General features: G+C 73.0%; 102 protein-coding genes, 2 tRNA genes and 2 pseudogenes. 66 read left to right on the top strand and 40 right to left on the bottom strand.

Annotated features, from left to right (window positions below):
- Positions 1-118: 118 nt before the first annotated feature.
- Both ACFV3R_RS00945 and aceA read right to left on the bottom strand, forming a co-directional pair.
- Entirely contained in the window at positions 119-1,927 is a 1,809-nt protein-coding gene (locus ACFV3R_RS00945; protein ID WP_385573167.1) for a malate synthase A, read from the bottom strand.
- Between the two features lie 372 nt (positions 1,928-2,299).
- Positions 2,300-3,580 carry an isocitrate lyase gene (gene aceA / locus ACFV3R_RS00940; RefSeq protein WP_385573163.1) on the bottom strand — a complete coding sequence of 427 codons (1,281 nt, stop codon included), beginning with the start codon at positions 3,578-3,580 and terminating at the stop codon, positions 2,300-2,302.
- Between the two features lie 602 nt (positions 3,581-4,182).
- On the opposite strand from aceA, the gene ACFV3R_RS00935 reads away from it, so the two are divergent.
- Positions 4,183-5,598 (top strand): short-chain fatty acyl-CoA regulator family protein, encoded by a 1,416-nt coding sequence (locus ACFV3R_RS00935; protein ID WP_385573161.1) that lies wholly within the window; start codon positions 4,183-4,185, stop codon positions 5,596-5,598.
- A 238-nt stretch (positions 5,599-5,836) separates the two neighbouring features.
- Here ACFV3R_RS00935 and ACFV3R_RS00930 read toward each other — a convergent pair whose 3' ends face one another.
- From ACFV3R_RS00930 to ACFV3R_RS00910, 5 genes are all read right to left on the bottom strand, one after another.
- Positions 5,837-6,886, bottom strand: coding sequence for a ParA family protein (locus ACFV3R_RS00930; RefSeq protein WP_385573158.1), 1,050 nt, complete (start codon positions 6,884-6,886; stop codon positions 5,837-5,839).
- Complete coding sequence (locus ACFV3R_RS00925) at positions 6,883-8,088, bottom strand: ATP-binding protein (protein ID WP_385573156.1); 1,206 nt, start codon at positions 8,086-8,088, stop codon at positions 6,883-6,885. Before ACFV3R_RS00925 ends, ACFV3R_RS00930 begins: the two co-directional genes overlap by 4 nt.
- Positions 8,089-8,488: 400 nt before the next feature.
- A tRNA-Pro gene (locus tag ACFV3R_RS00920) sits at positions 8,489-8,562 on the bottom strand.
- 50 nt (positions 8,563-8,612) lie between these two features.
- Positions 8,613-9,359: a Pr6Pr family membrane protein gene (locus ACFV3R_RS00915; protein ID WP_385573153.1), complete on the bottom strand. Its 747-nt coding sequence runs from the start codon at positions 9,357-9,359 to the stop codon at positions 8,613-8,615.
- A 182-nt stretch (positions 9,360-9,541) separates the two neighbouring features.
- Positions 9,542-10,474 (bottom strand): metallophosphoesterase, encoded by a 933-nt coding sequence (locus ACFV3R_RS00910; protein WP_385573151.1) that lies wholly within the window; start codon positions 10,472-10,474, stop codon positions 9,542-9,544.
- Between the two features lie 164 nt (positions 10,475-10,638).
- Between ACFV3R_RS00910 and ACFV3R_RS00905 the strand changes: the two genes are divergently transcribed.
- Both ACFV3R_RS00905 and ACFV3R_RS00900 read left to right on the top strand, forming a co-directional pair.
- Positions 10,639-11,103, top strand: a complete 465-nt coding sequence (locus ACFV3R_RS00905) for a GatB/YqeY domain-containing protein (RefSeq protein WP_385573148.1) — start codon at positions 10,639-10,641, stop codon at positions 11,101-11,103.
- Between the two features lie 218 nt (positions 11,104-11,321).
- Positions 11,322-12,457, top strand: a pseudogene (locus ACFV3R_RS00900) (IS30 family transposase).
- Between the two features lie 51 nt (positions 12,458-12,508).
- Here ACFV3R_RS00900 and ACFV3R_RS00895 read toward each other — a convergent pair.
- Complete coding sequence (locus ACFV3R_RS00895) at positions 12,509-14,734, bottom strand: transglycosylase domain-containing protein (RefSeq protein WP_385573145.1); 2,226 nt, start codon at positions 14,732-14,734, stop codon at positions 12,509-12,511.
- A 382-nt stretch (positions 14,735-15,116) separates the two neighbouring features.
- Between ACFV3R_RS00895 and ACFV3R_RS00890 the strand changes: the two genes are divergently transcribed.
- Positions 15,117-15,497 (top strand): WhiB family transcriptional regulator, encoded by a 381-nt coding sequence (locus ACFV3R_RS00890; RefSeq protein WP_385573143.1) that lies wholly within the window; start codon positions 15,117-15,119, stop codon positions 15,495-15,497.
- A gap of 229 nt (positions 15,498-15,726) precedes the next feature.
- Here the strand turns inward: ACFV3R_RS00890 and ACFV3R_RS00885 are convergent, their stop codons facing one another.
- A complete protein-coding gene (locus ACFV3R_RS00885) occupies positions 15,727-17,358 on the bottom strand; it encodes an ArsA-related P-loop ATPase (protein WP_385573140.1) in 1,632 nt (543 codons plus the stop codon).
- 55 nt (positions 17,359-17,413) lie between these two features.
- The gene (locus ACFV3R_RS00880) at positions 17,414-18,394 is read right to left on the bottom strand and encodes an ArsA family ATPase (RefSeq protein ID WP_385573138.1); all 981 of its coding nucleotides are present in this window, start codon (positions 18,392-18,394) and stop codon (positions 17,414-17,416) included.
- 174 nt (positions 18,395-18,568) lie between these two features.
- On the opposite strand from ACFV3R_RS00880, the gene ACFV3R_RS00875 reads away from it, so the two are divergent.
- The 4 genes from ACFV3R_RS00875 (at position 18,569) to ACFV3R_RS00860 (ending at position 21,191) form a co-directional block, all read left to right on the top strand.
- Entirely contained in the window at positions 18,569-18,730 is a 162-nt protein-coding gene (locus ACFV3R_RS00875) for a DUF4177 domain-containing protein (protein ID WP_003981536.1), read from the top strand.
- A complete protein-coding gene (locus tag ACFV3R_RS00870) occupies positions 18,727-19,191 on the top strand; it encodes a RidA family protein (protein ID WP_385573134.1) in 465 nt (154 codons plus the stop codon). The genes ACFV3R_RS00875 and ACFV3R_RS00870 overlap by 4 nt, the downstream gene beginning before the upstream one ends.
- A gap of 231 nt (positions 19,192-19,422) precedes the next feature.
- Positions 19,423-20,367 (top strand): NUDIX hydrolase, encoded by a 945-nt coding sequence (locus ACFV3R_RS00865; RefSeq protein WP_385574205.1) that lies wholly within the window; start codon positions 19,423-19,425, stop codon positions 20,365-20,367.
- A complete protein-coding gene (locus ACFV3R_RS00860) occupies positions 20,364-21,191 on the top strand; it encodes an MBL fold metallo-hydrolase (RefSeq protein WP_385573131.1) in 828 nt (275 codons plus the stop codon). Before ACFV3R_RS00865 ends, ACFV3R_RS00860 begins: the two co-directional genes overlap by 4 nt.
- Before the next feature lie 92 nt (positions 21,192-21,283).
- On the opposite strand, the gene ACFV3R_RS00855 is transcribed toward ACFV3R_RS00860, so the two are convergent.
- A complete protein-coding gene (locus tag ACFV3R_RS00855) occupies positions 21,284-21,988 on the bottom strand; it encodes a TetR/AcrR family transcriptional regulator (protein WP_385573129.1) in 705 nt (234 codons plus the stop codon).
- A 383-nt stretch (positions 21,989-22,371) separates the two neighbouring features.
- Complete coding sequence (locus ACFV3R_RS00850; protein ID WP_385573127.1) at positions 22,372-23,046, bottom strand: Crp/Fnr family transcriptional regulator; 675 nt, start codon at positions 23,044-23,046, stop codon at positions 22,372-22,374.
- A 567-nt stretch (positions 23,047-23,613) separates the two neighbouring features.
- Between ACFV3R_RS00850 and nth the strand changes: the two genes are divergently transcribed.
- From nth to ACFV3R_RS00835, 3 genes are all read left to right on the top strand, one after another.
- Positions 23,614-24,561 (top strand): endonuclease III, encoded by a 948-nt coding sequence (gene nth / locus ACFV3R_RS00845; RefSeq protein ID WP_385574202.1) that lies wholly within the window; start codon positions 23,614-23,616, stop codon positions 24,559-24,561.
- Positions 24,562-24,655: 94 nt separating this feature from the next.
- Positions 24,656-25,396, top strand: coding sequence for an NUDIX hydrolase (locus ACFV3R_RS00840; protein WP_385573125.1), 741 nt, complete (start codon positions 24,656-24,658; stop codon positions 25,394-25,396).
- A gap of 12 nt (positions 25,397-25,408) precedes the next feature.
- Positions 25,409-26,608: a MarP family serine protease gene (locus ACFV3R_RS00835; protein WP_385573123.1), complete on the top strand. Its 1,200-nt coding sequence runs from the start codon at positions 25,409-25,411 to the stop codon at positions 26,606-26,608.
- A gap of 63 nt (positions 26,609-26,671) precedes the next feature.
- On the opposite strand, the gene ACFV3R_RS00830 is transcribed toward ACFV3R_RS00835, so the two are convergent.
- From ACFV3R_RS00830 to nhaA, 4 genes are all read right to left on the bottom strand, one after another.
- Positions 26,672-26,875, bottom strand: a complete 204-nt coding sequence (locus ACFV3R_RS00830; RefSeq protein ID WP_385573121.1) for a hypothetical protein — start codon at positions 26,873-26,875, stop codon at positions 26,672-26,674.
- A gap of 223 nt (positions 26,876-27,098) precedes the next feature.
- Positions 27,099-28,043, bottom strand: a complete 945-nt coding sequence (locus ACFV3R_RS00825; protein WP_385573120.1) for an alpha/beta fold hydrolase — start codon at positions 28,041-28,043, stop codon at positions 27,099-27,101.
- Between the two features lie 13 nt (positions 28,044-28,056).
- A complete protein-coding gene (locus ACFV3R_RS00820) occupies positions 28,057-28,533 on the bottom strand; it encodes a phage holin family protein (RefSeq protein WP_385573118.1) in 477 nt (158 codons plus the stop codon).
- A 55-nt stretch (positions 28,534-28,588) separates the two neighbouring features.
- On the bottom strand, positions 28,589-29,986 hold the full coding sequence (nhaA, locus tag ACFV3R_RS00815; protein ID WP_385573116.1) for a Na+/H+ antiporter NhaA: 1,398 nt from the start codon (positions 29,984-29,986) through the stop codon (positions 28,589-28,591).
- Between the two features lie 956 nt (positions 29,987-30,942).
- Between nhaA and ACFV3R_RS00810 the strand changes: the two genes are divergently transcribed.
- The gene (locus ACFV3R_RS00810) at positions 30,943-31,821 is read left to right on the top strand and encodes an NmrA/HSCARG family protein (protein WP_385573114.1); all 879 of its coding nucleotides are present in this window, start codon (positions 30,943-30,945) and stop codon (positions 31,819-31,821) included.
- 206 nt (positions 31,822-32,027) lie between these two features.
- On the opposite strand, the gene acs is transcribed toward ACFV3R_RS00810, so the two are convergent.
- Entirely contained in the window at positions 32,028-34,004 is a 1,977-nt protein-coding gene (gene acs, locus ACFV3R_RS00805; protein ID WP_385573113.1) for an acetate--CoA ligase, read from the bottom strand.
- A gap of 216 nt (positions 34,005-34,220) precedes the next feature.
- The gene (locus ACFV3R_RS00800; protein WP_385573111.1) at positions 34,221-36,707 is read right to left on the bottom strand and encodes a carbonic anhydrase; all 2,487 of its coding nucleotides are present in this window, start codon (positions 36,705-36,707) and stop codon (positions 34,221-34,223) included.
- 425 nt (positions 36,708-37,132) lie between these two features.
- Here ACFV3R_RS00800 and ACFV3R_RS00795 point away from each other — a divergent pair, with 425 nt between their 5' ends.
- Positions 37,133-38,731 (top strand): hypothetical protein, encoded by a 1,599-nt coding sequence (locus ACFV3R_RS00795; RefSeq protein WP_385573109.1) that lies wholly within the window; start codon positions 37,133-37,135, stop codon positions 38,729-38,731.
- Between the two features lie 46 nt (positions 38,732-38,777).
- Here the strand turns inward: ACFV3R_RS00795 and ACFV3R_RS00790 are convergent, their stop codons facing one another.
- Positions 38,778-39,752 carry an AAA family ATPase gene (locus ACFV3R_RS00790; RefSeq protein WP_385573107.1) on the bottom strand — a complete coding sequence of 325 codons (975 nt, stop codon included), beginning with the start codon at positions 39,750-39,752 and terminating at the stop codon, positions 38,778-38,780.
- A 102-nt stretch (positions 39,753-39,854) separates the two neighbouring features.
- Between ACFV3R_RS00790 and ACFV3R_RS00785 the strand changes: the two genes are divergently transcribed.
- Positions 39,855-40,676 (top strand): oxidoreductase, encoded by an 822-nt coding sequence (locus tag ACFV3R_RS00785; RefSeq protein WP_385573105.1) that lies wholly within the window; start codon positions 39,855-39,857, stop codon positions 40,674-40,676.
- Between the two features lie 583 nt (positions 40,677-41,259).
- Here ACFV3R_RS00785 and ACFV3R_RS00780 read toward each other — a convergent pair.
- Positions 41,260-42,171 carry an HAD family hydrolase gene (locus ACFV3R_RS00780; protein ID WP_385573103.1) on the bottom strand — a complete coding sequence of 304 codons (912 nt, stop codon included), beginning with the start codon at positions 42,169-42,171 and terminating at the stop codon, positions 41,260-41,262.
- Positions 42,172-42,623: 452 nt separating this feature from the next.
- On the opposite strand from ACFV3R_RS00780, the gene ssd reads away from it, so the two are divergent.
- The 7 genes from ssd (at position 42,624) to ACFV3R_RS00745 (ending at position 47,922) form a co-directional block, all read left to right on the top strand.
- Positions 42,624-43,778 carry a septum site-determining protein Ssd gene (gene ssd / locus ACFV3R_RS00775; protein WP_385573101.1) on the top strand — a complete coding sequence of 385 codons (1,155 nt, stop codon included), beginning with the start codon at positions 42,624-42,626 and terminating at the stop codon, positions 43,776-43,778.
- Positions 43,775-44,965, top strand: a complete 1,191-nt coding sequence (locus ACFV3R_RS00770) for a TadA family conjugal transfer-associated ATPase (protein WP_385573097.1) — start codon at positions 43,775-43,777, stop codon at positions 44,963-44,965. The genes ssd and ACFV3R_RS00770 overlap by 4 nt, the downstream gene beginning before the upstream one ends.
- Positions 44,966-45,120: 155 nt before the next feature.
- Positions 45,121-45,858, top strand: coding sequence for a type II secretion system F family protein (locus ACFV3R_RS00765; protein ID WP_385573095.1), 738 nt, complete (start codon positions 45,121-45,123; stop codon positions 45,856-45,858).
- 227 nt (positions 45,859-46,085) lie between these two features.
- Positions 46,086-46,670 (top strand): type II secretion system F family protein, encoded by a 585-nt coding sequence (locus ACFV3R_RS00760; protein WP_385573092.1) that lies wholly within the window; start codon positions 46,086-46,088, stop codon positions 46,668-46,670.
- A gap of 362 nt (positions 46,671-47,032) precedes the next feature.
- On the top strand, positions 47,033-47,170 hold the full coding sequence (locus tag ACFV3R_RS00755; protein WP_385573090.1) for a DUF4244 domain-containing protein: 138 nt from the start codon (positions 47,033-47,035) through the stop codon (positions 47,168-47,170).
- Positions 47,171-47,207: 37 nt separating this feature from the next.
- A complete protein-coding gene (locus ACFV3R_RS00750; RefSeq protein WP_385573088.1) occupies positions 47,208-47,531 on the top strand; it encodes a TadE family type IV pilus minor pilin in 324 nt (107 codons plus the stop codon).
- Positions 47,506-47,922 (top strand): Rv3654c family TadE-like protein, encoded by a 417-nt coding sequence (locus ACFV3R_RS00745; RefSeq protein WP_385573086.1) that lies wholly within the window; start codon positions 47,506-47,508, stop codon positions 47,920-47,922. Before ACFV3R_RS00750 ends, ACFV3R_RS00745 begins: the two co-directional genes overlap by 26 nt.
- A 117-nt stretch (positions 47,923-48,039) precedes the next feature.
- Here ACFV3R_RS00745 and ACFV3R_RS00740 read toward each other — a convergent pair whose 3' ends face one another.
- The gene (locus tag ACFV3R_RS00740) at positions 48,040-50,520 is read right to left on the bottom strand and encodes a DEAD/DEAH box helicase (protein WP_385573084.1); all 2,481 of its coding nucleotides are present in this window, start codon (positions 50,518-50,520) and stop codon (positions 48,040-48,042) included.
- Between the two features lie 54 nt (positions 50,521-50,574).
- On the opposite strand from ACFV3R_RS00740, the gene bldG reads away from it, so the two are divergent.
- The 9 genes from bldG to ACFV3R_RS00695 all read left to right on the top strand — a co-directional run bounded on the left by bldG (position 50,575) and on the right by ACFV3R_RS00695 (position 65,252).
- A complete protein-coding gene (gene bldG / locus ACFV3R_RS00735) occupies positions 50,575-50,916 on the top strand; it encodes an anti-sigma factor antagonist BldG (protein ID WP_046926810.1) in 342 nt (113 codons plus the stop codon).
- 111 nt (positions 50,917-51,027) lie between these two features.
- The gene (locus ACFV3R_RS00730; protein ID WP_385573080.1) at positions 51,028-51,495 is read left to right on the top strand and encodes an ATP-binding protein; all 468 of its coding nucleotides are present in this window, start codon (positions 51,028-51,030) and stop codon (positions 51,493-51,495) included.
- Between the two features lie 602 nt (positions 51,496-52,097).
- Positions 52,098-52,679, top strand: coding sequence for a small secreted protein (locus ACFV3R_RS00725; RefSeq protein WP_385573077.1), 582 nt, complete (start codon positions 52,098-52,100; stop codon positions 52,677-52,679).
- A gap of 299 nt (positions 52,680-52,978) precedes the next feature.
- Positions 52,979-54,601 carry a methyltransferase gene (locus tag ACFV3R_RS00720; protein WP_385573074.1) on the top strand — a complete coding sequence of 541 codons (1,623 nt, stop codon included), beginning with the start codon at positions 52,979-52,981 and terminating at the stop codon, positions 54,599-54,601.
- A 497-nt stretch (positions 54,602-55,098) separates the two neighbouring features.
- The gene (topA, locus tag ACFV3R_RS00715; RefSeq protein ID WP_385573072.1) at positions 55,099-57,990 is read left to right on the top strand and encodes a type I DNA topoisomerase; all 2,892 of its coding nucleotides are present in this window, start codon (positions 55,099-55,101) and stop codon (positions 57,988-57,990) included.
- A gap of 254 nt (positions 57,991-58,244) precedes the next feature.
- Positions 58,245-61,595, top strand: coding sequence for a dTMP kinase (gene tmk / locus ACFV3R_RS00710; RefSeq protein ID WP_385573070.1), 3,351 nt, complete (start codon positions 58,245-58,247; stop codon positions 61,593-61,595).
- Positions 61,596-61,847: 252 nt separating this feature from the next.
- The gene (locus ACFV3R_RS00705; RefSeq protein ID WP_385573068.1) at positions 61,848-63,092 is read left to right on the top strand and encodes a DNA polymerase III subunit delta'; all 1,245 of its coding nucleotides are present in this window, start codon (positions 61,848-61,850) and stop codon (positions 63,090-63,092) included.
- A 436-nt stretch (positions 63,093-63,528) separates the two neighbouring features.
- On the top strand, positions 63,529-65,121 hold the full coding sequence (locus tag ACFV3R_RS00700) for an alpha/beta hydrolase (protein ID WP_385573066.1): 1,593 nt from the start codon (positions 63,529-63,531) through the stop codon (positions 65,119-65,121).
- Between the two features lie 57 nt (positions 65,122-65,178).
- Positions 65,179-65,252, top strand: a tRNA-Thr gene (locus tag ACFV3R_RS00695).
- Between the two features lie 127 nt (positions 65,253-65,379).
- Here ACFV3R_RS00695 and ACFV3R_RS00690 read toward each other — a convergent pair.
- Both ACFV3R_RS00690 and ACFV3R_RS00685 read right to left on the bottom strand, forming a co-directional pair.
- The gene (locus tag ACFV3R_RS00690; protein WP_385573064.1) at positions 65,380-67,056 is read right to left on the bottom strand and encodes a tyrosine-type recombinase/integrase; all 1,677 of its coding nucleotides are present in this window, start codon (positions 67,054-67,056) and stop codon (positions 65,380-65,382) included.
- Entirely contained in the window at positions 67,053-67,748 is a 696-nt protein-coding gene (locus ACFV3R_RS00685; protein WP_385573063.1) for a helix-turn-helix domain-containing protein, read from the bottom strand. Before ACFV3R_RS00685 ends, ACFV3R_RS00690 begins: the two co-directional genes overlap by 4 nt.
- A 94-nt stretch (positions 67,749-67,842) precedes the next feature.
- Here ACFV3R_RS00685 and ACFV3R_RS00680 point away from each other — a divergent pair, with 94 nt between their 5' ends.
- The 7 genes from ACFV3R_RS00680 to ACFV3R_RS00650 all read left to right on the top strand — a co-directional run bounded on the left by ACFV3R_RS00680 (position 67,843) and on the right by ACFV3R_RS00650 (position 75,056).
- A complete protein-coding gene (locus ACFV3R_RS00680) occupies positions 67,843-68,073 on the top strand; it encodes a hypothetical protein (RefSeq protein ID WP_385573062.1) in 231 nt (76 codons plus the stop codon).
- A gap of 233 nt (positions 68,074-68,306) precedes the next feature.
- On the top strand, positions 68,307-69,623 hold the full coding sequence (locus ACFV3R_RS00675; RefSeq protein ID WP_385573061.1) for a DUF3631 domain-containing protein: 1,317 nt from the start codon (positions 68,307-68,309) through the stop codon (positions 69,621-69,623).
- Between the two features lie 389 nt (positions 69,624-70,012).
- Complete coding sequence (locus ACFV3R_RS00670; RefSeq protein ID WP_385573060.1) at positions 70,013-70,840, top strand: DUF2637 domain-containing protein; 828 nt, start codon at positions 70,013-70,015, stop codon at positions 70,838-70,840.
- 326 nt (positions 70,841-71,166) lie between these two features.
- Complete coding sequence (locus ACFV3R_RS00665; RefSeq protein WP_385573058.1) at positions 71,167-71,715, top strand: MobC family plasmid mobilization relaxosome protein; 549 nt, start codon at positions 71,167-71,169, stop codon at positions 71,713-71,715.
- Positions 71,716-71,720: 5 nt separating this feature from the next.
- Positions 71,721-73,463: a relaxase/mobilization nuclease domain-containing protein gene (locus ACFV3R_RS00660; protein WP_385573056.1), complete on the top strand. Its 1,743-nt coding sequence runs from the start codon at positions 71,721-71,723 to the stop codon at positions 73,461-73,463.
- Positions 73,464-73,646: 183 nt separating this feature from the next.
- Positions 73,647-74,027: a hypothetical protein gene (locus tag ACFV3R_RS00655; RefSeq protein WP_385573054.1), complete on the top strand. Its 381-nt coding sequence runs from the start codon at positions 73,647-73,649 to the stop codon at positions 74,025-74,027.
- Between the two features lie 126 nt (positions 74,028-74,153).
- The gene (locus ACFV3R_RS00650; RefSeq protein ID WP_385573052.1) at positions 74,154-75,056 is read left to right on the top strand and encodes a phosphotransferase enzyme family protein; all 903 of its coding nucleotides are present in this window, start codon (positions 74,154-74,156) and stop codon (positions 75,054-75,056) included.
- A 419-nt stretch (positions 75,057-75,475) separates the two neighbouring features.
- On the opposite strand, the gene ACFV3R_RS00645 is transcribed toward ACFV3R_RS00650, so the two are convergent.
- The 7 genes from ACFV3R_RS00645 to ACFV3R_RS00615 all read right to left on the bottom strand — a co-directional run bounded on the left by ACFV3R_RS00645 (position 75,476) and on the right by ACFV3R_RS00615 (position 82,338).
- Positions 75,476-76,063, bottom strand: a complete 588-nt coding sequence (locus ACFV3R_RS00645; protein ID WP_385573050.1) for a class IV adenylate cyclase — start codon at positions 76,061-76,063, stop codon at positions 75,476-75,478.
- A 49-nt stretch (positions 76,064-76,112) separates the two neighbouring features.
- Complete coding sequence (locus tag ACFV3R_RS00640; protein WP_385573048.1) at positions 76,113-76,883, bottom strand: hypothetical protein; 771 nt, start codon at positions 76,881-76,883, stop codon at positions 76,113-76,115.
- A 269-nt stretch (positions 76,884-77,152) separates the two neighbouring features.
- Positions 77,153-78,169 (bottom strand): glycosyltransferase, encoded by a 1,017-nt coding sequence (locus ACFV3R_RS00635; protein WP_385573046.1) that lies wholly within the window; start codon positions 78,167-78,169, stop codon positions 77,153-77,155.
- Positions 78,170-79,465, bottom strand: coding sequence for a serine--tRNA ligase (gene serS, locus ACFV3R_RS00630; protein ID WP_385573044.1), 1,296 nt, complete (start codon positions 79,463-79,465; stop codon positions 78,170-78,172).
- Positions 79,458-80,168, bottom strand: coding sequence for a histidine phosphatase family protein (locus tag ACFV3R_RS00625; protein WP_385573042.1), 711 nt, complete (start codon positions 80,166-80,168; stop codon positions 79,458-79,460). Before ACFV3R_RS00625 ends, serS begins: the two co-directional genes overlap by 8 nt.
- Complete coding sequence (locus tag ACFV3R_RS00620) at positions 80,165-81,091, bottom strand: aminoglycoside phosphotransferase family protein (RefSeq protein ID WP_385573040.1); 927 nt, start codon at positions 81,089-81,091, stop codon at positions 80,165-80,167. Before ACFV3R_RS00620 ends, ACFV3R_RS00625 begins: the two co-directional genes overlap by 4 nt.
- Positions 81,091-82,338: a methionine adenosyltransferase gene (locus ACFV3R_RS00615; RefSeq protein WP_385573037.1), complete on the bottom strand. Its 1,248-nt coding sequence runs from the start codon at positions 82,336-82,338 to the stop codon at positions 81,091-81,093. Before ACFV3R_RS00615 ends, ACFV3R_RS00620 begins: the two co-directional genes overlap by 1 nt.
- A 216-nt stretch (positions 82,339-82,554) precedes the next feature.
- Between ACFV3R_RS00615 and ACFV3R_RS00610 the strand changes: the two genes are divergently transcribed.
- Positions 82,555-83,784 carry a helix-turn-helix domain-containing protein gene (locus tag ACFV3R_RS00610; protein WP_385573035.1) on the top strand — a complete coding sequence of 410 codons (1,230 nt, stop codon included), beginning with the start codon at positions 82,555-82,557 and terminating at the stop codon, positions 83,782-83,784.
- 10 nt (positions 83,785-83,794) lie between these two features.
- Positions 83,795-84,277, top strand: a complete 483-nt coding sequence (locus ACFV3R_RS00605) for an NUDIX domain-containing protein (protein ID WP_385573033.1) — start codon at positions 83,795-83,797, stop codon at positions 84,275-84,277.
- A 161-nt stretch (positions 84,278-84,438) separates the two neighbouring features.
- On the opposite strand, the gene ACFV3R_RS00600 is transcribed toward ACFV3R_RS00605, so the two are convergent.
- From ACFV3R_RS00600 to ACFV3R_RS00590, 3 genes are all read right to left on the bottom strand, one after another.
- Positions 84,439-84,813 (bottom strand): hypothetical protein, encoded by a 375-nt coding sequence (locus ACFV3R_RS00600; protein WP_385573031.1) that lies wholly within the window; start codon positions 84,811-84,813, stop codon positions 84,439-84,441.
- A complete protein-coding gene (locus tag ACFV3R_RS00595) occupies positions 84,810-87,269 on the bottom strand; it encodes an AAA family ATPase (protein ID WP_385573029.1) in 2,460 nt (819 codons plus the stop codon). The genes ACFV3R_RS00600 and ACFV3R_RS00595 overlap by 4 nt, the downstream gene beginning before the upstream one ends.
- A 316-nt stretch (positions 87,270-87,585) precedes the next feature.
- On the bottom strand, positions 87,586-88,128 hold the full coding sequence (locus ACFV3R_RS00590) for a hypothetical protein (protein WP_385573027.1): 543 nt from the start codon (positions 88,126-88,128) through the stop codon (positions 87,586-87,588).
- Positions 88,129-88,352: 224 nt separating this feature from the next.
- On the opposite strand from ACFV3R_RS00590, the gene ACFV3R_RS00585 reads away from it, so the two are divergent.
- The 10 genes from ACFV3R_RS00585 to ACFV3R_RS00540 all read left to right on the top strand — a co-directional run bounded on the left by ACFV3R_RS00585 (position 88,353) and on the right by ACFV3R_RS00540 (position 107,044).
- Positions 88,353-90,503 (top strand): hypothetical protein, encoded by a 2,151-nt coding sequence (locus tag ACFV3R_RS00585; protein ID WP_385573025.1) that lies wholly within the window; start codon positions 88,353-88,355, stop codon positions 90,501-90,503.
- 17 nt (positions 90,504-90,520) lie between these two features.
- Complete coding sequence (locus ACFV3R_RS00580; protein WP_385573023.1) at positions 90,521-92,140, top strand: type I restriction-modification system subunit M; 1,620 nt, start codon at positions 90,521-90,523, stop codon at positions 92,138-92,140.
- A 17-nt stretch (positions 92,141-92,157) separates the two neighbouring features.
- Positions 92,158-93,300: a restriction endonuclease subunit S gene (locus ACFV3R_RS00575; protein WP_385573021.1), complete on the top strand. Its 1,143-nt coding sequence runs from the start codon at positions 92,158-92,160 to the stop codon at positions 93,298-93,300.
- Entirely contained in the window at positions 93,297-96,575 is a 3,279-nt protein-coding gene (locus ACFV3R_RS00570; RefSeq protein ID WP_385573019.1) for a type I restriction endonuclease subunit R, read from the top strand. The genes ACFV3R_RS00575 and ACFV3R_RS00570 overlap by 4 nt, the downstream gene beginning before the upstream one ends.
- 102 nt (positions 96,576-96,677) lie before the next feature.
- Positions 96,678-97,991: a hypothetical protein gene (locus ACFV3R_RS00565; RefSeq protein WP_385573017.1), complete on the top strand. Its 1,314-nt coding sequence runs from the start codon at positions 96,678-96,680 to the stop codon at positions 97,989-97,991.
- Between the two features lie 746 nt (positions 97,992-98,737).
- The gene (locus ACFV3R_RS00560; RefSeq protein ID WP_385573015.1) at positions 98,738-100,324 is read left to right on the top strand and encodes an alkaline phosphatase D family protein; all 1,587 of its coding nucleotides are present in this window, start codon (positions 98,738-98,740) and stop codon (positions 100,322-100,324) included.
- Positions 100,325-100,683: 359 nt separating this feature from the next.
- Positions 100,684-102,963, top strand: a complete 2,280-nt coding sequence (locus ACFV3R_RS00555; protein WP_385573014.1) for an MMPL family transporter — start codon at positions 100,684-100,686, stop codon at positions 102,961-102,963.
- Between the two features lie 150 nt (positions 102,964-103,113).
- Positions 103,114-104,697, top strand: coding sequence for a streptophobe family protein (locus ACFV3R_RS00550; RefSeq protein ID WP_385573012.1), 1,584 nt, complete (start codon positions 103,114-103,116; stop codon positions 104,695-104,697).
- A gap of 50 nt (positions 104,698-104,747) precedes the next feature.
- The gene (locus tag ACFV3R_RS00545) at positions 104,748-105,503 is read left to right on the top strand and encodes a response regulator transcription factor (protein ID WP_385573010.1); all 756 of its coding nucleotides are present in this window, start codon (positions 104,748-104,750) and stop codon (positions 105,501-105,503) included.
- Complete coding sequence (locus ACFV3R_RS00540; RefSeq protein ID WP_385573008.1) at positions 105,500-107,044, top strand: ATP-binding protein; 1,545 nt, start codon at positions 105,500-105,502, stop codon at positions 107,042-107,044. Before ACFV3R_RS00545 ends, ACFV3R_RS00540 begins: the two co-directional genes overlap by 4 nt.
- 315 nt (positions 107,045-107,359) lie before the next feature.
- On the opposite strand, the gene ACFV3R_RS00535 is transcribed toward ACFV3R_RS00540, so the two are convergent.
- Entirely contained in the window at positions 107,360-108,001 is a 642-nt protein-coding gene (locus tag ACFV3R_RS00535; RefSeq protein ID WP_385573006.1) for a LuxR C-terminal-related transcriptional regulator, read from the bottom strand.
- A 258-nt stretch (positions 108,002-108,259) separates the two neighbouring features.
- On the opposite strand from ACFV3R_RS00535, the gene ACFV3R_RS00530 reads away from it, so the two are divergent.
- Positions 108,260-111,121, top strand: coding sequence for an AAA family ATPase (locus ACFV3R_RS00530; protein ID WP_385573004.1), 2,862 nt, complete (start codon positions 108,260-108,262; stop codon positions 111,119-111,121).
- A gap of 337 nt (positions 111,122-111,458) precedes the next feature.
- Here ACFV3R_RS00530 and ACFV3R_RS00525 read toward each other — a convergent pair whose 3' ends face one another.
- Complete coding sequence (locus ACFV3R_RS00525) at positions 111,459-112,211, bottom strand: RICIN domain-containing protein (RefSeq protein ID WP_385573002.1); 753 nt, start codon at positions 112,209-112,211, stop codon at positions 111,459-111,461.
- A 1,567-nt stretch (positions 112,212-113,778) separates the two neighbouring features.
- On the opposite strand from ACFV3R_RS00525, the gene ACFV3R_RS00520 reads away from it, so the two are divergent.
- The 15 genes from ACFV3R_RS00520 (at position 113,779) to ACFV3R_RS00450 (ending at position 142,270) form a co-directional block, all read left to right on the top strand.
- Entirely contained in the window at positions 113,779-116,697 is a 2,919-nt protein-coding gene (locus ACFV3R_RS00520) for an AAA family ATPase (protein ID WP_385573000.1), read from the top strand.
- A 364-nt stretch (positions 116,698-117,061) separates the two neighbouring features.
- Positions 117,062-117,706: a response regulator transcription factor gene (locus ACFV3R_RS00515; RefSeq protein WP_385572998.1), complete on the top strand. Its 645-nt coding sequence runs from the start codon at positions 117,062-117,064 to the stop codon at positions 117,704-117,706.
- 244 nt (positions 117,707-117,950) lie between these two features.
- A complete protein-coding gene (gene eccCa / locus ACFV3R_RS00510; protein WP_385572996.1) occupies positions 117,951-121,913 on the top strand; it encodes a type VII secretion protein EccCa in 3,963 nt (1,320 codons plus the stop codon).
- Positions 121,914-121,969: 56 nt separating this feature from the next.
- Entirely contained in the window at positions 121,970-123,379 is a 1,410-nt protein-coding gene (eccD, locus tag ACFV3R_RS00505) for a type VII secretion integral membrane protein EccD (protein WP_385572994.1), read from the top strand.
- A gap of 9 nt (positions 123,380-123,388) precedes the next feature.
- A complete protein-coding gene (eccB, locus tag ACFV3R_RS00500; protein ID WP_385572992.1) occupies positions 123,389-124,723 on the top strand; it encodes a type VII secretion protein EccB in 1,335 nt (444 codons plus the stop codon).
- A gap of 2 nt (positions 124,724-124,725) precedes the next feature.
- Entirely contained in the window at positions 124,726-127,926 is a 3,201-nt protein-coding gene (locus ACFV3R_RS00495; protein WP_385572990.1) for a hypothetical protein, read from the top strand.
- A complete protein-coding gene (locus ACFV3R_RS00490) occupies positions 127,923-131,339 on the top strand; it encodes a right-handed parallel beta-helix repeat-containing protein (protein ID WP_385572988.1) in 3,417 nt (1,138 codons plus the stop codon). Before ACFV3R_RS00495 ends, ACFV3R_RS00490 begins: the two co-directional genes overlap by 4 nt.
- A 59-nt stretch (positions 131,340-131,398) precedes the next feature.
- Entirely contained in the window at positions 131,399-131,734 is a 336-nt protein-coding gene (locus tag ACFV3R_RS00485) for a WXG100 family type VII secretion target (RefSeq protein WP_385572986.1), read from the top strand.
- An 85-nt stretch (positions 131,735-131,819) separates the two neighbouring features.
- The gene (locus ACFV3R_RS00480; protein WP_385572984.1) at positions 131,820-132,110 is read left to right on the top strand and encodes a WXG100 family type VII secretion target; all 291 of its coding nucleotides are present in this window, start codon (positions 131,820-131,822) and stop codon (positions 132,108-132,110) included.
- A gap of 50 nt (positions 132,111-132,160) precedes the next feature.
- Positions 132,161-132,835: a hypothetical protein gene (locus tag ACFV3R_RS00475; protein WP_385572982.1), complete on the top strand. Its 675-nt coding sequence runs from the start codon at positions 132,161-132,163 to the stop codon at positions 132,833-132,835.
- A gap of 234 nt (positions 132,836-133,069) precedes the next feature.
- Positions 133,070-135,805 carry a hypothetical protein gene (locus tag ACFV3R_RS00470; RefSeq protein WP_385572980.1) on the top strand — a complete coding sequence of 912 codons (2,736 nt, stop codon included), beginning with the start codon at positions 133,070-133,072 and terminating at the stop codon, positions 135,803-135,805.
- A 366-nt stretch (positions 135,806-136,171) separates the two neighbouring features.
- The gene (locus ACFV3R_RS00465) at positions 136,172-140,464 is read left to right on the top strand and encodes a WXG100 family type VII secretion target (protein ID WP_385572978.1); all 4,293 of its coding nucleotides are present in this window, start codon (positions 136,172-136,174) and stop codon (positions 140,462-140,464) included.
- A gap of 160 nt (positions 140,465-140,624) precedes the next feature.
- A complete protein-coding gene (locus tag ACFV3R_RS00460) occupies positions 140,625-141,068 on the top strand; it encodes a YbaB/EbfC family nucleoid-associated protein (protein WP_385572976.1) in 444 nt (147 codons plus the stop codon).
- Complete coding sequence (locus tag ACFV3R_RS00455; protein ID WP_385572974.1) at positions 141,065-141,409, top strand: hypothetical protein; 345 nt, start codon at positions 141,065-141,067, stop codon at positions 141,407-141,409. Before ACFV3R_RS00460 ends, ACFV3R_RS00455 begins: the two co-directional genes overlap by 4 nt.
- A 3-nt stretch (positions 141,410-141,412) precedes the next feature.
- A complete protein-coding gene (locus ACFV3R_RS00450; protein ID WP_385572972.1) occupies positions 141,413-142,270 on the top strand; it encodes a type VII secretion system-associated protein in 858 nt (285 codons plus the stop codon).
- 356 nt (positions 142,271-142,626) lie between these two features.
- Here ACFV3R_RS00450 and ACFV3R_RS00445 read toward each other — a convergent pair whose 3' ends face one another.
- The 5 genes from ACFV3R_RS00445 to ACFV3R_RS00425 form a co-directional block, all read right to left on the bottom strand.
- Entirely contained in the window at positions 142,627-142,761 is a 135-nt protein-coding gene (locus ACFV3R_RS00445; protein ID WP_385574308.1) for a hypothetical protein, read from the bottom strand.
- 1,195 nt (positions 142,762-143,956) lie between these two features.
- A complete protein-coding gene (locus ACFV3R_RS00440) occupies positions 143,957-144,256 on the bottom strand; it encodes a hypothetical protein (RefSeq protein WP_385574304.1) in 300 nt (99 codons plus the stop codon).
- Positions 144,257-144,370: 114 nt separating this feature from the next.
- Positions 144,371-144,526, bottom strand: coding sequence for a hypothetical protein (locus ACFV3R_RS00435; protein ID WP_385574300.1), 156 nt, complete (start codon positions 144,524-144,526; stop codon positions 144,371-144,373).
- Positions 144,527-144,978: 452 nt separating this feature from the next.
- The gene (locus tag ACFV3R_RS00430; RefSeq protein ID WP_385574295.1) at positions 144,979-145,524 is read right to left on the bottom strand and encodes a hypothetical protein; all 546 of its coding nucleotides are present in this window, start codon (positions 145,522-145,524) and stop codon (positions 144,979-144,981) included.
- Between the two features lie 4,207 nt (positions 145,525-149,731).
- A complete protein-coding gene (locus tag ACFV3R_RS00425) occupies positions 149,732-153,148 on the bottom strand; it encodes a hypothetical protein (protein ID WP_385574289.1) in 3,417 nt (1,138 codons plus the stop codon).
- Here ACFV3R_RS00425 and ACFV3R_RS00420 point away from each other — a divergent pair.
- Positions 153,086-197,423, top strand: a pseudogene (locus ACFV3R_RS00420) (hypothetical protein); the annotation flags it as partial. The gene ACFV3R_RS00425 and the pseudogene ACFV3R_RS00420 overlap by 63 nt on opposite strands.

Raw genomic sequence — 197,423 nt, 5'->3', positions numbered from 1 at the left:
CCCCTGCTCTAATCTTTGGGGTGTGCTTTGTATTTTTTAAACACACCCCCCCCCCCGCCGGCCCGGCGGGTGGGGGGGTGGCCCCCCCGCCCCCCGCCCGCCCCCCCCCACCACTGCCTCAGGCGACGGAAGCCACGGACGGTGCAGGAGCCACCGATGCCGCAGCCGCCGTCACAGGTGGCGCCGCAGCCGCCCTACCCACCGAAGCCGTCGAACCCGCCGGCCCCGCGGATGCCGCCGCCGCGGATGCCACCGAAGCCGGCTCTGCGAGACCGGTGACGGGCCTCGTCCCCCTGGCGGTGACCGTCCGGCCCAGGTGGCGGCGGGCGCGGGTGTCACCGGTGAAGTAGGCCGGCAGGTCCGCGGAGAGGGCGGTCCGCAGCAGGAGTTCGCGCACCTGCTCGATGTGGGCGGCCTGCCCGGTAGGGGCCACCGGCGCGCTGCGCGCCAGTTCCGCGCAGGCCAGGTCCAGCAGTGCGTGGACCGTCTCCCGCTGCACCGCCCCGTGCCGCACCCACTGCCAGAGCTGGGTGCGGGCCCACTCCGCGGCGCCGGCGTCGACCAGGGAGCCGGCCACCTCCACCACGCCCCGGCCGCGCAGCCAGGCGTCGAAGTAGCGCACCGAGAGCGTGACCGCCTCCCGGAGCCCCTCCGGCGTCGGGGGCCCGCTGGTGCGGTGCAGGGAGAGGAGGTCGGCGGCGCGGACCTCGACGTCGTCCCGCCGCCGCTCGACCTGGTGGGGCAGGGCGCCCAGCACCTCGTCGAAGGCGGCGCGGCAGACCGGGACGAGACCGGGATGGGCGACGACCGAACCGTCGAAGCCCTCCTCCGCCTCCCGCTCCTTCTCCAGCCGCACCCGGGCCAGGACCGCCTCGTCGGTCCACAGGTCGCCCCCCGGTGCCTCCGCGGCCCGCGGGCCGACCGCCAGGGCGCCGCGGCGGTGGCAGGTGCGCACCAGCAGGTCGGTGGCGGCCCGCAGGAAGGGCGCGGTCATCGTCACCCGGTCCATGTCGGGCAGCACGGCGTCCGGCCGGTGGGAGAGGGCGCGGACCACCCCGGCCAGGTAGTTGCCGCGTCCCATCTGCAACGCGGTGGCGTGCTCCGCCAACTCGTGAAGGATCTCCTCCATCTCGAACGCGGCGGTGAGCGTCTCGACGACGACGGTGGCGCGGATCGTGCCCGGGGCGAGCCCGAGGAGGTCCTCGGCGAGGGTGAACACCTCGTGCCACAGCCGCGCCTCCAGGTGGTTCTCCACCTTGGGCAGGCTGAGGAAGGGCCCCTCGGCACCCAGCCGGGCGCAGTGGAAGGCGTGCAGGCCGAAGTCGACGAGCGCGGCCGGCGCGGGCCGCCCCGCCACCACCAGGTGCCGTTCCGCCCGGTGCCAGCCCCGGGGCCGCAGCACGACGGCCGGCCGGCCACCGTGGTCGGCGTCCTGCCCGGCCCGGTACGGCTCGCCCTCGCTCCGCGCCGGGGCGGCTGACCTCCCTCCGGCCGCCCGGTGACCGCAGACCGCGTCCAGCACCGTCAGGTGCCCTTCCACGATCGCCTCCCAGGTGGGGGCGGTGGCGTCCTCGAAGTCGGCGGTCCACACCCGGGCCCCGGAGGCGACGGCGGCCAGCGCCGCCCGGCGCTCCGGCGGACCGCACAGTTCCACCCGCCGGTCGGCCAGCCCGGGCGGGGGCGGCGGGACGCGCCAGCCGGCGTCCGCCCGCACCTGCGAGGTGGCCGGTACGAAGTCGAGGTAGCCGCCGGTGGCCAGCCGCTCCGCGCGGTGGCGGCGCTCGGAGAGCAGCGCCAGCCGGGCGCCGGCGAAGGCCGCGTCCAGCCGGCCCACGAAGGCGAGCGCTTCGGGGGTGAGGATCTCGTCGTGGCGGTCGCCCGTGGGCCCGAGGACCTGGACGCGGGGGGCGGGGGAGGTGACGGACATGAGGGTCTCCTCGGCACCGGGGGTGAGGGTAGGGCGGAGCTGGTGGACCGCAGAGGCCGGCGGCGCCGGGACGCGGCCGGTGGCCGGGCCGGTGACCGGGGCGGCCACCGGGCTGTGACGAGTCCCCCGCCGGACCGCGCACCGGTCCATGCGGTGGGAAGGGACGGGGAAGGCGGGGCCCGTCGCACCTTCGGGCCCCGCCTCCCCGCCCCGCGCGAACCCACCGGCCCGCCCGTCCCGGAAGCGGGGCGGACGGGCCGGGCACCCCGGGGTCGGCGCGGGGTGTGCGGCGGACGGTTCCGCAACGTCCGCCCGGGGCGGGGCGGGCGTGCCGGTGACCGTCGGGTACCGCCGGCAGGGGCTCCGAGAGGGTTAGTGGAACTGACCCTCTTCGGTGGAGCCGGTCATCGCCGTGGTGGCCGAGGCCGGGTTGACGGCGGTGGAGACCAGGTCGAAGTAGCCGGTGCCGACCTCCCGCTGGTGCTTGACGGCGGTGAAGCCCTGCGCCTGCGAGGCGAACTCCTTCTCCTGGAGGTCGACGTAGGCGGTCATGCCGGACTCGGCGTAACCGCGGGCCAGGTCGAACATGCCGTGGTTGAGGGAGTGGAAGCCGGCCAGCGTGATGAACTGGAAGCGATAGCCCATCGCGCCCAACTCGCGCTGGAACTTGGCGATCTGGTCGTCGTCGAGCGCGGCCCGCCAGTTGAAGGACGGCGAGCAGTTGTAGGCCAGCATCTGGTCGGGGTACCGGGCGTGGATGGCCTCCGCGAACTCCCGTGCCTGGTCCAGGTCGGGGGTGCCGGTCTCCATCCAGAGCAGGTCGGAGTAGGGCGCATAGGCCAGGCCGCGGGCGATGGCCGGGGCCATGCCGTTCTCGACCCGGTAGAAGCCCTCGGCGGTGCGCTCACCGGTGCAGAAGCGCGCGTCCTCCTCGTCGACGTCGCTGGTCAGCAGCGTCGCGGCGAGCGCGTCGGTGCGGGCGACGATCAGGGTCGGCACGTCGGCGAGGTCGGCGGCCAGCCGGGCCGCGTTGAGGGTGCGGATGTGCTGGGAGGTGGGCACCAGAACCTTGCCGCCGAGGTGGCCGCACTTCTTCTCCGAGGCGAGCTGGTCCTCGTAGTGGATGCCCGCCGCGCCCGCCGCGATCATCGCCTTGGTCAGCTCGAAGGCGTTGAGCGGACCGCCGAAGCCCGCCTCGGCGTCGGCAACGATCGGGGCCAGCCAGTCGGTGGTGTCGGTGCCGCCCTCGGCCGTGGCGATCTGGTCGGCCCGCAGCAGCGCGTTGTTGATCCGACGCACCACCTGCGGGACCGAGTTGGCCGGGTACAGGCTCTGGTCGGGGTAGGTCTGGCCGGCCTGGTTGGCGTCGGCCGCGACCTGCCACCCCGAGAGGTAGATGGCCTGGAGACCGGCCTTGACCTGCTGCACGGCCTGGCCACCGGTGAGCGCGCCCAGCGCGTGGACGTAGTCGAGGTCGTGCAGCTGGCGCCACAGCCGCTCGGCACCGCGACGGGCGAGGGTGTGCTCCTCGCGGACGCTGCCCGCCAGCCGCAGCACGTCCTCGGGCCCGTAGGTGCGCTCGATCCCCTTCCAGCGGGGGTCGGTGGCCCACCGCTGAGCCAGTTCCTCGGCCGTAGTCCCTGTGCCTGCCATGACCGCCTCCTGCTGTCGTGTGGAAACGCAGTGCCGTGTGTCGCGTGGTGCCGTGCGTTGCCTGGTGCTGTGTGGTGCGTCGTGCTGTGTGTGCGTGCCCGAGGCCGCTCGTCGGAGGGTCTGCGGGGATGCACGTCGTCTGAGGAGTCGTGCTCTGTGAACCGTGTGAAGTGGTGTCACCGAGTGTCGCCTCATGTGGTCTGCGACCCGCCGAGCCCCTGTACGCGCGTGGAGCGGAGAGTGCGACGGTGCCACCGGGCGAACCTGCCGGGGGTGTCCGGCGCAGGGCTGAGCGGGCCCTGGTTCGTCCGGCCGCCGGGGTTCGGCGGGCCGTGGGTAAGACTCTGGCAGTGGCACTGAGTGCCATCAAGGGGTCAACGATGCCAATTTCTGCGCATCTTCGAACTGCCTCTTGCCAACTCTGCGAAGACGATGTTCTTTGTACTTGAGCAAGGGGCCGCCCGAATGAGCACGTGAGCACGGCCTTCCGTGGTGTCTTCCGGCTGCCCCCGGAGGCCTCGCGAAGGGTGGCGGCCGGCCCCGCGGACCCGTCGAAGTGACACAGATCACATCGCACACATCCCCCGGGAAGAGGGAACCCCATGGGCAGGACGTACGCGGGGGCGCGGCTGCGCCGACTGCGCGCCGAACGCGGCCTCACCCAGGTCGAGCTGGCCAGGACGCTGGCGATCTCCCCCAGCTACCTCAACCAGATGGAACACGACTCCCGCCCGCTGACCGTGCCCGTACTCCTGCGGCTCACCGAGGAGTTCGGCATCGATCCGGGCTTCTTCGCCGAGCGCGACACCAGCCGCCTCGTCGCCGACCTGCGCGAGGCGCTCGCCGACGAGGTGACCGCCGGGAACGTCAGCGCGGGCGAACTCGCCGAACTGGCCGGCCGGCTGCCCTCCGTCGCCACGACCCTCCTCGACCTGGGCCAGCGCAACCTCGCCCTCACCGAGCGGCTCGCCGAGGTGACCCAGGAACGCGACCAGATCGACGCCGCGCTGCCCCGCTCACCGCACGACGAGATCCGCGAGTTCTTCTACCGCCGGCAGAACTACCTCCACGATCTCGACGTCGCCGCCGAGCACCTCGCGGCGGACCTCGGCATCCGCCCCGGCGAAGTCGTCCGCACCCTCGCCGCGCGCTTGTCCGACCGCCACGGCGTGCACCTGGCCGCCGACGCCGACGTGATGCACCACTACGACGCCGCCTCCCGCGTCCTGCACCTCTCCAACCGCCTCCGCCCCGGCCAGCAGGCCTTCCGCATGGCCACCCAGCTGGCGCTGCTGGAGTACGACCGGGAGCTGGCCGAGCTGGCCGCCGAGGACTTCCAGGAGTCGGACACCGCATGGCCGTTGGCCCGGGTCGGCGTCGCCAAGTACTTCGCCGCCGCGCTGATCCTGCCCTACCGGGCCTTCCACACCGCCGCCGAGGAACTGCGCTACGACATCGAGCGCCTCACCGACCGCTTCGGCCTCGGCTACGAGACCGTCTGCCACCGCCTGAGCACCCTCCAGCGCCCCAGGCTGCGCGGGGTGCCGTTCTCCTTCGTGCGGGTCGACCGGGCCGGCAACATGTCCAAGCGCCAGTCCGCCACCGACTTCCACTTCTCCCGGGCCGGCGGCACCTGTCCGCTGTGGAACGTCTACGAGGCCTTCGCCGCCCCCGGCCGCATCCACGTCCAGATCGCCGCCATGCCCGACGGCAGCCGCTACCTGTGGACCGCCCGCGCCATCACCCGCCACCACGGCGGCTGGGGCAAGCCCGGCAAGACCTTCGCGGTCGGCCTCGGCTGCGAGATCCGCCACGCCCCGCGGCTGGTCTACTCCGACGGCCTGGACCTGGACAACGTCTCTGCCGCCACCCCCATCGGCATGGGCTGCCGCACCTGCGAACGCCTGGACTGCCCCCAACGCGCCGCCCCACCCCTCGGCCGCCCCCTCGACATCGACGAGCACTGCAGCACCTTCGTGCCGTATCCGGTGCGGGGGGCGGGTGGGCGCACGAGCTGAGGGCGACGCTCACGTCGGCATCTCAGCGGGCAGGTGTGAGCCACCGCCTTCGGGGCGGACCGTACTCGCGGATGCGTGGTCCGACAGGCCGGCTCAAAGCCCTCGCCTGCCTGCCGCTGCAAGGCAGACCAGGCAAGGTGGCCGGCCTCGCCTCGTCGGGGATGCCACCGGCGGGGCCCACGGGTGCCCACACCGGCGGGCCCCACGGGTGGTTCGGACGACTGGGCTGACGGAAGATTCAGTCCTCCTCCGGCCGGCCATGGCCTTCGAGGCGAGAAATGATTGCCTCGGCCAGCGAACGGAATTCGCGAAAACAGGTCTGTACGTATTTCTGCGTACTGCCGAGCGCCCCGTCTGCTGCTTTGAGATCGAACATGGGTTTCCTGGCGTCGTGAGCGAGCGGCATGAGGCTCCGGTAGTTCCGTAGCGTCGCGATCTCGTACGACCGGTCTCCGGTGGACGCCACCTCCTGCCCCAGAACGGCAGTACCGAAAACCCACGGAATGCGTTCCAGCCAGCGGGCGTAGGCTTTGACGGGGCGGTCCAGCCTCATCTCGGGCTGCATGATGACGTAGCCGAGAGGCTGCATGAGAGCCCTTGGCACAGGGATCTTCCCTGGTGCTCGCGGCAGAATGACCTGTTGCCAGTCCTGTCGCCAGTTCTGCAGCGTCGGGCCGAGGTTGCGCAGGCCCTTCAAGGAGAAGAGGTCGGCTGCGAGAGGCATGAGCACGGTGTCCGCCGCAAGTAGTGAGGCCCTGTTGATAGCACCGAGGTTGGGGCCGATGTCGATAAGGACGACATCAGCGTCCACGGCGGAGACAGCGCCTTGGATGATGCGGTGGAACGCCGTCGTGGTCCGGATGGCCGCCGGGTCTCCGGCGTACGTCTTGAACCACTCGTTCGAGAGCTTGTCCTCGAACCGGCTGAGTTCGAGGCTGCCTGGCAGCAGCCACAGGCCGGGCGCCAACGCCGCCGGTCGGATGTGTGCGATGTCCCCTGTGCCCTCCAGAATGGGGCGCACGGCGTCAGCGATGGTGTGGCCGGGTGCGACGCGGCCGGTGGCCGGGAAGGCTGGATGCTTGACACCCTGCTCTATCAGTTCCGAGGAGTCCTCCCACAGCTCCTCCAGTTCGGTCTCGTCCAGGCACATGGCGGTGAGGTTTGACTGCGGGTCGAGATCTACCGCAAGTACGCGCAGGCCGATGCGCTGAAACATGTGCGCCAAGTGGTAAGCGAGGGTGGTCTTTCCCACTCCGCCCTTGTTGTTGAAGAGAGCGATAGAGGTCACGGCGCTGTCCTCAGAGTGACCGACCACGAAGATGCGTCGACCTGGAATTCGGGTGGCGGGTTTCCGTTACGTTGCAGGGCGGCACGAATTCTTCCGATACCTCGTCCGAATCGGTTGACGTAACCGAGTGACTTCATCGCGGCAGCCAGAGAGGGGTTACGGTAGTCGTTGACCCGGTCGAAGTTGTCGCTTCGGACCTGCCCGTAAGGACCTCCTGGGTTGGTGACTTCGACCCTGTCGTCGAACCAGGCGATGCGCGTGGGGGCGTAGGAGGTCTCGTAGTTCCGGTGCATCAGCGCGTTCATGCATACCTCCCTCAGCGCCTCGAAGGGATATTCGGGGCGTGCTTGCTCACGGAGACCACTCTCCACCAGTCGGGTCCGGAGGTGGCCGCGGAGGACGGGCTCGAGGCGAGCCGCAGTGTCGACGATGTTCTGCCGCAGTTCCTGGTCGTCAGCGATCGGGGCGTCCAGATCCGTGCCCTGGTAGCGCACGAACTGTACATAGGCGCCCGGGACGAAGTTGCTGGGATCGAAGCCGACGACCAGCAGCCCCAGCGCGGTCGGAACCGGGTGTTCCGCGGAGCGGGCGAGGTGGAGCGAGGCCAGCTGTTGAGCCAGTGGACGCCCGTTCTCCTCGATCACGTCCGGATCGACCACTGAGGGAAGGTATGAGCTGCGGAAGAGCTGCAGGTCGAGGTCGTCGAGAGTGCTGGCCGGTAGCGGCTGGGTGTCGAAGGGGCTGTCAGTGGATCGTCGGCGCTCGGCGAGTACTCGTTCATCGTCCCGTGTCGCCCGTCGCGTCGTGGGGCCGGGACGGACCCAGACCACGCCCTCAAACCGCACGGGTGGGGTGGCGGAGGCCTCCACACGGATGCGCACCACGGGCTTGCCGCGGTAGACGGCCGCCTGAACGGTGAACGAGGGCCGGTCGAGGAGCCGACCATCGTCGCGGAGGTCGGTCAGCGCCAACAGGGCCCGGTCGCTGGTGTCGACGCCGTCCACGGGTTCGCCCCTGTCGTCGACACCCACGAGGATGTCTCCGCCCCCATGCCCGGCAAGGTCGTTGGCCATGGCGCAGACGGCTTTTCCCACGGCATCGCCGCGCTTGCCCTCGCGCTTCGCGGTGCTCTTGAACTCAAGCCACGGTGTCTCGCACGTGCCCAGGTGGTCGGCCAGATCTTGGGTGGTCACAGTGGCCATTGTTCATCATGGCCGTGCATCGGTGCCGGAACGTGATGCGCCCACCGGGCGGGGGCGTGAGCACGTCGCCGGCCCGTCCAAGCGCGCTACCCACGTCCCGCTGGACGTGCACCGGACATGTGGCGCCCTGACCGAGAGTGGAAATCACCTGTCGACGCAGCCCATGTCGTGATCCGCGTCACCCGCGGAGCGATACGGGTCGGCTCCCAAGTCCGCGCCCCGATATACCAAGTGACTCGGGTTACTTGCTCCGCGCGGGCTGCTGAGCTGGACCCTGGTGCGCACGCCTGATGCCGGTGGGGAGCCGTGTCCCGCACGTGGCTCCCAGAAAGGCCCCCACACATCGCTCAGGGGCCCGACCCGCTAAGCGGATCAGGCCCCTGACCTCGTGTTTCTTCAGTCGGGGTGGCGGGATTTGAACCCACGACCTCTTCGTCCCGAACGAAGCGCGCTACCAAGCTGCGCCACACCCCGAAGCAACGAGCTCTACTTTAGCGGACTGCTGCCCGGAGGAGAAATCCGGTTCAGCGCAGGCCGCTGCGGGGGCCTCCCAGGTAGGGGCGGATGCGGTCGAGGCCGACGAGGAGCAGGGCGAGGGCGTAGAAGGCGACGGTGAAGTAGACGGCGTTCAGCAGGACGCCGCCGTAGCCGTGGGCGTCCACGTCCAGGAAGGGGTACGGGTAGCGGCCGGGCGTGCCGGGGGCGAGGAGCAGACCGCGGAGAAGGGCGAAGGGGAGGTAGAGGAGGGGGTAGAGCAGCCACTGCCAGGCGTACCGCAGGCGGAAGCCGTCGGGCGGGGTGAGGAGCAGCCAGTCCAGGGCGACGCCGAGGGGAGCGACCGTGTGCATGAGGTGGTTGGAGACGGTCCTCGCCAGGCCGTTGTCACCGCCCTGCGCCATGGCGAAACCGCTCGGGCCGCCGGTGAGGATGAAGTGGTAGACGAGACCGGTGATCACGATGAAGAGGACCACGGCTCCGGTGATCCGCGGCGAGAGCGCGGGACGCCCGGTCCAGGCGCGGTGGGCCGACCAGGCCAGGCAGAGGGCCACCATCAGGTTCGACTGGATGGTGAAGTAGCTCAGGACCCGCCACAGGTCGTCGGTGAGGGCGATGTCCATGACGATGCCGACGACCGACACGGTGGCGAGCAGGGCGCGGAACGCGGCTGTGAGGGGCCGGCGTACCGGTGGGGCCACGGCCGTGGCGGGGGTCTGCGCGGACGCCGCCGCCGGGCCGGTGGAGTAGTGCGTGGACCGCGTCGGATCGATCATCCCCCTACGGTAAGGGCAGAGATCTTCGTGGGGCAGGGGCGTGTGGACGGCCGCGTGCGCAGAGAGGGCGCGGGCGGTACGGCACCGGGCCCTGGACCGCAACACCCCTCGCCCGGTGGGTGGGTGAGGGGTGGTCGGCGGTACGGGCCGGCGGCTGTTGCGCCCTGCGGACGGTGTGGAGGTCAGCCCTCGTCGCGTGCGGTCAGGGTCAGCAGCGTGGCCTCCGGAGGGCAGGCGAAGCGGACCGGCGTGTAGCGGTTGGTACCGCAGCCCGCGGAGACGTGGAGGAACGAGGTGCGGCCGTCCGCGGTGTGGGTGGACAGGCCCTTGACGCGCTCGGTGTCCAGGTCGCAGTTGGTGACCAGGGCGCCGTAGAAGGGGATGCAGAGCTGGCCGCCGTGGGTGTGGCCGGCGAGGATCAGCGGGTAGCCGTCCGCGGTGAAGGCGTCGAGGCTGCGCAGGTAGGGCGCGTGGACGACGGCGAGCGAGAGGTCGGCGTCCTCGACCGGCCCGCCGGCCACCTTTGCGTACCGGTCCCGTTTGATGTGCGGGTCGTCCAGGCCGGTCAGGGCGATCTCCACGCCGTCGATGCGCAGGGAGCCGCGGGTGTTGCCCAGGCCCACCCAGCCGGCCTCGTCGAAGGCGTCGCGCAGCCCCTCCCACGGGTTGTGGACGGCGTGCACGGCCGGGGCGTTCCCGTTGAGCCCGTGGCGCCCCTGGACCTTCTCGACCAGGTAGCGGGCGGGGTTGCGCAGCTTGGGCCCGTAGTAGTCGTTGGAGCCGAAGACGTAGGCGCCCGGGAACTCCATCAGCGGACCCAGCGCGTCCAGCACCTCCGGCACACCCTCGGGGTCGGAGAGGTTGTCGCCGGTGTTCACCACGAAGTCGGGGCGCAGCCCGGCCAGCGACTGGAGCCAGCGCTGCTTCTTGCGCTGGCCGCGGACCATGTGGATGTCGGAGACCTGGAGGACCCGCAGCGGGCGCATGCCGCGCGGCAGCACCGGGACGGTGACCCGTCGGAGCCGGAAGGACCGGACCTCGAAGCAGGCCGCGTAGGCGAGGCCGGCTGCGCCGACCGCCGTGAGGGACAGAGGAACTCCGTATCGCGCGCGCATGGCACCCATCGTCGCAGAGTGCCGGAGGGGGGTGGTCGGCAGTGCCCCCGGGCAGGGGCGCTGGGCGCCGCTGCGGGTGCCGGCTCCGCCGTGGCGGTGCGGTCCGCGGCGTCGCCCGGAAACAGTGGCGCGCCGCGGTGGTGAGGGCGGGCATACTCGTCGCCATGACCACGCTCAAGGCCAAGCTTCAGGACGACCTCACCACAGCCATCAAGGCGCGCGACGAGCTGCGCTCCTCCACCCTGCGTCTGACCCTGACCGCCGTGCACACCGAGGAGGTCGCGGGCACCAGCGCGCGCGAGCTCTCCGACGCGGAGGTCGAGAAGATCGTCGCGCGGGAGGCGAAGAAGCGGCGGGAGGCCGCGGAGGCGTTCGACAAGGGCGGTCGCGCCGAGCAGGCCGCCCGGGAGCGGGCCGAGGGCGAGGTCCTCGCCGATTACCTGCCCAAGCAGCTCACCGACGAGGAGCTGGAGCAGCTGGTCGCCGAGGCGGTGGCCGAGGCGCGGGGACAGGGCGCGGAGGGGCCGAAGGCCATGGGCGCCGTCATGAAGATCGTCAACCCGAAGGTGGCGGGCCGTGCCGAGGGCGGCCGGGTGGCGGCCACCGTGAAGAAGCTGCTGGCCGGCTGAGGCGTCACCGCCGCCCTGCCCGCAGCGGGCGCGGCCGGCAGGTGGACCGGAACACGAGAAGGGGCGCCCGCGAGAAGGGCGGTTTCTAGGAGTTGTTGCAACACCCCAGTTCAAGGGGTGCGATGGACTTCGAGATCCGTGAGGACCGGACGAAGCCGCAGGGCAGGAAGAAGCTCGCGCGGGAGCGGGAGGCATACTCCCGGTTCATGCAGCAGGGTATGAGCAACCGGGAAGCGTGCCGGATCGTCGGGATCGACCGCCGGACCGGCCAGAAGTGGCGCAATGGGCGTCACGCGTACGGAAACCGGAAGGCGCTGCCACCGATCGACGCGGTGGCAGCGCCTTCCGGGCCGTCCCGGTACCTGTGCGAGGACGACCGCATCCACATCGCCGACCGGCTGCGGGAGAAGGCCACCATCCGTGCGATCGCCGCGGAGCTGGGCCGCAGCCCGTCCACGATCAGCCGGGAGATCCGCCGCAACGGCATGCCGCTGCGAGGAGACGTGCGACGCTGGGCCTACCGCCCGCACGCCGCACAGGCCCGCGCCGATGCCCGTCGGCCACGCCCCAAGCCGGGAAAGATCGGCCAGAACACCACACTCCGCGACTTCATCCAGGACCACCTACACCTACGGTGGAGTCCGGAGCAGATCTGCCAGGCTCTGCGGACACAGTTCCCGACCGGCCGGAGATGCACGTGGTCCACGAGACGGTCTACCAGGCCCTCTACGTCCAGGGCCGGGGCGAACTGCGCCGCGAACTGGCCCGCGCCCTGCGCACCGGCCGCGCCCGGCGCAAGCCCCGCCGCCAGGCCCAGCAGCGCCGGCCCCGGTTCGCCACTTTCATGGTCATGATCAGCGAGCGGCCCGCCGAGGCGGAAGACCGGGCCGTGCCCGGCCACTGGGAGGGCGACCTGATCATCGGCAAGGACGGCAAGTCGGCCATCGGCACACTCGTCGAGCGCGCCACCCGCTACGTCATGCTGCTGCACCTGCCCGCAGACCACAGCGCCGAAAGCGTCCGCGACGCGCTGGTCACCACGGTCCAGACCCTGCCGCCCCACCTTACGAGGTCGCTGGCCTGGGACCAGGGATCCGAGATGGGCGCCCACAGCGCGTTCACCATCGCCACCGGCGTCCCGGTCTACTTCTGCGACCCGGCCAGCCCCTGGCAGCGCGGCTCGAACGAGAACACCAACGGCCTGTTGCGGCAGTACTTCCCCAAGGGCACCGACCTGTCCGTCCACAGTCCCGAACACCTGGCGGCCGTCGCCGCCGAACTCAACGGCCGCCCACGCAAAACGCTCGACTGGGAAACCCCAGCCGAGCGCCTGCATAAACTGCTCGCGGCCTGATCAACACGACCACGTGTTGCGACGACCCCTAGAAACCGCCGAGACGGGCTCTCAGCGGTTGTGGCCGCCGCCGCCCGGCCAGTTGAACCCGCCGTCGTTCCCGCCCAGCACGCCGTCGGGAAGGTCGGGGAGGTCCGGGCCGTGGTTGCCGCCGGGATCGGTCGGGGCGTTGTCGGCGGGCGGCTTCTGCTGGTGGCCACCGTGGCCGCCCTTGGCCTTGCCCTTCCCTATCGGGACGGTCGGCAGCGACACCGGAGCCTTCCCGGACAGGGCGCCGTTCATCGCGTCCCGCCAGATCGGGCCGGGGGTGTCGGCACCATAGACCTTGTCGTGGGGGACACCGCCTATGGTGATGTCGATCATCTTGCGCTTGTGCTCCGGGTCACCGACCCAGACCGCGCCCGCCAGGTCCTTGGTGTAGCCGACGAACCAGGCGCTCCACCGCTCGTCGGTGGTGCCCGTCTTGCCCGCGCTGTCCCGGCCGGTCAGGCCCGCCTGGGTGCCGGTGCCGTCCTCGACCACGCCCTTGAGCAGGGTGTTGACGGTGTGCGCGGTCTTGGCGGACATCGCCTGGCTGCACGTGGTCTGCGGGACCTTCATGGCCTTGCCGTCGGCGTCGGTGATCGACTCGATGGCGACCGGGGTGCAGTACTTCCCGTCGTTGGCGAAGGTGGCGTAGGCCGAGGCCATGGTGAGCGGGGACATGCCCTGGGTACCCAGCGCGATCGACGGCACCTGGTCCAGCGGCTTGCCACTGGCCTGGTGCTTTATCCCCATCTTGTCCGCCATCTGCACGACGGGACAGATCCCGATCTTGTCGATGAGCTGGATGAAGTAGGTGTTGATGGACTTGGCGGTGGCCTCCTTCATGCTGTAGGGGCCCTTCTCGTCCTTGTCCTCGTTGGGGACCGTGCCGCTCCCCTCCCACCTGCCCTTGCACGTGGAGGCATGCGGGTAGGGCACCCGGTACGGCGCGGACAGCGTCAGCTCGGGGCTCACGCCCTGCTCCAGTGCGGAGGCGGCGACCACCGGCTTGAAGGTGGAGCCGGGCAGGAAGCCCAGGTCACTGCCGCCCATGTCGTGGTCGACCGAGTAGTTGACCTGCGTCTGGTGCTCCGCGACCTTGAACCCGTACGGACGGGACTGGCCCATCGCCTTGACCTTGCCCGTCCCCGGCTCGACGAGGGCGGCGGCGCTCGCCACCGGGTCGGAGGCGTAGACGTGCTTGCGCAGCGAGGCCTCGACCGACTGCTGCGCCTTCGGGTCGAGGGTGGTGCGGATGGTCATCCCGCCCTCGTCCCAGCGCTTGTTGCGGGCCTTCCGGGTGGCGCCGAAGGCCGGGTCGGAGAGGAAGACGTTGCGGACGTAGTCGCAGAAGAACCCGGCCTCATGGGTGGCGCTGATGCAGCCGCTCCTGGGCTGGCTGACGTGCAGCGTGATCGGCGTCTTCTCCGCCGCGTCGGCCTGCTGCCGCGTGATGTCGTGGAGCTGCGCCATGCGCTCCAGGACGGTGTTGCGGCGGTGGGTCGCCTCCGCCATGTCGTTGACGGGGTCGTAGCGGGAGGGCGACTGCACGATGCCCGCCAGCAGGGCCGCCTCCGGCAGGTCCAGGTCCTCGGCGTGCTTGCTGAAGTAGCGCTGTGAGGCGGCCTCCACGCCGTACGCCTGCTCACCGAAGAAGGTGATGTTCAGGTAGTTCTGGAGGATGCGCTTCTTGCCCAGCTCCTTCTCGAGCTGGATGGCGTACTTCAACTCGGTGATCTTCCGGCCCACGGTCTGCTTCGTGGCCTGGGCGACCTTGTCCGGGTCGTTGCGCGCCTCCTCGATGAAGACGTTCTTGACGTACTGCTGGGTCAGCGTCGACGCGCCCTGGGACACCCCGCCCGACTGGGCGTTCTTGTTGAGGGCCCGCAGCACGCCCTTGAGGTCGACGGCGCCGTGCTGGTAGAAGCGCGAGTCCTCGATGGCGACGATCGCCTTCTGCATGTACGGGGAGACCTGCTTCAGCGGTACCACCGTGCGGTCGCGGAAGTAGACCTTGGCGATCTCGCCGCCCTGCGAGTCCAGGATCGTGGTGCGCTGACTCAGCGGCGGGGTCTTCAGGTTCGCCGGAAGATGGTCGAACCCCTCGACGGTCCCCTTGGCGGCCAGGCCCAGTGCACCGGCCGCCGGCAGTGCCAGACCGGCCAGCACCACCCCGGTGACCACGCTGACGCCGAGGAACTTGGCGACCTGCTGGGCCCGGGTCAGGCCCCCGCCCTCGCGCTTGTTAGCCATGGGAGCAGCCTACGTGGCGAAACCCCGGACAGGGGCGCAGGTGTTCGCCTACGCTGTTGGCCGTCGGGTCCTATGGTCCTCTCCCGGGTTTTCGTCAACCCCCTCCCCCTCGCACCGTGCGGACCCCTGATGGCGTGGAAGGTCTTGCCGCACCCCGTCTGACGTGGGTGAACTGCCCCGGTATGCGGTCTGGGCGAGCATTGCCATGAATCACTCCGGTGGGTGATCTGTCGCCTACGCATAGTCCTTTCGGGCCATCCAAGATTGGGCCCGTAGGGGGTGTTGCGCTCTGCACGCCTTCCGTAACGTCCTCAACTGGCAACGGTGAATATGCCGTTTGCCGCCGTGGGGGAGCCCCGATTCGGGAGAGGACGGCGCCAGCATGAGCTGGGTAACCGACTGGAGTACGCAGGCAGCCTGCCGTACTACCGATCCGGACGAACTGTTCGTACAAGGAGCGGCCCAGAACCGCGCCAAGGCCGTCTGCACGGGGTGTCCCGTGCGGACCGAGTGCCTGGCGGACGCTCTGGACAACCGCGTCGAGTTCGGCGTCTGGGGAGGGATGACCGAGCGCGAGCGCCGCGCCCTGCTGCGCCGCCGCCCGACCGTCACCTCCTGGCGGCGCCTGCTGGAGACGGCGCGGACCGAGTACGAGCGTGGCGTCGGGATACTGCCCGTCGACTGCGAGGACGAGGGCTTCGAGAGCGCCGGCTTCGAGTCCGACGGCTTCGAGGACTTCGACCGCTACGCGGCAGCGGGCTGACCGGCCGGCGGAGACGGGAGCCGCTCACCCGGTCCGGCGCTCACAGGGCGTCGGTGGCCGTGGGCACGGGTGTGGTGGGTGCCGGCGTGGTGGGTGCCGGGGCTGGGGGGCCGCGGCGCCGGAGGTACGGATCGGGCCCGCCCTGGCGGACCGCTGTGCGGCGCTGTGCTCACGGGTCGGCCGCGGTCGGCTTTCGCCCGCGGCCGGCGGCCTCAGCCGCGGTCGGCGTTCAGCCGCGGTCGGCTGAGTCGGGGTCGGCGAGGTCGGGGTTGGCCGATCCGGGGTCGGCAGGGCTGGGGTCGGCAGGGCTGGGCCCGGCGGGGCCGGCGTCGGTGTCGGAGGAGGCCAGCCGGGCACCGATCGCGCGGAGCCCGGTGAGGTCGTGCACGTCTCCCGGCAGGGCGGCGACCTCGGCCACCGCCACCTCGGGGTGGAGCGCCGAGAAGCGCTCCCGGGTACGCCGTTCACGGGCCAGTACCCGCATCCGCTCGGCGTGCAGTCGCAGCATCCCTGCCGCCAGCCGTTCGCCGGACAACGGAGCCGGCGGGGCGCCCACGGGGGTGTCGTCCCGGGGTGCGCGGTCTGCCCCAGGGGCGGTGGGCGCCGGGCCGGCACCGTCGCCGACGTGTTCGGTGGCCGAGGTGGCCGGGTTCGGAGTGATGGGGGGTGTGGAGTGCTGTGCGGGCGCGGCGACGGGGGGAGAGGTGTCGTCTGCCGCTCCGAAGCCAGCATTCCCGGCCCCGAGATCCACAATGCGGCGGTTTCCAAGATTTTCTGATGGACCGGGCGCCGCGCCCCCGGCCACCCCGCCGTGGCCGGCCAGGCTCTCCTCGGCCGCCCGGTCCACCTCGGTGCCGCGGCTGCCGCCTGTCGCGGTGCCGGGCCCGGCCGCCGGGGTGGTCAGCGCCTCGGCCGCCGCCAGCGCCTGCTCGGCGCTCAGCTCCACCGCCCCGCTGGCGTGCACCCGGTTGAGGACCAGGCCGGCCAGCGGCATGTGGTCGGCTGCCAGCCGCTCGACGAAGTAGGAAGCCTCCCGGAGCGCGTCCCGCTCGGGGGTGGCGACGACGAGGAACGCCGTCCCCGGGGCCTGGAGGAGCCGGTAGGTGGCGTCGGCGCGGGTGCGGAAACCGCCGAACATGGTGTCCATCGCCGCGACGAAGGTCTGCACGTCCTTCAGGAGTTGGCCGCCGACCACCTTGTTGAGGATGCCCGTCATGATCGACACCCCCGCGTTGAGGAACCGCATGCCGGCGCGGCCTCCGGCCTTCGCGGGGGCCATGAGGACCCGCAGAAACCTTCCGTCGAGGAAGGAGCCCAGCCGCTTCGGGGCGTCGAGGAAGTCCAGGGCCGAGCGGCTCGGCGGGGTGTCGACGACGATGAGGTCCCAGTCGTCGCGCGAGCGGAGCTGGCCCAGCTTCTCCATGGCCATGTACTCCTGCGTGCCCGCGAAACCGGCGGACAGGGACTGGTAGAAGGGGTTCTCCAGGATGGCCCGGGCCCGCTCCGGATCGGCGTGCGCCTCGACGATCTCGTCGAAGGTCCGCTTCATGTCCAGCATCATGGCGTGGAGTTCGCCGCCTGCGCCGCCGTCCACGTCCTTCACCCGGCGCGGCACGTTGTCGAGTTCGCAGATGCCCATCGACTGGGCCAGCCGCCGTGCCGGGTCGATGGTGAGCACCACCACCCGCCGCCCCCGTTCGGCCGCGCGGACCCCCAGCGCCGCGGCGGTCGTGGTCTTGCCGACGCCCCCCGACCCGCAGCACACCAGGATGCGCGTATGCGGGTCGTCCAGCAGGGTGTCGACCTCCAGGCGCGGCGTCGCGCCGTCCAGGACCGCCGACCCGTCGAAAGCCGCCGTCATGCCGCAGCCGTCCTCCCGTAGAGACCTGCTCCTGCCCCGTCACCGCGTGCCGGCCTCACAGCGGCCCCTGCCGGTGCAGCTCCCGGGCCTGCCGGTAGAGGCCGCCCAGGTCGACGCCGTCCGGAAGCTGTGCCAGTGCGTAGGTCGGCAGGCCGAGCGAGGTCAGTTCCGTGTACTGGGCGGACTCCAGCGCGACCCGTTCGGCGTGCTCCCGCGCCTGCGCCAGCAGGGGCTCCATCAGCCGCTCGGCGGACGCCCCGGGACGTGCCCCGCCCAGTCCGGCCCGCGTCAGCGCCCCGACGACCTCCGCCCTGGCGGGTCCGGCCGCGGCGTCGACCGCCGCGGCGTCCAGGACGGCCGGGCGCGTCATGTTGATGACCACCCCGCCGACCGGGAGCCCGGCAGCCCGCAGCTCGGCCACGCCGTCCACCGTCTCCTGGACCGGCATCTCCTCCAGCAGCGTCACCAGGTGGACAGCGGTCTCGGGGGACTTCAGCACCCGCATCACCGCCTGCGCCTGGGTGTGGATCGGCCCTATCCGGGCCAGCCCCGCCACCTCGTCGTTGACGTTCAGGAACCTGGTGATGCGGCCGGTCGGTGGCGCGTCCATGACCACCGCGTCGTAGACGAAGCGACCGGAGCGGTCCTTGCGCCGCACCGCCTCGCAGGCCTTGCCGGTCAGCAGGACGTCCCGCAGGCCCGGTGCGACGGTGGTCGCGAAGTCCACGGCCCCTATCTTCTGCAACGCCCGCCCCGCGCTCCCCAGCCGGTAGAACATCTGGAGGTAGTCCAGCAGGGCCCGCTCGGCGTCGATGGCCAGCGCGTGGACCTCGCCCGACCCGCCGGGAGCCATCGCGATGCGGCGCTCCTCGTAGGGGAGCGGCTCCGTCTCGAAGACCTGGGCGATGCCCTGCCTGCCCTCGACCTCGACCAGGAGGGTGCGTCGTCCCTCCATGGCCAGAGCGAGTGCGAGGGCGGCGGCGACCGTGGTCTTGCCGGTGCCCCCCTTGCCGCTGACGACATGGAGCCTGCTCACGGGTGGGAGCCTAACCAGTAGCGGCGGCGCCTACGCACGGGACGGGCACACCGGCCGGTCCCGGGAGGGCCGCGGCCCGCCGGTGGGCGGGCCCCGCGGGGCGGCCGAGGGCAAGCGGGCCGGCCGCTGCCCGGGCGTTCTCCGGCAGCGCGGACCAGGGGTTACGCTCGCCCCATGACCAAGTGGGAATACGTGACGGTGCCGCTGCTCGTCCACGCGACCAAGCAGATCCTGGACACCTGGGGCGAGGACGGCTGGGAGCTGGTGCAGGTCGTGCCGGGCCCCAACAACCCCGAGCAGCTGGTGGCCTACCTGAAGCGGGAGAAGCAGGCGTGAGCGCGGTCGAGGAGAAGATCGCCGCGCTCGGGCTGAAGCTGCCCGAGGTCGTGCCGCCCCTCGCCGCCTACCAGCCGGCCGTCACCTCCGGGGGCTACGTCTACACCTCGGGCCAGCTCCCCATGGTGGACGGCGCCCTGGCCGCAGCGGGCAAGGTCGGCGCGGAGGTCACCCCCGACCGTGCCAAGGCCCTCGCCGCCACCTGCGCGCTGAACGCCCTGGCGGCGGTGAAGTCCGTCGCCGGCGACCTGGACCGCATCGTGCGGGTGGTGAAGGTCACCGGGTTCGTCGCCTCGGCCCCCGACTTCACGGGACAGCCGGCCGTCGTCAACGGTGCCAGCGAGCTGCTCGGCGAGATCCTCGGCGACAAGGGCGTCCACGCCCGGTCCGCGGTGGGCGTCGCCGTGCTGCCGCTGGACGCGCCGGTCGAGGTCGAGATCCAGGTCGAGCTGGACCGGTGAACCCCCCGGGGCGGCCCCGGCCGCCCCGGCCACCTCTCGGACGGCGCGTTTGCCGGACGGCGCGTTTCCCGGCCTTCGGCACTCCCCGGCCTTCGGCACTCCCCGGAGGCCGGCAGGCGTCGGTGCCGGCTCCTCCCGGGCACCGGGCTCCCCAGACGCGGGCATTCCCCCGGCCTCGGGCACCTCTCGAACATCGGCGTGCGAGCGCATAGCATCCCGACCATGGCGTCCATGACCAACGGCCAGTGGTTCCCGCCGGAATGGCCGGAGCGCATCCGGGCCCTGGCCCGGGGTGAGTTGACCCCCGCCGAGCCGCGGGTGGCGGCGACCGTCATGCTGCTGCGCGACGGCCTGTCCGGCCCCGAGGTCTTCCTGCTGCGCCGGCGCACCACCATGGCGTTCGCCGCGGGAGCGTGCGCGTACCCCGGTGGCGGCGTCGACCCGCGCGACCGGAACCGGGTGCCGTGGTCGGGACCCTCGCCCCGCGAGTGGGCACGCACCCTCGGTGTGGACGAGGCGACCGCCCGGTCGGTGGTGTGCGCCGCGGTCCGCGAGACCTTCGAGGAGGCCGGCGTGCTGCTGGCCGGCCCCGCGGCCCCCGCGCAGGACACCGGGGGCGACGACGCGCACGTCGCCGACGTCACCGGGGACGCGGCCCAGGCGGTCGGTCCCGCGCAGGTCGTGGCGGACGTCGGGGGGCCGGAGTGGGAGGCCGCGCGGGCGGCCCTCGTCGCCCGGGAGCTCTCCGTCGCCCAACTGCTGGACGACCACGGCCTGTCGCTGCGCTCGGGCCTGTTGCGGCCCTGGACCCGCTGGATCACGCCCGAGTTCGAACCCCGCCGCTACGACACCTGGTTCTTCGTGGCGCGGCTGCCCGAGGGACAGCACTCCCGCAACGCCTCCACCGAGGCCGACCGCGCGGGCTGGGTCTCCCCGGCCGAGGCCGCAGCGGCGTACGACAGCGGTGAGTTGACCATGATGCCGCCGACCATCACCACCCTGCGGCAGCTCGCCGCCCACCACGACACCGACGCCGTCCTGGCCGAGGCCGCCGGACGGGACCTGACGCCGGTGCTGGCCCGGGCGCGGGTGGACGAGGCCGGGGCGGTCGTCCTGAGCTGGCCCGGCCACGAGGAGTTCACCAGGCGCCTCACCTCCGGAGGGAACCCCGCATGACGCAACCGACCACTGCTCCCGGCCGCCCCAGGGACGCCGTCGGGGGGCCGGCCACGGAGCGCGCCGAGTGCCTGCTCGCGCCCAACCCCTCCCCGATGACACTGGACGGCACCAACACCTGGATCGTCGCCGAACCCGGGGCCGGTCTCGCCGTCGTCGTCGACCCCGGCCCGCTGGAGGAGAGCCACCTGCGCGCCGTGGTGGACCGCGTCGAAGCGACCGGGCGCCGGGTCGGCCTGACCGTTCTCACCCACGGGCACGCCGACCACACGGAGAGCGCCGCGCGCTTCGCCGAGCTGACGGGCGCCCCGGTGCGGGCCCTGGACGTGGCGGGGCGCCTGGGCGGGGAGGGGCTCGGCGAGGGCGATGTGATCACCACCGGTGGGCTGGAACTGCGGGTGCTGGCCACCCCGGGGCACACCGCCGACTCACTCTGCCTTCATCTGCCCGCCGACCGGGCGGTGTTGAGCGGCGACACGATCCTGGGCCGCGGCACGACGGTGGTGGCGCACCCCGACGGCCGGCTCGGTGACTACCTGGACTCCCTGCGGCGGATACGGTCCCTCGTCACCGAGGAGGGCGTCACCACGGTGCTGCCGGGGCACGGTCCGGTGCTGGACGACGCACTCGGCGTCGTCGAGTTCTACCTCGCGCACCGTGCCAGCCGGCTCGCCCAGGTGGAGACGGCCCTCGAAGGCGGCCTCCAGACCCCGGCGGAGATCGTCGGGAACGTCTACGCGGGCGTCGACCGCTCGCTGTGGCCCGCCGCGGAGCTCTCGGTCCGCGCCCAGCTCGACTACCTGGTGGAGCACGGCCTGGTGTGAGCGCGGCAGCCGGGCCGGGCTTCGCCGCCGGGTCGCCCTGCGGTCCGGACGGCTCGGGTGGCCCGGCGGTACGGGCGGGCCCGGCAGGCGGGTCAGCGGCGCGGGGGAGGGGCGAAGTACGCCTGCGCCAGGCCGTCCAGGACATGGTGCAGACGACGCTCGAAGGCGCCCCCGGGGTCCTCGGGCTCCTGTTCCCCGCGCAGCGCGCGCGAGGAGAGCGGATACTCGCCGCTCTCGGCCGCCCGGTCCAGCAGCGAGACCCTCCCGGCCGCACGGCCGCCGCGGGCGGCGCGCGGGACCGCTCCCCGCCGTCGTGCCTCGGCGCAGGCGTGGCCCTGGGTGAAGGCGAGGACGGTACGCCACACGTCGAGCATCTCCTCGATCGTCAGCCCGTGGCCGTCCAGCAGGGCGAGCGAGGACTCCGTCAAGGCCAGGGTGTTCGGGCCGAAGTCCTCGGCGGCCAGGGCGTGGCGCGTCAGCCAGGGGTGGCGCAGGGTCAGGTCGCGGACCCGGTGCGCCGCGGCGGCCAGGTCGGCCCGCCAGTCACCGGTGGGCGCGGGGGCGACGGCCTCGGCGCTGACCCGGTCGACCATGAGGTCGAGCAGGTCCTCACGGCTGTCCACGTACCGGTACAGGGACATGGCCCCCGCCCCGACGTGGTCGGCAACCTTCCGCATCGTCACCGCGTCCAGCCCCTGGGCGTCCGCGACCTCGACGGCCGCAGTGACGACGAGCTCGTAGGACAGGGCGGCCCGTGCCGCTCTCGCCGGACGCCCGGCTCGCTCCCAGTTCACCATCGTGCTCATCGTACGAGGCCGGCGGACGGGTGCTCCGCACCCTGCGTACCCCGTACGCGTACCTCGTACGCACGAGGCGTGCGGGCTCGGCTCGGCTGCGTGCCCGGCCGGTCCGGTCTGCCCGACCGGTTGCCCGCCGGCTCGGCCTGCCCGACCGGACGTCCGGCCCGCGCGCGGTGTCACCGGCGGCGCAGGTCGCCGGCCGTCGAAGGCCGACGCGCGGCCGTGCCCGTGGCGGCCGAGTGCCGCGCCGGGGCACGGGTGCGCTCGACCGCGACGAGGTCGCCGTCGGGAGGGTGACGAGGCGGCCGACGGAAGGGTGATGAGGCCGCCGATGGAAGGGTGGGGCGCCGGTCGGGCCGTGGCCGGCCGCGACCGACGGCTCAGCGGGAGCGCTTGGCCAGCCGTTCCACGTCCAGCAGGATGACGGCACGGGCCTCCAGGCGGAGCCAGCCGCGACCGGCGAAGTCCGCGAGTGCCTTGTTGACCGTCTCCCGGGAGGCGCCGACGAGCTGGGCGAGCTCCTCCTGGGTCAGGTCGTGCACCACGTGGATGCCCTCCTCGGACTGCACGCCGAAGCGGCGCGAGAGGTCCAGGAGTGCGCGGGCCACGCGGCCGGGCACGTCGGAGAAGACCAGGTCCGACATCTGGTCGTTGGTCTTGCGCAGGCGTCGCGCCACCGCGCGCAGCAGAGCCGTCGCGACCTCGGGTCGTGCGTTGAGCCAGGGCTGGAGGTCGCCGTGGCCCAGTCCGAGGAGCTTCACCTCCGTCAGCGCGGAAGCCGTCGCCGTGCGAGGGCCGGGGTCGAAGAGGGAGAGCTCGCCGATCAGCTCACCGGGCCCCAGGACGGCGAGCATGTTCTCGCGCCCGTCCGGGGAGGTGCGGTGGAGCTTCACCTTGCCATCGGTGACCACGTAGAGGCGGTCGCCGGGATCCCCCTCGTGGAACAGCGCGTCACCACGGGCGAGCGTGACCTCTCCCATCGAGGCGCGCAGCTCGGCCGCCTGCTCCTCATCGAGCGCCGCGAAGAGCGGTGCGCGCCGCAGAACGTCGTCCACGAGATCTCTCCTTGTCGACATGCACAGAGGACCGTGGTCCCCATCATGCCGGAATGCAAAACAGTGCGATCGATCACAAGTTTGCCGGACCAGTGGCACGCGCCATAAGGCAGGGGGGCCGATCGGACCATCATTCCCGGTGAGCGGGCGTGATGTCGGTGACACTCGTTAGTCTGGCCGGGTGTCCAAAACGCCGCTGGAGCCCAGGAAGACGGGACTGAGTGAGTGAGCACCGAGCGCGATTCAGCTGTGGGCGAACAGGCCTCCAGTGCCTCCTCGCGGAGCGCCGAGAACCCTTCGGGGCGCGCCACGGGTCCGGGCGCGGCGCGGGGCACGAGAGCGACCGGCCGGGCGGCTGAGACGAACGGTACGGCTGAGACTGGCGAGGCGGCCGAGGCGGCTGGAAAGGCCGGGACGGCGGTCGGGGACGGGGCCGGCAGGTCGTCGGCGAAGAAGACGGCGGCCCCGACCTCCGGCACCAGGAAGAGCGCGGCCAGGAAGAGCGCGGCCAAGAAGACCACGGCCAGGAAGACCGGTGCTGCGGAGAAGGCCGCCCCCGAGGAGAAGGTGCCCGAGGAGAGGCCCGCCGCCAAGAAGACCGCCGCCAAGAAGCCCGCGACGGAGAAGGCCGCGGCGAAGAAGGCCGCGGCGAAGAAGACCGGGAAGAAGGCGGCGCCCGCGAAAAAGGCTGCGAGGGCTCCGAAGAAGGCCGTGGCCTCGCCGGTGCCCTCGGGGGAGACCCACACCGCGCTGGTCCGGCGGGCCCGCCGGATGAACCGGGAGCTGGCCGAGGTCTACCCGTACGCCCACCCCGAGCTGGACTTCACCAACCCCTTCGAGCTGCTGGTCGCCACCGTCCTCTCGGCCCAGACCACCGACCTGCGGGTCAACCAGACCACCCCCGCCCTCTTCGCCGCCTACCCCACGCCCGAGGAGATGGCCGCGGCCGAGCCGGAGATGCTGGAGCAGCTGATCCGGCCCACGGGGTTCTTCCGCGCCAAGGCCCGCTCGCTCCTGGGGCTGGCGGCGGCGCTGCGCGACAGGTTCGACGGCGAGGTTCCCGGCCGGTTGGAGGACCTGGTCACGCTGCCCGGCGTCGGGCGCAAGACGGCCAACGTCGTGCTGGGCAACGCCTTCGGTGTCCCGGGGCTCACCGTCGACACCCACTTCGGGCGTCTGGTGAGGCGCTTCGGCTGGACGACGGAGCAGGACCCCGAGAAGGTCGAGGCGGTGGTCGCTGACCTCTTCCCCCGCAGCGAGTGGACGATGCTCTCGCACCATCTGATCTTCCACGGCCGTCGGGTCTGCCACTCCCGCAAGCCCGCCTGCGGTGCGTGCCCCGTCGCGCAGCTCTGCCCGTCCTACGGCGAGGGCGAGACGGACCCGGAACGCGCCAGGAAACTCCTCAAGTACGAGATGGCCGGTCAGCCCGGGCAGCGGCTCCACCCGCCGGCGGACTACCCCGGTCCGCCCGCCCCGCCGCCCGGCTCCGCCGCCCCGACAGCGGCCGGATGAGTCCGGATGGGTGCGCCCCGGCGGGCCGGGGCGCACCCATCCGGGAGACCGGCATGACCCGAGAAGAAGGCCCAGGGCCGAGGAGGGGGCGCGCATGAAGGATGCACCGCACACACATCACACGCCGGCAGGGGCGGTGGGCTCGCAGGACCTGGCGGGGCACCCGGGGGACGTCACGCTGCGGAGCGAGGGGCTGCCGCCCTGGCTGGAGCCGGTCGCGCGCGCCGCGGCCACCGTCCAGCCGCACCAGCTCAGCCGTTTCCTGCCGCCGGAGAGCGGCGAGGGGCGGCAGTCCGCCGTCCTGATCCTCTTCGGGCACGGTCCGCGGGGGCCGGAGCTGCTGCTGATGGAGCGGGCGGGCACGCTCCGCTCCCACGCCGGCCAGCCGTCCTTCCCCGGCGGCGCGCTCGACCCGGAGGACGGTGACCCGGAGGGCGCCGGCCCGCTGCGTGCGGCCCTGCGGGAGGCCCGGGAGGAGACGGGGCTGGACCCGGCGGGTGTGCAGCTCTTCGGCGTCCTCCCGCGCCTCTACATCCCGGTGAGCCGTTTCGTGGTCACCCCGGTCCTCGGCTGGTGGCGGGAGCCGAGCCCCGTCGGTGTGGTGGACCCGGCGGAGACGGCCCGCGTCTTCACGGTGCCGGTGGCCGATCTCACGGCCCCCGCCAACCGCGTCACCGCCCTGCATCCCCTCGGCCACACCGGCCCGGCCTTCCAGGTCGCATCCACCCTGATCTGGGGTTTCACGGCCGGGGTGATCGACCGCCTGCTGCACCACGCGGGGTGGGAGCAGCCCTGGGACGCCGACCGCCGCGTCCCCCTCGACCCCCATGCGTGAGACGGTGGCGCCGTGAACGTCCTGGACATCCTCCTGCTGCTGGCCGCCGTGTGGTTCGCCGTTATCGGCTACCGCCAGGGTTTCGTGGTCGGCATCCTCTCGGTGATCGGCTTCCTCGGGGGCGGTCTGGTCGCCGTCTACCTGCTGCCGGTCATCTGGAAGCAGGTCACGCACGACGCCTCCCCGGGGACGTACGCGGCGATCGCCGGCATCGCCATCGTGATCGTGTGCGCCTCGGTCGGCCAGGCGCTCACCACCCATCTGGGCAACCGGCTGCGACGCCACATCACCTGGTCACCCGCGCGTGCGCTGGACGCGACGGGTGGGGCGCTGGTCAACGTCCTCGCCATGCTGCTGGTCGCCTGGCTGATCGGTTCGGCGCTGGCCGGGACCTCGCTGCCCACGCTCGGCAAGGAGGTGCGCAGCTCCAAGGTGCTCCTGGGGGTGGCACGGGTGATACCGCCGCAGGCCGGTACCTGGTTCGCCGACTTCAGCTCCGTCCTCGCGCAGAACGGCTTCCCCCAGGTCTTCACGCCGTTCGCCAACGAGCCGATCCACGACGTGCCGCCGCCGGACCCGAAGCTGGCCGGCAGCCCGGTCGCCGCCCGGGCGAGGGGCAGCATCGCCAAGGTCGTCGGGACCGCCACCTCGTGCGGAAAGGTCCTGGAGGGCAGTGGGTTCGTCTTCGCCCCGCACCGCGTGATGACCAACGCCCACGTCGTGGGCGGGGTCTCCGAGCCCACCGTCCAGCTGGGCGGCCAGGGCCGCGTCTACGACGCGACCGTCGTCCTGTTCGACTGGCGGCGTGACATCGCGGTGCTCGACGTGCCGGATCTCGACGCCCGTCCGCTGCACTTCTCCACCACCGACGCGGAGAGCGGACGCAGCGCCATCGTCGCCGGCTATCCGGAGAACGGCGGGTACGACGTCCGCTCGGCCCGTGTCCGGGGCCGCATCCAGCCGCCGGGCCGCGACATCTACCACCGCACGACGGTCAGCCGCGACGTCTACTCGCTGTACGCCAACGTGCGTCAGGGCAACTCCGGCGGCCCGCTGCTGACCCCGCAGGGCAAGGTCTACGGGGTGGTCTTCGCCAAGTCCCTGGACGACGACAGCACCGGTTACGCCCTCACGGCGGACGAGGTCCACCAGGACGCGGTCCGGGGCCGCACGGCGCACCGTGAGGTGAGCACGCAGGCCTGCGCGATGTGAGTGCGGCCCTGTGGGGCTCGTCGGTGGGGGCGGCGCCTGGCGGTGGCCGGCGTCGCCGGCAGGTCAGGTCCGGGTGTGCCGAAGCCTGGCCGTCATCCAGCGCGCACGGCGGCGGAGGATATGAGGAATGCCGAGGGTCGCGGTCAGGTCGGAGGTGTCGCCACCCGGTAGTCGGGGGGCGTTCCTCTCCTGAGATCCGACGGCGACGGCGACGGCGCTGCTGCGGCGGTCACGTGCCACGTCACTGTAGTCGTGCGTCCAGCCCATGCCCTGATGTTGCCCGGCCTCGACGCACGTAATCGCCGCCCGCGCGGCCAATCGGACTATGCGGCAGGCATTTGGCTTTCGGTCATTTTTTCGGGTGCCCGGGGGCGCCGCCCCGCAACGCTGCTGAGCACGGCGGATCCGCTCGCATCAGCCCGGCGGCTCACCGGCCCGGCAGCCCGGGGTCCTGCGGGTCCGGGGTCCTGCGGGTCCGGGGTCCTGCGGCTCACCGGTCCGGTTCGGGGTCCTGCAGCCAGTCCACGAGCTCCTTGGTGAAGGTCACGGGGTCCTCCTCGTGCGGGAAGTGCCCAAGCCCGTCGAAGAGGCGCCAGCGGTACGGGGCCTCGACGTACTCGCCCGACCCCGCCGCGCTGCGGATGCGCATGACCGGATCGAGGGAGCCGTGCAGGTGCAGGGTCGGGACGCGTACCGGCCACTTCATGCGGCGGTTGAACTGATACCCGTCCGGACGCCCCATGGAACGGACCATCCACCGGTACGGCTCGATCGAGCAGTGCGCCGTCGACGGGATGCACATGGCGTGGCGGTAGGTGGCCAGCGCCGACTCCTCCAGCGCGCGCGGACCCGACCACTGACTGAGCAGCTCCCCCACCAGCGCCCCGTCGTCCGCCGTCAGCCGGCGTTCGGGGATCCAGGGCCGCTGGAAACCCCAGACGACCGAGTTCTGCCGGCTCTGCCGGGGGTCGGAGAGCATCGCCGACCGCCACCGCCTGGGATGCGGCATCGAGGCCACGACCAACCGGCGGACGAGTTTGGGGCGCATCACCGCGGCCGTCCAGGCCAGGTAGCCGCCGAGGTCGTGGCCGACCAGGGCCGCGTCCGGCTCTCCCAGCGAGCGCACCACCCCGGTGATGTCCAGGGCGAGATTGGCCGGGTCGTAGCCGCGGGGGGTGCGGTCGCTGCCGCCCACTCCCCGCAGGTCCATCGCCACCGCCCGGAACCCGGCCGCCGCCAGCGCCGGCAACTGGTGTCGCCAGGTCCACCAGTACTGCGGCCAGCCGTGCAGCAGCAGCACCAGCGGTCCCTCGCCCATCTCGGCGATGTGGAAGCGCGCACCGTTGGCCGCGACGTCGCGGTGGGTCCAGGGGCCGTCGGGCCGCACGACCGCGGTGGCCGACGGGGCTGCGGGCCCGGGTTCAGAAGCCGTCATGAGCAAGAGCGTGTCACACCACCGCGCTCTTCTCCTCGCCGTCGAGGGCGGGCAGCCGCTCGCCGGTGACCACCCGGGGGTGCGGCTTGGCGTTCTGCAGCACCGCCGCCGACTGCTTCGCGGACGCCGCGACCTTCTGCGGTCCCTTGCCGCGCTTGGCCTTCTTCACGAATGCCAGCGCCACGAGCCCGAGCAGACCGGCGACGATGAGGCTGGCGGCGAAGGACAGCAGGAAGCAGAGGGCCATGTTCCAGTGGCTCCACGTCCGGATGCCGTAGGCCAGGGCGAAGCTGAGCATCGGAAGGGAGAACAGCAGCACCATCCCCGCTGCCGTACCGGCCGCGCCGCCCATGCCCGCCCGCTTGGCGTCCTGTCGCAGCTCCGCCTTGGCAAGTGCGATCTCGTCATGGACGAGGGCGGACAGGTCGGTGGTGGCCTGGGCCACCAGCTGTCCGAGGCTGCGGTCGGTGCCGCCGTCGGTTGTGCTCATCGACTACTCCCGTGTCTCTCGCGTTGTCGTCCGCCGTTGCTGTTACCCGCTCAGATCATGCCGGACCATCCTCGTCGCTGCGGGTTGCGGCGGCCACCTCCGCCAACCGCCGGTGTTCGGCGGCCTTCCGCTCGTACAACTCGGCCATGCGCAGGTGGTACTCGGGGTTGCCGGCCTCGTAGATGTCAGGGACGCCGTCCTGGTCCTCGTCGCGCTCCTCGTCCTCGTACAGGCGCCGGTAGCGGTCGTTGCGCAGCTTCAGCAGGACGGCGGCGAGCACCGCGGCGAGGACCGAGCCGGTCAGCACCGAGGCCTTGACCTCGGCCGTCAGCCTGGGGTCGGTGGCGAATGCCAGCTCCCCGATGAGCAGGGCCACGGTGAAGCCGATGCCGGCGAGGACGGAGACTGCCAGCACGTCGGGCCACCTCAGGTCCGGGTTGAGCCGAGCCCGGGTGAAGCGCGCGGTGAGCCAGGTGCCGCCGAAGATGCCCGTGGCCTTGCCGACCACGAGCCCGAGGACGACCCCCAGCGTCTCCGGCCGGGTGAAGACGTCCCGCAGCGCCCCGTGGGAGAGCGACACGCCGGCGGAGAACAGTGCGAACAGCGGCACGGCCAGGCCGGCCGAGAGGGGCCGCAGCAGGTGTTCGATGCGCTCGCCGGGGGAGCGGTCCTCCCCTTCGCGGCGGTGGCAGCGGAGCATCATGCCCATGGCCACGCCGGCGATGGTGGCGTGGACCCCGCTGTTGTACATCAACGCCCAGATCACGACGGCCAGCGGGACGTACACGTACCAGCCGCGCACCCGCAGGTGGAGCAGGAGGCGGAAGAGCGCCAGCCCCGCGACCGCCAGTCCCAGCATCAGCAGGTCGATGTGCGAGGTGAAGAAGACGGCGATGATCAGGATGGCGAAGAGGTCGTCGACGACCGCCAGCGTCAGCAGGAACGCGCGCAGCGCCGCAGGCAGGGCGGTGCCGATGACGGCGAGGATGGCCAGCGCGAAGGCGATGTCGGTGGCGGTGGGCACCGCCCAACCACCCCGGTCACCTCCCGAGACCCCGTTGACCAGGAGGTAGACCAGGGCGGGGGTGGCCATGCCGCAGAGGGCCGCGACGACCGGCAGGGCCGCCGTCCTGGGGTCGCGCAGCTCACCGGCGACCAGCTCCCGCTTCAGCTCGATGCCGGCCACGAAGAAGAACACCGCCAGCAACCCGTCCGAGGCCCAGTGGGCGACGCTCAGGTGCAGACCCAGCGCGCCGGGGCCGAGGTGGAAGTGGCTGACGGACTCGTAGCTCGGGCCCTGGACGTTGGCCCATACCAGCGCCAGTACCGCAGCCACGAGCAGGAGGACGCCGCCGACCGTCTCGGTGCGCAGCGCGTCGGTGAGGAATGTGCGTTCGGGCAGCGGGAGCCGTCCGAAGAGTATGGAACGACGATTGTCGTCGGGCGCGGACACGAGGAACCTCCGGTCACCGCGGCATCTGCCGGACTGTGCCTTGTCGCACCCGGTGCATGGTGCACCGGGCACGGCTCTTGCAGTTGCCGACCAGACTTCCCGGCGCGCCCTGTGTGGTCGGTGCCGACCACCTGCGTCTCTTGACGCGTTCTTCACCCTACCGCGAGCGACGTCCCGGCTGACCTGGCCCTCTCCACCCTAGGGACACCGCGGCCCCGCCGTCCGCTGCTGCGGTGCAAACGGAGCACGGCGGGGAGAGGCCCCCCGCCTGCGTGCAGGTGTCGGCTGTGGAGGGGGCGGAGTGGGGGTGGGCGCGGGGCGCGGGGCGCGGGGTGAGCGAAGGGGACGGGGCGGGGTCGGAGGGGCTGCCTGTCGTGCTCGGAGGGGCTGCCTGTCGTGCTCAGAGGGGCTGCTTGTCGTGCTCGGCGTATGCCGGCGGGAGCGGAGTGCGCGGCCGGTGTCGGCCGGTGCCACCACCGTGCCCGCCGGTCGGTGGCCGACGGGGAGCGCGTCACGCGGCCCTGCGCTCCGGATGCGGGGAGGTGCGGGTGGCGGTGGAGGGTCCGGTCCCGGGGTTTCGGCGAGGCGCGCCTGTGTCCGGCGGTCCTCCTGCCACAGTCGCATGAGGAGCAGCTCCTGACCGGGGTGCGGACCGGGACCTCGCAGGAGCGGCGCGGCGGCCGGCCCGTGGGTGCGAGCCACCCGAGTGATCACGAGGCTGGTCCCGTCGCGCTCGGTCATCGGCCGTGCTCCGGACCCCTGCATCCACTTGGCCCGCCACGTCCCCGGTCCACCACGTTTCGGCGTCCGGTGGAGTAGGGGCACGAGGTGGAAGGCCGGTAGGCCGGTAGGCCGGTGGCCTGCCGAGCAAGTCCCTGGTGCGCCGACCGCGTGCCGAAGTGGTGTCGACTGACGGAGGAGCCTGCTTGCGTGGGCGGGCGGAGAGGTGGAAGACGATGGCTGGGAACGGTGACGTGATCGTGGTCTTCGGCGGCACCGGGCAACAGGGCGGAGCCGTCGCCCGGGAGCTGCTGCGTCGAGGCCGGACGGTCCGGGCGGTGGTGCGTGACCCGGAGTCGGAGAAGGCCCGAGCGCTCGCTGAGGCCGGTGCGGAACTCGCGCGCGGCGACATGGAGGACGCCGCCTCGCTCGATGAGGCCCTGCGCGGCGCCTATGGCGTGTACAGCGTGCAGCCCTTCGCCGGCCCCGACGGGCTGGAGGGGGAGGTGCGCCAGGGCCGGGCCGTGGCGGACGCGGCCGCCCGAGCCGCCACCCCGCACTTCGTCTACAGCTCGGTGGGCGGCGCGGAGCGCGACAGCAAGGTCCCCCACTTCGAGAGCAAGCGAAAGGTCGAGCAGCACATCGAGGAGCTGGGGCTGCCGGCGACCGTGCTGCGGCCGACGTTCTTCATGAGCAACTTCCGGGGGATGGGCCCTGTGCCCGTCCACGAGGGGGCGGAGGAACTGGTCCTGACGCTGGCCATGGAGCCGGGCGTCCCGTTGCAGATGATCGCCGTGGAGGACATCGGCGTCTTCGCCGCTGACGCCTTCGAGGACCCCGACAGGCACCTGGGCCGGCGCGTCGAACTCGCCGGGGACGAGCTGACGGGCGCCCAGATGGCCGAGATCTTCTCGGAGATCGCCGGACGGCCGGTGCGGTTCGCCTCCCAGCCGCTGGCGGAGCTGCGGGCCGGCAGCGAGGAGATGGCCCTCATGTTCGACTGGTTCAACAAGCACGGTTACCGGGCCGACATCCCCGCCCTCAAGGAGGCCCACCCCGAGCTGATCACTCTGGAGGCCTGGCTTCGCAGGAACTGGTCCGGTCCACGAGGCTGAGAGCGGCAAAGGCCGCCGGCCACGGGCCGATGGCCGCCGGTCACGGACCGATGGCCGCCGGTCACGGACCGATGGCCGCCGGTCACGGACCGATGGTCGCCGGTCACAGGCCCAGGGTTGCCGGTCGGTGGACGCCGGTCGGTGGTCGGTGGTGAGGGTGGGCGCTGCGTGGCGGACGAAGCGCCTGCCCCCACCACCGTCGCCGGTCAGTCCTCCGAGGAGGAGGCCGGGAGCTGGGCCTGGATCAGTTCCATGACCGAGGAGTCGGTCAGCGTGGTGACGTCGCCCAGGGTGCGGTTCTCGGCGACGTCCCGCAGCAGACGACGCATGATCTTGCCCGACCGGGTCTTGGGGAGTTCGGCCACCGGCAGGATGCGCTTGGGCTTCGCGATCGGGCCGAGCTGCTTCGCGACGTGGCTGCGCAGCTCCTCCACCAGCCCCTCGTCCTCCGAAGCGGAGCCGCGCAGGATGACGAAGGCACAGATCGCCTGCGTGGTCTGCGGGTCTGTGGCGCCGACGACGGCGGCTTCGGCCACCTTCGGGTGGGAGACCAGTGCCGACTCGACCTCCGTGGTGGAGATGTTGTGGCCGGAGACCAGCATCACGTCGTCCACCCGGCCCAGCAGCCAGATGTCGCCGTCCTCGTCCTTCTTCGCACCGTCGCCCGCGAAGTAGCGGTTCTCGAACCGGGACCAGTAGGTGTCCAGGAAACGCTGGTCGTCCCCCCAGATGGTGCGGAGCATGGACGGCCACGGTTCGGTGAGGACCAGGTAGCCGCCACCGCCGTTGCCCACCTCGCGCGCCTCGTCGTCCACGACGGTCGCGGCGATGCCGGGCAGCGGGGTCTGCGCCGAACCGGGCTTCGTCTCGGTCACTCCGGGCAGCGGACTGATCATGATGCCGCCGGTCTCCGTCTGCCACCAGGTGTCGACCACCGGGGTGCGGTCCTGGCCGATGTGGTGGCGGTACCAGACCCAGGCCTCGGGGTTGATGGGCTCACCGACCGACCCCAGCACCCGCAGCGAGGACAGGTCGTACTTGGCCGGGATGTCGTCGCCCCACTTCATGCAGGCGCGGATCGCGGTGGGGGCGGTGTACAGGATGGTCACGCCGTACTTCTGGACGATCTCCCACCAGCGGCCCTGGTGCGGCGTGTCGGGGGTGCCCTCGTACAGCACCTCCGTCGCGCCGTTGGAGAGCGGGCCGTAGGTGATGTACGAGTGGCCCGTCACCCACCCCACGTCGGCGGTGCACCAGTAGACGTCCGTCTCCGGCTTGAGGTCGAAGACGGCGTGGTGGGTGTACGACACCTGGGTGAGGTAGCCGCCGGTGGTGTGGAGGATGCCCTTGGGCTTCCCGGTCGTCCCGGAGGTGTAGAGGATGAAGAGCGGGTGCTCGGCCTCGAAGGCCTCCGGCGTGTGCTGGTCCGACTGGCGGTCCACCACCTCGTGCCACCACACGTCCCGGCCCTCGGTCCAGGTCGAGCCCATCTCCTCGAGGGACTGGCCCGTGCGCCGGACCACCAGGACACTGCGGACGTTCTCCGTGCCCGGCTTGGTCAGGGCCTCGTCGACCGCGGGCTTGAGCGGGGAGGGCTTGCCCCGGCGGTAGCCGCCGTCGGAGGTGATGACCACCCGGGCGTCGGCGTCGTTGATCCGGGTCGCGAGCGCGTCGGCCGAGAAGCCGCCGAACACCACCGAGTGCGGGGCGCCCAGTCGCGCACACGCCAACATGGCGATGACCGTCTCCGGGATCATCGGCATGTAGATGGCGACGCGGTCACCCGACTCGACCCCGAGTTCGGTCAGGGCGTTGGCCGCCTTGGAGACCTCTCGCTGCAGATCGGCGTAGGTGATGCGGCGGGTGTCGCCCGGCTCGCCCTCGAAGTGGATGGCCACCCGGTCACCGTTGCCGGCCTCGACGTGACGGTCGACGCAGTTGTACGCCACGTTGATGCGGCCATCGGCGAACCACTTGGCGAACGGCGGGTTCGACCAGTCCAGGGTCTGTGTGGGTGCCGTCTCCCAGGAGAGTCGCTTCGCCTGCGCCGCCCAGAAGCCCAGCCGGTCGGCCGACCCTTGCTCGTAGGCCGCCGCCGTCACGTTGGCATCGGCCGCGAGATCGGCGGGAGGCGCGAACCGCCTCTCCTCACGCAGCAGGTTGGCCAGGCTTTCGTTGCTCACGACATCTCCCGTTCTCAGGGGTGCGGTATGTCCCGGCCCTAGCTCACCAGCCCGGCCCCTGACCTGACAAGGCCTGCCGGGGAAATTGGTGTAGACCTCTTGGCCTCGTCTGAAGGAACCCGGAGGTCGGCCCGGTACGCCCGGCTCGGGTACCGAACGCCAGGCCAGCATGCGGCTTCGTCCCGAGCATGCGCGCGCTCCCGCGCCCGGCGTGCCTCAGATCCGTGCCATCGGCGCCTCCGCTCCGACCGCTGCGAACGTCCCGGTGGCCTCGTCGAGGACGTACGCCTGCGCCTCGCCGACGTGGAAGTAGAGGCCGGTGAGTGTCAGGGACCCCTCGGCCACGCGACGCGCCACGCAGGCGTGGGCCCGCAGATTGGCCAACTGCTGCACGACGTTGACGAGGGCGAGGCGTTCGAGGTCGTCGGCCACCGGGCGGTCGGCCAGTGCCACCTCGCCACGCCCCAGCCTGCCGATACGTTCCAGGCGGGCCAGGCTCGGGCGCCCGTGCTGCAGCCAGCGAGCGAGCGGCGTCAGGGCCCCCGGTTCCGGTGGCGAGCCGAGGAGTGCCTGCATGGCCCCGCAGCCGGAGTGCCCGCACACGGTGACCGACCCCACTTGCAGGAGATCCACCGCGTACTCGACTGCCGCGGCCACCGAGTCGCAGGCCGACTCCTGGCCGGGTGGTGGCATGAGGTTGCCGATGTTGCGGACGGTGAAGAGATCACCCGGACCACTGGACGTGATCATGCTGGTGACCAGCCGGGAGTCCGCGCATGTGAGGAAGAGCTGAGTAGGGCGTTGGCCCTCGCGGGCCAGGCGCGCCAGCTCCTCGCGCACGTGTGAGGCGGTGTGGCGCTGGAAGGCGCTCAGGCCGCCCAGTAGTTGGGCACCGGCACTCGGTGGGGCGCCGTCGGCTCCCGGACGGAGCGCCGGTCGGTCGTCCGGTGGATCTGCGGGACGGGCGCAGTGGTGGTTGCGCCACGGCGTCCAGGGGCGGCAGGAATGGGTTCCGGGAGGCTCGGCCAAGCCGTCACCCGCCTCGTTTCCCAGGGCCACCCCGCCACCGCCCGAGCGGTGGTGGGCGGACCAGTTCTCCAGAGCTCTGTGCGCGGCGTGGTCCAGGAACGAGCCGGTCAGGCGCACGGTGACGTCCGCTCCACGGGGCAGTGCGGCCAGGGCTCGGAGCAGTCGTGGCACTGCAAGGAAGGTCAACTTCCCGTCCACGTCGACGCGGTGTCCACTGCCCTCGGCGGTCACGGTGACCTCGGTGCGGACCAGGCGTCGGAGCGACGTGGCGGCCGCCACCGCTGCGCCGAGTCCGAGCCCGGGGAGGACCCCGAAGGCAACCACTGCGCCCAGGGTCACGGTGTAGCTCGCGAAGCCCTGCCGATGCCCGCTGTGGCCCGGGTGAGCCAGTCGCACCAGATGCACCCCGGCGGCCACCACCACGGCAGCCGGAGCCACCAGCGGGATCTGCCCCCACACGGCTGCCGGCAGACAGGCGAGGAGCAGTGTGGCGAGACAGCACAGGACAGCGGTGCGTACGCCGGCCACCCGTCTTCCGGCCCCGGGAGCGTCAAGTGCGGCGCCTGCGGCGACCGGGACACCGCCCAGCAACCCCGAGACGATGTTCGCGCATCCCTGAACCGCGAGGCCCGTTCGTGTCAGGTGAGGTGTTGAGGGGGCTTGCCGGACAGTCGTGGGTCCCATGGCGGACATCGGCTTCGCAGCCACCGACCCGACGGTCTCCGTCCCCGCTGCGACCGCCACCGTGAGGGCGGCGAGGAGGATGACCGACCACGGGGCCCCGGGCGGCACGAGGAATCCGGGGGCCGGCCACAGGGGCCCATCGAGGCGGGGAAGAGTGACGCCCAGGCTCAGTACCGTGGCGATGACCAGTGCTGGTAGCGGGGCAGGGGCGTGACGCAGCAGACGGCCGAGTCGCCCCGGCAACCGCGGCCAGCCGACCAGCACGGCGAGAGTGCAGATCCCGACGAACGCGCTGGCGGCCGCCGGGTGTGCGAGCCGGTCGGGGAGAGCTGCGAGGCTTTCCAGAGTCGTACGACCCGGTCGGCCGCCCAGCACCACGTGGAGCTGGCGGACGACGAGGGTGACGCCGACGCCGGCGAGCGCGCCGCGGAGCACGGTCGGGCTGAGCCGCAGGCGCTCACGGAGGGGCCCCGAGACGCTCAGGGCGAGTTGTGCCAGGCCCGCCAGTGCGGTGACGGCGCACGTCATCCGCCAGCCGTAACGCTGCACGAGGTCCACACTCACCACCAGGGCGGCGGCGGACGCCCCACTCACCTGAACAAGAGGCGTCCCGAGCAGGCCGGCGAGGAGGGCGCCCACGGCGACGGCCACCAGGCCGGCCAGTGGTGGTGCTCCCGCCACCACGGCGACACAGAGGGCCAGGGGGGCGGCCGATGCCAGGAGGGTGAGCGAGGCGCCCAGGTCCTGACGCCGGCCGACGAGTCCCCGCCACGGTGATGCCGTGGGCTCGCCGGAGGCTGGTGGTGCAGGTCCCCGCTCGGTGTCGCAGTGCTGCGTGCGGAGGGCGTCGGTGGGTGAAGAGGTCGCCGGCGGAGAGGTCTCCGTCTCCGTGCTCCGGTCGCCGGTCGGCTCCACGGGCGCCGAGGAGTCGGGGAGGTGCCGGGAGTCGCTCTTCTTCTCGGTAGCGGGTCCTGAGCGGTTCGCAGGCACGGTTGCGTGGGAGGTGTCCTCCTCGGGTGGACAGTCCCCCTTGTGCGGCGGCGTTGCGGATTTCGCCCGAAGGCGATTGATGAGCTGCGGCATCCCGTCTCCTCCAGGGCGACGTGGTCACGCTGAACGTGACCGTGAGCGGCGGTACGTGCGGGGCGGTAGGGGCGCCACTCGCCATCGGTGGGGCACTCGGTGATGTCCAAGTCCCGGTAAACGAAGAGTAATGAAGCGTAAAGGCGACTGAAAAGCCTTTTCGAGCAATTGCTGCTCTCTGTCCGCCTATTGAGTGATTGTTATGAAAATCGGCTTGTCCTTGTACTGGGGCGTGGAGGGGCGTGCGAGATTGTTGGGACGCGTGGGAGGCGGGGGATCAGCGGCTCCCCGCCGTTCCGGAGAACCAGACGGCCAAGGGAACGAGGTGGCTCATGAAGAAGCCGACCACGGTACGGCTGCGGATGGGTTTGCTGACGACGGCGGTCCTCGCCGGCGCCGTCGCCTGCGGCGGCCCCTCGGCCGCACCGCCGGCCGCCAGCCCGGTGGCATCCCCCAAGGCGAAGGCCCAGCCCGAACGGATCATCGGCGACGGGTCCACGGCCTACACCGGCGCCCAACCCAACCAGCCCAAGCCCAGCCGGCTCGCCCCCGGGGAGAAGCCCCCGCAGTTCGTCGTCTTCTCCTGGGACGGTGCGGGGGAAGACGGTCAGAAGCTGTTCTCCCATTTCAGGGAGGTCGGTAAGAAGTACAACGCGACGATGACGTACTTCCTCAGCGGCGTGTACATGGTTCCCAACGACCGCAGAGACGTCTACCAACCACCCGAACACCGGCCGGGCTCCTCCGACATCGGCTTCAACGACGTCAAGGGCATCAAGGCCACCCTCGCCCAGGTGCGCGGCGCCTGGCGGGACGGCAACGAGATCGGCACGCACTTCAACGGCCACTTCTGCGGTCCGCACGGAGGTGTCGGCACCTGGTCGACCCAGGAGTGGGAGAGCGAGATCAGTCAGGCCGTCTCCTTCGTCCGGCGGTGGAAGACGAACACCGGCCTGCGCGGCGAACAACCGCTGCCGTTCGATTACGCCAGGGAACTGGTGGGCGGACGGGCACCCTGCCTCGAGGGTCAGAGGCAGCTGGTGCCCGCGGCCAAGGCCATGGGGTTCCGTTACGACGCCAGTTCCGCCGGCGGCCTCCAGGTGTGGCCCTCCAAGACGGACGGCCTCTGGGACTTCCCCCTCCAGGAGGTCCCCGTTCCCGGCCGGTCCTTCGAGACGCTCTCCATGGACTACAACTTCCTCGCCAACCAGTCCCGCACCACCCACGGGGACCCCGCGATGTACGGGGCGTGGGGGCAGCAGATGCGCGACGGCCTCATCGCGGCCTTCGACCGTGCCTACAACGGGAACCGGGCACCGTTCTTCGTCGGCAACCACTTCGAGTCGTGGAACGGCGGCACCTACATGAAGGCCGTGGAGGAGACCATCAAGTCGGTCTGCCCCCGGCCCGAGGTCCGCTGCGTCTCCTTCAAGCAGCTCGCAGACTGGCTGGACGCCCAGGATCCCAAGGTCCTGGAGAAGATGCGTTCCCTCGACATCGGCCAGGCGCCCCAGGGCGGATGGAAGACCTTCCTCTCGGCCGAGGCGCTGCGGCAGGAGGGGCACGGGGCCGCCGGTGCGCCGGGAGCCCCCGGGGCGCAGGCCCGGCCGGAGACCCCCGAGCAGGCACGCAACCGCCGCCACCGGCACGTGGAGGTGCGCATCTTCGGCGAGCCCCCGGACGCGCACGCCCAGGAGGCCGGGGCAGCCGGTGCCCAGGGCGGAGCCCCCGAGCGGTCCGCCCCGGCGCAGCCCGCGAGCGGAGCCGTGCAAGGAGCGGCCGGCGCCCCGGCGAGGAACGGCGGCAGGCAGGCGCCGGTCACCGTCGACCGCGCACCCACCATCCGCCACCACGGCGGGCACGAGGCACGTGTCTTCGGCGAACCGGCGGATGCCCACGGCCACATGGACGAGGCGGGGCCGATGCCGTAGGGCACCGCTTCGCCCTACCCGGCGGCAGGACCGATGGCCCCGGTGCTCACGCGGTGGCCATTTCGCCGAGGCGGAAGGAGGGGTCGACCTGGGCCGCCAGGTCGACCCCTGTTTTTGCGTTCCCCCAGCTCTCTGCGTTGCGGAGGTGAAAATGGACCATCTGACGCATGTACCGCTGCCAGTCCCGGCGCTCGTAGGACGCGTCGACGGTCGCCTGGAGCGTGGCGAGCGCCGCACGGCCTGCCTCCTCCAGTCGGCCGAAGGACGGTGCTCCCCCTTTCTCCATGAGCCGGACCCAGTCGGACTGGCCGAAGGTCACCAGCAGGTCCTCGCCCACGGCCTCCCGCAGGAACTCCTCGTCCTCCGGCCCCTGCACCTTGTTCCCGACCACCCGGAGCGCGACCCCGTAGTCCCGGGCATACTCCCTGTACTGGCGGTACACGGCGACACCTCGACGCGTCGGCTCGGCGACCAGGAACGTCATGTCGAACCGGGTGAAGAGGCCGGAGGCGAAGGAGTCGGCCCCGGCGGTCATGTCCACCACCACGTACTCCCGCTCCCCGTCCACCAGGTGGTTGAGGAAGAGCTCCACCGCGCCGACCTTGGAGTGGTAACAGGCCACACCGAGGTCGGACTCGGTGAAGGGCCCGGTCACCATCAGCCGGGCCTGCCCTCCGTCGAGCGGAACGGGGCGGGCGCACGCCGCGTAGACGGGGTTCTCCTCCACCACGCGCAGCAGCCGGGAGCCCTCGCCGGGCGGCGTCGTCTTGATCATGGCCCCGGCGGAGGGGATGCGCGGATTGGAACCGCGGAGGTAGTCCTTGATCTGGGGCAGGTGGGCACCCATGGCGGGAAGGCGCTCGGCCACGTCGTCGGACAGGCCGAGGGCGGTGCTCAGGTGCTGGTTGATGTCGGCGTCCACAGCCAGAACGGGCGCGCCCACTGCTGCGAGGTGCCGGACGAACAGGGAGGACAGGGTGGTCTTGCCACTCCCTCCCTTACCTACGAAAGCGATCTTCATGTTCACTAAGAGTAGACGCATGAATGCGATGAGTTGCAGGTTTGAGAGGCGGAGACCACCCCTTCGAGGGGTACTGGCCCTCGGTTGCGTAGGGTCTTACTCATGAGTACGACCGCTGATCCGCTCGCGGCCCTCGCGGCACTCCCGGGTGTCGCGGAGTCCGTGGACTCCGTCCGCAAGGCCGTCGACCGTGTCTACGGGCACCGTGTCATGCGGCGACGCAGCAACGAGGTCAGCTCCGAGGCGGGCTTGCGCTCCGCCCGTGGCTCGGCCGCACTCTCGGGCGCCGACTGGGCGCTGGAGGAGGTGCGCCGGCGTTCGGACTTCAGTGGCGAGGGGCAGTCCCGCACGGTGGGTGCCGCACTGCGACTCTCGGCGGAGGCCGGTCAACTGCTCAGCGTGTGGCGCCAGTCCCCGCTGCGAGTCCTCGCCAGGCTGCACCTCGTGGCGGACGGTGGCGGAAGCGACCATGACCTGGTCGGCCGCCCACGCCTGTCCGGGGAAGCCGTCGACGAGCCTCTCCTGGAGCTGCCGCTGCCCGATGCGGAGGAGGTCGCCGGGCGCCTGGACGGACTCACTCGGCTCCTGCTGGCACAGACGCAGGCCCCGGCGCTGGTGACGGCGGCGGTCGTCCACGGTGAACTTCTCGCCCTTCGGCCGTTCGTCTCCTGCAACGGCCTGGTGGCCCGAGCGGCAGAGCGTGTGGCGCTGGTAGCCAGTGGACTGGACCCGAAGGCGGTCTGCCCGGCTGAGGTGGGCCATGCCGAGCTGGGGCGTGCCGACTATGTGGCGGCTCTCGAGGGCTATGTGACGGGGACCCCCGAGGGCGTCGGGGGCTGGATCGTCCACTGTGGCCGTGCCGTGGAGCTGGGCGCGAGGGAGAGCACAGCCGTCTGCGAGGCTCTGCAGCGCGGAGCGGCCTGACGGCTTCGGTACCGTGCCGACGGCTTCGGTGCCGTGCCCGCGTGCCGTCTTGGCGTGCGCCCTCCGGCCTGCGCCGTGGGGACACGTGCCGACTGAACAGTTCTGGCGGTCGGCTGTGACAGCGGTGACGGTCGCAGCTTCTCGGGAAGGGGTGCGCCTTGCCGGGTGTTCCGCACCGGCGGCTGCGACGAAGGAGCAGAGACGTCGGCCGGAACCTGCGTGACAGAAGTGCGGCGGCCTCCAAGGGGAGCTGGAGTGCCGCCGCTGGCACGTCAGCCGGGTGACCATGCGTGCTGTTCCTTGGCCCGTCACACCGGCTCTTTGTCCGGCAGCTGGCGGGCCGGCCCGTAATCGACGGGTCGCCGTCGCGTGGGTGCCCGGCTTTCGTGCAACGGTCCGTGGGCCTTTGCGGAGACTCCGTGCCTTCGCCGGATCTGGTCTCGCGGGCCGTAATTCCTTTGTACTCCTCTCCCGGGAAAAGTGGAACCCTGGCCACCGCCCAGCTCCCCGGACCGTCTTCCACCTGCGAGGAGGGTCCGTCAGTCCGCTCATCGTGGTGTCGCCAACAGGCGTTCTTCGGCGGTCAGGAGCGGGCTGCCCGGGAGCGCAGGGAGAGAGTCGTGGGCCTGAGGGGCAGAGGCCGGCGCTTGTTGGCGTACCAGACCACCCCGGCAGCGGCTGCTGCTGCGCCCGTGGCCACGAGCACCGTGACCAGAGGTCCGGAGGTGGGCATGCCCAGGCGGCGACGCTGGCGCAGGGGTACAGGCCGGGTGAAGGACAGGACGGGCCAGTCGCGGGCGGTTGCCTCCCGTCGGAGCGCACGATCGGGGTTGACGGCGCGGGGGTGCCCCACCGCCTCAAGCATGGGCAGGTCCGTGGCCGAGTCGCTGTACGCAAAGCAGCGGCTGAGGTCGTACCCCTCGCTCTCGGCGAGGTCCCGGACGGCTTCCGCCTTCGTCGGGCCGTAGGCGTAGTACTCGATCTCGCCGGTGAAGCGTCCCGCGGCATCGACCACCATCCGCGTGGCGATGACGCGGTCGGCTCCGAGCATCTCGCCGATCGGCTCCACGACCTCGGCGCCTGAGGTGGAGACGATGACGATGTCCCGGCCCGCCTCATGGTGCTCCTCGATCAGTGAGGCAGCCTCGTCGAAGATGATCGGGTCGATGAGCTCGTGGAGGGTCTCGGCGACGAGTCGGCGGACCTGGGCCACGTCCCATCCTCGGCACAGCGCCGAGAGGTAGGAGCGCATACGCTCCATCTGCTCGTGGTCGGCGCCGCCCAGCAGAAAGACGAACTGTGTGTATGCAGTACGCAGGGCGTCGCGCCGGTTGATCAGGCCGCCGCGGTAGAAGGACCTGCTGAAGGTCAGGGTGCTGGACTTGGCGATGACGGTCTTGTCCAGGTCGAAGAAGGCAGCGGTGCGCGGGGAGAGGTGAGTGCTCTGCGACGACGGGCTCCGATTTTCCACAGGCCGAGCATAGGCGCCCGCCATTCGGCGTAAGGTATGGCGCGTGGGTTTGCCTGAGAGGCCTCTCGGGTACACCATGGAAGTCACGGATCGTTCGCGACCGTGCTAACCCCGGTCCGACTCCTCCCCCCCCCGAGTCGGCCGTGGGGACGACCCCCGCTCTCCCCCCCGGCGGGGGTCGTCGCATGTCCGGACCCGTTTCGGCGATTTCGCCGGCGGTGCGCCGCATGCCGCTCTTCATCGGACTGCCTTGTGGCGGCTGTGCTGTCGTAGCTCATGCCCTCACTGTAAGTAGCCGAGGCGCTTCATGGGGAAAGGTGGCCGAAGCTCACCGGAACAGGTGAGCGGGTTATTCACAGCCCCGGACTTCTCCACAGTTTCGCTCCAAGATCCACGGAATTCTCCGGATCGCTGCACGGTAAATGCGACCGCGATGTCGGCGGATCGCGCCGCCGTGTGGAGAAAAGGAGAAGGACATGACGGGATCGAGGCCTTCGAGGCGACGTGGCGGGGACGGGCCGGAGCCGAGCTCCGAGGGCAGCGAACGGCGCCCGCTCCTCGTCACCGAGGACACCGATCTGTTGGACGACCTGCTGCGGCTGTGTGCGGCGGCGGGCGCGAAGCCGGAGGTGGCGCACGGCCCCCGGGCCACCGAGCGATGGCGTACCGCACCCCTGGTGGTCGTCGGCGTGGACCGGGCGCGCGCTTTGCCCGTCCCCGAGCGGCGGGCCGGTGTGGTGCTGGTGACCCGGGACGCGGACGACGCAGGGGTCTGGCAGGTCGCCGTCGCTGTCGGCGCGGAGCGTGTGCTGGTCCTCCCGGACGGCGAGAACTGGCTGGTGGAACGCATCGCCGATGCGGCCGAGGGAACGGGGCCCGAGGCGATGACGGTCGGTGTCGTCGGTGGGCGAGGCGGAGCCGGCGCCTCCACCCTGGCCTGCGCCCTGGCCGTGACAGCAGCCCGCAGGGGGCTTCGGACCCTGCTGGTGGACGCCGATCCGCTGGGAGGCGGCCTGGACGTGATGCTGGGCGGTGAGCGGGAGAAGGGTCTGCGCTGGCCGGCGTTCGCCGAGTCGCGAGGGCGGGTCGGCGGCGGTGCCCTCGCCGAGTCACTGCCCGAACTGCACGCCCTCCGCGTGTTGAGCTGGGACCGGGGCGACTCGGTGGCCATCCCGCCGCCGGCGATGCGTGCCGTGATGTCCGCTGCCCGTCGACGAGGCGGAGTGGTCCTGGTCGACCTGCCCCGCCGCGTCGACGAGACGGTGGCCGAGGCCCTGGCACAGACCGATGTCGGCCTGCTGCTCGTCCCGCCGGAACTGCGCGCGCTCGCGGCCGCCGGCCGGGTCGCGGCCGGCCTGCGGATGGTCCTGAAGGACCTGCGCGTCCTGTCCTGCCGGAGCGCCGGAGGGGGCAGGCCCGCCTCCTCGCTGCCCGATGCGGAGGCCGCCCGGTTGCTGGGCCTGCCGCTCGCCGGCCGGGTGCCCTGGGAGAGCGGGCTGGTGGACGCGACGACGCGGGGGGCGCCGCCGGGCTCGGCGCCACGCGGCCCGCTCGCCAGGTTCTGCGACGGGTTCTGGGACCACCTCCAGCCGTCCGCCGTCGGCTCTCTCGGTGAAGGCGGTGCGCGGTGAGCGCGGTCTCCCAGGCGGAGGGGGGTGCCACCACTCTGCTGGACGCCGTCCGGAGACGGCTGGCGGAGGGGCGGGCAGAGCCCACGCCCGCGCGGGTGGCCGCAGCGCTGCGGGAGGAAGGCCGGCTGCTGGGGCACGCCGAGGTGCTGGGCGTGGTGGCCGAACTGCGCTCGGAGTTGACGGGAGCGGGCCTGCTGGAGCCGCTGCTCGCCGACCCCGAGGTCACGGACGTCCTCGTCACCGGGCCGCAGGAGGTCTGGGTGGATCGCGGTGGCGGGCTGCAACGCGCCGCCGTCCGGTTCCCCGACGAGCCGGCGGTGCGGCGGCTGGCGCAACGGCTCGCCGCGGTCGCCGGACGGCGACTGGACGACGCCCGGCCCTGGGTCGACGCCAGGCTCCCGGACGGGACGAGGCTCCACGCCGTACTGCCGCCGGTGGCGGTCGGTGGGACCTGTCTGTCCCTGCGGGCGACGCGGCCCCGCGCTTTCACCCTCTCGGAACTCGTCGCCGCCGGGACGGTCCCGCCGGGCGGGGACCGCCTCCTGCGTGCCGTGCTGGCCGCCCGGCTCTCCTTCCTCATCAGCGGTGGAACAGGTTCGGGCAAGACGACGCTGCTGAGCACCCTGCTGGGACTGGTGGGGCCCGAGGAGCGCATCGTGCTCGCCGAGGACTCCGCCGAACTCCGCCCCGCCCACCCGCACGTCGTCAGACTGGAGTCCAGGCCGGCGAACCAGGAGGGCAGCGGCCAGGTCGTCCTGCGCGACCTGGTACGGCAGGCGCTGCGCATGAGACCGGACCGGCTGGTCGTCGGTGAAGTGCGGGGCGCCGAGGTGACCGACCTGATGGCGGCTCTGAACACGGGCCACGAAGGCGGGTGCGGGACTCTCCACGCCAACGCTGCGGGCGATGTCCCGGCGCGGCTCGAGGCCCTCGCCGCCACGGCGGGGCTGGACCGGCCCGCACTGCACAGCCAACTGGCCGCCGCACTCTCGGTGGTGCTGCACGTCGCCCGCGACAGGGAAGGCAGACGCCGGGTCGCCGAGGTGCACGTACTGACCCGGGACAGGGACGGCTGGGTCGTCACCGTTCCTGCGGCACGCTGGGGCCGGGACGGCTTCCGTCGTGCGGAGGGCTGGGAGCGGCTCGTCGAACTGTGTGCCAGGGCGGGGCAGGAGGAACTGCGGTGAACGTGGCTGCGCAGGTCCTCTCAACGCCGTGGCGGGCTGCAACTGCCTGGAGCGCCCTCGCCGCTATGGGCCTCCTGGGCGCTGTGGCAGTGCGCCGAGCACTGCTGCGCTCCTGCGCCACGCGCCGCGCACGGGGGGTGTCGGGGAGCAGCGCGGTGCCGGTCACGGGCCTGCGGGCGTGGAGCGCGCGCTTGCTGCGGTGGGAGGAAGCCGCCACCGCTCCCTCGCTCTGGTGCCTTGGCACCGGCCTCCTGGTGGCCTGGTCGGGCGCCTCGCCCTTGCCGGCTCTGGCCGGCGCCGCAGCGGTGCCCCTGGTGCGGCGGCGACTGCGTGCCCGGGAGCGACGACGATCGGCCGAGCGGCTGTCGGCGCAGGTCGTGGCCCTGTGCGAGGAGGTCGCCGCAGAGGTGCGGGCGGGGGCCCAACCGCCCAAGGCACTGCTCACTGCGGGCGTCACACGTCTCGGTGAGGCGGGTGAGGCCGTGGCTGCCGCCGCACGGTGGGGTGGCGACGTTCCGCAGAGTCTGCGGCGTGCGGCGGTGGCCCCCGGTGCGGCGGGCCTGCTCTCGGTGGCGGCCTGCTGGAAGGTGGCGACGGACAACGGCGCCGGGCTGGCCTCGGGGCTCGACCGGGTGGCCGCGGGGTTGCGCGCCGAGCGTGAGCGGCGGGCCGAACTCGCCGCTCACTCGTCCGGGCCCCGGGCCACGGCCTGGACCCTGGCCGTCCTGCCCGTCGGTGGCGTGGCGATGGGTGGGGCCTTGGGCGCGGACCCTGTCCGCGTACTGCTGCACACCCCCGCCGGCTGGGCCTGTCTGGTGGTGGGCGGCCTTCTGGAATGGGTGGGTGTGGCCTGGAGCGGACGGATCCTGCGCAGTGCGGAGGTGGCCTCGTGACGGTCGAGGAAGTCGCGCGAGTTGTCCACAGCCTGTTGACAGTCCTGCCGGGGATCGGCGGGGCCCTGCTCCTGCTCGGGTTCGTCTCGACGGTCCGACGGTGGCGGTTACGCGCTCGCACGCGCAGCAGAGTGGCGGACGTCATGGCTGCCGGCGAGTCTCCCGCGGCGCCGACGTCCTCACGGCGGGGAGGCCCGGCAGGGCGGACGGCAGCCACCGAGTGGAGCGTGGCAGTGGGCGCGTTCGGCACGGTGGTGCTCGTTGCCGGGGGCCTTTCCGGGGTGGTGCCCGGGCTCGCCACGGCAGGGGCGGCACGGTACCTGCTCAGGCGGGAGCGGGCCCGGGCTGCGGCACTCGTACAGGCCCGGCGGGAGGAAGCCGGACTGCCGGCCGCCGCAGACCTTCTGGCGGCGTGCCTCGCTTCGGGTGCCTGCCCCCGCAGGGCTGCCGAAGCGGTGGGGGACTCACTGCCCGGACCGGTCGGCGACCGTCTCCGCACGGTGGCTGCGGAGCTCCGGCTCGGGGCTGAGCCCGCCACGGCATGGAGCCGTCTGGGTTCGCTTCCCGGCGCCACCGCACTGGCCCGGTGCCTGGAGCGAGCCACCGTGACCGGTGCTCCCGCAGGCGAGGCCGTGGCACGGGCCGCAGAGGCTCTGCGCGAGGAATCCCGACGCGCCGCCCTGTCCCGGTCACAACGTGCAGGCGTACTCATCACCGCACCGCTCGCAGTGTGCTTCCTGCCGGCGTTCCTCACGGTGGGCGTGGTCCCCGTCCTCGTCGGTCTGGCCGGACAACTCATGGCCACCGGCTGACCTGCCCACAAAGGACAGGGCCGCTACCCGTCGCACCGCACACCCCATGACCTGTCAGAAGCGACAACACAAGGAGAAGGAGAAGAAACATGGCGACCACAGCACGTCAGGACACGAAGTCGGCGGCCAGGGAAGCCGGGAGGGCTCCGGCTGTGCCGTCCGCTCGCCCACGCCACAGCGGGCGCACCGCCTCGAACGACCAGGAGTCGTCGCCCCGGGCGGTCAGGCAACGGAAGGAGCAACCACCCGGCCGAGTCCCCTCGCACCCGGGCCCTGAGCCGACACCACTTTTGGTGTCCGGCCCCCGGTCGCACCGCCGGAGCCGACGGTCCGCCCTGCGCAAGCAGGCGCGCGACCGGGGCATGACCACTGCCGAGTACGCCCTCGGCACCCTGGTGGCCTGCGCTTTCGCGGCTGTCCTCTACAAGGTGGTCACCAGCGATGCGGTGTCGGCCGCGTTGCAGGGGCTGATCAACAAGGCTCTCAGTGCGAAGTTCTGAGCGCGGGAGACGAGCGGGTGGACGGGACGCCGGTTACGTGACTGCGGAGGCGGCAGCAGTCACTCCGGTCCTCGTGATGCTCATCGCGTTCGCCCTCTGGGCGATCGGAGCCGCGGCCGACCAGATCCGCTGTGTCGACGCCGCCCGGGCCGGTGCCCGGGCGGCGGCCCGGGCGGAACCGGAGGAGAAGGTGCTGGAGGTGGCCAGAAGCGCTGCACCGGACAAGGCGCGGATCGCGGTGTCGAGAAAGGGGCGGATGGTGACGGTGACCGTCAGAGCCGACCGGGACGACGTCCTGCGGTGGGCCGTCGAGCTGGGGGCGGAGGCGACGGCTGATGCCGAGGACACGGCGGCCGCATGACCGGCGGCACCGGCGGGGTGACGCGGGTTTCGCGACGGTGTGGACGGCCTGTACGGCACTGGCCCTGTGCACCGTCCTGGCGGCCGTCCTCGCCATGGCCCAGGTGGTCGTGGCCCGCCACCGAGCGGGTGCCGCGGCGGACCTCGCAGCGCTGGCCGCAGCGGACACAGCCCTCTTGGGCCCGGACCAGGCATGCCGTAGGGCGAAGGCCGTGTCTCTCGCCCAGGGTGCGCGGGTGGTCCGTTGCGGCCTTGACGGAGAGGTCGCGGACGTCGAGGCAGAGTCGAGCACCGGGAGGTTCACCGTACGGGTCAGAAGCCGGGCCGGGCCTCCGCAGGAGAAGAGCACCCCCGGCGGCCCGCGGGCCTCGCCCTCTCCGCATGGGGGATGACACCGCTGCCGTCCTCCGCGCCGCCTTGAGCCGACCAGGACTTCGCGTGGTCCGTCAACGGGCACTCCTGCTCAGCATTTGAGGCTGGGCCGGCGGGAGGGCGGGCGGCCGGGCCCGTCAGGCCTTGCCGGGTGAGTCCTCGTCGGGGCGCGCACCGTTCTCGGGCGGGGCCGAGCGCAGGAGTTCGGTCAGGAGCCGGACGGCGCCCCGCTTGTGGAGCGGTTCGTTCCCGTTGCCGCATTTGGGCGACTGGATGCAGGAGGGACAGCCCGCTTCGCACTCGCACGAGGCGATGGCCTGCCGGGTGGCCTGGAGCCAACGCGCGGCCGTGTGGAAGGCGCGCTCGGCGAAGCCGGCCCCGCCTGGGTGGCCGTCGTAGACGAACACCGTCGGCAGCAGTGTGTCGGGGTGAAGGGGGAGCGAGACGCCACCGATGTCCCAGCGGTCGCAGGTGGCGAAGAGCGGAAGCAGGCCGATCGACGCGTGTTCGGCGGCGTGGAGGGCGCCGGCGAGCTGCTCGGGGTTGACGCGCGCGGCGTCGAGCTGGTCCTCGGTGACCGTCCACCACACCGCCCTCGTACGCAGGGTGCGCGGCGGCAGGTCGAGCTTGGACTCCCCGAGTACCTCACCGGTGATGAGCCTGCGGCGAAGGAAGGAGACGACCTGGTTGGTGACTTCGACGGACCCGAAGCACAGCCGTGCCTGCCCCCACGGCACCTCGGTCTCCGTCTCCAGGATGGAGACGGAGGTGGTGTCGCGGGCCGTCGTGGAGTAAGGCGGATCGGCCTCCTTCACCAGCGCGACGTCGTCCTCCAGGTCCAGCCGTTCGACGAGGTAACTGCGTCCGCGGTGGAGGTGGACCGCGCCCTCGTGCACGGTGGTGTGGGCTGCTGCGGCGTCGACGGTGCCCAGCAGACGTCCCGTGCCCGCCTCCACCACCTGCACGGGTGCACCGCCCTGGCCGCGGATGTCGGTCAGGTCGGCGGCGCGCTCCCGCCGTGTCCAGTGCCAGGCGGTGGCGCGGCGCCGAAGCAGTCTGCGGGCCTCCAGACGAGGCAGCAGTCCGGTGGTGGTGGGACCGAAAAGGTCGAGGTCGGCGCCGGTGAGGGGAAGCTCCGCCGCGGCGGCGCACAGGTGGGGGGTGAGCACGTAGGGGTTGTCCGGGTCGAGCACGGTGCTCTCGACGGGCTGGTCGAAGATCGCCTCGGGGTGGTGGACCAGGTAGGTGTCCAGTGGGTCGTCGCGGGCCACCAGGAGTGCCAGGGCGCCCTGGCCGGAGCGCCCCGCCCGTCCGGCCTGCTGCCACAGTGAGGCCCGGGTGCCGGGGTAGCCGGCGATGAGGACCGCGTCCAGCCCGGAGACGTCCATGCCCAGTTCCAGCGCCGTGGTCGCAGCGAGGCCCAGCAGGTCGCCACTGTGTAGCGCGGCCTCCAGCGCCCGCCGTTCCTCCGGGAGGTAGCCGCCGCGGTAGGCGGCGATCCGGCCCGGGAGGGAGCGGTCCACCTCGGCCAACCGTTCCTGGGTGATGAGCGCGATCAGTTCGGCACCCCGTCGCGACCGGACGAACGCCACTGTCCGGACACCCTGCACGGCGAGGTCGGTCAGCAGGTCGGCCGTCTCCGCCGTCGCACTGCGGCGCACCGGCGCGCCCTGTTCACCGTGGAGTTCGGTGAGCGGCGGCTCCCACAGGGCGAAGACGACCTCGCCGCGGGGGGAGGCGTCCTCGGTGATCTCCACCACAGGAAGGCCGGTGAGACGGCCGGCGGCCTGGGCGGGGTCGGCGGCCGTCGCGGAGGCGAGCAGGAAGACGGGTTCGGAACCGTAACGGGCGCACAGTCGCCGCAACCGGCGGATGACCTGGGCGACGTGCGAGCCGAAGACGCCGCGGTAGGTGTGGCACTCGTCGATCACCACGTAGCGCAGCGAGCGCAGGAAGGAGGCCCAACGCGGGTGGGAGGGCAGCACTCCCAGATGGAGCATGTCGGGGTTGGTCAGCACGTAGTTGGCGTGTTGGCGGATCCACTCCCGCTCCTCCACCGGCGTGTCCCCGTCGTAGACCGCGGGGCGCACCGCCGTGCCCAACGGGGCGGCGAGATCGCGCAACGACCGGCGCTGGTCGGCCGCCAGCGCCTTGGTGGGGGCGATGTAGAGGGCGGTGGCGCCACGGCCGTTCGGTGCCTCGGAACCGTCCAGCAGCGCGGAGAGCACCGGGACGAGGTAGGCCAGTGACTTCCCGGAAGCGGTGCCGGTGGCCACCACCACCGACTCCCCGCGCACCGCGTGCTCCACCGTCCGTGCCTGGTGGGTCCAGGGACGTTCGATTCCGGCCACCCGAACGGCCGACACCACCTCGGGGCGGATCTGCTCCGGCCACTCGGCATGGCTCCCGGCGCGCGGGGGCAGGTGCTCCGTATGGGTGACGCGGGCAGCGCGAGTTGCCCCGGATGTGAGACGGTCCAGTACAGACCGCGGGGAAGGCCGGGAACCCACGTTCGGCGGCGCTTGATTGGAGGCCATCGACACCGAGTGTGTCACTGGAGTGTCAGACAATGCTGACAAGGCGTCGTGCGCGCCTACTGGTAAGTGATTGAATGCCAATGCGGCTGCCGATCCATGGGGGGCGACCGCTCGATGCAAGGTGCTGGAGGTTCCGTGGACCTGTCCCTGTCGACCCGGACTGTTGGCGACCGTACGGTCGTCGAGGTCGGTGGCGAGATTGATGTGTACACCGCGCCCAAGCTGCGGGAGCAGCTGGTCGAACTCGTGAACGACGGAAGCTACCACCTCGTCGTCGACATGGAGCGCGTCGACTTTCTCGACTCGACCGGCCTGGGCGTCCTGGTCGGCGGGTTGAAGCGGGTGCGCGCGCACGAGGGTTCGCTGCGTCTGGTCTGCAACCAGGAGCGCATCCTCAAGATCTTCCGTATCACCGGCCTGACCAAGGTGTTCCCGATCCACACCTCGGTCGACGAGGCCGTCTCGGCCACCGACTGACGTTTCCTTCCCCGCTCTGCCCGGCGGCCGGGTCCGGGCGGGGGAGCGCGGCGCCGGGCCCCGGTGGGCCCGGGGCGCCGCTGAGCACGCCCGCATACCGAGGGGGATGGCATGGCCACCGTCGAACTCCGCTTCAGCGCGCTACCCGAGCACGTACGGACCGCGCGATTGGTGGCCGCCGCCGTCGCCCGGCGTGCAGGCGTGGACGAGGCGGTACTCGACGAGGTGCGGCTGGCGGTCGGTGAGGCCTGCAGCCGCGCCGTCGGCCTCCACCGCTCCCACGGCATCACCGCCCCGATCCGGGTGGTGCTGAACGAGGACGAGAAGGCCTTCTCCATCGAGGTGGGCGACGAGGTGCCGGGCGCCCGTCCGAAGCCCGGCACCGTCCCGGGGGCGCGCATCGTCCCGGGCCAGGTGGGTGGCGGCCTCGACGAGGCGGACGCTGACGACCACGGTGAGGACGAGATGGGCCTGGCTGTGATCAGCGGCCTGGTCGACGACGTCGAGGTCGGCGCCACGGAGACCGGTGGCGTCATCCGCATGAGCTGGCCGACGGCGCCCGCACCCATCGTGCCCTGAGCGCTTTCAGACGCCTGTCGTTCCTGCTCCGGCTGTTCCGCCTGCAACTCGTCTCACCCCTTCACCTCACCCTTCATTTCACCCCTCGGTTTCCCCTCGGGCCTCTCCTCCCGGCCTGACCACTGTCACCGCGGCCCTGACTCAGCAGCCCGCACCTCTGTCGCACTGGTCACCCCCAGGCCTGCCTGTGCCGTCGCGCCGGCGGCCGTGAGGCTCGTCTCTGCCATCGGGACCCTCGTGCCGGAGCGGGGCGCGATGCCGACGGTGTCGGTTCGCAGGGGGCCAGGGTCTCTGCCGACGCGCACTGTCGCCGAGCGTGACAAAGGCAACTCCGACAGTTCCCGGCGATGCCCGTCGATCAGTCCGTCGTCGAACGGTGCTTCCAGGGGATGGATTGGGGCAGGCATCTCAACAGGGCCGCTGTTCAGAGAAGTTGAAGCGCAGGATGCTGCGTGGCCGGCTCCGGGAGCGGAGGGAGACGGGAGCTTCGCGGTCTTGGTGCAAATGGCTGCAATAGGGCTCACCCGGGTTCCTCGACTCGGAAGCGAAGGGCTTTCGCCGTGTATGTTCCGGGGCCGAGAGCCATGGAAGGGACCAATCCGGTGAACAAGAAGCTTGTGGCTGCACTGTCCGGCGGTGCGGCGCTGGTACTCACTCTGACCGCGTGCGGTGACGACAGCGGTGAGAAGCTCGACTCCTGGGCGAAGACGTTCTGCGACTCGGCACAGTCGCAGTTCAAGAAGATCCAGAACGCCAACTCCGCCATGCAGACCGCGGACGCCGGCACCGTCGACTCCAAGAAGGTCCAGCAGACCGACTCGAAGGCCTTCCAGCAGATCTCCGACGCCTATGCCTCGCTGGCGAAGAGCCTGGACAAGGCAGGAGCGCCCCCCACCGACGACGGCAGCTCCTCGCAGAAGGCCGCGGTCAAGGAGCTGAACGAGCTGTCCAAGGGGTACACGGAGCTCCGCAAGCAGGTGGACGGGCTGGACACCAGCGACAAGCTGAAGTTCGCCGACGGCCTGCGCACCCTCTCCGACGGCATCAGCAAGCTGAACAAGCAGAGCGAGGCGGCCTTCAAGAAGCTGGAGTCGGGTGACGTCGGCAAGTCGATGGCCCGCCAGTCCGGCTGCCAGAGCCAGAGCGGTGGCACCACCGCGCCGTCCGCCAAGGCCTCGGACTGAGCGGCTGAGCGACTGAACCGCGTAGCGGTCCGCAGCCCGCGCAGGCGGCACCGCGCCCCGCCCGTGAACCGATTGCACGGGCGGGGCAGGCCGCGCGCGGGACACCCCGTGGCCGGCCTCCCGTCTGGCCGGCTCTCCCATGCGGCCCGCCGTGCCATCGCCCTGTCGCCTCGCCGGCCCCTCTGCGCCATCGCCCTGCCGCTTCGGCCGGTTCCTCCGTGCGGCTGCTCTGTCGCCTCTCCGTTTCCTCCGCGTCGCCGGGTGGAACCGGGCGACGGCGGCGGGTGATGATGGAGCGCGTGAGTACCCACCTGCCGACCGCCGATCCCCAGGACCACGAGTCCGCCGCCCGCCTCACCGCTCTCCGCGAGGCCCTGCTGACCGCAGCCTTCACCGCAGACGGACTGCTGGAACTGCTGGGGGCCCAGGCCTACGCCGCACTGGCCCGGAACGAGACGGTGCCGGCGGCGCGCGCCACCGGAGGCGGCACCCCGCTGGAGACGCTGGTCCGGCTCTTCCTCCTGCAACGCTCGGTACCGGTGGAGCAGGCCCGGGCCGCGCTGCCGTTGGAGGAGTGCCTGGCCGACGGCTGGCTGGTCCGCGAGCAGGCGGAGAACGCGCCCGGCGAGGCTGCCGGGGAGCCGGCAGGTGACGAGGTACGGGCGACCGTGGACGTCCGCCCCTACGCGGGCCCCGAGGGACAGGACTGGTGGATCGTCTCCGACCTGGGGTGCGCGGTGGGCGGCGCCGGCGGTGTGGCGGGAGCGGCGGGCGCGAAGGCAGCCGCCGAGGTCGACCGCAGCCAGGTGGTGCTGGGGGTGGGCGGTGCCTCCACCACGCTCGCCGGCCTCATGGTGCCGCTCGCGGTGGACACCGCTCTCGACCTCGGTACCGGCTCGGGCGTCCAGGCGCTGCACGCGGCCCAACGTGCCGGCCGGGTGGTCGCGACCGACCTCAACCCGCGGGCCGTGCGCATGGCCGCCCTCACCCTCGCGCTCTCCGACACCGCCCCGGCCGACCTGCGGGAAGGCTCGCTGTTCGCGCCTGTCGAGGAGGAGACCTTCGACCTGATCGTCTCCAACCCGCCGTTCGTGATCTCCCCGCCGACCGCCGGCCGAAGCGGCACCGCCGGGCCGCGGCTGACCTACCGGGACGGCGGAATGGCCGGTGACGACCTGTGCCGCGCCCTCGTCCAGCAGTCCGCCCGTCACCTGAACGACGGGGGCTACTGCCAGCTCCTGGCCAACTGGTGCCACGTCGAGGGAGAGGACTGGCGGGACCGGGTGCGTTCCTGGGTGCCGGCCGGGTGCGACGCCTGGATCGTGCAGCGGGAGGTCCAGGACGTCACGCAGTACACGGAGCTCTGGCTGCGGGACAGCGGCGACCACCGCGGGGACCCCGAGACCTACGCGGCCCGCTACGAGGAGTGGCTGGAGGAGTTCGCCGCCGGCCGCACCACGGCCGTCGGCTTCGGCTGGATTACGCTGCGCAGGTCGGGAGCGGACCAGCCGTCGATCACCGTCGAGGAGTGGTCGCACCCGGTGGAGCAGCCGCTCGGCGCGGTCATCCTCGACCACTTCGCCCGGCAGGACTACCTCCGGCGGACCGACGACGCCGCCCTGCTCGCCGCTCACTTCCGGCTGGCGGACGAGGTGGTGCAGGAACAGGTCGGCATGCCCGGCGCGGAGGACCCGGAGCACGTGGTGCTGCGGCAGAACCGCGGGATGCGGCGGGCGACGAAGGTGGACACCGTGGGCGCGGGGTTCGCCGGCGTGTGTGACGGGAGCCTGCCGGCGGGCCGCATCCTCGACGCCATCGCGCAGCTGATGGGCGAGGACCCGGTACTGATCCGCGACCGGACGCCCGAGGCGATCCGCCTCCTGGTGGAGCAGGGTTTCCTGCTTCCGGTCGAGCGCCCCTGAGCTGTCCCGGCGGGCCGGCCCGAGGCGGGCTGCCCGCCGCGGCCCCGCCGACGGGGCGGCGAATTTCGACCGGTGCGCGGACCGGGCGGGGCGCTCGCCCGTGCCGGGGACGCAGGGAGGGTGCGGTACTCGCCGCCGTGTCCCGGCCGGATGCCGGGGACGCACGTCGTCGCTGGTCGCGAGCGTGCGCCGGGGGTCGGTCCGGCCGGGCCGGACGGCGGAGCGGAGGGGGCCGGTCCGCGGGAGTGTCCTGCCGCGTGATGTCGGGCACCCGTCCCGTGCTCGGCCGATCCAGGGGGCAGGAACCCCAGGAGTCGGGTTACCGTTCGAGTGGCGTTGCGGGGTTTTTCCGTTTGACACGCGGGCGGGATGTACCGTCACACTCCGCAGCGTCACGCGAGACCAGCGCCACCGACGCGCCCCCAGCGGGATCGGGCCAGCGGCGTGGAGGTGTCGTGCAGCGTCCACCGAGCGTCGACCGGAGAGAAGAGCCAAAGTTGTCCCCGACCAGCGAGACCGCACAGGGCGGTGGCCGCCGCCTCGTCATCGTCGAGTCGCCCGCCAAGGCGAAGACGATCAGTGGCTACCTCGGCGCCGGCTACACGGTCGAGGCGAGCGTCGGGCACATCCGTGACCTCCCCAACGGCGCCGCCGAGGTACCGGCGAAGTACAAGGGTGAGCCGTGGGCCCGCCTCGGTGTGAACGTCGACGCCGACTTCCAGCCGATCTACGTCGTCAACAGCGACAAGAAGGATCAGGTCAAGAAGCTCAAGGAACTTCTGGCCGACTCCGACGAACTCTTCCTCGCCACCGATGAGGACCGCGAGGGCGAGGCCATCGCCTGGCACCTGCAGGAGATCCTCAAGCCCAAGGTGCCCGTCCACCGCATGGTCTTCCACGAGATCACCAAGGACGCCATCCGGGCGGCCGTCGCCAACCCGCGGGAGCTGAACAAGCGGCTGGTGGACGCCCAGGAGACCCGCCGCATCCTGGACCGCCTCTACGGCTACGAGGTCTCCCCCGTGCTGTGGAAGAAGGTCATGCCGCGCCTGTCGGCCGGCCGCGTCCAGTCCGTCGCCACCCGCCTCGTCGTCGAGCGCGAACGCGAGCGCATCGCCTTCCGCTCCGCCGAGTACTGGGACCTCACCGGCACCTTTTCCACCGGCCGCGAGGGCGACACCACCGACCCCGGCACCTTCGGCGCCCGCCTGAACAGCGTCGACGGCCGCCGCGTCGCCCAGGGTCGGGACTTCGGCGCCGACGGCCGCCTCAAGAGCGACCAGGTACTCCACCTCGACGAGGCCGCTGCCCGTGGTCTCGCCGAGGCGCTGGAAGGCGCCTCCTTCGCCGTCCGGTCGGTGGAGTCCAAGCCGTACCGGCGCTCGCCGTACGCGCCCTTCCGCACCACCACCCTCCAGCAGGAGGCCAGCCGGAAGCTCGGCCTCGGCGCGAAGGCGACCATGCAGGTGGCGCAGAAGCTGTACGAGAACGGCTTCATCACCTACATGCGTACCGACTCCACCACGCTCTCGGACACCGCGGTCTCCGCCGCGCGTGCCCAGGTCACCCAGCTCTACGGCGCCCAGTACCTGCCGGACAAGCCCCGCTCCTACGCCGGGAAGGTCAAGAACGCCCAGGAGGCGCACGAGGCGATCCGTCCCTCCGGCGACCGGTTCCGCACCCCCGGGGAGACGGGCCTGACCGGCGACCAGTTCCGGCTCTACGAACTCATCTGGAAGCGGACGGTCGCCTCCCAGATGAAGGACGCGGTCGGTGACAGCGTCACCGTCAAGATCGGCGGCACCGCCACCGACGGGCGCGACGCCGAGTTCAGCGCGTCCGGCAAGACCATCACCTTCCACGGCTTCCTCAAGGCGTATGTGGAAGGGGCCGACGACCCCAACGCCGAACTCGACGACCGCGAGCGCCGGCTGCCGCAGGTGCAGGAGGGCGACGCCCTCACCGCCCGCGAGGTCTCCGTCGACGGCCACGCCACCAAGCCGCCGGCCCGCTACACCGAGGCCTCGCTGGTCAAGGAGCTGGAGGAGCGGGAGATCGGCCGCCCCTCGACCTACGCGTCGATCATCGGCACGATCCTGGACCGCGGCTACGTCTTCAAGAAGGGCACCGCGCTCGTCCCCTCCTTCCTCTCCTTCGCCGTGGTCAACCTGCTGGAGAAGCACTTCGGCCGGCTCGTCGACTACGACTTCACCGCGCGCATGGAGGACGACCTCGACCGCATCGCCCGCGGGGAGGCCCAGTCCGTGCCGTGGCTGCGCCGCTTCTACTTCGGTGAGGGCGATGCCGAGGGCCTGGACCCGGCCGCCGGTGCCGCCTCCGAGGCGGGCAACGGCGACGGCGACCACCTCGGCGGGCTCAAGGAACTCGTCACCGACCTCGGTGCCATCGACGCCCGTGAGGTGTCCTCCTTCCCCGTCAGCGACGACATCGTGCTGCGCGTCGGCCGCTACGGCCCGTACGTCGAGCGGGGCGAGCGCGACACCGAGCAGCACCAGCGCGCCGACGTGCCCGACGACCTCGCCCCCGACGAGCTGACCGTGGAGCTCGCGGAGGAGCTGCTGGCCAAGCCCAGCGGCGCCTTCGAACTGGGTACCGACCCCGAGTCCGGCAACCAGATCGTCGCCAAGGACGGCCGCTACGGCCCCTACGTGACCGAGATCCTCCCCGAGGGCACGCCGAAGACCGGCAAGAACGCGGTCAAGCCACGCACCGCCTCGCTCTTCAAGTCGATGTCCCTGGACACCGTGACGCTGGCCGACGCGCTCAAGCTGATGTCGCTGCCGCGCGTGGTGGGTACCGACCCCGAGGGCGTGGAGATCACCGCGCAGAACGGCCGGTACGGCCCCTACCTGAAGAAGGGGACCGACTCCCGCTCGCTGGAGACCGAGGAGCAGCTCTTCACCATCACGGTGGAGGAGGCGCTCGCCATCTACGCCCAGCCCAAGCAGCGGGGCCGGGCCGCGGCCAAGCCCCCGCTGAAGGAGCTCGGCAACGACCCGACCAACGAGCGGCCGGTCGTGGTCAAGGACGGCCGGTTCGGGCCGTACGTCACCGACGGGGAGACCAACGCCACCCTGCGGCGGGACGACGACGTCGAGACCATCACACCGGAGCGCGGCTTCGAGCTGCTCGCGGAGAAGCGCGCCAAGGGTCCGGCGAAGAAGACCGCCAAGAAGTCCGCGGCGAAGAAGTCCACGGCCAAGAAGACCACCGCGAAGAAGACGGCGGAGAAGACCACGACGGCCAAGTCCACCGCGAAGAAGTCCGCGGCGAAGACGACGGCCGCCAAGAAGACCGCTGCGAAGAAGACCACGGCGGCGAAGAAGACCGCTGCCGGTTCGAAGGGCTCCGGCGACACCGGCGAGTGAAACGCACCGCCCCGGCCCGCTGACACCTCTCAGCCGGCCGGGGTGTTCCGTTCCCGGGGGACGGCCTGCGCCCGCCCGGCCCTCGGGCCTGCCCAGGCGCCTTCGGGGCCGGTCGGACCCTGGCTGGTCCGGCCCCTCCGGCCAGGCCTTTGCCCCTGGCGCCGGGGCCGGTGGGGCTGGAGTGACGGGACACGACCCGCCCATGTGTTCGGGTGGGCCACGTGGGGGACGCGTCGTCCCGTTAGGCTGGCGGGATGACGCGTACCGAGCAGCCAACGGTCGTGAACCCCACCACCGACGCCCTTGCCGCGGACTCCCGCGAGCGCGCGGTGCGGGCACTGCTGCGCCTTCCCCCGCTGAAGCGGCTGTGGAGCGCACGGTTCGTCGGGGGCATCGCGGACTCCCTCGCCCTCCTGGTCCTCGTCCTCCTCGGACTCCAGGCGGCCACCTACGTACCCGTCGGGGGAGAGGCGGCGTTCGGCGGGGGCTACCGCGGGGCCGCCTTCGCCGTGACCACCGTCCTGGCGGCCCGGCTGCTGTCGACGCTGCTGTTCGGCGCCGTCCTCCTCGGCCCGCTGTCCGCGCTGACCGGCCCCTCCGGACCGCTCGACCGGCGCTGGACGATGATGGTCGCGGACGGGGTGCGGCTGGCGCTCCTGGTCGTGGCGCCGCTGTGGATCGACTGGACGCCGGGCAACGCCCTGGCCTGGGTGCTGGTCACCGCCTTCGTCGTGGGCGTCGCCGAACGCTTCTGGTCGGTGGCCTACGACAGCGTCACCCCGGCTCTGCTGCCCGCGCCGCCCCCCGAGGGCGCCGCCGTGCGCCCGCTGCCCGACACCATGGGCGCCCTGCGCCGGCTCTCGCTGCGCACCGCGTTCGTCGTGCTGCCGCTGGGTGCCGCGGCCCTCGTCGTCGTCTCCGTCATCGGCAACCTGCTCGGCAACGGCATCGAGTGGTTCCACCTGCACCAGGCCGCCCTCGGCTCCTACGTGGCCTCCGGGCTGTTCGCCGCGTCCGTCTCGATCCTGTACTTCCTCAGCTTCCCGGACGCCAAGGCCCCGCGCCCCCGCTCCCCGCTGGAGGGCCTGCGCCGACCGCGTGCCGGTGACGGCGGGCGCGCCGACCGCGGCCGGACGGGTGCCGTCCCGCTGCTGGTCCTCGCCTGCGCGGCGGTGGCCGCGGCGATCGCGGCGGCCGTGGCGGTCGCGGTGCTGCACGCCACCGACCTCGGCGGCGGCCCGGCGGCCTTCGCGCTCTTCGCGCTGGCGCTGTGCGGCGGCCCGGTCCTCGGCATCCGCTACGCCTCCCGGGTGCTGCCCGGCTTCCCCCGCCGCCGCATGCTCGCCCTGGCGCTCGCCGTCACCGGCGTCGCGCTGCTGGCGATGGGCCTGGTGCCGGACACCACGACCGTGCTGCTGCTGGCGCTCCTCGCCGGCCTCGCCGCCGGCGTCGCCGCCAACACCGGCCACACCCTGCTCGACCAGGAGACCGAACCGGACCGCACGGCCCGGGTCACCGAGCACCTGCACGCCGTGGTCCGCGTCTGCCTGGCCCTGGCCGCGATCGTGGCGCCGCTGCTGGCCGCTGCCATCGGCCCGCACCACCTCTCCAGCGGGAGCTGGGTGTTCGCCCACGGCGGCGCCGCGTTCACCCTGATGCTCGTCGGTGCGCTGCTGCTGCCCGTCGCGGCGCTGGTGCTGGGCAAGGTCGACGACCGCCACGGCGTCCCGCTCCGCCGCGACCTGCGCGAGGCGCTGCGCGGTGGCGAGCCGCCGCAGAAGCCCGCCGAGACCGGCTTCTTCATCGCCCTGGAGGGCGGCGACGGCGCGGGCAAGTCCACCCAGGCCGAGGCACTGGCCGAGTGGATCCGCGCCAAGGGCCACGAGGTCGTCGTCACCCGCGAGCCGGGGGCGACGGCGGTCGGCAAGCGACTGCGCTCCATCGTGCTGGACGTCGGCACCGACGGCCTCTCCGACCGCGCCGAGGCCCTGCTGTTCGCCGCCGACCGCGCCGAGCACGTCAGCAGCGTCATCCGCCCCGCCCTCGAACGCGGCGCCGTGGTCATCACCGACCGCTACACCGACTCCTCCGTCGCCTACCAGGGCGCAGGACGCGACCTGGCCCCCACCGAGGTGGCGCGGATCTCGCGCTGGGCGACCGACGGGCTCGTCCCGCACCTCACGGTCCTGCTGGACATCGCCCCGCAGGACGCCCGTGAACGCTTCACCGAGGCCCCCGACCGGTTGGAGAGCGAGCCCAGCGAGTTCCACGAGCGGGTCCGCTCCGGCTTCCTGGCGCTGGCTGCCGCCGACCCGGCCCGCTACCTCGTGGTGGACGCCGCACAGGAGCCGGAGGCCGTCACCACCGTCGTGCGCCACCGCCTCGACCAGGTGCTGCCGCTGTCGGAGAGCGAGATCCAGGCCCGCGAGGAGGCCCGGCGGCGCGCCGAGGAGGAGGCCCGCCGCAAGGCCGAGGAGGAGGCCGCCCGCAAGGCCGAGGAGGAGCGCCTGGAGCGCGAGCGCCAGGAGCAGCTCGCGCGGCTGCGCGCCGAGGAGGAGGAGCGCCGGCGCCAGGAGGCGGAGGCCGAGGAGCGCCGCCGGGCCGAGGCCGAGGCAGCCCGCCTGGCCGAGGAGGAGCGTCGCCGCGCCGAGGAGGAGCAGCGCAGGGCGGAGGAGGAGCGAGCCCGCCGGGAGGCCGAGGAGGAGGCGCGCGCCGCGGAGCAGGAACGGCTCCGGCTGCGGGCCGAGGAGGAGCGCAGGCTCCGCGAGGAGGCCAACGCCCGCCGCCTGGAGAAGCAGCGCCGCGCCGAGGAGGCCCTGCGCCGTGCCGAGGAGGCCCGCCTCGCGGCGGAGGCCGCCGGCGGCGAGGCCCCCACGGTGGAGTCACCGCAGCCCGCCCCGCCGCAGCACGGGGAGGGCACGGCCGACGAGACGGCCGTCCTGCCCCGTTGGTCGCAGGCGCCCGGCTCAGCCGCCGGGGCGGACGCTGCGGAGACCGCGGCCCTGCCCGCCGTCAACCTGCACAAGTCCACCGGCTCCCACCCGGCGGAACCGCACGAGACCCGGCGTCCGGTGGGCGACAGCGACAACGAACGCACCGCCGACCTGCCGCTGCCCGGGGCGCCGCACACCGGCGCAGCGGACGAGACGGCGGTCCTCCCGCCGGTCGGCGAGCAGGCACCGGCCGCCTGGCCCGAGCCGCACGGGGCCACCCGCGCCACCGCCCCCGGTGACCACGCCGGGTACGGGCAGGGCGGCCACGACGACCCGGCCGGGCGGGTCCCCTCGTGGATGTTCCGTGAGGACCACCACGGCGGTGAGGCCGGCCGTGACCGCGGCGGTTACGAGGACTCGCCGGTCGAGCGCACCCGCGAACTGCCCGCGGTCGTCCCGGACGAGTCCGGACGCGGCGTGCGCCCGGAGTGGGCGGAGGAGACCCCGCTGGACGACCTCCCGACGCTGGCCGACGAACTGCTCGGCCCGCACCACGAGGACGACCACTACCCGGGCCGGTCCGCCGCGGACGAGGCCGAACCGGGTGACGACGACGGGTCCCGGTACGGCAGGGGCCGCGGCGGCCACGGCGAGTCCGGTCCCCGGCGGTGATCCGGCGCGCCGGGGCACCGCTCCCGGCGCCGGCCGCGGTCCGGGACGCCTCCCGGGCCGTGGCCACGTCGTCCACCTGCGCCTTTGGGGCGATGTCAGTCGCCTCGGCGACAATGGGCGGCGAGTGGTGAGGCTGCGGCGCGTGGTGCCCCTGGGACCTCGCGGGCACCGTCGTCCCGGCCGGAGCCCGCGTGGCACGGCGGCCGGCGGTGCGGCCGCACCGAGCGCGAGCAGAGAGACGGTGGACGCACGATGACGGTGTGGGACGACGTGGTCGGCCAGGAACGGGTCGCCCGGCAGCTCGCCGCCGCAGCGGTCGACGCCGACGCCTACGTCACCGCGCAGGGCCGTCCCGCCGAGGCCTCCCCGGCGGAGGACGGCACCTCCGCGCCGGCCCTCGCCGCCTCCCGGATGACCCACGCCTGGCTGTTCACCGGCCCGCCCGGCTCGGGACGGGCCACGGCCGCGCGGGCCTTCGCCGCCGCCCTGCAGTGCGTCAGCCCGGATCGCGCTCTCGGCGGGGAGCCCGGCTGCGGCTTCTGCGACGGCTGCCACACGGCACTGGTCGGCACCCACGCCGACGTCGAGGTGGTCCGCACCGAGCTGCTGTCCATCGGCGTCAAGGAGACCCGCGAGCTGGTACGCCGCGCCTCGATGTCCCCGGCCGGCGGACGCTGGCAGGTGATCGTCCTGGAGGACGCCGACCGCCTCACCGAGGGCGCCGGGAACGTCCTGCTCAAGGCCGTGGAGGAGCCGGCGCCCCGTACCGTCTGGCTGCTGTGCGCACCCTCCGTCGAGGACGTCCTGCCCACCATCCGCTCCCGTTGCCGGCTGCTGACGCTGAGCACCCCGCCCGTCGACGCCGTCGCCGACCTCCTGATTCGCCGGGACGGCATCGACCCCGGGACGGCGCACAGCGCGGCCCGCGCGACACAGGGCCACATCGGCCGGGCCCGCCGGCTGGCCACCGACGAACGCGCCCGCGCCCGCCGCGCCGCCGTCCTGAAGCTGCCCGCCCGCATCGACGACATCGGCGGTTGTCTGCGCGCGGCCCAGGAGCTCATCGACGCCTCCACCGAGGACGCCAAGCAGATGGCGGAGGAGACGGACGCCAAGGAGACGGAGGAGCTGCGGGCGGCCCTGGGCGCCGCCGCGGGCAGCAACGGCCGGCTGCCCCGGGGCACGGCCGGCGTCATGAAGGACCTCCAGGACAAGCAGAAGCGCCGCTTGACCCGGACCCAGCGCGACAGCCTGGACCTCGCCCTGGTGGACCTGACCTCCTTCTACCGGGACGTCCTGGCCCTCCAGCTGGGTGCCTCCGTGGCCCTCTCCAGCGACGAGGTCCGCGACACCGTGCAGCGCGTCGCCACCGGCTCGACCCCCGAGCGCACCCTGCGCCGCATCGACGCCGTCATGGCCTGCCGGGAGGCCCTGGACCGCAATGTCGCACCGCTGCTCGCCGTGGAGGCCATGACGGTCGCCCTGCGCGCGGGCTGACGGCCGAGGCCGGGCCTTCCGCGGCGCCGCCGGGCGCATGGGCCGCTGCCCGCTGCTGAACGGCTCCGCTGCTGAACGGCTGCGTTCCTGGACGGCTGCGCTCCTGCACGGCTGCGCGGCGGCCCCTGCGCGACGTCCCGGGAGGGGGCCGGGGGCCGGATCGCCCCTGTGGTCCGGCGGCAAGGCGACATCGATCGCCCCCGCGCGGGCGCCCGTGCTCACTCGTACGTGACGTCGGGCAGGCGAGGGATGCTCACGTACGGATACGCTCCCATGACGCACCGTCGACGGTGGTCGCTCCTCGTCCGCCGGCACCGCCCCAGCCCGCTCACCCCAACGGCCGGCAGTCCTGAACCGCCGACACCGACCGGACGGGCCCGGTACTTCCCGGACCGTTGCCCGTCACCGCCCGAACCTGCTTCGAGGACCGCCTGTGATGGACACCGCCCGCCTGCTGCGTGCCACCGGCTGCGCCCTGGCCGCAGCCGCACTGCTCCTGTCGTCCGGCTGCTCCTCAGGCACCGGCCGCCCCGCCGGGCCCGCCGGCCCCAGCCCGGCCGGAAGCCCGGCGGGCCGCCCCACCTCCGGCCTCGCCACGCTCCAGCCGCTGCCGACCGCGATCCCCGAGAACCTGCGGTCCTACTACGACCAGAAGCTGCACTGGCGCAAGTGCGGGGTCGCCGGCTTCCAGTGCGCGACGATGCGCGCCCCTCTGGACTACGAGCACCCGAGCCAGGAGAGCGACCTCAAGCTGGCCGTGTCCCGCAAGGGGGCCACCGGTCCCGGCAAGAAGATCGGCTCGCTCCTGGTGGACCCGGGCGGGCCGGGGGCCTCGGCCATCGACTACCTCCAGCAGTACGCCCCGCAGCCCGCCTCGGTGCAGGCCCGCTACGACATGGTGGCGATGGACCCGCGCGGGGTGGCCCGCAGCGCACCGGTGAAGTGCCTGCCGGACAAGCAGATGGACACGTACACGCAGGTCGACCAGACCCCGGACGACAACGGTGAGGTCCGGAAGCTGACCGCGGCGTACCGGAACTTCGCCCAGGCCTGCCGGGCGCACTCCAAGGGCCTCCTGGGCCACGTCTCCACCGTCGAGGCCGCCCGCGACATGGACGTGCTGCGCTCGGTGCTCGGCGACCGCAAGCTCAACTACGTGGGCGCCTCCTACGGCACCTTCCTGGGTGCGACCTACGCGGGCCTCTTCCCCTCCCGCTCCGGCCGCCTCGTCCTGGACGGCGCCATGGACCCGTCCCTGAACGCCCGGCAGGTCAACGAGCAGCAGACCGCCGGCTTCAACACGGCCTTCGAGGCGTTCGCGAAGGACTGCGTGAAGAAGCCCGACTGCCCGCTGGGGACGAAGAGCCCCCAGGACGCCGGCAAGCGGCTGAACGCCCTCTTCCGCAAGCTGGACCAGCACCCCATCTCCACCGGCGAGCCCCGCAAGCTGACCGAGTCCCTCGCCACCACCGGCGTCATCGCCGCCATGTACGACGAGGGGGCCTGGCCCACGCTGCGCGAGTACCTCGGCCAGGCCGAGAAGGGAGACGGCCGCGGACTGCTGACGCTCTCCGACAGCTACTACGAGCGCGACCCCGACGGGAAGTACGCCAACCTCATGTCCGCCAACGCGGCCGTGAACTGCCTCGACCTCCCGCCGGCCTTCCCCGACGCAAGGGCCGCCCGCAACGCCGTCCCCGCCTTCGACAAGGCGTCCCCCGTCTTCGGCGACGGCTTCACCTGGGCGGCGCTGAACTGCACGTACTGGTCGACGAAGCCCACCGGCAAGCCGCAGCGCATCGAGGCGAAGGGCGCCGACCCCATCGTCGTGGTCGGCACCACCCGGGACCCCGCGACCCCCTACCGCTGGGCCAAGGCGCTCGCCTCGCAGCTCTCCTCCGCCACCCTGCTGACGTACGTCGGGGACGGCCACACCGCCTACGGCCGCGGCAGCCGCTGCATCGACGACGCCATCAACACCTACCTGGTCAGGGGCACCCCTCCGGCCGCCGGCAAGCGCTGCACCTGAGCCCGCAACCCGGTACGAACCACACCGGCGCACTGTGTAGACTGGGCCGCGCAACACGCCGCCTTAGCTCAGTCGGCCAGAGCGACGCACTCGTAATGCGTAGGTCAAGGGTTCGATTCCCTTAGGCGGCTCGCGGAAAGCCCAGGTCACACCGCCCGTGACCTGGGCTTTTGCGTGTTCCGGGGCAGGGGGCGTCGAGCGGCCCGTGTGTCGCTTGACGGGCTGCGTGAGCGGTGCGTGAGCGCCGGGGTCCGGGACCTACTTGGCGGGCTTCTTCCGCTTGGCCTTCGCCTTGCCCCTGGCCTGCGCCTTCTTGGCTCCCTCGGCCTCTCCGGCTGCCTTCGCCTTCCGGGCCTTCTTCGCGCGCTTGGCCTTGGCCTCGGCCTCCGCCTTCTGCCGCGCCTTCTCCGCCTTGCGTGCCGCCTCCTCGGCCTCCGTCTTGCGCTGGAGGGGGACGAGCTGGGCGGTGGCCTCGGCGGCGCTCCTGCCGACGTGGGGGAGCACGCTCTGGTAGATGTCCCGCGTGATCCGGGTGTCGCTGTGCCCGAGGGTGTCCGAGACGATCTTCACGTCGATGCCGGCGGCGAGCATGAGGGTGGCCGCGCCGTGGCGCAGGTCGTGCAGCCGGATCGGCGGGAGGCCGGAGGCGGCGACCAGGCGCTCGAAGAGGTCGGTGACCTTGCCCGGGTGGAGCCAGGACCCGTCCTCCTGCGTGAAGACCAGACCGGTGTCCACCCACGCCCCGCCCCACTCTGCCCGGTCGGCCTCCTGCCGCTCGCGGTGGTGCTTCAGCACGCCGACGGTGTCGTCGTCCAGGGCGACCACGCGGAAGCCGCTGTCGGTCTTCGGCTCGGACGACTCGACCTCCCAGCCGTCCTGCACGAGTTGGCCGGTGACGGTGAGGGAGTGCCGGTCGAGGTTGGTCTCCGACCACGGCTGCCCGCACGCCTCACCACGGCGCAGGCCGCGGAAGGCGATCAGGTGCCACATCGCGTACAGTCGGTCCTCGGCGACGAAGTCGAGGAACGCGCCGGTCTGTTCCGGCGTCCAGACCATCACGGGGGAGGGCTTCTCGCCGGTCTGGCGCCATCGTGCGATCCGCTCGTCCGTCCATACCAGCGCCTTCGGCTTGCGGGCCGGGTCGATCTCGACGTGGGCCGCCGGGTTGAAGGTGATGACCTGCTGGCCGATCGCGTCGTTGAGGGCGGCGCGGAGGGTGGCCTTGACGTGCTGACGGGTGGCGGGTCCGGTGACGCGGCGGAAGGGCGGCATCGCGTCGATCGCCTCCCGCATCGCCTTGCGGCGGGCCCGGTTCTCCCGGCCCTTCCACGGCACGGTCGCCAGTTCCTCCAGCGCCGCGCGCCGCTGGGCGTTCTGCTCCCGGATCGCGGCGTTGGCGTCGGCGATGGCGGTGAACATCTCGCTGAGGTGGCTCACCCGCAGCCGGTCCAGGCGGCGGTGGCCGATGTGCGGTTTGAGGTGGACGCGGATGTCCGTCTCGTAGCGGCCGAGCCCGGACTTGCGGATGCGCTTGCCGGCGAGCCACCGGTCCAGCCACTCGGCGACGGTCAGGCTGCCGACGAGGTCCTGGCCGGCCATCAGGCGGCGCCGTGTCTCCTCCACCTCCGGCAGGGGCAGCTTCTCGCCGCTGACCTCGGCCAGCATCTCGGCGACGAGCTGGACGCCCTCGGGGTCGTCGGACTCGGCGAGCCCCATGAGGGCGCGCACGTGGTCGAGGTCGGCCTGGGCGGCCTTGAGGCTGGTGTAGCCGCCCCGTGCGAAGGAGCGTCGGCTGCCGTCGGCGCGGGGCGGCAGCTCCTGGCGTATCGAGTACGTGCAGTGGTTCCTGCTGTTGCGCCTGGGGCAGGAGGCGCCGAGTTCCCTGCCGGTCTTCGGGTCGCGGCAGGAACATCGGCGGTAGGTGGAGCCCTTCAAAGATCGTTCTCCTCGGTGCTGTCGGAATCGCTCCATGGCGATGGGAGTGGGCCCGGGGCAGGCCACAGGTACGGAGGCGTGGCGCCCTCTTCCTCGATGAAGGCGCGGGCTCTGTGCAGGCGGTCGCGGGCCTCCTCGGCCTCCTCGGCGGCGCGCGCCTGCGCACGGAGGGCCTCGGCCTTCCACTCGGCGTTGTGCGCGCTCGCGGCGTGGTGACGGGCGTACTCCTCGTCGCGTTGTGCGTTGCGAAGCCGCTCCTGAGCGGCCTCGTGGGCCCGGAAGTAGCGGAGCATGTCGTCGTCCGCGCCGAGGTCGGACGCCTCGCCGGTGAACCAGCGCAGCGCGTTCAGGGTGGACGTGGCGTCCTGGAGCGGAAGCCGCTGCACGTCCTCGACGTACCCGACGGGGTAGATGAGGCCGATCGGTGCGGTGTTCAGCGCCTCGGCCAGGACCATCACGTCCACCAGGGGCAGGGTGGAGCGTCGTCCGGACTCCATGTTGGCGATGACGTTCCGGGGGATCGGGTGTCCGATCTCCTCGCACCTGTCGGCCAGGTCCTGCGCGCTCCACCCCATCTCCTTACGTCGCCTGCGGACCTCGGCGGCCACGGTGGCCATGACCTGGTCCACCCACTCGGGGACGTCGTCCTCGTCGGCCTGCTCAGACTCATGGTGACTACGACGTTGTGTCATGCAGACACATTAACTCGCCTAGCGTTAGTTGATGGCCCTTGATGCGGACGTGGAAGGCTCGTTCGCCGTGGGCTCACTCGTGAGAGGAGCGCACATGCGCGAGAACCAAGAGGCGGCTCGGTCGCAGGGGATGATGCGCGACGAGCTGCTGCGGCTGCCCGCCGCCGTTGACCTGGAGACAGGCAATCGCGCGCTGGGGCTCGGCCGGAGCAAGGGGTACGAGCTCGCCAAGCGCGGCCAGTACCCGTGCAAGGTCCTCAGGCTCGGAAACGCCTACCGGGTGGTGACCGCCGACCTGTTGGCCCTGCTGGGCCTGGCGGCGTGAGGCGCCCGAGGGGCCCCGAATCCTTCTGCGCTTAGCTGACACAGAAACGCTGGACTGTGCCACGGCGTGGACGTACTGTCCGTGGTCGCTCGCAGGGCTGGAGGGCCTGCGAGAAGCGTGAGGGCCTCCGGCGGTGCAACGCCGAAGGCCCCAGCAACCCCGAACGGCCCTGCAAGAACCAACCCGGCGGTCAAGGCGTGCAAGCCCGCCACCGCCAGACGAGGAGCTGCCCCATGGAACACCCTCATCCCGAGCCCTATTCCGCACCCACCGGCAGTGCGTGGCCCCCGGTGGCCATCCCCGGCAAGCCCGGCCACCGCACCGGCGCAGCGCCCACGCCCACCACCGGTGACGCGGCGGCCGGGGAGGAGGCCGGGGAGTCTGCGGGATGCGTCGTCCCCACGGACGAGCAGGCCGAGCCGGTACGGGACGACCCCGCCCCCACCGCCGGATCGACACTCCTGGAGGAACTGCGCTCGCAGATAGCGAAGTTCGTCATCCTCCCGTCACCGGAGGCGCTGGACGCGGTCACCCTCTGGGTGGCGGCCACGCACCTCCAGCCCGCCTGGCAGCACGCACCGCGCCTCGCGGTCGTCGGCCCCGCCAAACGGTGCGGCAAGTCCCGCCTGCTGGACGTGCTGACCGAGACGGTCCACCAGCCGATGCTCACCATCAACACCACCCCGGCCGCGGTCTTCCGCTCCATCACCGAGGAACCGCCCACCCTCCTGGTGGACGAGGCGGACACGATCTTCGGTACGCCGAAACAGGCGGAGAAGAACGAGGAGATGCGCGGCCTCCTCAACGCCGGCCATCAGCGCAACCGGTACGTCACCCGCGTCGTGGGCGCCGACCACACCCCGCACCGCTTCGCCACCTTCGCCATGGCGGCGCTCGCGGGCATCGGCGACCTGCCCGACACGATCATGGACCGGGCGGTGGTGATCCGGATGCGCCGCCGGGCGGAGGGCGAGCGCGTGAAGCCCTTCCGCTCCCGCCGCGACATCCCAGCCCTGCACGACCTCCGCGACCGTCTCGCCGACTGGGTCCGCCCGTTGCAGGAGGAGGCGTCCGACCTCGAACCGGACCTCCCGGTGGAGGACCGGGCCGCCGACACATGGGAGCCGCTAGTCATCGTCGCCGACCTGGCCGCGGGCCCCTGGCCCCGGCTCGCCCGCACCGCCTGCGCCCACATGGTCGCCGCCGAGGTCGAGAACGAGGAGGACCAGCCCGGCGGCGCCCGCATACTCGCCGACATCCGCAGGGTCTTCCTCGCCCAGCGCGAGCCCGACAGCCTGACCACGGACGACCTGCTCCACCAGCTCCGCCAGGACGACGAGAGCCCCTGGGCGGAATGGGGACGCAGCGGGCTCAACGCCAAGGACCTCGCCACGATGCTCCGCGAGTTCGGCATCAGGCCGGGCAACGTCCGCCTCGCCGACGGGACCCAGCGCAAGGGCTACACGCGCAACAAGTTCCTCGATGCCTGGCGACGCTACTGCCCGGCCGTTCAGAACCTGAACGCCGAGGACGCCCCCATGACGGGCTGAGCCCGCCCCGCCTCCCCGTGCCCGTCCCTGCCGTCCCTGCCGTGAAACCGCAGGTCAGAGCCCGCCCGAGCGAGACGGCTACGGAAGCCAAGACGGCAACGCGATCAACCCGCCACCCGCCCGCGCCGGGACGGCACCGCGAGCCGTCCCATGCCGTCCCGGGCGTCCCCGCCGTATCGGCGCAGGTCGGGGGCTGCTGGCCGGGACGGCACCGTACGACGGCGCCGTCCCGGCCGACGGCAGGGCGGGCACCTCCCAACGCCACAGCCGATGACCGCCACAGCCCTCCGGTACGGCAGACAAGACGGCTGCCGTACCCGCCCTGACCTGCGCCTGCAACGGCCAAGACGGCAAGACGGATCATCCGGAACACCCCAGGAGCACCCCGCTTGACGCACCTCACCACCCCCACTCAGCACCACCGCCGCGACTACGGCGAACCCGCGACGAGCAAGCAGGCCACCGAGCGGTACGCGCTCGCCGCCGCCGGAGTCGTGATCGTCCTCCTCACCGCGGGCGGATTCTGGCTCTCCTACGCGCACCTCGCCGAGGTCGCCGGACAGCACGGGCTCGGCCGCTCGCCCATCCGCCAGTGGGCGTGGCCCGCCACGCTGGATGCCTTCATCGTCGCCGGGGAGCTGCTGATGCTCCGCGCCGGTCTGCGCCGGGTCACCGACGGCTGGGCGATCGCACTCACCGCCACCGGCTCGGCCGGCTCCATCGCCCTCAACGTCGCCGGAGTCAGCGGCACCGGCCAAGCCGGACCCGTACCCCTGCTGAACTACGTGGTCGCAGCGGTACCTCCAGCCGCCGCTCTGCTCGCCTTCGGCGTCCTGATGCGGCAGATCCACTCGCTCGTCGAGCGACCCGTCAAGGAGATCCGCAGCTCCGCCGCCCGGCCACCGAAACCGCCGGTCGGCGAAACCGCCCGCGTCGGCGATACCGCCGAGCGACCGCAGCTCCCCTCCGGCCAGCCGCCCGCGCCTGTCCCGGAACCGGTGATCAGGAAGCGGGGCGGACGCCCGGCGAGCGCAACGGTGGAGCAGCTCGTGGAGCTCGCGCGGGCTGCTGTCGCCGACGGTCGCCCGCTCACGCGCCAGAACGTCGAGCAGGCCATACGCGTCGCAGGCCACACCGTCAGCGGCAAACGTCTCACCGACGTGATGACCGACCTGCGAAACGACCCGCACCCTCCCGTGTCGCCCGACCGCACGTGACCGCCCGACCGCACGTGACCGCCCGGCCGGCGGGGGAGCCCTCCCGCCGGCCCGCCGGCGGGCCGCCGCACCCCTACCCGTCCACAGCTGTGGACGACGCATCCCGGCCACCGCGCCGGCGAACGCGAGCCCCAGCTCTGGAGCCCCGAGCCGTGACGAACCACCCCGACCAGACCTCACCCCACGCGACCGACGGCACACAGCCCCCACAGCCCGAACCGCTGTGGAAGCGCCTGCGTCACGCCTTCGGACGGGTTGCCCCGGGCGGAGCCAGTAGTACCCCGAGTCCGACTCATGGCCGGTCTTCGGGGGACTCCGCCCCGGGGGTGGCGGAGTCGGCCCAGCGCCAGGGGGCGCCCGGCCACGGGGTCAGGGCCGCGGGCGGCCCCGCCCCGGACAACCTCCACGCGGCCCAGCGAGCAGTCCTCGCCCCCGCGCCCTCCGTCGCTGCCGGCGAGCCCACCGTCACGAGCGCCCGCCCCACCATCCGCCGCTTCAACGGTGACAAGCGCACGGAGCGCGTCGGCCCCCTGCGCTTCCTCACCGACGAACGCGTCCGCCTGCACCAGGCCGCCGCCGAGCACGGCTACAGCGGCGCATCCGGTTTCGCAGCCGACGTCGTCCTCGCCTTCCTCGACGGGCGCTTCACCGCCAACCTTCCGCTCAGCGAGGACCGCCGCCGTACCCACCACTTCCGCGCACAGGTCCTGCGCCAGCTCAACCGCATCGGCGTCAACATCAACCAGATCGCCCGAGCCCTCAACAGCGACGCCACCCCACCCGAGATCCGCGAACGCCTGGACGAACTCCACCTCCTGCTCACGCACATCGCCCGCGCCCTACGCGAACCCGCCGACCACCCCACGGAGAGCTGACCGGGATGATCGCCGCCATCAAGCCCGCCGGCACCAAGACCCGCGGCCTGCTCGCCTACCTCTACGGGCCGGGCCGCCACGACGAACACCTCGACCCCCACATCGTGGCCGCCTTCGCCCTGCTCGGCATGCCCGACCCCGGCCGGGATGAGCACGCCACCCTCTCCGCCCTCGCCCGCCACCTCGACGCCCCCGTCGCCCTGCGCAACAGCGAGTTCGGCAAGCCCGTCACCGACCACGTCTGGCACTGCCCCGTGCGCGCCGCACCCGAGGACCGCCACCTCTCCGACACCGAATGGGGCGAGATCGCCCAGCGCATCGTCTCCGCCGCCGGCATCGCACCCGAAGGCGATGACCTCGCCTGCCGCTGGATCGCCGTACGCCACGCGCCCGACCACATCCACATCCTCGCCACCACCGTCCGCGAGGACGGCCGCCGCCCCAAGCTCCACGACAGCGGCCTGCGCGTCGGCGACGCCTGCCGCCGCATCGAGGAGGACTACGGCCTACGCCGCCTGCACAAGGGCGACCGCACCGCCGCCCGCCGCCCCACCCAGGCCGAGATGCACAAGACCGAGCGTCTGGGCTGGCAACAGACCAGTAGGCAGTGGCTGGAGCAGCGCATCCGCGCCGCCCTCCCCCACGTGAGGGACACCGAAGAACTCCTCTCCTACCTCCAGTCCGACGGCCTCGCCATCAAGGCCCGACGAGGCCCCTCCGGTGACCTGCTCGGCTACTCCGCCGGCCGCCCGGACGAGGTGAACAAGCAGGGCGAGCAGATCTACCACCCCGGCGGCAAGATCGCCCCCGACCTCACCCTGCCCAAACTCCACGCCCGCCTGGAGACCGGCACCCCCGAGGAACACCCCACCGCCCGCCGCGACCGCTCCACCAGCCCCTGGCACCAGGCCACCGACGCCCTCGACACCCTCCACGACCACCTCCACGCCACCACCACCGACGACGGCGACGGTGACGCGCAGGCCCAGGCGCACCTCGCCGCCCTCGGCGAACTCATCGAAGTTACCGCCCAAGGCGCCCCCGCCCCTTTGGTCGCCGACCTTCATGCGGCATCGAGGGCTTTCGCCCACGTCCAGCGCTCCCGCATCCGCGCCGACCACCGCGCAGCCGACGCCCTACGCCTGGCCGCCCGCGACATCGTCCACACCGCCACCGGCCCCGACGGCAGCGCCCTGGCAGCCCTACTCGCGGCCATGGTCTGGGCAACGATCCTCGCCGGCCGCTGGCACGAGGCCAAGGGCCACGCCCACCAGGCCGAAGCCGCCCACCGCACCCTCCAACACCTCCAAGCCGCCACCGACCAAGCCCTCGCCCCCACCCTCGTCGCGCTGGAGCGCCGACAGCCCAGGGAGGACGCCCGCCGCACCCTCGCAAACGACGTCCGCGCCGCCGTCCCTGACCACGCCGAGCGGATACTCGCCGACCCGACCTGGCCCGCACTCGCCACGACCCTCGCTGACGCCGAAGCCGGCGGCCACAAGCCGCACCAACTTCTCAAGGAGGCTGCCGCGAAGCGCGAACTGCACACCGCACGCCAACCCGCGCGCGTCCTGCTCACCCGCCTCCAGCACACCGCCCGCAACCCCGCCCCCAACCGCCGAGCGGAAGCCGCCCGCCGCCGATCGACCACCTGGACGCCCCACGCCACCACCGAGGCAAACGCCCCGCAGCCGCCTCCGCCCGGGACCGACCACACCCAGCACCGTGGTCACCGCCCCGGAAGGTGACCGCACCAGGGGGCCGTGCAGACGGCTCGCAGCACCGACGCCTGCCTTCGTCGAGGCGTCGGGAGCTGCCTGGCTCGGGGGCAGGGGCGGGGCAACATAGGCGCACATCGCCGGTTAGGCAAACCGCGCATTCTCCGGACCCTTGGTGGACCCGAGCAACACCACCACTACGGAGAGCCCCGCATGCCCGACACCGCCCCCCGCCCCCACGTCGTCGCCCTGCTCTGCGACGCGGACTTCACGCGACGCCGCGACACCCACACCTGGTCCCACCGCGACGGCCGCCCCTTCACCAAGGAGGAGCAGACCACCGCGGGAACGGCCACCCGCTGGGACTTCGAGGAGGTCAAGGAACAGATGAACCGCTACAACCAGTACCTCCAGCGAAAGATGGAAGCCCCCGACGCCCTCCAGGACTTCCTCGCCCCCTTCATGGCCCGCCTCACCCACCCCACCCTCGGCAACGCCGTCCAGCTCATGGCCGACGACGACCGCACCCAGCTCGACCATCTCCTGAGCGAAGTAGCCACACCCGCCAAGCCCTTCCGCCCCTACACCTTCTGACCTCACCCCGTCCCGAGGGCAGGGCTGTGGCGGCGGGCCTATCCCGTCGCCACAGCCCTCAAATACGCTCTACCGCCCATCCGCCGACCGGGCCCACGGGGCACTGGGGTGGGAAGGTGCACACGTATGACAACGGAAAATCTGCACAGATTCGACGCCCAGTCTGCTGAAGGCACCCTGCGAGCAGCCTGCACGATCGTGGGGTTCACTCCAGGCAAGGTCGAGCTGCTGAGGCTGGGCGACCACGCCCTCTTCCGCATGCACGGCGGCCAGATCGTGTCCCGCGTCGGGCGTCACCCTGACCGCCTGCCGTCGGTAGGCCGAGAGGTCGCCATCGCCCACTGGCTGTCCCGCGAGGAGTACCCCGCAGTGCGGCTCGCTGTCACGGCTGAGCAACCGGTCGCGGTCCACGGGCACCCGGTGACCTTCTGGGAGGGACTGGTCGACGGCGAGGAGTACGCCAGCACCCGAGAGATGGGCTCTCTGCTCCGACGACTGCACGCTCTCGAAGCTCCACCTGCTTCCCTCCCCGAGCTGCGACCTTTCGACAAGGTCGGCCGTCGCCTCCGTCGAGCGGAGATCGGCGCCGAAGCCCGCTCCTACCTCACCGCCCTGGCTACGGACCTGGCCACCAGCTATGACCGGCTCGACTTCGCCCTGCCACGAGGGCACGTGCACGGCGACTTCAACGTGGGCAACGTACTGCGTGACTCCCACGGGCAGCCGCACGTCATCGATCTCGACGGCTTCGCGGTCGGTCCCCGTGAGTGGGATCTCACGCAGACGGCCATGTACTACGAGAGCTTCGGTTGGCACACGGCGGACGAGTACGCCGGCTTCGCGGCGGCGTACGGCTTCGACGTGAGGAAGTGGCCCGGGTACCCCGTACTGCGGAGCGTTCGTGAGCTGCTGATGATCACCTGGCTCGCGCAGAACGCTGGGACTGATCCACGTGCTTCCGAAGAAGTCGCCAAGCGCATCGCCACGCTGAGGGAGGGCGGTTCACGGCGGAAGTGGGCGCCCTTCTGACCAGCAGCCGCACCACACGGTCCTCAAGCCATGGGCCCGCTCGGCAAGCCGGACGCCGCCACCTGCTCCGAGAGGCGGCGCCGGGTGCTAGTTCCGACCACCGGCAGTCCGATGCTCCTATTCCAAGCGCGCGTGGTCCTTGTCAGGAGGGACTGCCAGATCCGCTCCTGCAGCTCGCGGATGCAGGGGCCGCACGCGCACATGGGTGCCTGGGCGCCGGCGACTTTGGCCGGGCCGATCCATAGGACGCGCGTCCACCGCCGCCCGCAGTAGAGCCAGCAGATGCCGTCGGCCCCCTTCACTGTCGTCGTCGGTGGCCGCAGGGGCGGCCAGTCCTCCGCGAGCGAACCCGGCGATCCCGGGGACTGCCCTGGCGCGCATGGAGATCTCCGTCAGCATCCGCCCGGCCGCCTTTGTCCTCAGAGTCCCCGGGACATCGCGGCGGCGTCATCCTGCTTCGCGGCGTCGGAGAACAGGAGCGTCGGCTCGGCGAGGATGTCGCGGCCGGCCTCGCTCTTGTAGATCTCGTCGACACTGCCGAAGCGGGCCTGGGAGTAGTCGAGGTCCAGGAGCGCGGCTGCCTGGCGCACCGACGCCTCGTCGGGTCCTTCGATCTCCAGGAAGGTGGGGAGGTCGGGCCAGGTGTCGAAGTCGAAGGCGACCTCGCCCAGACGCCACTCCTCGCGGTAGTTCTCCTGGTAGCGGACTTCGGTGAGGCCGACCCTGCGCAGGATGTCGGCCATGGCGTGCAGGTCGGTCACCTCGGTCTCGATCTCCGTGGTGCCGTCGATCGTCGTGGCGTCGGTGACCTGCTTGAGCGTGAGCGTCGAACGGGTGCCCTCGTCACGCAGTCGGACCCAGGCGCCGCCGTCGAGGGAGTCGTTCTCGAAGATCTTGCGGGTGAGGAGTGTGCGGGGGAACGCCTGGACGGCGTTGAGGGCGGTCAGCTTTGCCTGGAGGCCGGCGGCGTCCACGGCCAGGAACTTCGCCTCGTACTCGTGCTTCACGGGTCCTTCTCTCGGAATCAGGAGATGGGGACGAGCCCGCCGCTCTGTTTCAGGTGACGCATCTCGCGCCGGCCTGCGTGCCTCTGCCGCAGCCTTTCCGATCCATGCGGCTGGCAAGCTCGGCTTCCATGGCGCTGGTGACCGCCGGCCACGGTACCGGCAGAGGGGTGCAGGTGCTCCAGAAGTCATGGAAGGCCCGCACGATGGAGCTGGAGCCGAAGCGGAGGAGATCGGCCGGAACGGTCGCCAGCGCGCGCCGCGTCACGCTTCCTGCCCCTCGTGCTGCCGGTGTGATGCCGCTTCCGAGCAGCAGCGTCGCCGTTCGCATGGCGTCGAGGACGTTTGGCATCGCCGTCCCGCTGAATCCGCCGAAGAGGAGGTCACCCCATGGGCGTCGTGACCGCGCCCAGAGGAGACGTTCCAGCCCCGTGCCAAGGTCCAGAGCCAGCCGGTCGGGATGGCCGACGTTCCAAAGCAGGACCATGTCCCCGACTGCGAGGTCCAAGTGGTGGAACATCAGCGTCATTCCGGCGACCTGCCGCCGGTGCCAGACCTCGGCGCGGCCCGAGAACCGGATGTGCCGGGCGTGAAAGCCCAGGCGAGAGAGGACGTACAACCACCCATCCAGGGCCTCGGCGTACTCGTCGAGATGGGCGATGTACTGGACCCGCGAGACGTTGACGAAGGACGTCAGGAAGCCGTCGAGCAGTTCACCGTGCGAGTCACGCTCTCCTGTGAGGCGCACCACGGGCTGAGGGATGAAGCCCTGCCGGAACGTGACGGCCTTGCCCTGCTTGAGCAGGGGGTCGAGAGCCTGCACGGCGGAGATGGTGAGTTCGGTCTCCCGGCCCCACCGCAGAGGGAGGCACTGGTCCCGGCTGACCCCACGGGCAGCGAAGGCGGATTCAAGAGTTTCCAACACGTCCGCCCAGGCGGGTATCGACCGGGGAGGTACGTACGGTGTACCGGCGTCGCGGTGCCGGATGTCGAAAGCGTCCCCCGAGCGGTGCGGTAGCGAGAACTCCCATTGTGGGCCGAGGGCTTGTCGTAACGCGGCCACGGCCTCGTACGCGCGCGAGTGGGTCTCCATCAACCGGCCGCCAGGGCCTTGAAGTGCCGCGCCGGATCGAAACGAGCCAAGCCGATCTCCTGCACCCTTCTGGCATCGAGTGACACAGCTTCTTCGATAGCCCCGGCGAGCGCAGTGGAGGCCGCCTCGTCATCCTGCTCCGGGTCGGTGACGACGGCGGCGCCCGTCTCGCCGCACAGCGCCGCCTGGGCGCAGGTGCCCTCGCGCCAGGTCAACGCGGCGACCGGTGTCCCGGACCGGAGGGCTTCACCGAACGCCGCGGCGCCGGCCTCCACGTAGTCCCGCGCGTACGTGTAAACGAAGGCGGCTCCCCGGTGGAGAACGGCTGCCTTGGCCGCTCCACCCACCTCTCCGACCCAGTCCACGTGGTCCGAGGCGAAAGCCTTCTCGTGGCGGCGCACGTAGTCCTCGTCGAACACGGGGCCGACGATGCGGATACGGCGCCCGAGCAGCTCCGCAGCACGCACGGCGAGGTGAGGTGCCTTGTCCTGGTCTATTCGGCCGAGCCAGACCAGCTCCTCGCCGCGCACAGCCGGAGGCTCCGCCTCACCAAGGCCCAAGTGGACGGCGAGCTCCTGTCGTGGAGCTTGCGCGGCGTACCGCTCAGTCATCTCCGGCGAGTAGCAGTACAGACGCGACCGCTCCCCGTCGAACGCCTCTGGGTGGTGCTGGAAAGACGGTGCGTGCTGGAAGGTTGCGACGTCGCAGCCCAGCTCGCGCCAGGTCCTGACCCAGGAGGGCCGGGACGGGTACTCATGGCCGACCACCAAGAGGTCGTAGCCGGTGGCCTGCAGCTCGCGCTCGACCAGTGAGCCAGGGGTGGCGTCCTCCAGGCGGACCGGCTTGCGGACCCACGCGTCCCCCAGGCTCGCGCGCCAGCCGGGCCCGAGGAGGTGGACGTCGGCGCCTGCGGTTCGTGCTCCTACAGCTACGGCCCAGAGCCAGCGTTCGATGCCCCCGTATCCGACCGGCGGGAATGCGTAGTTGCTGGGAAAATCGCAGACGCCGACAAGCATCTACTCCTCCGAAGGGGTTCCGTCCGCCTTGATCCGGCGGAAGCCGAGGTACTTCACGAGGGATTCGGGCAGCAGGACGGAGCCGTCAGCCTGCTGGTGCTGTTCGAGCACCGCGGCCAGGGTGCGGCCGACGGGCAGTCCGGAGCCGTTCACCGTCGCTGCCGGGGTGGGCTTGCCGTTCTCGTCGCGCGTACGGATGCTTGCGCGGCGTCCCTGGAAGGTGCCGAAGTCGGAGACCGAGGAGATCTCCCGGTAGGTGTTCTGGCTGGGCAGCCAGACTTCGAGGTCGTAGGTCAGCTGAGCGGAGAAGCCGGTGTCTCCGGCGGCCAGGGTGACCACGCGGTAGGCCAGGTCCAGCTCCTTCAGGCACGCTTCGGCGTGGCCGACCATCTTCTCCATCTCGGAGCGGGTCTCGTCGGCCGCACAGATGCGCACCATCTCGACCTTGGTGAACTGGTGCTGCCGGATCAGGCCGCGAGTGTCCCGTCCGTACGAGCCGGCCTCCGAGCGGAAGCAGGGCGTCTGCGCGGTGAGAGCGATCGGCAGCTCCGCCGCCGGAACGATCTCGTCCGCGTACAGGTTGGTCAGCGGTACCTCGGCCGTGGGGATGAGGAACAGATCACGATCGGCGACACCGGTCTTGAACAGGTCCTCCTCGAACTTCGGCAGCTGGCCGGTGCCGGTCATGGTCTTGCGGGAGACGAGGAACGGGACCGACTGCTCGACGTACCCGTGGCGGCGTGTGTGGAGGTCGAGGAAGAGGGTCGCCAGGGCTCGCTCCAGGGCCGCGCCGGCGCCGCGCAGGACGCTGAAGCGCGGTCCGGAGAGCTTGGTCGCCCGGCCGAAGTCCAGGATGCCCATGCCTTCGCCGAGGTCGACGTGGTCCTTGGGCTCGAAGGAGAAGGCGGGCGGGGTACCGACGCGGCGTTGCTCGACGGCGAAGTCCTCCGAGTCGCCGTCGGGCGCTTCGTCGGCGGGCAGATTGGGGATCGTGAGCAGCAGCTCGGTCAGCTCCTGCTGAACCTGGTCCTGCTCTGCCTCGGCCTCGCGGATCTGCTCCTTGATCTTGCGGGCGGCCTCCTTCAGCGCCGAGATGTCACCTCCGGTCTTCGCTGTCCGCTGTACCTCCTGCGCGACGCGCTTGGACTCGGAGCGCAGCTCGTCACCGGACTGGATGCTCTTGTTCCGGCGGGACTGGAGGGACTCCAGAGAGGAGAGGTCCAGCGTGTAACCGCGGCGGGCCAGGCGGCGGACGGCGTCCTCGCCCATGTCGATCAGAACGCGAGCATCATGCATCGGGGGTTTCCCTCTGTGCGTGTGGGTGGTTTACGCGATCGAAGGTAGCAACATCCCGTTGCGCCCCGATCCGGAAAACCTCCGCACCACCGGCGCCCGCATTCACCACCTCCTTCTCGTCGGCCAGATAGGCAAGGAGATCCTCTGCGCAACGCTGCAGTTCAGCGTTCTCGAACGAGATCGGCTGCAGGTACGGGGCCTCGGGGAAGAACAGCGGCATGGGCGCGTCACCGGTCCGGTCCTGGTACCAGTGAAGGACCGACGCGAGCAGCCCGTGGCAGACGATGATCCGTGGCCCCGGTTGGTCCACGGCCGCCAGGAGACCGAGCAGCATGCGTCGAATACCCTCCCGCTGCGACTCGCGTCCCCCGGGAGGACGCTGCCAGCCGCCCCATCGCTGCAGCCACGCGGCATAGGCCAGGAAAGGCCCACCCTCGAAGTCTCCGTATGCCAGCTCGTTCAGACGCGGGTCGACCACGAGGTCCGGCGTGGGCACCGCCATCAACGCGGCGGCCGTCTGCCTGGCCCGCAGGAACTCGCTGGAGAGCCACGTCGCCGTGTTGCGAAGGGGCAGCGTGTGCCATACCTGGCCGCAGGACCGTCGCCCGTCCTCGTTGAGCGGAAGCAGGAGGCCCGGGTCACCGTTCACCAGGTATCTGCGACTGTGATCCGTCTCGGCGTGCCGCAAGACGTGCGTCGTCATGCCTTCCCCCTCGCGGCCTCCGGCGCCATCAGGGAATGCAACACCTTCGCCGCGGCCACCCGCTCTGGGAGGCCGGCCTCCGTGTAGTAGAGGAGCCCGTCCACCGCGACGGCGCGGCACCACGACGCGAGTTCCGGGATCGTGATGCCTGACATGCGGGACGCGACGGTCATACGCGGGAAGGTGTCCTGCCCGAGTTGGTAGTACACGGTCCAGAAGGCCCAGTCGAAGGCGGCGTCACCCGCCATGGGGTGTGGGTCGATGACCTGAGCGCGGCCGTCTGCACCGAAGAGGACGTTGTCCCGGTAGAGATCCGCGTGGAGGACGGTCCGGCGGGCGAGCGACTCCGTCAGTGTGTGGATCTCCGGCACCGCCCGGCGCACGAGAGGCGCGCACGCTCCGAGATCCAGAACCGCCGATCGCCGGGCGACGCGCGGGAGGACCGTGTTCTGCAGGTGGTCCCCCAGCCGCAGGAGAGATGTCTGCGGCTGTCGCGCTCCGATGGCATGAAGCTGCTGGATCGCTGACGCCGCCGCGCGCGTCTCCTGGGCTGGTCGGGGAGCACCGCCGGGGCGTCCTGCGACCAGCTTCATCGCCGCGACTCGCAGGTCCTCCGCGGTCTCCATGACCGCCGCGGCGGGCCCTCCCGACCAGAGCCGCAACGCGAGGATCTCGTCACGGTGGCGGGAGGGCTCGTACCAGGCTTTCAGGAGCACCGCCTCGCCGTGCGGGTCAGTCGCCACGGCGACGACGGAGCTGTGGCCGGCGTCGTGGTAGCCGCTGAGGCGCAGCTTCCAGCGCCGAGCCGCCTCAGCCAGGAGGGATGGTGCCGTCTCGGTCCAGCTGCCGGCGGCTTCGCCGTAGTGGGCGAGAAGCCGCCGGCGGGCTGAGGAGGGAACAGGACCGATCACAGGTGCAGCCATCAGCTGAGCACCACGCCGTCCGACACCAGCTCGTCAGTCAGGGCGGGGAACTCCGACATCGCCTCGGCGACGAGCGCCTGGATCTTGTCCATCTCGACAGCCGGTGAGGCCAGTCGGACCAAGATCCGCCAGGGCTCGTCGAGCCGCTGCCCGGTGGTGCTGACGAGATGTACCTCGGCGTATTCGCCCGTCGCCTCGTACAGGCGGCGGGCCAGCCGCTGGGCAGCGATGTTGTAGAGCTTTCCCACGTGGTAGACGGGATTCTTCCCGTTCGCACCCTCCAGGTTCATGGGCCGCAGAGGTGTGATGAGCCCGTTCACGCGGTTGCCGCGGCCGACCACGCCCTCGTCGCCCGACTCGATCGAGCTTCCCGTGTAGGTGAGATACAGCTCGTCCTTCTCCGGCACGTCTCGCGCGTTCAGGCGGAAGGAAGCCCCGGCGTCGGGCAGGCGTAGAGCAGCCATTCGGTAGCACTCGGCGAGGACGGTCTCGGCGTTGCGGATGTACTCGGCCCGGCTGGCCACGTGGCGGGACTTCTGCGGTACGCACAGGACGACGTCGGCCTGTGCGCCGTCCCAGTAGCCCATGAGCTTGACGTCGGAACCGCACCAGCGGTGAGCGCGGGTGAAGTCGTTCTCCCCGGAGAAGTGGTTCACGAGCTCCCGTACGAAGGACTCGAAGGGGTTCTCCGGCGCCCAGCCGGTGCCCAGGGAGGTGTCGTTGGACAGGCGGACACGGCGTTCACGCAGATCGTCGACCGATCGCGGGCTGAACCACCGCGTGCGGTCCGGCACACCGTCGCCGGTCAGCACCGCGCCCGGGCTGGAGTTGCTGGTGATGTTGTACGCGATGTCGAGGTGATCAGAGACCTCGGGCAGTCGTTCGGCGAAGAAGGCCCGCACCTCCGCCTGCACGATCTCGGCCACCGGGATGCGCTCACCGCCGCATGTAGGAGCCGCCCTGCCGTTGACCAGCACCCGCACCGGTGCGGTCATCGTGCCCCCGCCGTAGCGGACCTCACTACCGCCGCCCAGGAGCGCCAGCTTGTCGAAGTTGTGGTGGAGCACCGCGCCGAAGTGGCGCACGGTGTAGCGGCTGTATGCGCGGGACAGCCGCTCGGCGAGGTGATCCGCGAGGGTGTCCGGATGGCCGAGCCCTTTGCGCTCGACGATGGTGGTGGGGCCCGGCCTGACGGTGCCGGCCTCGATGACCAGGTGGCCACCGCTCGTGAGGAACGTTCTACGCATGCCAAGCTCCGATCTCGTGCTGTGAGAAGAGGAGGTGCGGGCAAGCTGCGACCAGGAGCTCAGCTCCTGGCAGGCGGCAAGTCGGGTGCGAGGCAACGGAGTCGGCCTGTTCAGGCACCCGGTTCCGTGCTCTGCTGTGACAGTAGGCGCGCTGTACGGCGGGACCCCGGAAAATCCTTCCGGGGTCCCTTCGCGGCACGAGGTGATGCTCGGGACATGCGAGGACTGACACAGCACTTGTCCATCGGGGAGCGCGTCGCCTGGTACCGGCGGCGACGGGGCCTCTCTCAGGAGGTCTTGGCGGGTCTGGTCGGACGGACCACCGACTGGCTGAGCAAGGCGGAGAACAACCGGATCGAGCTCGACCGTCTCTCGGTGATCACCTCCCTCGCCGAGGCGCTCGACGTCTCGCTCGGAGACCTGCTGGCCGAGCCGACCCTCATGGAGTGGTCCTCCGAGAGCGGGCGCCACACGGTCCCCGCCCTACGCAGAGCCCTCATGGACTACACGCAGCTCACGCCCCTTCTCGGGAGCGTGGCCCGAGATGAACCGCCGGCGCTCGACGCTCTCCGGGGCGACGTGAAGACAGTCCTCGACGCCTACCAGGCGTCACGCTATGGGTTCGCCACCCGGCGTCTCCCTCTCGTCCTCGCCGAGGCGCTTGCCGCATCGCGCGCGTACTCCGGCGGCGAGGGGCGGGAGGCTTACACCCAGCTCGCCTTGGCCTACCACGGTGCGGCGATGACGTTGGGCAAGGTCGGAGAGGCGGAACTCGCCTGGATCGCTGCCGACCGCGGTCTGGCGGCTGCCCAACAGAGTGGCGACAGCGCGGTGACAGGGTCGCTCTTCCGGGCGGTCACGCACTGCCTGACGTCGACCGGCCGCTTCACCGCCGCCATCCAGTTGGTGAACGGTGCCGCGGACGCCCTGCAACCCGGCCTGAGCACTGCGGACGACGCCTACCTCTCCGTCTACGGCACCCTCTTCCTCGCCGGCGCGATGGCGGCGGCAAGGGCAGAGGACCGGGCGACGGCACAGAGCTTCCTCCGCGAGGCCGACGACACCGCTCAGCGGTTGGGCGCCGACGCGAACCACCTCTGGACGGCCTTCGGCCCGACCAACGTGGCCATCCACCGCGTCGCCGCCGCCGGCGAACTCGGGGACCTTCAGATCGCCGCGGACGTCGGTCAGCACATCGACACCAGCGGCCTGCCCCTGGAGCGACGGGTGAGGCACAGCCTGGAAGTGGCTCGGGCGCTCAGCGCCTGGAACCGCACCGACGAGGCTTTGGCCACCCTCCTGGAGGCCGAACAGATTGCTCCGGAGCAGGTTCGGCACCATTACATGAGCCGCGAGCTCATCATCGGCTGGATCCGCGGCACCCGCGGCCGGCCCTCCCAGCCCGTCGCGGACCTCGCCCGCCGACTCGGGGTCGTCGGTGGCTAGAGTCCACCCCGTGACCGAGAACGAGCACGAAGCCAAGATGGCCCACCCGCGCATGGCGGCCGGCGCGCTGTTCTTCGACGACGCTGACCGGGTCCTCCTCGTGGAGCCTACGTACAAGGACTACCTCGACATCCCCGGCGGGTACGTCGAGCACGGCGAGTCCCCGCTGCAAGCCTGCGTGCGCGAGGTCCATGAGGAGCTGGGGATCAGGCCGGCCATCGGACGTCTGCTCGTTGTGGACTGGGCACCGAGCTCGGCGGAGGGGGACAAGGTTCTCTACCTCTTCGACGGGGGTCGCCTCAGCGTGGACCAAAGCCAGGGCATCATGTTGCAGACGGAGGAGCTTCGCGGGTATGCGTTCCACGAGGTCATCAAAGTGCCGGAGCTCACCATCCCTAGGCTCGCCCGTCGCGTCGCCGCAGGTGTGGAGGCGCGTGCGGTTGGAGTGACTGCCTACCTGGAGAACGGGGAAAGGGCCCGATCGGAGTCCTGAGCGTTGCTGGGCATGGCGCAGAACACGCGCGCGTCTCGCGCCATCTGCCCGACGGAGGGGGCCGCAGAGGTGCCCAGAGCGGAGCCCTGCCCCAGGCTGTGCGCAGCCCCCGACAGAGCTCCCATGGGACGCCTACGCGTGGACTGACGATGACTTTCCGGCTAGTGGATCAGTACGTTCACAAGCCAGTCGACTTCCCCACGCCACCGGTGCACCTGGTCCTTGGTGGGGCCGATCTCGTACTGGTGGTAGTGGCACCCGAGGCAGAGGTGCGACCAGACGGCGTTGGCCTTGCGGGCGGTGGTCGCGGCGGTGTAGCAGCGCAGGCAGAGCATCTTCGCCCGCATGTTGACGCCCGCCAGCCCCGGCATCACGGCGTCGAGCGCGTGGTCGACCGCGATCTCCAGGGCGGTCCGCAGCGCGAGGGAGGCCCCACGGTGCCGGCCGGCCGCCGAGGCTTCGACGCTGGGGTCGGAGAGCAACCGGTCCGCTGTGAGCAGCAGCTCATCGATCGACGTACCTGCGGCGCCGGTCACTTCGCCACCTCCGTCCTGCGCACCTTCTGCGCCAGCTCACTGATCTCGGTCACGAAGCGGTGTGCGTAGGGGATGCGGGCTCCCGTGGCATGGGCACCGCTCTGACACTGCTTGAGGAGGTCCACCGCACGCGGGCCGCAACGGGTACGGAGCTCCCGGTAGACATCGCCGGTGCGGCCGATGTCACCGAAGAAGGCCAGCGCGGCCATCTTCATGAGCTTGTCCGCGTCGGCCACGGCGGAATGCAGATCGTGCTCGGAGCCACCGGAGCGGAGGTGCTGGACCCAGGCCGCCTCGACGAAGGCGTTCTCCAGCGCGATCCGGCACAGTGCGGGAAGCATGTGGGTGCGGGCCGCCTCCGGCAGGCTCTCGGTACTGGCGAGGGCCTTGGCATCCGCGATCGCCTGGCGGACCGGATCGGTCACCGCCTTGACGTTCACCTTGGACGCCTTGCCCCGCTGGACCTCGAAGACCGTGACCGGCAGTTCCTGGGTCGTGAAGGCGCGCTGCAGCCGGGTGTCGTGGGTGAACACGACCACCTGCCGGTGTTCGCCGAGCTCGTGCAGGACCTGGGCGAGCCCGTTGACCTTGGCCGGGTCCATGGACTGCACGGGGTCATCGATGACGATGAAGCCGAAGGGGCTGTCGGCGGTGGCGGCCCGGGGCAGGAACAGGGACAGCGCGAGGGAGTGCTGCTCTCCCTGGCTCATGACGCTCAGCGCCGACGCCTCCTCCCCGTCGACGGTGACGTCCATGACGAGCTTGCGGACGTTGGCCCTCTCGCTGCCCTGGAGGCTCACCGACTGGAGGTCGATGTCGCTCTCCTGGCGAAGCTTCTCCCAGATGCGCTGGGAGTGGCCGGTGAAGCCCTCCATACGCCTCTCCCGCAGTTCCGCGGTGAGCGTCTTGACCCAGCCGCGGGCCTTTCTGACGTGGCCGAGCCGGGGCTCGGCGTCCGCCGCGGCGCGGGCCTTCTCCGTCCAGCTCGCCAGACGCGTGACGAGCTGACGCCAGCGTTCGTCCCGCTTCTCCAGCTCCCGTACGGCGTTGTCCCGCACAGCGGCGCAGGCGTCGGCCAGGGTCAAGGCGGTGTCGTGGAAGCGCTGCGCGAGCTGAGCCGGATCGCTGATCGCCCGGCAGGCAAGCCATTCGCTCCAAGGACCGGTCAGGGCGACGGGGATCCGCTGAGGCGTCTCGATGAGGTTCTGAGCCTCCCGCGCCGCCGACCGCAGTTCGGTGCGCGCGTCCTCGGCGGTCTTCGCCTCCTGCCGGAGCAGGGCGATCTGGGCACTGGCGTCGGCCGCCCACGCGGCGTCGAGGACCTGTTCCGTGCCGCAGACCGGGCAGGCCCCTTCGTCGGGATGACGGTCGCTGTGGGCCAGGGCCTTCTCCAGCAGGCCGGCGCGCTGCAACGCGTCCTCGGCCCCGCTCAGACGCACGTCCTCGACTCCGGCCAGTGCCTCGCGCAGCCGGTCCACCGCGGTTCCGACCTGTTCCAGGTCGGGTCCCCGCATGTCGACCGCGGCACGCAGTTCGGCGAGGAGACCGTCATCGTCGGAGGGCAGGCCCGCCACGAGGCCGTCCAGCGCCTCGAAGTCAGGCCGACCTTTCGTCTCCATGGCGACGAGCGCCTGAACCGCACGCTCGTCGTCCTCAAGTGCGTACAGCGACGCCTTGATCTCCGGCAGTTCGTTCTTCCCCGCCTTGACCGCGTCTCCCAGCTCCTTCTCCTGCAGCCCGAGGTGGTTGTAGGCGGCGCTGAGGTGCCCGAGTCCGAGGATGGTGGCGATGGAGTCGTACATCTGGGAGGGCTTGCCGCTGATCATGCGGCCGAGGTCGACGTACGAGAGGAAGGGACGGTAGTCCGTCAGGGCCTGCCTCCACGCCGCCTGGTCGAGGGGGACCGCGCCGTGTCCCGGTCGCCGGAACGTGGCCGCGCAGTCGGTGATGTCGGGGCCGGTCCAGGCGCGGGTGAGCGTGCTCCGGCCGGCGTCGCCCTCGACCGTCAGCTTGACCTCGATCTCCGTCCTGGCGCCGTCGTGCAGGTTGCGCCAGTTGCTGGTACGGGTCGCATCCTGCCCCAGCCAACGCGTGTTCGTGCCGGTGAACGCGGTCTCGATGGCTTCGGCGATGCTGGACTTCCCCGAGCCGTTGCGGCCCACGACGAGCGTGACACCCGGGCGGGGGCTGAGGTTCAGCCAGGTCCGGGGGCCGATGCCGCGGAAGCCTTCCACGGAGACGGAGCCGAGGAAGATCCGGCCCGTGGGCGAGTTCCCCGGCTTCTGCGCGCTGCCGAGTGCCTCGGTCAGGAGCGCCTTCACCGGTTCACCGAGGGGCGCGGCCGCCAGACGGGTCTCCACCAGGTCTGCGAGCGGAACGGACTCGCCGGCGGCAGTCTGCTGGGCGATGGGGACGGAAGGGGACGTGGCGGATTCGTTCTGTTCCGAACTGGTCATGGGAGTGGTCCTTGATCGGGTACGTGTCCAGGGGGTGGCGCAAAAGCTGTGCGCATGGGCGGCGTCTGGGTGTCCGCGTGTGTCGGTTCCACGGACCCGGCAGCCGGAGATATCGGAGATATCGGAGATGACGAAGTGGAGAGGTGGGTTCGGTCGCCGAGGACGTGCCCGTCGTCCGACGCCGGTGGGGCCGGTTCCCCGGCAGCGGTCAGCCGCCGAGGTCGTACGCGGGGCCGTCTGCTCGAAGGGCGGCCCTCCCCCTGAGAGCGCGTGACGGGAGGCCCCTCAGACGGCTGGGGGAGGAGGCCCCTCGACGTCAGCCGACCTTCTGCCACTCCTGGCAGCCGCTGGTCTTGAAGTACTCACCCTTGTTGACGGTGACGCGGCCCTGCCCCTGGATGTTGTCGTTGGCGATGATCGCGGTGAGCTCGCCGGAGGCGTCCTTCAGGCGGGCCCAGTAGCAGTTGGGGATGATGCTGTCCTTCTCGGGGCCGGAGGTCCGGTAGGTGCCGGCCTGGATGTCCTCGCCCACGAGGTACTGGCCTTCGCCCGAGAAGCTGCTCGGGGGGCCGGACTTCTTCACCGGCTTCGGCTTCGCGGTGACCGTCTCGGTGACCGTGACGGCCGGCTCCGGTTCGCCTGCGGCGGTCCTGGTGACCGTGACGGCAGGGGCGGGACTCGAGGAGCCCGCCGCAGCGCCGGACTCTCCGCCGCCACCGATCGCGGCACCGAAGAGGAGCGCGACGAGCGCAGTCGCGCCGTGGGTGAGCCATGCCTTGCGGCGCGAGGGCTTGCGCCCGGCGGGCGGCGGGCCCGGCACGGGCGGCTGGGCGGGCGGCGTCGAGGACATGTCAGTCATGGGAGACCTCCGGATCGCGACTGCGGTGTGCACCGGGTGTCGGTGCGCCGAACGAGCACCAGAGTGGGACCGGAGGGCAAGAAAACGTCTTGGAGATGCTGATAACCGGGGTTATCAACGTTTCCACTCTAACTCTTTCGCTCTCGCTATAAGGTTCGTCCTGCCTCGAAGGGGCCGCCGTCCGGCCGGCGAGGTGCCAGAACCGGGCCGGAAAGGAAGGGGGAGTGGAGCGAGTGACCAGCACCCGCGAAGGAACCGCGTCGCCCATCGTGCCCGAGCCGTCCGCCTGGCGGATCACTTATGCGGAAATCGCCACCCTCGCCCAGGTGCGTCGGCCCGTCCCCACCACCTGGAGCCGCAGGCACCCGGACTTCCCCGCTCCCGTCGCCTACGAGGAGGGGCGGCCCCTGTTCGACGCACGCACGGTGGTCGACTGGCTGACGACGACAGGTCGCGGCAACGCCGAACCCCGCCGCCTGCAGGCCGAACTGGCCCTGTACACGCTCGCCGCCTGGCGGAAGCCCGCCCTTTCTGCCTCCGTGCTGGTAGGGGCGCTGACCGCGCTGATCTGCCTGCGCCGGCAACTCGACGCTCGTCTCTCGGGCCGGAGCTGGGACGCGGTCCTCACCCAGGCCGAGGAGCTCGATCCCGAGGACACGTACCTGTCGACCGAGCTGCAGGCCGTCTCAGAGCCGGACCACCTCGGTCCCGAGCTGGCCGCACTGGCCGACGAGCTGACCGAGGCCGCCTACACCCCCGCCGAGGCGTGCGACTGGGTCCTGGAGGCCCGCCGCCGCCTCGGCTCCCACGACCTGGCCGCCGACGAGCCCACCCCGGCCGTAGTACGTGCCCTCGCTGCCCTGTCCGGCGTCGCCACCCTCGACGAGGGCTCCGTTGTGGCCACTCCGTACGCACGCTCCGGTGACGTCCTCGCGGCCCTGCACGCCCGGTCCGCCGAGGACTCCGGCCACACCTACCTCGCCGCCGACCCCGACCCGGTGCGGGCCCGCCTGGTCCGCCGCCGGATGCTCGTCCGCGGCGTGAACGAGTTCGACCTCGGCGTCACCGAAGGGGAGGAGCTGCCCGTCGACGACTGGGGATATCCCGATCTGCTGGTCTCCGTCCTCCCCTACGAGCCGGGGGAGAACCGCAGTCCCCAGGTCGTCCTCGAACAGGTGCAGGCACTCACCGACTACCTCGGCGAAGGCTCGACAGCCGTCGTCCTCGGCCCCGCCGATGTGCTCGTCCGCCCGTTCCCCCCGCACAGCGAGGCCGACCGCCTGCGCCGGTCCTTCCTCCGGGACGGTTTACTCAAGGCCGCGGTGAGCCTGCCCGACGGGGCGTTCCCCTACCGTCCCGGCTACCGGACCGCCCTCTGGGTGCTGGCCCGCACCTCGGCGGAACACCGCACCGGCCTGGTCCTCCTCGCCGACTACTCCGCGCAGCCGCTCACCGACACGGCCCTTGACGTGCTCGCCGAGGACATCGCCATCTGGCGCGCCGCCCCCTGGCGCGGCGACCGTCGCCACGAACCCCGCCACGCGGTGATCGTCCCCGCGAAGGACCTCGACGACCGGCCGGGCGCCGCCTTCACCACCCAGCACCGCCCGCCCACGGCCCGCTACACCCGGGGCGTCGTCGAGCGTCCGGTCCGCATCAGCGCCCTGGAGCAGCGCCTCACGGAGCTGCACGAGCAGACCCGGCTGCACACCGACCTGCGCGCGGCACTCAACGCCCAGGTCGTGCTGCGCCCCGACGACCAGCCTGTGCGGCGCACCACCGTGCGCCGGCTCCTCGACGACCGGCGCCTGCGCCGACGCCCCGGGCACCGCTTCGCCGACGAACACCTCACGGCGGACGGCCACTACACCGTGCTCACCCCCGACGAGGTCCTCGGCATCGCACGCCCGGGAGGACGCCGTATCGACCGCGGCGTCCTCCTCACCGGCTACGAGCATGCCCTGTTCACCGAGCCGGGCGACATCATCGTCACCACCAGCCCCCGCTTCGGCACCTACGTCGACGAGGCCGGGCTGTCCCTGGTGGCGGCCCCGGCCCGCATCCTCCGCGTCCACCCCGACGCCGACCCGCCGGTGCTGCCCCGGGTACTCGCGGCACTGCTGCGGGCGGCCGCCGCCGAGTACGCGCGCACCAGTGGCGCGGTGCGGGCCTCGCGAGGTGTCGAGGACCTCCTCATCCCCGACCTGGGCAGGCGCGAGGCCGAGCGCTTCGACGCCGTGCTCGCGGAGATCGAGACCCGCGCGCACCTCCTGCGGGAACAGTCCGCCGCCCTCGACGACATGGTCCGCCTCACCGCCGCCGGCATCGCCGACGGCACGCTCACCCTCCAGAACCTCCCCGGAACCGACGACTGAAGGAGACGGCCCGCCCCATGGCCACCGCTGCGAAGAAACCCACCGAACAGGCGGAGCTGTTCAGCGCCTCCACCGCCAAGGAGATCCAGGCGATCCTGTGGAAGGCAGCCGACAAGCTGCGCGGCTCCATCGACGCCGCGCAGTACAAGGAGTTCGTCCTCGGCCTGATCTTCCTGAAGTACGTCTCCGACGCCTTCGACGAGCGCCGCTCCCAGCTCGCCGCGGAACTCGCCGACGACGGCATCACCGAGGACCGGATGGACGACTTCCTGGAGGACCGGGACGAGTACACCGGCGCCCACGTCTTCTGGGTCCCGGAGACCGCGCGGTGGACGTGGATCGCCACCCACGCCAAGAGCCAGGGCGTCGGCAAGCTCCTCGACGACGCGATGGACGCCGTCATGCGCGAGAACGCCTCGCTCACGGGCGTCCTGCCGAAGATCTTCAACCGCGACAACGTCGACCAGAAGCGCCTCGGCGAACTCGTCGACCTCATCAGCGACGCCCGCTTCGGCGGCAGCGGCGACAAGCCGGCGCAGGACGTGCTGGGCGAGGTGTACGAGTACTTCCTCGGCAACTTCGCGCGGGCCGAGGGCAAGCGGGGCGGCGAGTTCTATACCCCGCAGTCCGTCGTCCGACTGATCGTGGAGATCCTGGAGCCGTACGAGGGGCGCGTGTACGACCCCGCGTGCGGCTCGGGCGGCATGTTCGTCCAGGCAGCCAAGTTCATCGAGGCGCACGCCGGGCGCGCCCACAAGGCCGACATCTCGGTCTTCGGCCAGGAGCTCAACGAGCGCACCTGGCGCCTGGGCAAGATGAACCTCGCCATCCACGGCATCGACGGCAACCTCGCCCCCCGCTGGGGCGACACCTTCGCCGACGACAAGCACCCCGACCTCAAGGCCGACTTCGTCATGGCCAACCCGCCGTTCAACATCAAGGACTGGGCGCGGGACGAGGGCGACCCGAGGTGGCGGTACGGGGTGCCGCCGAAGAGCAACGCCAACTACGCCTGGCTCCAGCACATGATCTCCAAGCTGGGCGAGCGAGGCACCGCCGGCATCGTCCTGGCCAACGGGTCGATGAGTTCGCAGCAGGGCGGTGAGGGCGAGATCCGGCAGGCGTTGATCGAGGCTGACCTGGTGGCCTGCATGGTCGCGATGCCGTCCCAGCTGTTCCGCACGACGCAGATCCCGGCGTGCCTGTGGTTCCTGGCCAAGGACAAGACCCCGCAGGGTGCGAAGCGCCTGGACGACCGACGCGGGGAGATCCTGTTCATCGACGCCCGGAACATGGGCGAGATGGTGGACCGGACGGAGCGGGTACTGACGGAAGCCGACCTCGCGAAGATCGTCGGCGTCTATCACGCGTGGCGGGGAACGGCGTCGGCTCGTGAGGCGGGGCTGACGTACGCGGATGAGGCCGGGTTCTGCTTCTCGGCCGACCTCGCGACGGTCCGGGAGCACGGGTATGTGCTGACGCCGGGGCGGTACGTGGGGGCCGTTGAGGCAGAGGAGGAGAGCGCGGAGGCTGTGGGGGAGCGAATCGCTGCGCTCACGGAGGAGTTGTACGGATTGTTCGACAGGTCGGCGGAGTTGGAGACCGTGGTTCGGGAACAGTTGGGAAGGCTGGCATGAGGCATTATCCGCACCGAATGCTGTCTGACCTATGCGACACCTCGCGGGGTATTACCTATGGGATCGTAAAGGTCGGCGAATTTGTTCCCAATGGTGTTCCCGTCATCCGAGGTGGAGACATCCGAAACAATCGGATCGAATTCGACGATGCCAAGCGCGTAACTCCAGAGGTTAGTCAACAGTTCAGTCGAACAGTGCTGCAGGGGGGAGAGGTTATCATCAACCTGATCGCTGAACCTGGACACTGTGCAGTGGTGTCGCGAGAGTTCAGCGGGTTCAATGTATCTCGTGATGTCGCGGTCATTCCGCTCGGGCGTGAGGTAAACCACGGATTCGTTAACTGGTTCCTTAAGTCGCCTCAAGCGATCGATTGGCTCACGTCGCGCATGAGTGGGAGCGTTACGCAGAAAATTAATCTGCGGGACCTTAAGGATCTCCCAATTCCAACGCCGCCCCCGTTGATCCAGGATGCCGTCGCGTCCATCCTCGGGGCGCTGGACGACAAGATCGCCGTCAACGAGCGCATCGCGGCCACGGTAGACGAGCTGGCTGGCTTGCTTTTCCGGGGATGTGTTGGCCTCGCTCCTCGCGTGATCACTGACGTCGCCAGCATTACAATGGGGCAGTCGCCCCCTGGTGAAACTTACAACGAGACGGGGGATGGACTTCCCTTTTATCAGGGCACCAAGGATTTCGGCATGCGCTATCCGAGGCGCAGGGTGTGGTGCAGTGCAGTCACACGCTTCGCTTATGAAAACGACGTACTCGTGAGCGTCCGGGCTCCTGTTGGGAAAATCAATGTGGCTGTAGAAGGGTGCGGGATCGGGCGCGGCGTTGCCGCGGTGCGATCACCTCGCTATCCCCACGTGATGCTTCATGCGCTGTCGTCCGATAAATCCGTATGGCGTCCCTATGAAGCGGAGGGGACGGTCTTTGGAGCCATCAACAAGAAGCAATTCTCGCAGCTAGAGGTGAGTTGGCCGAGCGAGTTGTACATCGATGGCCTTGAGTCGCAGCTCAGGGCCCTAGATGATCGGCTCCGCCAGACGGCAGAGGAATCCTGCACCCTAGCCGCCCTCCGCGACACCCTCCTCCCCCAGCTCATGTCCGGCCGCCTTCGCGTCAAAGACGCCGAGAAGATTGTCGAGGACCACACATGACGCACGACGACGAGAGCGAAAGCAGCAGCCGCCACAACCACCGCCCCCTGGAAGCCGACTGGGAACTGCTCGCCCTTGAGGAGCTCGCCGATCTGGCCTGGCTCCCCGCCTCCGGCAACGAGTTCGCCCCCGGCTCCGGGCACCGCAAGTCCTGGGAGGACCTGATCCTCTACCCCGACCTCCGGGAGGCGATCGAGCGGCTCAACCCCCAGCTGCCCCCGGACGCCGTCCGCGACGTGATCGCCGCCGCGGCGACCCCGGAGTCGCAGGACACGTACGAGGAGAACCGCACCGCCCACGGATACCTGACCACCGGCATCCGCTCCGTCGTCCACACCGACGCATTCGGTGCCGAGCACAACCCGACCGTCCGCCTCGTCGACCTGGCCGACCCGGACGGGAACACGTATCGCGCGCTGAACCAGGTCACCGTCGTCGACGGCGAGAAGCGACGCCGCTTCGACATCGTCCTGTACGTCAACGGACTCCCCCTCGCCGTACTGGAATTGAAGCGCGCCGGCGACGAGTACGCCACGCTCCAGGACGCGCACTCCCAGGTCGCCCGGTACGTGAAGGAGTTCCCGACCGCCTTCCGCTACAACGCGGTGGTGCTGCTCTCCGACGGGGTGACGGCGAAGTACGGCACGCCCTTCACCCCGTACGAGCACTTCGCGCCGTGGAACACGGACGAGACCGGGGCACGCGTCACCCCGTTCGCCGTGGACGACGAGGAGGTGGCTGACTCGGGCCAGAACCTGGCGCTGCACGGCCTGTTCAACCAGTCCCGCTTCCTCTCCCTCTGCCGCTCCTTCATCAACTTCGTCCCGTCCAAGCGGATGAAGCGCATCGCCAAGCCGCACCAGTACTTCGCGGTGACCCGTGCCGCGGAGAAGGTGCGCGAAGCGGCGGCCGGAGACGGGAAGGCCGGAGTCGTCTGGCACACGCAGGGCTCGGGCAAGTCCGAGGAGATGGTGCTGACCACGGCGATGGTCATGGGCGACCCGGCCCTGCTGAACCCGACCGTCGTCGTCATCACCGACCGCAACGACCTCGACGACCAGCTGTACTCCACCTTCCTGGAGAGCCAGATCCTCCAGGAGGCCCCTCGCCAGATCCTCACCCGGGCCGATCTGCGCGAAGAACTCGCGGCCAAGCGGACCGGCGGCATCCTCTTCACCACCCTGCAGAAGTTCGGCAGGACCAAGGAGGAGAAGGAGTCGGGGGCCGACCACCCGCTCCTCTCCGACCGGCGCAACATCGTGGTCGTCGTCGACGAGGCCCACCGCAGCCACTACGACAACCTCGACGGCTACGCCCGCCACCTCCGCGACGCCCTCCCGCACGCCACGCTCCTCGCCTTCACCGGAACGCCGATCTCCGAGGCCGACCGCAACACCCGCGAGGTCTTCGGCGGCTACATCGACATCTACGACCTCAAGCGGGCCGCCGACGACGGCGCGACGGTCAAGGTCTTCCACGAGGGCCGCGTCATCAAGCTCGTCCTCGGCAAGGACGTCGACCCGACGAAGATCGACGAGGAGGCCGACCGCATCACCGACGGCCTCGACGACACCGAGCGCCGCCGGGTCGAGCAGGCCGTCGCGACGATGAACGCCATGTACGGCGCGCCGGCCCGTGTCAGGGATCTCGCCGAGGACCTGGTGGCGCACTGGGAGGAGCGGCGCGAGCGGATGCGACCGTTCGTCGGTATCTCCGAGAAGGGTGGGGCGGCCGGCAAGGCGATGGTCGTCTGCGCGACCCGCGAGATCTGCGTCCGGGTCTACGACGCCCTGCGCGAGCTGCGGCCCGAGTGGCACAGCGACGAGCCGTCCAAGGGCGCGATGAAGATCGTCTTCTCGTCGAACTCCCGCAAGGACGAGGACCGCCTGCTCGTCCACGCGCTGCCCGACAGCCAGCGCAAGGCGGTCATCAACCGGGCCAAGGACCCCGACGACGAGCTGGAGCTGCTCATCGTCAACAACATGCTGCTGACCGGCTTCGACGCCCCGCCGGTCCACACCATGTACCTGGACCGTCCGCTCAAGGGCGCCAACCTGATGCAGGCCCTCGCCCGGGTCAACCGCCGCTTCCGCGGCAAGGAGGACGGTCTTCTCGTCGGCTACGCGCCGCTGACGGAGAACCTGCAGAAGGCGATCGCCGAGTACACGGACGCCGACCAGGAGGACCGCACCCTCGGCCAGGACCTCGACCGCGCACTGGACGAGCTGCGCAACGAGTACGACATCCTCAGCGACATCCTGCGCGGCTTCAACTGGCGTGCGCGTCTGGAACAGCCGACCGCCAAGGCGTTCGTCAACGCGGCCGGCAGAGCCGCCGAGTACCTCCGGAACCCGCGCACCCCCGGCAACGACCCGGAGAAGCTCGATGACCCCCGCCAGACCGTCGGCCGACGCTTCCGCGACCACTCTCACCGCCTGGAGCGCTTCTACGCGCTGTCCGCCAGTGCCACGAACATCGGCGAGCGGTTCCCGGACCACCCGACCTGGCGGCGGGACATCCAGTTCTTCGTCGAGGTCCGCGCCTACATGGCCAAGCTCGACGCGGCGGACCGTGAGGCGCGCGGCCTGCCCGTCGCCCGTGACGTCGAGCTGTACCTCGCCCAGCTGACCTCGTCCGTGGTCGAGACCGGCGGAATATCGGACCTATTCGCCGAGGCCGGCCTGGAGATGGCCGACCTCACGCACCTCAACGACGCGCTCGCCGCGAAGCTCCAGGCAAGCGACACCCCCCACCTTGCGGCCGAGGCGCTCCGGCGGCTCATCGAGCAGAAGATGCGCGAGGTCACCCGGCACAACATCGTCCGCCGCACAGCCTTGTCCGACCGCCTGCAGGACCTCATGACCCGGTACACGAGGCAGCAGTACACGAGCGCCGAACTCATCGCCAAACTGGTCGAGATGGCCAAGGAGGTGGTCGAGGACGCCAAGCGGGGCGAGAAGTTCGACCCGCCGCTGAACTGGCGCGAACTGGCCTTCTACGATGCGGTGGCCGACCACGGCACGGCGCAGCAGCTCATGGGCGACGACGTCCTGGCGATCATCGCCCGCGACCTCGTCGCAGAGGTCCAGAAGAAGCTCAAGCCGGACTGGATCGCCCGTGAACCCGTCCGCGCCGGCCTCCGCAGCGCCATCAAGCGCCTGCTGGCCCGGCACAACTACCCGCCGGACCGGCGCCTGGAGGCCGTCGACCTGGTCCTGAAGCAGATGGAGCACTTCGCCAACGAGTGGTCCACCACCGGTATGCCGGACAGCTGAGACAGCCCGGCCACGCCGGCGCAAGGGCAGTGCACCTTCAAAGCGCTCGCAAATTCTGTCGGACGTCAGCCATGCACTGTTGTGGGAGGACAAGGGGAGACGATGAGTGATGACCGCAAGACGATAGTTCCGGTGTGGACGCTGGCAACCGGTGAGGTCCGGGTGCCGGGGTTGGCCGCGGGCGAGCCGATGACGGCCGAGCGCCTGACGGAACTGCGAGGAGTGCTGGCCGTCCTGGCCGACGAACCGATCGTCACCCTTGAGGCGCATCCGCTGCCCGCCGAGATCGACCGCGCCAAGGGCCTCCCGCTCGACGCCGCGAGTCCCCTGGCACAGCACCTGTCACAGTTCATCACGCAATCGACGCGTACTTCCCTCACGGCGGCCAGAGCAACCGCTTCCGGCGAGAATCTGTATCGCCTAGTGGTCCCGGCGAAGGTCGCCGCCCAGTTCGGGCGGGGCACCCTTCGCCTGATGGAGCCGAAGGAGGCGGCCGGTCGCTTCTTCGGGGACATCGTGGACACCACCACTGGCAGGATCGCCGCCAAAGCGAGTCTCGTGCCGGTCGGCAAAGCGGCAGCGGCGGGCACGGTCGGCGGGGCCGGGGCGACCGCCGGTGCCGTGGCCGCCGGCGGCACGGTGCTCACCGTGGCCGCTCCGCTCGTGCTCATGGCCGTGGCGGTCGGGGTGAGCGCGCACGCCGACCACAAGCGCCAGCTGGCCATCGAACACATCACGGACCTGCTGGAGCAACTTCAGCAGGACAGACTTGACGACGAGCACAGCGCACTCAACGGCAGCCGTGTCGCCATCGACAAGGCCACGGCCATCCTGCTCGACGAGGGCAGGCTCGGTGTCTCGCTGGGACTCGACTCGGCGGTGCACACCATCGAAACGGCGTTGGGTAAAGCCGGCCTGCGCCTCGCCCGATGGCAGAGCGCGCTCGACAACCTGCCCGAGGGCGAGGCCGTCGAACTCGACACGCTGACCAAGTCGTTCCCCGGCGTCGACGACCACGGTGGCACGTTCCGCGCCCACCTCGAACTCGCCTCGCTGGCCATCGCGCTGATGCGGCGGGTCGTCATCCTCCAGGCAGTCGAAAGCGCCCAGAGCGACCCCGACAATCCGTTCAAGCACTTCACCCGCGCACTCAAGCGCAACCAGCAGCGCCTCGACGAAATGGAGTCGAGCATCGCCTGTGTCCTGGTGCGCCTGTCGGCGCTGGAACTGGCAGGCCCCAGCGGTTTGCTCCCCGTCATCACGACGAGTGAAGTCAACCGCCTGATGCGCGCGGCATACCGGATTCGCCGCCTGGGCGACGGCATCACGGTCAACAGCCGGACGACGGACCTGGCGATCGAGATCGCCCGCAACAAGGACGGCTCGGTGGTCGTGTTCCCCGCGCTGCCCGCGTAGGTCTAGACGCGCTCGCACCGTCCGCGTTCGCGCTGCGGGCGGTGGTGTGGCCCAGCCGCCTGTGCGACTGGCAAAGGAGCGGTCAGCCGTACTGCACGGCCGGGTCCCTGGCCGCCGCGACCCCTTGGATACTCGCGCGTCGAGCGTGCGTGAGCGATGCGTGAGCGGACGGGGCGGCATGGGATGGATCGGATAGCACACGGATCCAGAAGTGCAGGCCGATGAGCTGGGTAAACGGGATGCTGTGACATCCTCCGGCACCCCCCGTCACGATCTTGCACCCCCTCGTAATGCGTAGGTCAAGGGTTCGATTCCCTTAGGCGGCTCACTTGAAGCCCAGGTCACACTCGCTGTGTGACCTGGGCTTTTGTGTCGGTGTGCGACTGGTGTGCCAGGCCGGGTCGGATCGCGGCAAGGGGCCCCGGGGTGCGAGGGGAGCGCCTGGGTGCTGGGTTCCCAGTGCAGTCGCACCTGGCGGTCAGGTGGCTGGTCCGGGGATGAGGTGGTCGAGGGGCCACCGGCTTGCCTCCGGAGAGGCCGGCGGACCGGGACGTGAAGGCGGGGATGACGAACGGGATTCCGTGCCCGCCTTTCGGGTGCGGACGTACCACCGGGTGCTCGGTGGTGTGTCATGCGACCCGGGCGGGGCCGAAACCATAAAGGGACCTGAGAACTCCTTACAGCTTTCTGGGAATTCCCTTTTCCGGCCATCGTGCAGTGGATCTTGGCAAGTAGCTTTCAGCGACATGACGACTTCCCCCCTTCGCCGCCGTCACTTCGTCCGCCTCGCGACCGCTGCCTCCGGTGTTGCCGCTCTCGGCGGGAGCCATCTCCTGGAGGCGTCAGCGGCATCGGCTGCCGAGTCCGCCCCCGGTTCGGGGCGCCAGGAAGAGAGGGACCAGGTGTTCGTGCACGGGGTCGCTTCCGGAGATGCGCTGCCCGACCGCGTGGTCATATGGACCCGGGTCACCCCCACCCCGGGATGCCTGCCGGGACAGAACCGGGGGCCCGCGACGGACGTGCGGTGGGAGATGTCCGAGGACCCCGGCTTCAGCAGCACCGTGCGCACGGGGACGGTGCGCACCGACGCCGGGCGGGATCACACGGTCCGGGTGGACGTGAGCGGGCTGCGTCCGGGGTGCACGTACCACTACCGCTTTCACGTGGGGAGCCACGTCTCCCCGGCCGGTCGCACCCGGACCGCGCCCGCGGCGGACTCCATGGCCGGTGTGCGGTTCGGCGTGGTCTCCTGTGCCAGCTACCGCCGTGGGTACTTTGCCGCCTACCGCCACCTCGCCGACCGTCGCGACCTGGACGCGGTCGTCCACCTCGGTGACTACATATACGAGCAGGCGCCGCAGGACACGGACGTACGCGTCTCGGATCCAGCGCGCGAATGCGTCACGCTGGCCGACTACCGGGCACGGTACGGTCAGAGCCGTACCGACCCCGACCTGCAAGCCCTCCATGCCGCGGCGCCGTTCATCGCCACCTGGGACGACCACGAGGTGTGCGGCAACTCGTGGTCCGGCGGAGCGGGCGATCACGACCCCGCCACGGAGGGCCCCTGGGCCGAGCGGGTGGCCGCGGCCAAGCAGGCGTACTTCGAGTGGCTTCCGATACGCCCGGCGCTGGCCGGCTCGACACAGAGGCGGCTGCACTTCGGCAGGCTCCTCGACCTGACCATGCTGGATCTGCGCAGCTTCCGGTCGGAGCAGGTCGAGCCGACGGACACCGCCGGCATCAGCGACCCGTCCCGGACGCTGCTCGGGCGCTCCCAGATGGCCTGGCTCAAGCAGGGGCTCGTGCAGGGCGGCGCCGCCTGGCATCTGATCGGCAGCTCCGTCGTCGCCGCGCCCCTGCTCATGCCCACCGGTCAGTCCGATCCCGTCGCCGTGGCCAACACGGACGGATGGGACGGGTACCAGGCCGAACAGCGTGAACTCTTCGCGCATCTGCGCGACCACGGTGTGCGGGGCACGGTGATGCTGAGCGGGGACGTGCACTCCTCGTGGGCCGGACAGGTGCCGGCCTCCGGGGGCGGAGCCCCCCTCGCCACGCAGTTCACCGTCTCCTCCGTCACCAGCCCGACACTGGGCAGCTTCGACGAGGGGCTGACGGCCGACGCCGTCCTCGCCGTGAACCCACACCTGTCGTGGGGCGATGTCTCGGCGAACGGCTGCTCAGTCATCGACGTCACCGCCGAGCGGGTGCAGTGCGACTGGTACAAGACGGCCGACCGGACCAGGCCGGACAGCCCCGTCACCCCTCTCAAGTCCTTCGCGGTGGACGGGAAGTCCGGTCGGCTGACGGCCGTCGGCACGCCGGTGTGAGCCGACGGCCGGGTGCCGTTGGACGACGCGAGCGCATGGGGCCGGTGGGGGAGCGCCGGCTGAGGGCGCCCTGCGCCTGACGGCCGTGCCGTCCGCAGGCGTGCCGTCTGCGGCCGTGGCGCCCGCGACGATCGGTGCCCACCTGGGCACGTAGCGGCCGGGCTCACCTCGGGCGACCCGGTGAGCTTTCTGTGAATCGGACCGCGGAGGCGGCGTCCGCACGCGGATTCGCCGCCTCTGTCCGGTCCTGGCGGCGGCGGTTCTCCGGAAGCTCTCAGAGTCTCTCCGAGAATGGTCAGGCGGGGCTGGCAGCGTCGGCGACTGTTCCGATGAGCCTTGTCCTGACGGGAGTCCTTGCTGTGGCCGCGTTCCTTTCCAGGCTGGGCCGGTTCTCCTTCCGGAGGCGCTGGCCGGTCGCGTTGCTGTGGGTGGTGCTGCTCGTGGGCGCGGCCGTACTGGCGGGGAAGGCTCCCCCCGCACCGCCCAACGACTTCTCGATGCCGGGCACGGAGGCGCAGCAGGCGTACGACCTGCTGGGCAGGAGCTTTCCCGAGCTGAACGCCGACGGGGCGACGGCGCGGGTGGTCTTCCGGGCCGAGGACGGAAAGGTCACCGACTCCGCGACGAAGAAGGCCGTCCAGGAGACCGTCCGGAAGCTCGGGAACGACCCGCAGGTCAGCCGCGTCGTCGACCCGTACACCGCCCGGTCGGTGAGCGAGGACGGCTCCACCGCCTACGCACAGGTCTCCTACGAGGTGCCCGCCTCGAAGCTGGCGGAGAGCTCGCGTGAGGCCTTGCAGGACACCGTCGAGGCGGCGGGCTCGCCGGAGCTGACCGTCGAGGTCGGTGGTAACGCCGTGGAAGCGGTGGGCGGTGGGCATTCCTCCGAGGCCATGGGCCTCGCGGTGGCGGCGGTGGTGCTCGTCCTGACCTTCGGTTCGCTGCTCGCGGCCGGGCTTCCGCTGCTCACCGCCATCCTCGGCGTGGGCCTGGGCGGCATGGCGATCAAGGTGCTCGCGGAGCCGCTGGGGCTCGCCTCGACCACCAGCGGTCTCGCCACCATGATCGGCCTGGCCGTCGGCATCGACTACGCCCTGTTCGTGGTCTCCCGCTACCGCGCGGAACTCGCCCGGGGCCGCAGCCGCGAGGAGGCGGCCGGGCACGCGGTCGGCACCTCCGGATCAGCGGTGGTGTTCGCCGGGCTGACCGTGGTCATCGCACTGGCCGGACTGTGCGTCGTCGGCATCCCGCTGCTGACGCAGATGGGCCTGGCCGCGGCCGGCACGGTCGTCATCGCGATGCTCGTCGCCGTCACCCTGATCCCCGCGCTGCTCGGCATCTGCGGACGCCGCATCGGCCCGCCCCGGCCCCGGCGCCGCGGTGCCGAGGGCCTGAAGCCCGTCATGGGCGTGCGCTGGGCCCGGTTCGTCGTCCGGCGGCCGGTCGCCGTCCTCCTCGCCGCAGTCGCCCTGCTCGCGGTGATCGCCGTGCCCGCGGCGTCCCTGGAGATGGGTCTGCCCGGCGACGAGTCCAAGCCCGCCTCGACGACGCAGCGGCAGGCGTACGACCTGGTCGCCGAGGGCTTCGGCCCCGGTTACAACGGACCGCTGAGCGTGGTCGTCCAGGCCGACGACGGCGGCAGCGCCAAGGGGGCCGCGGAGGACGTCGCCCGGGAGATCGACGGCAGGAAGGACGTGGCCGCCGTCGCACCGCCGAGGCTCAGCGCGTCGGGTGACACCGCCGTCCTCAACGTCGTCCCGGAAACCGCGCCCGCGAGCACCGAGACGGCCGGCCTCGTCCATGCGCTGCGCGCCCCGGAACTCGCCGGTGAGAACCACGCGCACGTCCTGGTCGCCGGGCAGACGGCGATGAACGTGGACGTCTCGCAGAAGCTGTCCGACGCCCTGCTCCCGTACCTCGCCCTCGTGGTCGGCCTGGCGTTCCTGCTGCTCATCGCCGTCTTCCGTTCGCTGCTCGTCCCGCTCAAGGCGGCCCTGGGCTTCCTGCTCTCCGTCCTCGCCGGTCTGGGCGCGGTGGTCGCGGTCTTCCAGTGGGGCTGGTTGTCCTCTCTCTTCGGGATCGCAGAGCCCGGACCGGTGATGTCGATGATGCCGATCTTCATGGTGGGTGTCGTCTTCGGTCTCGCCATGGACTACGAGGTGTTCCTCGTGACGCGGATGCGTGAGGCGTACGTGCACGGCCAGTCGCCGAAGGACTCCGTGGTCAACGGGTTCGAGCACAGTGGGCGGGTGGTGAGCGCCGCCGCGGTGATCATGGTCTCGGTGTTCGCCGCGTTCATGGGCTCCGACGAGCAGATGATCAAAACGATCGGCTTCGGGCTCGCAGCCGCCGTCCTCTTCGACGCGTTCGTCGTCCGCATGGCGCTCGTCCCGGCCGTCCTGGCCCTGCTCGGCCGACGCGCCTGGCACCTGCCCCGGTGGTTGGACCGCCTGGTGCCCGACCTGGACGTCGAGGGCGAGCGGCTCGCACGAGAGAACGGTGGCGAGACGGACGCGTGGCAGGTCACCGTCTCGGCAGCGACCGGGCCAGGCCGGGACGGCCCCGGTCCGGACGGCCCCGGCCACGGCGTGGCCGTCGAGACGTCGAGCAGCGGCGGGGGCCGGGACTCCGGTACCTGACACCCGCCTTCGGCAGGGCCCGTGCCGACGTCCGTGCCGGGCCCGTAACAGCTTCGGTGCCGGCACCCGTACCGGCGTCCTTGTTCCTGGTCGGCGGCCCCTGGCGCCGCCACCGCCCCACCGCGCCATCCCCCCGCAGGGAGCCTGCCCATGTCCTCCACCTCGCCCCGCCCCGCGCCCCCCGGATCGCCGTGGCGCCACGCCCTCGAAGGCGCCTTCGCCGTCGGGGCCGCCGTCACCGCCATGGCCGCCGCCGCGTGGGCGGCGCTCGCCCTGCTCGGCGCCGGGGCGATCGCACCCCTCTCCCGCCTCGTGCCCTTGCTGGTGAGCGCCGCCGCCGGCGGTGATGTCACCGTGGAGTCGGACCCTTCCTCCGGGGCCGGCGCGGACGGGGGCGGCGGGCTGTTCGGCGGGGCGGGCGGAGGCGGCATGACCCTCGGTCTGCGGGGTCACCTCGCGGTGACCCCGCTGGCCCTCACCTTCCTGGGCGCGGCCGTCCTGGCGCTTCTCTTCTTCCGCCCGCTCAGGAGGCGGCAGCGGCCGACCCCCGGGATGCTGTGGGCGCGGTGCGCCGGGGCCCTGGGGGCCACGTCGGTCATCCTTCCGGCTCTTGCCGCCATGGCCCAGGGCACAGCCCGGCTCCCCGGGAGCCTGACGGACCGCTTCACGGGGGGCGCGGGGGCCGGGGCGCTCGGCAGGCTGGGCATGGGCGGTGGCGGAGGACTCAGCAAGGGGCTTTCCTCGGCGCTGTTCAGGTCCGACCCCGGGACGACCCTCTTCCTGGGGCTGCTGGGGGTCGGCGCCGTACTCGCCATCGGCTGCCTCGCGGCGCGCCGTACGACGTTGCCGCAGCCGGTGGCGCTGGGCCGCCCGCGGCTGAAGTGGAACGCCGTCACCTCCACCCTCGTGGGGACCGCCGCCGTGCTGTGCTGCGCGGCCTTCGCCGTCGCGCTGCTGGCCGGCGCCGCGGCCCTGACCGGCCGTGCGCAGGCGGCCCAGGCGGCGGGCCTGCTGCTGCTGGCCGGTCCGAACCTGATAGCCGTGCTGTGCACCGCGGGGCTCGGCACCTCCTGGGAGGCCGGCCTGCACCGCCTCCAGGCCGAAGGGGGCGGGATGGCCGGTATGCTCGGCGGCGCCCAGGGCGGAGCAGGTGGTGCCCACGGCAAGGACAGGTCCCTGGACCTCAGCGGCTGGTCGGGCGCCGGCGTGCCGTTGTGGCTCGCCTGCATGCTCGTGGCCGTGCTCCTGCTGGTGGCCGCCGGGTACGTCGCCGCAGCCCGCACCCCCGCGCGGACCCCGCGAGAAGAGACGGATGCCGTCCTCGGCCGTCACGTGGAAACCGCGCTGCGGCTGGGCACCGCCGTAGCCGCCACGGTCCTGTTGCTCCCTCTTCTGGCCCGCGGGTCACTGCGGTTCGGCATCACGTTCATGGGCAGCGAGATGGGCGGCCTGGCGGCGGGCCTCGACGGTGCGCCCGGCTTCTCCGCCGTCATCGGATTCGCCCTGGCGGTTCTCGCGGGCTACGGCGGCAGCCGGCTCCGGGAGCGAAGGGCCCGCCGGAGTGGCCCCGCGCCACGGCAGTCCGACGGGGCACGCCGGCGAGGGGACGGTGCCCGCCCAGGCCAGGCAGCCGCAGAGCGGTCAGCACCCCCGTCCCCGTCGGCCTCCTCGCCCGCACCGTCCCCGTCCCGCTCGTCCCGGGGCATGTCCGACTCGTCTCCCGAGACCGTGTGATCTCCTGAGGAGACGCTCCCGGCCTCACACAGGAAAGTGCGACCCCGACCATGGCGGAACCGACATCCCACTCCGGCCCCGGGCCCTTCCGCCCCGGGGCCCGCCCCGACCACCTGCTCGTGGTCGACGACGAACCCACCGTCAGGGAACTGCTGCGGACCGCCCTGCGCTACGCAGGCTTCGAGGTCGACGCAGCCGCCACCGGCCGGCAGGCCCTGGACCTGGCCGCGACGCACACCCCCGACCTCGTCCTTCTCGACGTCATGCTTCCCGACATGGACGGCTTCGAGGTGATCCGCCGCCTGCGGGCCCAGCCGCGCTCACCTCTTGCCGGCCGGGGAGGCGATGTGCCGGTCCTCTTCGTCACCGCGCGCGAGGACCGTGACGACCGGCTGCACGGTCTGCGCCTCGGCGGCGACGACTACGTCACCAAACCCGTCGACCTGGAGGAGCTGATCGCCCGCATCCATGCGGTGCTGCGCCGTACCCGGGGCGAGCAGCCGACCCGGATCGCGGTCGGCGACCTGACGCTCGAACCCGACAGCCACCACGTCACGCGGGCCGGCCGGACCGTACGGCTGTCCCCGACCGAGTTCCGTCTCCTGCACTTCCTCGTCACCAACGCGGAGCGCACCATGACGAAGAACCAGATCCTCCAGAGCGTGTGGGAGTACGACTTCGGCGGCGATCCCAGCATCGTCGACACGTACATCAGCTATCTGCGCCGCAAGGTGGACCCGGGCGAGCCCAAGCTGATCCACACCGTCCGGGGTGTGGGCTACGTGGTCCGCGAACCCCGGCTGTGAAGCGCCCCGTCCTGCGACGGCCCCGGCTGCGGCGGCTGTCGCTCCGCACCCGGCTGCTGTGGCTGTGCACGTGCCTGGTGGCCGTCGGCCTGCTCGGGACGGGCGTGGTCGTCACCACGGCCCTGCGCGGCTATCTCCAGGACCGGGTCGACGACCGGCTCGTCCTCACCAGCCAGATCGCCGCCCGCCTGACCCCACCCGCCCCCACCGACACCCCGCCCGGTGCGCAGGCCCTGGGGATGCTCGGCGACACCACCGTGACGTATCTGGACGTGGACGGCGCCACGCGTAGGGCGTTCGAGGCGAGCCCCGCGCCACCGGACGGCGGTCCCGACCTGCCCCGCCTCGACCGTGAGGCCGTCCTCGCCCGTGGGGGCCGCCCCTTCAGCGTGCCCGCGAAGGACGGCGAGGGCAGTTGGCGGGTCGTCGCCCTCACCCAGCCTGCCGAGGTCTTCCCGCCCGCGCGCTCCGAGGCCCGGGGCAGTGTCGTGATGGCCACCTCCCTCGCGGAGGTCGACCGGACGGCCGCCAAGACCCGCAACCTCTCCCTGACCGTGGGCGCCGCCCTCCTCGCGGCCCTGACCGTCGCGGGCTGGTTCGCCGTCCGCTCCGGTCTGCGCCCCCTGACCCGCATCGAGGAGACCGCTACGGCCATCACCGCCGGCGACTACTCCCACCGGGTCCCCGAACTGGCCGCCCCGCAGACCGAGGTGGGACGCCTGACCACCTGCCTCAACCAGATGCTCGACCGGATCGACACGGCCTTCAGGGCCCGCGCCGAGGCCGAGGCACGCACCCGGCGCTTCTTCGCCGACGCGAGCCACGAACTCCGCACGCCCCTGGTCGGCATCAAGGGTTACACCGACCTCTACCGCATGGGTGCCCTGCCCGCCCGCGACGACGTGGACCGGACCATGACCCGCATCGCGGAGGAGGCCGAACGCCTCACCCGACTCGTCGAGGAGATGTTCCTGCTCGCCCGCCTCGACGAGAAGGCCGGGGACCGCCTTCCCGGCCGGGCGCCGGGCTTCGCCCTCGACCTCGCCCCCATGGACCTGCGCACGCTGGCAGCCGATGCGCTGCGCGACGTGCGGGCCCTGGACGCCACCCGCCCCGTGACCCTGACGGGCCCCGGCGGCGGCAGACCCGCCACCGCCTCCGCCGTCGCCGACGAGGCCCGGCTCCGCCAGGTCGTCACCAACCTCATCGGCAACGCGGTCACCCACACCCCGTCCGGAACCCCGGTCAGGATCGGCGTCGGCAGTGTCGGTGACCGGGCCGTCATCGAGGTCGCCGACCAGGGCCCCGGCCTCACCCGCGCCGAACGGGAGCGGGTCTTCGACCGCTTCTACCGCACCGACGACTCCCGCACCCGCGCCACCGGCGGGTCCGGCCTGGGCCTCGCCATCGCACACGCCCTTGTCACCGCCCACGGCGGGCGCATCACCCTCGACACCACCCCGGGCCAGGGCTGCACCTTCCGCATCGAACTCCCGCCGCCCGACCCGTCACACCGAGGGCCTGAGGACGGGACGGCATGAGGCGAGGCCCTTAGGGGGCCTTGCCATATGCCCGCCCGGGTCGCGTGGTCTGGCACCGCACCTCGCGGCGTTGCCGAAAAGCCCTGGTAGCTCCGCTACGAGGACTCTCCGGCGCCTTGCGATGCACGGCACCAGACCACCCGACCTCATCGGACGCTCATATGGCAAGGACCCCTTACGGGGAGGCCGGTGCGACGCCTGCGGTCGTCAGGGAGGCGCCATCCGCGCACCCGCCAGGCCCCCTTCGCCCCCGCCATCAGGCTCCCGCCGGCCTCCGGGTTCGGCGTCGGCCCTCAGGCCGGTTGGCCGGCGCCCTCATATCAGCCCCGTCCGCAAGGCGTAGGAGACCGCGTGGGCCCGGTTGCGGAGGTTCATGCGCTTCATGAGGCCGTAGAGGACGTACTTGACGGTGCGTTCGGAGTAGGCGAGCTTCTCGGCCACCTCGGAGAGTTCCAGGCCCTCCGCTATCAGGCGCAGGACCTCCACCTCGCGGGGGCTGACCCCGGAGGCGGTCAGGCCGCGGGGGGTGAGGACCTCGCGGTGGGTCCACTGGACCTGTCGCATCAGGGTGCCCTGGAGGGTGGGGGGGAAGCTGCCGCCGCCACGTGCGACGGCCAGCAGGGCCTGGGAGAAGGCGGCTGCGGTGAAGCTGTCGCGCCACAGCACGGCGCGGACCCCGTGGTCGACCGCGGCGAAGATGTCCGCCTGCCACTGCCGGCCCACCAGCAGCACGAACCGGGTGCCGGCGGATCCGGAGAGCGAGTCCAGCAGCCCCAGGGTGGAGGCGTCCGCGGTGTCGACCGCGACCACGGTCACGTCCGCGTCCTCCGCCCGGTCCGACGGTGCCTCGGTGAAGCGCCGGTCGTGCTGCAGGTGGCTGGCCAGGCCGGCTCGGGTGAGGACGTCGGGGGCGTGGATGGCCACGGTGACTTGCTGGGTCGACGTGTGGGGCGGCATGCGACCTCCCGCGGATGAGGGAATCGTTCTTCAGCCGGTCAAGACGCTGATCGTGTCACGTACGGTTCTGATCACCGCCTGGCTCGGGCGGCCGGCCACCACACGGCAGGGAAACCTGGCGCCAGCGGCCGCCGCTGCCGGGGCAGTTCGCCGGGACACCGGATCGGACATCATGGCTCCAGCCGTCGACGAGGCCGGCGCCAGGCTTTCGGAACACCCCCGGCGGGCGCCCGCCGGGCCCGGAGTGAGGAGTCGTCGATGCAGCAGAGTGAATCGTCCCTGCCCGGCAGGACGGACGACGTCCGCGCGGTCGCCCGCGTCCTGGGGGAGACCGGCACCGCACGGACCATGCTGGTCACCGGCGCGGCGGGGGTGGGCAAGACCACCGTCGTGGAGTGCGGGCGGCTGGTGGCGGTGCGCGGCGGCGCGAAGGTGCTGCGGCTGGGCCTGGCGTCGGCCGAGGGGGAACCGGGCACCGCCGCACTCGTCGACGCGGTCTGCCGGCTGCTGGCCAGGGTCAACGACGGCCGCTTGCCGAAGCGCGTCACCGAGATCCGGCGGGTGGAGCTGCGGACCGGCGCCCGCGACGGCGGGCTCACCCTGCTGTCCACGATCGGTGAGGTCCTTGCCGACGCGGCGGCACACGTCCCGTTCGGCATGGTGGTGGACGCGGTGGACACCGTGCCGCCGCCCACCGCCGCAGCCCTGGAGCTGCTGCTGCGCGTCTTCCGGCCGGCCGGCCTCCCCGTGGTGCTCGCGTCGCGGCCGGCCCCCCCGGCAGCCGGTGGCCGGCACCTGACGCTCGCCGCCGACGAGGTGCTCACGCTGGGCCCGCTGACCCCGGACGGTGTGCGCGAACTGCTCGCCCGCCGCCTCGGCCACCCGGTCGAGCCCGAGCTGGTGGCGGCGGTGACGCACTCCCTCGGGCCTCTGGCCGGCAACCCCGCCGGCCTGCTCTCGGTGCTCTCCGCCATCGAAGGCGACGGTGCGCTGGTCGAACTGGACGGCCGGATGTCCCTGAGCGAACCGGCGGACGGTCTGCGGTTCGCCGGAGCGGCGCCGGAACTGTCCGGCCTGGGATGGCCGGACCTCCCGCCGGACCCCGGGCGCGTCCGGATCGCCGCCGCCCTGGCCCACCTGGTCGCGACGGCCGAGCTGCGCCTGGAGGACCTGTACCGGATGACGGTGCCGGTCCGGGGGGCCGAGCACGAAGCCGCGCGGGCCGTGGACCAGTTGCTCACCGAGGGCGTGCTGACCACCGACCACGAGGGCCGAGTGGCGTTCGCCGTGCCGGCCCTGGCAGCGGCGCTGCGGACGCTCCCCGTCACCTGCGACCTGCGGGAGCTGCACGGCGGCATCGTCTCCTCGGTGCTCGACCGGCTCGACCCGGGCTCCGCGGGCACCGGCCGCCCCGGGCTGGCCGGTCACGCGGTCGCCGTCGGGGCCGGGTTGGACGACGCGGTCGCGGTGCCGCTGCTGCTGGCGGCTGCCCGCAGGTACGCACGGTTCGCCCCGCCCCGGGCGGTCGGTGTCTACGGGGCGGCGCTGGAGCGGATGCGGCCGGGCCCGGAGGCGGCCGGTGTGCTGCGCCAGGCGCTGGAACTGGGCCTGCGCCACGCCGACCACGCCGGGTCGCTGGCGCTGGCGGGCCGGTTGGCCGACTGCCTGGCCGCCGTGCCCCCGGAGGCCGCCGGACCGGACCTGCTCTTCAGCGCCCGCGCCTGGTGCATGGCGGCGCTGCACGAGCACAGCGCCCGCTGGAGCGCGGGGGAGGACGACCGGTGCCGGGCCGCGGTGGGGCGGATACCGGAGGCGGCCGGTCTGGCGGCGTTGGGCGGGTGGTACGGCATCGGCCCGCTGACCCCGGTGGCCGGTGCCGTCGAGCCGCGGACGGACGGGCCTCCCCGCGGCCCGCTGCCCACGCCGGCGGAGACCCGGCTGCTGGCCGCGGCGGTGGGCGGCCGGGCCGGCGGCGGGCCGGCCCGGCGGGCCCTGCCGGTGCCGGTCGAAGGGGCGGCGTGGGACCGGCTGCGCGGCGCCGCCGCCTACGGTGACCTGGCCGGCGCCCTGGAGGTGGTGCTGGCCGACCGGTACCCGAAGGTCGGTGACAGCACCGCCGTGCGCTACCACGCGGTGGTCCGCGACTACCTCGCGGGCAGATGGGACGAGGCGCTGTCGGGCATCCGCAGGATAGAGCTGCGCGGGCGCTCCCGCGGCCCCTCCGGCGCCGCCCAGCTCGCCCGGGCGCTGGCCGGGGAGATCCACTGGATGCGTGGGGACACCGACGCGGCCCGTACCTGGCTGGAGTTGATACCCGAGGCCGTCGCCCACCCCCTGGTCGGACGGGCCTGGCTGGGGGTGCGCCAGGCGACGGCCGGAAGTGACGAGGCGTTCGAGCGGGCGTGGCAGGACGTCGGGCGGGCGAGGGCGAGGAGCGTGCTCGCCGGTCTGGACCGGCTGCTGCTGCGGCTGATCTCCTTCGCCTCGCGCGAGGAGCGGGAGGACGACTGCGAGCGGGCGCTGGCGGAGCTGGAGTCGCTGCACGCCGAGGTGGACTCCCCGATGACGCTGGAGTCGGTGCTGCTCGGGAGGGCGTTGGCCCACCGCGACGCCGGCAGCGTGCGGAGCGCCTTCCCGCTGGTGCGGCAGCGCGGGGACCGGCCGTTGGCGCTGCTGGCCCGCGAGTGCCTGGTCGTGGTCGGCGACGATCCCCAGACCTGGCTGGACGAGGCGGTGCGGGAGGCCCAGGCGCTCGGGGCCACGACGTATCTGCGCACGATGCTGGCCGTCCGGGCGCGGCAGGGCGGTCTGAAGCTGAGCATGCCCCGGCGGCGCGCCCGGCCGGCCCGGCTCACCGAGGACGACGTCCGGCTGATCGACCTGGTGAGCGACGGCGAGACCAACCGGCGGATAGCCGCCCGCATGGCGTGCAGCGAGAAGACCGTGGAGCAGCGGCTGACCCGGCTCTTCCAGCGCACCGGGTGCCGCTCCCGCGCGGAGTTGGCCGCCTTCCGGCTCGACGGGAGCCTGGCCCGGTCCGGCCTGCTGCCGGACGTCCCGGCGCGGGCGGCGGACGTCGGTCCGGTGGTGCCGCTCGGGGACGGGGGACCGCTGGGGTGAGGGGACCTGGCGCGGCGACGTGTGCGCTCGGGTGACGGGTACGGCGGCGCGGCCCGCCCGGCCCGCGCCCCCGCGGGCCGGGCGGCCGCCCGTACGGGCCGGCGGCCCCTGTGCCTCGGGCCCGCGGCTGCGTCGGCTCCGGGTGCGGGGCGTGGGCCTGTGCCCTTCGGGACGGCCGCAAGGCCCGGGCCTGCGGCCCTCCTGACGGGGCCGGGCCGGCGGTCGCGGAGTGGGGCCGCCGCGCCGACCCCGGTGCCGGGCCTCCGCCGCGGCCCCGGTGGTGGGCTTCCGCTGCGGTCCCGGCCGCAGCGGGGCGTGGCGTGCGGTGCCGGGGAGGTCAGGAAGCCGACCAGGACCAGTCCGTGTCGGCCGGTCCGCAGGGCCGCAGCGCGAGCTGGACGTCGACGCCGGAACCGGGCCCGCCGGCGACCCCCAGGCACCGGCCGCCGCTCTTGGTGTTGCGGAGCTGGTAGTGGTTGTCGTGCCCCGGCGCGAGGTACCAGGACTGGTTGTCCCGGGCACTGCCATCGCAGGTGAACTCGGTGATCTTCGTGCCGGCCGGGTGCCCGCCGTAGGCCGGCAGGTCCATGCACAGGCCGTCCTTGGCGTTGCGGATCACGAAGAGCCGTGCCTGGCCCGGGCCCTTGCCGTCGACCGGCTGGAGGTTCCACATCTGGTTGTCGCTGTCGCCGGCCCGGCAGTGGAACTGGCTGACGGGACCGTTGATCTTCCCGTTGCCGTAGTCCGGCAGGTCGGCGCAGAGGTTGGTGGCCCGGTCGTGGAGGAGTACCTGCCAGGCGCCCCCGAACATCCGGGCCGCCGGGGCCGCCAGCGTCCCACTCGACTTCTTGCTCTTCGTCGAGGAGTGCTTGGGCGCGGAGGCGCCGTGGGTGGCGGGGTGGCCGGTGCGGGTTGTGGGCTTGGGCGAGCTGTGCTTCGCCGAGGCGGAGGGCGAGGGCGAGTGCTTGGGCGAGGCCGAGAGGGACGGCGTCGGGCTGCCGGGGGCGGTGGGCTGCTGGACGTCGTTGACGGCTATCTCCCGGTCCGGGGCCTTCTGGTGCCCTCCCGACGCCATGAGCAGCAACGGCACCGAGAGCAGGGCGACACCGCCGACGACCGCGGCGAGGAGGTTCCGCCGGGGGTGGCGCTCCCGGCCCGCCGGTGCGACGGGACCCGTCGGCGCAGAACCCCCCGAGCCCGTGCTGACCGCGGTGCCCGCCGGCCGCAGGACGAGCGCCGAACCTGCCGCACGGGCGGCGCCGGCTGGGCCCGCACCGGCTCCCGACTCACCGGCGGCCGAGGAGCCCGTGGCGGCTCGGGAGCCGTCCGAGGCCTTGGGCGTGGCCGCAGGCGCGGGGGACTTCGAGGACGCGGTCGGCTCCTGCGGCTTCGCGGGCCTCGACGCCGCGTCCCGCGTTCCTCGCGTGCCTGCGGACGGTGACGACGTGTGCGGTGGCTCGGTCGCGTCGGCGGCGTTGGCCGCGCCGGGCCCGGGGGTGGCCGCGGCAGTGGACGCGCCGGCTGCGGGCGTCGTCCGGGCTGCCGGTGCGGACGCGGGGGCCGGCGCCGGCGCCGCGGACCGGGACGGCGACGGGGACGAGGGCGCAGGTGTCGGCGCGGGCGGGTGCTCCTTCGCCTTGCCCGTCGGCTCCGGGGCGGGTGCGGCGGGTGTCGCGCCGGTGGTCGGGGGCGTCTCCCGGGCGGGCCCGGACGGTGGCGCGGGGGCCGGGGAGGCCGGCGGTGTCGCGGGCGGCGCGGCGGTGCCGGCGGCCGCCTCCGACGGGTCGCCGGTGCCCGGGTCCGCCTCGGGGCCCTGGTCCCAGAGCGCGGGGGAGTCGTCGGTGAGCGTCTGCAGGCGCGCGGCGGCCCGCATGCGGTGGACCAGGCGGCCCCGCAGCGGAGCACCGGCCTGGTTTTTCGCGCCGGGGTCCGGCGAAGGGGGGCCGGAGGGACCCGGCGCGGTCGGATCGGTGGTGGGCGCCGGGGATTCCGCGCCCCCCGCGTCGTGGGGCTCCCGCCGCGAGGAGCGTGACGAAGGCGTGGCCACGGCGTGCCTCCTTGACCAAGTGGCTGGGTCGGATGGGGGGCCGGCGGTGGCCGGCCTCGCCTGTCCGGGATGCTAGTGGCTCGCCCGGAGGGCCGGGAGCCACCCTCCCCGCGGGGCCCGGCGGTTGGCGCGGACGTACATGGGTGCACGTACAAACGGGCAGTGCCCCGCGGGCCGGCCCGCCGACCGCCGGTGCCGCCGACCTGCCGCGTCGGAGCTGATCAGCGGGGCCCGTCGTGCGGCGCCCCTCTCCCGGCGGCCGGTCCGCCTCCGCCCCCCGGGGCCCACCGTCCGGAATGCGGGGAACGTAGCCTCCTGAGTGCTGCCCCGTCATCCCTGGTGAACGGCGAGCGGCGTCCGGTGCGGTGCACCGCACGGCGGAAAGCCCTCCGCGTACCCGGAGGTACGCGGGTGGTGTGACCACGCGGCGCGGAGCCGTGCCGGACGTCGGGCGCCCGCCGGGAGCCGAGGGACAGCCTTGGCTGTGGCACCCGTGGCGCGGGTGAGGACAGGGGCCGCTGAGAGCACCGGTTCCGGGCTCGCGCGGCGGGCCACCGAGCGGCCGGGCCCGTCGACGGCGGTCCAACAGGCGCACTCTGCTGGAGGAGACATGGGCGAGCGAAGCGGTCCGGCCGCACACGACTTCGCCGCGGCGCCGTCGCACGCGAGTCCGGCGCCCGGCGGCGACCGCGGTCCGGCGAACCTGCCCGGACGTGAGGGGCTGCTGGCCCGAGCCCGTCAGCGGCTGCTCGACTCCGGCGGGTCGCACCTGCTGGTCGTCGAGGGGGAGCGCGGCGCCGGCCGTTCCACCTTCCTGCACGCGCTCGCCGCCGCGGCGCGTGCGGAGCGGCGCGGGGTGGCGTTCCTGGTCTGCGGGCCCGAGGACGGCGGGCGTCCCCTCCTGCTGGCGCTGCGGCTGGTCAAGGCGCTCGAACAGCACCGGCAGGCCTCCGTGGGGACCCGGCGGACCGGGAGCGTGGCGGCGGAGGCGCTGGCCGCCGTCGAACGCGGGGACGCGGCCGCCGTGGTCCAGGCACTGGTGCCGGCCCTGGCGCAGTCCGCCCCGGTGACCCTGGTGGTCGACGACGCGCACCACGCCGACCCGCAGTCGCTGGACCTGCTCGGCGGCGTCGACCTGGAGCGGGTCGCCCCCGACGTACGGCTGGTCGTCTCGGCGGTCCGGCACAGCGGGAGGGGTGCGCACGGGCCCGGGGACGGGGTGGGGCGCCTGGCGGAGCGCCGCGGAGCGCACCGCACCGTCCTGCCGCGTCTGGCACCGGCGGAGGTCGCCGCGCTGGTTGACCGGCGGTTGCAGGCGGTCGCCGACCCCGAACTGGTGCGGCAGACCCACCACTGGAGCGCGGGAGTGCCCGCCGCGGTGAACGTCCTGCTCGCCGCGTGGTCCCGGGACGGCGCGTTCCGGACGATCGACGGCCGCGTCCTGCTGCGTGCGGGGACACCGCCGCCGGTGCTGCCGGACGAGGACCGGTTCGTCGCGGCCCTGCGCGCGCTGGGGGAGCCGAGCCGCACGGTGGCGGCGGCGCTGAGCGTCCTGTGGCCGCTGGGCCGGGCGGCCGAGGAACACGCCGCCGGGGCGACCGGGCTGTCGGCGGCACGCGTGGCCGAGGGGCTGCGCACCCTGACCGCCGCGGGCATCGTCGTGGAACTGCCCGGGCCGGCGGACGAGCCGCCCCGCGGCTGGGCGTTCACCCTGCCGCTGCTGGAGCACACCGTCCGCCGCCGGCTGGGGCCCCTGGAACGCAACCGGCTCTCGGTCGCGGCGGTCGCGGCGGTGCGCCGGGCGGCGGACGACCGGCGGCCCGGTGCGCGGGAGGCGGCGGGGAAGCTGCTGGCCGAGGCCGACGCGGACGTCTACCTGCCCGACCGGCTGACCGAGGTCGACTCCTGCCCGGACCGGCGGCGGGACATCACGGAGCTGGTGGCGGCGGCCGAGCGGCTGCACCCCGACCCGGACCGGCGCGGGATGCTGCGGTGGCTGCGGACCGCCGTCCGGTTCGCCGAAGCCCCCGAGCTGCGCGAGGACCTGACGCGGCGGTACGTGGGCATGGCGTACACCGCGGGCGAGTACGAGGCCGTCCGGCCCGCCGCCACCTCGGTCCTGCGCGACCCGGCCGGCTTCGACCCCGTGGCGCTCCAGGAGACCGCCGCGATGCTGGTGGGCTCGGTGGCGGCCGCCGGGGACCGGATGTGGCTGGACCGGCTCAGCTCCGGCCACTGGTGGCAGACGCTGGAACTGCCGGCCGCGGTGGAGGTGACCGGGCGGGCCCTGGCGCTGTGCGGGCAGGGCCGGTGGCAGCAGGCGCTCGCGCTGCTCACCGACCGGAGGTGGGAGGCGGACGACGGCGGGGCCACCCGGGAGCTCCCCGCCCTCTTCCGCGCGGTGGCCGAGTACGTCTGCGGTGAGCCGGAGCGCTTCCTGCAGTCGCTGACCCTGCCGGACGTGGGCGGGCTCTCCCCCCACGGCCGGCGCGCGGCGACCGTGATGCAGGTGCACCACCTCCTCGGCGCCGGCGAACTCACGGAGGCGGAGACGGTCCTGGCCCACCGGGGCTTGGCCCAGTGGCCTCTCCCGCCGTACACCCTGTTCCTCCGGCGCCACCTGGAGGGCCGGTGGGACGAGGCGCTGGCGGTGGCGCGCCGGCTCCTGGTGACCGGTCAGGCCGGCCCGCCCGCCCCCGGTCACCACCTGCTGCCCGGGCGGACCGCGGGCATCCTGCTGGCCCGGGGCCGCACCCGGAGCGCCCAGCGCCTCCTGGAGGCCGCGCGCGGGCAGGTGACGGGCCCCGCGGAGTCCCTGCTGGACCGGGCCGAGGCGGAACTGACGGCGACGCTCGGTGACCTCTTCGGTGCCGAGCAGACGCTGCGGCGGGGGCTGAAGACCGCGGAGGCGGGCGGATACGTCTACGGCACCGACGAGTTGTGGGCCGGCCTGGCCGAGCTGTGCCTGGCCACCGACCGGGCCCCCGCGGCGGCGGAGTGCGTGCGGATGCTGGAGCGGACGGCCGGGCAGCAGCCCGGGAGCCGCGCGCGCCTGCTGTACCTGCGCGTCGCCGCCCGGCTCCCCGGGCAGGAGGCGACCGCGGCGCGGGGCCTGCTGCGGGAGGCGGTGAACCTGGCCCGGTTCCGCAACCAGCCGTTCGAGACCGCGGTGACGCTGTTGACCGCCGCGCCGGCGGTCGAGGAACCGGCGCCGCTGCTGTACGAGGCCTACGACCTGTTCGGCGACGTCGGCGCGGCGCTGTGGCGGTTCCGGACCCGGGCCGCCATCCGGGAGAGCGGGAATCCGGTGCCCGGACGCAGGCAGGCCACCGTGGAGAACGAACAGCTGCTGGCTGTGCTGGTCGCCGAGGGGCTGCCCAACCGGCGGATCTCCGGCGTGCTGGGGATCAGTGAGGACGCGGTGGCCAACCGGCTGACGCGGCTCTTCGCCCGGGCCGGTGTGCGGTCCCGCGCGGAGGTCGTGGCCGCCGTGCGAACCGGGCACCTCCTGGGCGCCCTGGAGGAGTGAACGGGCAGCCGCAGGACCGTCCGGGCCGCAACCGCACGGCGGGGGAACCCGCGTGCGGCGGGTGCCGCAAGCACCCCGCCCGGGGCCGCGCCGGGCCGCGCCGACCGGCCTCCCGGTATCCCTCCGGCCCAGTTCACAGGCGTGCCCCGGAGTCCCCGTGGGCTTCGCGGGCGCGGTGGCGGACGGCGCGGTGGCGCTCGGCGGCGCACCCGGAGCGGCCGCCTTAATTCGCAGGTGCGTGCTACCCGCCAGGTTTCCCCATGGGTTGGCCGGCGGGACCGCTACAGGCGCTATGTCGCCTTCCGCCCGTGGCACGATCGCCCCGTTCGGTCCTCCGCACACCGCAACTCCCAGGAGAGTGCGCATGCCGCAACAGACGCTCATCGACACCGTGCGCGTGGCGATACACGCCCCCGAAGGCCTCGTCCGGGCCGGCCTGGTCAGCTACCTCCAGCACGGCCGCGAACTGACCGAGGTGCCCGTCGGCGAAGTACGCGACGGCGACGTCGTGGTGGTGGCCGCCGACGTCGCGGACGCCTCCGTGCTGGAGACCCTGCGCGGGCTCAGCGGCGACGCCGACGTCCTCTTCGTCCTCGTGGTGGCCAGAGGGGGCTGGCGCGCGGAGACCTCCTCGGCCGTCGACCGCGGGGTGCGCGCGGTGCTGTGGCGCGACTCCTTCACCCCCGAGGACTTCACCCGGACCCTGCTGACCGTCGCACGGGGCGGCGGGAGCCTCCCCGCCTCCCTCCAGGGCACGCTCATGGAGCAGGCCCAGACCATCCAGCGCGAGGTCCTGGCCCCCCGCGGCCTGGCGGCCTCCGGGATGAGCTCCCGCGAGACGGACGTGCTGCGGCTGGTCGCCGAAGGGCAGGAGCTGTCACAGATCGCCACCAAACTCTGCTACTCCGAGCGCACCATCAAGTACGTGCTCTACGGCGTGATGAAGCGCCTCCAACTGCGCAACCGCGCGCACGCCGTCTCCTACGCCATCCGCTCCGGCCTGATCTGAGGCTCCGCGCCATGGCCGGCCCCCCGGGCCGCCCCCTCCCGCAACCACCGGGTGCCCTCAAGACGTCCCAGGACACAGCCGAGCCGTCGTCGGTGAGCTGGAAGGCAGAGTTCCGCTGTCCGGACGGACAACGTTCACCCGCCGGCCCCCGTCCGCACGCCGCCCCTCCCTACTGTGGAAACGGCACCCGTGCCGCCACGCCGCGGCCGCGCCCGGGCCCACCACCATCCTGAAGGACAGACCGATGAGCACCGTGGTCGTCAAGCGCTCGCCTCGTGTCCCCGGCCCCGAGGCTCCGGAGGGACAGGTCGAGCTGGCCGAGCCCCCCGCCCTCGGCGAGCCCGCCACCGCGGACTTCACCTCGGCACTGGTCTACCTGCCGATGCTGCTGGGCGTGGGCGCCATGGCCATGATGTTCACCCTCGGCGCCAGGTCGCCCACGACCTTCCTGATGTCCGGGATGATGGGCACGGCCATGCTCAGCATGGCGCTCACCCAGATCGGCCGGCGCGGCGCGGAACGCAAGCGCAAGATGCGCGCTGAGCGCCGCGACTACCTGCGCTACCTCGAACAACTCCGCCGCCAGGTGCGCCAGGCCGCCGCCGAGCAGCGCGCCGCCGCCTACTGGAACAACCCGCGACCGCAGGACCTGTGGGCGATGGCGTCCGGGGGACGCCTGTGGGAGCGCCGGGGCGGGCACGAGGACTTCGCCGAGGTGCGCGTCGGCCTGGGCCCCCGCAGGGCGGGCCTGGCCCTGGTGCCGCCGGCCACCAAGCCGGTGGAGGACCTCGAACCGCTCTCGGCGATCTCGCTGCGGCGCTTCACCAAGGCCTACCAGAACGTCACCCACCTGCCCGTGACGGTCCCGCTGCGCCGCTTCACCAGCGTCGAACTGGCCGGTGACGGCGAGGCCGCGCTGGCACTGCTGCGCGCCCTGATCGGCCAGCTCGCCGTGGCGCACGCCCCCGACGAGATGCGCATCGCACTGCTCACCGACGCGGTGGGACGCACCGAGTGGGACTGGCTGAAGTGGCTGCCCCACAACGCCCACCCGAGCCTGGAGGACGAGGCCGGCCCGCTGCGGCTGGCCTCCGACGACCACGACGCGCTGCTGGACCTGCTCGGCTCCGAGGTGTCCGAGCGCCCCGAGCACGACCCCGGCTCACCGCCCCGCCCCGGCGAGCCCTTCGTCGTCGTGCTCGCCTACCGGGTGCACCTGCCGGAGGACTCCCGGCTGCTGACCGGCGGTATCCGCAACGTGGTGCTGCTGGACGCCACCGGCGCCATGACCGGCGGCCCCGACGTGCTGCGGCTGACCGTGCGCGACGGCGAGGTGGAGTACTCCTCGGGCGACGCCCTCGTCACCGCGCGCGCCGACGAGCTGAGCCCCTCGGCCGCCGAGGACCTGGCCCGCGTCCTGGCGCCGATGCGCACCGGGGGCGGCGCCGTCGAACTCCTCGAACAGCCGCTGGAGACCGACTTCGACCTCGCCGCCCTGCTCGGCATCCGCGACCCGCGGACCTTCGACGTGGCCTCCCTGTGGCGCACCCGCACGGCCCAGAGCTCGCGCCTGCGGGTGCCGATCGGCATCACCGAGGAGAACGAGGTCCTGGAGCTGGACATCAAGGAGTCCGCCCAGTCCGGCATGGGGCCGCACGGCCTGCTGATCGGTGCGACCGGCTCCGGCAAGAGCGAACTGGTGCGCACCCTGGTCATCGGGCTCGCGGCGACGCACTCCTCGGACGTCCTCAACTTCGTGCTGGTGGACTTCAAGGGCGGCGCGACCTTCCTGAACATGGACCGGCTGCCGCACACCTCGGCCGTCATCACCAACCTGGCCGACGAACTGCACCTGGTGGACCGCATGCGCGACTCGCTCCAGGGCGAGATGATGCGGCGCCAGGAGCTGCTGCGGGAGAGCGGCCACTCCTCGCTGTACGACTACGAGAAGGCCCGGCTCGGCGGGGCACCGCTCACCCCGCTGCCCTCGCTGGTCATCGTCGTGGACGAGTTCTCCGAACTGCTAGCCAACAAGCCGGAGTTCGTCGAGCTCTTCGTCTCCATCGGAAGGCTCGGCCGTTCACTGGGCGTGCACCTGCTGCTGGCCTCCCAGCGTCTGGACGAGGGCCGCATCCACCGCGTCGAGGGCCACCTGTCGTACCGGATCGCGCTGCGCACCTTCTCCTCCATGGAGTCCCGCAGCGTCATCGGTGTCGGCTCGGCCTACGAGCTGCCGTCCGCGCCGGGCAACGGCTACCTGAAGGTCGACACCACCAACCTGGCCCGCTTCAAGGCCGCCTACGTCTCGGGCGCCGCGCCGGCCTCCCCCACCGCCTCCCGCCCGGCCGAGCTGCCCGGCGCCGCCCAGGAGATCGTCGCCTTCGGCATGGAGCAGCGCGTCCCGCTGCCGCAGGAGGAGGTGGCGGAGGCCGAGGAGCACCCGGCGCAGGCCTCCTCCACGGAGCCGGCCTCCGACGACGAGGAGAGCCTGCTGGACGTCCTGGTGGACCGGCTGGAGGGCGCCGGCCCGCCGGCCCGCCAGGTGTGGCTGCCCCCGCTGGACTTCTCGCCCAGCCTGGACCAGCTCCTGCCCGGCATCGTCCCCGACCCGGAGCGCGGCATGAGCGCCGCCGACTATCCGGCGCTCGGACAGCTCCGGGTGCCGCTCGGCATGGTCGACCGGCCCTACGAGCAGCTGCGCGAACTGCTGGTCGCCGACCTGTCGGGCCCCGACGGGCACCTGGCGATCGCCGGTGCTCCGCAGAGCGGCAAGTCCACGGCGCTGCGCACCCTGATGCTCTCCCTCGCCCTCACCCACACCCCGCGCGAGGTGCAGTTCTACTGCCTCGACTTCGGCGGCGGCGGCCTGCAGTCCACCGCCGGCCTGCCGCACGTCGGATCGATCGCCACCCGCATGGAACGGGACCGGGTGACCCGCACCGTGGAGGAGCTCACCCAGCTCCTGGAGGTCCGCGAGCGGCGGTTCACCGAGAGCGGCCTGGAGTCGATGACGGCCTACCGCCAGATGCGGGACAGCGGGCAGATCGACGACCCGTACGGCGACGTCTTCCTCGTCATCGACAACTGGTCCACCCTCAAGCGGGACTTCGAGGAGCTGGAGGTCCGCATCACCGACCTGGCGGCCCGGGGCCTGTCCTTCGGCCTGCACGTGGTGGCCTCCGCGGTGCGCTGGTCGGAGATCCGGCCCCGCGCCCGCGACCTGTTCGGCACCAAGCTCGAACTCCGGCTCGGGGACACCGTGGAGTCCGAACTCGGCTCCAAGCTGGCCGCCAGCGTGCCCCAGCAGCCCGGCCGCGGCCTGACGAAGTCCAAGTTCCACTTCCTGGCCGCGCTGCCCCGCCTGGACAGCTCCTCCGCCACCGAGGACCTCACCGCGGCGACCAGGTCGGCCGTCGCCGAGATCGACACGTTCTGGACCGGACGGCAGGCCCCCGGCGTGCGGCTGCTGCCGGCCAAGCTGCCGCTGGACAAGCTGCCGGCGCCCGAGGGCGACCTGCGGGTCGCGATGGGCTGGGACGAGCAGCGGCTCGCCCCGGTCTGGCACGACTTCGGCGTCGTGCCGCACCTGATGGTCTTCGGTGACGCGGAGACCGGCAAGACCAACGTCCTGCGCCTGGCCATCGACGCCATCCTCCGCCGCTACCAGCCGGACGAGGCCCGCATCCTGCTCGCCGACACCCGGCGCGACCTGCTCTCCCTCGTGCCCGAGGAGTACCGGGTGGGGTTCGCGGTGGACGGCGAGAGCCTCACCCAGCTCGCCGGAGCCGCCGCGGTCTCGGTCGGCAAGCGCGTCCCCGGACCCGACATCGCCCCCGAGCGCCTGCCCCGGCGCGACTGGTGGACCGGGCCGAGGCTGTTCATGCTCATCGACGACTACGACCTCTACGGCGGTGCGCCCGGCAGTGGTTCGCCGCTCAACCCGCTGGCCCCGATGCTCGCCCACTCCGTGAACATCGGCCTCCACCTGGTGATCTCGCGGTCCACCTCCGGCGCCACCCGCGCCATGATGGACCCGGTGCTGCGCCGGATCTGGGAACTGGGCAACCCGGCCCTGCTGCACTCCTACCCCAAGGAGGAAGGCAAGTTCATCGGTGAGGCCAGGCCGCGGACCCTTCCCCCGGGCCGTGCGCAGCTCGTCACCCGCCGCGGCGTGCGACTGATGCAGGTCGGTTACGCGGGGCCCTGACCTCCCGGGCCCGCCCCCGACCCCAGCCGCCGTGAACCCCTGCCTCCAGGAGCACCATGACCACCGCCATACCCGCCCCTCGCACCCCGGGAGCGGTCAGCGCCGAGGTGTGCCGGCTGACCATAGCCGGGCCGGCCGGCCGCGCCGACCTGGCCGTCCCCGTCTCCACCCCCGTCTCGACCCTGCTGCCGGTGCTGCTGCGGCGGGTGCACAGCGACCCCGGGGTGGCCCTCACCTGGACCCTGCAACGCCTGGGTGAACCACCCCTCGACCTCGACGCCACCCCGGAGAGCGCCGCCCTGCGCCACGGCGACGTCCTCTACCTGCGGCCCGCCGACGACACGATGCCGGAGCTGGAGTACGACGACGTCTCGGACGGCGTGAGCCAGGCCGTGGGCACGCACACCGACCGGTGGCGCCCGGAACTGACCCGCCTGCTCTTCCTCGGCCTGTCCTGCCTGGTGCTGGCCGCGCTGGCCGCGGCCATCCCGGTGCTCGGGCACGGGGCGCTGGTCCCCCTGCTGTACGGCCTGTCCACGCTCGTGCTCGGTGCCGGCTGCGCCCTGGACCAGCAGTGGTCGGGCGACCGCGGCATCGCGCTGGTGACCGGCGTCGGCGCGTGCGCCAACGCGGCACTGGCCGGCTGGACCTCCTTCGGCTCCGCCGCCGCCCTCTCCTCGCCGAAGGCCGGCGACATCCTGCTCGCCGGGGCCGCCGCCACCCTCGTGGCCGCTGTCGTCCTGCTGCCGATGTCCCGGATACCGATCGCGGTGACGGGCACCGTGCTCTCCGTCGCGGCCCTCGTCGCGGTCACCGCGGGTGTCAGCGTCCTGTTCGACTGGGACGCCGCACGCAGCTCGGGCACGGTGGCGGTCGTCGCGTTCTTCTTCGGCCACCTCGCGCCCCGCGCCTCGCTGCGCCTGGCCCGGCTGCGGGTGCCGCAACTCCCGCACAACGCCGCGGAACTCCAGGAGGACGTCGACCCCGTCGCCGAGGACCTGGTCAAGCGGCGGACGGCCATCGCCGACTCCTTCCTGACCGTGGTCACCAGCGCCGCCGCCGCGCTCTGCTCGGGCGCCTTCGTGTTGGTGGCGAAGGCCGACGGGTGGATCTGCTGGGTTTTCCCGCTGGTGTTCGCCACCGCCGTGCTGCTGCGCTCCAAGCACTACAACGCCATCTGGCAGCGGGTGCCGACCGTGCTGTGCGGGGTGCTCGGCCTGCTCGCCGCGGTCCTCGCCTTCGCCACGTCCTTCTCCTCCTCCGCCGGGCGCTGCGCGCTGCTGGTCGGGCTGCTGATCGGCGCGCTGCTGGTACTGGTCGGCGCGTGGCGGCTGCCCACCGCCCGCCTGCTGCCGGTGTGGGGGCGCATGGCGGACATCCTGGAGATGCTGACGGCGATCGCCCTGGTGCCGCTCCTGCTGCAACTCCTCCACGTCTACGCGCACGTGCGTGCCGCGGTCAGCTGAGGAGGACCCGTGCAAACCCGACGCGACCACCTGCAGGCCTACCAGTTCGCCACCGCGCGGCTGGCCTCCTCCCTGGTCTCCGGCGACCCCGGCAAGGGCGAGGCGCCCATGCACACCGCTGGGCTGGGCGCCATGTTCGGCGTCATGCTCGCCGGGCTGCTGGTGCTCGGCTCACTCGTCTACGGCTTCCTGTCCCCGGCCGAGGACACCTCCTGGAAGCACACCGGCGCCCTGGTCGTGCAGGAGGAGACCGGCACCCGCTACCTCTACGTCAAGGGCGAACTGCACCCGACCCTGAACTACGCTTCCGCGCTGCTGGCGGCCGGCGGCGGCAGCGGCGTCACCCAGGTCCCCCGCGCCTCCCTGTCCCACGTGCCGCGCGGCTCGACCATCGGCATCCCGGGCGCCCCCGACGACATCGCGGAGCCGGCGTCCCTGCTGGCCGGCGCCTGGACCGACTGCCTGCGGCCCGGCACGCACGCCGTCGAGCGGCTGGACTTCGCCCCGAAGAACGCCCGGCCCCTCGCGGACACCACCCGGGTACTGGTCGCGGGCCCGGACGCCGCCCGCTACGTCGTGTGGAAGGACACCAAGTACCCGGTCAAGGACCGCTCCTCGCTGCTGGCCCTCGGCCTGGACTCCGAGCGGCCGGTCCAGGCCACCCGGCAGTGGCTGGACGCGCTGCCCGACGGCGCCTCCGTCAGCCCCGCCACGATCCCCGGCGCGGGCCGGGGCGGCCGGACGGTGGCCGGCCACCACGCCACCGTGGGCAGCCTCTTCCGCACCGTCGTCGGCAGCACCAGCCACTACTACGTGCTGCGGGGCGACGGGATGGCCCCGCTCAACCAGACCGAGGCGGCGCTCCTCGCCGCCCAGCCGGGACGCGGCCAGCCGGCGACCGTGAGCCCCACCGACATCGCCGCCGTCCCCTCCTCCTCCGACTCCTCCCTGCTGCACCGCCTCCCCGACCTGCTCGCGAGCAAGGACACCACCTCCGCCGACGGCAGCGCCCTGTGCCTGCGCCGCTCGACGTCCGGGAACACGGTGCACAGCACGGTGGTGCGGGAGGGCGGCCGGGTCATGACGACCGGTGCCGCGGCGGTGGTCCCCACCGAGCACGCGGTGCTCGCCGCGCCGCCCAAGCAGCCGGGCGCCACCCGGGAGCCGGCCCCGTTCCTGATCAGCGACCAGGGCGTGAAGTACCAACTGGCCGGTGACGCCGCGCAGGCGCTCGGGTTCGGCAGCGTCACCCCCAGGACGCTGCCCGCCTCCACCCTCGACCAGATACCCGACGGCCCGCAGCTCAGCCGGACCCGGGCCGTCGCCGTGGCGGGGACCGACTGACGATGGCACGCGCCTTTGAGGAGAACCCCGCACCCCGCCGCGAGCTCAGCCACCGGCTCTCCACCCGGCTGGCGCGCGCCGCACTGCGTGCCGTCGGCCCGACGCTGGAGGCCAGGAGCATCGGCAACGCGCTCCTGGTCCACCCGCGCGGGTTCGTCGACAACCGCGCGCTGGCCTTCTCCCAGCGCCTGGCCGCCGACCCGCAGCACACCCTGGTCGTGCTGGACCTGCCGGCCCGGCCGGAGGACGACGTGTGGGAGACCGTGGCCCGCGCCCTGGACCGCGAGGGCCGCAGCTTCCGCCTCGTGCCCGGCCGCGGCACCCGGGAGGACGTCCAGCGCGCCGCCCAGTGGCTCGCCGACCGCCTGGACCGCATGGTGCTCGCCCCCGACGGGGCGCTGGTCCCCGCGGCGGGCGGAGCGCTGTTCGTACCCGCCCACCACGGGCTGGGCTGGCTGCGCTACCGGCCCCACATGCCCTCCGCCCCCGACTCGCGGCGCTTCCCCAAGCCGCAGTGGGAGTACGCCATTCCCGACCAGCCGTGGTCGACGGGCAGCGGCTCGACGGCCGAGCCGCTGCCGGGCGGGGTATGGATACGCGGCTCCTGGGAGGACGCCGCCACCCCGGACCACCGCCAGCGCCTGGTGGAACTCCTCGCCGGCGACCCGGAACTCCTCGGCGTCGCGCTCGGCACCCCCGGCTCCTCCGCCCCGCTGGCGCTGGAGGACATCGCCGCGTTCTGGGAGACCCTGCCCAGCAGCGCGCGCCACCTCGTGCGGTTCGTCTCCTACGGCCCGGTGGCCGTGCCCGAGGGCGCCCCGCTGGGGCAGGCCCTGGCCGATGTGCTCGGCGCACACGTCGCCGTCTACGCCGGCCTGCCGTCGGCCGGCGCGGAGCCCGGGTCCCGGGAGGTCCGCACCCTCCAGGCCGACGGGACACTGGGCTGGCGCCCGTACGCCGACGAGTTCGGCTACACGCCGCGCGGGCCGAACGGCGAACCGGCCGTGGCGCCGATGCCGCTGAACACCCGGACCCCGACCGGTGCCACCGCCGGCTTCGCGCCCGGCATCTACCAGCACGCGCCCGACGTGCTGCTGGAGGTCGTGCAGAGCGGACTGTGGGTCCGGCCGACGACCGAGCCGAGGGACGGCCAGGTGGTGCGCTCCGCCCCCGCCGACCCCGCGTTCCCGGCCCTCCTGTACGACCAGACCGACCCGGACCTCGCCGACCGTATGCGGACCGTGGCCTACGAGCTGCTGCCCAGGCTGGAGCCGGCGTTCCGCGACCGCACCCGGGTGCTCCCCTCCACCGAGGCGGGCCGGATGCCCGCGGGCGGCTACCCGCCGCCGGCGATCCAGGTGCTGCCGGGGACGGCGCAGCGCGCGTCCCTTTCGGCGCCCGGACGGCCCGAGGGCCGGGTCCCGCAGGAGCGGACGGGTGCTCAGGCGCCGCTGCCCGCCCCGCGGCAGCCCGCCGACTGGACCGACGAGGCGCCCGCGGCCGGCGGCGCCCCGGGCCGGCCGGCCGCCTCCGACCCGTCCCCCGCCGCGCCGCCGCTGCCGGGCCGCCTGGACGCCGGTCCGGCACAGCCCGTGCTGCCCCCGGTGCCGACCATGCGGCCGGTGGCGCCCCCGGTGCCGTCCGGTCCGCCCACCACGCCCGTCACGGGCCCGGCGACGACCGGTACGGGCCCCGCGGACCCGGTCACGCCGCTCCCCGACCCGCCCGTCCCCACGTCCCCCGGGCCCGCGACGCCCCCCGCCGCGCCGGTCCCGCCGGCGGGCCCCGGCCCGCAGTGGACGCCGCAGGAGCCGCAGGCCGCGCCGCCCGCCGGCCGGACGCCCGTCATCCCCCTCACCCCGGTCACGCCGGCGGGCCCCGTCTCGCCGTTCGACCCGCGCCCCCCGGCTCCGGCCGACCCGGCACCGGCCGACCCGGCACCGGAGGGCCCGGCGCCCGGACCCGCCGCGCCGCCGGCCGACCCGGCACCGCAGGCCGGGCCCGCGCCGCAGGCGGACCTCGACCCCGGGGCCCCGCCGACCGCGCCGGCACCCGCGGCCGACCCCGCCCCGCCGGCCGCCGCTCCGCCCGGTCTCAGCCTGCCGAGCATCCGCCTGGAGTCCTCCCCGACCCAGCCGCCGTCCCCGACCCCGCCCCCGGCCCCGCGCCGGGAGGACAGCGCACCGCAGCCGCCCACCGGCCCCGAGGCGCCCCCGGTGCCCGAGCCCTCGGCCGGCCCGGCCGCGCCGCCGGCCGAAGCGGCTGTCCCGGCGGAGGAGGCCGTCGCGCCGCCGGCGCAGCCTCCCGCCGCGGCCCCGGGCACCGTCCGGGTCCAGCCCGAGCCCTCGGCCGCCGCCGGGGTGCTGCCGCCCGCCAAGGGCGTCGACCGGGAACGGGACTGGGTGCGCCGCAGCCTCGGTGAGCGCTACGACACCGCGGCGGCCCTGGTCGCCCGGGTGCTCTCGCAGTCACCGGGGCTCGCCGGCGGACCGCGCGCCTCCGCCGGCGACGCGCTCACCGACCTGTCGGCCATGCGGCTGTACCTGACGGGTGCCACCCGGGAGATCGACGCCGCCATCCGCTCCGCCACCGCCGGGCCGCACGTCCCGCTGGCGCGCTGCGCCACCGCCGGGATGCGGCGGCTGCCGTCCTACCGGGGCGGGGCGATCCTGCGGGCCACCCTCAACGAGGAGGAGCGCGCCTGGTACCGGGAGGGCAGGCTGCTCACCGAGCACTCGTTCCTGTCCGCCCTGTCCTCGGTCCGCCGCGGGCTGCGCGGCAACACCGACCTCCTGTTCTGGTCGCTGACGGCCCGGCGCACCGGGCTGCTGGCACCGGAGGTCCCCGACCGCCTGCTGTTCACCCCCGGCACCCGGTTCAAGGTGCTGCGCTCGGTGACGGGGGAGCGCCCCGCCGTGCTGCTGCGGGAGCTGGCCTCACCCGAGGTCGACGAGGCCGGTAACCTGCGCGAGGAGCGGGGCCCACTCGACGAGATCGCCCTGACCGGACTCGACCAGCTCCACGCCCTGTGGAAGCAGGCGGAGGCCGGTGCCGAGGTCCCGGTCGGTGATCCGCTCCCCGACGAGTACGCGGACGCCTTCTGCTCCGCTCCCGGGTTGCTGCAGTCCCGCCCGGGCTGGACAGCCGGGTCGCGGCCGCCCGCTGCCCCGAACACAGGGCCGCGGAGAGGGCGGAACCAGTGAACCGGCAGGTCCTGAGGGTCTCGGCGTCCCAGAGCGGCGCCTATCGCACGGTCAGCCAGGCGCTCGCGGCGGCCGGCGAGGGCGCCCTGGTCGCCATCGCGCCGGGCACCTACACCGAGGCGCTCACCCTCAACCGGGCGGTGACGCTCTCGGCCGAGGGCGGCCCCGGCACCGTGCGGCTGGAGTCACCGGTCGGCAGCACCGTCCTGGTGGACGCCGACGCGGTGCAGCTCACCGGACTCACCCTCGGCGGCTCCGACGCGAGCGCCGCGGTGCTGGACGTACGGCGCGGCCAGGCGGCACTCGACGCCTGCACGGTCACCGGTGACCAGGCGTGGGCCGCGGTGATCTCCTGGCAGGCCGGCCAACTGGCCGCGCGTGACTGCACGGTCTCCAACCCCGGTGGCGCCGGGATCGTGGTGACCGCCGAGAGCGACAACACCGTGGAACGCACCACCGTCACCGACCTGGGCTCCTCCGCCGTCGTCGTGGCGGACAAGGGGCGCCTGACGGTGCGCGACTGCACCCTGGAGCGTGTCGGCGGCAACGGCATCTGCGTCAACGGCCAGGGCTCCGTCACCGTCGAGACCACCACCGTGGGCGGCAGCCAGAAGCCGGCCCTCGTGGTCGAGCAGCAGGCCAGGGCGGAGCTGATGCGGGTCGGCGTCACCGGGTCCGCCAACCTCGACGCCTATCTGACCAGCACCGGCCACACCACCCTCACCGACTGCACCCTGGACAGCTCGGGCGAGCAGTCGGTCCACGTCAGCGGGGGAGCGGCGCCGCTGCTGCGCGGCTGCCGGCTCACCTCGGCGAAGGCCAGCGGCCTCCAGGTCACCGGGGGCTCCTCGCCCCGGCTGGAGGACTGCGCGATCAGCGGCGCGCCCCTGGCCGTCCTGCTGGAGGAGGGCAGCACGGCGGAGTTCCACCGCCTCCGTGTCCAGGGTGCCCAGCGCGGCACGGTCCAGCTCCGCGGCGACTCCCGCGCGACCTTCCGCGACCTGTCGGTCACGGAGGACTGCGCGGGGCTGCGGCTGTCCGGTTCCTCCCACCTCGCGCTGCACCACGCCGACCTCGTGGTCGACCACGGCGTCGGCGCCGAACTGTCCGAGGGCGCCACCGCCGCCTTCGAGGACGTCCGGCTGCGGGCGGCGGGCGAGTGGGGCCTGTCGGTGTCCGGCGGGGCGCGCGCCGAGGTGGAGTCCTCCACGGTCGACGGCGCCGGGGTCCTGGTCGGGACGGACGGCGAGGTCGTGCTGCGCGGCAGCGAGCTGGCCGGCTCCTCCGGGGACGGCGCGCGGGTGCTGGGCGGCGGAAGCCTCACCGCCAGCGGCTGCCGGGTGCACGACGCCAAGGGCCACGGCGTCAACGTCCAGGCGTCCGGCCGCGCCGACATCAGCGACTGCACGATCACCCACAACACCGGCGACGGCGTCCGCAGCAACTCCGAGGAGCCCGTCACCGTCCAGCGCTGCGAGGTCGTCGACAACGGCGGCACCGGCTTCAACCGGTTGCGCGGCGACGAGGAGGAGGAGCGCCCGCGACCGCCGGCCGGCGAGCCCGCCTGGGCAGGAGCGGGTGCCGGCGGACGGGAAACGGGCACCAAGGACTCCGGCCGGCGGGAGGGCACGGCCGCCGGCAGCGGCAACGGGCCGCTGGCCGAGCTTGAGGCACTGGTCGGTCTGGACAGCGTCAAGCGCGAGGTCACCGGCCTGATCAACGTCAACAAGATGGCCCAGCGGCGCCAGGAACTCGGCCTGCCCATGCCGCCGATGAGCCGCCACCTGGTCTTCGCGGGGCCGCCCGGCACCGGCAAGACCACCGTCGCGCGGCTCTACGGCGCGGTCCTCGCCGAACTCGGCATCCTCAAGCAGGGCCACATCGTCGAGGTCTCCCGGTCCGGGCTGGTGGCGCAGATCATCGGCGGCACCGCGATCAAGACCACCGAGGTCTTCGAGAAGGCGCTCGGCGGCGTCCTGTTCATCGACGAGGCGTACACCCTCACCAACCAGTCCGGGGGCAGCGGTCCCGACTTCGGCCAGGAGGCCGTCGAGACGCTGATGAAGCTCATGGAGGACCACCGCGACGAACTCGTGGTGATCGTGGCCGGGTACTCCGAGCAGATGGGGCAGTTCCTGGAGTCCAACCCCGGCATGGCCTCCCGCTTCGCCCGCACCGTGGAGTTCCCCAACTACGAGGTCGACGAGCTCGTCACCATCGTGCAGGGGCTGTGTGCCAAGCACTACTACGAGCTGGAGGACTCCGGTCTGGAGGCCCTCACCCGGTACTTCGAGGAGATCCCGAAGGGACCCACCTTCGGCAACGGACGTGTCGCCCGCTCGATCTTCGAGACGATGATCAGCAACCAGGCGTCCCGGCTGGCCACCTCCTCCGGTGACGACGAGACGCTGAACCGGCTGGTGGCCTCGGACGTCGGCCCGCTGCCGGAGCCCGGGGCCGAGCACCAGGAGGCGGCACCGCCCCCGGAGCAGGCGCCGCCCGCCCCGGCCCCCGCGCCGCCACCCGAGCCGGAGCCCGCGCCGGCCCCCGCCCCCCGGGCGCCCGCCGAACCGCCGCCCGCCATGCGGCGGCTGGCGGGCCTGTGCGGACTGCGCGAGGTCCGCACGGCGCTGCTCAGGCGCACCAACGAGCTGGTGGCCTCGGTCCAGCGGGGGGAGACGCCCGCCCCGGCGGCCAACGTGGTGTTCGCGGGCGAGCAGGGCGCCGGGCGCCGGGCGGTGGCCACGCTGTACGCCAAGTGCCTCGCCGAGACGGGCGTGCTGCGCAACGGCGCGGTGCACCGCGCGGCGCTCTCGCAGGTGCACGCCGGGCGCCCGGAGGAGGCCCGGTCCTTCGCGGCGTGGCTCTTCGGGGAGGCGGACGGCGGGGTCCTGGACCTCGAACTCGATGCCGCCTTCGCCGCGCGGTCGGAGGCCGAGCGCGGCACGGTGTGGGAGGCCGTGGTGGGCTCCGCCGTCCGCAACCCGCAGACCGTGCTGGTGCTGCGCGGCACCCACGCCCGCCTCGGGGAGGCGCTGCGTCAACGGCCGGACGTGGCGCGCTGTTTCGCCGAGTACCTGCGTTTCCCGGAGTACACGGCGGAGGACCTCGCCGCCCTGATGTGCCGGCGGCTCGCCGCGCGCGGCCACGCCGTGGACGAGTCGACGCACACCGCGCTGAGCGGGCGCATCGCCGGCCAGATGCCCACCGACGGGGCGCGCGGCGCCCACCGCCTCGCCGACCGCATCGCGGACCGGACACGGGCCGCCGCAACCCCGCGTTCCGGGCCGGAAACGGGTCGGGCCAGGCCGGAAACGGTCGCCGCTCCGCACAGCCAGACATCGGCGCCTGTATCGGAAGGCAACAACCCCCGTGCGGCGTTCCTCGCGGGCGAGGGTGCGGCACAGAATTGAACACGACACGGTGCCAGGGTTGACGGCACGACGGAACCACCTGAGCGAAGGGGAAGCCCATGGCTGGCAACGGGCAGCAGAACGTCGACATTGCGGGGATGCGGGCGGCGCAGCCGCACTTCGAGACCGCGCTGAACGAGACCTCGCAGGTCTACACCAACATGAGCGACCAGGCCAGCACCCTGGAGGCGAGCTGGACCGGTGACGCGGCCAAGTCCTTCACACAGGCTCTGAACCAGTGGCTGGAGAACTGCAACATCGTCAAGCAGCAGCTCCAGATCGTCACGGACAAGCTCGCCGCCAACACCGGCAGCTACCAGAACGTCCACGCCAACACCAGCGACGCGGCCGCGGAGCTGAACAGCGCCATCGCCGCCGGCCTCCCCGGCTTCTGAGCCGCGGCCGCGCGGACACCTTGCTCCGCACACTTCCGTCGACGACCCGGCGATGGGCGCCGGGCACCTGCCAAGAGAGGGCAACATGACGACGTACCAGGTAAGCCTCCAGCAGATGGAGTTCGTCGGTGGCGAGATGGACGCCATCGCGAAGCAGATCCAGCAGACGCTCACCGAGCTGGACGATGCCTCCAAGCAGAACCTCTCCCAGTGGTCCAGCGACGCCCGTGAGGCGTACAACGTCGCGAAGGCCAAGTGGGACGCCGCTGCCGCCGCCATGCAGCAGCAGGCGGCCAAGGCCACCGCGTCGCTCGGCAACATCGGTGAGTACTACACCAGCGGCGAGAAGTACGGCGTCAACCTCTGGGACGAGTGACCGATGTCCGCGATGACCACCGCAGGCCCGAGGACGGGAGGTGACGCCCGATGGTGAGTGCCGGTGACACGAACTACGGCATGAACAACGACTCGTCCAGTTCGTCCTCAAGTTCGTCGTCCGACGATTCCTCGTCCGGCGGCACCTACGGCGACAAGGACGATCCGCAGCACTACGACGGCGGCGAGTACGACGGCTCCACCTCGGGAACGGTCAACACCGGCCAGTCGGTGCCCGACATGCCGCCGCCCGTGGCCTCGGACGATTCCGACAACGGCGGCGACGTGTCCGTCGACACCATGGCGCTCAAGAGGTTCGCCGACAACCTGGACACCATCGCCGACGCGGTCGGCGGGGCCCGGACCCGGGTGGACCACCTCGCGCCCATCCTGCCCGGGAAGTTCAAAGAGGCGGAGACGCTCCAGGCCAAGATCAGTGGTGGCCCGCAGGGCGGCGGCGGATTGCAGCAGGGCCTCGTCGACTCCATGCACGGCCTGCGGCAGGCCCTGATGGAGACCGCCGAGAAGATCCGGGCGATGGCCAACAAGTACGACACGCTTGAGGAGCTCAACAACAAGGCGGGCTCCGAGCTGACCGACCTCATGCAGACGGCCCAGCGCGACCTCCAGGCCTTCCAGCAGGACACCACGAGCCTGGGACAGAGTGCGGGCACGGACGTGCCGGTGTCGTCGTCGACGTCGTCGACGACCACGCAGGACGCCTGACGCCGGTCACGGTCCCTCCGCACCGGCACCGCTGCGGGTGGACGAGGAAGAACGCCATGACCGCGAGGGTCCGGTGGCAGCCACCGGCCCACGCGGTCTCGCGGGTGGGAGCGCCGGCCCGGCAGGGGCGGCGGAGACGGACGCCCCGGGACGCTGTGGGGGCTTGGTGAGACGAAGGCGCAACGTCCGTCGGACGGTGCGCCTTGTGGGCATGGGGCGGAGGGCCTACCAGCGATGAGTGAGAGCAGCACCTCGTACAACACGGGCAGCGGTGACGGGAGCGGGTACACGGAGACCGTTCCGGGGTACGGCGGTGGTGCCACGTCGGGGGCTCCCGTGTACACGGCCGTCCCCGGCCAGCCCGCCTACGTGGAGCAGGTGCCACCGGGGGAGGTCACCAACGGCTACGAGACCGGCAACTACGGTTTGGCGCCGGGCTCCTACAACGGTTACGCACCAGTCGTCGTCCCGGACGGCTACGGCGGCCAGGTGCCGGGGGAGAGTGGCTACGCCCCGGGCTCGCAGCCCGGGTACACCACCGAGTCCGCCCCGGCCGGTTACGGGATGGTCCCCGACCAGTACGCGACGGGGACGCCGTCCGGTTACGAGATGGTCCCCGACCAGTACGGGACGGGCACCGCGGTGGGCTACGGCACGGACCAGTACGGCGGCGTGATCGGTGCGCCGACCGGTTACGAGACCGACCCGTACGGGGGCCTGACCGGCACGCAGACCGGGTACGGCACGGATGCGTACGGCGACCCGACCGGGTACGGGTCGGGTACGTACGGCACCCCGGCCGGTTACGGCACCCCCACCGGGTACGGCACTGATCCGTACGGGGGCGTGACCGGCACGCAGGCCGGGTACGGCACGGATGCCTACGGCAACCCGACCGGGTACGGCACGACTTCGTACGGGAGCCCGACCGGCTACGGCACGGACGCGTACGGCAACCCGACCGGCTACGGCACGACTTCGTACGGGAGCCCGACCGGCTACGGGACGACCGGGTACGGCAGCCCGACCGGCTACGGGACGGACGCCTACGGTGGCACCACGACTCAGGGCACCGGTGCCGACACCACCTCGGACTCCTCGTCCGACACCACCTCCGACTCGGACTCCGATTCCGATTCCGAGACGGTCACGGACGCCACGACCTCATCCGACTCGGACGACTCCGACTCCGATTCCGACGACTCGGACGACTCCGACGACGATTCGTCCTCGGACGACGACTCGGACTCGGAGGACAACTCGGACTTCGACGACGGGGACGGGGACTATGACAACTGGACCTGGAAGCAGGTCATAGCGCACGTCACCGGGAGCTCCCCCAGCGACACCAGCGTGGACCCCCAGTCCATTTCCAACCCGCAGACCCTGCAGGACGCGGCGGACACCTTCTGGTACACGGGCCAGGTGTTGCAGAGAGCGGGCGACAACCTCGACCAGCAGGTCGAGGCCCTGGCCGGTGAGAACGGGTCGTGGAAGGGGCCGGCGGCGCAGAGTTTCCTCAGTCTGATGAAGACCCTGTCCGAGCAGACCACGAACCTGGCCGACGTGCTGACCGGCGGAGTCACCGGGGACAATAACGTTCCGCAGCAGTTGGCGGACAACGCCACCCACCTGTGGGAGGCGATCAGCAAGCTGTACGACATCGACGACTGGTACGCCAAAGAGGCCCAGAGGGTCTACGACCTCACCCGCGACATAGACGACGAACCCGACATCGTCATGGACAACGGGCAGATCGCTGTGGGCCAGGTCCCCCATATCTCGGACTACATGAGCCAAGACATGCGTGGCGTGCTCAAGGCCCTGGCGAGCCATTATCGGGTCACGATCGACGCGGTGCGCCCGGCCAGTTTCTCCAACCCGGTGACCGGTGGCGAAGGCGGCCTGACCGGCTCGACGGGAGGGTACGGCGCACCCCTCCAGGACGCACAGCTTGCGCAGCCGGCGATCCCGGCGACCTTCTCACCGTACGGCGCGATGACGCCTGCGTATGCCGGTGCACCGATGCCCGGCAGCACCGCCACGACGTCGCCGTACAGTCAGGCGTTCCCCGCGACCCCAGGTGCGCCGGGGTCGTACGAGCTGCCGGAGGAGCCCACCGTGTTGGTGCGGGGGGAGGCTCCGGGCCAGGACACCGACGGCGGGGACTCGTCGGAGGGGCAGCCGCGGTTGCTGCGCCGTGCACTGGCCCGGGAGGTGGTCCCGGGGCAGGACGCGGACGGTGACGGGACGTCGGAGGGGCAGCCGCGGTTGCTGCGCCGTGCACTGGCCCGGGAGGTGGTCCCGGGGCAGGACGCGGACGGTGACGGGACGTCGGAGGAGCAGCCGCGGATGCTGCAGCGTGTGCTGGCCCGGGAGGTGAGCGAGGAGCGGAACGCGGACGACACAGGCACGACTGACCAGGGACAGCCGGATTTCGCGGACAGCGGGCAGACGCCCAGGCTGCACAGGACCGCCATCAGGGTGGTGGAGGTGCCGGCGAACAACGGGTCGGCAGGCCAGGACGTCTCGCAAGTGCAGCCGGCGCAGAGTCATCCTGCTGACGACAGCCTGCGTAGCGAGCCGATGGCTGCCGATGCGGCACACCTGATGCTTCCCGAGCAGAACCTGGCCGTGCCGGCGGCGGAGGGCGTGGAACCGCGGTTGTACATGCCGGCCGAGTCCGACCACGCCGTTCCGGCCACGCAGACGACCGACGACCAGACGGTGCCGTCGCAGCCGGCGGTCTTGTACCGGCACGCGGTGGCGGAGGTGCCGCAGGTCCCGGGTCAGGACGTCTCGCAAGTGCAGCCGGCACAGGCGCATCCCGCTGACTACCACCTGCCCACGGAGATGGTGGACGCCGAGGTGCGGCAGGTGATGCCTGCCGAGCAGAACCCGGCCCAGCCGGCGGTGCCGTCGCAGCCGGGTGCGGGGGACGGCGAGTCCGGTGGACTGCCCGGGTTCTGATGTCCGCGGTGCGGGGCCGGCGTTCCGCAGTCCCGGGCGGTCGGCCGGCGAGCGGCCGGCCGTCCCCGTCGGGGTGCGAGGTGCGGCCGGGGATGTCGGAGTGATGAACAGACAGTTCTCGCCGAGTTACGGAACTCGCCGGTAAGGGCGGTGAATGGTACGAGTTCGTCTCAGAGCACGGCAGTGTGCTGATCGCACCGCCCCTAACGCCTACTCTGGTTGACCAGCCCCGAGAGCTGTGCCACGGCAGGGTCGCCGGTCTTCCGGACAGTGCCGGCCGGGGCTGGATGCCGAGCCGCCGCGCGTGGACCGCGCCCGGCGGCCTCGCGCGGTCGTAGGCGTTCGGGGGGAGGGAGCGGAGGCGGCATGACGGACAGCTGGGATTCTCCAGACTCGGGCGGTGCTTGGGATCATTCCGACGCCGAGTACTCCAACTGGGGTTGGAAGGCGATCGTCTATGCCGTCACCGGCTACGACACCAACGACCCCGGGAGCCAGGCGACGGCCCACACCATCGTGGACCCGCAGACCGTGCAGGAGGCGGCCGACACCTTCTGGTACGCGGAGCAGGTGATCCAGCGGGCGGCCGACAACATCCAGCTGCAGACGGACGCGCTGGCGGGAGAGAAGGGCCCGTGGAAGGGCCCCGCCGCACAGGCGCTCCACCGGGTGATGAGCTCGCTCTCCGACCAGGCGAAGAAGCTGGGCGAATCGCTCTCCGGGGGCATCACCGGGGACTACGACATCCCGCAGCAGCTCGCGAACAACGCGTCCCACCTGCGGCAGGCCGCCCAGCTGGTGGCGGACATCGACAACTGGTACGCCCAGCAGGCGCTGGCCACGGGCGACAAGTACCTGAAGATGGACAACGGCCAGATCCACATCGGCAGGCTGGACGCCTACGTCGACGCGATGTCCCAGGACATGGCGAACGTCCTGACCTCCCTTTCGCATCACTACCAGGTGACCCAGGACAGCGTCACCGACCCGCCCCCGGTGACCACGGGGGGCGGCGGCCCCGCTCCGTACCCGGGCGCCGGTACAGGCGTGCCCAACCCGTACAACCCCTACGGCGGGTACTCCCCGAACCTTCCGGGATACGGCGGAGGGGTGTCGCCGTACAACTCCACCAACGCGCCGTACTACACCCCCACCGGCTACTCCGGACCGACGGACCTTCCCAGCCCGTACTCGGGCAGCAACAACCCGACGGCGATGCCGTACTCCGGCGCGGATGGCGGCCCGGGCGCCGGCAACATACCCGACTTCTCCGGCTCCCCGGACCTCAGCACGAGCGGACCGGGCGGCGGCGCCCCCACCCCCTACCCGAACTCCACTGACCTGGGCACGGACGCGCCCACCGGTTCGGGCCTCGGAGGGACCGACACGGCCGGCGTGAGCCACGCCCCCTACGGCGGCCCCACCTCGCTCGGGGACACCGGTGGGCAGCTCCCCGGCGGGGCCGACCTCCCGACGACGTCCCCCTCCCTGACCTCGTCGGGCGGGGCGCCGGACACCATCCCCACCATCAGCCCCTACTCGGGGCCCACCGACCTGGGCTCGGGCGGCAGCCTGCCCGGCGGCGGTGCCTACGACCCGACGATGGACGCGGCCCTCAACCCGTCCTCCATCCCCTCCATCCCCTCCTACCCGGGCCCCAGCAAGAGCCCGACGCCAAAGGCGAACTACACGCCGAAGCCGTACACGGGCCCCCTGGGCCTGGACGACACCGGAAGCCTCGGGGACGGGTCGGGCGCCGGGTCCGCGGGCGCGGACCTGCCCGGGCTGAACACCTCCGGGATCGACGCCCCCGACTTCCCAGCGCTCTCCCACTACCCGGGCAGCACCAGCCTGGCCGGCTCCGGTCCCGCCTCGCTGGGCTCCTCCGACGGCCTGGACAGCCTGGCGAGCTACCCGGGCGACACCGGCCTGACCGGCTCCCACCCCACCACGCTGGGCGCGTCGGGCGGTGCGGGCGGCGTGCCCGGCTACCCGGGCAGCACCGACCTGTCCGACCCGTCCACGGAAACCGGCCTGGACTCCCTGGCCGGTCCCGAGGGGGCCGAGCTGTCCCCGCAGGTGGGGGGCGGGGCGAACACAGCCGCTGCGGGCGGCGGTTCCGGCATGCCGATGATGCCGATGGGCGGCATGGGCGGCGGTATGGGAGCCGGCGGCGCCGGCTCCGGCACCTCTCCGTCCGACTCCTCCGGCCTGCTGCAGGGCGACCCGACGCCGTGGCGCGGTTCGACAAATCTGGAGGACATCGGACACCTGAACCACGCGACCCTGCCGGGAGGCGAGGGACTGGACTTCTCACCCCGTGGGCTGGACACCGAGGGCCTGTCGCTGGACGGTGCCGGCGGCGGCCTGCCCTCCGACGGCCTGCCCTCTGACGGGCTGTCCTCCGACGGGCTGCCGTCGGGCGGCGACGAGATCCCCTCCGACGGACTGTCGCTGGACAGCGACGGCGGTGCGTCCGACTCCTACGGTGACGGGCTGACCGCGGCGGCTGCCGGTGGTCCGGGCTCGACGGCACAGGGTGGTGCCGGTATGCCGATGATGCCGATGGGCGGCATGGGCGGTGGCATGGGCGCCGTCGGCGGTTCGGCAGGGGCGCCCTCCGACGCATCGGGTCTGCTGGAGGGGGACGACAGGCCCTGGCGCACCAGGAACGCGGACTCCACGCCCAAGGTGGCCGGCGGGGCCGGGGCCGGCGGTGCCGGGCTGGACTTCTCGCGGCGCGGTCTGCCCGAGGAGGTCGCGGCGAGCGGCGCCGGCGAAGCGGAGCAGTCGCCCGGCGGGATGCCGGTCATGCCCATGATGCCGATGGGTGGACCGGGCGCCGGGGCGGGAGCAGAGGGCACCCAGAGCACCCCCTCGGACTCCTCCGGCCTGCTGCACGGCTCCACCGAGGGCTGGACGGACGCCCCAGGCCGGGAAGAGGCCCCGGTCGGTTCCCCGGGCGGCACACCGCAGGGCGAGGCGGACCTCAGCCTCCCGGCGGGCGACGCCGACCCCTACGCCCACGAGCCGCAGACCGCGGAAGCAGCGTCGGGCCGGGAAGCGGCGGCATCCGAGACGAACGACGCGTCCGCCGACGTAGGGGCCTTCGCCACCGGCACCCTCGACGGCCTGCCCTTCCTCGCGTCGACCTGGGGCACCAGCGCCGCGGGGCCGGCCGCGGGCGCAGCGGCCACCCCTGCCTGGAATCCGGGCGTGCACACGGCCGGCCAGATGCCGCACACCGGAGCCGCCAACGGCACGCACCCGACCACCGGCAGCGCTCCTGCCGCGGCGCGTCCCACAGCCAGCACCGCCCCGGCCGCGGCACAGCCCGCCCAGGCCCCGGCCCCGCAGGCCCCCGCCACCCAGGCGGCACCGAACGCCGGCCCCGGGTCCGAGGCAGCCGCCGTGCCGCCGCAGGCCGGGGCACCCGTCGTCCCGGCGCACGACTCGGCACCGGCGGCCCCTCCCGCCACGCCGCAGGCCGCGCCGCACGCCGTCCCCGCGGCTCACGCGCCGCAGCAGGCGGCTGCGGCCCCGGCACCGCAGGCCCAGCACGCGGCGGCTCCGGCCCCCGAGCAGCGGAGCGAGCCGACCTCTCGGGTGACGAGCCCGGAGACACCTGCGGCCGTTCACCCACCGCAGCCCGCCCAGGCCCCGGCGCCCGTTCCTCAGGCGCCGGCCACCGCCCCTCTCGTGCAGGCACCGGCCGTCGCGGTGGGCGGACAAGGCCCCGTCCAGGCGCCGGCCGCCGCTCCGCAGCAGGCAGTGCACGCGGCTCCGGCTCCTGCCGCGACCCCCAGGACCGCTCCGGCGGCGGCACCCGTCACGTCGGCGCCGGCCCCGGCAACGGCGTCCGCTCCGGCACCGGTGCCGTCCTACGCGACGTCCGCACCGGCGTCGACCTCCGCGCCGACCGCGGCCCCGGCGGCTGCGCCCGCCTCGGCAGCGGCGCCCGCCACCGCCTCGGCCTCGTCGTCCGCCTCGGCCCCGGCCCCGGCTTCGTCCGCACCGGCGGTGGCCCCGGCCTCCTCCGGTGCCCCGGCGTCCTCCGGTGCCCCGGCCTCGGTCGGGGCCCCCAACACGGCGGCATCCGCGTCGGCTTCCGCGTCGGCGCCCGCGTCGGCATCGACGGTGGCTCCCGGGGCGGCGTCGAAGGCGCGTACCACCGGACCCGTGGCACAGCCGGCCTCGCCGGCCCCGGCCCAGGAGGCGGCCGAGGTGGACGACACCGACGCCTGGGACGTCTCCCTGCTGCCGCTGTTCGGCTCCCGGGGCGGCCAGGCCGGTGCGGGTGGCGGAGGCACCGAGATGGCGTTGGGCGCGGCCGGTGTGGTGGGTGCGAGCGCGTACACCATCGCCCGGGGCACCGGCGCGGGCGAGGACCAGGAGTTCGCCGAGCCCACCCGGCCCGCCTGGCGACCCAAGCCGTCCTCCGGTGGGGACCTGCCCTCGCGTACCGGGTTCAGCTGCTCGGGAGCCGAGCCGGACAGGCGGCCGACCGCCGCCGACTCCGACGGCGAGGGGGAGGACGACGACTCCGCCGCGGGCCGGTCCAGGGGCAAGTCCAAGAAGCGGAACGAGGACGGCGGGAGCAGCGTCGCCGACCTGCTGCGGCAGAGCGGGGACATCTGGGGCGGGGACGGTCCCCGCTGAAGTCGGTGCGCGCGGCGGGCGGCCGGTGTGGTCAGGCAGGCAGAACCGACTGTCCGTGCGGTCAAGATCGCCCCGCTGCGGGTTGGTCCCGCGCGTCCCGCACGGTTGGCTGGACGGGACCGGCCGCACAGGCGCAGCACGAAGCGTGGAGGGGAACGGGATGTCGACTCCGTACGATCAGCAGATCGAGGATCTGCTGGCCGAGTACCGCGATGCGCGTGAACAGGCCGCCGACACGCGTCAGCAGATCAACGACATCAAGGTGACGGTGACCGCTCCCCGCCAGGTGGTGAAGGTGACGGTGGGCGCCCAGGGCCAGGTGCTGGCGCTGGACTTCCCCACCGCGGCCTACCGGAACCTGGCGCCCAAGGACCTGTCGCGGGTCATCTGCACCGCGTTGGAGCAGGCCAGGGCCAAGGCGCTGTCGCAGGTGATGGAGATGACGATCGGGAAGCTGCCCAAGGGCGTCACGCCGGCCGACATGGTGACGGGCAACTTCGATCCCCGTGACCTGTTCCCGAAGGAGATCGAGCTTCCCGAGGTCGTCCGGGACTTCGTCGAGCACGGGTTCGGTCCGCGCAGTGGTGGGAGGGCACGGTCATGACCGATTCCTCGGGCGGCACGGTGCGTGTCGACACGGAGATGCTCCAGAGCGCCGCGCGCAAACTGGAGGACCTGACCGAGTACATGAAGAACATCGCCGAGAACTTCAAGGCGGACTGCGACGCTTTCGGCGACGTGATCGGCGATGACAAGAACGGCAAGCAGATGCACGGCCAGTACGACAAGTCGCACACGGATGCCCTGACCGCCGGGTTCGACGGCGCCAGCCTTCTGCAGCGGACGACCGACGAGGTCAACCAGCTCGTGCGGTCCCTGCACAACGTCGAGCAGACGGCGACCGAGGTCGGCCAGCGGCTGAACTCGCACACCACCAACGGGTAGGCGATGAGCAGCACATCCCAGGAGGCGGAAGCCGGTCGGGCCGCCGCCCCCGCGGTCATTCCCATGGTGCCGGTCTCGGCCCAGGACAAGGCCCTGGCCGCGGAGCGCGGGGAGCGGGAGCCCGGGGACGCCGGCCGCCCGTCCGCCGCCGGTACGCCGGACGGCACGGACGGCGACACCGGCATGCCTCCGGTTCCGGACCACGTGCGGGAGGCCGCGAAGGCCGCCCCCGACCACTGGTTCGGCATGGTCGACCCCACCTGGTCCGGTGAGGGCGCCCCACCGGTGTGGGCGTTGGTCGGCCAGTGGCGTTCGGACCTCCAGGGCGAGGTCGTGGAGTGGCGGGACAACGAGGAGTACCGCCCCTCGCCCGCCGCGCTGGGCTGGCCCGACCCGAAGGACCCGGTGGACGCCGCCCTGCAGTTGGCGGTGACCGGTTACGGCCCGGCCGACGCGGTGACGCGGGAGCTGGCGACCGCGGAGGTGGCGGTGTTCGTCGCGCCCGGCGGAGGTCTGCTGTCCGCCGTCGCGCCGGACGACGAGTCGGCCGTCGTGCCCGTCTACACCTCCCCGCACTACCTGCACGCCGCCGGCCGGTTGTCCTTCCAGACCGTGCGGGCCGCCGAGTTGCTCGACCGGCTGCCCGAGGACCACGTGGTCTACCTCAACGCCTCCGGCCCGGTGAGCATGACCGTGGAGCCCGGGGTGCTGCGGGAGGCGGTCGAGGCCGCCGGTGCGGTGAACGAGGAGGACGACTGGCTGGGGGCGCTGGACGACATCCTGCCGCCCGTGCGCACGGAGCAGGCGGAGTCCTCGGCGGAGGGTGGCACGGTGCGGGGCACCGGGGGAGAGCCCGCCTGACATGCTCGGTCCGGTCCTGGGGCCCTGTGGGCTCGTGGCGAAGCCTCCCGTGGCGGCGGGGGGTGCTTCGGCATGAGCATCATGATGCCCAAGGAGCTGGAGTGGGTCGCCAACCTCGCGGGCGGTGAGTGGCCCGAGGCGGACGAGGACAAGTGCTGGGACCTCTCCCAGCGGCACAAGGACTACGCCGAGGAGATGCGCTCGGCCGCGTCCAAGCTCAAGGACGCGCTGGCGGACTTCCGGCAGGGCGTGACGGGCGCCACGGCCGAGCAGTTCGAGGCGTACCTCCAGAAGATGGTCGACCAGTACGAGGACGTCGCCACGGCGGCCGACCAGCTCGCCGACATGCTCGACGACTACGCCCTCAAGATCCAGTACGCCAAGATCATGATCATCGCGATGCTGGGTTGGATGGCGGCCCAGATCGCGTTCTTCATCTGGTGGGCCCCTGAGAGCCTGGGCGCCATCGAGGCCGAGGGCCAGCTCGCCATGCGCGCGATCCTCACCAGTCTGGCCAAGGCCATCCTGGTGAACGCGGCCGTCGGCGCGGCCGCCGGTGCGGGACTGTCGATGGCGGTGCAGGGCATCCAGTTCGCCCTGCACCGGCGTCACTCGATGGACTGGGGAGAGGTCGGCACCGCCGCCGGTGCCGGTGCGATCACCGGAGGCATCACCGGCGGTCTGTTCGGCGGGGCGGCGCTCAGCGGCGCCGGGCGCAAGGTCCTCTCCACGCTGCTGGGCAAGATGGCCCTGGGTGGGCTCGGCGGCGCGGCGGGCATGGCGGCCTCCGACGCGGCGTTCCACATGGACGGCTCGCCCGGACTGGGTTTCCTCGCGGGCGCGTTGGGTGGCGCGATCGCCCACATCCCGACGGCGAAGGCGAACTTCAACGCCAAGTACGGCGGGTTCCGCACCTACCTGGGCAACTTCCGGAACCCGCCGACGCTGGACCTGCCCGACCTCGGGGGCGCCGCCGGGGCCGGCAAGGGCGGCTTCAAGGACATCTCACTGATCAACCGCGGCCCGCGGATCCGCAACGGCTACTGGGAGCTGGGCAGCGACGACGGGTCGGTGTACAGCGGCCGTTCGGGGGCCTCCGGCGAGGGCGGTCCGCGCTACGAGCCGTCGGTGTACTCCGACGACAGCCGGACCCCGCTGCTGCGGGACACCGGTGACGGCCTCTCGGTGGACGGACCCGCCTCCTCGCGCAGCTCGGGCTACAGCCCCTCGGAGTTCTCCACCGAAGGCGGCGCCCCGCTGCTGGGAAACGCCGAGAACGGTCTCTCGGCGGACGGGACCGCCTCCTCCACGCGCGGCTCCGGTGCGGAGTCCTCCTCCGGTGCGGAGTCCTCCTCCGGCGCGACGGCGACCACCGGTTACCCGTCCACCTCGGGCAGCTCCACCTCGTCGGTGGGCAGGTCCTCGTCGACCTCCTCGGGCGGTCAGAGCGGTGGCCAGGGCGGTGGCCGGGGCGCCGTTCGGACGGCTTCGGGCAGCGAGGACGCCCGCAGCCAGTCCGACGTCTCGGAACTGTCGGGCAGCAGCGGGGTGGACGGTCTGTCGGAGGTACCCAGCCTTCACGAGGAGACACCGAACACCCGCAGCATGCCTGCCACTTCAGGCACCGACGCGCCGACGGGGAGCGGGCGCCTGTCCGACGGGCCCTCGCTGACCCAGGAGAACCTGTCAGGGGTGGCCGGCCCCTCGGGCAGCCGGGTGGAGTCCTGGCTGGACGGTGTCGGGCACGGCGAGACGCCTGGGGAGAGCGGACCTGCCGCCGGCCTGCCGGGCTTCGAGCAGCCGGTGCAGCACGGCGGCCAGGACGGCCTGAGGGGATTCGACGGTCCCTCGGACCACGCCTCGGTCCCCGACCAGCAGAACTACGCCACGGCGGGTGGCCCGGATGCGCACTCCGCCCCCGGCGGGGGCCAACAGCTCCACGACGTCCCGGCCGAGGGCGTGTCGTCGGGCCCGGCCGGCAGTCACGACGTTCCGGTCGAGGGTGCGTCGTCGGGTCCGGCCGGCAGTCACGACGTTCCGGCCGAGGGTGCGTCGTCAGGCCCGGCCGGCGGCCACGACGTCCCGGCCGAGGGTGCGTCGTCAGGCCCGGTCGGCGGCCACGAGGTGCCGGTCGAGGGCGCGCCGCAGGGTCCGCAGGTGGGTCATGAGGCCCCGGCCGAAGGTGCGTCGTCGGGTCCGGCCGGCGGCCACGAAGCCCCGGTCGGGGGTGCGTCGTCGGGTCCGGCCGGCAGTCACGACGTCCCGGCCGAGGGTGCGCCGCAGGGGTCCCAGTCGGCCCACGGAGGTGCCGTCGACAGCGCGCCGGTCTCTTCGCGGCCGGTCCAGGACGCCCCGGACAGCCCGGTCCAGGACGCCCCGGACAGCGGGGTGTCGTCGGGTTCACCGGCGGGGCACGGCGTCACCGACCGCGGTGTGACGGACCAGCCGCCGGCCTCCGAGCAGACCACCGCGTCCGGGCAGCCCCAGCGGTCCTTCGAGGGCCCGGGGACGCAGCAGAGCGCACCGGAGGGAGCGCAGGGGGAGCAGGGCGGGGCGCCCGTCGGCCTGTCGAGTGCGCCGTCCACCGGTACCGGCGCCGGAGCCGCGACCGGTGGTGGTCCGCGGACCACCGCGCCGGTGTCGAGGGGGACAGGGCCGGCCGGCCGCGAGAACGGCCCCGGCGCGGCCGAGGCACCGCAGATCCAGCGCTACCCCGGCTTCGACACGTCGAACGGCCCGTGGCGGCCGGTGGCCTCCCCGGTGGAGCGCGGCGGCAGCCTGTCGACGTCCGGGCCGAGCGGGCCCGCCGTCCGGTCCACGGACGGGCCGAGTGCGCCCGGCGGGACCCGGCCCGCGGACGGCGGCGCCCGGGAGGCCACCTCCGGTTCCGGCGGCGCCCGGGAGACCACGGCGGGTTCCGGCGGCGCGCCGCTGTCGGGGCAGAACCTGGTGCGGGAGACGCCCGGCGGTACGGCCGGGCGTCCGGGGCCGACCCGTCCGGCGACCGCATCGGGCACCCCCCGGCTGTCGGGCGACCGGCCCTCGGACAGCCGCCTGCCCGGCGACCAGAGGTCGGTGGCCTCGGACAACTCGTCGCCGTCCTCCAGGAGGTCGAGCGTCTTCGACGAGGCCTTGGACTCCTCGGGGCGGCCGGTCTCGCGGGCCTCCTCGGTCGCCCCGGAAGAGCACCACGGCGGCGGCCTCCACCAGGGGCCGGACGAGCCGACCGCGTCCCAGGGGACGGCCCACGGCACGGGGCAGGAGCCTGCCCATGGCACGGGGCAGGAACCCGCCCAGGACCCGGCCGGGCACGCTTCGGACGGGGCCGCGGAGCCGGTGGCGGACCCGGTCGCGGAGGGCATCGCGCGGCGGGAGAGGTGGGACGCCTACCAGGGCGACCGGGACGAGCGCACGGCCCGGCTGCTGGAGTTCGAGCGCGGCAACGACCGCGGCCTCGACCTGCTGCGGGGCTACGAGAAGTTCCAGCGCGAGGACCTGTTCGGCGGACGCGGCCTGCCGAAGGACAGCGTGGGCCACGCGCAGGCCGAGCGGGACTTCCACCAGGCCGTCCTCAACCGCTTCAAGCAGGAGTGGAGCGCCCGGGGCGAGGAAGGGCTCGACGCCGCTGCCTGGGAGCGCAGTTACCGTGAGGTCGCCGACCAGGCCGACCGCCACTTCGCCACGGCCGCGGCACGCCGTCGTGAGCTGACGCACTTCAACGACGCGCTGGACCGGGCGGTCGAGGAGTTCCGGGGCCGCGGCGACCTCGGCGAGGAGGACTTCCTGCGGGAGTCCGGTGACGTCCCCACCGACATCGAGCACTACGAGACGGACCACTTCAAGGACCCGTCGTACGAGCGGGGCGACGGCCGGCCGCGGCCCGGCGAGGACGGTTACGTCCCGACGTCGCTGTCCGGCCTGCGCGCCGACCACCTGGCCCGGGTCCGCGACCTCGTCGACCGCGCGCACGAGGCGCACCCGGACGACCTGGCGGCCCGCAACGGCATGATCGAGGAGCAGCTCGGCGCTCTCGTCGATGACCTGCCGAGGCGGCTGGCGTCGCTGTGGGACTCCACCCACGAGGTGGAGCAGATCAACCGGCAGGTCGACTGGCGGCTGGAGGAGCCGGAGGAGTGGGAGGAGTACGACACTCCGCCCCCCTTCGAGGCGCCCCGCGGTGTCGCGCACTTCGCCGAGGAGGGACGGGGAGCCGGGGAGGACCCGCCGGGCCTGGAGGCGCCGGCGGCCGACGAGGGGCCGGGTTCGGCCACGGGGTCGCAGACCCGTGTCGAGGAGCCCCCGGGCAGCTCGCGTTGGGAGGAGGGCGACTCCGAGGCGACGACCGAGCAGGGTGCGGAAGAGGCGGACAAGCCCGGGCTTGACCAGGCCCCGGGGCAGGCACGGCCCGGCGCCGAGGAGGGGCAGACCCCGGCCGAGGAGCCCGCGAACCTCCCCACGGAGCGCATCTCCTCGATCCTGGACGAGGAGAACATGGCGCGGATGCGCCGCGAGCTGAACGAGGACCTGCACCGCTTCTACCAGACCGAGCGCGAGCGGGCCGGGGTCGACGCAGGGACCGATCCGGCGTCCCTGCGCCGGGCCGCCGAGTTCAACAAGCAGTGGCGCGACCACGTCCATCTGCAGATGCGCGCCCTGGAGAGCCGCGTCGGTCACGCCGAGTTCCGCCAGATCCGCAACGAGAGGCTGCAGGAGCAGCTCCAGCGGAAGTTCGATGAGTACGAGGACGAGTCCTTCGGCCTGCGCAGCCTGCCGGAGGACGCGCGGGAGCGGCTGTCCACGGAGCTGCGGCTTCTCAACGAGAAGGCCGTCGACGAGCACTTCTTCGAGAACACCGAGGGGCACGCCTTCCAGGGCCCGGACTTCCGCGGGACCAAGCTCGGCCGGTGGGACGGCGACACCCGGCGGGCGCCGCGCCCGTACCAGGAGAACCTGGAGCAGATCGAGGCCACCCTGGAGGCCCGCTTCGACCACGAGGTGGAGCTGCGGGAGCAGTTGGAGCGCGGCGCCGAGGCCTACCACCCGCTGCGCCACGACTGGGACGCCGACCGCCGCCTGGACGACACGGTCGCCGAGCTCACCGGCGAGGACTTCCGCAAGGAGACCGTCAAGACCTTCGACGAGCTGTACGCCCCGTACGAGCACGACATCGACGCGTGGCTGGAGCACGAGAAGGACAACGGCGACGCCTTCGCCGGCCGGCTGGAGTCGCTGCCCGCGCCCGAGCAGCGCCCGCCGGACGCCACAGAGACGGCCCTCGCGGGCGAGCCGGCCCCTGCGGGCGAGACGGTCCTCGCGGGCGACCCGCCTCCCGCGGCCGAGCCGGGCCCGGAGGCCGCCCCGGCGCCGGCGAGCGGGCCGGAGGGCCCCGCCGCCCGCAGCCCCGAGCCCCCTGCGGGAACCGGTGGACGTCCGGACGCGGCGGGCGACGGCCGTCCCGGCGCGGCCGGCAGCGTGGAGCGGCCCGGCCAGGGCGCCTCCGAAGGCGGCCTGCAGTCGCAGCAACTGCTGGAACGCCCCGCGGCGCCCCGCACCACGGCCGTGACCCACGGGGAGAACGTGCGCACCTCGCGCGCCCCAGGGGAGGACCAGGGCCCCGGTACGCGGTCCGAGCAGGAGACCGCCGTGGCGGAGGACGCCACCGAGCAGGGCTCCGCCGCCCCGCAGGTCCAGGAGCAGGAGACGCCCGCCCCACCCGGGCTGAGCGAGGCGGAGAAGGCCGCCGTCGGGCGGTCGGGCACGTCCGGTACGGCGGAGCAGCGCATCCAGGCGTGGCAGGACTACCGGGAGGCCACGGAGAACCTCAACGCGGCCCGGCTCTACCAGCAGGAGGTCCAGCAGCGGCCCGACGCCCCCGGGTGGGAGCGCACCCGGGCGGTCTTCCTGCCGCACCTGGCCGGCGTCGAGCTGCGGCAGGCCCAGCAGAGGCTCCAGGCGTTCGGGCTCGACCCGGAGCAGGTGGCGCAGCAGGTGCGGGTGGAGGAGTACGCGCAGACGCACGGCTACCGCCCGCCGGCCGTCGAGGACACGCCCGAGGAGGAGGCGCCCGCACCGGCGCACCCCGACGCGGAGCTGCTGCTGTCCGACGAGCCCGTCGCGGAGCAGACCGGGGCGGCACCGCACGAGGAACCGTCCGCGGCCCGGACCGGGACCGCCGGCGCGCTGGACGGCCTGCGGGCGGAGGCCGACGCGCGCGACGCCGCATACCAGGAGTTCGCGCAGCAACTGGCCGACCGCCCCGGCCTCGCGGGTGCGCCGCAGGTCCACGCGGTCCGCGACTGGTACGCGACCGAGCGGACGAGCGGGGAGCCCGGCGGTGGCCCCGGCGACCTGATGGCGCAGCTCGATGCCCGGCTCGACGCCGCGGAGCAGGACCACGCCGCCCGGGGAGTCGCCGAGCAGGTCTTCGAGCAGAAACTCCTCTCCGGGACGCGGCCCTTCCACGGGAGGGCGTTCGGGGACGCCCCCCAGGCCCGGCAGCTCCTGGAGGAGTTCACGGCCGCCGCGGCGCCCCTGGTCAGGGCGGACGGGACGCAGCACGGCGGGCCGGTCGAGGCGCCGCCGCAGGACGCGGCCGTCGAGGGGAACCACGAGCAGGGGCCGGCCGCCCCGCTGGACGGGCTGGTCGAGGACTTCCGGCCGCGCTACGAGCAGGCGTACCGGGACTGGCAGGCCGACCAGCGGGCCCACCAGGCCTTCGAGTGGGCCACCGACACGTACGGCCGGGACGGTGCCTCGGACATCGCGCTGGGCAGCGCGATCGGGGACTCCCACGCGCTCGCCTGGTACCGGGACCAGGTGCAGCGCCTGCGGCAGGACTTCGTCCAGAACTGGAAGGCCGCGCAGGACACCGCCGGTCTGCGGCCCGCCCCCGGCGCGCAGACCGACGAGGGCGCCGGGGCGCAGGCCGTGCGCGAGGCCGCACAGCAGACCCGGGAGATACGCGAGGGCCTCACCCGGGACCTGCGGCGCAACGCCCTGGACCTCATGGCGCAGGCGCGGACGGGCGGGCGCCTGGGGAGCGGGCTGCGGGCGGTCGCCGAGCAGTACGAGCCGTCGAGCACCTGGCACCCGAGGACGTCCGCCTGGTACCGGCGTGAACAGCAGGCTCTGTTCCGGGACTTCACCCAAGGGATGCGCCTCCAGGGCCCGGAGGGTCGCGCTGCGGCGACGGCCCAGTTCCAGCGGGATCTGCGCGCACTGACCGAGGCCGCCGGCGCCCGCGACCGTGCCCAGCGGGAGTTCGACGCCCTGGCGGACACCCGGCAGCCGGAGGCGACGGCCCAGCTTCACCCCGAGACCCGCTCCTGGCTGTGGCAGCAGACCGATGACCTCCGGCAGTCCTACGTGCAGGCCCGGTTGGCCGAGCAGACCGCCGCGCAGGCGGAGGCCTGGAACAGCCAGGCCGCCTCCGGCCGGCGGCCCGAGCTGGTCCCGGCGCCCTCACACCTCGCGGCGGACGACTGGCGCCGGGCCGCGTGGCAGTCCGAGCAGATCCGGCTGTACACCGAGTACGACGCCGAGCTGGCGAAGGCCGCCGCGGAGAACGCCGCCCAGGCGGCGGCCGTCGACCAGGTCGCCGCCGAGTACGGAACGATCCAGCAGACAGCGCCGCCCGAAGGCCCGTTCACCCTCTCCGAGGACCAGCAGCGCGCCTTCGACACCGCCTACGACACCTGGGCCGCCGGAACGGAGGGGCAGCAGGTTCCCGCGGACCTCCGGGAACAGACCCGGCAGCGCACGCTGGAGGACCGCTCCCGGGAGATCTTCACGGGGACCGACGGGTCCCAGGACCTGTCGGAGAGGCTGGCCGACGCGTTCACCCGCGAGGGCGTGCGCCAGGTGGTCCTGGACCGTGGCGGGCAGGCCTTCGACAGGCTCAGCCCGCCTGTGCCCCGTGCGGTGCAGGACCGGGCCCACGCGGCAGCGGTGGCTCATGTGCGGCCCCTGTTCGAGGAACTCCTCAGCAACGGTGTGGAGCAGACGCTGCCCGCCGGCCCCGGCCTCCGCGACAACCTGCGGGAGACGGTCGAGCGCGGCACCCGGACCTACCACCGGGCACTGGGCTGGGCGAAGGACGCCTTGGCCGCGCGCCTCGCCTACGAGCAGGCCCAGGACCGCCTCGCGCAGCGTCTGCAGGACATCGCCCGACAGCCTCGGGAACACCTCGGCGCCGACGCCCGCGCTCAGCTCGCCGCGTTCGAAGCGGACACGAGCGGACTGCGACTCGCCCCGGGAAGCTGGGAGACCCTGCGGGGCCAGGCGATGTCCACGCTTGAGGAGGCGTACCGCAGCACGTTCGACGAGGCGCCGGCCGAGCACGGCGACCGGACGCAGGCCGACCGCCTGGGCGCCTGGCAGGAGCAGGTCGACACGGTCCTGCGCGAACTTCCGGAGCGGGTCGCCCACCAGGCGGTCCGCGAACGCCTCGCCCGCGACGCCATCGAGCGGTCCGGCGCGGCACTGGACGCCTGGCAGGAGCAGTACGGCCAGGACACCCCGGCCACCGCGGGCCTGGGGGACCTCACGGGCGCCCCCCTGACCGAGGGGGTCCGCACCGGCGTGCAGGCCGGCCTGATCCGCGACGTCCTCGACCTGTACGACAAGCACTTCGACGGTCCCGTGCCGGACGCCGCGGCCCGCGCGAGCCGGACGGCCGTCTTCCACGACGGGCTGCGGGACCTGGCCGGGCAGGAGCGGCTGGACGGGCGCATCCTGCGCGAAGCCACCTGGGAGGTGGCCCGGGAACAGGGCGACCGGGTCTTCGCCGAGGCGCTGGAGGACTGGACCGGCCCCGACCAGGTCCTCACCCCGGAGCAGACCGCGCGGGTCCGCGCGGCCCACGACGCGCGCGTCCGGGCCGCCTTCGCCTCGGTCATCGGTCAGGGACTCTTCCCGCCCCGGGAACTGTCGGCCAAGACCGCGCCGTGGAGCGCCGAACTGCACGACATGGCCTCCACCCTCCCCGACCAGTTCACCTTCGAGCGGGAGAAGGACGCCGCGCTGCACGCGGCTGGCAAGGGCTTCGGGACGCTGCAGGGCGACCGTGCCGTGGCGGCGGAGCGCCTGCAGGGCATCGCCGACGACTACGCGGACGAATGGTGGAACGGCTACAAGCTGTTGGCGCCGCCGGCCCTCGTCGGATCGTTGGGGGAGCGGGAGGCGGCCACCGCCGACGCCTTCTCGGCCGGCCGGTCCGCGGCGGCGATCGGCGACCAGGCCCCCTCCGCCGTGCCGGACCAGGACCAGGCCCTCGCGGAGCCCACCACCGAGCAGGCCCCCGCCACCCTCACCGACGCCATCGACGCGGTCTTCGACGAGCCGGCCACGGACGCGGGACAGGAGGCTGCGGCGGGGGCGAAGGCACCGGCGTCCGGCCGGGTGCAGGTGGAGATGCCTCCGGAGGAGGCGCTCTGGCACGCGGTGCGGGACGGGCTGAAGTACCTGCACCACGAGCACCTGGCCCCGCCGCCCCTCGCGGACCTGCGACAGCTCCACGAGAACCCGCCGCACGGCTTCCGGCACGACCGGAACAGCAACAAGCTGGGCCTCTACGTCGCGCTGGGCATGGTCCAGGACGGGATCGAGGCACGGGGCGGCTCGGTCCGGCCGTGGTACGCCGGGCTGGCGCTGGGGGCCGGGTCCGGGAAGGAGAAGGAATACACCTTCCTGATGGCCAAGGACGGCGTCGCCGACATCACCCGGGTGCTCAAGAACGTGGTGGCGGTGGGGCCCGACGGGGACACGGCCAAGCTGACCGTCGAGATGAAGGACGTCTACACCGGACCGCACGGTGAATACCACCGGACGGTGGCAAGCGCCGTCCAAGCCCGGCGGGCGGCCGGTCAGCCGATTCCGGACGACGTGGACCCCGAGGAGATCGACGGCCTCATACAGCAGATGGCCATCGCCGAGCCGATCTTCGGTGTGGCCACCACGCTGCCCGGTGAGCAGTACGCGGACCGGGACCAGTTGTTCCACCACGAGCGCCAGTTGGACGAGGCGTTCGCCAGGATCTCCGGAAAGGCGGGAAGCGCCCCGTCCATCCGTCTCCAGGACTTCCTTCCGGAGGGCTGGACGGTCACGGAGGAGGGCGAGGGCTGGCTGATCGGCCCGCGGCCGATCGGGGACTGGCCGGGCTCGCACGACCACTTCAACGAGGGCGTGCCGCCCACCGTGGGGCACCCGCTCCTCCAGCACGTCTACGAGAACACCTGGCGCGACCTGAGCCACGGCTACTACACGCGCGACCACCTGGGCGACGCGCTGAAGTTCGCCGACCTCGGTGCCGCGCGCCAGCTTCTGCGCGAGGCGCGCGGAGAGGACTTCGGCCCCGAGGAGGTCGCGGACGCACTCGGAATGCTGGACAGCGTCCCCGACGCGGGCCTGCAGGCGCGGCGCTTCTACGAGGCCGTCCTGTACGTGACGGCGGCGATGATGGTCAACGGCCGTCTCGGGGACGCGCTGTGGAAGGCCCACGCCGCCGTACTGCCGCGCCACGAGCTCTACGAACTCTTCGAGGCGCTCCCGGAACGCGCCCAGAGCGACCTGCGGGAGAACATCGAGGAGCGTCTGGAGGACTTCGACCAGAGCATCCAGGCCAGGATCCCGGACGCCACAGACCGCTACTACAAGCACCAGGGGCTGCGGAAGCCTCCCCCGGAGCAGACCGTCCAGCCGCTGGACTACAACCTGCCGGACTTCGCGCACACGGTGGAGGACCTGCTCCGGACCGGCTACGGCGACGAGGAGGCCCAGGACAACCCCGTCGTCCTGGAAGAACAGTTCGACACGACGATGCTTCCCGAACTGGACGACGGCAAGGCCGTGGTGGAGATCCGCTCCGTCGGCAAGCGACACGTCACAGTCGGAGAGTCCCAGGCGTACCAGCAGGGGATTTCGCAGAGGGTCCAGGATCTGGCCCCCTGGGCCGAGCGCCTGGCGAACCCGACCCCCGAGGACCTGGCCGTCATCGACGACGCGCACAGCTGGCTGCAACTCCCGGCCGACGAGCGGCGGAAGACCCCGTGGACGGGCATCCCCTTCGCGGGCGCGGTGAGCGCGACTGCCGGCCCGTCCGGTGGCCTGCGGGTGGGCAGCGGCCCGGTGCGTGGTGGTGCGTCGCGGGGTGGGGGTCGGTTCGGTTCGTCGGGTGCGGGGCCGTCGGGTGCGGGGCCGTCGGGGTTGCCTGATTTTTCTCCGCAGCCGTTGGTGGCGGATGAGTTCTACTCGTCGGATGAGGAGAATCCGATGAGTGAGGAGGGTTTCCGGGAGGAGTATCAGCGGTTCGGTCGGGAGACGACGTTCGTTCCGCAGCGGACGGTTGGTTTTGGTTCGAGTCTGTATGGGCCGCGGCCGGAGGATCTTCCGCTTGCGCGGTCCGGTGAGCTTGCGAGTGGGCGTTTCCGGGTTGCTTATCGGGCGGATTTGGAGCCGTTGCACCGGTGGGATTCGCGTGGGCCGGATGTGATTTTCGTTGTGGGTTTCGGTCCGCATAATGATCGGCGTCCGGTTTCTTTGCGGTTCTATCAGGCGGAGACCATCGACACGGCGTTGGTGAGTACCAGTCGTGATGGCAGGTTTGCGGAGGAGGGTGCTCGGCCTGCTTGGGCGACGGTGAATGGTGTCGCTTATCGGTACACGATCGATGCGCCGGGTGGGTACGATTTCCTGGCGAGTATGCCGCGGCATGCGTATGCGAATCAGCAGGAGGTGGCGTTCTGGAAGGGTATTCGTCCGGAGTTCATCTCGAAGGTGACCGTCTTCGACGGTGACGGGAATGTGCTCGGCGTGCAGTGGAACCCGAATGCGTTTGCGGCGCGTGAGGTCATGGCTCTGCGGCGGGGTCGTGACCTTCAGCTGATGGGGCCGCATGCGGGGCCGTTGGTGCGGCAGCCGGGGCAGCTGAGTCGGGAGGACGTTGAGCGTCTGTTCTCGGACGTGCGGCGGGAGCTGCGCGAGTTGATGCCGGGTGTGCGTTTCTCGTTGTCGCGGGAGCTGGTTGCGCAGTTGCACGCCGAGTTGCCGGTGTGGATCCTGCAGCAGTCGATGCGGGTGCAGGGTGAGGCGATCGCGCAGACGCTCGCCGACGGTGGGCCGACGCGGACGCGTGGTGGTGCCTCGCGGGACGCGGGCGAGGGGACTTTGTTCGCCCCGTCCGAGGCCGGCCCGTCGGGCACCTACGTCCGTCCGCAGCCCTCCCCCCGGGAGACGACCGGTCAGCCGCCGCACGAGGACCTGAGCCTGGACCAGTTGCTCCGCCGCGCACTGGCCGTGGAGGAGGCCCTCGCGGCACAGGCCCCGTCGGAGGAGCTGGTCGAGCAGGCCACGCCTTCACCGCAGCCGCAGTCGCTGCCCGAGAGCTCGGCGGCTGAGGGGGACCGGACCGCCCCCGAGGAGGAGACGGCCCCTGCCGTGGCTCCCGCGGCGGCGGCCGTCACCTGGACCCCACGGGCGTTGCAGTGGGCGGAACCCGTCGCCGTGCGGCCCACGGACACCTCGTCGACCACGGACGCCGCGTCGACCACGGACACCGCGTCGACCACGGACACCGCGTCGACCACGGGCTCCTCGGAGTACGCGAGCAGCCAGGGCTCGCGGCAGTCGCGGTTCACCGAGCACCTCGACGGGCTGCCCGAGGGCGGCAGCACCACCCCGCCCGACCTGCTGGCCCTGCTGTCCGACGACGGCGCCGCCACCTCGTCGGCCACGTCGGACACCGCCGCCCCCCGGCCGAGGTCCCGGTGGGTGTCGCGACTGCGGCAGCTCCTCCGTTTCCCGAAGCCGACCCGCCACACCCCGGACCTCGCCCCCGAAGCCGCCCCCCAGCGGGCCACGGCCACGCTTCCGGGCCCCCGCAACACCGCCGTCCCCGCCCCCGTCCGGCAGCCGGTGAAGCCGGCCGAGGACACCGGCTGGAAGGCGGAACCGGAGACCACCACGGGGACGACGGCGAGGACGGACGAGTCGGCGGCCCCGCAGGAGAGGCCGGGGGACGCGACCACCAAGGCGACGCCACCGGCGGCGAAGACGGCCGATCCGGGGGCCCCGGACACGACGTCGGCCACGACGACCAAGGTGGCGCCGCCGCCGGCGACGACGACCACCGAGGCAGCGGCCCCCGGCGGGACGCCGACCGCCACCACCGACACCGTGCCCCCCGTCGTGGGCCACCTCCGGCTCCCCGTGTACCTGGAGACGATGGAGGGTCCCGGCCTGTCCCGGTTCCACGACCTGGACGCCGTCGACTGGGTCGGCGAGCGGGTGAAGGAGGTCACCGGCGGCGACCCCGAGCCGATCACCGACGAACTGACGGCGAACACCTCGTCGTTCGTCGGTGGCGGACGCACCTTCCAGGTCCGCGGCAACAACGCCTGGCACGACGTCACCGTCAGCGTCACCCGCTCGCGCACGGAGCCCCGCCCGCTGGTCGCCGTGGTCGACCCGGCGAAGGCCGCGAAGGCCGAGGGACCGGACGTCCTCAACGCCCACACCTCGTCCGCGACCACGACGCGCAGCGCCACCTCGACCAAGGGGTGGGCCGCCAAGCTGAACGTGACCGCGGTCCTGCCGACCCCGGTCCCCGGCCTGCTGGCCGGCGTCACCGCGGGCGTCAACCTGTCCTTCGGACAGACCACGCGCACGGTGGCCACGCAGGACAGCACGGCGCGGGCCCGCGCGCTCACCGCGTCCGGCGGTTCGGTGGACGTGCCGCGCACGGTGCAGGTCACCGTGCGGGTGCAGTCCGCCAGGGAGCCCCGTCCGAGCGTCTTCCACCGCCCGGGATCGGTGACCGCGACCGTCCCCGTCCGCCAGCTCATTCCGGCGGACACCCGGCAGGACAACGCGCCCTACTCGGAGAAGCTGTCGACGGAGAAGGCGCGCGCCGTGCGCTTCGCCGACTCGCTGGACGTGCTGACGGTCACCGGCGCCGGCGCCCAGCACGAGGGCGGCGGCGGCATGTTCGACGCCATCCGCACGGTGACGCACCCGGCGCTCACCGCCCCCGGCGCCCCCGGACGCGCGACCGCCTTCCACCCCGGCACGGCCCAGCAGCTCACCCGCGACCTGCACGACTACTTCGAGGGGTGGACGGACTCCGACGAGCTCGTGAGCCAGGGCCGCAGCGTGCGCGGCGGGTACCGGGCCCGGGCCGACATCCTCCGGATCGCTCCGGCCTTCCCGGTCACGGACCTGTTCTCCGAGCACGAGCTGCAGTCCCAGCGGGCCATGTCGACCGACCTCAGCGCCGGTTACGGCGGTGAGGTGGCGGCCGGCCCGGTGGGCGCGGGCGGGCTGATGGAGGGCGGCCCCCAGTTCCGTGCCGCCGTGCGTCCCGGCGTGCTCTCCGCCGCGTCCCGCACGTCCTCTTCGAACACGGTCACCACCCGCAAGAACGGGCCGCGGATCACCGGCCCCCGAGTGGTCTACCGGGCCCGGGTGCGTGTCTGGGTGGAGGGCACCGGGGCACGGTCCAGCGCGATGCGCGCGGGCCGCGGCCGCGCCGCCGCCCACCACGACGTGACGGCCTGGCTGAGCCTGCGCCCCGAGGAGGCCGCGGCACTCGGGCTGAGGCTGCCGGCCGGCGTCCCCTCGCCCCGGCCGCTGCTGAACCACCCCGGACAGGACCGCAGCCTGATCCTCGGCGCCGCGAGTCCGAGCGTGGCGCTGTCCAAGGTGGACACCGCGCAGCTGGTGGCGGGCATCGAGAAGGCGTTCGCCGAGGACCCCAGGCTCGCCGGTTTCCTGCCGGGCTTCGGCAAGGAGAACACCTCCGGCTTCTTCGAGAACACCGCCGACCAGGCACGCATGCGGACCAACCACCGCAGGCTCACCACCACGCTCTCCCCGTCCAGCATGGCCACCCGCAAGGGGCAGCTCCTGACCACCGGCCTGACGGCCGACCTGCGCCGCAAGGGCTGGACCGGGAACGAGTACGTGCAGGTGCGCGTCAAGGGCCGGCTGCTCACGCCCGAGGAGTACGAGGGGCAGCTGGCGGACTGGGCGCTGCGCGGGACCGCCAAGCTGGCCGGCGGGACGCAGAGCGGCGGGGGTGGGCAGGACGGCCTCTCGCTGCTGGGGACGCTGTCGGCCAAGCCGGTCCCCGGCCACCTCTACATGACCTTCGCCGCCGCCCTGGGCGCCAAGCGGTCCCGGGTCAACCAGGCGGGCCCCAACACGGAGGCCACCTGGGTGACCGCCGGGTCCACGGACACCAGCGGCTACCACGCGGTGCTCGCCTTCGACGTGGAGATCACCTCCGTCGCACGCCCGAGGACGTGGGTGCGGTACGCGACCCCCGGACGGCCCGGCCGCCAGGCCCCGAAGCTCACCGTGATCAGCAGCACCGCCCCGAAGACGGCGGACGGTGTGCGCCCCCTGGAGACCGACCCGATCGCCGTCCGGCTGACCACCCCGACCGCGCTCACCCTCGCCGAGGCCATGCCCCACGCCAGGCCCGGGGCCGAGACGGCGGGGACGGGCGGCGACCGGCCCCAGCTCCCGCTCACCACGGGGCCGGTGCAGCCCGTTCCGGTGCCTGAGCTGCGCGGCATCAACACCCTCTACGACCCCGCGTGGGCCCCCGTGGACGCGGCCAGGAACCCGCTGAAGCAGTGGCTCGCACTGGAGATCGTCGGTGACGGCGCCGAGATCCGCTCACTGGCGCAGGACCTTCTGACCGAAGCCGCGGGCGGCGACGAGGCTTTCACCACCCCGGGGCTGGAGCCCGCCTCGTGGATCGAGGAGCGGTTCAGCACCGACACGCTTCCGGTGGGCCTGGCGCGCGGCACCAAGAGCGCCTGGATCGTCGACGGCCTGCGGTACGAGCGCCGGCAGGGCACCCTGCGGGGCGCGGTGGGCAGCCGTTTCCACGTGGTCAACCCCACGGTCGTGGAGGTGCTCGACGGGCCCGCCACCGAGAAGTGGCTGTCCGGGGGCCACCAGGCGTCCGGGGTCAAGGAGGCCGGCCGGTTCGCCAAACTGTCCCTGATGGCCGGTGGTGCGGGCAGCACCGAGAAGCTCTTCGCCCTCGCCGGCCTGACGCCCGGCTACAGCTTCAGCAAGACCGCGCAGTCGTTCCTGACCTCGCTCGCCGCCGTCGAACGGATCGCCACCACCGGGAGCACCGACCGGGTCGTCCTGGTCCAGGCCGACCTTGAGGCCCTCATGGCCGCCGAGGCCGCCACCGGCCTCCTGCCGGCGAAGCTGGCGACGGGCGGCCGGCTGCTGTCCGGGGCCGCCGCCGCGCTGCTGACCGAGGAGCAGGCGCGCGCGCTCGGCCTCGGCGATCAGGTCGACGCGCGGGTGGCGGCGCGTACGGCGAGCGCCACCGAGCCGACCGGGAACACGAGCGTCCCCGAGCCGGTCGCGGCCGCGCAGTCCACGGCCTCCGCACCCGCGGGCGACACGGTCACGGCGCAGGAACCGGCCTCCGCCCTCACCACCGGGCCCGCTCCCGCCCCCCAGGGGCACCTCACCACCGACGTCCCCCTGGGCCTCGGCGAGGTCGTGCACGCCCCCGACTTCGGACGGTTGCTCCCCGCGCTCCGCGCCAAGCTGGCCGAACGGGCGGGCCGGCTCACCAAGGACCTCATCCCCACCGACCTGCTCCCCGAGCGGCTGCTGGACGACAGGCGGCACAACACCGAACGGCTGGGCGCGGTGCTCGACGGCGCGGTGAGCCTGCTGAACAGCCTGTCCGACGGCGACCTGTCGGTGGAACTGTTCGACCAGCGCCGCGGCAACCGCGCCTACTGGGCACAGTTGGTGGTCACCCCGCAGGACGGCACGGTCGAGGGGGCACCGCACCAGGGCCGGGGACTGTCCTACTCGACCACGGCGATGCTCGACAGCGGGAAGACCACCACGGACGGCCACGGGGCCGGGCTGGATGGTCTCGGGCTCTTCGACGGCGCGCTCTCCGACAGCGTGGGCGGCCTCGCCGCGCTCCCCGGCGGCGGCACGAGCGCCGAGCACACGTTCGCCGACACCGTGCGCCGTGCGCTGCTGGCCGCGGTGAAGACCAGCGTTCCGGACAAGGCCGGCATGGTCACCGTCCGGATACCGCTGGCCGGCGTCCGTCCGCCCCGTCTGGACCTCTACCGCACGGGGGAGCCGGAAGGCGCGCAGCCCATCGCCTCGGTCGAGTTGCAGGCGCCGCCTGCCCGCCCCGACGGCACCGTGCCCGAGGACGACAGGTACCTGCTGTTCCGGATGCCGGAGTCCGACCTCAGGGCGCTGGCCGGTCTGCGTCCGCCCCGGGAAGTGCCGCCGGTGGACGCCGGAACCGGGCCGCTCCTCCCGCTGGCGCAGTGGCGTGCCCCGAGGACGCAGCTCCCGCCGGAGGCGCAGGCCAACGGCTTCCGCGGCGCCGCACGCGTGCGGGCCGGGCTGGCCGAGCTGACCCGCAGGCTGGGTGCGTCGGCGGACTTCCGGAACATCGGCGCGGCTGCGGCGTACACGGTCCGGGAGGGGCTCTCCACGGAGTGGCTGAACTCGGCGCTGCCGATCCTCGCCACCACCGGGATGCCGCTGCCGCCCGCGTTCGTCAAGCGGTTCCTGGGCACCGAGGACCTGGACGTCCTCCTCCACGCCCGGCTCACCGACGGCGAGGTGCTGGGCGCCGGTGAGGAGGCCACCTTCGAGGTCACGGCAGGCGGCCACCCCAGAGGCATGGGACTGGCCGAGAGCGGAGAAGGCACCGCCCTGGGCGACGGCGGCGCCGCCACGGGGCAGCAGGCGCCCCTGCCGAACTACCTCCTCTTCGGTGTCCACCAGGTCCACGACGACGCGGCGATCCTGGCCCACACCAGCGGTCACGCCACCGCCGAGGCCGGCCAGCGCGCCGGCGGCAGCCCGGTGGTGGAGATGTTCTCCGGGCCGTCGGCACTGGTCCAGTTCACCGTCGACCTGCGGATGATCGCCCGGCTGCGGGAGCCGGTCCGCAGTGCCCTGGGACTGGGGGACACCGAGTCCGCGCTCGACGTGCCGATCGCGCACCCGGTCGCCATCCGGATGACGCGCGCCTCGGCGGCGAAGATGATCGCCGCCGGCACGATCAAGGACCCCGCGCACCACGTGGTGCGCTCCCAGGTCGTGGTCGACGAGGTGCCCGCCGGCGACGGGCGTCCGGCGGAACTGGTCTCCTTCACCCACCCGGACGCCGGCGTGCACCGGAAATCCTCCGAGGGGCCCGTGGGGGAGGGCCGCGAGGCCCAGTGGTGGCGCACCGAGGACGGCACGCTGGTCAGCACGGAGGGCAACCTCTCGGTGCCGCCGGAGACGAACGCCATGGTGTGGGGTTCGCCCGAGGTCGCCGACGGCCGCTTCTGGGGCACCCCCGAGGGCGGCAGCACGCTCACCCGGGACAGCGCGGAGCCGCTCGCGGACGAGGTCGGTCCGCTGGAAGAGGCCGGTCCGCTGGACGAAGCCGAGCAGGCCGGGCCGAGCGTCGCGCCGGAGCAGGCGCAGCCCGTCGCCGAGCCCGAGCAGGCCGGGCCCGTCAGCGAGCCCGTGGTGGAGCCGGAGCAGGTCGGGCCGGTCGTCGAGCCCGAAGCGGCGCCGGAGCAGGCCGAGCCCGTCACCCAGGCCGCGCAGGCCGAGCCCGTCGCTCAGGCCGCGCAGGCCGGGCCCGTCACCCAGGCCGCGCAGACCGAGCCCGTCACCCAGGCCGCGCAGACCGAGCCCGTCACCCAGGCCGCGCAGACCGAGCCCGTCACCGAGGCCGAGCAACTCGACCCGGGCGCCGAGTCCGACGTGGACGACAGCGAGTCGCACGCCGAGCACGCCGCCCCCAACCCGATGCCCGAGATCGACACCGCGGTCACGCCGAGCCCGCCGAGGGACCGGGCGCTCTCGCCGTACGGGCGCAGCTACGGCGCGCGGCACGACGGGCAGGTCGGCCTCGTCCTGTTCAGCCCGCTGCCGCCCGTCGTGCTGGACGGCCTGCACACGCAGGTCATCGAGGAACTGGGGCTCGACCCGGAGAGCGCCGCGGGCCGCGACGTCCGCGGGCAGCTCGCCGACCGGCTGAGCGGGGCGGAGTTCAATACCAACCGGGCCCGTTTCCGCAGCGCCGCGGGGTTCCCCGTCACGGTCACCGTGGACGGCCGGCCGCGGACCGTGCGGGTGCGGCTGCGGCTCACGGACCCGAGGCTCTCGCAGCGCTACGGCAGCACCGCGGGCGCGCTGCCCGACGTCAAGGTGGAGCAGAGCGTCTTCGGACCGGTGGGGTCCTCGCACGCAACCGCTTCGGGCACCTCGCGCGGGATCTCCGTCCCGCTCATCGTGTTCTTCAACCAGATGGTCGGACCGGTCTTCTACGGCGCCACGACCTTCTCCCCCTCCGGCTCGCACCACCAGTACTCGCAGTCGGTCTCGGTCTCCGACGGGCAGCAGACCAACGTCATGATGCGCGCCTTCGACGCCGCGCAGCCGACGGACTTCGACGGCCGGTGGCAGGTGCGGGAGGAGGACGCCGCTCAGGGCGAGGAGGAGGCCCACTGGCCCCCGGAGCAGGAGCACGGGCCTCTCACCCTCTGGATCCCCGAGCACCGCCTGTTCGACTCCGGTACGAGCGAGGCCCTCCCCGAGCCGATGGCGCTGAACGACTTCCCCCTGTGGGGTGCGGAAGCGGTGCCGGACCCCGGTCTGCTGCTCGCCCGCGCCCTCGCCCTTCCGGAGCTGAGCGACCTCGACGGCGCTTCACGTGCCGCGCTGGAGACCTTCTTCTCCGAGGCGGTGCTGCGCGGGACGGCGCGTGCCCAGGTGACGGACGGCCTGGACACGCCCGTGCTGATCGACAACTCCGGTCACGCGATCGCCGTGCTGCGGCTCGACGCGGAGATCGAGCCGGGCACGCCGGAGGCGATGAGCCCGGAGGGCGAGTTCTCGCTGGAGAACTGGAACATCCACTCCAGCGGCACCTCGCGGTCGGCCCAGCGCTCCAACAGCTTCGGCTTCGACCCCAGCGGTGGGGCGATGACGACCAGCGACACCAGCCCGGGGCTGGCCAACGCCTGGACCCACTGGGGCGGCGGGGCCAACGGCAAGTTCGGGATCAGCGTCTCGCGGAGCGACGCACTGAACAGCAGCAGCTCCGTGCAGCTCATGGTCGCCGTCTACACGCCGGACAGCAATCTCGCGACCCCCGCCACCGTCCGGTACACCTTCACCCTCGTCCACGCCCGGGGCGGCGAGACGAGTCACCGGCTCGACCCCATGGACGGCATGGCGCTGCGGCTCCCGCAGCGGAGCACCGTGCTCGGCCACGAGCCCGGCGAGGAGGAGCGGCGCGCACTGCCGCCGCGCCTGGACAACCTCAAGGGCCTGGGGATCTCCGCCGTTCCCGCCCGCGTCGAAGGAACCCGGCCGCTCTTCGACCGGCTGGAGCGGTGGCTGCGGGCGAACGACTTCCTGCCCCCCGAGGAGGCGTCGTCCTCCCGGCTTCCCGGCATGGTCGACGAACACCTCGTCCGGGCCCGGCTGGACAACCGCGACACGCTGCGGCGGGCGCGGTCGGCGCTGGGGCAGATGACGGCGCTCGCTGGCGCGACGGACGGCGGGAAGCCCCTCGTCTTCGAGATGCCGTACACGACCGGCACCCGCACCGTGCGGGTCGCGTGGCGCGCCCGTCGCGACCCTTCGCGCACCACGCGGCACACCTCGGTGCTGCGCGGCATCTACACGCAGGGCTACGTCGACCAGGAGTCGAGCGGTCAGCGCCGGCACGGCTGGTCCGGCGACGCGAACTACGGGTTCAACTCGGGACCGTTGATCCCGAGCCCGAAGTGGCCCGGGTTCCTGGACGTCGTCGACTTCACCCACCGGCCGTACCAGGTGTCGCGTTCCGAGACGCGCGGCAACGCCGTGGGCAGCACCCAGTACACGATGGCCACGCAGGACGGCAGCCACCTCTTCGACGTCCCCGCGGTCTTCGACCTGGACCTGTACGAGGGCGAGGGCTCCGAGCCCCTGCACCGGTTCGCGGAGGAGGACCCGGCCGCGGACGCGCCCGTGGTGGGGGACCTCACCCCCGGACGCCTGGAGGAGGGGCTGGTCCCCGTCCGGCAGGGCTCGGCCACGGTGCTGCGGCAGCCGGTGGAGCGGGTCGGGCAGGGCACGGTCAGCCTCGTCGTCCCGCACCTGCGCACCCTCGCGCCGACGCCTGCGCCCGCGCTCGCGCCGGTGCCGGAGGAGCCGGTGGCACAGGCGTCGCCGGAGACCGGGTCGGAGCCGGTGGTGGAGACGCCGGAGCCGGTGCCCGCACCGGAGCCGGCCCGCGAGCCGCTGCCGGAGCCGGACGTCCCGGAGCCGGTGCAGGAGCCGGAGTCGGCGCCGGCCGGCACCCCGGACTGGGAGATCCGCAGGCCGGTCACCGACGGTTCCGCCGCGGACGACACCGTGCGGCTGGACCTGGTCGACGGCGACGGCAACCCCCTGCCCGGCGTCTTCCGCCTGCCGGACGACGCCGACGTGGAGGTCTTCGCGGTCGCCGGCGCGCTGCAAGAGGCGTTCCGCCAACTCGCGGGCGGCACGTACCCCGGGGCGACGGACACCGTCACCCCGGAGGGCACCGGCACCGGAGCCGTCCCGGACTGGGCCAGGTCGGCCGCGAGCCTGCTGGGCGGCCTGGCCAAGCCGGGTGCGGACTGGCTGCGCGGCCTGCCGGGCGCGGGCAAGGCCGGCAAGTGGGTCACCGGCGGCTCGCTGACCGACAAGAGCAGCTTCGCGCACCGCGTCCTGGACAACGACCTGAGCGTGGAAGCCCTGCTGGGACGGGTGACCCAGATCCTCGGCGGGGTCTACGTCATCGAGGGGCTGACCCTGCCGGGGCAGGGTGCCGACCAGGAGTTCTCCCTGGAGATCACGGGTTACGCCCACAACCCGCGGTACCGGGTCGGCGGCACGGCGTACATGGAGAACGACCTCACCGCCACCGACGTCTCCTCGCAGCAGAAGGGCAGCGGGAGCGAGTGGCAGCTCGGGAGCAACCTGGGGTTCCTCCAGACGCCGCCCGCCCCCGCCCCGGACGGCACGCAGGCCTCGGGGCCGCGCGGCAACCCGTCGTTCCGGTACGGCCGCACGCAGGGCGCATCGGCCTCGCACTCGGAGAGCACCAGCACCGCGACCAACCGCACCCCGCTGGAGGCGGGCAGGCTCCACCTGGTCGAGGGCGACGTGACGCTGCTGGTCACGCTGAAGGCCGGCAGCCGCAACATCGTCGGCAACGCGTTCGGCGTGGGGGAGGGCCCCGCGGTCACGGTCGCCGTCGACGTGCCCGGGGCGCTGGAGTTCTTCACCGGCGACAGCCACCTGATCCGGTTCGCGCGCTGGTTCGCCGGCATGCAGGGAATGCCGGAGATCCCGCGTCCGGTGCCGACCGTGCCGCTGCCGGACCGGTTCGCCCGCACCCGGCAGCTCGGCGAGGCCGGCGTCCTGTCCGTCACCCAGCTCAGCGACCCCCTGCCCGTGCCCGACCAGGCCCAGCAGACCGCGGGAGCGGGGTTGTCCGGCGGGCAGCACGAGGTGCGCGACCGGCTGCGGAAGGAGTTCGGGCCGCTGGTGGAGCAGGAGGTGGCGGGTGCCCAGTCCGTGGGCCACGGCGCCTACCTGTCCGGCGTGCGGTCCTGGGTCGCCGACTTCACCTCGCCGAACGCGCTGCGGGCGCTTCCCGGACGCGGCCCGGACGGTCCGTTCGAGCTGGTCTTCCGCCACAACGTCAACGGCGGCGCCCGGCTGGTGAGGATCACCGTCGCGGCGGAGCTGCCGGTGCAGACCGCGCAACTGCGCGGCGTCCGCGGGCGCCCCGCCGGGACGGGCGCGGGACTGGAACAGGTCACCACGCACGTCCCGCACGCCACGAGCGACAGCGAGTCGTCCACCGTCACGCACTCCGGCGGGGCGAACCTCATCTGGCGTGTCCCGCGCACCCCCGACGACGGGCACCTGGACCGCGTCGGCCCGACCCTCGGCGTCAGCGGATTCCGGTCGCAGGGCCAGTCGAACAGCTCCACCAACAGCGACCGGAACTGGACCCGCGCGAACGGCACCGTCGACTACGACGGCCTCCCGTACGTGTACACCGCGTCGGTGGTGTCGCGGCCGGTGACCGACTGGCCGCTGGACCTGCCGGGCGGCCTCCTCCAGGGCGGCATCCTGAGCTGGCGGGACACCCGGGGCGAGTGGTCGCCGGCCACTGCCGGCGACTGGTTGCAGCACTGGGTCCGGGACATGCTGGGCGACCGCCCGGCCCGCACCGTCAGCGTGCCCGCGCTGGTGGACCTGCGCTTCACCGACGCGGACGCCGGCGAGCCCGTCCAGCCCCAGAACCACGTCCGCCCCCTGCTGCTGGACGAGGCACCGGAGCGGACCGACATACCGCGCCTCGTGCCCTCGGAGCCGATCCACGTGCTCGGCTTCGACGCCTTCCCGCAGCTGTGGGAGGCGCTGGGGAAGGTGTCACCGGACCGTTCGGACGCCTGGCGGACCCTGGCGGCGGGCTCCGAGGAGACGAACACCACGCGCCTGAGGGAGCTGATCCAGGCAGGCGACCTCGACCTGCGTGCCGCCGGCACCTCCCAGGCCCCGGCCCCCCTGAACGTGCCCGGCTCCTTCCCCGAGGACGTCGACACCAAGGCCGTGCTGGAGGTGCACCTGAGCAACCCGCGGCCGGTGACCGACGACGGCAGCGTGGGCACCGACCGGGTGCAGCTGCCCGTCCGCTCCTCCGGCGCCTCCGCCACCACGGGCCTCAACTTCGCGCTGGGCCTGTCGGCCACGGTCAGCTTGGACCCGACCAACAGCTACCTGCCCCAGTTCAACATGCCGGTCTTCGCCCAGCAGCCCGTGGCCCGGCAGGGCGGTTCCTCGGCGTCCGCCGGCCAGCGGGACCGCCTCCGCTACGGCAACGCCTACGACCCCGAGGGCCGGCACGGCACCCACAGCCACCTCGCGCAGGTGGACACGGTGATCACGGTCCGCGGCCCGGGCGGGGTCCAGCACGTCACCGGGGTCGCCGACGTCCGGCTGTACGAGCGCGACCTGCTCGGCCACGGCGTCCTCGGCCCGCGCGTCGCTCCCCGGGTCTACGACCTGCCGCAGCTGCTCGCCGCCGGGAACTCACCGCGGCTGACCGAGCTGAGCCCCGACGCACTCGACCACCTGCCCGGAACGCTCGCGGGCGGCTTCGCTGCCGAGGACGACGCCGTACAGCTCTGGCTGGCACCCGCCGAGGCGAGCGCCGGTGAGGAGCGGACCCGCGCCCTCCTCGCCGCCTCCGGCGCCGCCGCCCTGGCCGGGAAGCCGGTGGAACTGGCGCTCCGCGTCCCCGACGGCGTCCGCTACTGGAACTTCGGCCCGGACGGCGCGCTCGCCGACACGACGGAGACCACCGCTGCCGCCGCCGCGGCGTTCCGGGACGCCGTCGCCGCCTACCTCGACGCCTCCGCCGCCATGGACGCGGCAGCCGCGCAGGCCGCGGACCTCGACGGGCAGCGCCTCGTCGCGGAGCAGGACCTCGCCGGGGAGGCCGGCACGGACGCGGCAGGCGGGCAGCACACCGCGGCGGGCGACGAGGCCGCCGCCCGCCTCGCGGAACTCCAGCACGCCCTGGCCGCCGCCCGGACGCAGCAGGCGGAGCAGGCGCGGGCGCAGCTGCGGGCCTGGGCGCAGGCGCACCGGCAGGCGGACACGCTGCACGCGGCCCGTGAGGCGGAGGGCACCGGCAGGGTGCAGCTCCCCGCCCGGACCCTGTCCTCCGCCCCCGCCCACGAGCAGGCTGGTTCCGCGACCGGTACGGGCGACGCGGACGGGACGCGCACCACCTCGGGCGAGGCCGAGACGGCCACCGGGCCGGACACCCCCGTCCGGCAGCCGGCGGCGCAGGAGCCTGGCATCACCGTTCCGCCGCCCGCCGTCCTGGCCCCCGAGCCCGTTGCGACGGAGCAGCCGGCGCCCGCCCGTGCCACCGCGGACGCGGCGGACCAGTCGGGCCTCACCGTTCCGCCCCCTGCCGCCCCGGCCCACGAGACGCCGGCGACGGCCGCGCCGCTGTCGGCCCGCGCCGCCGGGAAGCAGCGGGCGGAGACGGCGCCACCGGAGGCCCTGCTGGCACAGCTCCTGAACGAGCGACTGCTGGAGGACGGCCTCGCCCACCTGGCGCCGTCCGAGGCGCAGTTGGAGACCTACCTGGCGGGCCGGTCCGGCGCGCTGGACGAGGGCGAACTGGAGCGGATCGCCGACGAGTTCGCCACTGGTCTGGCCGAGGAGGCGATGGCCGAGCCCGACGCCGACACCACCGCAGCGGTGTACGGCGTCAAGGGCGGCAGGGCGGCGCCACGCGACCGGTGGGCGGCGGAGGCCGGACCGTCGCTCGCGGAGTCCGACGAGGAGGAGCAGGGCCGTGAAGCCCCGCAACGGGGCGCCTTCGACACCGAGGAGGAGGAGCGCGCCTGGGAGGCCGCACGGGCCGCTGCTGCCGCACCGGTGCTGGACCACATCCAGCAGCGCCGGCGTCAGGCCGGTCTGCACGGGACGGAGACCGGCCCGCGGTTCGCCCCGCAGCGGCAGGGCCCGCCCGCGGACCTGGCGGGGATGGTCGGCCCCGACACACCGGCACAGGAACAGGACCTCACGGAGGAGCAGACTCAGGACCGGCAGCAGGCGGGCAGGCGACGCGGCGGTGCCGTGGGCCGCCGCCCCGGCCTGCCGGGGACGGCACCCGCCCATGGCGGAGAGCACGAGATCCCGCTGGAGACCCTGCTGGAGACCGAGCTGCGCTCGGCGCTGCTGAGCCGCGGCCACGGACACCTCATGCCGGACTCCGAGGAGATCCCGGCGATTCTGGCGACCCGCCCCCAGGGGCTGCGGAACCACCGCCAGATGGCGAGGGTCGCCAACGAGTACGCCATGCGTCTGATCAGCGAGGACGTGGCCCGACGCGAGGGCGCCGAGCGCCCGGCACGCGGCGCCCTGGGCGGCCGGGCGCCCCAGGAGCAGGACCCGAACAGGCGGCGGGACGAAGGCGGACCGTCGCGTGAGGGGCGGCAGGGCGCCTTCGACTCCAGGGCGGAGCTGGACGCCTTCCGCCGGGAGGTGGCCGCGGCCGAGCGGGAGCGGGAAGTCGAGCGCCATGAGCGGGCTCTGGACCGCGCCGCCGCCGAACTCCCCGGCGTGCTCCAGCGCCTGACCGCCGCGCGCGCACCCGAGGCGAACCAGCGCGGCTGGGGCCAACCCCGCACCCGCAGGACACTGACCGGCCGGGGCCCCGGGGGCAACATCGGCCCGACCGGTGGCGTCGGGGTCTCCCGCACCGACCGGCCGCGCACGGCAGGCCAGGTGCCCGCCACCGCGCGCCCGCGCCCGAACGAGGTCGGCGAGGTCCTCGGCCGCGACGGCGAGGACCAGGTCTTCGTGGACGGGCGGCTCCTCGACGAGGGCACCGTGGGCCCGGACGGGCGTCGCACGTACCCGGACGAGGAGCAGCGGGGCGACCGGGTCACCCAGAGCAACGGGCTGGTGGTCGGCCGGACGTTCTTCAACGGGATGGACCGCGCCCTGCGGGACTTCTACGCCTCCTTCCGGGACATCACCCAGGGCATCCAGTGGCAGGGCACCGCGGGCGGGCGCCGGGGCGCCTGGTTCAACGTGCCCGTCCTCAACACGGGTGGCGCCTTCCTCCTGGGCGGGCACGGCGGCTACGACCTGGCCCGCTGGGGAGCCGACGGCATGCGGGCGCTGGAGCACTTCGCCGCCCGGTCCGGTGCCGAGGGCATCGTGGCGGTGTGCGACTTCCCGTCCGAGGCGGCGCGGCAGGCTGCCGACCGGTTCCGCATCACGCTCCACACCGGTATCCACGCGCTCGCCGACGCCCAGGGCCGACTCGCCTACCACGTGCTGGAGGACGACCGGGGCCGCCGCCGGCCCTGGCAGGTCTTCCGCCCGGGGCAGCCGACGACCGAGTACCACCCGCAGGGGCAGCTCGAATGGAACGTGCCCGAGTCGGAGTACCCGCCGCGGGAACTGCGCAACTCCCCTGCGCAGGGGAACTCCTCCGGGCGCTCACGTGGCCTCCTCGGGCGCCTGCGCGCCCCCGCGCCGCCCGCCGAGTCGAGCACCGCCGCCGCCCAGCGTCCGCCGTCCCCCACGGCCTGGGCCGCGCCGCCCGCCGAGGGGGCGTCGAACCAGTTCAGCGAGCTGATCGGCCACCCGGAGTGGGAGGCGTACGCGGCACGCTTCGAGGGGGGCCTGGTCCGTGCCTACCGGCAGGATCCGGCCGTGCGCGACGCCGCGGCCCGGATCACCCGCGTCCTGGAGGACCATGCCGAGCGCGAGATACACAAGGCCGCCCGCGCCGGACTGCGGGGCAAGATCGGCCTGCAGTCGCACAGCGGCGTCCCGCGCGAGCGCGAGCAGGCAGAGATCGGCGAGAAGCTCCGCTACGTCTTCCGCCCGACGCAGCCCGCGCCGGCCGGAATCGACCTGGCGCCCCTGAACCGGCAGGACCCCCACCTGGACGGACATCTCCTCAGCGACGGGGACATCGACCTCGCCGCCCGGATGATGCACGCTTTCGCCGACCGGGCCCGGAACCACGAAGCCGACCGGGTGGCTCTCCCGCTGCTGCTGAAGGCGTTCATCGCGGACATGGTGGCGCCGAACTTCCCGCGGAGCACGAGCAAGCCGCCCCTGACGGTGACCGAGGTGTTCACCGCCGCGCAGCGCGCGGGCCTGGGAGGGGACTGGGGCAAGGCCCTGCTGGCCGGGGCGCTGGGCCATGGCGCCCCCGAGATGTACGAGGTGGTCGACCGCGAGCTGACCCCCGCCGCGTCGCTGACCGGCGGCCTCCAGGCCCGGGAGCCGGGGGCCGAGGACGTCCGGAGCCTGTCCGCAGACCTCGTCCTGCCGCACCTGGCCCTGGCCTACGACGGCAGCTTCTCCCCGCAGCTCGGCGCGTTCGGTGCCGCGGCGGCCCGCGACTTGGGCCTGAACGAGTACCAGGCCGACGCGATCCGCCTGGTGCTGGGCCGGGACGGGGCCGCGCCGAAGTCCGAGCCCGCCGTGGTCCGGATAGCGTCCGAAGCGCTGCTGAACCAGCCACCGGTCGGCGCAGACGTCTACATCCGCCTGGACCACGACCCGCGCTTCGGCGTCGGGAGCAGGATCTCCCTCGACGGCTGGTTCGGGGGTCGCCGCTCCTTCTCGGACGTCCTGAACCTGGCATCCAGGGACCCGGAGGTCGTGGTCCGGGTCCGGCGGTCGACCGCACGCGACATCACCGGCCTGGCGGACGACGGGCACCCGCTGACGCTGTACCCCCCGTACACCTCGACCCTCCGTGTCGACGGGGCGAGGCACGACCGCCTGCCGAACGGCCTCCTCCTCCTGCTCGACGCCTACGAGGAGACGCCGGTCCCCGAACCGCGCATGCGATGGGGCAAGGAGAGCGTGCGCCGGCACGACTTCGTCACCGAGGACGGTCGGCACTGGGTGTCGACGGGGTACTTCACCGGGCCGGAGGCGGCGCTGCGGGAGGGCGCGATGCGCCGCGGCTACCTGACGGGACGCCTGAACCAGTGGAGCCTCGACGAGAACGGACAGCCGGTCGCCAAGGAGTACCGCCTGCCCGTCCCCAACCCGGGGAAGCACCACCCCCTGGTGTACGTCCTCGGCGATCACGGAGGCTCGCCGGAGGAATCCTTCGAACGGCTTGAGCGGCTGGTTCCCGTGCAGCAGAAGGCGGGGCGCGCTCTGGTGGTCAGGATGCGCTGCGGTGACGGCCTCGCCCAGTACCCGGACCCGCGGCTGGACGAACTCACGAAGCCGAAGGGGACGAGGAAGTCGAAGGCGCCGGGGCTGACGGTCTTCGACTTCCTGGGCAGGCAGGCCCTCAGGGAGGTGCCCCTGCGTCCGGACGGCGTCGGGGGCCTGGTCCCCGTCTGGGACGCGCTCTGGGACGCCGACGGCAACCCCACGCAGGTCGCCATCTACGAGAACGGCACCCACCGGCTCTTCCCCGGCCCGGACGACTACGGATCGCCCGTCACCGGCCTGGAGCCGCCGGCACCGGAACTCGTCAACGACGCGAGCGCCGCCTCCCGGTCGACGCGGGACTGGCAGGCCACCCTGGTCGCCCACGACCCCGCGGGCGTCGTCGAGGACGTCACCGACCCCGACGCGGACACCGAGGCCGCTGCCGCCGCGGCTGCCGCCGCCGATGCTGAGGAGGCCGCGGAACTGGCCGAGCGCGGCCACGCGTGGGAGGCCGGGCTGCCCGAGGCGCTGGCCGAGGAGGACGACCTGCAGGCGGAGGCGGCGGAGGCCCGGGCGACCAGCGCCCTGCGGCAGTGGCTGGACCGCGGTGCCGCGCAGCCGCTCAGCGACAGGGCGTTCTTCGGCGGCGGCTCACTCGCCAGGCGGGACTTCGCCGGCGTCGTCCGGAAGCACCTGGACAGGCTCCAGGACGCGCTGCCCGAGCCCGAGGTGTTCGACCGGGCCGAGCGGGCGGCGCTGGAGGCCCGGGGCTTCCGCGTGGGACAGGGCGACGCCGGCAGGGGCGTCTCGCGGATGCTGGACGTCTACGGCATGCTGCGGGGAGCGGGGCTGGTGCCCGAGGAGGACGCCCCCGCCTTCCTGCGGGCGATGGCGCAGCGCGTCCTTGGCCCGCGCCCCGAGCAGGCCACGCTCCACACGTTCCTGGGCTCGGCCGAACGCGCCGGGATCGTGCCCGCCGAGCCGCAGACGCCCCTGCGGAACCCCCGCGAGCTGTACGCGCGGGCCTACAGCGCCCTCGGCCTCGACGACGGCCGCACGCTGCCGTCCGTCCTCAGCTTCGCGGACTCGGAGGTGGCGCGTCGGTACGGCCTCAGCGCTGACGAGGTGGCCGACCTGCGGACTCTGGACGAGCAACTGCCGAGGCGGGGCGGGAACGCGCGGTGGCAGCGGCAGATGTCGGGGACGCTCAGGGGGCTTCCCAGGGTGGAGCAGGAGGTGTGGTTCGCCCAGCGCCTCTCCCCGAGGGACGGAGCGTCCCACGGCGACCTGGGGATCGGACAGGGCCTGACCACCCCCGTGCTGCCGCGGGTGTGGGCTTCGGAGCAGGAGGCCAAGGAGGCGCAGGAGGCGCTGCGGGGGACCGGCCGGGACGGCGGCACCGGCGAGTGGGTGCTGGTGCGGGCGCCGGGTACGGTCGCCCGCGACCCGGGGACCCTCGCTCCGCACACCGGTTGGCGACTGCTGCCCCCCGTCCTCCCGGGTCTGCGCATCACCGACATCCAGCGCCCCTCGGCGGACCGGACGCTCCCGGTGATCACGGTGGAGGACCCCGTCAGGCCGGAGGCCGCCGGTGCGTGGGGTGCGGACCGGGTGCGGTCGCGGTCGTTCCGCGACGGCGAGGTGACGGCGTACTTCCCCGACCCGGCCATGCGGGTGCGCGAGGGCGGTCTCGCGAAGACGCCGGAGATCACCAAGGTGGTGGCGTGGCGGAGGACCACGGGCCCGAACGGTGAAACCACAAAGGCGAGTTCGCAGTTCTCGCTCGTTCCCGGCGTCGGATGGACGTACGTGTCCGGCGACGGGCTGCGGGTGGGCGACCCAGTGGCGGCGCTGGAGGCGGCAGCCGCCAGGGCGGGCTCCGAGGCCACCGGCGTCTGGCTCGACGCCTGCGGTGACGAGACCCGGCCGGTCGCCCCCGAGAAGCTGGTCGAGGCGTCCCAGCGGTCGCAGCGCACGTTCCGCAGGTTCACCGGCCGGATGGCGGTGACGCCGGACCCGAGCGAGCAGGTCGGGTTCCGCCGCGACCTGCTGGAGGACACCCAGGGCCGGCCCACGGGAGTGCAGACCTTCCACCCCGACGGGAGGTGGGAGGAGCTCACCGCGGGCGAGACCGGCTGGCTCAGGACGGTCCACCACCCCGACGGGACGGTGGAGGAGTCCCCCCTCGCCGGCGGGAGCGACTGGAGCACCGGCACCGAGACCTACCCGGCGCCGGAGTTCGTCAACGACATGACCCCGCAGGCGGTGGAGGACGCCGAGGACTGGCGGGAAGTGCAGCGGCCCCCGGTGTCGCTCGCCTCGCTGCTGAGGACCGCGCTGCGGGAGCGGCCGGACCTGGACCTCGGCGCGGACCACGGGCTCGTCATGGACGAGCTGCGCGGCGGGGTGTTCGACTGGATCACCGGCCCGGACGCGGCGCGCGCCGTCCGGCAGGCGTTCCCGAGCGAGTCCGTGCACTACCCGCAGCGCGACGCGGCGGACCTGGCCTTGCTGGGGCGGGAGTACGAGGACGAGCTGCGGGAGCACCTGGAGTGGTCGTCGCAGGTCGCCGAGTACACGGCCGAGGCCGAGGAGGCGGCCCTGGCGGCCCTGCGGGCCGTCCTCTCCGGCGACCTCCAGAACCCGGCCGACGACCGCGAGCTCTGGGGCGAGCAGGGAGAACCCGCGGCGAACCGCTTCGCGGTCGCGGTTGCCCGCAACTGGCCCCGGCTCTCCTCCACGGTGCGGCTCCGCCCGGCCCCTTACGAGCCGGAGGAGGAAGCGGAGCTGAGGGCGCAGGGGTTCTGGCTCGAAGGCGACCAGAGCGAGGAGCGCGCGAACCGGCTCCTGCGGATCTACCACTCGCTGGGGCGTCCCGAGGAGGAGCACGAGCTCATCCTGCCGGCGATCGCGCGGGTCACGCTGGGCGACGGTCTGGGCCGCACCTCCCTGTACCAGTTCGCCGCGGCCGCCTACCGGTCCGGCGTCGGGGACCGGGCGGAACTGCGCCGCGCCATCACGGGCGGACCGATGAGCCTGTACCAGTGGGCCTCCGGCTACCTCGGCGTGCAGAGGAGGAGCGGCGAGAGCCTGCCCCACCAGATCTTCTACGAGGAGCACGTCGGCGGCCGGGAGGCGCTGGACGACGAGAGCCGGTCCATCGCCGAGCGGTACGAGCTGGCTCCCCGCGAGCTGCACGCGCTGCGCACGCTCCGCGAGCTGCACCCCGTGCTGGACGAGGAGAACAACCGGGGGAAGGCCACCGTCACGACCGACGTGCGCCGCGCGGTGACCTCCGAAGCCCTCCGGCGCCTCCCGGCCCTGGAGCAGGAGGTGTGGTGGCACGGCACCCCCCCGCCGGTGTACGGCGCTGGGAACGCCCTGCTGTTCGACACCGTCCCGAGAGTGTGGCGTTCGAAGCAGGAGGCCATTGAGGCGTGGCGGGCGGTCGGAAATGACGGGGAGGTCCTCTTCCGCGGACCGGGCCTGCTGGCTCGTGACCCCGGGAGCGTGGTCCCGCGCCTAGGGCTGCGTTTCCCCGCGGACTTCCTGCTCCAGATCACCGGGGCCACCCCTGCCCTGGAGGGTGAGCCGCTGCCGGTGGTGACGCTGGAGGACGGCCGGCGGGGAGCCCAGCCCGAGGACACCGGCGAGTGGGCGCCGGACCGGATCCGCCGGCGGGAGGTGTACGACGACGACGGCCGGCTCCGCGGGAGGTTCTACTTCGCGGACGGGCCGTGGGCTCTCCGCGAACCGGACTACGAGCGCGTGTGGGAGACGACCCACAGCCTCAACCTGAAGGCCGACGACGAGTCGGAGGAGGTGGCATGGCTCGGGAAGCGCCTCCGTCTGCCCTTCGGCCCCGAGGGCACGTTCTGGTCCGGCGGACTCGGTGACCAGCTCGGCTCGCACGAGGCGGCGGCCCGGGCGGCCGCGTCCACGGCGAGCAGGGCGGGCCTCACCGACGTGGTGATGGTGCCGTGCGGCAGGGGCGTCAGCATCGACGAGGACGCGCTGCTCGACATCGCCGAGGACTACCGCGTCACGATCTGGCGGGTCCCCGGACAGGCGTCCCTCGGGGAGGACGCGGACGAACCGGGCAAGAGCGTCCTCAAGCTGCTGGCGGGCGCCGAGGGCGCGTACCTGGAGGCCTACCCCCCCTACGGAGTCCGCAAGGACTACCAGGCCGGCGAGGACGGCTGGCAGCCGGTGCCCGCCGAGCAGGTGCCGGACGGGCGGTACTGGAACGACGGCGCGCCGCCCCGGCCGCTCCGCGAGGCCCTGCGGCGCCAGGCGGCGTGGTTCCGCGCCCAGGCCGGGGGCGGGGCCGGGGAGGCGCTGCGTCCCGACGCGGACGAGGAAGTGCGGCGGCTCGTCGAGCGGGCGCGCCGGGCACAGCAGGCTTCGGCCGTCGAGGCAGCGCGGGTGTTCGCGGGGGAGCAGATGGTGCTCCGCCAGGCCGAGGCGCGGTTGCGCCGTGCCGAGGAGGAGCGCCCCGAGAGGCTGGCGGAGCTGAGCGCGGAGGCGCGGCGGCTGTGGGAGCAGGCGCGGGCGCGTCGCGTCGAGGCCGGGCGGGCGGCGGCGCTCGCGGAGCTGCGCGCGGAGAACGCGCTCGTGGCCGGGCGGCTGGGACAGCGTGGCGAGGTGCCCGAGCGGATCCCGGAGTTCGCCGAGGTGACGTTGGGTCCGGTGTACGGCCAGGACGACTGGACCGAATGGGCGGAGGCGTACGAGGGCGCCCTTGCGCAGGCGGCGCGGGAGGTTCCCGAGGCCCACGAGGTGATGGCCTGGGCGAGGGAGGCGCTGCTGGAGAAGGTGAACGCCCTGCGCGGCGGGTCGCCGCTGGACGAGGAGGACCTGTTCGGTCCTGCGGCGGAACGGGTCGGCCCGGAAGCCGACTTCGAGTCCTTCCCGCTGGTCGTGGCGCGCCACGGCCAGGAGTTCCTGGGGATGGTGGGCGGTGAGGTCCCGGGCTTCCTCCACGCGGAGGTCCGGGAGGCACTGACGCGCCGGGGCTACCTCCTGGGGGACAACGACGTCTTCTGGAACCTGGTGTTCCGGGTCTTCGAGGACCTTGACCCGACGGCGGAGCAGTGGGCCGCGTTCCGCGTGGCGATGATGGGCCTGATGGGGCCGGAGGAGCCCGGCTCGGACGTGGACGAGCCCATGCCGGACGCGGACGGTGTCCCGGGCGACGCGGAGCGGTACCGGCCCACGCTCTTCCAGATCGCGCGGTTCTCGGAGTGGGACGCCCTCGGTGCCCTGACGGGGGCCGGTGGGCACCTGCCGGCCCACCAGGGTGTGCCCGCCGGCGAGGCCGCGGGTCTGTACGAGCAGGCGCCGAAGGCGCTGGGCGGCGTCGACCTCAGGAACCTGTCCCCGCAGGACGGGCTCGACGCCGTGCCGCCGCACCTGGCGCTGCTGGGCATGGAGACGCCGGCGTGGGGTGATCTCGTCCAGGCGGCGGCGGAGAGCGGCCTGACGGCGTCACAGGCGGTCGCCCTGGGCCGGCTCGACGCTGTGTGGGGCCGGCCGGAGCCCACCGCCCTGGAGGAGTTCACACGGGACCTCGGCCTTGAGGCGGTGGACCGTCTTCCCGTCTTCGAGGGGGAGACCTGGCGCACGGTCCTCCTCCCGCGGCACACCTGGCAGGAGATGGCGGCCAACCGGCTCTGGCCGGAGAACGGCTTCCAGGACGTGCACGCCTCCCGGCGGGACGCGGTGGCTCACGCGCCGGGACGGCCGGACCAGGAGAACAAGCTGGCGACGGTCCGCATCGCCCCGGGCCCCGGGGTCCGGGACGCGCGCCGTCTGGGGCTCGGTCTGCGGACCGTCCCCGGCACCGGCTTCTTCACCACCGCGGTCCGCGACCTGCCGGGCGGCTTCGCCAAGGACCTGACGCTGGGGCAGCCCGACGTCCTGGCGGCGCGCGGCTGGGGCGTGCCCGACGACATGACGCAGATGCACGTCCTGCGCCACGACGACGACCGTCCGTTCCTGGTGGCCTTCTTCCCCAAGGGGGACTGGCGCGTCCGCGAGGACGACTCCTACCTGCTGCCGTCCCTCCAGGACAGCGAGGTGTGGAAGACGCAGGCCGGCGCGGACGGGCGGAAGCGCTACTGGAGCGCCTCCGTCAAGGTGCCGTGGGAGAACCCGGCGAACGCGCTGTACGTCGCCGGGCACGGGGGCCGGTTGGGCAACAAGCAGACGCTCGGCTCCGCCATGGCCGCGCTCGCCGAGGAGCACGGCATCACCGACGTGGTCGTCATGGACTGCGACGAGGCCCCCGACTTCCGCCTCGTCGCGAGCCGCACCGGCATACGGTTCCACGCGACGGAGGAGAGGTACGCGCTGGCCCGGGGGACGGGTGGAGCCGGTGCCCGGCACCACCCGCTGGAGGACTCCGATGGCTGGCCGACCACCTGGATCACCTTCCTCCCCAACGGGGAGACGAAGGCGACCCCGAGTCCGGACACGCCCCTGGACTGGGTCGAGCGCAGCCCCGAGGAGTACCCGGACGCGCGGTACATCAACTCCGGCACCTCCTCCTCCCTCGACGACCGCCGGCTCCGGTTCGAGGGGGCGGACGAGGTCGTCGTCTCCCCCGAGGCGCGTCGTCCGGCCGGCTCCTCCGCGCCCCGAACCCTCACGGACCTGGGCGGTGAGGGCGGTGACACGTTCGCCTCGGACCTGCTGGCCTCCCTGGACGAGGCCGCCGAGTCGGTGGCCGCGTACACGGCCCCGCGCACTCCGTCCGAGGAGGACCTGGAAGCGCCCCCCGAGTACGGACTGCCCTCGTACGACGAGGTACCGCCCTCGCAGGCGGTGGTCCCGCAGGCGGCGGTTCCGCAGGCCAGGACGCAGAGCGGGCCTCCCCCCGCCTACACCCGGCAGGTGCCGGCCGACGCCGAGTTGCCGCTCCGGCCGGAGGAGCGGGCTCGGGTGGCCGAGGCGAACCGTGCCGCGGCCCGCGTCGCCCTGATGGGGGTCGATGTGCCCACGCTGTTCACGCGTGCGCACATGTCGAGCTCCACCGACGGGTGGACCCTGTTCGTGGGCTTCGCGAGGCAGTACGACGCCGCCCTCGCCGACATCTGGAGCAGTGACCCGGAGGTCCGGTCCGTCGCCGCCGAGATCACCGTGCGGATCCACGACTGGGCCAGGACACACGGGGGCGACCGGCGACGTGACCGGCTCACCCTCCGGGAGACGCCCGCGCGCGACCGGGTGAGGAACGCCCTGGCAGGCCTGAGGGACTACGGGGCGCCGGTGCGGCCGTTCGCCCCGGGCTCGCGCGCGCGGGCGGCCTGGAACGAGTTGGTCATGACCGACGAGGAGCAGGAGCGCTCACGCGAGAGCCGCCACCTCACGGAGTCGGGGTACCGCCACGTCGCAGGCCGCGACCTGGACACCCCGACGCGGCTCATGCATGTCGCGCAGCACCACCTGGGGTTGGCGTCCCGACACATCGTGCCCTTCCTCAAGGGGTGGCTGGCCGGCCTGATCGATGTCCTCCCGGAGGACGCGGGGCGCATGTCGGTGTTCGAACGCATGTGGACGGCGCGGCTGGCCGGGTTCGGCGGCGGTTTGCTGGCCGACGCGCTGAGCGCCGGTTCGCTCCACATGTACGACTGGATCGACCGGGAGCTGAAGCCGTGGGTCCCGCGCGCCGACCGCAAGCACGAGCAGGTGTTGAGCACGCCGGGCCTGGCGACGCGCTACCGCTTCGCCTCCTCCATGACCGAGGCCCTCCACGACGCCGGGCCCGCGTTGTCCCGGGCGGGTCTTCGGCGGGAGCACGCCTGGGCCCTGATGCGGATCCCCCGACTCCGGCCGGCGGACCACAGCGAGAAGGCGCAGGTGGTCCGCGCGCTGGCCTCGCGTGCCTACGAGGTGCTCCCGCCGGTGCGCAGGACCGTGTGGTGGGTCGGGCCGGCAGGCGAGCAGGGCCGCCCCCACACCACGCAGTCGCCCCTGCGCGTCTTCTACACCGCCGCCGACGCGGTCGCGTACCAGCGGAGCCGCCCGCGCACGAACGTCCCGCTCTCGGTGTACCGCGTCTGGGACTCCTCGGCCCGCGACGTCACCGACCTGCTCGACGAGAGCAACGACGCAGTCCTGCCGGGGGACCGCGTGCCCTCGGCCCACTACCCGCCCGGGGTCGAGTTCTTGCCGGGACAGTCCGGGACGCTGCCGGTCGCTGAGGGCCGGGCGCCGTTCGTCACCCTGCACGAGCGCGGCGTGGAGCTGCCCCCGATCAACGCCTGGCCCGACTCCCTGGTGGTGCGGCGCGACCTGTTCTCGCAGGACGGCGAGAGGCGCGTCGGAGAGGGCTACCACGACGGCCCGGGCTGGCGGGTGCGCGAGCCGATGACGCGGTACATGGAACAGTTCCGCCTCAAGTTCTGGCGGCTCAGGCGGAACGGACAGCGGGTCAGCCAGAGCGTCTCCCTGCCGGAGGGCACGGTCTACCACCTGCTCGGGCACAACGACCGCCCGGAGGACCTGATGTGGCGCGCCGGCGGCGCGGCGCGGCGCGGCAGGCAGGCCGGCGCCCAACTCCTCCTGGTCCACCCGTGCGGTCCGGAGAGCCGTACCCGCCCGGCGTGGCTCGCCACCGTCGGGCGACGGTTCGGCACGAAGGTGCTGATGGCGGCGGGACGGTCCGCTTTCAACGGGGCGGGCTTCCACGCGCTGGAGGGGGCTACGGGAAAGCCGCTGCGCATGTGGCTCTACGACCCGGCCACCGACAGGACGGAGAAGTACCCGCCCGACCTTCCCGCGGACCGGTGGGTGCGGGACGAGGACTACCCGGCACAGGAGCTCTGGAACTCCACCGGTGCGGAAGGTGCGGAGGCCACCACCGGCCCTGAGCGCGGTGAGGCCGCCGCGTCGGACCGCCGGCTCCGGTTCGGGGCGGCGGACGGCCCCGAGCGCGGCGCGACGCGTTCCGGACGGGTGCGTCGTCCTTCGCCGGCTCCGGCGCGGGTGGCGGACTGGTCGGAGGAGGAGTCCGAGGAGTACAGCGACTCCGAGACGTCCTCGACCGACTCCGAGGCGGCGACTGACTCCGAGGCGTCCACCGACTTCGGGGCGTCGGAGCCCGGTATCCGGTTCGAGGCGGTGGAGAGGCCCGCGCGGGGTGCGGTGCGCTCCGCGGGTGCCCGTGCGGTGCGTGGTCCCTCGCCCGCTCCGGTGCGGGGGACGGCCCCCGCGGAGGAGGACTCCGAGGCGTCCTCCACGGACTCCGAGGCGTCCTCCACGGACTCCGAGGTGGCCGGCGACTCCGAGGCGTCGGCGCCCGCCACGCGGCCAAGGGCGGACAGCGCCCCGGCACCGCGGGCCTCCCGTTACGCACACGTGCCCTGGCGACTGCTCGTCCAAGGGGTCGCGGGAGCCGATCCGGTCGTCGGCGGGGTGTCGGAAGCCGACCTGGCCGTCGAGCCGCGCGCCGAGGAGTTCGTTGCTCCTGCCTACTCGTCCACTCCGCGGGAGGGCGAGCAGATCGGCGACCCCTCCCAACTGCTCGGACGCGCCCCCGGGCAGGAGATGGACGACGCGGCTCTGCAACCGCCGTTCGTCAGGTCGCAGTACGAGGAGAACCCGGTCCCCTACGACGGGATCGAGGCGGCGGAGGCGGAGAGCGAGCCTCTTCCGCCCTACAGCTCACCGGATGCCGGGAACCTCCCGCAGCACACGGAGTCGTCCCGTCTCCAGGCGTGGAGCCCGACGGACCTGGCGCAGCGCTACGACCAGGCCCATGCCCCCCAGGTCACCCCCGAGCAGGAGCGGGCGGGTGCCGCCCTGGGCCTGGACAGGCGCCAGGTCGACGCGGTGCGGCGGCTGCACGACATCGAGCCGGGGGACCGCAGCGAGGCCGCGGAGCTGGTGCGTGAGGTCGGCAGGCGGGCCTACGCGCTGCTTCCCCCGGTGAACCGGATGGTGGTGTGGCCCGCTCCCGCCGGTGAACAGGGCGGACGCGTCCTCACCGCGGGCACGGCCCAGCGGGTGTTCTTCTCCGTCGAGGACGCCGAGGCCCACTACGGAACGGAGGACAGCCGGCCGCCGCTGTACCGCGTGGGGCGTTCCACGGCACGTGACGTGACCGGACTGCTCGACGGCGTCACCTCCTCGGGCATGTACCTGCCGGGCCAGCAGTTCACCGTCGGTTACGTCCGACGGGAGCTGGTCGGCGGGGCGCCGCAGTCCTTCCTCGTCACCCGTGAGCTCGGAGTGGCACCGGGACGGCCCCGGGCATGGGACGACGCCCGCGTGGTGCGGCGGGACGTGACCTCGGCCGACGGCGGCCAGCACCTCGGCGAGGGCTACCACAGCGGGCCCGACCGGCGGCTGCGGGAACCGCTGATGCGGTACCTGGACGACCCCGACTACGCCCTGCTCCTCTGGCACCGGACTCCGGAAGGCGAACGGGCCAGCCGGCACGTCGAACTGCCGTCGGCTGACGAGATGTACCACCTGTTCGGTCACGGCGACCGGGCCGCCCTGCGGGACCGGGTGATGGACGCGGCGGCCCGTGCCCAGGAGCTGGGCCGGACCACCGTGCTGGTCCACCCGTGCGGGGACGGGAGTCCCACCCCGCCGCCGGAGCTGGCCGAGGCCGGACGACGGTACGGGGTCGACGTGTTCATGGCACGGGAGCGGTCCGCCGACGCCCGCGTGGTCCGCACCGACCCCGAGACCGGCGCCGTGGACGAGGACCAGGTGGCCTTCCACGCGCTGGAGGACGAGGCGACGGGCGAGGCGCTGCCCCTCTGGCGCTACGACCGCGAGCGGGACGAGACCACGGTGTACCCCGCCTCGATCGACCCCGCCCGGTGGCACCGCGACCGCACCTACCCGGCCCCCGAGTACTGGAACGCCGCCCCGGCCGCCCAGGCCGAAGTGGTCGTCCCCGTCACGTCGGCCACTCCCGCCACGGCGTCCGGCACCCGCCCGCCGCTCTACCCGGACCTCTACGCCGCCCCCGAGTTCGCGCAGCTCTCGCAGGGCTACGAGGACGCGTTCGGTGAGCTGATGGGCCGGACCCGCACGGCCGCCACCGGGGCGCGGTGGCTCGTCAGCCGCCTGCACGACTACCTGAGCGCGCACCACGGCTCGGCGGAGGACGCGGCCGGCGCCTTCGGGCTGCCGGCCCAGCAGGGCAGGACGGCGGCCGAGGCGCTGGCGGACCTGCTCGACTCCGAGCCCTCCGCCGACACGGTGTCGCGGCTGGTGGGCGCCTCCGAGAACGCCGCCTGGGCCCACCCCGACTCGCCCCACACGCTGGCCCGCCTGTGGCAGGACCGGCCGGACCTGAACACCCTCGGCCTCCCGACCGGGGCACCGGCCGAGCGGCCGTGGACCGACGCCGAGCGCGCGGACCTGACCGGGCGACGCGGCCTGCTGCTGGGCACCGGCCCGGACGCGCGCACCCGGCGGCAGTTGGAGATCGCCCGGGCACTCGGCGCCACCGCACGGGAGCTGCGGCTCGCCCGCGACGCGATGCTGGTCCGCAACCTCCACGACCGCGCCGGGAACTCCGGCCAGGCGGAGGAGGGGAACCGGAGGTCCCACTCGGCCTGGGAGACCCTGCGGGCGGCACACGAGGCGGGCGTGCGCGACGACGTCGAGCCGGACCTGACGGTCGTTGACGCGGCCGCCTTCCACGCCGGGCTGGACGCGACCTACGCCCCGCAGAGCCAGGACGCGTTCGCGACGCTCTCCGAGGACGAGCAGTTCGCCCTGGAACTGCCCCACCGGGTGATGTATGAGTCCACCGCGTGGCGGGAACAGCCCGCGGACCTCATGACGGACCCGGTGTTCGCCGGGCACGCCCGCGAGGCCTACTTGCGGTCGATCGCACTCAACGCCGCCCCGCACGTGCTGCGGATGAACCTCGGCGGGCACAACTTCCTCGCGTTGCGCACCCGGCACGCCAACAGCCCGCTGCTGGACCCCCGTTTCACCGGGGACGACCCGCAGTCCCAGGCTCTGCTGCGGCAGCGGCTCGACGCACTGGTGCGGGAGGTGCACACCGCGTCCGACGGCCGCCCCCACCCGCCGCTGCTGCGCAACGACGAGGAGTTCGCCCGCCTCGCCGACTCCGGCGCCGGCCTGGCGGAACTGCTCGCCCGCGCTGCCGCACTGGCGCCGGTGCTGGCCCCGCAGATCCGCTCGCACCTGTCGATGCTGGACGAGTCCCTGGCGATGCTGCCGCTCAGCCCGTGGGAGTTCCGCACCGGTGAGGCAGCCGGGCCGCTGCCCGGTGGGCAGAGCACGGCCGTCGGCAGCACGCTCGCCCTGCCGGCGCGGGAGCCGGGGACGGTGCGCCGGGAGTCGGCCTTCGCCGCCCTGCGCCCGGCCGCCGGTTCGCGCCCGCGGCTGGTCGAGATCGTGCGCTCCACCGCCCGGGACACCTCGGCGTTCGAGGGCCGCCCGCAGGACGGCACGGTCCTCCACGCCGAGGACCGCTCCGCCACCGTCCAGCAGGTGCGCTCCGGCGTGCACCTGGGCACCGGCACCGCCTACGAGCACGTGGTCGCCCAGGAGGACCTGCGGCCGCTGCCCGAGGCGGCCTGGGACCGTGAGATCACCACCCGCCCCCTGGTGGACCCGGACGGCAACGAGGTGTTCGGGCTCGCCGACCACGACATCCACGACTGGTGGGACAGGGACTGGCAGCGCAAGGACGCGTTCTTCCGCAAGGCCACGCACTACCACCACATCGGCCTGTCGACCGGGCTGTCCCGGATGGGCGGTCGGGTGCCGTGGGACGAGGACACCTACTTCTACTCGGCCCACGGCGGACGGGTCTTCCGCGCCAGGGGGCGCCACGGCACGAAGGCCGACAACGGGTCCCAGACGGGTCACCACCTCCTCCAGGAGATGACCCGCTCGCAGGTGAAGTGGGGCGCGCTGGCGGTCATCTCGTGCAACGCGGCCGCCGAACGGGCCGACGGCCGCGCGACCCTGGCCCAGGTGCTCGCCGACCACGCCCACCTGACGAGCCACGGCACCAACGTCCCCGCGGCCTTCCACCAGGAGGACAGGCCACTGGGTCTCGTGCCCCACCCCGGCGGCCCGGAGCCGGTCCTGAGGACCACGCCGCCCCGGGACCACGCCACCCTCGCGGCCGAGCTGCGCCGCGCCCTGCGCCACACCGCGCAGTGGGCGCCGCTGCTGCGCGGCCTGTACGGCACCCCGGAGTTCCAGACGGTGGCCGAGACGTACGAGGAGGCCCTGCGGGAGGCACTGGGGCAGCGGCCGGCGGTGCGGGGCACCGCGGGGCGGGCGCTGCTGGCGGCGGTCTCGGGGCCGGCCGGCGAGGCCGGATGGCTGCCCGCGGTCGCCTCCGCACTCGGACTGGCCGACGGCGCGAGCCTGGCGGACGTCCGGGCCGAGGCGGCGCGGTGGGCTGCGCCGGGCTCCGGCCGCGGGGTCGGGGACCTCCTGCGCGCCTTCGCCGTCGCCGTCACCCACCCCGAGCCGCTGCCCGCGGGCCCCGCGCCGGTGGCCGACTCGCCGGAACACCGGGCCTGGCTGCGCGAACGCGGCATCCCCGGAGGGCACGGGCAGACGCCGCTGGTCACGACTCTGCTGGAGAAGTACGGCGAGCTGACCGAGGCCACCGAGGCGGACCTGTGGCGCTTCCTGGAGGCCGCGGTCGCCGGGCTGCCGGGCCCCCTCTTCCACAAGCTGCGGGCCGCGCAGGACGAGTTGGGCGACCAGTCCGGTTACGCCGACGTGCGGTACCGGACCATGACCGGCGGTGACGCCGTCGAGCTGTACCTGGGCGCCGACGACCTGTTCCGGCCCCTGGAGTCCGCGACCGGCGCCGAGCTGCGCAAGCGGCTCCGGCTGCCGCACGAGGTGGCGTACGAGAGCGACCCGCGGGTGGCCGCCGAGGCCGCCGCCCTGACCTCGCGGCAGCGGGGCGGGCTCAGCGCCGCCCACGCCGTGGCCCTGCACCGCGTCGACGCGCTGGACGACGTGCACGCGGCCGACCCGCTCGACCTGGGCATGGCCGCCGAGGCGCTGAGCCTGCTGCCCCCCGTGGACGACACGGTGTGGATACCGGCGCTGCTGCCGGGCCGTCCCGAGGACGCACTGCACGAGATCGCGCTGCCGGAGTACCAGCCGGCATGGCGGGACCGCGCGGCGGCGGTCGCGGCCCTGCGGGAGCGGCCCGGCAGCGGGCGCCACCCGGTGCTGCTGAAGGTCCCGCGCTCCACCGCCCCCCAGGTGCCCGGCACGCAGCGCGTCCGCTACCCGGTGGAGACGATCCTGCCGGTGACCGGGCGCGGCGAGGCCGACGGTTTCACCGAGCTGTCCCTGACCGAGACCGAACCGGTGGTGCCCTCGCCGCGTACCCAGGCCCCGGCCGGCGTGCCGCACGGCCTCGCCCCCCGGGCCGGTGCCGTGCCGCGGGACGTCCACGACTCCCAGGACGGTTCCTGGGTCGGCACCTCCTTCTTCGACGAGCCCGACCACACCCGGCGTGCGCCCACGCTGGTCCGGCTGCGGCGGATCAGGCGGTACCTCGCCCTGGACGAGCGGAGCGACGGCTCCCTGACGGGCTCCTGGTGGGAGATGCCGACGACCGACGGCAGCTCGTCCTACTGGATCGGCCACGGCCTGCCGACCGAGCGGGACCTGGACGACTTCGCCAGGAAGACCCTCGACCACGGCCTCCGGCGGATGACGCTCCTGTCCTGCACCACCCCCGGCCAGACCATTCTGAGCGCGTTCCGCCTGCGGGACCTCGTGGCCCGCACCGGCCTGGGCGTCGATTACATCCACGGGCGGGTCTCCACCGTGGACGGCATCACCCTGGACGCCGGGGCGAACTTCATGTCCCTCCGCCCGGGCGACCGGACTCCGGCAGTGGCGGTCACCAAGTGGCTCGGCCGCCCCCTCCAACCGCCGCGCCTCCCCGCCCCCGAGGACTGGAACGGTCCTCTGGACGACTCGGACGACGAGGACGACACCCAGGACCCGCGCTTCCCCGACCTCGTGGACGAGGCCCGGGAGGCAGCCGCCGACTACGAGAAGGCCATGGGACACGCGCTGTCCGCCGCCTCCCGGCTCACCGAGGAGGTGCAGGCCGTCGCCGAGCGCCTGCGCGGGAAGCTGACGGAGATCCTCGGCCAGTCCGACGCCGACGCGGCGTTCGTGGCGCCCGGCACCGACCCGGCCACCGGCATGGCACACCTGCTCGGACCGGACGCCCGGCTCGACGAAGCGGTGCGGGCCCTGACGCGCGCCCTGGAGTTCGCCGCCGCCGACAAGCGGGTCCGGGCCGCAGGACTCCGCCTCCCACCCCGGCCCGCGCCGCGGCCCCACGACGCCGCCACCGCCGCGCACCTGCGGGACCAGCTCGGACACCGGCTGTCCGGCAAGGGCCACGCCGTGCACATCGGCTGGCTGCTGGCGGCCCAGCGCCAGCTGGCCGTCCCCGACGCCCGGCCGCTGCTGCTGCGCGAGGCGCTGATCGCCGCGGAGCTGACGGCGCCGGACGGCCACTCCTTCGCCGAGGCGCTGGCCGAGACCCAGCAGGCCGGCGCCTGGGAGCCCGCCGTCGAACCGGCCGTGGCAGAGGTCTCCGCCGACCGCCTCCTGCCCTGGGCCGACGGCTACTTCAACGTCCTCGGGCGGCTCGGCGAGGCCCCCCAGCTCACGGAGGACGAGCGCGAGGACCTGCTCACCGAGCTGTGGGAGTACCCCCACCGCCAGGCCTACACGGCGCTGGCCGCCCAGCGAGGCCTGGACGAGGTGGCCGAGGACGCGACCGCGTTGCAGCGCTGGCTCGACTGGCACCACGCCCCCGGCATACCGCAGTACAACCTGCGCCCCTCGCACCTGGTGGCCCTGAAGCTGCTGGCCGGCGGCGGGAAGCTCGACCCCGTCGACGCGGAGATGGCCGCGGAGGCGCTGGAGCTCCTCCCGGGCTGGCACGGCCCGTACTGGCAGGGGGTGCGGATGCTGCGGCCGCCGCGTGCGGGGCAGGAGTTCGCCCTGCCCGCGCTGTTCCGCGGCACCGCCGACCGGGAGGCCGCCACGCACCGGACCACCGGGTTCGCGAAGGTGAAGAAGGCGGGCGTGCCCGTCCTGGTGGACGTCGCGGAGGCGCACGGCGCACGCAACGACCCCTTCGCCGTGGACCGCCTGACCTACCCGCGCCGGTCCGGTTTCGTGGCACGGGACGTCCGGTCCGCCGTGGACGGTTCGACCGGGACGCCGTTCGTCCACGTGCTGGCCGACGAGGTCGTCGAACCGCTCCCGGCGGACGGGTGGGACCGCCCGGTCATCACCCGGAACCGGGTCGACGGGGACCGGAAGTGGCTCGTCGTGACCAGCCTCAACTCCGTGGAAGCGCTGGAGCGCGGCGACCGCAGGTGGACGGAGGTGGCATCCGCCGGTTCCGTCTCGCGCTACGACGCGGAGACCGACACGGAGGAGAAGGACGCCCAGCGCCTCCCGGCCGGCCGTCGTGTCCTGCGCGCCATGCACGGCAACGACGAGTTCCTGACCGTGCCCTCGCGCCACGGGCACATCTTCGTCACCGGCCGGGACGACGGCCACCACCTGCGCCGGCTGCTCGCCGCGCACGGCTTCGCCCTCGACGCCCAACTCCTCCTCGTCTCCTGCCAGGCGGCGCGCTCGCGGGGGGACGGCGTGCCGCTGCGGGCGCAGGAGGAGGCCGACGCGAGCCTGCGCGTCACCCTCGGCTCGACGACGCTCATCGGCCCGAGGACCGAGCCCGGGAAGCCGGCGCGGCTCGTGCTCTTCCGCGACGACGAGGAACCCGATCCGGCACTGCTCACCTTCGAGCCCCGGGACGGCGCCACGCCGCTCCAACGCCTCCGCACCGCCCAGCGTCGTGGCAAGGGGGCCCCGGACCCGGTGGCGCAGGCCTGGTGGCACGGCCGACGGCCCGGCGCGCTGCTTCCCTCGGACGCGGGCACCGCACCGCGGGACACCCTGCACGAGGTGTGGGTCCCCGGCTCCCACGAGGTGCGGCTCGACCGCCGGACCGCACCCCCGGCCGGGCCCCTCACCTCCGGCGGCACGTCGGACCACGCGGTGCTGTACCACGTCGTCGGCACCATGGTGCACAAGGCGTCCGGCGGCGCCGGGGGCCAGCACCGCGCGCAATACGCCTGGGACCGGATGCTGGACGTGGTGCTGCGCCAGGTGGTCCGCGACCCGGCGACCGGCCGGGTCTACGAGTACGTGCGGCTGAGCGACCCGGAGGCGATCGTGCCGCCGCGGCCGGGGCCGTCCGAGACTCTCGCGGCCAGGGACATCCACGCCGACGGCAGCGGCTGGTTCGGGTCCGGTCTCGGCGGGACGTGGGGCGGTACGTCCTTCTACACCCGGCCCGACCACGACCTGCGTGCCGGGGCGCTCTCGCGGCTGCACCGGCTCACCGAGTACACCGAGCTGAGCCGGGATGCGGCCGGGCATCGCAGTGCGGTCCAGCGCAGGCTGGACCTGCCCGAGGGGACGGCCTGGCTGGGCGCGCACGGCTCGGTGCCGCGGCGCGTGGTGGAGACGTTCATGGCGCGTGCGGCGGGCAAGGGCCGCACCTCGGTGGCGCTGCTGCCGTGCTCGAAGCAGGCGACGCTGGCCGAGTCGGCGCCGTGGGCGCAGCGGATGTCCGACACGTACCGCCTGACGGTGTTCCGGGCCAGGGGTGAGACCGCGCTCGTGCCCGGTGGCCAGGACGCCCCGGACGGGGTGGGCCAGGGCGAGCCGGACCGCCTCTTCCTGGGCGAGGACGTCTACGGCCGCCCCGTCCAGTGGGAGAAGTTCGTGCCCGGCGGCTCCGGCCCGGTGCCGGTCGAGGCCCCGCTCGCGAAGGGCTCGGTGCCGCCCGCGTTCTACCCGGCCAAGGAGTACTGGAACAGCCCCGCCGGCGACGAGGCCGTCGACGTCCCGCGCTTCCCCTCCCTCGTGGACGGGGCGCGGGCGGCGGCAGCCGACTACGAGCAGGCCATGGCCCGTGTGCTGTCGCGCAGGAAGGCTCTGATCGAGGAGGTGCAGCAGCAGGTCGAGGGCCTGTACGACAGGCTCCGGGCGGCTCTGGGCAGCAAGACCGAGGCGCGCCGCGCGTTCCTGCCGCCCGGCGTCGACCCCCGTGGCGGTATGGCGCACCTCCTCGGCGAGTACGTCGAACCTGTCGTGGCGCTCGGGGCGCTGGAGCGCGCCGCGGAGCTGGCCGCCTCCCACCCCGAGGTACGGCGCGCGGGGCTCCGGCTGCCGCGCAGGCCCGCCGGGCAGCGTTACGACGCGGCGACGGTCCGGCGCCTGCGTGACCTCGGCCACCGTGTCACCGGGGACGGCCCGCCGGCCACCGTCGGCTGGCTGCTGGACGTGCACCGCGCGCTGGACCTGCCCGACGCCGACCTGTACGTCTTCCGGGACGCCTTGGTCGTCGCACAGATCCAGGGAGGACGTTCACTGGCCGAGGCACTGGACGCCGCCCAGCAGGCCGGTGTCCGGGAGAGCGGCGTCGAACCCGTCGTCCGGGACACCTCCGCCGACCGCTTCCTCCCCTGGGCCGACGGGTACTTCGACGCCCGCGGACTGGTCACCTCGGGGAGGATGCCGGCCGGTTCGACGCTCCCCGGGGACGCCCGCACCCTGTGGGAGCTTCCGCACCACCGGGCCTACGCCGCGGACGCCGCCGGGCGAGGCGTCCACCCCGCCACCTACGATCCGGTCGCGCACGAACGCTGGCTGGACCGGCACCACGCGCCGCAACTGCTGGAGGAGAACCTGCGCCCCGCCCACCTGCTGGCCTGGGGCCGGTTGGGGAGCGCCCCGGTCGCGCAGCTGCACCCGGCCGACGCCGAGATGGCCGTGGAGGCCGTGGAGGTGCTGCCCTCCTGGGGCGGCCCGCTGCGGCAGGGCGTGCTGATGACCGAGGTCCCCCGGACCGGGCAGGCGTTCACCCTGGCGGGGCTGGTCCCCGCCACGGCGGACCGGGAGGCCGCCACCCGCCTGGCGTTGACGGCGCCCGCACCCGGCAGCGCGGCGCGCGTTCCCGTGCTGGTCGACGTCGCCGAGGCCGACGAGGCGCGCAACGACCCGTTCGTCGCCGACCGGTTGACCTACCCGCGGCAGACCGGGTTCCAGGTCCGGGACGTCCGCACGGTGGTGGACGCCTCGACCGGTCGCCGGTTCTGGCACGTGCTCGCCGACGAGACGCCCACCCCGCTCGCCACGCAGGGCTGGAACCGTCCGATCGTCACCCGGCACCTGGCCGACCCCGACGGCCGGTGGATCGTGGTCTTCAGCACGGGCACCCACGACCTGCCGGCGCAGGGTGGCCTGGCCTGGGCGAAGGCGGGAGCCGCGGAGTTCGTCTGGCACGGCGACGAGGTGGGCGACGCCACCGAGGGCCCGGTCCAGGCCATGCCCGCCCACGGTCGGCGCGCCATGCGCATCGGCCACGGCAACGCCGACATCCTGGTCGTGCCCTCGCGCCACGGCCGCATCTTCGTCACCGGCCGGGACGACGGGTACCACCTGCGGCGGCTGCTGCCCGCACACGACTTCGGGCTGGACACCCTGGTGCAACTGGCCTCCTGCCAGGGCGCACAGCGGCGCGGCGACGACGTACCGGTGCGCGCCCAGGACGAGGCCGACGGCAGCCTGCGGGTCACGCTCGGCGCCCCGGTGCTGATGCGCGCCCTCGGCGGGGACAAGGCAGGGACCACCGGCCTCGTGCTGGTGCGCAACCCCGAGGAGCCCGACCCGCGGCTCTTCACCTACGAGCCCGGCGACGCCGGCACCGTACGGGAACGCTTCCTCGCCGCCCGCCGCCGCGGGTTGAGCCGCCCGGAGACCGCGGAGGCGTGGTGGGCCGGACGGCTGCCGGGCGCACTGGGCCCGCAGCACGCCGGCACCGCGCCGGCCGACACCCTGCACGAGGTGTGGGTCCCCCGTTCCCACCAGGTGACGCTGGACCCCCGCGCGGCACACGCCGCACTGCACGGTCCGGCCGGCGGCGCCCAGGACCACGCGGTGCTGTACCACGTGGCACGCACCTCGGTGCACAGAGCGTCGGGCAAGCCCGGTGAGCACCGGGCCCGCTGGCCCGAGGACCGGATGCTGGACGTCGTGCTGCGCCAGGTCCGCCGCGACCCGGACACCGGCCAGGTCTACGAGTACGTGCGGCTGAGCGACCCGGAGGCCGTCACGGCGCCGCGGCCGGCACCGTCCGAGGACCTGAAGGTCCGGGACGTCACCAGGGAGGGCAGCGACTGGTTCGGGTCCGGCTTCGGCGGTGCGTGGGGTGGCACGTCCTTCTACACCCGGCCCGACCACGACCTGCGTGCCGGGGCGCTCTCGCGGGCGCACCGGCTCACCGAGTACACCGAGCTGAGCCGGGACGCGGCCGGGCACCGCAGTGCAGTCCAGCGCAGGCTCGACCTGCCCGAGGGCACGGCCTGGCTGAGCGGTCACGGTGACGCGATGCCGCGCCGCGTGGTCGAGCAGTTCATGGCGACCGCGGCGCGCAAGGGCCGCACCTCGGTCGCACTGCTGCCCTGCTCCACCCGGGCGACGCTGGCCGAGTCGGCGCCGTTCGTGCAGCGGATGTCCGACACGCACCGGCTGACGGTGTTCCGGGCCAGGGGTGAGACCGCGCTCGTGCCCGGTGGCCAGGACGCCCCGGACGGGGCACGCCAGGGGGAGCCGGACCGCCTCTTCCTGGGCGAGGACGTCTACGGCCGCCCCGCCCAGTGGGAGATGTTCGAGCCCGGCGGCTCCGGCCCGATCCCCGTCCACGCCCCGCTCGCCGAGGGCTCGCGGCCTCCCGCGTACTACCCGGCCAAGGAGTACTGGAACAGCCCCGGCGACGTCGAGGCGCAGGAGCCGGCCGGCCGCCCCCGCACCGGGGACGACGTCCTCCCCCCGCGCTTCCCCACCCTCCACCGCTCCGCGCACTACGAGGACCTGAGCCAGGACTTCGCGCGCACCCTGGGCGAGGTGCTGGCCCAGGACCCCGACGCCCCCAGGGAGGTGGCCGCCACCCTCTCCGCGCTGCACAGCTGGTACGCCGACGAGTTCGAGGAGATGGCCGGGCCCAAGAGGGAGATCAAGGGCGGCGGCTCCATCGCGGTGGCGGCCCGCCTCTTCGCCGACCCCCGCGTCCGCGTCCCCGCGATGGACCAGTACCTCGCCCTCATCGACCCGAACTCCTCCCTCGAACTCACCGAGCGGATGCAGGCCCTGATCCGGGCCGCCTACGCCCACCCGGAGCGCCCGGACGCCCTGGCCAGGCTCTGGGCGCGCAAGCCGGCGCTGCGGCCCGAGGGCATGCCGGACCGTCCCGACCAGGAGATGCCCTACCCGCCCCTGCCCAGGCCCAGGACGAGGGACGAGGCACGGCAGCGGGACGCGTTGCTCCGGCAGCGGGAGCAGTGGGACCGCGAGCGGGTGGAGTGGAACCGGGAGTACGGTGTCCAGCTCTCCGCGCACGGGCACGCCCACACGGCCGAGTGGCTGCTCCGGCTGCGCGCCGCGCTGCCGGTGCACGACGGCAACCCGTGGACGTTCTTCACGGCGGTGCTCGGAGCGGAGCTGCGCCACCACAGCCTGGCCGAACTCATGGTCGCGGCGGTGAACGCCAAGGTGCCCGGCGTACCGACCGCACCCATGGACGCCGCACGCCTGCACGCCTGGGCGCTGGGCAACCTCGACCCGCGCCGACTGGCCGCCGGCGACGCCCTCCGGGAGGACTTCGGGCCCGGCACGGACGCGTGGGACGACCTGCGGCTGCCGCACGAGAGGTGGTACGCGGAGAAGGCGGGCCGGCTCGATCCCGCAGTGCTGCGGAAGACCGGGGACATCGCGAAGCTGCTCGGGCTGTCCGGCACGCCCGCACACAGCACCGACACCCCCCTCGTCGGCCCGGAGTGGTGGAACCGCCGGGCGGCCAGGCTGGACTACCTGCGGGAACACGGCGGTACCTGGCCGCTGGACAACCTCATGCCCGGGCACCTGCTGGGGCACTACCTGGCGACCGGCCCCGACCACCTGCTGCTGCGGGCACGCCTGGCCCACCCGGCCGTCCCGGGCCGGCCCGATCCCGGCGTCCCGGAGCTCCAGCGCATCGCCCGCGACCTCGTCCGCGAGGCGTACGACAGCAAGGACACGACGCGCTATCCGCTGCTGCTCCAGGGCGCCCCGTCGTTCGCCACCGTGCTCGGCGAGATCCACGAGGACCCCGCGGCCAAGGGCAGCCTGTTCGAGCAGGACGAGCGCGACAGGGAGCGCCTGGGCAGGCGGAGCGCCGGAACGCAGCGCAACCGGGACCAGGACCTGCGCCGCCTGGAGGCCCGTGCCGACGCCGTCATCGCCGACATCGCGGCCGACCTGACCGGCTACGCCGAACTGGCCGTGGAGTCCGCCGCGATGGCGCCGAAGCGACGGGGCTGGGTCGGCTGGTGGACCCAGGAGCCCGGCACGCTGCGCAACCCGAGGACGTACAGCACCGCGGGCCCCTCGCGCTTCGTACGGCAGTCACCCCTGGACGCGGCGACGAGCTCCTGGTCAGCGGCGCTCGAAGACATGCCCGCGGCCGGGAAGATGCGCGAAGGCCACCACGCCGTGCTGTGGCAGATGGAGGACTCGGAGTTCCACGACGTCGGTCCCAGCGCCTTCGATCCGGCGAAGGGTTCGGTGCTCACTTCCCGGCCCGGCCGCCTGGAGATCCGCGACATCACCTCGGCGATGGACCTGCGCACCCGGCGGCGCTTCGCCGTCGTCACCCTCCGCTCGGCCGCCCCCGTGGCCTCCCGCCGCTGGGGCCCCGAGACCCTCCCCGCGCCGGTCACCGTCGACGGCCGCCGGCTGGGACTGAGCTTCCGCGATGCCAGGGGACGCGCCGAGATGGCGGAGGACTACCGCGACTTCCCCGGCCTGACGAAGTACCGGATCTGGAACGTCGAGGCCGACGGCACGGAGAAGACCGGGAAGGTCCCGGAGCCGGAGGCCCGCGAACTGCCGTGGAAGGCGGCCGAGGTCGGCCTGGTGGACGTGCGCACCGTCGACTCCCGCGCCATGGTGGTGACGACCCCCTACGGCCCGAAGATCGAGAGCGCCTACGAGGTGGGACGCCAGGCCCGGCGCTGGATGCAGGCGGCGGGCGTGTCGCCGGACCTGCCGCTCGTCCTGCTGGGGGGCGACGCCGGTGCGGAACGCCACGGGGCCGAACCGGTGGCGCAGAGCTTCGCCGAGGGGAGCGGGCACCGCACCATCGCCGCCACGACGGACTCCTGGGTCCAGCCGGCGGCGGGCAGGGCCGAACAGACGGCCAAGGACGCCGGAGTGCAGCTCACGGGTACGGAGCTGGTCCTGGAGCGCCCGCACCCCCTCGCGCCCGAACCGCGACTGGCCGTGTTCGAGCCCCGGGGCCGGGACGCACGTCTTCCGGTCTCTCCCTCGCCGGACCGCGACCTGGACCGGTTCGTCCACTACTACGGAGGCGGCGACAGGGCCAGGGTCAAGGACTGGATGGCGCTGGCCCGGACGTACGAGGACCGGCTCAGGGAGGCGTTGGACGGTCCCGCGCTGGCCGCCGCCCGGCAGGCCGTCAGGCTCGCCACGGTCAAGGCACCCAGCACGTCGGCGTCCGTCGCCCACCTCGTGGCCGACTTCTTCCGCGCCGTCGCACCTGACCGGCGGATGAGGGACTTCGACCGCGCACCGCTGTCCGGTGAGGCCCTGGCCCGGTGCAACGACCGCGGTATCCGGGCGCTGCACGAGACCACCGAGCTGCCGGAGCTGCTGTTCCGGGAGTTCCGGGACCTGGTCGGCGACGACGTCGAGAAGCTCGAAGCCTGGCGGCTCGCGGTCTTCGCGGCCCTGCTCGGCCAGTACTCGCTGCACGACCTGCTCTCCGCGTCGCTCCGCGCCGATGTGGGCTTCGGCGGACCGGCTGAGGAGGCGGCCGTGTTCGGCTACGGCGCCCACCTGTACGACTGGGCGGACCGGCTCCTCGACCCCGCCGGCAAGGACCCCGGCCACGCCCTGGTCCACTACGCCACCCCGCAGGAGCTGCGCTACCTCGAACGGGCCGCCTGGCTCACCCCCGAGGTCACCAGGGGCCCGGCGGTGCCCAAGGGAATCCGCGCCGCCCTCAACGGCAGGAGCGACGCCGACGCGGAGCGGCTCGACGCCTTGCAGGACTGGAAGGAGCGTCACGGCGGCCACCCGCTGGACCACGTGCGCTCGGCGCACCTCACCGCGATGTACCTGGCCACGACCCTCGACGCGAAGCTCTTCGACGAGGTGGCCGAGAACGAGCAGCTCGACGCGGCGGGCCTGGTGGCTGCCCTCCACGACCTGGTCGACCGCCAACTGGGGAAGCGCGCGACCGACTTCCCCCTGATGCTGCGGAAGGGCGAGGCGTTCCGGGAGACGGCCCGCAAGCTGCGTGGCGCGTACGCCGGGCAGCGGCCGGCGGACGTCAAGAAGTACGAGAAGCGGCTGCTCGACGAGGTCGACGCACTCGGCGGGAAGAAGGCGCAGCGGCTGCTCAACGAGGTCCACGAGCACCTGGGCATGCTCGCCGACGGCCTGTACCGGCTGCCTCCGTCCGGCGAGGACGCGTTCTTCTTCACGTACGAGCCCGGGGACCTGGAAGGCGAGCGCGGGGATGCCGTGCCGGGTGGCATGGACCTGCTGTGGGTGCCGCAGTTCCAGAAGGTCACGCTGGACCCGACTGAGGTGGACATGGAGGTACCTGTCGGCCCCGGCCGCCACCGGACCCTCAACCGTGTCCTGCGGTCGAGCGCCCCGGACATCTCCTTCGCCGCGCGCCGCCCGGAGCGGGCGGAGGCGCTGTACCCCCGGGCGACGGCCTTCGAGGTCGTGCGCCGGGTCGTCATGCAGGACGTGCACGGCCTGTACGAGCTGCGTGAGCTGCGTGAGGTGTACACCCTGCCGGAGAGCGCCGCCGCGGACCGTCCGGTACGGAGTGCCACCCAGCCCGGCCCCGACGACTCCCGCTTCGAGGACCTGGGGAGCGGCCCGCTGCCCGACCGCTCCGCGGGGTCGACGGGCCGCAGGCAGGGGCCGAGGCCGCAGCGCCGGAGCACGCCGAGGCAGGAGCCTGAGGCGCGGGGGCCCGAGCGGGAACAGGGACGCAGGCGTGCCTCCGGGCAGGAGCGCCCGAGGCCGTCGCATGACCCACGGTCCGACGCGACGTCGGGGCCGTCGCGTGAACCGGGGACGGGGCGACGGGACCCGCGTGTGCCGCGGTTCGAGACGTGGTCGAACTGGCCCGAGAACGACTACGGCCCGACGTTCGACGGGGGGCCGTCGCAGTCGCGCAGTTCGGCGTCCCAGCGGATGGCCGAGCACATGCGGTGGAAGCAGGAGATGCGGGACTGGGTCAAGTCCGGCAAGTGGCGCACCGAACGGCCGGGAGACGGGCACGGACCGTCGACGGGGCCTGAGTTCTGGTATGCCTCGGGTGGGGAGCGCCCGGGCCGGCAGGGGTCGCGTCCCGGCCCTGTGTCGAGTCGGTCGTCCAGCCCTGAGCACAGCCCCGAGCCCGCTCCGAGGCGCGGGCGTCCCACGGGCCCGGAGCCCAGGCGTGCCTCGGGACCGCAGCGGACGTCCCGGCCGGACGCGTCGCGGCCCGAGCCGCGACCGCGGTACACCGAAGGCCCGTTCTACGAGGAGCCGGGAAGCGAGACGGAAGGCCCGTCGCAGCCGCTGCCCCGGCGCTCCACCGAGCCGCCCGGCCGTGCCCAGGAACCGACGCGCCCGTCGACGGCGGACCCGGCCTCGGCGCAGGACGGGAAGCGGACGCCGCACCGGGCCGGACCGGCGCCGCAGCCGGAACGGACGCGGACGGAGCCGGAGCCCGTGCCGGAGGAGCCCTCGCGCCCGGAGCCCGAGCCGGAGCAGCCGTCCCGTCCTGAGCCCCGGCCCGAGCCTGAGTCGAAGGCGTCCTCGCGGCCTGAGGTGAAGCGGTCGCGGTGGGAGGAGTCGGCGTTCGGTCCGGTGCCGGAGCTGGACGCTCGGCGGTCGGCGCCGTACGGGCAGGCCGGTCGGGCCGTGCCGGAACCGAGGACGGAGCCGCAGCCCAGGCCCGAGCCGCAGTCGAAGCCCGGGCCCGGGGCGGAGACCCCGTCGCAGGCGAAGCCCCAGCCTGCATCGCAGCCGTCCGCGCGGCCTGAGCCTGCGCCGGAGCGGTCGATGCGGCCTGAGCCTGAGCCGCAGCAGCCTTCCCGGCGCGAGCCGCAGCCTGAGTCGCAGGCGTCCGCGCGGCCTGAGGTGAAGCGGTCGCGGTGGGAGGAGTCGGCGTTCGGTCCGGTGCCGGAGCTGGACGCTCGGCGGTCGGCGCCGTACGGGCAGGCCG

Origin of the sequence: Streptomyces sp. NPDC059740 (assembly GCF_042733155.1) — a bacterium.
Classification (GTDB): Bacteria; Actinomycetota; Actinomycetes; order Streptomycetales; family Streptomycetaceae; genus Streptomyces.
The sequence above is the reverse complement of the archived record's forward strand: the minus strand, read 5'-3'. Positions and strand labels throughout refer to the sequence as shown.

Coding starts and splice junctions, on each gene's coding strand:
- ACFV3R_RS00945 (WP_385573167.1), bottom strand. CDS start 1,927: ATGTCCGTCACCTCCCCCGCCCCCCGCGTCCAGGTCCTCGGGCCCACG.
- aceA (WP_385573163.1), bottom strand. CDS start 3,580: ATGGCAGGCACAGGGACTACGGCCGAGGAACTGGCTCAGCGGTGGGCC.
- ACFV3R_RS00935 (WP_385573161.1), top strand. CDS start 4,183: ATGGGCAGGACGTACGCGGGGGCGCGGCTGCGCCGACTGCGCGCCGAA.
- ACFV3R_RS00925 (WP_385573156.1), bottom strand. CDS start 8,088: ATGGCCACTGTGACCACCCAAGATCTGGCCGACCACCTGGGCACGTGC.
- ACFV3R_RS00915 (WP_385573153.1), bottom strand. CDS start 9,359: ATGATCGATCCGACGCGGTCCACGCACTACTCCACCGGCCCGGCGGCG.
- ACFV3R_RS00910 (WP_385573151.1), bottom strand. CDS start 10,474: ATGCGCGCGCGATACGGAGTTCCTCTGTCCCTCACGGCGGTCGGCGCA.
- ACFV3R_RS00905 (WP_385573148.1), top strand. CDS start 10,639: ATGACCACGCTCAAGGCCAAGCTTCAGGACGACCTCACCACAGCCATC.
- ACFV3R_RS00895 (WP_385573145.1), bottom strand. CDS start 14,734: ATGGCTAACAAGCGCGAGGGCGGGGGCCTGACCCGGGCCCAGCAGGTC.
- ACFV3R_RS00890 (WP_385573143.1), top strand. CDS start 15,117: ATGAGCTGGGTAACCGACTGGAGTACGCAGGCAGCCTGCCGTACTACC.
- ACFV3R_RS00885 (WP_385573140.1), bottom strand. CDS start 17,358: ATGACGGCGGCTTTCGACGGGTCGGCGGTCCTGGACGGCGCGACGCCG.
- ACFV3R_RS00875 (WP_003981536.1), top strand. CDS start 18,569: ATGACCAAGTGGGAATACGTGACGGTGCCGCTGCTCGTCCACGCGACC.
- ACFV3R_RS00865 (WP_385574205.1), top strand. CDS start 19,423: ATGACCAACGGCCAGTGGTTCCCGCCGGAATGGCCGGAGCGCATCCGG.
- ACFV3R_RS00860 (WP_385573131.1), top strand. CDS start 20,364: ATGACGCAACCGACCACTGCTCCCGGCCGCCCCAGGGACGCCGTCGGG.
- ACFV3R_RS00855 (WP_385573129.1), bottom strand. CDS start 21,988: ATGGTGAACTGGGAGCGAGCCGGGCGTCCGGCGAGAGCGGCACGGGCC.
- ACFV3R_RS00840 (WP_385573125.1), top strand. CDS start 24,656: ATGAAGGATGCACCGCACACACATCACACGCCGGCAGGGGCGGTGGGC.
- ACFV3R_RS00830 (WP_385573121.1), bottom strand. CDS start 26,875: ATGGGCTGGACGCACGACTACAGTGACGTGGCACGTGACCGCCGCAGC.
- ACFV3R_RS00825 (WP_385573120.1), bottom strand. CDS start 28,043: ATGACGGCTTCTGAACCCGGGCCCGCAGCCCCGTCGGCCACCGCGGTC.
- ACFV3R_RS00820 (WP_385573118.1), bottom strand. CDS start 28,533: ATGAGCACAACCGACGGCGGCACCGACCGCAGCCTCGGACAGCTGGTG.
- ACFV3R_RS00810 (WP_385573114.1), top strand. CDS start 30,943: ATGGCTGGGAACGGTGACGTGATCGTGGTCTTCGGCGGCACCGGGCAA.
- ACFV3R_RS00795 (WP_385573109.1), top strand. CDS start 37,133: ATGAAGAAGCCGACCACGGTACGGCTGCGGATGGGTTTGCTGACGACG.
- ACFV3R_RS00790 (WP_385573107.1), bottom strand. CDS start 39,752: ATGAAGATCGCTTTCGTAGGTAAGGGAGGGAGTGGCAAGACCACCCTG.
- ACFV3R_RS00785 (WP_385573105.1), top strand. CDS start 39,855: ATGAGTACGACCGCTGATCCGCTCGCGGCCCTCGCGGCACTCCCGGGT.
- ACFV3R_RS00780 (WP_385573103.1), bottom strand. CDS start 42,171: ATGGCGGGCGCCTATGCTCGGCCTGTGGAAAATCGGAGCCCGTCGTCG.
- ssd (WP_385573101.1), top strand. CDS start 42,624: ATGACGGGATCGAGGCCTTCGAGGCGACGTGGCGGGGACGGGCCGGAG.
- ACFV3R_RS00755 (WP_385573090.1), top strand. CDS start 47,033: ATGACCACTGCCGAGTACGCCCTCGGCACCCTGGTGGCCTGCGCTTTC.
- ACFV3R_RS00745 (WP_385573086.1), top strand. CDS start 47,506: ATGCCGAGGACACGGCGGCCGCATGACCGGCGGCACCGGCGGGGTGAC.
- ACFV3R_RS00730 (WP_385573080.1), top strand. CDS start 51,028: ATGGCCACCGTCGAACTCCGCTTCAGCGCGCTACCCGAGCACGTACGG.
- tmk (WP_385573070.1), top strand. CDS start 58,245: ATGACGCGTACCGAGCAGCCAACGGTCGTGAACCCCACCACCGACGCC.
- ACFV3R_RS00705 (WP_385573068.1), top strand. CDS start 61,848: ATGACGGTGTGGGACGACGTGGTCGGCCAGGAACGGGTCGCCCGGCAG.
- ACFV3R_RS00700 (WP_385573066.1), top strand. CDS start 63,529: ATGGACACCGCCCGCCTGCTGCGTGCCACCGGCTGCGCCCTGGCCGCA.
- ACFV3R_RS00685 (WP_385573063.1), bottom strand. CDS start 67,748: ATGACACAACGTCGTAGTCACCATGAGTCTGAGCAGGCCGACGAGGAC.
- ACFV3R_RS00680 (WP_385573062.1), top strand. CDS start 67,843: ATGCGCGAGAACCAAGAGGCGGCTCGGTCGCAGGGGATGATGCGCGAC.
- ACFV3R_RS00675 (WP_385573061.1), top strand. CDS start 68,307: ATGGAACACCCTCATCCCGAGCCCTATTCCGCACCCACCGGCAGTGCG.
- ACFV3R_RS00660 (WP_385573056.1), top strand. CDS start 71,721: ATGATCGCCGCCATCAAGCCCGCCGGCACCAAGACCCGCGGCCTGCTC.
- ACFV3R_RS00655 (WP_385573054.1), top strand. CDS start 73,647: ATGCCCGACACCGCCCCCCGCCCCCACGTCGTCGCCCTGCTCTGCGAC.
- ACFV3R_RS00650 (WP_385573052.1), top strand. CDS start 74,154: ATGACAACGGAAAATCTGCACAGATTCGACGCCCAGTCTGCTGAAGGC.
- ACFV3R_RS00635 (WP_385573046.1), bottom strand. CDS start 78,169: ATGCTTGTCGGCGTCTGCGATTTTCCCAGCAACTACGCATTCCCGCCG.
- serS (WP_385573044.1), bottom strand. CDS start 79,465: ATGCATGATGCTCGCGTTCTGATCGACATGGGCGAGGACGCCGTCCGC.
- ACFV3R_RS00625 (WP_385573042.1), bottom strand. CDS start 80,168: ATGACGACGCACGTCTTGCGGCACGCCGAGACGGATCACAGTCGCAGA.
- ACFV3R_RS00620 (WP_385573040.1), bottom strand. CDS start 81,091: ATGGCTGCACCTGTGATCGGTCCTGTTCCCTCCTCAGCCCGCCGGCGG.
- ACFV3R_RS00615 (WP_385573037.1), bottom strand. CDS start 82,338: ATGCGTAGAACGTTCCTCACGAGCGGTGGCCACCTGGTCATCGAGGCC.
- ACFV3R_RS00610 (WP_385573035.1), top strand. CDS start 82,555: ATGCGAGGACTGACACAGCACTTGTCCATCGGGGAGCGCGTCGCCTGG.
- ACFV3R_RS00595 (WP_385573029.1), bottom strand. CDS start 87,269: ATGACCAGTTCGGAACAGAACGAATCCGCCACGTCCCCTTCCGTCCCC.
- ACFV3R_RS00590 (WP_385573027.1), bottom strand. CDS start 88,128: ATGACTGACATGTCCTCGACGCCGCCCGCCCAGCCGCCCGTGCCGGGC.
- ACFV3R_RS00580 (WP_385573023.1), top strand. CDS start 90,521: ATGGCCACCGCTGCGAAGAAACCCACCGAACAGGCGGAGCTGTTCAGC.
- ACFV3R_RS00575 (WP_385573021.1), top strand. CDS start 92,158: ATGCTGTCTGACCTATGCGACACCTCGCGGGGTATTACCTATGGGATC.
- ACFV3R_RS00570 (WP_385573019.1), top strand. CDS start 93,297: ATGACGCACGACGACGAGAGCGAAAGCAGCAGCCGCCACAACCACCGC.
- ACFV3R_RS00565 (WP_385573017.1), top strand. CDS start 96,678: ATGAGTGATGACCGCAAGACGATAGTTCCGGTGTGGACGCTGGCAACC.
- ACFV3R_RS00560 (WP_385573015.1), top strand. CDS start 98,738: ATGACGACTTCCCCCCTTCGCCGCCGTCACTTCGTCCGCCTCGCGACC.
- ACFV3R_RS00550 (WP_385573012.1), top strand. CDS start 103,114: ATGTCCTCCACCTCGCCCCGCCCCGCGCCCCCCGGATCGCCGTGGCGC.
- ACFV3R_RS00545 (WP_385573010.1), top strand. CDS start 104,748: ATGGCGGAACCGACATCCCACTCCGGCCCCGGGCCCTTCCGCCCCGGG.
- ACFV3R_RS00535 (WP_385573006.1), bottom strand. CDS start 108,001: ATGCCGCCCCACACGTCGACCCAGCAAGTCACCGTGGCCATCCACGCC.
- ACFV3R_RS00530 (WP_385573004.1), top strand. CDS start 108,260: ATGCAGCAGAGTGAATCGTCCCTGCCCGGCAGGACGGACGACGTCCGC.
- ACFV3R_RS00520 (WP_385573000.1), top strand. CDS start 113,779: ATGGGCGAGCGAAGCGGTCCGGCCGCACACGACTTCGCCGCGGCGCCG.
- ACFV3R_RS00515 (WP_385572998.1), top strand. CDS start 117,062: ATGCCGCAACAGACGCTCATCGACACCGTGCGCGTGGCGATACACGCC.
- eccCa (WP_385572996.1), top strand. CDS start 117,951: ATGAGCACCGTGGTCGTCAAGCGCTCGCCTCGTGTCCCCGGCCCCGAG.
- eccD (WP_385572994.1), top strand. CDS start 121,970: ATGACCACCGCCATACCCGCCCCTCGCACCCCGGGAGCGGTCAGCGCC.
- ACFV3R_RS00495 (WP_385572990.1), top strand. CDS start 124,726: ATGGCACGCGCCTTTGAGGAGAACCCCGCACCCCGCCGCGAGCTCAGC.
- ACFV3R_RS00485 (WP_385572986.1), top strand. CDS start 131,399: ATGGCTGGCAACGGGCAGCAGAACGTCGACATTGCGGGGATGCGGGCG.
- ACFV3R_RS00480 (WP_385572984.1), top strand. CDS start 131,820: ATGACGACGTACCAGGTAAGCCTCCAGCAGATGGAGTTCGTCGGTGGC.
- ACFV3R_RS00475 (WP_385572982.1), top strand. CDS start 132,161: ATGGTGAGTGCCGGTGACACGAACTACGGCATGAACAACGACTCGTCC.
- ACFV3R_RS00470 (WP_385572980.1), top strand. CDS start 133,070: ATGAGTGAGAGCAGCACCTCGTACAACACGGGCAGCGGTGACGGGAGC.
- ACFV3R_RS00465 (WP_385572978.1), top strand. CDS start 136,172: ATGACGGACAGCTGGGATTCTCCAGACTCGGGCGGTGCTTGGGATCAT.
- ACFV3R_RS00460 (WP_385572976.1), top strand. CDS start 140,625: ATGTCGACTCCGTACGATCAGCAGATCGAGGATCTGCTGGCCGAGTAC.
- ACFV3R_RS00455 (WP_385572974.1), top strand. CDS start 141,065: ATGACCGATTCCTCGGGCGGCACGGTGCGTGTCGACACGGAGATGCTC.
- ACFV3R_RS00450 (WP_385572972.1), top strand. CDS start 141,413: ATGAGCAGCACATCCCAGGAGGCGGAAGCCGGTCGGGCCGCCGCCCCC.
- ACFV3R_RS00445 (WP_385574308.1), bottom strand. CDS start 142,761: ATGGCGAGCTGGCCCTCGGCCTCGATGGCGCCCAGGCTCTCAGGGGCC.